At 52.4% G+C, this 230686-nt stretch carries 224 protein-coding genes, 2 tRNA genes and 2 pseudogenes (2 of these 228 cut by a window edge); 133 read left to right on the top strand and 95 right to left on the bottom strand.

The features are described from left to right. Positions 1-377, top strand: the 3' portion of a protein-coding gene (locus V9K95_RS01445; protein ID WP_336440045.1) for an ArsR/SmtB family transcription factor. The gene continues 319 nt to the left of window position 1, outside the view; the window shows 377 of its 696 coding nt (coding positions 320-696); its start codon lies beyond the left edge, outside the window; it ends in the stop codon at positions 375-377. On the opposite strand, the gene V9K95_RS01440 is transcribed toward V9K95_RS01445, so the two are convergent. Continuing rightward, the gene (locus V9K95_RS01440) at positions 374-1087 is read right to left on the bottom strand and encodes an SDR family oxidoreductase (protein ID WP_336440046.1); all 714 of its coding nucleotides are present in this window, start codon (positions 1085-1087) and stop codon (positions 374-376) included. The two genes, V9K95_RS01445 and V9K95_RS01440, sit on opposite strands and share 4 nt — an antisense overlap. Before the next feature lie 187 nt (positions 1088-1274). Between V9K95_RS01440 and V9K95_RS01435 the strand changes: the two genes are divergently transcribed. Continuing rightward, positions 1275-1937 (top strand): OmpA family protein, encoded by a 663-nt coding sequence (locus V9K95_RS01435; protein WP_307285291.1) that lies wholly within the window; start codon positions 1275-1277, stop codon positions 1935-1937. Here V9K95_RS01435 and V9K95_RS01430 read toward each other — a convergent pair. Continuing rightward, positions 1927-2850, bottom strand: coding sequence for a pseudouridine-5'-phosphate glycosidase (locus tag V9K95_RS01430; RefSeq protein WP_336440047.1), 924 nt, complete (start codon positions 2848-2850; stop codon positions 1927-1929). The genes V9K95_RS01435 and V9K95_RS01430 overlap by 11 nt on opposite strands. A gap of 10 nt (positions 2851-2860) precedes the next feature. Next, positions 2861-3811 carry a carbohydrate kinase family protein gene (locus V9K95_RS01425; protein ID WP_336440048.1) on the bottom strand — a complete coding sequence of 317 codons (951 nt, stop codon included), beginning with the start codon at positions 3809-3811 and terminating at the stop codon, positions 2861-2863. A gap of 319 nt (positions 3812-4130) precedes the next feature. Here V9K95_RS01425 and recA point away from each other — a divergent pair, with 319 nt between their 5' ends. The 3 genes from recA to V9K95_RS01410 all read left to right on the top strand — a co-directional run bounded on the left by recA (position 4131) and on the right by V9K95_RS01410 (position 8842). Next, positions 4131-5225, top strand: a complete 1095-nt coding sequence (recA, locus tag V9K95_RS01420; protein ID WP_115052980.1) for a recombinase RecA — start codon at positions 4131-4133, stop codon at positions 5223-5225. Between the two features lie 198 nt (positions 5226-5423). Beyond that, the gene (gene alaS / locus V9K95_RS01415; RefSeq protein ID WP_336440049.1) at positions 5424-8081 is read left to right on the top strand and encodes an alanine--tRNA ligase; all 2658 of its coding nucleotides are present in this window, start codon (positions 5424-5426) and stop codon (positions 8079-8081) included. Positions 8082-8305: 224 nt separating this feature from the next. Continuing rightward, positions 8306-8842: a hypothetical protein gene (locus V9K95_RS01410; protein WP_336440224.1), complete on the top strand. Its 537-nt coding sequence runs from the start codon at positions 8306-8308 to the stop codon at positions 8840-8842. Between the two features lies 1 nt (position 8843). On the opposite strand, the pseudogene V9K95_RS01405 reads toward V9K95_RS01410, so the two are convergent. The 3 genes and pseudogenes from V9K95_RS01405 to V9K95_RS01395 form a co-directional block, all read right to left on the bottom strand. Further along, positions 8844-8972 (bottom strand): annotated as a pseudogene (locus tag V9K95_RS01405) (N-acetyl-gamma-glutamyl-phosphate reductase); the annotation flags it as partial. 85 nt (positions 8973-9057) lie between these two features. Then, positions 9058-10281, bottom strand: a complete 1224-nt coding sequence (locus V9K95_RS01400; protein WP_336440050.1) for an aminotransferase-like domain-containing protein — start codon at positions 10279-10281, stop codon at positions 9058-9060. A gap of 154 nt (positions 10282-10435) precedes the next feature. Continuing rightward, positions 10436-11650: an NADP-dependent isocitrate dehydrogenase gene (locus V9K95_RS01395; protein WP_307285273.1), complete on the bottom strand. Its 1215-nt coding sequence runs from the start codon at positions 11648-11650 to the stop codon at positions 10436-10438. Between V9K95_RS01395 and V9K95_RS01390 the strand changes: the two genes are divergently transcribed. Genes V9K95_RS01390 through murI form a run of 3 tightly spaced genes read left to right on the top strand, consistent with a single transcriptional unit; the run spans position 11649 to position 13597 of the window. Further along, positions 11649-11948, top strand: coding sequence for a hypothetical protein (locus V9K95_RS01390; protein ID WP_307285270.1), 300 nt, complete (start codon positions 11649-11651; stop codon positions 11946-11948). The genes V9K95_RS01395 and V9K95_RS01390 overlap by 2 nt on opposite strands. Continuing rightward, positions 11935-12801 carry a TrmJ/YjtD family RNA methyltransferase gene (locus V9K95_RS01385; RefSeq protein WP_115052986.1) on the top strand — a complete coding sequence of 289 codons (867 nt, stop codon included), beginning with the start codon at positions 11935-11937 and terminating at the stop codon, positions 12799-12801. The genes V9K95_RS01390 and V9K95_RS01385 overlap by 14 nt, the downstream gene beginning before the upstream one ends. Further along, positions 12794-13597, top strand: a complete 804-nt coding sequence (gene murI, locus V9K95_RS01380) for a glutamate racemase (RefSeq protein WP_336440051.1) — start codon at positions 12794-12796, stop codon at positions 13595-13597. Before V9K95_RS01385 ends, murI begins: the two co-directional genes overlap by 8 nt. A gap of 1 nt (position 13598) precedes the next feature. Here the strand turns inward: murI and V9K95_RS01375 are convergent, their stop codons facing one another. After that, entirely contained in the window at positions 13599-14639 is a 1041-nt protein-coding gene (locus V9K95_RS01375; RefSeq protein ID WP_307285261.1) for an LLM class flavin-dependent oxidoreductase, read from the bottom strand. A 227-nt stretch (positions 14640-14866) separates the two neighbouring features. Here V9K95_RS01375 and V9K95_RS01370 point away from each other — a divergent pair, with 227 nt between their 5' ends. Further along, on the top strand, positions 14867-15505 hold the full coding sequence (locus V9K95_RS01370; protein WP_336440052.1) for a LysE family translocator: 639 nt from the start codon (positions 14867-14869) through the stop codon (positions 15503-15505). Positions 15506-15550: 45 nt separating this feature from the next. On the opposite strand, the gene rocD is transcribed toward V9K95_RS01370, so the two are convergent. Together rocD and rocF are read right to left on the bottom strand one after the other, a co-directional pair. Then, a complete protein-coding gene (gene rocD, locus V9K95_RS01365; protein ID WP_307286544.1) occupies positions 15551-16759 on the bottom strand; it encodes an ornithine--oxo-acid transaminase in 1209 nt (402 codons plus the stop codon). 24 nt (positions 16760-16783) lie between these two features. Then, positions 16784-17773, bottom strand: coding sequence for an arginase (gene rocF, locus V9K95_RS01360; RefSeq protein ID WP_307285255.1), 990 nt, complete (start codon positions 17771-17773; stop codon positions 16784-16786). A 133-nt stretch (positions 17774-17906) separates the two neighbouring features. Here rocF and V9K95_RS01355 point away from each other — a divergent pair, with 133 nt between their 5' ends. The 6 genes from V9K95_RS01355 (at position 17907) to V9K95_RS01330 (ending at position 24078) form a co-directional block, all read left to right on the top strand. After that, positions 17907-18329: an Lrp/AsnC family transcriptional regulator gene (locus V9K95_RS01355; protein ID WP_115052990.1), complete on the top strand. Its 423-nt coding sequence runs from the start codon at positions 17907-17909 to the stop codon at positions 18327-18329. Between the two features lie 201 nt (positions 18330-18530). After that, positions 18531-19925: an aminodeoxychorismate synthase component I gene (gene pabB, locus V9K95_RS01350; RefSeq protein ID WP_336440053.1), complete on the top strand. Its 1395-nt coding sequence runs from the start codon at positions 18531-18533 to the stop codon at positions 19923-19925. Further along, entirely contained in the window at positions 19922-20518 is a 597-nt protein-coding gene (locus V9K95_RS01345) for an anthranilate synthase component II (RefSeq protein WP_336440054.1), read from the top strand. The genes pabB and V9K95_RS01345 overlap by 4 nt, the downstream gene beginning before the upstream one ends. Positions 20519-20668: 150 nt before the next feature. Beyond that, positions 20669-22117, top strand: coding sequence for an aldehyde dehydrogenase family protein (locus V9K95_RS01340; protein WP_442958525.1), 1449 nt, complete (start codon positions 20669-20671; stop codon positions 22115-22117). 50 nt (positions 22118-22167) lie between these two features. Next, positions 22168-23580: a magnesium transporter gene (gene mgtE, locus V9K95_RS01335; protein WP_336440056.1), complete on the top strand. Its 1413-nt coding sequence runs from the start codon at positions 22168-22170 to the stop codon at positions 23578-23580. Positions 23581-23691: 111 nt separating this feature from the next. Next, a complete protein-coding gene (locus V9K95_RS01330; RefSeq protein WP_115053294.1) occupies positions 23692-24078 on the top strand; it encodes a MerR family transcriptional regulator in 387 nt (128 codons plus the stop codon). Between the two features lie 4 nt (positions 24079-24082). Here V9K95_RS01330 and V9K95_RS01325 read toward each other — a convergent pair whose 3' ends face one another. After that, a complete protein-coding gene (locus V9K95_RS01325) occupies positions 24083-25048 on the bottom strand; it encodes a heparan-alpha-glucosaminide N-acetyltransferase (RefSeq protein ID WP_336440057.1) in 966 nt (321 codons plus the stop codon). Between the two features lie 196 nt (positions 25049-25244). Between V9K95_RS01325 and V9K95_RS01320 the strand changes: the two genes are divergently transcribed. Then, on the top strand, positions 25245-26444 hold the full coding sequence (locus V9K95_RS01320) for an MFS transporter (RefSeq protein ID WP_336440058.1): 1200 nt from the start codon (positions 25245-25247) through the stop codon (positions 26442-26444). On the opposite strand, the gene V9K95_RS01315 is transcribed toward V9K95_RS01320, so the two are convergent. Next, complete coding sequence (locus V9K95_RS01315) at positions 26439-27152, bottom strand: DUF599 domain-containing protein (protein ID WP_307285235.1); 714 nt, start codon at positions 27150-27152, stop codon at positions 26439-26441. The genes V9K95_RS01320 and V9K95_RS01315 overlap by 6 nt on opposite strands. 241 nt (positions 27153-27393) lie before the next feature. Between V9K95_RS01315 and V9K95_RS01310 the strand changes: the two genes are divergently transcribed. Continuing rightward, complete coding sequence (locus V9K95_RS01310; protein WP_115052996.1) at positions 27394-28794, top strand: L-serine ammonia-lyase; 1401 nt, start codon at positions 27394-27396, stop codon at positions 28792-28794. Positions 28795-28863: 69 nt separating this feature from the next. Then, positions 28864-29301, top strand: a complete 438-nt coding sequence (locus V9K95_RS01305) for a DUF1489 family protein (RefSeq protein ID WP_115052997.1) — start codon at positions 28864-28866, stop codon at positions 29299-29301. A 211-nt stretch (positions 29302-29512) separates the two neighbouring features. On the opposite strand, the gene V9K95_RS01300 is transcribed toward V9K95_RS01305, so the two are convergent. Then, positions 29513-29785: a hypothetical protein gene (locus V9K95_RS01300; RefSeq protein WP_115052998.1), complete on the bottom strand. Its 273-nt coding sequence runs from the start codon at positions 29783-29785 to the stop codon at positions 29513-29515. Between the two features lie 49 nt (positions 29786-29834). Beyond that, a complete protein-coding gene (locus V9K95_RS01295) occupies positions 29835-31169 on the bottom strand; it encodes an SPOR domain-containing protein (protein WP_442958537.1) in 1335 nt (444 codons plus the stop codon). 284 nt (positions 31170-31453) lie between these two features. Between V9K95_RS01295 and V9K95_RS01290 the strand changes: the two genes are divergently transcribed. The 5 genes from V9K95_RS01290 to V9K95_RS01270 all read left to right on the top strand — a co-directional run bounded on the left by V9K95_RS01290 (position 31454) and on the right by V9K95_RS01270 (position 35975). Next, entirely contained in the window at positions 31454-31786 is a 333-nt protein-coding gene (locus V9K95_RS01290) for a phasin family protein (RefSeq protein ID WP_115052999.1), read from the top strand. Positions 31787-32001: 215 nt separating this feature from the next. Continuing rightward, on the top strand, positions 32002-32334 hold the full coding sequence (gene clpS / locus V9K95_RS01285; RefSeq protein ID WP_162802512.1) for an ATP-dependent Clp protease adapter ClpS: 333 nt from the start codon (positions 32002-32004) through the stop codon (positions 32332-32334). 6 nt (positions 32335-32340) lie between these two features. After that, entirely contained in the window at positions 32341-34809 is a 2469-nt protein-coding gene (gene clpA, locus V9K95_RS01280) for an ATP-dependent Clp protease ATP-binding subunit ClpA (protein ID WP_336440060.1), read from the top strand. A gap of 66 nt (positions 34810-34875) precedes the next feature. Further along, a complete protein-coding gene (locus V9K95_RS01275) occupies positions 34876-35634 on the top strand; it encodes an AzlC family ABC transporter permease (RefSeq protein ID WP_115053001.1) in 759 nt (252 codons plus the stop codon). Next, entirely contained in the window at positions 35631-35975 is a 345-nt protein-coding gene (locus tag V9K95_RS01270; protein ID WP_115053002.1) for an AzlD domain-containing protein, read from the top strand. The genes V9K95_RS01275 and V9K95_RS01270 overlap by 4 nt, the downstream gene beginning before the upstream one ends. Here the strand turns inward: V9K95_RS01270 and V9K95_RS01265 are convergent. From V9K95_RS01265 to V9K95_RS01250, 4 genes are all read right to left on the bottom strand, one after another. Beyond that, positions 35970-36401 carry an HIT family protein gene (locus V9K95_RS01265; RefSeq protein WP_115053003.1) on the bottom strand — a complete coding sequence of 144 codons (432 nt, stop codon included), beginning with the start codon at positions 36399-36401 and terminating at the stop codon, positions 35970-35972. The two genes, V9K95_RS01270 and V9K95_RS01265, sit on opposite strands and share 6 nt — an antisense overlap. Before the next feature lie 64 nt (positions 36402-36465). After that, the gene (locus V9K95_RS01260) at positions 36466-37650 is read right to left on the bottom strand and encodes a GNAT family N-acetyltransferase (protein WP_336440061.1); all 1185 of its coding nucleotides are present in this window, start codon (positions 37648-37650) and stop codon (positions 36466-36468) included. A 105-nt stretch (positions 37651-37755) separates the two neighbouring features. Continuing rightward, complete coding sequence (locus tag V9K95_RS01255) at positions 37756-38475, bottom strand: glycerophosphodiester phosphodiesterase (protein ID WP_336440062.1); 720 nt, start codon at positions 38473-38475, stop codon at positions 37756-37758. Positions 38476-38477: 2 nt separating this feature from the next. Beyond that, complete coding sequence (locus V9K95_RS01250; RefSeq protein ID WP_115053006.1) at positions 38478-38942, bottom strand: RidA family protein; 465 nt, start codon at positions 38940-38942, stop codon at positions 38478-38480. Between the two features lie 156 nt (positions 38943-39098). Here V9K95_RS01250 and V9K95_RS01245 point away from each other — a divergent pair, with 156 nt between their 5' ends. The 14 genes and pseudogenes from V9K95_RS01245 (at position 39099) to lpxB (ending at position 53281) form a co-directional block, all read left to right on the top strand. Next, positions 39099-39884 (top strand): cell envelope integrity EipB family protein, encoded by a 786-nt coding sequence (locus V9K95_RS01245; protein WP_307286537.1) that lies wholly within the window; start codon positions 39099-39101, stop codon positions 39882-39884. 177 nt (positions 39885-40061) lie between these two features. After that, positions 40062-40859: a 30S ribosomal protein S2 gene (rpsB, locus tag V9K95_RS01240; RefSeq protein ID WP_115053299.1), complete on the top strand. Its 798-nt coding sequence runs from the start codon at positions 40062-40064 to the stop codon at positions 40857-40859. Positions 40860-41076: 217 nt separating this feature from the next. Further along, complete coding sequence (gene tsf, locus V9K95_RS01235) at positions 41077-42000, top strand: translation elongation factor Ts (protein WP_115053008.1); 924 nt, start codon at positions 41077-41079, stop codon at positions 41998-42000. 99 nt (positions 42001-42099) lie between these two features. Next, positions 42100-42822, top strand: a complete 723-nt coding sequence (pyrH, locus tag V9K95_RS01230) for a UMP kinase (RefSeq protein ID WP_115053009.1) — start codon at positions 42100-42102, stop codon at positions 42820-42822. A gap of 36 nt (positions 42823-42858) precedes the next feature. After that, complete coding sequence (frr, locus tag V9K95_RS01225) at positions 42859-43419, top strand: ribosome recycling factor (RefSeq protein WP_115053010.1); 561 nt, start codon at positions 42859-42861, stop codon at positions 43417-43419. A gap of 32 nt (positions 43420-43451) precedes the next feature. Continuing rightward, positions 43452-44180: pseudogene (locus tag V9K95_RS01220) on the top strand (isoprenyl transferase); the annotation flags it as partial. Next, complete coding sequence (locus V9K95_RS01215; RefSeq protein WP_336440063.1) at positions 44177-45004, top strand: phosphatidate cytidylyltransferase; 828 nt, start codon at positions 44177-44179, stop codon at positions 45002-45004. The pseudogene V9K95_RS01220 and the gene V9K95_RS01215, both read left to right, overlap by 4 nt. Before the next feature lie 55 nt (positions 45005-45059). Further along, positions 45060-46196, top strand: a complete 1137-nt coding sequence (gene rseP / locus V9K95_RS01210; protein WP_336440064.1) for an RIP metalloprotease RseP — start codon at positions 45060-45062, stop codon at positions 46194-46196. Positions 46197-46426: 230 nt separating this feature from the next. Further along, positions 46427-48832 carry an outer membrane protein assembly factor BamA gene (gene bamA / locus V9K95_RS01205; protein ID WP_115053014.1) on the top strand — a complete coding sequence of 802 codons (2406 nt, stop codon included), beginning with the start codon at positions 46427-46429 and terminating at the stop codon, positions 48830-48832. A 54-nt stretch (positions 48833-48886) separates the two neighbouring features. Then, complete coding sequence (lpxD, locus tag V9K95_RS01200) at positions 48887-49942, top strand: UDP-3-O-(3-hydroxymyristoyl)glucosamine N-acyltransferase (RefSeq protein WP_336440065.1); 1056 nt, start codon at positions 48887-48889, stop codon at positions 49940-49942. Further along, entirely contained in the window at positions 49935-50417 is a 483-nt protein-coding gene (gene fabZ / locus V9K95_RS01195) for a 3-hydroxyacyl-ACP dehydratase FabZ (RefSeq protein WP_115053016.1), read from the top strand. The genes lpxD and fabZ overlap by 8 nt, the downstream gene beginning before the upstream one ends. Further along, a complete protein-coding gene (lpxA, locus tag V9K95_RS01190; protein ID WP_336440066.1) occupies positions 50417-51241 on the top strand; it encodes an acyl-ACP--UDP-N-acetylglucosamine O-acyltransferase in 825 nt (274 codons plus the stop codon). The genes fabZ and lpxA overlap by 1 nt, the downstream gene beginning before the upstream one ends. Next, positions 51222-52109, top strand: coding sequence for an LpxI family protein (locus V9K95_RS01185; RefSeq protein ID WP_442958526.1), 888 nt, complete (start codon positions 51222-51224; stop codon positions 52107-52109). The genes lpxA and V9K95_RS01185 overlap by 20 nt, the downstream gene beginning before the upstream one ends. Further along, a complete protein-coding gene (gene lpxB, locus V9K95_RS01180; RefSeq protein ID WP_442958538.1) occupies positions 52106-53281 on the top strand; it encodes a lipid-A-disaccharide synthase in 1176 nt (391 codons plus the stop codon). Before V9K95_RS01185 ends, lpxB begins: the two co-directional genes overlap by 4 nt. A gap of 57 nt (positions 53282-53338) precedes the next feature. Here lpxB and gltA read toward each other — a convergent pair whose 3' ends face one another. Further along, on the bottom strand, positions 53339-54631 hold the full coding sequence (gltA, locus tag V9K95_RS01175; protein ID WP_115053020.1) for a citrate synthase: 1293 nt from the start codon (positions 54629-54631) through the stop codon (positions 53339-53341). Positions 54632-54776: 145 nt separating this feature from the next. Then, on the bottom strand, positions 54777-56204 hold the full coding sequence (gltX, locus tag V9K95_RS01170; RefSeq protein WP_115053021.1) for a glutamate--tRNA ligase: 1428 nt from the start codon (positions 56202-56204) through the stop codon (positions 54777-54779). A 111-nt stretch (positions 56205-56315) separates the two neighbouring features. Between gltX and V9K95_RS01165 the strand changes: the two genes are divergently transcribed. Further along, positions 56316-58757, top strand: coding sequence for a ComEC/Rec2 family competence protein (locus tag V9K95_RS01165; protein ID WP_336440069.1), 2442 nt, complete (start codon positions 56316-56318; stop codon positions 58755-58757). A 107-nt stretch (positions 58758-58864) separates the two neighbouring features. On the opposite strand, the gene lexA is transcribed toward V9K95_RS01165, so the two are convergent. Then, a complete protein-coding gene (lexA, locus tag V9K95_RS01160; RefSeq protein WP_115053023.1) occupies positions 58865-59581 on the bottom strand; it encodes a transcriptional repressor LexA in 717 nt (238 codons plus the stop codon). A 152-nt stretch (positions 59582-59733) separates the two neighbouring features. After that, positions 59734-60756 carry a substrate-binding domain-containing protein gene (locus tag V9K95_RS01155; RefSeq protein WP_336440070.1) on the bottom strand — a complete coding sequence of 341 codons (1023 nt, stop codon included), beginning with the start codon at positions 60754-60756 and terminating at the stop codon, positions 59734-59736. Positions 60757-61040: 284 nt separating this feature from the next. Here V9K95_RS01155 and V9K95_RS01150 point away from each other — a divergent pair, with 284 nt between their 5' ends. The 6 genes from V9K95_RS01150 to V9K95_RS01125 all read left to right on the top strand — a co-directional run bounded on the left by V9K95_RS01150 (position 61041) and on the right by V9K95_RS01125 (position 67190). Next, positions 61041-62303: an ABC transporter substrate-binding protein gene (locus V9K95_RS01150; protein WP_115053025.1), complete on the top strand. Its 1263-nt coding sequence runs from the start codon at positions 61041-61043 to the stop codon at positions 62301-62303. A 112-nt stretch (positions 62304-62415) separates the two neighbouring features. Beyond that, positions 62416-63363: a carbohydrate ABC transporter permease gene (locus V9K95_RS01145; protein ID WP_115053026.1), complete on the top strand. Its 948-nt coding sequence runs from the start codon at positions 62416-62418 to the stop codon at positions 63361-63363. Further along, positions 63363-64190 (top strand): carbohydrate ABC transporter permease, encoded by an 828-nt coding sequence (locus V9K95_RS01140; RefSeq protein WP_307285152.1) that lies wholly within the window; start codon positions 63363-63365, stop codon positions 64188-64190. The genes V9K95_RS01145 and V9K95_RS01140 overlap by 1 nt, the downstream gene beginning before the upstream one ends. Before the next feature lie 27 nt (positions 64191-64217). Continuing rightward, complete coding sequence (locus V9K95_RS01135) at positions 64218-65225, top strand: ABC transporter ATP-binding protein (protein WP_336440071.1); 1008 nt, start codon at positions 64218-64220, stop codon at positions 65223-65225. A 38-nt stretch (positions 65226-65263) separates the two neighbouring features. Beyond that, complete coding sequence (locus tag V9K95_RS01130) at positions 65264-66046, top strand: ThuA domain-containing protein (RefSeq protein ID WP_336440072.1); 783 nt, start codon at positions 65264-65266, stop codon at positions 66044-66046. Between the two features lie 85 nt (positions 66047-66131). Then, positions 66132-67190 (top strand): Gfo/Idh/MocA family protein, encoded by a 1059-nt coding sequence (locus V9K95_RS01125; protein ID WP_336440073.1) that lies wholly within the window; start codon positions 66132-66134, stop codon positions 67188-67190. Here V9K95_RS01125 and V9K95_RS01120 read toward each other — a convergent pair. Genes V9K95_RS01120 through V9K95_RS01100 form a run of 5 tightly spaced genes read right to left on the bottom strand, consistent with a single transcriptional unit; the run spans position 67182 to position 72628 of the window. Then, entirely contained in the window at positions 67182-68390 is a 1209-nt protein-coding gene (locus tag V9K95_RS01120) for a molybdopterin molybdotransferase MoeA (RefSeq protein WP_336440074.1), read from the bottom strand. The genes V9K95_RS01125 and V9K95_RS01120 overlap by 9 nt on opposite strands. Further along, positions 68391-68891, bottom strand: coding sequence for a cyclic pyranopterin monophosphate synthase MoaC (moaC, locus tag V9K95_RS01115; RefSeq protein ID WP_336440075.1), 501 nt, complete (start codon positions 68889-68891; stop codon positions 68391-68393). Next, positions 68888-69703, bottom strand: a complete 816-nt coding sequence (trpC, locus tag V9K95_RS01110) for an indole-3-glycerol phosphate synthase TrpC (protein ID WP_336440076.1) — start codon at positions 69701-69703, stop codon at positions 68888-68890. Before trpC ends, moaC begins: the two co-directional genes overlap by 4 nt. A gap of 2 nt (positions 69704-69705) precedes the next feature. Beyond that, positions 69706-70725, bottom strand: coding sequence for an anthranilate phosphoribosyltransferase (trpD, locus tag V9K95_RS01105; RefSeq protein WP_336440077.1), 1020 nt, complete (start codon positions 70723-70725; stop codon positions 69706-69708). A gap of 13 nt (positions 70726-70738) precedes the next feature. Beyond that, positions 70739-72628 carry a SurA N-terminal domain-containing protein gene (locus tag V9K95_RS01100; protein ID WP_336440078.1) on the bottom strand — a complete coding sequence of 630 codons (1890 nt, stop codon included), beginning with the start codon at positions 72626-72628 and terminating at the stop codon, positions 70739-70741. Positions 72629-72789: 161 nt separating this feature from the next. Between V9K95_RS01100 and tpiA the strand changes: the two genes are divergently transcribed. From tpiA to eno, 8 genes are all read left to right on the top strand, one after another. Beyond that, a complete protein-coding gene (tpiA, locus tag V9K95_RS01095) occupies positions 72790-73554 on the top strand; it encodes a triose-phosphate isomerase (protein ID WP_336440079.1) in 765 nt (254 codons plus the stop codon). 77 nt (positions 73555-73631) lie between these two features. Continuing rightward, positions 73632-74072 (top strand): preprotein translocase subunit SecG, encoded by a 441-nt coding sequence (secG, locus tag V9K95_RS01090; protein WP_115053037.1) that lies wholly within the window; start codon positions 73632-73634, stop codon positions 74070-74072. A 207-nt stretch (positions 74073-74279) separates the two neighbouring features. Beyond that, positions 74280-74927, top strand: coding sequence for a L,D-transpeptidase (locus V9K95_RS01085; RefSeq protein ID WP_115053038.1), 648 nt, complete (start codon positions 74280-74282; stop codon positions 74925-74927). A 146-nt stretch (positions 74928-75073) separates the two neighbouring features. Next, positions 75074-76702: a CTP synthase gene (locus tag V9K95_RS01080; RefSeq protein ID WP_307285123.1), complete on the top strand. Its 1629-nt coding sequence runs from the start codon at positions 75074-75076 to the stop codon at positions 76700-76702. A 53-nt stretch (positions 76703-76755) separates the two neighbouring features. After that, complete coding sequence (locus V9K95_RS01075; RefSeq protein WP_336440080.1) at positions 76756-77652, top strand: VOC family protein; 897 nt, start codon at positions 76756-76758, stop codon at positions 77650-77652. A 1-nt stretch (position 77653) separates the two neighbouring features. After that, positions 77654-78484, top strand: coding sequence for a 3-deoxy-8-phosphooctulonate synthase (gene kdsA / locus V9K95_RS01070; protein ID WP_336440081.1), 831 nt, complete (start codon positions 77654-77656; stop codon positions 78482-78484). Between the two features lie 100 nt (positions 78485-78584). Further along, complete coding sequence (locus V9K95_RS01065; protein ID WP_115053042.1) at positions 78585-78947, top strand: PRC-barrel domain-containing protein; 363 nt, start codon at positions 78585-78587, stop codon at positions 78945-78947. A 146-nt stretch (positions 78948-79093) separates the two neighbouring features. Continuing rightward, positions 79094-80371 carry a phosphopyruvate hydratase gene (gene eno / locus V9K95_RS01060; RefSeq protein WP_115053043.1) on the top strand — a complete coding sequence of 426 codons (1278 nt, stop codon included), beginning with the start codon at positions 79094-79096 and terminating at the stop codon, positions 80369-80371. A 57-nt stretch (positions 80372-80428) separates the two neighbouring features. On the opposite strand, the gene V9K95_RS01055 is transcribed toward eno, so the two are convergent. Then, entirely contained in the window at positions 80429-80773 is a 345-nt protein-coding gene (locus tag V9K95_RS01055) for a hypothetical protein (protein WP_336440082.1), read from the bottom strand. Between the two features lie 153 nt (positions 80774-80926). On the opposite strand from V9K95_RS01055, the gene V9K95_RS01050 reads away from it, so the two are divergent. The 10 genes from V9K95_RS01050 to V9K95_RS01000 all read left to right on the top strand — a co-directional run bounded on the left by V9K95_RS01050 (position 80927) and on the right by V9K95_RS01000 (position 89794). Further along, positions 80927-81259, top strand: a complete 333-nt coding sequence (locus V9K95_RS01050; RefSeq protein ID WP_115053045.1) for an FtsB family cell division protein — start codon at positions 80927-80929, stop codon at positions 81257-81259. A 128-nt stretch (positions 81260-81387) separates the two neighbouring features. Further along, complete coding sequence (pdhA, locus tag V9K95_RS01045; protein WP_115053046.1) at positions 81388-82419, top strand: pyruvate dehydrogenase (acetyl-transferring) E1 component subunit alpha; 1032 nt, start codon at positions 81388-81390, stop codon at positions 82417-82419. A 13-nt stretch (positions 82420-82432) separates the two neighbouring features. Further along, positions 82433-83836, top strand: a complete 1404-nt coding sequence (locus tag V9K95_RS01040; RefSeq protein WP_115053047.1) for a pyruvate dehydrogenase complex E1 component subunit beta — start codon at positions 82433-82435, stop codon at positions 83834-83836. Positions 83837-83851: 15 nt separating this feature from the next. Continuing rightward, a complete protein-coding gene (locus tag V9K95_RS01035) occupies positions 83852-85204 on the top strand; it encodes a pyruvate dehydrogenase complex dihydrolipoamide acetyltransferase (RefSeq protein WP_336440083.1) in 1353 nt (450 codons plus the stop codon). 8 nt (positions 85205-85212) lie between these two features. Further along, entirely contained in the window at positions 85213-85851 is a 639-nt protein-coding gene (locus tag V9K95_RS01030) for an SGNH/GDSL hydrolase family protein (protein WP_336440084.1), read from the top strand. Positions 85852-85869: 18 nt separating this feature from the next. Continuing rightward, positions 85870-87315, top strand: coding sequence for a dihydrolipoyl dehydrogenase (lpdA, locus tag V9K95_RS01025; protein ID WP_115053300.1), 1446 nt, complete (start codon positions 85870-85872; stop codon positions 87313-87315). 306 nt (positions 87316-87621) lie between these two features. Then, positions 87622-87900 carry a GlsB/YeaQ/YmgE family stress response membrane protein gene (locus tag V9K95_RS01015; protein ID WP_336440085.1) on the top strand — a complete coding sequence of 93 codons (279 nt, stop codon included), beginning with the start codon at positions 87622-87624 and terminating at the stop codon, positions 87898-87900. A gap of 9 nt (positions 87901-87909) precedes the next feature. Beyond that, positions 87910-88875, top strand: coding sequence for a lipoyl synthase (gene lipA, locus V9K95_RS01010; protein WP_115053051.1), 966 nt, complete (start codon positions 87910-87912; stop codon positions 88873-88875). A gap of 3 nt (positions 88876-88878) precedes the next feature. Then, positions 88879-89352 carry a type II toxin-antitoxin system RatA family toxin gene (locus tag V9K95_RS01005; protein WP_115053052.1) on the top strand — a complete coding sequence of 158 codons (474 nt, stop codon included), beginning with the start codon at positions 88879-88881 and terminating at the stop codon, positions 89350-89352. Positions 89353-89365: 13 nt separating this feature from the next. After that, on the top strand, positions 89366-89794 hold the full coding sequence (locus tag V9K95_RS01000) for a GNAT family N-acetyltransferase (protein ID WP_115053302.1): 429 nt from the start codon (positions 89366-89368) through the stop codon (positions 89792-89794). Here the strand turns inward: V9K95_RS01000 and V9K95_RS00995 are convergent. Together V9K95_RS00995 and V9K95_RS00990 are read right to left on the bottom strand one after the other, a co-directional pair. Next, entirely contained in the window at positions 89781-90284 is a 504-nt protein-coding gene (locus V9K95_RS00995; RefSeq protein WP_336440086.1) for a CinA family protein, read from the bottom strand. The genes V9K95_RS01000 and V9K95_RS00995 overlap by 14 nt on opposite strands. After that, a complete protein-coding gene (locus V9K95_RS00990) occupies positions 90281-91501 on the bottom strand; it encodes a bifunctional 2-C-methyl-D-erythritol 4-phosphate cytidylyltransferase/2-C-methyl-D-erythritol 2,4-cyclodiphosphate synthase (protein WP_336440087.1) in 1221 nt (406 codons plus the stop codon). The genes V9K95_RS00995 and V9K95_RS00990 overlap by 4 nt, the downstream gene beginning before the upstream one ends. Before the next feature lie 174 nt (positions 91502-91675). Between V9K95_RS00990 and dusB the strand changes: the two genes are divergently transcribed. Genes dusB through ntrC form a run of 3 tightly spaced genes read left to right on the top strand, consistent with a single transcriptional unit; the run spans position 91676 to position 95270 of the window. Next, positions 91676-92668 (top strand): tRNA dihydrouridine synthase DusB, encoded by a 993-nt coding sequence (gene dusB / locus V9K95_RS00985; RefSeq protein WP_336440088.1) that lies wholly within the window; start codon positions 91676-91678, stop codon positions 92666-92668. Further along, positions 92668-93807 (top strand): two-component system sensor histidine kinase NtrB, encoded by a 1140-nt coding sequence (locus tag V9K95_RS00980; protein ID WP_115053055.1) that lies wholly within the window; start codon positions 92668-92670, stop codon positions 93805-93807. Before dusB ends, V9K95_RS00980 begins: the two co-directional genes overlap by 1 nt. A gap of 2 nt (positions 93808-93809) precedes the next feature. Then, entirely contained in the window at positions 93810-95270 is a 1461-nt protein-coding gene (gene ntrC / locus V9K95_RS00975; RefSeq protein WP_115053056.1) for a nitrogen regulation protein NR(I), read from the top strand. A gap of 35 nt (positions 95271-95305) precedes the next feature. On the opposite strand, the gene V9K95_RS00970 is transcribed toward ntrC, so the two are convergent. Together V9K95_RS00970 and V9K95_RS00965 are read right to left on the bottom strand one after the other, a co-directional pair. After that, on the bottom strand, positions 95306-95815 hold the full coding sequence (locus tag V9K95_RS00970; RefSeq protein ID WP_115053057.1) for a DUF1993 domain-containing protein: 510 nt from the start codon (positions 95813-95815) through the stop codon (positions 95306-95308). Between the two features lie 134 nt (positions 95816-95949). Next, a complete protein-coding gene (locus tag V9K95_RS00965; protein WP_336440089.1) occupies positions 95950-96738 on the bottom strand; it encodes a GGDEF domain-containing protein in 789 nt (262 codons plus the stop codon). 214 nt (positions 96739-96952) lie between these two features. Here V9K95_RS00965 and V9K95_RS00960 point away from each other — a divergent pair, with 214 nt between their 5' ends. From V9K95_RS00960 to hflX, 7 genes are all read left to right on the top strand, one after another. Continuing rightward, on the top strand, positions 96953-99232 hold the full coding sequence (locus tag V9K95_RS00960; RefSeq protein ID WP_336440090.1) for a sensor histidine kinase NtrY-like: 2280 nt from the start codon (positions 96953-96955) through the stop codon (positions 99230-99232). Next, on the top strand, positions 99222-100583 hold the full coding sequence (gene ntrX, locus V9K95_RS00955; protein WP_115053060.1) for a nitrogen assimilation response regulator NtrX: 1362 nt from the start codon (positions 99222-99224) through the stop codon (positions 100581-100583). Before V9K95_RS00960 ends, ntrX begins: the two co-directional genes overlap by 11 nt. A 4-nt stretch (positions 100584-100587) precedes the next feature. Then, positions 100588-101964: a Trk system potassium transporter TrkA gene (gene trkA / locus V9K95_RS00950; RefSeq protein ID WP_115053061.1), complete on the top strand. Its 1377-nt coding sequence runs from the start codon at positions 100588-100590 to the stop codon at positions 101962-101964. A 92-nt stretch (positions 101965-102056) separates the two neighbouring features. Next, positions 102057-103157: a lactonase family protein gene (locus tag V9K95_RS00945; RefSeq protein WP_336440091.1), complete on the top strand. Its 1101-nt coding sequence runs from the start codon at positions 102057-102059 to the stop codon at positions 103155-103157. A gap of 11 nt (positions 103158-103168) precedes the next feature. After that, positions 103169-104035, top strand: a complete 867-nt coding sequence (locus tag V9K95_RS00940) for a D-amino-acid transaminase (protein ID WP_336440092.1) — start codon at positions 103169-103171, stop codon at positions 104033-104035. A gap of 121 nt (positions 104036-104156) precedes the next feature. Continuing rightward, positions 104157-104396, top strand: a complete 240-nt coding sequence (gene hfq / locus V9K95_RS00935) for an RNA chaperone Hfq (RefSeq protein WP_008129219.1) — start codon at positions 104157-104159, stop codon at positions 104394-104396. Positions 104397-104402: 6 nt separating this feature from the next. Further along, positions 104403-105815 (top strand): GTPase HflX, encoded by a 1413-nt coding sequence (gene hflX / locus V9K95_RS00930; RefSeq protein ID WP_442958527.1) that lies wholly within the window; start codon positions 104403-104405, stop codon positions 105813-105815. A gap of 1 nt (position 105816) precedes the next feature. Here the strand turns inward: hflX and mazG are convergent, their stop codons facing one another. The 4 genes from mazG to V9K95_RS00910 all read right to left on the bottom strand — a co-directional run bounded on the left by mazG (position 105817) and on the right by V9K95_RS00910 (position 110637). Continuing rightward, positions 105817-106638, bottom strand: a complete 822-nt coding sequence (gene mazG / locus V9K95_RS00925; protein WP_115053065.1) for a nucleoside triphosphate pyrophosphohydrolase — start codon at positions 106636-106638, stop codon at positions 105817-105819. Between the two features lie 77 nt (positions 106639-106715). Further along, positions 106716-108386, bottom strand: a complete 1671-nt coding sequence (locus tag V9K95_RS00920; RefSeq protein WP_115053066.1) for an ABC transporter permease — start codon at positions 108384-108386, stop codon at positions 106716-106718. 48 nt (positions 108387-108434) lie between these two features. Continuing rightward, positions 108435-109457 carry an extracellular solute-binding protein gene (locus V9K95_RS00915; protein WP_336440093.1) on the bottom strand — a complete coding sequence of 341 codons (1023 nt, stop codon included), beginning with the start codon at positions 109455-109457 and terminating at the stop codon, positions 108435-108437. Positions 109458-109578: 121 nt separating this feature from the next. Then, positions 109579-110637 carry an ABC transporter ATP-binding protein gene (locus V9K95_RS00910; RefSeq protein WP_442958528.1) on the bottom strand — a complete coding sequence of 353 codons (1059 nt, stop codon included), beginning with the start codon at positions 110635-110637 and terminating at the stop codon, positions 109579-109581. Positions 110638-110908: 271 nt separating this feature from the next. On the opposite strand from V9K95_RS00910, the gene V9K95_RS00905 reads away from it, so the two are divergent. Continuing rightward, complete coding sequence (locus tag V9K95_RS00905) at positions 110909-111310, top strand: GFA family protein (RefSeq protein ID WP_336440095.1); 402 nt, start codon at positions 110909-110911, stop codon at positions 111308-111310. A gap of 254 nt (positions 111311-111564) precedes the next feature. Here V9K95_RS00905 and V9K95_RS00900 read toward each other — a convergent pair whose 3' ends face one another. The 10 genes from V9K95_RS00900 to V9K95_RS00855 all read right to left on the bottom strand — a co-directional run bounded on the left by V9K95_RS00900 (position 111565) and on the right by V9K95_RS00855 (position 120772). Then, entirely contained in the window at positions 111565-112035 is a 471-nt protein-coding gene (locus V9K95_RS00900; protein WP_115053069.1) for a YbaK/EbsC family protein, read from the bottom strand. Continuing rightward, the gene (locus tag V9K95_RS00895; RefSeq protein WP_115053070.1) at positions 112032-112838 is read right to left on the bottom strand and encodes an MBL fold metallo-hydrolase; all 807 of its coding nucleotides are present in this window, start codon (positions 112836-112838) and stop codon (positions 112032-112034) included. Before V9K95_RS00895 ends, V9K95_RS00900 begins: the two co-directional genes overlap by 4 nt. Continuing rightward, a complete protein-coding gene (locus V9K95_RS00890; RefSeq protein WP_336440096.1) occupies positions 112831-113619 on the bottom strand; it encodes a TatD family hydrolase in 789 nt (262 codons plus the stop codon). The genes V9K95_RS00895 and V9K95_RS00890 overlap by 8 nt, the downstream gene beginning before the upstream one ends. Before the next feature lie 4 nt (positions 113620-113623). Next, positions 113624-115171: a methionine--tRNA ligase gene (metG, locus tag V9K95_RS00885; protein WP_307285031.1), complete on the bottom strand. Its 1548-nt coding sequence runs from the start codon at positions 115169-115171 to the stop codon at positions 113624-113626. Between the two features lie 98 nt (positions 115172-115269). After that, on the bottom strand, positions 115270-116322 hold the full coding sequence (locus tag V9K95_RS00880) for a DNA polymerase III subunit delta' (RefSeq protein WP_336440097.1): 1053 nt from the start codon (positions 116320-116322) through the stop codon (positions 115270-115272). After that, a complete protein-coding gene (tmk, locus tag V9K95_RS00875) occupies positions 116319-116990 on the bottom strand; it encodes a dTMP kinase (RefSeq protein ID WP_336440098.1) in 672 nt (223 codons plus the stop codon). Before tmk ends, V9K95_RS00880 begins: the two co-directional genes overlap by 4 nt. Before the next feature lie 91 nt (positions 116991-117081). Continuing rightward, positions 117082-118290: a D-alanyl-D-alanine carboxypeptidase family protein gene (locus V9K95_RS00870; RefSeq protein ID WP_336440099.1), complete on the bottom strand. Its 1209-nt coding sequence runs from the start codon at positions 118288-118290 to the stop codon at positions 117082-117084. Continuing rightward, positions 118277-119533 (bottom strand): septal ring lytic transglycosylase RlpA family protein, encoded by a 1257-nt coding sequence (locus V9K95_RS00865; protein WP_435530159.1) that lies wholly within the window; start codon positions 119531-119533, stop codon positions 118277-118279. The genes V9K95_RS00870 and V9K95_RS00865 overlap by 14 nt, the downstream gene beginning before the upstream one ends. A gap of 437 nt (positions 119534-119970) precedes the next feature. Then, positions 119971-120525: a cytochrome b/b6 domain-containing protein gene (locus V9K95_RS00860; RefSeq protein WP_307285017.1), complete on the bottom strand. Its 555-nt coding sequence runs from the start codon at positions 120523-120525 to the stop codon at positions 119971-119973. Next, on the bottom strand, positions 120515-120772 hold the full coding sequence (locus V9K95_RS00855; protein ID WP_307285014.1) for a PepSY domain-containing protein: 258 nt from the start codon (positions 120770-120772) through the stop codon (positions 120515-120517). Before V9K95_RS00855 ends, V9K95_RS00860 begins: the two co-directional genes overlap by 11 nt. A 511-nt stretch (positions 120773-121283) precedes the next feature. On the opposite strand from V9K95_RS00855, the gene V9K95_RS00850 reads away from it, so the two are divergent. After that, positions 121284-121373: transfer RNA gene (locus tag V9K95_RS00850), tRNA-Ser, on the top strand. Positions 121374-121464: 91 nt separating this feature from the next. Here the strand turns inward: V9K95_RS00850 and gap are convergent. After that, on the bottom strand, positions 121465-122472 hold the full coding sequence (gene gap, locus V9K95_RS00845) for a type I glyceraldehyde-3-phosphate dehydrogenase (RefSeq protein WP_336440101.1): 1008 nt from the start codon (positions 122470-122472) through the stop codon (positions 121465-121467). 178 nt (positions 122473-122650) lie between these two features. On the opposite strand from gap, the gene V9K95_RS00840 reads away from it, so the two are divergent. Next, a complete protein-coding gene (locus tag V9K95_RS00840; RefSeq protein WP_336440102.1) occupies positions 122651-123307 on the top strand; it encodes a TetR/AcrR family transcriptional regulator in 657 nt (218 codons plus the stop codon). On the opposite strand, the gene V9K95_RS00835 is transcribed toward V9K95_RS00840, so the two are convergent. Together V9K95_RS00835 and V9K95_RS00830 are read right to left on the bottom strand one after the other, a co-directional pair. Then, on the bottom strand, positions 123297-123872 hold the full coding sequence (locus V9K95_RS00835) for a peroxidase-related enzyme (RefSeq protein ID WP_336440103.1): 576 nt from the start codon (positions 123870-123872) through the stop codon (positions 123297-123299). The two genes, V9K95_RS00840 and V9K95_RS00835, sit on opposite strands and share 11 nt — an antisense overlap. After that, positions 123869-124351, bottom strand: a complete 483-nt coding sequence (locus tag V9K95_RS00830) for a CMD domain-containing protein (RefSeq protein WP_336440104.1) — start codon at positions 124349-124351, stop codon at positions 123869-123871. Before V9K95_RS00830 ends, V9K95_RS00835 begins: the two co-directional genes overlap by 4 nt. A 170-nt stretch (positions 124352-124521) precedes the next feature. Here V9K95_RS00830 and V9K95_RS00825 point away from each other — a divergent pair, with 170 nt between their 5' ends. From V9K95_RS00825 to V9K95_RS00800, 6 genes are read left to right on the top strand one after another with little or no spacing between them, the layout of a single operon-like run. Next, a complete protein-coding gene (locus V9K95_RS00825) occupies positions 124522-125511 on the top strand; it encodes a LysR family transcriptional regulator (protein ID WP_336440105.1) in 990 nt (329 codons plus the stop codon). Continuing rightward, positions 125508-126989, top strand: coding sequence for an NAD(P)/FAD-dependent oxidoreductase (locus V9K95_RS00820; protein WP_336440106.1), 1482 nt, complete (start codon positions 125508-125510; stop codon positions 126987-126989). Before V9K95_RS00825 ends, V9K95_RS00820 begins: the two co-directional genes overlap by 4 nt. A gap of 1 nt (position 126990) precedes the next feature. Continuing rightward, positions 126991-127728, top strand: a complete 738-nt coding sequence (locus V9K95_RS00815) for an amino acid ABC transporter ATP-binding protein (protein WP_336440107.1) — start codon at positions 126991-126993, stop codon at positions 127726-127728. A gap of 17 nt (positions 127729-127745) precedes the next feature. After that, on the top strand, positions 127746-128570 hold the full coding sequence (locus V9K95_RS00810; RefSeq protein ID WP_115053084.1) for a transporter substrate-binding domain-containing protein: 825 nt from the start codon (positions 127746-127748) through the stop codon (positions 128568-128570). Positions 128571-128616: 46 nt separating this feature from the next. Next, positions 128617-129324: an amino acid ABC transporter permease gene (locus V9K95_RS00805; protein ID WP_307284984.1), complete on the top strand. Its 708-nt coding sequence runs from the start codon at positions 128617-128619 to the stop codon at positions 129322-129324. Positions 129325-129343: 19 nt separating this feature from the next. Then, positions 129344-130036: an amino acid ABC transporter permease gene (locus V9K95_RS00800; RefSeq protein WP_115053086.1), complete on the top strand. Its 693-nt coding sequence runs from the start codon at positions 129344-129346 to the stop codon at positions 130034-130036. Between the two features lie 10 nt (positions 130037-130046). Here V9K95_RS00800 and V9K95_RS00795 read toward each other — a convergent pair whose 3' ends face one another. Then, positions 130047-130976, bottom strand: coding sequence for a LysR family transcriptional regulator (locus tag V9K95_RS00795; protein ID WP_336440108.1), 930 nt, complete (start codon positions 130974-130976; stop codon positions 130047-130049). Between the two features lie 104 nt (positions 130977-131080). Here V9K95_RS00795 and V9K95_RS00790 point away from each other — a divergent pair, with 104 nt between their 5' ends. The 3 genes from V9K95_RS00790 (at position 131081) to V9K95_RS00780 (ending at position 133539) form a co-directional block, all read left to right on the top strand. Then, entirely contained in the window at positions 131081-131977 is an 897-nt protein-coding gene (locus tag V9K95_RS00790) for an MBL fold metallo-hydrolase (protein ID WP_336440109.1), read from the top strand. 71 nt (positions 131978-132048) lie between these two features. Then, on the top strand, positions 132049-132477 hold the full coding sequence (locus V9K95_RS00785; protein ID WP_336440110.1) for a BA14K family protein: 429 nt from the start codon (positions 132049-132051) through the stop codon (positions 132475-132477). 189 nt (positions 132478-132666) lie between these two features. Further along, positions 132667-133539 (top strand): lipid kinase, encoded by an 873-nt coding sequence (locus tag V9K95_RS00780; RefSeq protein ID WP_336440111.1) that lies wholly within the window; start codon positions 132667-132669, stop codon positions 133537-133539. Positions 133540-133555: 16 nt separating this feature from the next. Here the strand turns inward: V9K95_RS00780 and V9K95_RS00775 are convergent, their stop codons facing one another. Beyond that, positions 133556-133825, bottom strand: coding sequence for a hypothetical protein (locus V9K95_RS00775; RefSeq protein WP_336440112.1), 270 nt, complete (start codon positions 133823-133825; stop codon positions 133556-133558). Positions 133826-134240: 415 nt separating this feature from the next. Between V9K95_RS00775 and V9K95_RS00770 the strand changes: the two genes are divergently transcribed. The 3 genes from V9K95_RS00770 (at position 134241) to V9K95_RS00760 (ending at position 136838) form a co-directional block, all read left to right on the top strand. Then, a complete protein-coding gene (locus V9K95_RS00770) occupies positions 134241-135767 on the top strand; it encodes an ABC-F family ATP-binding cassette domain-containing protein (RefSeq protein WP_336440113.1) in 1527 nt (508 codons plus the stop codon). A 116-nt stretch (positions 135768-135883) separates the two neighbouring features. Then, entirely contained in the window at positions 135884-136591 is a 708-nt protein-coding gene (locus V9K95_RS00765) for a glutathione S-transferase N-terminal domain-containing protein (protein ID WP_115053091.1), read from the top strand. Between the two features lie 121 nt (positions 136592-136712). After that, a complete protein-coding gene (locus V9K95_RS00760) occupies positions 136713-136838 on the top strand; it encodes a hypothetical protein (RefSeq protein ID WP_307284959.1) in 126 nt (41 codons plus the stop codon). A 25-nt stretch (positions 136839-136863) separates the two neighbouring features. Here V9K95_RS00760 and V9K95_RS00755 read toward each other — a convergent pair whose 3' ends face one another. Next, complete coding sequence (locus V9K95_RS00755; protein ID WP_115053092.1) at positions 136864-137187, bottom strand: hypothetical protein; 324 nt, start codon at positions 137185-137187, stop codon at positions 136864-136866. Between the two features lie 245 nt (positions 137188-137432). Here V9K95_RS00755 and V9K95_RS00750 point away from each other — a divergent pair, with 245 nt between their 5' ends. From V9K95_RS00750 to V9K95_RS00740, 3 genes are all read left to right on the top strand, one after another. Continuing rightward, positions 137433-137678: a hypothetical protein gene (locus V9K95_RS00750; RefSeq protein ID WP_115053093.1), complete on the top strand. Its 246-nt coding sequence runs from the start codon at positions 137433-137435 to the stop codon at positions 137676-137678. 204 nt (positions 137679-137882) lie between these two features. After that, a complete protein-coding gene (locus tag V9K95_RS00745; protein WP_336440114.1) occupies positions 137883-138032 on the top strand; it encodes a hypothetical protein in 150 nt (49 codons plus the stop codon). A gap of 209 nt (positions 138033-138241) precedes the next feature. Continuing rightward, a complete protein-coding gene (locus V9K95_RS00740; protein WP_336440115.1) occupies positions 138242-138400 on the top strand; it encodes a hypothetical protein in 159 nt (52 codons plus the stop codon). A gap of 217 nt (positions 138401-138617) precedes the next feature. Here the strand turns inward: V9K95_RS00740 and V9K95_RS00735 are convergent, their stop codons facing one another. Further along, positions 138618-139064: a host attachment family protein gene (locus tag V9K95_RS00735; protein WP_336440116.1), complete on the bottom strand. Its 447-nt coding sequence runs from the start codon at positions 139062-139064 to the stop codon at positions 138618-138620. Positions 139065-139243: 179 nt separating this feature from the next. Between V9K95_RS00735 and V9K95_RS00730 the strand changes: the two genes are divergently transcribed. The 8 genes from V9K95_RS00730 to bfr all read left to right on the top strand — a co-directional run bounded on the left by V9K95_RS00730 (position 139244) and on the right by bfr (position 143206). Further along, entirely contained in the window at positions 139244-139423 is a 180-nt protein-coding gene (locus V9K95_RS00730) for a hypothetical protein (RefSeq protein ID WP_115053095.1), read from the top strand. 92 nt (positions 139424-139515) lie between these two features. After that, a complete protein-coding gene (locus tag V9K95_RS00725) occupies positions 139516-139881 on the top strand; it encodes a putative quinol monooxygenase (protein WP_115053096.1) in 366 nt (121 codons plus the stop codon). A gap of 108 nt (positions 139882-139989) precedes the next feature. After that, positions 139990-140220, top strand: coding sequence for a hypothetical protein (locus V9K95_RS00720; protein WP_115053097.1), 231 nt, complete (start codon positions 139990-139992; stop codon positions 140218-140220). Between the two features lie 175 nt (positions 140221-140395). Further along, a complete protein-coding gene (locus tag V9K95_RS00715) occupies positions 140396-140704 on the top strand; it encodes a hypothetical protein (RefSeq protein ID WP_162802494.1) in 309 nt (102 codons plus the stop codon). A 266-nt stretch (positions 140705-140970) separates the two neighbouring features. Beyond that, positions 140971-141216, top strand: a complete 246-nt coding sequence (locus tag V9K95_RS00710; RefSeq protein WP_115053099.1) for a hypothetical protein — start codon at positions 140971-140973, stop codon at positions 141214-141216. Positions 141217-141359: 143 nt separating this feature from the next. Then, on the top strand, positions 141360-141821 hold the full coding sequence (rirA, locus tag V9K95_RS00705; protein ID WP_115053100.1) for an iron-responsive transcriptional regulator RirA: 462 nt from the start codon (positions 141360-141362) through the stop codon (positions 141819-141821). A gap of 622 nt (positions 141822-142443) precedes the next feature. After that, a complete protein-coding gene (locus V9K95_RS00700; protein ID WP_115053102.1) occupies positions 142444-142755 on the top strand; it encodes a (2Fe-2S)-binding protein in 312 nt (103 codons plus the stop codon). Beyond that, positions 142721-143206: a bacterioferritin gene (bfr, locus tag V9K95_RS00695; protein ID WP_115053103.1), complete on the top strand. Its 486-nt coding sequence runs from the start codon at positions 142721-142723 to the stop codon at positions 143204-143206. Before V9K95_RS00700 ends, bfr begins: the two co-directional genes overlap by 35 nt. A gap of 108 nt (positions 143207-143314) precedes the next feature. Here bfr and V9K95_RS00690 read toward each other — a convergent pair whose 3' ends face one another. The 6 genes from V9K95_RS00690 to pcsA all read right to left on the bottom strand — a co-directional run bounded on the left by V9K95_RS00690 (position 143315) and on the right by pcsA (position 149889). Beyond that, on the bottom strand, positions 143315-144397 hold the full coding sequence (locus tag V9K95_RS00690) for a BMP family ABC transporter substrate-binding protein (protein WP_115053104.1): 1083 nt from the start codon (positions 144395-144397) through the stop codon (positions 143315-143317). An 80-nt stretch (positions 144398-144477) separates the two neighbouring features. After that, entirely contained in the window at positions 144478-145398 is a 921-nt protein-coding gene (locus tag V9K95_RS00685; RefSeq protein WP_336440117.1) for an ABC transporter permease, read from the bottom strand. Between the two features lies 1 nt (position 145399). Then, the gene (locus V9K95_RS00680; protein ID WP_336440118.1) at positions 145400-146491 is read right to left on the bottom strand and encodes an ABC transporter permease; all 1092 of its coding nucleotides are present in this window, start codon (positions 146489-146491) and stop codon (positions 145400-145402) included. Further along, complete coding sequence (locus V9K95_RS00675; protein WP_336440119.1) at positions 146491-148071, bottom strand: ABC transporter ATP-binding protein; 1581 nt, start codon at positions 148069-148071, stop codon at positions 146491-146493. The genes V9K95_RS00680 and V9K95_RS00675 overlap by 1 nt, the downstream gene beginning before the upstream one ends. Before the next feature lie 115 nt (positions 148072-148186). After that, positions 148187-149164: a quinone oxidoreductase family protein gene (locus V9K95_RS00670; RefSeq protein WP_115053108.1), complete on the bottom strand. Its 978-nt coding sequence runs from the start codon at positions 149162-149164 to the stop codon at positions 148187-148189. Then, complete coding sequence (gene pcsA / locus V9K95_RS00665) at positions 149164-149889, bottom strand: phosphatidylcholine synthase (RefSeq protein ID WP_115053109.1); 726 nt, start codon at positions 149887-149889, stop codon at positions 149164-149166. Before pcsA ends, V9K95_RS00670 begins: the two co-directional genes overlap by 1 nt. Positions 149890-150069: 180 nt before the next feature. Here pcsA and V9K95_RS00660 point away from each other — a divergent pair, with 180 nt between their 5' ends. Then, positions 150070-151269: a UbiH/UbiF family hydroxylase gene (locus V9K95_RS00660; RefSeq protein ID WP_336440120.1), complete on the top strand. Its 1200-nt coding sequence runs from the start codon at positions 150070-150072 to the stop codon at positions 151267-151269. On the opposite strand, the gene V9K95_RS00655 is transcribed toward V9K95_RS00660, so the two are convergent. Beyond that, the gene (locus V9K95_RS00655; RefSeq protein WP_115053310.1) at positions 151270-152616 is read right to left on the bottom strand and encodes an Nramp family divalent metal transporter; all 1347 of its coding nucleotides are present in this window, start codon (positions 152614-152616) and stop codon (positions 151270-151272) included. A gap of 87 nt (positions 152617-152703) precedes the next feature. Beyond that, positions 152704-153648 (bottom strand): AEC family transporter, encoded by a 945-nt coding sequence (locus V9K95_RS00650; protein ID WP_336440121.1) that lies wholly within the window; start codon positions 153646-153648, stop codon positions 152704-152706. An 89-nt stretch (positions 153649-153737) separates the two neighbouring features. On the opposite strand from V9K95_RS00650, the gene hspQ reads away from it, so the two are divergent. Next, positions 153738-154070 (top strand): heat shock protein HspQ, encoded by a 333-nt coding sequence (gene hspQ, locus V9K95_RS00645; protein WP_162802495.1) that lies wholly within the window; start codon positions 153738-153740, stop codon positions 154068-154070. A 64-nt stretch (positions 154071-154134) separates the two neighbouring features. Here the strand turns inward: hspQ and V9K95_RS00640 are convergent, their stop codons facing one another. After that, positions 154135-154755, bottom strand: coding sequence for an invasion associated locus B family protein (locus V9K95_RS00640; protein ID WP_115053113.1), 621 nt, complete (start codon positions 154753-154755; stop codon positions 154135-154137). 288 nt (positions 154756-155043) lie between these two features. On the opposite strand from V9K95_RS00640, the gene V9K95_RS00635 reads away from it, so the two are divergent. Next, complete coding sequence (locus V9K95_RS00635; protein WP_442958529.1) at positions 155044-156861, top strand: extracellular solute-binding protein; 1818 nt, start codon at positions 155044-155046, stop codon at positions 156859-156861. Positions 156862-156870: 9 nt separating this feature from the next. Then, the gene (locus tag V9K95_RS00630; RefSeq protein WP_115053115.1) at positions 156871-157536 is read left to right on the top strand and encodes a DsbA family protein; all 666 of its coding nucleotides are present in this window, start codon (positions 156871-156873) and stop codon (positions 157534-157536) included. On the opposite strand, the gene mfd is transcribed toward V9K95_RS00630, so the two are convergent. Both mfd and V9K95_RS00620 read right to left on the bottom strand, forming a co-directional pair. After that, complete coding sequence (gene mfd, locus V9K95_RS00625; protein WP_336440122.1) at positions 157537-161037, bottom strand: transcription-repair coupling factor; 3501 nt, start codon at positions 161035-161037, stop codon at positions 157537-157539. 44 nt (positions 161038-161081) lie between these two features. Beyond that, on the bottom strand, positions 161082-161369 hold the full coding sequence (locus tag V9K95_RS00620; protein ID WP_115053117.1) for an FAD assembly factor SdhE: 288 nt from the start codon (positions 161367-161369) through the stop codon (positions 161082-161084). A 115-nt stretch (positions 161370-161484) separates the two neighbouring features. Between V9K95_RS00620 and recG the strand changes: the two genes are divergently transcribed. Then, on the top strand, positions 161485-163593 hold the full coding sequence (gene recG / locus V9K95_RS00615) for an ATP-dependent DNA helicase RecG (RefSeq protein ID WP_336440123.1): 2109 nt from the start codon (positions 161485-161487) through the stop codon (positions 163591-163593). Here the strand turns inward: recG and glmS are convergent, their stop codons facing one another. The 3 genes from glmS to V9K95_RS00600 all read right to left on the bottom strand — a co-directional run bounded on the left by glmS (position 163594) and on the right by V9K95_RS00600 (position 167707). Then, the gene (glmS, locus tag V9K95_RS00610) at positions 163594-165417 is read right to left on the bottom strand and encodes a glutamine--fructose-6-phosphate transaminase (isomerizing) (RefSeq protein ID WP_336440124.1); all 1824 of its coding nucleotides are present in this window, start codon (positions 165415-165417) and stop codon (positions 163594-163596) included. A 98-nt stretch (positions 165418-165515) separates the two neighbouring features. Beyond that, a complete protein-coding gene (glmU, locus tag V9K95_RS00605) occupies positions 165516-166877 on the bottom strand; it encodes a bifunctional UDP-N-acetylglucosamine diphosphorylase/glucosamine-1-phosphate N-acetyltransferase GlmU (protein WP_336440125.1) in 1362 nt (453 codons plus the stop codon). A gap of 83 nt (positions 166878-166960) precedes the next feature. Further along, positions 166961-167707: a cytochrome c biogenesis CcdA family protein gene (locus V9K95_RS00600; protein WP_336440126.1), complete on the bottom strand. Its 747-nt coding sequence runs from the start codon at positions 167705-167707 to the stop codon at positions 166961-166963. Positions 167708-167953: 246 nt separating this feature from the next. Here V9K95_RS00600 and V9K95_RS00595 point away from each other — a divergent pair. The 3 genes from V9K95_RS00595 (at position 167954) to V9K95_RS00585 (ending at position 169096) form a co-directional block, all read left to right on the top strand. Further along, a tRNA-Lys gene (locus tag V9K95_RS00595) sits at positions 167954-168029 on the top strand. 151 nt (positions 168030-168180) lie between these two features. Then, complete coding sequence (locus V9K95_RS00590; RefSeq protein ID WP_336440127.1) at positions 168181-168396, top strand: hypothetical protein; 216 nt, start codon at positions 168181-168183, stop codon at positions 168394-168396. A 397-nt stretch (positions 168397-168793) separates the two neighbouring features. Further along, the gene (locus tag V9K95_RS00585; protein WP_336440128.1) at positions 168794-169096 is read left to right on the top strand and encodes a hypothetical protein; all 303 of its coding nucleotides are present in this window, start codon (positions 168794-168796) and stop codon (positions 169094-169096) included. 138 nt (positions 169097-169234) lie between these two features. On the opposite strand, the gene mauJ is transcribed toward V9K95_RS00585, so the two are convergent. After that, positions 169235-170503, bottom strand: coding sequence for a methylamine utilization protein MauJ (gene mauJ / locus V9K95_RS00580; protein ID WP_336440129.1), 1269 nt, complete (start codon positions 170501-170503; stop codon positions 169235-169237). Between the two features lie 60 nt (positions 170504-170563). On the opposite strand from mauJ, the gene V9K95_RS00575 reads away from it, so the two are divergent. The 4 genes from V9K95_RS00575 (at position 170564) to V9K95_RS00560 (ending at position 173714) form a co-directional block, all read left to right on the top strand. Next, positions 170564-170953: a hypothetical protein gene (locus V9K95_RS00575; RefSeq protein WP_336440130.1), complete on the top strand. Its 390-nt coding sequence runs from the start codon at positions 170564-170566 to the stop codon at positions 170951-170953. 403 nt (positions 170954-171356) lie between these two features. Continuing rightward, positions 171357-171653: a hypothetical protein gene (locus V9K95_RS00570; RefSeq protein WP_336440131.1), complete on the top strand. Its 297-nt coding sequence runs from the start codon at positions 171357-171359 to the stop codon at positions 171651-171653. Positions 171654-171812: 159 nt separating this feature from the next. Next, positions 171813-172790: a thymidylate synthase gene (locus V9K95_RS00565; protein WP_336440132.1), complete on the top strand. Its 978-nt coding sequence runs from the start codon at positions 171813-171815 to the stop codon at positions 172788-172790. A gap of 6 nt (positions 172791-172796) precedes the next feature. Then, entirely contained in the window at positions 172797-173714 is a 918-nt protein-coding gene (locus V9K95_RS00560; RefSeq protein WP_336440133.1) for an alpha-glutamyl/putrescinyl thymine pyrophosphorylase clade 3 protein, read from the top strand. Here the strand turns inward: V9K95_RS00560 and V9K95_RS00555 are convergent. Next, positions 173711-174805, bottom strand: a complete 1095-nt coding sequence (locus V9K95_RS00555) for an ImmA/IrrE family metallo-endopeptidase (RefSeq protein WP_336440134.1) — start codon at positions 174803-174805, stop codon at positions 173711-173713. The genes V9K95_RS00560 and V9K95_RS00555 overlap by 4 nt on opposite strands. Before the next feature lie 372 nt (positions 174806-175177). Beyond that, positions 175178-175327 (bottom strand): hypothetical protein, encoded by a 150-nt coding sequence (locus tag V9K95_RS00550; RefSeq protein ID WP_336440135.1) that lies wholly within the window; start codon positions 175325-175327, stop codon positions 175178-175180. Between the two features lie 1468 nt (positions 175328-176795). Between V9K95_RS00550 and V9K95_RS00545 the strand changes: the two genes are divergently transcribed. The 3 genes from V9K95_RS00545 (at position 176796) to V9K95_RS00535 (ending at position 179425) form a co-directional block, all read left to right on the top strand. Next, entirely contained in the window at positions 176796-177716 is a 921-nt protein-coding gene (locus V9K95_RS00545; RefSeq protein ID WP_336440136.1) for a hypothetical protein, read from the top strand. A 391-nt stretch (positions 177717-178107) separates the two neighbouring features. After that, on the top strand, positions 178108-179118 hold the full coding sequence (locus tag V9K95_RS00540; protein WP_336440137.1) for a hypothetical protein: 1011 nt from the start codon (positions 178108-178110) through the stop codon (positions 179116-179118). Positions 179119-179149: 31 nt separating this feature from the next. Next, positions 179150-179425: a hypothetical protein gene (locus V9K95_RS00535; protein WP_336440138.1), complete on the top strand. Its 276-nt coding sequence runs from the start codon at positions 179150-179152 to the stop codon at positions 179423-179425. 440 nt (positions 179426-179865) lie between these two features. On the opposite strand, the gene V9K95_RS00530 is transcribed toward V9K95_RS00535, so the two are convergent. From V9K95_RS00530 to V9K95_RS00515, 4 genes are all read right to left on the bottom strand, one after another. Then, entirely contained in the window at positions 179866-180870 is a 1005-nt protein-coding gene (locus V9K95_RS00530; protein ID WP_336440139.1) for a hypothetical protein, read from the bottom strand. 641 nt (positions 180871-181511) lie between these two features. Then, on the bottom strand, positions 181512-182396 hold the full coding sequence (locus V9K95_RS00525; RefSeq protein ID WP_336440140.1) for a DUF4238 domain-containing protein: 885 nt from the start codon (positions 182394-182396) through the stop codon (positions 181512-181514). 40 nt (positions 182397-182436) lie between these two features. Next, a complete protein-coding gene (locus tag V9K95_RS00520; RefSeq protein ID WP_336440141.1) occupies positions 182437-183834 on the bottom strand; it encodes a helicase HerA-like domain-containing protein in 1398 nt (465 codons plus the stop codon). A 17-nt stretch (positions 183835-183851) separates the two neighbouring features. Further along, entirely contained in the window at positions 183852-184145 is a 294-nt protein-coding gene (locus V9K95_RS00515) for a hypothetical protein (protein ID WP_336440142.1), read from the bottom strand. A gap of 87 nt (positions 184146-184232) precedes the next feature. Here V9K95_RS00515 and V9K95_RS00510 point away from each other — a divergent pair, with 87 nt between their 5' ends. After that, positions 184233-184469, top strand: coding sequence for a helix-turn-helix transcriptional regulator (locus V9K95_RS00510; protein WP_336440143.1), 237 nt, complete (start codon positions 184233-184235; stop codon positions 184467-184469). Between the two features lie 420 nt (positions 184470-184889). On the opposite strand, the gene V9K95_RS00505 is transcribed toward V9K95_RS00510, so the two are convergent. The 6 genes from V9K95_RS00505 to V9K95_RS00480 form a co-directional block, all read right to left on the bottom strand. Next, on the bottom strand, positions 184890-185180 hold the full coding sequence (locus V9K95_RS00505) for a DUF6074 family protein (protein ID WP_336440144.1): 291 nt from the start codon (positions 185178-185180) through the stop codon (positions 184890-184892). Next, positions 185180-185809 carry a hypothetical protein gene (locus V9K95_RS00500; protein ID WP_336440145.1) on the bottom strand — a complete coding sequence of 210 codons (630 nt, stop codon included), beginning with the start codon at positions 185807-185809 and terminating at the stop codon, positions 185180-185182. The genes V9K95_RS00505 and V9K95_RS00500 overlap by 1 nt, the downstream gene beginning before the upstream one ends. Before the next feature lie 163 nt (positions 185810-185972). After that, positions 185973-186164 carry a helix-turn-helix transcriptional regulator gene (locus V9K95_RS00495; protein ID WP_336440146.1) on the bottom strand — a complete coding sequence of 64 codons (192 nt, stop codon included), beginning with the start codon at positions 186162-186164 and terminating at the stop codon, positions 185973-185975. Between the two features lie 76 nt (positions 186165-186240). After that, positions 186241-186897, bottom strand: coding sequence for a hypothetical protein (locus V9K95_RS00490; RefSeq protein ID WP_336440147.1), 657 nt, complete (start codon positions 186895-186897; stop codon positions 186241-186243). Next, complete coding sequence (locus V9K95_RS00485) at positions 186894-188117, bottom strand: tyrosine-type recombinase/integrase (protein ID WP_336440148.1); 1224 nt, start codon at positions 188115-188117, stop codon at positions 186894-186896. The genes V9K95_RS00490 and V9K95_RS00485 overlap by 4 nt, the downstream gene beginning before the upstream one ends. 241 nt (positions 188118-188358) lie before the next feature. After that, positions 188359-189129: a class I SAM-dependent methyltransferase gene (locus V9K95_RS00480; protein WP_336440149.1), complete on the bottom strand. Its 771-nt coding sequence runs from the start codon at positions 189127-189129 to the stop codon at positions 188359-188361. Between the two features lie 166 nt (positions 189130-189295). Between V9K95_RS00480 and V9K95_RS00475 the strand changes: the two genes are divergently transcribed. Then, positions 189296-190153, top strand: coding sequence for an alpha/beta fold hydrolase (locus tag V9K95_RS00475; protein WP_336440150.1), 858 nt, complete (start codon positions 189296-189298; stop codon positions 190151-190153). A 14-nt stretch (positions 190154-190167) separates the two neighbouring features. On the opposite strand, the gene V9K95_RS00470 is transcribed toward V9K95_RS00475, so the two are convergent. Next, complete coding sequence (locus tag V9K95_RS00470; RefSeq protein ID WP_336440151.1) at positions 190168-190725, bottom strand: hypothetical protein; 558 nt, start codon at positions 190723-190725, stop codon at positions 190168-190170. A gap of 580 nt (positions 190726-191305) precedes the next feature. Between V9K95_RS00470 and V9K95_RS00465 the strand changes: the two genes are divergently transcribed. Genes V9K95_RS00465 through V9K95_RS00455 form a run of 3 tightly spaced genes read left to right on the top strand, consistent with a single transcriptional unit; the run spans position 191306 to position 196792 of the window. Continuing rightward, entirely contained in the window at positions 191306-192091 is a 786-nt protein-coding gene (locus tag V9K95_RS00465; RefSeq protein ID WP_336440152.1) for an ImuA family protein, read from the top strand. After that, positions 191994-193547: a Y-family DNA polymerase gene (locus V9K95_RS00460; protein ID WP_336440153.1), complete on the top strand. Its 1554-nt coding sequence runs from the start codon at positions 191994-191996 to the stop codon at positions 193545-193547. Before V9K95_RS00465 ends, V9K95_RS00460 begins: the two co-directional genes overlap by 98 nt. Continuing rightward, entirely contained in the window at positions 193544-196792 is a 3249-nt protein-coding gene (locus V9K95_RS00455) for an error-prone DNA polymerase (protein ID WP_336440220.1), read from the top strand. Before V9K95_RS00460 ends, V9K95_RS00455 begins: the two co-directional genes overlap by 4 nt. Here the strand turns inward: V9K95_RS00455 and V9K95_RS00450 are convergent. From V9K95_RS00450 to V9K95_RS00435, 4 genes are all read right to left on the bottom strand, one after another. Further along, positions 196776-197888, bottom strand: coding sequence for an alcohol dehydrogenase family protein (locus V9K95_RS00450; RefSeq protein ID WP_336440154.1), 1113 nt, complete (start codon positions 197886-197888; stop codon positions 196776-196778). The two genes, V9K95_RS00455 and V9K95_RS00450, sit on opposite strands and share 17 nt — an antisense overlap. Before the next feature lie 8 nt (positions 197889-197896). Further along, on the bottom strand, positions 197897-199276 hold the full coding sequence (locus tag V9K95_RS00445) for an aspartate aminotransferase family protein (RefSeq protein WP_336440155.1): 1380 nt from the start codon (positions 199274-199276) through the stop codon (positions 197897-197899). Between the two features lie 22 nt (positions 199277-199298). Continuing rightward, complete coding sequence (locus V9K95_RS00440) at positions 199299-200792, bottom strand: NAD-dependent succinate-semialdehyde dehydrogenase (protein ID WP_336440156.1); 1494 nt, start codon at positions 200790-200792, stop codon at positions 199299-199301. 118 nt (positions 200793-200910) lie between these two features. Then, complete coding sequence (locus V9K95_RS00435; RefSeq protein ID WP_336440157.1) at positions 200911-201408, bottom strand: Lrp/AsnC family transcriptional regulator; 498 nt, start codon at positions 201406-201408, stop codon at positions 200911-200913. 84 nt (positions 201409-201492) lie between these two features. Between V9K95_RS00435 and ehuR the strand changes: the two genes are divergently transcribed. From ehuR to V9K95_RS00380, 11 genes are all read left to right on the top strand, one after another. After that, positions 201493-202878, top strand: coding sequence for a MocR-like ectoine utilization transcription factor EhuR (gene ehuR / locus V9K95_RS00430; RefSeq protein WP_115053130.1), 1386 nt, complete (start codon positions 201493-201495; stop codon positions 202876-202878). A gap of 125 nt (positions 202879-203003) precedes the next feature. Next, positions 203004-203801 (top strand): ectoine/hydroxyectoine ABC transporter ATP-binding protein EhuA, encoded by a 798-nt coding sequence (gene ehuA, locus V9K95_RS00425; protein ID WP_115053131.1) that lies wholly within the window; start codon positions 203004-203006, stop codon positions 203799-203801. Between the two features lie 47 nt (positions 203802-203848). Then, a complete protein-coding gene (gene ehuB, locus V9K95_RS00420) occupies positions 203849-204697 on the top strand; it encodes an ectoine/hydroxyectoine ABC transporter substrate-binding protein EhuB (RefSeq protein ID WP_370878820.1) in 849 nt (282 codons plus the stop codon). A gap of 72 nt (positions 204698-204769) precedes the next feature. Next, positions 204770-205429 carry an ectoine/hydroxyectoine ABC transporter permease subunit EhuC gene (gene ehuC, locus V9K95_RS00415; RefSeq protein ID WP_115053132.1) on the top strand — a complete coding sequence of 220 codons (660 nt, stop codon included), beginning with the start codon at positions 204770-204772 and terminating at the stop codon, positions 205427-205429. A gap of 9 nt (positions 205430-205438) precedes the next feature. Next, positions 205439-206095, top strand: coding sequence for an ectoine/hydroxyectoine ABC transporter permease subunit EhuD (gene ehuD, locus V9K95_RS00410; protein WP_336440158.1), 657 nt, complete (start codon positions 205439-205441; stop codon positions 206093-206095). An 11-nt stretch (positions 206096-206106) separates the two neighbouring features. Then, a complete protein-coding gene (eutA, locus tag V9K95_RS00405; protein ID WP_115053134.1) occupies positions 206107-206886 on the top strand; it encodes an ectoine utilization protein EutA in 780 nt (259 codons plus the stop codon). 2 nt (positions 206887-206888) lie between these two features. Continuing rightward, positions 206889-207893 carry a hydroxyectoine utilization dehydratase EutB gene (gene eutB, locus V9K95_RS00400; protein WP_336440159.1) on the top strand — a complete coding sequence of 335 codons (1005 nt, stop codon included), beginning with the start codon at positions 206889-206891 and terminating at the stop codon, positions 207891-207893. Continuing rightward, a complete protein-coding gene (gene eutC, locus V9K95_RS00395; RefSeq protein ID WP_336440160.1) occupies positions 207881-208873 on the top strand; it encodes an ectoine utilization protein EutC in 993 nt (330 codons plus the stop codon). Before eutB ends, eutC begins: the two co-directional genes overlap by 13 nt. 34 nt (positions 208874-208907) lie before the next feature. After that, on the top strand, positions 208908-210089 hold the full coding sequence (gene doeA, locus V9K95_RS00390) for an ectoine hydrolase DoeA (protein WP_115053314.1): 1182 nt from the start codon (positions 208908-208910) through the stop codon (positions 210087-210089). A 7-nt stretch (positions 210090-210096) separates the two neighbouring features. After that, complete coding sequence (gene doeB, locus V9K95_RS00385) at positions 210097-211101, top strand: N(2)-acetyl-L-2,4-diaminobutanoate deacetylase DoeB (RefSeq protein ID WP_336440161.1); 1005 nt, start codon at positions 210097-210099, stop codon at positions 211099-211101. 146 nt (positions 211102-211247) lie between these two features. Beyond that, positions 211248-211502, top strand: coding sequence for a GlsB/YeaQ/YmgE family stress response membrane protein (locus V9K95_RS00380; RefSeq protein WP_008123031.1), 255 nt, complete (start codon positions 211248-211250; stop codon positions 211500-211502). 55 nt (positions 211503-211557) lie between these two features. On the opposite strand, the gene V9K95_RS00375 is transcribed toward V9K95_RS00380, so the two are convergent. Both V9K95_RS00375 and V9K95_RS00370 read right to left on the bottom strand, forming a co-directional pair. Further along, positions 211558-214644 carry an efflux RND transporter permease subunit gene (locus V9K95_RS00375; protein ID WP_115053138.1) on the bottom strand — a complete coding sequence of 1029 codons (3087 nt, stop codon included), beginning with the start codon at positions 214642-214644 and terminating at the stop codon, positions 211558-211560. After that, the gene (locus V9K95_RS00370) at positions 214641-215858 is read right to left on the bottom strand and encodes an efflux RND transporter periplasmic adaptor subunit (protein WP_336440162.1); all 1218 of its coding nucleotides are present in this window, start codon (positions 215856-215858) and stop codon (positions 214641-214643) included. Before V9K95_RS00370 ends, V9K95_RS00375 begins: the two co-directional genes overlap by 4 nt. Positions 215859-215931: 73 nt before the next feature. Here V9K95_RS00370 and V9K95_RS00365 point away from each other — a divergent pair, with 73 nt between their 5' ends. Next, positions 215932-216570 carry a TetR/AcrR family transcriptional regulator gene (locus V9K95_RS00365; protein ID WP_307284839.1) on the top strand — a complete coding sequence of 213 codons (639 nt, stop codon included), beginning with the start codon at positions 215932-215934 and terminating at the stop codon, positions 216568-216570. Here V9K95_RS00365 and tgt read toward each other — a convergent pair whose 3' ends face one another. From tgt to gyrA, 6 genes are all read right to left on the bottom strand, one after another. After that, positions 216571-217704, bottom strand: coding sequence for a tRNA guanosine(34) transglycosylase Tgt (tgt, locus tag V9K95_RS00360; protein WP_307284836.1), 1134 nt, complete (start codon positions 217702-217704; stop codon positions 216571-216573). It abuts the gene before it with no gap. Next, entirely contained in the window at positions 217701-218780 is a 1080-nt protein-coding gene (queA, locus tag V9K95_RS00355; RefSeq protein WP_336440163.1) for a tRNA preQ1(34) S-adenosylmethionine ribosyltransferase-isomerase QueA, read from the bottom strand. The genes tgt and queA overlap by 4 nt, the downstream gene beginning before the upstream one ends. A gap of 17 nt (positions 218781-218797) precedes the next feature. After that, positions 218798-219307 carry a peptidylprolyl isomerase gene (locus V9K95_RS00350; protein ID WP_115053142.1) on the bottom strand — a complete coding sequence of 170 codons (510 nt, stop codon included), beginning with the start codon at positions 219305-219307 and terminating at the stop codon, positions 218798-218800. A 24-nt stretch (positions 219308-219331) separates the two neighbouring features. After that, on the bottom strand, positions 219332-219910 hold the full coding sequence (locus V9K95_RS00345; RefSeq protein WP_115053143.1) for a peptidylprolyl isomerase: 579 nt from the start codon (positions 219908-219910) through the stop codon (positions 219332-219334). A gap of 13 nt (positions 219911-219923) precedes the next feature. Beyond that, positions 219924-220418, bottom strand: coding sequence for a pantetheine-phosphate adenylyltransferase (coaD, locus tag V9K95_RS00340; RefSeq protein WP_115053144.1), 495 nt, complete (start codon positions 220416-220418; stop codon positions 219924-219926). 340 nt (positions 220419-220758) lie between these two features. After that, positions 220759-223476 carry a DNA gyrase subunit A gene (gene gyrA / locus V9K95_RS00335; RefSeq protein WP_370878866.1) on the bottom strand — a complete coding sequence of 906 codons (2718 nt, stop codon included), beginning with the start codon at positions 223474-223476 and terminating at the stop codon, positions 220759-220761. A 339-nt stretch (positions 223477-223815) separates the two neighbouring features. Here gyrA and V9K95_RS00330 point away from each other — a divergent pair, with 339 nt between their 5' ends. After that, positions 223816-224445, top strand: coding sequence for a MarC family protein (locus V9K95_RS00330; RefSeq protein WP_115053147.1), 630 nt, complete (start codon positions 223816-223818; stop codon positions 224443-224445). 21 nt (positions 224446-224466) lie between these two features. Here the strand turns inward: V9K95_RS00330 and V9K95_RS00325 are convergent, their stop codons facing one another. Together V9K95_RS00325 and V9K95_RS00320 are read right to left on the bottom strand one after the other, a co-directional pair. Continuing rightward, complete coding sequence (locus V9K95_RS00325; protein WP_336440164.1) at positions 224467-225762, bottom strand: NAD(P)/FAD-dependent oxidoreductase; 1296 nt, start codon at positions 225760-225762, stop codon at positions 224467-224469. Positions 225763-225872: 110 nt separating this feature from the next. Then, a complete protein-coding gene (locus V9K95_RS00320) occupies positions 225873-226490 on the bottom strand; it encodes an NAD(P)H-dependent oxidoreductase (protein ID WP_336440165.1) in 618 nt (205 codons plus the stop codon). 80 nt (positions 226491-226570) lie between these two features. Between V9K95_RS00320 and V9K95_RS00315 the strand changes: the two genes are divergently transcribed. Beyond that, complete coding sequence (locus tag V9K95_RS00315; protein ID WP_336440166.1) at positions 226571-227191, top strand: TetR/AcrR family transcriptional regulator; 621 nt, start codon at positions 226571-226573, stop codon at positions 227189-227191. A gap of 104 nt (positions 227192-227295) precedes the next feature. On the opposite strand, the gene V9K95_RS00310 is transcribed toward V9K95_RS00315, so the two are convergent. After that, entirely contained in the window at positions 227296-227817 is a 522-nt protein-coding gene (locus V9K95_RS00310) for a single-stranded DNA-binding protein (RefSeq protein ID WP_115053151.1), read from the bottom strand. 426 nt (positions 227818-228243) lie between these two features. On the opposite strand from V9K95_RS00310, the gene uvrA reads away from it, so the two are divergent. Further along, positions 228244-230686 carry the 5' portion of an excinuclease ABC subunit UvrA gene (uvrA, locus tag V9K95_RS00305; protein ID WP_115053152.1) on the top strand. 479 nt of this gene lie beyond the right edge of the window, so only the first 2443 of its 2922 coding nucleotides appear in the window; its start codon is at positions 228244-228246; the stop codon falls past the right edge of the window.

Below are 230686 nucleotides of genomic sequence, written 5' to 3'. Positions count from 1 at the left end.
CATTGCGGGCAGGGCGCACATGCTACGACCACCTGGCGGGACATCTTGGCGTGTCCATTGCAGATACGTTGATCGATGCCGGTCATATTGATCTTGGAATCGATGCAGGCGAGGTGACATTGAGCGGAATCAAGCTGTTTGAAAGCGCGGGAATAAATGTTGAAACGATTACGGCAAAGAGCAGCCGTATTCTTTGCCGGCCATGCCTGGATTGGAGCGAGCGCAGGCCCCATCTCGCAGGCGCTATTGGTGCCGCTTTATGCAGCCACTGTTTCGATCAAGGTTGGATCAGGCGCATAGAAGGCACGCGTGCTGTCTCGATAACCCCCAATGGGCAGCGACAGCTACGCGCGACCTTTGGCGTTAACCTCGCCTAGACATGCCTTGTGATACCGCCATCGACGCGAATGTTTTGGCCGGTGATATAACCTGCATCGTCTGAAAGCAGGAAAGCTGCGGTTTTTGCGATTTCATTCATTGTGCCGACCCGTTTCATCGGCACATTGTCTCCGGTGCCTGGCTTGTGATCCAAACTATCGATAAAACCGGGTAAAAGCGCATTCATACGGATGTTATTTGCGCCATAACGATCAGCATAAAGCTTGGTATATGCGCCGACAGCAGCCCGATACGCGCAGGACACAGGGAATACCAAGCTTGGCTCAAATGCTGCAAAGGTGGTAATATTCACCCAGGCACCTTTGCCTTGCTTGAGCATATAAGGCGTTACAAGCCGCGCCATGCGAACAACGCTCAGAACCATCAGATCATTGCCAGCAACCCACTTTTCATCGGTTATGTCGATCAAATCGCCCTTCGGCGGATGGCCGGTGTGGTTGACGACCGCATCCACACGTCCATAGGCCTCGACGGTTTTATTCACGAGTTGCTCCAGATCGCTGACCTCGCCAGCCGAACCCTTGATACCGATGCCCCCAAGCTCGGCAGCCAGTTCAACAGCGCTGCCCGATGGAGACATCAAGCCAAGCCTGTAACCGCGATCGTGCAATTCCCGAGCTGTGGCGGCGCCCATGCCGCGCCCTCCGCCAGTTATGATTGCGACGGGAGCTTGTGTTTTATCGGTCATCGTATCTGCCTTGATTTATTGAACTGGCAGAGCATGTTCGATCAACGCCATTGAAGCAAATGAATTTCAGGCCATACTTCGCTCAAATATATTGAACGATTGACAGGACAGGCCAAGGGAATTCGTTGGCGTTTTTTCGCCTAAATCAATTGTATATTCGCTGCCATATTCAACGGGGACTGATTCCATGATTAAGAAATTTGCCATCGCCTGTCTTGCGGCGACGTTTCTGGCAGGCTGTACAACGACTGACCCCTATACGGGCGAGCAGAAAATGTCGAACACCGCGGGCGGTGCTTTGATTGGTACGGCGGCTGGTGCTCTTGCCGGTCTGGCAGTTGGTGGCAGTGGACGGGCGCAGCGCAATGCCGTGCTGATCGGTGCTGGTCTTGGTGCTCTCGGTGGAGGTGCTATCGGCAATTACATGGATCGACAGGAATCGGAGTTGCGCGCGCAGCTGCAAGGTACCGGCGTATCCGTTACCCGGAATGGCGATCGCATCATTCTCAATATGCCGTCCGCCATCACCTTCAATATTGATCGCGACCAGGTAAAACCCGAGTTTTTCTCAACATTGGCGTCGGTTGCCGTTGTCTTGCGCAAGTTTGACCGGACCATTGTCGATGTTGCGGGTCACACGGACTCAACCGGCAGTATGGAACACAATCAGTTGCTCTCGGAGCGCCGCGCGCTTTCTGTTGCCAATTATCTGACGCAGCAGGGCATCGACAATCGCCGCTTCGACGTTCGTGGCTATGGCCCGACAGAGCCGGTCGCCAGCAATGCCAGCGAGTCCGGCCGCGCGCAAAACCGCCGCGTCGAGATTCAGATTTCGCCGCTTACCGAGTAGAGAGCGCCACCGCGATTTTTGCGGCGAGGCGAGCATTATTCTCTACAAGCGCGATGTTTGCCACAAGGCTCTCACCCTTGGTTATCGTCAGTATTTCCGACAACAGGAATGGCGTTACGGCTTTACCGGTAATGCCATTTCTTGTTGCGCGGGAAAGTGCTTCGCTTATGTAGCCGGCCATGATTTCTGCAGGAATTTCGCTTGCCTGCGGAATGGGATTGGCAATCAACATGCCGCCGACAACGCCAATGGCTTCACGTGCTTTTTGAAAATCAGCAATGTTTTCGGCCGCATCAAGGCGCAGAGGCGCTTTGAGCGGGGATTGCCGCGACCAGAATGCCGGCATTGTATCTGAACCATAGACGATTACCGGCACGCCTTTTGTTTCAAGCACTTCGAGCGTTTTCTCAATATCCAGAATTGCCTTCGCGCCTGCCGACACGACGATAACGGGCGTGCGGCCAAGCTCTTCCAGATCCGCAGATATGTCAAAGCTGGTTTCTGCACCCTTGTGGACACCCCCGATACCTCCGGTGGCAAAAACCTTGATACCAGCAAGATGAGCGGCGAGCATTGTAGCTGCAACGGTTGTTCCCCCGGTGCGGCCTTCGGACAGCGCAAATGCCAAATCGGCTCGGGAGAGTTTCATCGCTCCCTTCACTTGCGCAAGTGCTTCGCGCTCTTCAATGGAAAGACCAATTTTCAATCTCCCATCGACGATAGCGATTGTAGCGGGAACAGCACCTTCCTGCGTGATGATGGCCTCCACATCGGCTGCCATGCGGCTATTGTCTGGATAGGGCATACCATGCGTAATTATTGTGCTTTCAAGGGCAACTACAGGCTTTCCTGCCGCGAGAGCGTTTTCCACATCACTGGAGATGTCCGTGTATTGGTTCAGGTTCATTGTCATTATCGCTTCCTTATGCGAGCGGATTTGCGGCGGGGATGCACGCAAGCGCTTGGTCGAATTCGTGTTGTGAAAATTTGGGGCTGGCTGAGTGGACCTGTAGCGTCAGCAAGGATGCGGCCATTCCTTCGCGGCACGCCTGCTCAAATGGCTCGCCGCGCATGAGTGCAGCAATGGTGCCTCCTGCTACTGCATCACCGGCGCCCGTTACATCTGCAATACCGGGAACCTCCGGCGGCTGGATCGTAAAGACGTCATCGCTGTTAAAGGCGAGCGCGGCGTTACCTCCATTGGTTATAATTGCGCTACGAAGCCCCTGATCGCGTAAAGCGGCATGAATTTGAGTAAGTGAGGCATCTTGCTCCAGGTCCGAAAGAGCCAAAGCCTCGCGCCGGTTCATGAAAAGGCAAGCAAGTTCGGGAAAGACAGGGCGCAAGCGGAGAGACTTTGCAGGGGAAATCGCCAAGGCGAAGATTGGCAGACTGCCGGCCAGCTCGGCAAGGCGCTTTAACCCTTCCGGCGGCAGGTTGGCATCACAGAATATCGCATTGGCGGATGAGATGGCATCACGCACCTTGCGACGGCGCAATTGCTTTGGCAGCGCAAGTTCGTAAAGCGCCATATCGGCGATGGCAGCAACCACGTCGCCGTTTTCATCGAGGATAGCCGTATAGCTTGGCGTGGGCCGATCCATAAACACGACAGAACTGTCCTTTATGCCTGCCAATTCCATTGCCAATGCCACCGCATCCCCGGCAGGATCCGCACCCCGCACCGAAAGAATATCAGCTGAAATGCCGCGCTGCACCGCTAGCCTGAGGGCGTTGAAAACACCGCCGCCGGCTTCTTCGCGCATAATTCCGGGATTGGAGGCTCCAGGAACAAAAGGTACTGTGCTTTGGCCCCGCCGGTCGAGATGAGCACCGCCGACAGCAAAGAGCAGCGGTTTAATATATGTGGCCATGGTTGAAAACTTGCCTGGATAAAACTGAAGGTTGCGACGTTGATCGCGTTCCTCTTTCTCTAGACCGCGGAATCGCCCGACGCAACAATGAGAGCGATTCGACCACATCGAGCGATCTTAACCCCGGTGCTTGGTAAAACAGGTCAAAACAAAATGTGGACGGCGGTGGCAGTCATGACAAGAACATTATGGGAACAAAATTGATTTCTATATTAATTTCAGCTACATAGCGCTATTGCAAAATAAGAACAAAGCAGATACAAATAAGTTCACAAACAGGAACATCCGGACTTCATGCATATCACAGGGGTAGTGTAACATGGCTCAGAATTCTTTGCGGTTGGTTGAGGGTAATTCGGTGGATAAAACTAAAGCGCTTGATGCGGCATTGTCGCAGATTGAAAGATCCTTTGGTAAGGGGTCGATTATGCGGCTGGGGCGCAACGAGCAGGTCGTTGAGATTGAAACTGTGCCTACCGGTTCATTGTCGCTCGACATTGCGCTCGGTGTTGGCGGTCTTCCCAAGGGACGTATCGTAGAAATTTATGGACCGGAAAGTTCTGGTAAGACGACGCTCGCACTGCATACAATTGCAGAAGCGCAGAAGAAGGGCGGGATTTGCGCCTTTGTCGATGCGGAACACGCGCTTGATCCGGTCTATGCACGCAAGCTCGGCGTTGATCTGGAGAATTTGCTGATCTCCCAGCCCGATACGGGGGAGCAGGCGCTTGAAATCACCGATACGCTGGTTCGTTCTGGCGCAATCGATGTTTTGGTTATCGACTCTGTTGCTGCACTGACACCACGTGCCGAAATTGAAGGCGAAATGGGCGATAGCCTGCCAGGCTTGCAGGCTCGGTTGATGAGTCAGGCACTGCGCAAGCTGACAGCTTCGATTTCACGTTCCAACTGCATGGTCATTTTCATCAACCAGATCCGCATGAAGATCGGCGTGATGTTTGGCTCGCCCGAAACAACGACTGGCGGCAATGCGCTTAAATTCTACGCTTCGGTTCGCCTTGATATTCGGCGCATCGGTTCGCTAAAAGAGCGTGATGAAGTCGTGGGCAATCAGACTCGTGTAAAAGTGGTCAAGAACAAGCTTGCTCCGCCCTTCAAGCAGGTTGAATTCGATATCATGTATGGTGAAGGTGTTTCGAAGACGGGTGAACTTGTTGATCTTGGTGTCAAGGCTGGACTGGTCGAAAAGTCTGGATCCTGGTTCTCCTATAATTCGCAGCGCCTCGGTCAGGGCCGAGACAATGCCAAATTGTTCTTGAAGGAAAATCCCGATCTGGCCAATGAGATCGAACTTGCAATCCGCCAGAATGCGGGATTGATCTCCGAGCAGATGCTCGACAAGGGTCCGAATGATATTGAGGATGATGACAATTTGGATGCTGCTGAAGGCTAAGCCGATAAACAGCGTTATTTGATAGTTGCAAAAACCCGCACACCTTCACGGTTGCGGGTTTTTTGTAATCCATTGCCGCGGGAAGAGGGATTTTCTGGACAGCGGCAGAACGCATCGCTACAAGCGTTTCGTTCTATCCCTTCATTTTGGGGAAGTAGTGAATCCGCATTGGATATACAGGATCAGAGGCTGAGAATTATGAGTGGCGTCAACGAGATACGGTCGACATTTCTGAACTATTTTAAGAAGAACGGCCATGAGATTGTCGCGTCGAGCCCGCTTGTGCCTCGCAATGATCCGACGCTGATGTTTACCAATGCCGGAATGGTCCAGTTCAAGAATGTTTTCACAGGTGTTGAGCAGCGCCCCTATAACCGCGCGACGACTTCGCAAAAATGCGTGCGAGCAGGCGGCAAGCATAATGATCTTGACAATGTCGGCTATACTGCCCGTCATCATACCTTCTTCGAAATGCTGGGCAATTTTTCCTTTGGCGATTACTTCAAGGAAGAAGCGATTTCTCTCGCCTGGAATTTGATCACCAAGGAGTTTGGCCTGGACAAGGACAAATTGCTTGTGACCGTCTATCATACGGACGACGCTGCTGCGGAATACTGGAAAAAAATCGCAGGCCTTTCGGATGACCGGATCATTCGCATTGCAACCAGTGATAATTTCTGGGCCATGGGCGATACCGGACCTTGTGGGCCTTGCTCTGAAATATTCTACGATCATGGCGAGGATATTTGGGGCGGTCCTCCCGGTAGCGCAAATGAGGACGGAGATCGCTTTATCGAGATCTGGAATCTGGTCTTCATGCAGTTCGAACAATTGACCAAGGAAGAGCGGATAGAGCTGCCACGTCCCTCTATTGATACCGGAATGGGGCTTGAACGCCTTGCTGCCGTGCTTCAGAACGAGCATGACAATTATGATATTGATCTGTTTCGTGCGCTGATCCGGGCATCGGAAGATGCAACCGGCGTGAAAGCCGAAGGTAAGTTTCGCGCCAGTCATCGTGTGATCGCTGATCATCTGCGCTCGGCAAGCTTCCTTATTGCCGATGGCGTGCTGCCATCCAACGAAGGCCGTGGCTATGTGCTTCGCCGCATAATGCGTCGCGCCATGCGCCATGCGCAATTGCTCGGCGCCCGCGATCCGCTGATGTGGCGTTTGCTTCCGGCTTTGGTGCGCGAAATGGGGCAGGCCTATCCGGAGCTTGTTCGTGCAGAGTCGTTGATTTCGGAAACGCTCAAATTAGAGGAAACACGCTTCCGCAAGACATTGGAGCGTGGTCTTGGACTTTTGGGCGATGCAACGGAATCTTTGGGTGAGGGCGACAGCCTGGATGGCGAAACCGCATTCAAGCTATATGACACTTTTGGCTTTCCGCTTGATTTGACGCAGGATGCTTTGCGTCAGCGCGGCATCAATGTCGATACCGATGGGTTCTCCGCTGCCATGGAGCGGCAGAAGGCTGAAGCGCGCGCGCATTGGTCAGGTTCCGGTGACGCTGCTACCGAAACTGTGTGGTTCTCGGTTCGAGACAAGGTGGGCTCGACGGAATTTCTCGGCTATGAGACGGAGAAAGCCGAAGGCGTTGTCACCGCATTGGTTCAAAACGGCAAAACGGTCGACAGTGCCGGCGAAGGGCAATCCGTATCTGTTGTGGTCAATCAAACACCATTTTATGGCGAGTCCGGCGGTCAGCAGGGCGATACGGGCGTAATTACCGGTGAAGGCTTCAGCATCGCCATCAGCGATACGCAGAAGAAAAATGATGGCGTGTTCGTTCATATTGGCACAGTCACCAAGGGCACAGTAAAAGTGGATGCGGCGGTTGAGCTTGTCGTGGATAGCGCTCGTCGCAGCCGCATTCGCTCCAACCACTCGGCAACGCATTTGTTGCATGAGGCTTTGCGCGAAACATTAGGAACCCATGTGGCGCAGAAGGGATCACTTGTTGCGCCTGATCGCCTGCGTTTCGACTTCTCACATCCCAAGCCGATTTCCGACAAGGAACTTGCGGCGATTGAAGATCTTGCCAATGAAATTGTTTTGCAGAACGCGCCCGTTTCAACGCGGCTGATGGCGGTTGATGATGCAATTGCCGAAGGCGCAATGGCATTGTTCGGAGAAAAATACGGAGACGAGGTGCGTGTCGTTTCGATGGGCACTGCGCTTCACGGAGAAAAGGCCGGAAAAAGTTATTCCACAGAGCTTTGCGGCGGCACGCATGTGCGCGCAACGGGCGATATTGGTCTTATTCGCGTTGTTTCTGAAAGCGCGGTGGCAGCTGGTGTTCGTCGCATGGAAGCGTTGACGGGCGAAGCTGCCCGCCGTTATCTCGAAGAGCAGGATGACCGGGTAAAGGCAATTGCGGGCGCACTCAAATCATCGCCCGCAGACGCATTGTCTCGTGTAACGGCACTCATCGACGAACGGCGCAAGCTTGAACGCGAACTTACCGAAGCGCGCAAACAGCTCGCTTTGGGAGGCGCAGCATCTGCCGGTGCCAAGTCTGAAACCATCAATGGCGTGGGTTTCCTTGGTAAAGTGGTTTCCGGTGTCAATCCACGCGACCTCAAGCCATTGGCAGATGATGCCAAGAAAACAGTTGGCTCTGGCATTGTCGCTTTTGTTGGCGTCTCGGACGATGGAAAGGCAAGCGCTGTGGTTGGCGTTACCGACGATCTGCTCGGGAAGTACAGCGCTGTCGAACTCGTCCGCATTGCATCTGCGGCGCTGGGCGGTGCTGGCGGGGGCGGTCGCCCGGACATGGCGCAGGCCGGCGGTCCCGATGGGGCAAAGGCGGAAGAGGCAGTCTCTGCGGTTCGTCAAGCTTTGCTGACTTAATTTTCGTACTCCTACCCGAGCGTAAGTCGGGTAGGAGTACACTTTTTAATTGTTATTGGGCATATATTGGTCATTAGACTTATTGTTTATTGCGTGTTTTGAGTTTTTATTTAAACTCTGTAAGTGCATTGAAATACTTTATATTTCTTATTGATCTTATTGAATTGTATATTTTACAGTCACACGCAAAATTTGTATTTTCTTTTAAATATTTAGGGAATTCCGTGAAGAGAATACTTGGTTTATTGTTTATTTCGATTTCTCTGAGTTCTTGTTTAACTCCACCAAGTGTTGTGAACGATGTTCATATGAACGACAAGACGGCATATGGTTCGATTGCCACGGCTTACTATGCAGTATTCTCTTTCTTGCAAGTTCAACCATTCTATTCGACGACGGCCGGTTACGGCTTCAAAACTGTCTATGCGGCTTTTGACAGGGTTAATTTCGAGGAAGCCTGGAGTTTTGGAAAACGGCTTGAATTCACCAAAGGCACTTTCGAGAGGCAGCCATGTTTTCAGGCGCCGTGCATGGTCTTTTCGAATGGCATTGTGATCTTGACCGAAGCAGAGTTCCTGGAGGCGTCGTCCAATGGGTTTGCCTTTGAGCTCGTTGGCAAGTCGGGTAAGGTGGTTGGCAAGGTGAACCCACAGGCCTTTCGCGATGCTCTGAAACTCAAGAGTAAACTCGGTCCACCTGCCGCGCCATCTGTAAGCTCTTCAGCAGAACAGGTTGTGGCCGGGCAGGAGGGCGATCAATAGCATTACCATTAAGATCGCTCGTATAGACCTGCATTTGCACAATCATACCTTGGACAAGGTCAACGCTGGCGCTGAAAATCGGTTTGCGGTCAAGGCGACCATGCATCTGCAATTCGGGAACACGTTTGTGCACTGATTTGTGAATCATCTTTGAACCAATGCCGCCGGGAACTGTTTATGTCCGGCAACATTGTGTGAGCTAATTAAAATGGCGCTTAACAAACAGCCAATTGGTTTTTGATAAGCGTTCCCAAGCGGGCCATACCCGTATCAATGGCTTCGGCATTTGGCAGGGAGTAGTTCAGTCTGATTGTGTTCTTGCCGCTGCCATCGGCAAAGAATGCGGATCCGGGCACGAAAGCCACCTGGATTTCTTTTATCGATTTTGCCAGCAGATCCGCACCGTCCATATGTTCGGGTAGCGTCATCCACACAAACATTCCGCCTTCCGGTTTTGTCCAGGTAACACCCTCTGGCATGTAATTTTGTAAGGCTTGCAACATGTGATCGCGGCGCAGCCTGTAGCTATCGCAGGCCTTGCTGACCTGTTGGTCGAAATGCCGCTCAGCCACATGGTGAATAACCATCTGGTTGATTGTTGGGCTGTGCAAATCGGCAGCCTGTTTTATCAGGACCAGCTTGGAGATGATGGGCTTTGCCGCACAAACCCAGCCCACTCGAAGGCCGGGCGTCAGGGTTTTTGAAAAACTGCCGGAGTAAATAACCCGCGTCTTGTCAATGTTTCCCTCGCGCTCAATATCGAGAGCAAGCATGGAAGGGGCGTTCTCGCCGTTGAACCGCAGTGACCGGTAAGCGGCATCTTCTATGAGGGGAATATCGAGCTCATGGGCAAGCTCGATCAGCTTGGCACGCTCGCTGCGTCCAATAGTTTCGCCAGTCGGATTGGAAAAATCAGCGGTAAGATAGGCGAGTTTTACCTGCCCGCCGGCTTTCTCTGCGCTCTGCATATAAGCTGCAGGGGTCGTATTGCCGCCTTCCGGTGTCAGACGATCATAACGTGGCTCGTAGGCATTGAATGCCTGAAGCGCTCCGAGATAGGTGGGCCAGGTGGTAAGTATCGTATCGCCTGGCGAAATAAACAGCTTACCCAGATAGTCGAGCGCCTGCTGAGAACCCGTGGTAATGATGATATTGTCTATCGTACATTCAACACCGAGCGATGCCATATGGCCAGCGAGCCACTCACGCAGTGGCTTATAACCCTCGCTGACCGAATATTGCAGTGCTGCGCCAGCATTTTCACTCAGGATCGCGTTGTAAGCTTCCTGAATCGCATCTTTCGGAAACAGCGCCGGATCAGGTATGCCGCCGGCAAAAGAGATAATGCCGGGCTGATCCAGGAGCTTGAGCAGTTCGCGAACTTCGGAAGCACGCATATTATCGATGCGCGTTGAATATCGGTCGTTGCGATTGCTCATTTCTTCCTCCGCAATTTTGCAGGCACTCGACTGCAAAACAGATAATATGTCAACAATGCTGTCGTATATTTATTGCTTTGGAGCAAAAAAGACCGCATTTATTAAAAAAGCCCCGTCACAGTGTGAACGGGGCTTTTGAATTCAAGTGGTTTTATCAGGCAGCCATAGCTTTTGTAAGATTTTCGCTGATCTTGTCGAGGAAGCCTGTTGTTGAGAGCCAAGGCTGATCAGGGCCGATCAAAAGCGCCAGATCCTTGGTCATGAAGCCCGATTCAACGGTGTCGACACAGACTTTTTCAAGCGTGCTTGCGAAGCGATCCAGTTCGGCATTGCCATCAAGCTTGGCACGATGTGCCAGACCGCGGGTCCATGCAAAAATCGACGCGATGGAGTTTGTCGATGTTTCCTGTCCCTTCTGGTGCTGGCGATAGTGACGGGTAACCGTGCCATGAGCAGCTTCTGCTTCCACTGTCTGGCCATCTGGGGTCATCAGAACGGAAGTCATCAGACCAAGCGAGCCAAAGCCTTGCGCAACGATGTCAGACTGAACGTCGCCATCATAGTTCTTGCAAGCCCATACGTAGCCGCCAGACCATTTCAGTGCCGAAGCAACCATGTCATCGATCAGGCGATGCTCATAGCCGATCTTCTTTTCTGCAAACTTTTCCTTGAACTCCGTATCGAAGACTTCCTGGAAAATGTCCTTGAAGCGGCCGTCATAGGCTTTGAGAATTGTATTCTTGGTCGACAGATAGCAAGGAACGCCGCGATTATATGCGTAGTTCAATGATGCACGCGCAAAATCGCGAATTGAGTCGTCAAGATTGTACATGGCCATGGCTACACCAGCGCTTGGTGCGTCATAGACATCGTGCTCAATGGTCTGGCCATCTTCGCCGACGAACTTGATCGACAACTTGCCCTTGCCGGGGAACTTGAAATCTGTCGCGCGGTACTGATCACCAAAGGCATGACGGCCAACGATGATTGGCTGTGTCCAGCCTGGAACCAGACGGGGAACGTTTTTGGCGATGATAGGCTCGCGGAAAATAACGCCGCCAAGAATATTGCGGATGGTGCCGTTAGGCGACTTCCACATCTTCTTCAGGCCAAATTCTTCAACGCGCTGTTCGTCAGGCGTAATGGTGGCGCACTTTACGCCCACACCATATTGCTTGATAGCGTTTGCAGCGTCGATCGTTACCTGATCATCCGTTGCATCGCGGTGTTCCATGCCCAGATCATAATATTTCAAATCAATATCGAGGTAAGGATGAATCAGCTTTTCCTTGATATATTGCCAGATGATGCGAGTCATCTCATCGCCGTCGAGCTCGACAACCGGATTTGCAACCTTGATCTTTGCCATGAATATTGGGCCTCTTTTTTGCCGGGTTTGGGATGCCGGCTTTGGTTTGATTGAGGGTTCGCGCCCCTATAGCATTGGAAAACAGTTACGCAAAGACGCTCGCACATGGTTTCGCGCAAACAGTTGGATTGCATCACAACGCCATGCTTGTTTTTTGATGCCCAAAGGTCGCCGCAACGCTTTTAATGGCGCAAAATCCTTCTCCAGCAGTCAAAATAAGATTTTTGGGGTTTTGTGTAAAAAAAACGCGAGCTATTACGGCGCAATCAAAGCAAGGATTGAAAATGGCCGGAACTGACAGACAGCGCACCCTTATTGCGGAAGGCCCGGCAATTATTCTGGTAGAGCCGCAATTGCCGGAAAATATCGGCATGGTGGCGCGTGCAATGGCAAATTTTGGACTGGCCGAGTTGAGATTGGTCAAGCCGCGCGAAACCTTCCCAAATGAGAAGGCGCGTTCGGCTGCCAGTCGTGCCGATCATATTATCGATAATGCAAAGGTTTTTGATGATCTGGCTTCGGCGATCAAGGATTTGCATTTTGTCTACGCGACCACGGCTCGCGAACGTGACGCTTTCAAGCAGGTGCGTGGTCCTGTTGAAGCTGGACAGATATTGCGGCAACGTTTCAACAATAAAGAAAAAACCGGAATTCTGTTTGGTCGCGAACGTTTCGGCCTCAACAATGACGAAATCAGCCTCGCTGATGAACTTGTGACCTTTCCCGTCAATCCGGCTTTTTCTTCGTTGAATATCGCGCAGGCAGTGCTCCTCATGTCTTACGAGTGGATGAAATCAGGACTTGCAAAGGAAACCGATACGGCCTTTCGCGGCCCGGAACTTGAGCCTGCTCCGAAAGAGCAATTGCAAGGATTTTTCAACCATCTTGAAGATGCGCTTCAAGCTCGCGGTTACTTCCGTCCCATGGCGCGTAAGGAGATTATGGTCAATAATCTGCGCGGAGTACTGACGCGAGCTGGTTTTTCCGAGTCAGAATTAAGACTGCTACGCGGCGTTGTTGTTTCGCTGGATTACTTCAGTCCAAAGACCCCGCGCGGTTCCGGCGCGCCCGAGGGGCGCAAGCGCGAAAAGTCCATGCCGCCAGAAAATGACATGCAAACTTTGGACAGGGATTCATCAAGCGATGAATAATACGGCCAGCGACAGACCAATTATTGCTTTTGACAGCGGTATTGGAGGTCTTACAGTCCTGCGCGAGGCGAGGGTGCTCATTCCAGATCGCCGCTTTGTCTATATCGCCGATGATGCCGGTTTTCCTTATGGCGATTGGGAAGAAGAGGCTTTGAAGCAGCGTATCATCGGCCTTTTCGATGGTTTCATTAAAACTTATGATCCTGAAATAGTGATCATTCCTTGCAATACGGCATCGACACTCGTGCTGGATGATTTGCGTAAAGCATTTCCAGCAGTGCCGTTTGTGGGCACAGTTCCCGCGATCAAACCAGCAGCCGAAAGAACGTCTTCAGGTCTGATCAGCGTTCTGGCAACGCCGGGCACTGTGAAACGCGCCTATACGCGTGATCTCATCCAGTCTTTTGCCACAAAATGCCACGTGAGGCTTGTCGGCAGTCAAACACTCGCTCGAATGGCTGAAATGCACATGCGTGGCGATAAGCTGGATGATGCGGCACTGCTGGACGAAATTATGCCGTGCTTCTACGAGAAGGACGGCAAGCGTACGGATATCGTGGTGCTGGCCTGCACCCACTATCCGCTACTGGTTAATGTATTTCGCCGCCTTGCTCCCTGGCCCGTGGATTGGCTTGATCCAGCTGAAGCCATAGCAAGGCGGGCATTATCCTTGCTCAAGCCCAATGTCGACGGTGTGGAGCCGGAACATGGTGGCGATATCGCCGTGTTCACCTCAGGCTTGCCGGATTTTCCAACGCGGCGTCTGTTGCAGGGTTTTGGACTAAATCCGGTCTAGCTCAGCCAAGCTGACCAAGCTCTTTGCGGATGACCGGCGCTACCTTCGTACCGTAAAGCTCAATCGCTTTGAGCGTGTTCTTATGCGGCAAGCTGCCAAGATCAATCTGCAACATGAAGCGATCATGTTTGAAGTAAGTATATTGCAGCATGATCTTGTCGATGATCTCTTGCGGAGAACCAACCAAGAGAGCGCCCCGAGGCGTGCGTCCAGCTTCATATTGCGCACGATTGCTCGGCGGCCAGCCACGTTCGCGGCCGATTTTATTCATGACAACTTCGTAAGATGGCCAGTATCCATCAGCGGCTTCTTGCGACGTATCAGCCACATAGCCATGCGAGTTGATACTAACCTTGAGCGTCTCCGGGGAATGTCCAGCTTTGCTTCCCGATTCACGATAGAGTTCAACCAAAGGCGCGAAGCGATGCGGCTCGCCGCCGATGATCGCAACGGCAAGCGGCAGTCCCAGCGTGCCGGCTCTGACAACCGATTCCGGCGTTCCACCGACAGCAATCCATACGGGCAAGGGATTTTGCACCGGGCGGGGATATACAGCGATGTTATCCAATGGTGCCCGCAATTTGCCGTGCCATGTCACACGCGTGCTTTCGCGTAGCTTCAGCAATAGATCGAGTTTTTCTGTGAAAAGCTCATCATAATCGCGAAGATCATATCCGAATAAAGGGAAAGACTCGATGAAAGAGCCGCGTCCGGCCATGATCTCAGCGCGGCCAGACGAAATCAGATCAAGTGTGGCATATTCCTGGAACACCCGTACCGGGTCTTCTGAACTCAGAACGGTAACGGCGCTGGTAAGGCGAATATTCTTGGTGCGGGCAGCGCCAGCGGCGAGCGCTACTGCAGGTGTAGAGATTACAAAGTCAGGGCGGTGATGCTCTCCAATACCAAATACATCCAGCCCAACCTGATCCGCCAGTTCCATCTCTTCAATGAGATTCTGCATCCTTTGATGAGCATCAATCGCAACACCGGTTGTTGGGTCCGGGCTCATACCCGCAAATGTATAAATGCCAAGTTCCATGATTGTGCTCTTCGTTTTCAAACTAGACCGTAGGTAAGCTTGTCGACTGGTATTGTGAAGAACGCACATTTCAGTGTCCGAGGCACCAAAAAGTGACCGTTCAATTTGCAGGCGAAACGTGATTTGCGTGGAATGCCCGGCTGAACATGCCACCGTGACAAGATTCGCAGTGACTAATTCATGTTCATTTGTCAGATATATGCAAAAGCAAAAGGATGGTGACGCATATGAGCTGGTCAGTAATATTTGCCTTCGTGATCACTGCCACGCTTTTGGTCACGTCACCCGGACCCAACGGCATGTTGATTGCCAAGACGGTTCCGACCTCTGGCCGCGCAGCCGGATTTGCCAATATTGCGGGATTCTTTACCGCATTTTACATACATGGCGCTTTGTCAATTCTGGGTATTTCCATCATTGTCATGAAATCCGCAACGGCATTTATGATCGTCAAATATATTGGCGTGGCTTATTTGTGCTGGATCGGAATTAAGGCGCTGATGGCTGCCTTCAAGGGTGTTGAAACTGCACCCAAGATCGCCCCCGCAAAGCGTCAGCGTACTCTTTTGAAGGCGTTCTTCGAGGGGTTGCTGACGAATGGCTTGAATCCCAAAGTATCAATGTTTTATCTTGCGATTTTCCCGCAATTCATTCCTTTGAATGCTCATCCCGTAGCATCAGCTTTTCTGCTCGTTTTCCTGCATTCCATGATCAATATTGTCTGGTTCGGCTCGATTGTGTTTCTTTTTTCAAAGCTGACGGCCTTCACACGGCAAGGAAAATTCCAGCGCTGGCTCAAGGGGGTGACAGGCGTTGTTTTCATCGGGTTTGGGCTGAAACTGGCTACTTACCGGCCAGCTATCTAAAACTGCTCCGCACAACTCAGAGTACAGAGCAGTTTTGGTTTTGTGTTAGTTGAGCCTTGTCAGTACTTCATCGAATTGTTCGAGCGCCCAATCCACCTGATCGCGCTTGATAACTAAAGGCGGGGCAATGCGGATTGTGTCGCCATGGGTATCCTTGGCAAGAATGCCACGCTCTTTCAGCTCATAGCAGAAGCGGTTTGCGCCACCGGCTTCAGGATGCAATTCGACGGCCAGCATCAACCCACGGCCACGGACTTCCCGCACGATGTTGCTACGAATGCCCTTTAGCTGTTCAAGGAAGTACTGACCTTCGACCCGGGAATTCTCGATCATGCCTTCTTCTGTAAGGACGCGGAGCGCTGCTCTGGCAATTGCGCAGGCAAGCGGGTTTCCGCCAAACGTGCTGCCATGCTGACCAGGCTTTAGGACGCCAAGCACGTCGGTATTGGAAAGAACGGCAGAAACCGGATAAAAACCGCCGGAAAGCGCTTTTCCTATTAACGTTACGTCGGCTTCGATGCCTTCATGTTCTTCAGCAAGTAGCGCGCCTGTCCGGCCAAGCCCTGTCTGGATTTCATCAAGAATAAGCGTCACATTATTGCTGGTGCAAAGCTCGCGCACTTTAGTGAAATAGCCTTGGGGTGGAATGATAACGCCAGCTTCGCCCTGAATGGGTTCAACAAGGAAGGCAACCGTATTAGGGGTCAAGGCGGCGCTGAACGCATCGATGTCGCCAAAGGGAACCACCTTGAAGCCGGGAGCAAATGGTCCGAAGTTTTCTCGCGCTGAAGGATCGGTGCTGAAGCCAACAATTCCCATGGTCCGGCCATGAAAGTTATCGGAACAGACGATGATTTCCGCACTGTTTTCCGGAACGCCTTTTACTTCATAACCCCATTTGCGAACGGCCTTGATCGCAGTTTCGACAGCTTCCGCGCCACTGTTCATGGGTAGAATTTTATGGGAGCCGGTCAGTGCTGCCAGTTCTTCATAAAACAAGGCAAGCTGATCATTGCGAAAGGCGCGGGAGGTCAGCGTCAACTTGCTGGCCTGCTCAGTCATGGCCTTTAGAATTTTGGGATGGCAATGCCCCTGATTGACCGCTGAATAGGCAGACAGGCAATCTAGATAGCGATTGCCTTCAATATCCCACACATGGACACCTTCACCGCGCTCCAGCACCACGTCGAGGGGTTTGTAGTTATGTGCCCCAAGACGGGATTCGGTAGAAATGAGATCGGCGGCTGTGTGCAGCAAAATATCCTCCTATTGCCATATTCAAGCGTTGATAGCGGTTGTGCCCTGATCAACGCGATTTGGTTTTCCGAAAACTGAGCGGCCAAAAAGGCTGGCCACGAGATCGACGAGCAACAAAGCGCTCTTGCCTCGCTCGTCCAGAAAAGGGTTCAGCTCGACAACATCGAGCGAGCAGACGACCCCTGAATCATGCAGCATTTCCATGACGAGATGTGCTTCACGATAGGTCGCGCCGCCGGGCACTGTGGTGCCAACACCGGGTGCAATGGACGGGTCAATAAAATCGACGTCAAAGCTGACATGAAGAACGCCATTTGCCTTTTGCACGCGTTCGAGAATTCGGCGCAGGAGCGGTGCAACGCCGAACTCATCGATCTGGCGCATATCAACGACATCAATACCCCGTTCCCGCAGAAGCACGCGCTCGGTGCTGTCAATTGAGCGGATGCCGAAAAGGTGGAGGTTTTCCGGTTTGACGAAACCATGCGGTTCATCGCCGAAAACTCCTTCGAGGCCGGGTTCCCGGCACAAAAGAGCCAAAGGCATGCCATGCATGTTGCCGGATGGCGAAGTGGCAGGCGTATTGAAATCAGAATGCGCATCAAGCCAAAGCACGAAGAGTTCACGATTCTGCTCTTCACAATAGCGCGCAATGCCGCCGACCGATCCGATGGAAAGACTATGATCGCCACCAAGAATAATCGGAAAAGAGCCTGATTTCATTGCGTTATAGGTTTCGATCGCCAGCATGCGCGACCATGCGGCGATTTCTTCAATATGATGGGCAAGACCGTTAACCGGCGGGACATTGGGCAATATTTCAGGAAGGTGCAGGTCGCCGCGATCTTCCGCAGCATGGCCGAGTTCTTCAAGTGTACGCACAAGCCCTGCCGTGCGCAAAGCGGCCGGTCCCATCAATGCGCCAAGCCGACCTGCGCCCTCTTCAATAGGGGCGCCGATAATGGTCAGGTTTTGCTTTTGAGTATCATCAAAATTGCCGTGCATATTCATGAATCGTCGCCATTTCGCAGATTGTCGTTTCCTGATGTTCGCATTTTTTAATGGTGACAAAAAGCCAGCATCTTGATAGAAATGCGCAACATAATGAGCAGTTTGCTTAATAATATTGATCGGTTTGATAGGTATGGATGACATTGATCGTCGGCTTTTGTCATTGATGAGAGATGATTGCCGCCTGCCGGTTTCATCGATGGCTACAATCCTGGGCATATCGCGCGCCACCGTGCGCACTCGTATCGACAAAATGACCAATGATGGCACTATTCAGGGCTTCACAATCACCTTGAAAGCTGGCGCTGGTGTCTATGGAGTACGGGCCATCGCCATGATCGAAGTTGCCGGGCAGGGTGGCGAGAAGGTTATTCGCCGCCTTCAGGGTTTCCCGGAAATCCGGGCCATGCATACCACCAATGGGCGCTGGGATATTGTTGCTGAGATTGAGGTCGAGACCCTTGAGGCTTTTGACAAAACGTTGCGTGATATTCGCCACATTGACGGAATCACCTCAACAGAGACAAGTATCCTTTTGTCTACGCGTAAAAGCTAAGCGATTATAATGTTTGCACCAGCATTATGCGTGGTTCGACGGGGCTCACCATGAGGAAGGTGAGTTGATTTTAAGACAGTTTCTATGAGCTGTTTTATAAAGCAGCCAAACCACTTTTCTCATGGTGAGCCCCGTCGAACCACGCATAATGTTACTGTAAAAATATCTAATGTCCGGTGCTGATACTCTCGGGAGAGCCATTTGCATATTCGTGAAATTCCATGGCTGGAGCCTGTCGATGCTGCCGAAAGTTTGCGGGCGCTCGGAGGATTGAGCTTTCTCGACAGTGCGATGCGTCACGAATCCCTCGGACGGTACTCCTACGTGGCCGCTGATCCGTTCGGTCAGCTGATCGCCGATCAGGGCAGTGTAAGATGGAATAATGAGCTGGTGAGTATGCCCGCACGGGACGCTATTTCACATTATCTCGAATTATACCGCACGGTAGAACAAGCCGGATTGCCGCCATTCCAGGGAGGCGCGATAGGCTATTTCTCTTATGAATTCGGGCGCTTGCTTGAGCGATTGCCAAAGCCAGAAGTGCCAGAACAAGGGACAATGCCGGATGCCATATGGAATTTTTATGATGTCGTTCTGGCCTTCGATCACACAGAACAAAAAGTTTGGCTGATTTCAACCGGGTTTCCGGAACTGGAAAAAAGTGCTCGTGCAGAGCGCGCTGCGGAGAGGGCAGGACTGTTTTTAGACCAACTCACCAGATTGGAAAGCGGCGTTGCGGAACGAAAGCCAGCCATCCCCCGTACAGAGTGGAACTCCAATTTTGACCGTGAAAGCTATATGCAGGCGGTGAGCCGAGTCGTGGAATATATTCTCGATGGAGATATTTTTCAGGCGAACATTGCCCAGTGTTTCAGCGCAAACCTTCCCGAAAATTATGCGCCCTGGCAGTTCTACAAGCAATTGCGCCAGAAAAATGCTGCAACTTTCGCTGCTTTTCTCGATCATGGTGACATCATTATTGCGTCAAGTTCACCGGAGCGGTTTCTCGCTGTCACTGGAAGCCACGTCGAGACACGGCCGATCAAAGGCACAATGCCGCGATCTTCCGATCCTGTGAAGGATAAGCAACTTGCCGACATGCTTCTTGGATCTGAAAAGGATCGCGCTGAGAATCTGATGATTGTCGATCTGATGCGCAATGATCTGTCGCGCGTTTGTCGTCCACACTCGGTTCTGACGCCAGTGCTTTGCGGTCTGGAAACCTATGCCAGCGTTCATCATCTGGTTTCGGTGGTGACTGGCGAGTTGGCCAAAAACACATCATTGATGGATCTGATCGCTGCATCATTCCCCGGAGGATCAATAACCGGCGCTCCAAAGTTGCGGGCAATGGAGATCATTACCGAGATCGAGCGGCAGGCGCGGGGCATTTATTGCGGTTCGATAGGCTATATGGGTTTCAATGGTAATTGCGACAGCAATATCGGGATCCGAACCGTGTTGTTTCAGGGCGGCAAGGCTATTTTTCAAGCTGGCGGCGGGATAACAGCGCTGTCGGATCCGGCAGCCGAGTATCAGGAAACCCTTGATAAAGCCGCTCGCATCTTCAGCGTTTTTGAAGAGGATGCGCCGTGATCCTGATCATCGATAATTACGATTCTTTTGTTTTTACCGTTTCACGCTATTTCGCAGAGCTTGGCGCGATCCCGAAAGTGGTTCGAAACGACGCCATATCAGCTGAAGCAGTAAAGCACCTCGCTCCAGAGGCCATTATCCTTTCACCGGGACCATGCGGACCGCGCCAAGCCGGGCAGTCGCTGGCAATTATCGAACAGCTGAGCGGGGAAATTCCTATACTCGGCATATGTCTCGGCCATCAATGTATCGGAGAAGTGTTTGGCGGCAGCGTTGTGCGGGCGCGCGAACCAATGCATGGTCGCTCGTCGGCAATCCAGCATGACGGCACGGGTGTTTTCAAGGGCCTGCCGAGCCCCCTTAAAGCGGGACGCTATCATTCATTGATCGTGGAGTACGAACCGCAAGCGGGTCCATTATTGATTAATGCGCGTTCCAGCTCGGGTGAAATCATGGGGCTGACCCATGCAAGCCACCCAACCCATGGCGTTCAGTTCCATCCGGAATCCGTATTGACCGAGTATGGTCATGCCATGCTCGGGAATTTTTTGCGGCTTGCACGGCAGTTCAATCGCGAACAAATAAAGGTGTAAATTAGCGCGCGCCGCAATTTTCGCCTCTTTGTTCGATATTCCTGTTGGACGTTTCGCCTATCCTCGCTACACACACAATATGACGTCCGCCGATCGTGGGCGGTCTTGTTACAATCGCCTTTTATAAAGCAAATGAGCAGGAGACAGATCATGCTGCGCAAGACCGATTTCTATATTGATGGAAAATGGATAGCTCCAATTGTCGCCAAAGAGCTTGAAGTGATCAACCCGGCTGACGAGCAAGCATTTGCCACGATCTCTCTTGGTTCTGCCGCTGATGTGGACAAAGCAGTTATCGCTGCCCGCAATGCCTTCACCACGTGGAGTGTCAGCACCCGCGAGGATCGCCTCGCTTGGCTGGAACGCCTGATCGCCGTTTACGAATCGCGCCTCTCCGATATGGCCAGGGCAATATCGTCTGAGATGGGTGCGCCCATGACCATGGCGCTCGAAGAACAGGCGGCTTCAGGAATGGGGCACCTCAAGGCCTTTCAGCGCGCGCTGAAGAATTTCGAATTCGAACGCCCGCTTGATGCACACAACAAGAATGTACGTATCGCCTATGAGGCAATTGGCGTTTGCGGCCTCATTACACCTTGGAACTGGCCGATGAATCAGGTGGTGCTGAAAGTCGTTCCTGCGATTGCTGCGGGCTGCACAGTCATTCTGAAGCCATCTGAAGTTGCACCAATGTCCTCCATGCTCTTTGCGGAAATTATTGACGCTTCTGACTTGCCCGCAGGTGTTTTCAACCTCGTCAATGGCGATGGGCCGACTGTGGGCGAAGCTATGTCACGCCATCCGGGCATTGATATGATGTCCTTTACCGGTTCTACGCGCGCTGGCATTGCTGTCACCAAAGCTGCTGCCGATACGGTCAAGCGGGTTTCGCTGGAACTTGGTGGTAAATCACCAAACATTGTTTTCGCTGACACGGATGTTGAAGCAGCGGTAAAGCGCGGCGTTGCCCATGTGTTCAATAATACCGGACAGTCCTGCAACGCGCCGACACGCATGCTCGTCGAACGTTCTGTCTATGACAAGGCAACAGAAGTTGCCGCACAAACGGCCAAAGCGACCAAGGTTGGCGATCCTTCCCAGGAAGGTGACCATATGGGCCCCTTGGTTTCCGAACTTCAGTTCAACAAGGTGCAGGGTCTGATAGAACAGGGCATCAAGGAAGGCGCGCGGCTCATTGCCGGCGGAACCGGACGTCCCGAGGGTTTCAATCGTGGCTACTATGTCCGCCCGACCGTTTTTGCTGACGTGAACAACGGCATGACCATTGCTCGCGAAGAAATATTCGGTCCGGTTCTGACGATGATTCCCTTTGATACAGAAGAGGAGGCTGTCGAAATCGCCAATGACACGCCCTATGGCCTTGCCGCCTATGTTCAGTCCGGTAATGTTGAGCGCATCAAACGCGTATCGAAGCAGCTTCGTGCAGGCATGGTGCGTATCAATGGCGCGAGCCATGCGGCAGATGCACCTTTCGGTGGCTATAAGCAGTCAGGTATCGGCCGCGAAGGCGGTCATTGGGGCCTTGAAGACTTCCTAGAAGTGAAGGCCATAAGCGGTTGGGAAGACAGCACCGCTTGAGCCTGTATTGCCTGAACGACGATTGATGCCAGCAGACGGGTGCGGACAGAATGGATGAAACAGAACGCCTGAGCAATGCCGCGCCTGACGTTGAGGACGTGGACATCTATGGCGAAGATGGCGCTGTGCGCTCGTCTTATCTCGCTCGCGTCGGCGCGGCTATTGCCGATCGCGATGTGCTGTTTCTGCGTTCGCATGTTGGCAAGCTGCATCAATCCGAGTTGGGTCATGTTCTTGAAGCCTTGCAGTCAGAACAGCGGCGCGCATTGGTTGAATTGCTTGGCGATGAGTTCGACTTTGCATCGCTCACCGAGGTAGATGAGGCTGTCCGCCTCGAAATCGTCGATGCAATGCCAAACAGGCAGATTGCCGAAGCCGTTCAGGACCTCGATTCCGATGATGCCGTCTACATTCTTGAAGATCTCGATCAGGAAGACCGCGACGAGATTCTGGCGCAATTGCCATTTACCGAGCGGGTGCGCCTCCGGCGTTCACTGGGTTATCCGGAAGAGACGGCTGGCCGCCGCATGCAGACCGAGTTTGTGGCTGTGCCGCCGTTCTGGACGGTGGGGCAGACCATCGACTATATGCGCGAGAATGATGATCTGCCGGAATCCTTTTCGCAGATATTTGTCATTGATCCGATGTTTCGGCTGCTGGGCGCCATTGATCTTGATCGCATCTTGCGCACGCGCCGCGATACGAAGATCGAAGATATCATGCACGAAACACGGCATGCGATCCCGGCAACGATGGACCAGGAAGAAGCTGCGCAAATTTTCGAGCAATATGATCTGCTATCTGCCGCTGTTGTCGACGAAAATGAGCGTCTGGTCGGTGTTCTGACAATTGAAAACATCGTTGACGTTATTCAAGAAGAGGCCGAGGAAGATATTATGCGCCTCGGCGGCGTCGGCGACGAAGAGCTTTCCGACTCGATCCTTTCCACCTCGCGCTCGCGTACGCCGTGGCTTGTGGTCAATCTGTTCACGGCATTTCTATCGGCATCTGTCATTGGGCTTTTCGACGGCACGATCCAGCAGATGGTCGCGCTCGCCGTGCTCATGCCGATTGTTGCCTCCATGGGCGGCAATGCAGGCACGCAGACGATGACTGTTACAGTGCGCGCGCTGGCGACACGTGACATGGATATCTATAATGCTGGCCGTATCATAAGACGTGAAGCATCCGTGGGACTGATCAACGGCGTCATCTTTGCAATACTGATAGGTCTGGTCGCGGCTTTCTGGTTCAGCAGCGTCAATCTTGGCGGCATCATCGCTTGCGCGATGATAATCAACATGCTGGCGGCCGCGCTTGGCGGAATCCTCATTCCGCTGCTCCTCCACCGATTCGGCGCAGATCCGGCGATTGCCTCAGCGGTATTCGTGACAACAATCACCGATGTGGTTGGCTTTTCGTCATTTCTCGGCCTTGCAACATGGTGGTTTGGCTTCAAATAAAAGTTGTTATGCACCAAAGTTTTCAACCGAGTACAATCGTTCAATTGACTTTTACGTAAATTCGTGACCACTACATTCAATCGGTTAAAGAGAGAATGATCTGTGTCTGCTATCCGCGAATATTATTCAATTACAGAATTGACACGGGAGTTCGGTGTTTCGACCCGGACATTGCGCTTTTATGAAGATGAAGGCCTGATCCACCCTGTGCGTCGCGGGCGCACACGCTTATTCCGTCCCTCTGATCGGCATCTGCTAAAGCAAATTCTTCGTGGCAAGCGCCTGGGTTTCTCGATCTCCGAGATTCAGGAAATCATCCAGATGTACAAGGCGCCCCCCGGTGAGCTTGGACAGATTCATCTTATGATGAAGCGCGTGGAAGAAAAACGCAGTGAGCTGCGCCAGAAGCGCCGGGATATCGAAGAAACCTTGGCAGAACTAGATCAGGTGGAAGAGGGCTGCATTGAGCGGCTCGCTGAGCTGGGCGTTAATACCTGAAGTCTCACTGACCGGTTTCGTTAAGACAAATCTGCTGGATTTCCTGCATTTGCGGATCGGTTTGCGGATTTCGCTTTCCCGATAGTGCGTCAGCGAATATTCCGTCTGCCTGAAATCTACCCACGACACATCCGCAGAAATTTTCGCAAAGGGCCTTGTCATAGGTCACTTCGCAGCTTTGCACACATTCACCCGCATAGCGGCTGGCAGGCAGGGATGGGGGGAAAATCTGCGAAATAACGTAGACAGAACCGATAAGCACAGGTTGATGAATCAGATAGAAGGCAAGGCTATGGCGACCGATAAAGCGCAGCCCTTTGTCCAGCCAAGCCGGTTTGATATTGCCCGCAAACAAGGTCAGCAAATTGAGATGCTGGAATGTTTTGGCGAGGGCCATCCCCACCAATACCGCTCCGAACCAGGGAAATATCGGTACAAAATCATTGGAGCGGATCGTAATTTCGGAAAGACCCAGCGGCCATAGCCACGGGGCATCAAAGGCCGATGATGCCAGAAAATGGGACGCGGCAACAACTCCAGCAGCGGCGAAAGCGATGATAAATGCTGGCAAGCGCAAGAAAAGCAGGCCAAGAAGGCTCGCAGCCGCAATTTGATGGAGTATACCAAAGAATACAAAGCTGTCCGGGGTGAATTGATAGGTGGCAATTGTAATTGCCAGCGCTGCGGCAACAATTTGCGCTAGTCGGATGCCGAAGGGTAGCCAGCGAATGCCGCGACTATGAGCCAGAACGAGACTGAAGCCGACAAGCACCAGAAATGTCGATGCAATACAGCGGGCATAGAGCTTCCACATACCATGTCCGGTTGTGCCGGGCTCCAAATAGCCGAAGAACTCAAAATCCCAACCGGTATGATATGTCGCCATTGCAATAAGAGCGATGCCGCGCAACACATCGAGTTTGCCAAGGCGTGCTTTTACCGGAGGATTTGAGACAGCGTTTTGGCTCATTTTATGGAATCTCGTAGCTAAAGTTTGCCGCAAGCTATTGGAGCTGGCGCTTAAAATCCATGACGTTTCAGCAATCCCATCACGGATTGTGAAAAATCCATCGAAAGTTGCATGTTATGTCGCCTAATTGACTGCTATCGATGGATTCTCGTTCGATGCTTCCTGCAGCGTTCGAATCAAGCTTCAAAGTCCCATCGTGATAAATCAAGTTCGTCATCCCATCTGGATCAACACGGCCAAGCGTCCAACAGCGCGGGTATTTGCCATCCTTTTCGGCATCGAATCGATGGCCCGTGCGATCATTACTAGTGTGGTGCCGATCCAGACCTATGATCTTTTGCAAAGCGAACGCAGCGTCAGCATTCTTTATACCTGTATGTCTTTGCTCGGGCTTATTTCAACCTTATCGATCCCGCTGCTGATCGTGCGCATTCCACGGCGATGGGTGTACACAGCTGGTTCAGTTTCTCTGATGCTGGGATGCATCGCATTTGCGCTTGATACAATATCAGGACAGGCAATTGGACTGTTCCTTCGAACCTTCGGGGCAGGAACGCTTTCGATAACGCTCAGCCTTTACATTATGGACCATATCAAGAAAGGCGAACTTGTCCGGGCCGAGTCCGTACGTATGGCAACGGCGACGCTCGCGTGGACGGCCGGGCCTTTTTTGGGTGTTTTTCTTTACACCCGCATCGGGATGATCGCTCCATTTTTGTTATCGATCGGGTTTTCCATTCTTTTGCTGACGCTGTTCTGGTATTTCCGGCTTAGCGATAACCCGGCCTTGCAAAAGGGGCCCAGCCGTCCGGCAAACCCCATTGCAAATGTGCGCCGGTTTGTCGTTCAGCCGAGGTTGCGACTGGCTTGGCTCATTGCCTTTTCCCGCTCTTGTTATTGGAGCACTTTCTTCGTCTACGGCCCGATCCTCATGGTAGCGACGGGGCAGGGATCACTCGCCGGCGGGCTGCTCGTATCTTTAGGCAATCTGTTTCTTCTTGGTTCCATTCTGTGGGGCAAAATCGGAATGGCGCAGGGTTTAACGCGAACAATATCCGGCATATTCATCCTATTGGCTATTGCCCTGATCGGTGCGGGAATTGCTGGCGAAAGTTTTCCGATGATTGCAGCACTCATGCTGCTTTCCGGTTCATTTTTCTGTGTCGCGCTCGATACATTGGCATCCACGACATTCATTCGGGCTGTACACCCGCATGAGCGAGCCCAAATGACCGCTGTATATCGGACTTATCTCGATTTTTCCGAAATACTGCCCGCCTTCTTTTACTCGATCATCCTGACATTCTTCAGCTTCGGCTCGATCTTTATCGCATTGGCAGCGTTGATGCTGTTCACAGCCATATTCGTCTGGCGATATCTGCCACGCCGTTTATAGGCCAGTCTGGGCATTGCGGATGAGAACGTCGCGCGCTTTTGAGAAGAACTGCCGGCGTAAAAGCACGAAGGCAACCAGTGTTGTCGTGACCATGAACAGCGCCGGGTGAAGAAACCAGCCTAAATATCCTATCGAGAAGAATATGCCGCGAAGGCCGCTGTTAAAATGCTGCCCGGCCTGAATGTTTATCCCGGCGGCGCGATTGATTCCGGCAACCACCTGCGGATCATCGGGACCTCTATCGCGGGCCATAGGCACACTGCCGATCAATATGGAGCAATAATTAAACAGCCGGTACGACCAGGCAAATTTAAAGAACGCATAGGCGAACAGGATGAGCAGACCAAGTATCTTTGTCTCAAACAGCTGTTGCGTTGTTTCGCTGATGAATGGCAGTTCGTGAAACAGGGTCAGAACGCGACCCGAAGAGTTGAGAAGGCCGAAACAACCGCCGATTGCCAGGATCGAAGTTGAGGCAAAGAATCCTGTGCCTTGCTGCAACCCGATCATGATGCTGGTATCGATCATGCGCAGCTCGCGCGTGGCCATTGTCGTCATCCACTGGCTTCGTGCGTGATTCATCTCGGATGTCAGGGATTTTCTGCCACCAAAGCCATTGGCCGTGGTGTGCGAATAAAGCGCCCAGACGGCGAAAAAATACACTAGCGCCACAACATCGAGCCAATAGGACATATTCGGATTCGTCATTGTTCCATCACCCTTGGGGTCGGACCCCAGGATGTGCAGGCTCCGAGAATGGGGTACTATTCAACCTTTATTCGGGCAGTTCTGTTTCGTGTCAATAATTGCTGACACAAATAGCTATTGGACTTTCGTCTCACACACCCTATGTCGTATAAATGCAAGGCTAGGTCGGTGGCTGGCTGCGCCTTTCCTCGCCGACCAGCCATTATCGAATATTCCGGATTCCACCTTTTGAGGTTGCTTGATGTTCCTGTCGGTTTTCGATCTGTACAAAATCGGCATTGGTCCTTCGAGTTCCCACACGATGGGACCGATGACTGCCGGTGGACAATTTCTTGATGAATTGAAGAATGGCCAGTGGCCGCGCCCTACGAGTGTGAAAGTCCACAGGCTGCGTGTGCATCTGCATGGATCCTTGGCCTTTACTGGTATCGGGCATGCTACGGACCGGGCGGTGATTCTGGGTTTATGCGGGCTTTTGCCGGCAACTGTTGATCCAAACGAGATGGATGCCCTGCTTGAGAAAGTTAAGCAGACAAAGACGCTCGCACCAGAAGGTCATCCCGTCTATCGCTTTGATCCGGCTATGGATCTCATCATGGATCGTCGCACCGCGCTTCCCGGCCATGCCAATGGCATGGCTTTCGAGGCTTATGATGTTGATGACAGATTGTTGCTCCGCCGGATTTTCTACTCAATCGGCGGCGGTTTCGTTGTAACCGAAGAAGAATTGGAATCAGCGAAGACACGCACGGCGCCCAAAGCAGATCATTCGGTGCCGTTTCCTTTTAAAAATGCCGCGCAGATGATGAGCATGGCAAAGGAAAGCGGCCTTTCCATCGCTGAAATGAAGCGGCGCAACGAAGAAATGTTCATGAGTCGCGCTGATTTGGATGCTGGTCTTGATCGCATCTGGTCAGCCATGCGCTCATGTATTGATCGCGGCTTGGAGCAGGAAGGCATTATGCCAGGTGGTCTTAAGGTCAAGCGCCGTGCCCGTTATCTGCATGATCGGCTTCAGGAAGAGTGGCGGCAAAATCGCATCAATCCCCTGCTGGCCAATGATTGGCTGTCAGTTTATGCGATGGCTGTGAATGAGGAGAATGCTGCCGGTGGCCGTGTTGTAACTGCCCCGACAAATGGCGCCGCTGGCGTTGTTCCGGCAGTTCTGCGCTATTATCTGCATTTCCACGAGGACGCGGATCAGGATGGCATTCGGGATTTTTTGCTGACATCGGCAGCCATTGGAGGGATCGTCAAAACCAATGCCTCCATTTCGGGCGCTGAGGTCGGTTGTCAGGGTGAGGTCGGCTCTGCATCAGCTATGGCCGCTGCCGGTTTGGCGGCTGTCCTTGGCGGAACGCCGGAGCAGATTGAAAATGCTGCCGAAATTGCCCTTGAGCATCATCTTGGCATGACTTGCGATCCTGTCGCTGGCCTTGTGCAGGTGCCCTGTATCGAGCGCAATGCGCTTGGCGCGGTGAAGGCGGTTACGGCGGCTTCATTGGCGGTTAAAGGCGACGGAACCCATTTTGTCCCGCTGGATGCCTGTATCGAAACCATGCGCCAGACAGGTATGGACATGAATGAGCGGTACAAGGAAACCAGCTTGGGTGGTCTGGCTGTCAATGTGGTGGAATGCTGATTCATTGCCGCTGTGGACGAAACGTTGCTTAAGGTTGACCGAACAACCCGGAAGCGTAAAAGCTAGCCTATGGCTCTTAACCTCGTAAAACTCTGTGTCGGCTGTACGGCAATCGAAGATCTGGCCGCCTGGATTGATTTCCGTCTGGATGAACGCCGCCGCGCGGGTCTGCCTGCGGAACAGTTTCATACAACGCGCATGGTGCCAAAGCGTGCTGAAGAGCTTCTGGATGGCGGATCGCTCTATTGGGTCATCAAGGGCAATATTCAGTGCCGCCAGCGCCTGACCGATCTGCGAACATTTACGGATGATGAAGGAATTTCGCGCTGCAATCTCGTATTGGAGCCGCGCATTATCGTAACCGAATGGCAGCCGAGGCGGGCATTTCAGGGGTGGCGCTATCTTACGAGCGAAGACGCACCGTTGGATGAGGGGCAGGGCAAATCCGGCCGTGCCAAACTGCCACCGGAGCTGCGGAATGAGCTGGCCTCGCTCGGGTTACTTTAGTCGTTTAGCTTGGTGCATTAATTCAGCGCGTGGTTCGACAAGCTCACCATGAGGATGGTTGGAGATTGTAAGAGTCAAGCTTTGAAACGCTTGCGATTATCATGCCGCCCACTATTTCACCTTTGGTGAGATCCCTGAGCTTTTCGAAGGGCGAACACGTACAACGCCGTTGTCACCAGACATAAACACAGCGCATTGGCCGTGTGCTTGTTCAGTAAAGGCGGAGGCGAACTGCGGTTACTCCATTACGACTTTCCGAACGCAGGTGCAGACGAACCGGTGGCAAAGCCGCGCGGCGGGTCCGTGCTGCCTGACACAACAACACATTGACGAGATCCATGGTTTTGAAGGCGTTAGTACCGCCCCGGCGCAGATCGGCAAGACGCAATGCTGCCTGCTGCAATGCTCCAATACCGCTCAGCCGTGGCTTGGCAGACTTGGGGGCAAAACCAAAGGAACTATCTTGTTCTATGATACTCGACATGACCTAAACCCTTAACGCTAAACAATCGGGGCCTTCTTCATCAATCGCCTTACGATTGTGGTGCAATCGCAAAGCAGTTGAAACTTTGACGCTTCAGAGCGGCGCAAGCGCTGTTGGCAGCCTTGGCGGAGGAGATGCCAGCAAAGCGCGCGCGGTGATAGGTAATGGAACCCTTCTGGAATTTTTCCGTATAGGGCGAAAGGCTTGCAACAGGGGCGCCAACCTGTGAGACGGCCTTGGACAGCAGAGCCTTTGCTTCTTGAGGGCTGCCTGTGGAGCCAATCTGCACCATCCAGCCGCCGGGAGATGCCGAAGCAGTCGTTACAGGGTCAACCTCAGACTGATCGCCTTCGCCGACTTCCTCTTTAGGTGTTGGGGCTGGTATGCGCAAAATCTGTGTTGCCGGTGAGGCGGCTGGGGCAGGTGCCGCATAGGCGGTTACAACTTCTTCAGCCTCTACTGGAGCAGCGGCGACTTCGCGCTGGACCGGGACAGGAACATTATTGTTTTCAGGCAATTCGAGAGCAGCAACGCTGATTTGACTGTTTTTGCGCGATGCGAGCAGATTTCCACCATCGCGGCGCGATGCAGAAGGGAGATATTGCGCAATCAACTTGGCCATTTGAGCGTCACGTGAGCCCCCGCTTGATCCGCCCATTACGACGGCGACGAGCTTTTTGCCGCCTGTATTGACCGACGAAACAAGGTTGAAGCCGGACATGCGGGTGTAGCCGGTCTTGATTCCATCAACGCCTTCGACTTTACCGAGAAGCCTGTTGTGACCAACGATGCGGCGGCCACGATAGCTGAAGCTGCGGGTTGAGAAATAGCTGTAATATTGTGGGAAATGCTCGCGGAGCGCGATGCCGAGGACCGCCAGATCACGTGCTGTCGAATATTGCTGACCATCAGGCAAGCCGCTCGCATTGCGGAATTGAGTATTGCGCATGCCAAGCTGGCGTGCCTTGTTGGTCATCATCACTGCGAAACGCTGCTCTGAGCCGCCAAGATGTTCACCTATGGCAGTTGCAGCATCGTTGGCGGATTTGGTGATCAGAGAAAGAATTGCAGCTTCGGCGCTGATTGTCTGGCCGGGTTTGAAACCGATCTTTGTGGGCGGCTGGGAGGCAGCATAAGCCGACACAGCGATTGGCGTCGATTTTGAAACCTTGCCTGCCGCCATCGCTTCAAAGAGCATATAGAGGGTCATCATCTTGGTCAGTGAAGCGGGATAACGCTTTGCATCTGCATTGGATGAGTAGAGTGTCTTGCCCGTATTGGCATCCACGACGATCGAGGCAGCCTTGCTTTGAGCTTCGGCCTGTGTGGCGATGCCCAAACTCAACCCGGATATGATTGCCACTGCGAGCAGGGCATAAGCCATTTTTGTAATTAGTTTTGAAGTCTGGCGGGCCGGGTAAAGCACAATCAACACCTGCTCGGTATATGCGTCGAAATTTACTGATGATCAAAGGCATCAGAACGGATGTGTAGACTTTAGCCGTATCAGCGTTACCAAACCCTTTATGGTAACCGGAAGGTTCACGGTTTTCCGTCGATTTTGATTAATTTTTAAGGTTAAAATCGCAGCTACCTTGAATTTGACTTTTTGTGCAGCGCACACTAACTCCACGCCAATAACAAAAGTTCATTTGAAAGGTCTGAATTATGGTCACCTCACTCAGCGCGCTGAACGAGAAAAGCAGAGAATTTCTGGGCAATAGTATGGCCAGCGTTTCTGCAATGAACGAAGGCTTGCAGACGATTGTAGGCGAAGCTACCGATTATTCGACAAAATCGCTCCAGGATGGCTCAGCATTGGTTCAAAAGCTCGCATCCACTCGGTCCGTCGAGCAGGCATTCCATGCTCACAGCATTTTCACCAAAAATGCTTACGAAGCATTCGTGGCGCAAGCTGCCAAATTTAGTGAGCTTTACGCGGATATCGCGAAAGAAGCGTTCAAGCCTTATGAAGCAGTGCTGGTAAAAGTGCGGAGCTGACACGCTCTCACAAGGTTGATTTTGAGCCTGCTTGCCCTGCAAGCGGGCTTTTTTTATCCTTGAAGCAGCAAATCGCCTTTGCCAAGTGTAACTTGATATTGCAAGCTTCAGGATAGGGCTTAAAATTAGCTCATCGCGACCTACATAGAATGTACAGAGCGACACATGGCGATCAGAATGCAGGCAGCAACAACATGAATACGTTTTCACCCAAAATGCAGGATGAGGACCAAGGCAATGGCAACGGTCCCGGTCGGGGCACGGCTGTTATTACCCGTACAAAACCAAAGCTGAAAAAGCCGAGTCTCTACCGTGTGTTGATTCTTAATGACGATTACACTCCCATGGAATTCGTCATTCATGTTCTGGAACGTTTTTTCCAGAAGAACAAAGAAGATGCCACCAGAATCATGCTTCATGTGCATAATCATGGAGTCGGTGAATGCGGTGTCTTTACCTATGAGGTCGCGGAGTCCAAGATGACCCAAGTCATGGACTATGCGCGGCAAAACCAACATCCGCTGCAATGCGTGATGGAGAAAAAGTGAGGTTTCATGCCATCTTTCTCACCTAGTCTTGAGCGGGCCCTGCATCAGGCGCTGACCATCGCCAATGAGCATCATCACGAATATGCCACGCTGGAGCATCTGCTTCTTGCCCTGATCGATGATCAGGACGCAAGCAGTGTCATGCGCGCGTGCAATGTCGATCTGGTGCAACTTACCCGTACGGTGAACGATTATGTTGATCATGAGCTCGATAATCTTGTTACGGGCTATGATGAAGATTCAAAACCGACTGCCGCTTTTCAGCGCGTAATCCAGCGTGCTGTTATCCATGTGCAATCTTCCAACCGCGAGGAAGTGACCGGCGCAAACGTGCTTGTCGCGATTTTTGCCGAACGTGAAAGTCATGCGGCCTTCTTCCTGCAGGAACAGCAGATGACTCGCTATGATGCGGTCAACTACATTTCCCACGGGATTTCCAAGCGTCCAGGCATGTCGGAGCCGCGCACACCGCTCGGCACTGAAAGCAATAATGAAGAATCACATGCTTCGGAGTCCGATGAAACGACGAAGAAAAAGCAGGATGCCCTGACGGCTTATTGCATCAATCTGAATGACCGCGCCAAGATTGGCAAGATTGATCCATTGATCGGCCGTGATCAGGAGATCAACAGGACCATCCAGATTCTTTGCCGCCGTTCGAAAAACAATCCGCTTTATGTCGGTGATCCCGGCGTCGGCAAGACGGCAATAGCCGAAGGTCTGGCAAAGCGTATTGTGGAAAAGAAGGTTCCAAGTGTACTTCAGGATGCAACAGTGTTCTCCCTGGATATGGGTACATTGCTGGCCGGAACGCGCTACCGTGGCGATTTCGAAGAGCGTTTGAAGCAGGTCATCAAGGAACTCGAAGAGTTTCCGGGTGCAATCCTGTTCATCGACGAAATTCACACCATCATTGGTGCCGGTGCTACATCTGGAGGCGCTATGGATGCGTCGAACCTGTTGAAGCCGGCTTTGTCATCAGGGGCGATTCGTTGCATTGGTTCAACGACTTACAAGGAGTTCCGCCAGTTCTTTGAGAAGGACAGGGCGCTTGTACGCCGTTTCCAGAAGATCGATGTGAACGAGCCTTCAATTCCTGATGCAATTGAGATCATGAAGGGCTTACGGCCATATTTTGAAGACTTCCACAAGGTCAAATACACTGTGGAGGCGATCAAATCGGCTGTAGAACTTTCAGCACGCTATATCAATGATCGCAAATTGCCGGACAAGGCAATCGACGTGATCGATGAGACTGGTGCAAGCCAGATGCTGCTGCCGGAGGCCAAGCGCAAGAAATCGATTGGCGTCAAGGAAATCGAGGCAACGATTGCAACGATGGCCAGGATTCCTCCGAAGACTGTCTCGAAAGATGACGAAGCAGTCCTTTCGAATCTTGAGGCGGAATTGAAGCGGGTTGTCTATGGTCAGGATCTGGCCATTGAGGCGCTGTCTTCATCAATCAAGCTGGCCCGTGCAGGTTTGCGCGAACCGGAAAAGCCGATCGGCTCTTATCTGTTCTCCGGTCCTACCGGCGTCGGCAAGACCGAGGTTGCCAAGCAATTGGCTGCATCACTTGGCGTGGAACTCCTGCGTTTCGATATGTCGGAATATATGGAGCGCCATACGGTGTCGCGTCTGCTCGGCGCACCTCCCGGCTATGTCGGGTTTGACCAGGGGGGCCTTTTGACCGATGGCGTCGATCAGCATCCGCATTGCGTGCTGCTGCTGGATGAAATCGAGAAGGCGCATCCGGATCTGTTCAATATCCTCTTGCAGGTCATGGATCACGGCAAGCTGACAGATCATAATGGCAAGCAGATCGATTTCCGCAATGTCATTTTGATCATGACGACGAATGCCGGCGCTTCGGATGCGGCAAAGGCGGCTATAGGTTTTGGCTCTTCACGGCGTGAAGGCGATGATCTGGAAGCCATCAACCGCCTGTTCACGCCAGAATTCCGCAACCGTCTCGATGCGATCGTGCCATTTGGTCCTCTACCTGTTCCGGTCATTCATCAGGTGGTGCAGAAGTTTGTTATCCAGCTTGAGGCACAGCTTGCCGATCGCGGCGTAACATTCGATCTGCAACAGGAAGCAATCGCCTGGTTGGCCGACAAAGGTTATGATGATCGCATGGGCGCGCGTCCGCTGGGTCGCGTTATCCAGGAGTACATCAAGAAGCCATTGGCTGATGAAGTGCTGTTCGGAAAACTCAAGAAGGGCGGCACCGTCAAGGTTTCCGTTGCCGAGAAGCCGGATGGTTCACGCGGTCTGGTACTCGACTACATAGCCGACGAGGTTGTGGTAAAGCCGAAGAAGGAAATGCCGGTAGAGAAAAAGCCGCTGGCACGTAAGAAGCCAGCGCCTAAAAAACCGGTGCTCGAGAAAGCTTCGGCAGATGCGGTCAGCGGGGAACGCTCCACCCCTGTGACCCCCAAGGCATCAGTGCCAAAGGTTCCGCGCAAGAAATAACAGAAAGGCCACCTTCGGGTGGCCTTTTTCTTGCCCCCTATGAAAGTTGCGTTTAACGCTTGAAGCATGTCTGATTCCGATCTTGCCCCCGAAGACACACAGATGACCGAGCGGACACCATTTCAGTGGTTTCTGGCAGGTGCTTCGTTGATCGCAAGTATCCCGGCACTTATCCTCATGACCGCTCATGTTGGCTTCGCCGGCTTTGCCAGTGAAAATGGCGTCTCGATGCTGCAAGCGACCTTCATGGTAGCTTCAATCTGGGCGCTTCCGGCTAATATCGTGCTGATAGGTGCCATTTCGGGTGGCTATTCCATTGTCGCAACAGCCATTGCAGTAGGGCTTTCATCCATCAGGCTAATGCCAATGGTTGCGGCGTTCATCCCTGAGGTGCGCGGCCCAAAAACCAGGAAAAGAGCGCTTCTGCCCATTGCGCATTTCATTGCGATTACTGCGTGGGTGGTGGGCATGGAAAAGCTCAAGCATGTGCCGCGCGACATGCGCCTGATATTTTTCGCAGGTCTGGGCATTACTCTAACCACTGTGAACACATTGGTCGTGGCGATGGTGTATTGGCTTTCGGCCAGTTTTCCGCCACTTGTCTTTGCTGCGTTGTTTTTTTTGACGCCGATGTACTTCCTGGCTTCCCTTTGGGGATCGGCGCATGATCGTTCTGTGCATGTTGCCATGGTTTCGGGGCTGTTGCTGTTCCCGCTGATCCATACCATCGTCCCGGCTTATGATCTGCTGTTAACGGGCTTTGCCGGTGGTTTGGTGACAATGGCATATGTGCGATTTGCAGCTATGCGGAGCAGGTCGTCATGACTTGGCAAAGCTATTCCGATTGGTGGTGGCCTTACGTTTTCATTCTGCTGGCAGGAGCATTTCCCACCTATATCTGGCGCTTCATCGGCGTATTTATTGGTGGGCGCGTTAGCGAAGATTCAGAAGCACTGACGGTTGTGCGCGCTGTTGCAACATCGCTTGTGGCAGGCGTTATCGCCCAATTGATACTTTATCCAAGCGGCGCTTTAGCAGAGTCGTCCGTCTATTTGAGAGTAGGCGCCGCCTTGGCAGGATTTCTCGCCTATCTCTACCTGGGCCGACGGGTCATTATTGGCGTTGTCGTCGGGGAAGCTATTTTGATTGCCGGCTTGCTTTTATAGCTCTGCCAAAGCCGCCCTGATCTTTTCCGCGTTGGCCGCCAGCACGGCGTTGTCTTCCATCGTGCCGCTGTGTGGTTTCAGCGCAATTCCTTCAAAGCGCGGAATGACGTGAAAATGCAGATGGAAAACCGTTTGTCCCGCAGCAGATTCGTTGAACTGTGCAATGCCGACCCCATCGGCATTGAAAGCCTTCACCACGGCTTGCGCAATTTTCTGCGTTGTAGCGATGGCGGCGGAAAGCGCCTCTGTATCGGCGTCGAGCAGGTTGCGGCTTGGAGATTTGGTTAATACGAGGCAATGACCCTTTCCCTGCGGCATTACATCCATCAACGCATAGGTTCTGTCATCTTCGTATATCTTATGAGACGGAATCTCTCCGCGGAGGATTCGCGCGAATATGTTGGTGCTTTCATATTGCTGGTTCATTCTGTGCGTGTCCTTACAAAATCATGGCTGATGTTTTTGATCATGCCCGTTTTGCGGGTCAAGCTCATTGTTCGGATTTTTTGAATGGCGCATGTTCATTGAGCGCATCGCTCATCAAAGCAACATCAGCGCGTTCATGCCTGAGGAAATCATTGACTGCGCGCCGCAACCCCTCATGGGCAATGTAGTGCACTGAATTTGTAATGACGGGCAGATAGCCACGTGCCAACTTGTGTTCGCCTTGCGCACCCGCTTCGACGACACGCAATTTGCGCTCAATAGCGAAATCAATGGCTTGATGATAGCAAACCTCGAAATGCAGGAATCGGTGGTCTTCGATACAGCCCCAGTTCCGGCCATATAATCTGTCTGAGCCGATGAAATTGATGGCTCCCGCGATATAGCGACCTTCACGGCGAGCCATGACAAGCATGATATCGTCGGGCATGCGCTCACCAATCAGTTGGTAGAACTTGCGGTTCAGATAGGGGCGACCCCATTTGCGGCTGCCAGTATCCATATAGAACGTATAAAAATCGTCCCAAACCTCTTGAGTGAGTTGGGTGCCGGTCAGTCGCTCAATGGTGATACCATTCGCCACGGCTTCGCGGCGTTCTTTCTTCAAAGCCTTGCGCTTGCGGGATGCAAGCGTATCAAGGAATTCGTCATAATTGGCATAATCATCATTGATGAAATGGAATTGCTGGTCGACGCGATGCAGGAACCCGGCTTCAGTGAAAGACACAAGATCGGTCTCATTCACGAAGGTTGAATGTGCGGACGAAACGTTCAGCTGCGTGGCGAGTTGCTGCAACCCATTAGCCAGCGCGGCGCGGACTGCATCGCCATCCCAACCATAATTGACCAGCAGACGTGGGCCGGTGGCTGGTGTAAACGGTATGCTTGCCTGCAATTTCGGGTAATAGCGCCCGCCCGCCCGTTCAAATGCATCAGCCCAACCATGGTCGAATACATATTCCCCTTGGCTATGGCTTTTTAAGTAGCAAGGAACGGCGCCGACGAGCACGCCGCATTCATCTTCAAGGCGCAAGAACTGCGGTAGCCAGCCTGCCTTGGTGGCAACGCAGCCGGAATCTTCCAGCGACGACAAAAAGGCATGCGAAATGAATGGATTGTAACCCGGTCGATCACGGGAGGTGTCAGTCAGCCGCGACCACTCGGCTGGCGTGAATGCGCCAATGCCTTCGCAGGCACGCAAGGTGAAATTGCCGTGTTCAAGATTTTGCATCAGCAAATTGGGCTTTCCATAAGCGAAGACGAACCGGAAGCAACGATTCCGGTTCAATCAATAAGCTAGGTGATTGATTTGCCGATACAAGAGGCAAAGCCAGCCTTATGGCAAGCGAGGATCAAAGCCTTCAAATGTGATCTGGTCTACAAGAGTATCGCTTTTCACCTTGTCTGCCGCGCTACGCACAGTCCAGGAGATCACAGGCAGGTCAAGGTGCGAGTTTACAAACTCCAGAAAGCGATTTTCCAGATGGTGGACATTATAGGAAATGAAGTCGATTTCGTAGGCCAGCATTGAGAAATGCGCTTCCATATCCTCATCGCGCAGGCCCTCGGCTGTCAGCCCGGCTGGAATGCCCGGTGCGTCCTTGCCGAAAAGGCGAATGAGATGGTGATCGAACGACATGATCGCGGCTTGACCTTGATAAGCCGCCAAATCACTTGCGACGGCCTTGACCAGACCGTCGTCGCGTCCGGCAATGCCCTTCAGTTCGATGATAATCGGTACGCGACCATCAATCAGCTTCAGGGCTTCGGTAAGGGTAGGGATATGGTCCTTGGTTCCGCCGACGCGGATTTTGCAGGCCTGTTGCGCAGTCAGTTCATCAATATTGCCCTTTTGGCCCGTGACGCGGTCCAAGGTGCCATCGTGAAAAACAACCGCTTTGCCATCGGCGGATAGATGAACGTCGCATTCTATGGCGAAGCCCGCGCTTGCTGCGGCGTCAAAAGCAGACAGCGTGTTTTCCCAGCGCTTATTGTTCAAATCATGCAAGCCACGATGGGCTATTGGAGTTTTCTTCAACCAGTCAATTGAGGGCATAATCAGCGAACCTCAATGATAGCTTCGATTTCGACAGGAGCATTAAGGGGCAGTGCCGCTGTGCCAACTGCAGAGCGTGCATGGCGTCCAATATCGCCCAATGCCGCGACAAGAAGATCAGAAGCGCCATTGGCAACAAGGTGCTGTTCGGTAAAACCTGGCGTTGAGGCGACAAAAACAGTGATCTTTATGACGCGAACAATCTTTTCAAGATCGCCAAGTGCAGCTTTTGCCTGAGCCAGAATATTGACGGCGCACGCCTGAGCACAGGCTTGACCCTGTGCCACATCCAGATCCGCACCGAGCAATCCCGTATGAACGAGCTTGCCGCCGACCAAAGGCAACTGGCCCGATGTGAGCAAAAGATTTCCTGTTTGCGAATAGGGCACATAATTTGCTGCCGGCGCTGCGGCGACGGGGAGGCTGATGCCGAGCTCGGCAAGGCGGGATTCGACAGGATTGCTCATGGTTTATTGTCCTTGTGTTTCGGAATCGCAATTGATTGTGATGGAAGTTGCGATTTTTGCCTCGCTTCCGCCAAGAGTTTTTTTAATATGCACGTTCAAATAGTGGAGAATCTTTTGATGCGCGTATTTTCAATCCTTGGTTACAGTCTCGGCGTCATGGCTTTGAGTGGTTCTACCATGACATTTGCTGCCGGAACTGCAACGCTTGTTCCTCATCGCGCTATTTATGACCTGAAACTGGACAATGCACAGGATTCTAGCGGCATTACCGGATTGACGGGGCGTATGGTCTACGAGTTCAATGGGTCGGATTGCGAAGGCTACACGACGAACTTCCGCTTTGTGACGCGCGTCGATATGGAAGAGCAGCCGCAAAGGGTGACAGATCAGCAAACGACGACGTTCGAAACCGCAAATGGTGAGAAATTTCGCTTCGTCAACAAAACATTTGTCGATCAAAGCCTGACCAAGGAAGTTCGCGGCGATGCATCGCTGTTGAAAGACAAGACGGAAATTTCACTGACAAAGCCGATTGCTTCGAAAGAAGATCTTGATCTTTCCCAATTTCCCACACGTCACATGCAGCAATTGATTGAGAAAGCGCTTGCTGGCGAGGTTTTCTATCAAACCAAGCTTTTCGATGGCTCGGAAGATGCCAACAAGATCATGGCGACGACTGTCGTTATCGGTAAATCAGCAGTTACCGAGCCTGATGACGAGATCAAGCACATGGGCCCATTGGCGAAAGATGCGACCTGGCCTGTATCAATCGCTTACTTCGACGAAAAGGAAAAGGCAGAAGGACTGCCAAGCTACCGCATCAATTTCAAGATGTATCGCAACGGTGTAACCCGCGACCTGAAAATGGATTATGGTGATTTTTCCATGACCGGCAAGCTGGTCAATCTCGAGCTGTTTGATACGCCGAAATGCAAGAAGTAGACCAAGGCTGAGGTCTTTTGTGCCGGACGCCCTTGCGTTTGCCGCAAATATCCATTAACAGCCGCTTCATTCCACACACGGGATTTGGGTTGATATCGGGAGAAATCCGATATGGCCTCCGGTGGCGGGTTTCCCGCCTCTTCCCGTGGAGGTTCAACCGGAAAAGGAAAACACAAGATGGCATTGCCTGATTTCAGCATGCGTCAGCTCTTGGAAGCTGGCGTTCACTTCGGACACCAGACACATCGCTGGAACCCGAAAATGGCACCATATATTTATGGTTCCCGTAACAATATCCACATTCTTGACCTTGCCCAGACCTATCCGCTGCTGAATACAGCGCTGAAGAAGGTTTCGGACACCGTTGCCCGTGGCGGCCGCGTTCTGTTCGTCGGCACCAAGCGTCAGGCTTCGGACATCATTGCCGATGCCGCAACACGGTCTGCCCAGTATTATGTCAACGCGCGCTGGCTCGGCGGCATGATGACCAACTGGAAGACCATTTCGAATTCCATCCAGCGTCTGCGCAAGCTTGACGAACTTCTTTCCGGCGAAGCACAGGGCTTCACCAAGAAGGAGCGTCTGAACCTTGACCGTGAACGCGAGAAGCTCAACCGCGCTCTTGGCGGTATCAAGAACATGGGTTCGGTTCCGGATCTTATTTTCATCATTGATACCAACAAGGAAGCGATTGCAATTCAGGAAGCCAAGCGTCTTGGTATTCCAGTTGTTGCAGTGATCGATTCCAACTGCGATCCGGACCAGATCGATTTCCCGATCCCCGGCAATGATGATGCTTCCCGCGCTATTTCGCTTTATTGCGATCTGATTGCCAAGGCAGCTCTCGATGGCATTCTGCGTCAGCAGGGCTCGCTCGGCATCGATGTTGGCGCACAGGAAGAAGCTCCTGTTGAACCAGCACTCGAAGCAGCGGCTGAAGAAACACCTGCACAGGAAGGTGAAGCCTCCGCTTGAGGCTTCATACACCCGTCTTATCGGGTGTTTAAAAACGATTCGACTGGCGCATGATGCGCCGCATAGTTGGCATGCTGGTTCACCAGTATGCCTTCGTTTTTAAAGTGGTTTTGGTTTCGGTAGATTCTGAAGACACTTTATCTATTTGTTTTCACGCAGTTTCAAACGGAAGGCCGTATCGGTTTTCGTGAGATTGCTTTGAGAAGAGGCGATTAGAATGAGCATTACCGCAGCACAAGTAAAAGAACTCCGCGAAATCAGCGGCGCTGGCATGATGGATTGCAAGACAGCCCTGACAGAAACCAATGGTGATATGGAAGCCGCTGTCGACTGGCTGCGTGCGAAGGGTATTTCCAAGGCCGACAAGAAGGCTGGCCGTACCGCTGCCGAAGGTCTGGTTGGCGTGGCAACAAACGGCACCAAGTCGGTTGTTGTAGAAGTGAATTCTGAAACAGACTTCGTTGCCCGCAACGATGCGTTTCAGGATATCGTTCGCAATGTTGCCAGTGTTGCACTGACAACAGACGGTTCGACTGCTGCTGTTTCGGCTGCAACCTATCCTTCAACCGGCAAGTCGATTGTAGACACAATCAAGGACGCTGTCGGCACAATCGGCGAAAACCTTTCATTCCGCCGCTCCACCGCTTTGAGCGTCAGTGAAGGCGTCGTTGCAACATACATTCATAACGCCGTTTCCGACGGCCTCGGCAAGCTCGGCGTTCTTGTTGCTATCGAGACAGCAGGCAATGCAGATGCTGCAAACGCATTTGGCCGCCAGGTTGCGATGCATGTTGCTGCTACTAACCCGCTTGCTTTGACCGCCGCTGAGGTTGATCCGGCAGCAGTTGAACGCGAAAAGGCAGTATTTACCGAGTCTGCTCGTCAGTCCGGCAAGCCAGACAACATCATCGAGAAGATGGTTGAAGGCCGCCTTCGTAAGTTCTACGAAGAAGTCGTACTTCTTTCGCAGGCATTCGTGATCAACCCTGACCTGACTGTCGAAGCTGCATTGAAGGATGCGGAAAAGGCAATCGGCGCGCCAGCAAAGATCACGGCATTTGCACGCTTTGCTCTTGGTGAGGGCATTGAAAAGGAAGAAACAGACTTCGCAGCAGAAGTTGCAGCGGCTGTTAAGAAGTAATATTCAATAGTTGAAATGAAAGGGCATCGCGTGACAACGCGATGCCCTTCGTGTATCCGGAATTCACATTCAATTAGACAAGACCCTGAGGGAGACTCCATGGCTGGTACGGCTGTTTACAAACGCGTTCTGCTGAAAGCCTCCGGTGAAGCTCTGATGGGCGACCAGGGGTTTGGTATTGACGTTGCGGTTGCTGACCGCATTGCCAGCGACATTGCCGAGGCGCGGGCGCTTGGCGTCGAGGTTGGCGTCGTTATCGGCGGCGGGAATATTTTTCGCGGTGTGGCAGTGGCATCCAAAGGCGGCGACCGCGTAACCGGCGACCATATGGGGATGCTTGCAACAGTGATCAATTCGCTGGCGCTGCGCACGTCCCTTGTTAAGCTCGGCATTGATACCGTTGTCCTATCTGCTGTTGCCATGCCGGAGTTCTGCGAGACTTTTTCACAGCGTCTGGCGACTGCCTATATGGATATGGGCAAGGTGGTGATATTCGCCGGTGGCACCGGCAATCCATTCTTCACAACAGATTCCGCCGCTGCGCTTCGCGCTGCTGAAATCAGCGCCGATGCCTTGTTCAAGGGAACGCAGGTCGATGGAATTTATTCGGCCGATCCCAAAAAAGACCCGAATGCTGTGCGATTTGATCGATTGACTCACAAGGATGTCCTGGATCGCGGCCTTGCAGTCATGGACACAACAGCGGTCGCTCTTGCACGCGAGAACAACATTCCAATTATCGTCTATTCAATCCACGAAAAAGGTGGTTTTGCAGAAGTGTTGCAGGGTAAAGGACGCGCAACAGTAGTATCCGATAGCTAACCAGCCTTGCCGCCCAAGAATATAGGAGCATTGAGTATGAGTGATGCACTCGATTTGAACGATCTGAAGCGCCGTATGGATGGTGCCGTGCAAGCGTTGAAACATGATTTGGGCGGACTTCGCACGGGACGTGCTTCTGCCAGCCTGCTCGAACCGATTACTGTTGAGGCTTATGGCTCGCAAATGCCCCTCAATCAGGTTGCCAATATTACTGTGCCAGAATCGCGCATGTTGTCCGTATCCGTTTGGGACAAGTCGATGGTTGGCAAAGTAGAGCGCGCGATCCGCGAATCCGGGCTTGGCCTCAATCCGATTACTGACGGAAACAATTTACGCATTCCTTTGCCTGAGTTGAACGAGCAGCGCCGCAAGGAACTCGTCAAGATTGCTCACCAATATGTCGAGCAGGCAAAAGTGGCAGCACGCCATGTTCGCCGCGATGGAATGGACGAGCTGAAGAAACTCGAAAAAGACGGCGACATCAGTCAGGACGATAACCGTATCTTGTCTGAAAAAGTTCAAAAGCTGACAGATGACACCATCGCTGAGATGGATAAGGTTGTGGCTGTTAAAGAAGCGGAAATTATGCAGGTTTAGAACTATAGCCCGGTTCTAATACTCATAGGAGGTCTACACCCATGTCCAACCCGCGCCACATTGCCATCATCATGGATGGAAATGGCCGTTGGGCGAAGGCGAGAGGCCTTCCGCGCGCTGCAGGACATAAGGCCGGGGTGGAAACGCTGCGCGAGACAATCCGGGCCGCCGGGAAGATGGGTATTCCTTTCCTCACGCTTTTTGCTTTCTCCTCTGAAAACTGGTCGAGACCACGATCGGAAGTTTCCGATCTCATGGGCCTGTTAAAACTATTCATTCGCCGCGATCTGGCGGATTTGCACAGGGAAAATGTTCGCGTTCGAATTATCGGAGAACGCGACGGACTGGCAAAAGACATTTTGGGGCTTTTAAACGAAGCCGAAACATTGACGGAAAAGAACCAGGGCCTGACCTTGGTAATTGCCTTTAACTATGGCTCGCGCAACGAAATTACCCGCGCGGTCAAGAAGCTGGTCGATGACGTTTCAGCCGGCATTATCGCAAGTACAGCAATCACGATGGAGGCGATATCGGCCCGTCTCGATACGGCTGAAATGCCAGATCCGGATCTGATTATCCGGACGAGCGGCGAGATGCGGCTCTCCAATTTCCTGCTCTGGCAGGCAGCTTACTCGGAGTTCATGTTCCTGCCATGCTACTGGCCGGATTTTCGTCCTACGCATTTGTCAGAAGCGATTGAAGTGTTTCAATCGCGTGAACGCCGTTTTGGCGGGGTTACGGCACAGGAAATCGCTCTGTGAAACTTTCCGGCAATGGGCTTTCCAATCTGCAAAAGCGCATCCTTAGTGCGATAGTTCTGGTAGTCGTTGCAATCATTCTTACTTGGGCGGGCGGCTTCGGTTTTGGTCTGCTTGCCAGCGCAATAGCGCTTGGCGTGATGTTTGAGTGGCAGTTAATGTCAAAAGGGCGGATGAGCGGCCTGACCGGCGGATTATCCTGGGTGGTTCTGATCGCCACATTGCTGGCTCTGTTATTCACTCAGCATGTGTTGTCAATGTTTCTCATTCTATTCGTTGGTGCGGCAGTTGTAGCCATGCTGGGCGGGCGCCAATCCGGCTATTGGCCCGCGGCAGGTCTGGTCTATGCAGGATTTCCCGCCATTTCCCTGACATTGTTGCGCGGCGATACTGGTGATGGTTTTGCAGCGATTCTGTTTTTGTTTGCCGTGGTGTGGGCAACGGATATTTTTGCCTACTTCAATGGAAAAGCACTTGGCGGGCCCAAGCTCGCTCCGCGTTTTTCACCCAACAAGACATGGTCGGGAGCGATCGGCGGGACAGCGGCGGGCGTTGCCGCCGGTGTGGCATGCGCCTCGTTCATCACTCCCGGTGGCGGGATGTCTCTGCCCTTCATCGCATTGTTGATCTCGATTATCGCCCAGTTGGGTGATCTTGGTGAATCCTGGATGAAGCGAAAGTTTGGAGCCAAGGACTCAGGTACGTTGATTCCCGGTCACGGTGGCGTGATGGACCGTGTGGATGGGCTTGTAGCTGCCGCTGCATTACTATACGTCATCGGTGCAATTCTGGTAACGCCAGAAACCCCATACGACATACTTTTCTAGACGGCTGAGCTTTCGAAGCCTTTTGGCTTATTCTGTTGCGGGCCCGGAGGATAATTTGACAGATCTGTTGCACACCATATTTGGTACTCAAAGCGTGCTCGTTGGAACAATCGTACCGTTTCTTATCGTTTTAATGGTTGTTGTCTTCGTTCATGAGATGGGACACTATCTGGTGGGCCGGTGGTGCGGTATCGGCGTAAAAGCTTTCTCGATCGGTTTTGGGCCTGAGTTGATAGGCTTTAATGATTCCAGAGGGACGCGCTGGAAGCTTTCGGCTATTCCGCTCGGCGGGTATGTAAAATTTGCCGGTGACGAAGACGTAACCAGTTCTACCGCAGCCGATGTATCGACCATGACGGATGCTGAGCGTGCTGTGGCCTTTCACACTCAACCGGTATGGAAACGTGCCGCAACGGTATTTGCAGGCCCGGCGTTCAATATTTTGCTCACGGTCGCGATTTTCTCGGTGTTTTTTGCGCTCTATGGGAGGATGATTTCCGATCCTATGGTCGCCGAAGTGCGTCCTGGTGGCCCGGCAGCCATTGCCGGTTTCCAGCCGGGAGATCGCTTCGTCAGCGTTGATGGCGAGAAGATCGTGACTTTTGCGGATGTGCAGCGCCATGTCTCGGCAAGGGGCGGGGATGCACTTGATTTTGTGGTCGAACGTGCAGGTAAAGAAGTACATCTGACTGCGACGCCTGAGCTTTCCGAGCAGGAAGACGCGTTGGGCAACAAGGTAAAGGTTGCAGTAATCGGCGTTGTTACCAATTTGCAGGCGGGGAATATTCGTCGCATCGAGTATGGCCCAATCGAATCGGTTGGTCAGGCCGTGCGCGAAAGTGGCTTTATCATTGCCCGCACAGGACAATTCTTCAGCCGTTTTTTCGCAGGTCGCGAAGATAAATGCCAGTTGGGTGGTCCGGTCAAGATTGCGACAATGGCGGGGCAGGCGGCCAGTCAGGGCATTGATTGGCTGATTCAGCTTACTGCCATGCTTTCCATTGGTATCGGGCTGCTTAATCTCTTCCCATTGCCTCCGCTTGATGGAGGGCATCTGGTTTTTTATGCTGCCGAGGCAGTTATAGGCAGGCCCGTAAAACCGGCTGTACAGGAGTTGTTTTTCCGTACAGGGTTCTTCCTTGTGCTCGGATTTATGGGATTCGTCATCTTCAATGATCTGTTCGCTTGCTGATGCGAAAATTAAACATTAGTGAAAATTTGAGGCGTGTTATGGCAAAACGACATGATCTGTTTACTATACGTGCTGAATGGCGTGGCATGGATGCCACTGTTATGTGGGAAGTAAACAGTTTTTAACCGTAAGCCTTGCGTGTATATAAAAACCGGCTATGACGGTGTACGAGTAATGCTTAGTCCGGGATCTCGCCCGGGTATAACGAGAAACGAAGGTTCATAAGGCCTATGGCGGCAAGTTCAAAATTTGTAGGTGCGGCGTCAGCGCTCGCCATTTCAGCGGCACTCGTCAGTTCGGGTGCGATCGTAACAACGGTCGCAGGCGTTGCTACAGCTCAGGCAGCTACTGTCAGCCGTATCGAGGTGCGGGGCAATACACGTGTTGATGCGCAGACTGTGCGCGACAATATCGGTATCACGCCTGGCAAGCCATTCTCCAATGGAGATATCGATGCTGCCACCAAGCGTCTTTTCGCTACTGGCCTGTTCAGCGATGTGCGCATCAGCCAGTCGGGCGGTGCTCTTGTTGTTACCGTCAATGAAAATCAGGTTGTGAACCAGGTTATTTTCCAGGGCAACAAGAAGATCAAAGACCCAGCGCTGCAAAACGCTGTTCAGTTGAAGCCTCGTGCCGCTTTCGATCAGGCAACGCTTGATGCAGATACAGAAGCAGTCCGCGCAGCCTATCGCAATGTTGGCCGCAGCGATGCAACTGTAAATTCGCGTTTGATGGATCTGGGCGAAGGCCGCGTTAATGTTGTCTTCGAAATTAATGAAGGCGACCGTACAAAGATTGCCAAGATCAACTTCGTCGGTAACCAGGCATTCGGCAATCGCCGTCTAAGCGACGTGATTTCGACAAAGAAATCCAACCCATTGTCATGGTTGACCCGTAACGACGTTTACAGCGAAGATCGTCTGCGTGCAGATGAGGAAGCGCTGCGCCGTTTCTATTATAACCGCGGCTATGCTGATTTCCGCGTTGTTTCCTCAACTGCCGATCTCGATCCGGCAACCAATGATTATACAATCAATATCACCGTCGAAGAGGGTGAGAAGTATACGTTTGGCGGCGTGCAGATCGAAAGCTCTGTCGAGGGCGTTGATACTGCGCAATTGAATGGCCTGGTAAAGTCTCGCGAAGGCGACACCTACAGCGCCAAGGATGTTGAAGATTCAATCATTAAGGTTTCCGAAAAGGTTGCCGGTCAAGGTTATGCTTTTGCGAAAGTAGAGCCACGCGGTGATCGTAATTTCGAAAATCACACGATTTCCGTTACTTATGCGATCGATCAGGGCCCTCGCGCCTATGTTGAGCGTATTGAAATCCGCGGCAACGAAAAGACCCGCGATTTCGTTATTCGCCGTGAATTCGATGTGAGCGAAGGCGATGCATTCAATCAGGTTCTCATTCAGCGCGCAAAGCGTCGTCTTGAGCGCCTTGAGTTCTTCCAGACCGTCAATATTTCGACTGCGCCTGGTTCGCAGCCGGATCAGGTAATTCTGGTCGTTGACGTTATTGAGAAGCCGACAGGTGAATTCTCCATCGGTGGTGGTTACACGACCGGCGGTGAAAGCCCAGGGCCTACAGTGGAAGGTTCCATCACGGAGCGTAACTTCCTTGGTCGCGGTCAGTATATTCGTCTTGGCGCCGGTGGCGGTCTCGACAATAATAGAACCTATTCGTTCTCGTTCACAGAGCCCTATTTCTTGGGACAACGCGTTTCTGCCGGCTTTGATATCTTCAAGCGTCAGTCAGGCGTCAAGGACAAGTACGACACAGATTTGACCGGCGGTACAATCCGCTTTGGTCTGCCGATCACGGAAGAGCTGACTGCAGGCGTTGCTTATAATCTTACTCGAGAAGAGTATGAGATTGACGGCGATGCCATGTATGATGATGACGGTAACCCGGATACGCCAAAGGTTTATGACCCATCCGAGATATCCAAGGCATTTGCTGATGCTGCAGAGAAAAGCCCTTGGATCAAGTCATCGGTCAGCTGGTCGCTTACCTACAATACAATTGATGACGTGAAGAACCCGCGCGATGGTATCTATGCGAAGTTCAATCAGGAATATGCCGGTATCGGCGGTGATGCCAACTTCCTGAAGACAACGGTTAAAGCCAGCTATTACAAGACATTGCTTGATGAGTTGGATGTTGTCGGCTTGGTTGGTGTAGGTGCAGGCCACATTGAAGGCTTCGGCGGCGATGATCTGCGCGTGTTCGATACGTTCAAGAACACGCAAGACATGATCCGCGGCTTTAAATATGCCGGTATCGGTCCTCGTGACGCCAATACAGACGACAAGAAGGGTAGCTTCCTTGGTGGTAATACCTACCTGAATGCAAGCGTTGAAACCCAGTTCCCGATACCTGTTATTCCAGAAAGTCTTGGTATTCGTGGTGCATTCTTCGCCGATGCTGCGACCCTGTTCGGTAGTGATTTGAAGGGTAGCGACGGTATCGACGTTGAAGGCGAAAAGATGGAATGGCGTGCATCTGTCGGCGCCAGCATCATGTGGGCATCACCATTCGGTCCGTTGCGCTTCGATTATGCCGTGCCGGTCAAGAAAGTTGATGGCGATCAGGTGCAGAATTTCAACTTCGGCATGTCGAGCAAGTTCTGATAGATTGCTGACCTCCCGGGGGGAGCAAGTTTCCCCGGGGGAGAAAGTTAGTCGATGGCCGATCCGATCTTTTATGAGCCACTGTCAAACGTAACCATTGGTCAGATCGCCGATCTGACCAATGGCGTTCTTGTGGACAGTTCTCTGGCCAACCGGCCAATTTCCCGTTTAGCCTCGCTAAATGATGCCGGTCCTGATGCACTCGTTTTCGTTGAAAGCAGAAAAAGTGCATTGGATTTGAGCGGTCTGAATGCCGCTTGTGTGCTCTGCACCGAAGAAGTCAGACCCAGCATACCAAAAAATGTCGCGATCATTGTCACGCGCCACCCACAGCAGGCATTTGCCGCTATCGGACGTGCGCTTTATCCGAATGCTGTCAATGCGCATTTGTGGAGCGGGCAAACCGGCATTTCATCGCATGCTATTGTTCATGAAACTGCTGAAATTGAAGACGGCGTAACAATTGAACCGGGTGCAATTATCGGCAGTCATGTATCCATTGGCTCCGGCACTGTGATTGGCGCCAATGTGGTCATTGGTAATGGCTGCAAGATTGGACGCGATTGCTATGTTGCCCCAGGTAGTTCCGTTCAATATGCATTTCTCGGCAATCGGGTGCTGCTGCATCCAGGCGTGCGCATCGGACAGGATGGATTCGGCTATGTGCCGGGCAAAGCCGGTCTTGATAAAATGCCCCAACTTGGCCGCGTGATCATTCAGGACAATGTGGAAATTGGCGCAAATACGACCGTAGATCGGGGTGCTTTGGCTGATACTGTCATTGGCGAAGGCACGAAAATCGATAATTTGGTGCAGATTGCCCACAATGTGCAGATCGGCCGCCATTGCGTTATCGCGGCGCAGTGCGGTATTTCCGGCAGCGTCATTCTCGGCGATATGACGCGGCTTGGCGGCAGTGTCGGAATTAAAGATCACGTCACGATTGGGGCGAGTGTTGAGATTGCCGCGGCAAGCGGCGTTATGAATGATATTCCGGACGGTGAGAGATGGGCTGGAGCGCCTGCCCAACCGTTCAAGCAGTGGTTCCGTGAGATTGCCAGCGTTCGCGCCATGACCCGGACCAAGAAGGAGAGCAGTTCAGATGACTGATGCCATAAAAACAGAGAGCCTTGGCGTTGCGGATATCCAGAAACTTCTGGCCAATTTGCCACATCGCTATCCGTTCCTGTTGATCGACCGGATCGTTGATATTGACGCAGACAGATCAGCGACTGGGATCAAGAATGTCAGCATCAACGAGCCGCATTTTGCCGGACATTTTCCGGAACTGCCCATTATGCCCGGTGTGCTGATCATCGAAGCTATGGCCCAGACTGCGGGTGCTATTGTGTTGTTCAACAATGGTAGCGGCAAGCCTGGTCAGGTTTTCTTCATGACCATCGATAATGCCAAGTTCAGAAAGCCGGTTGTACCGGGTGACCAATTGAAATTGCGCGTCACAAAGCTCAAGCAACGCGGCAATATCCATAAATACGCCTGCGTTGCCGAGGTGGACGGATTCAAGGTCGCCGAGGCCGAAGTTGCGGCCATGGTTAGCTTCCCTGTTGAAGAGACCGGGGTTTAATGTCGAGCATTCATCCCACCTCCATCATTGAGCAGGGCGCGGAAATCGGCGAAGGGGTAACCATCGGCCCGTTTTGCCATATTGGTTCCCAAGCCGTTATTGGCGACAATGTTAGTCTTCTCAGCCATATCGTCATTATGGGGCCAACCACGCTCGGAGATGGCTCTAAAGTCTATCCCAATGCGGTGCTTGGCGGCGAGCCCCAGAATACCAAACACAAGGGTGGGCATACCACCCTTGTTATCGGCAAGAACTGCGTTATTCGCGAAGGCGTCACTATGCATCGCGGGACTGATGGGAGCCGCGGCATCACGACAGTCGGCGACAATTGCATGTTTCTGGCTTATTCCCATGTCGCGCATGACTGCATCATCGGCGATAATGTTACGTTTTCAAACAATGTCATGATCGGCGGTCACGTCACTATTGGAAACAATGTGATTATTGGCGGCGGTGCGGGTATTCATCAGTTTGTACGTGTGGGCCATCACGCCTTTATTGGCGGCCTCGCGGCGTTGGCCAGCGATCTCGTGCCTTATGGCATGGCTATCGGTAATCATGCTTATCTTGGTGGTCTTAACATTATCGGAATGAAGCGCTCGGGCATGGCGCGGCCCGAAATCCATAATTTGCGCCATGCCGTGCGCATGTTATTCGATCGGTCGAAATCGATCAAAAATCGTGCCGATGATGTTCGCATCGCATTTCCGGAATCGCCTGCCGTGGCTGATCTCATCGATTTCATCAGCACCGACACAAAGCGCGCCTTCTGTACACCGCCGCTCGATTCTGCAATCGAGATCAGTGACAGTGACGTCAGCTAGAGCGAAGAAATCTCCAGCGCCGATTATTGGCCGCACTGCCATCGTAGCGGGTAATGGCTCTCTGCCGGTCGCAGTTGCAGCCAGTTTGCGAAAGCAAGGCGCGAACCCTTTGATTGTAACAATCAAAGGGGAGGCTGATCCTGAACTTTATGCCGGCGAGCATGCCGAGATATCCATTGTGGAACTTGGCGGGTTGATGAGAATCTTGAAAGCGGAGAACATCACAAATGTTGTTCTTGCTGGTGGTATTCGGCACCGGCCGGAGTTCAGTGCCGCACTTAAGCCCGGAAACGGTAATCTTGTGGCGCTCTATCGGTTTATGCGCGCTTTCAGGCTTGGAGATGATGGGTTGCTCCGGGCTGTCATCTCGACAATTGAATCCTATGGTTTTCGCGTGCTGGGAGCGCACGAAGTCGTGCCTGATATTCTCGCGCCGGCGCCGGGATGCATCACACGTAAGAAACCTACTCAGGAAGGACATGAGAACATCGAAGCCGCGCGTAAAGCAGCGATATTGATTGGTTCTCTGGATATTGGTCAGGCGGCTATTGCCGTAGGCCGGCGCGTCGTGGCGCTGGAGGGCGTCGAAGGGACGGATGCGATGCTGCAGCGTGTGGCCGACCTGCGTGAGGCAAAGCGGATAAACCGCAAAGGTGGTGTCTTGGTCAAATGTGCCAAGCCGCAACAGGAGGTTAGGGCGGATCTCCCTGCTATTGGTGTGAGCACTGTTGAAAACGCGGTGAAGGCCGGTCTCAGCGGAATTGCGGTGGAAGCTGGCCGCACCCTTATACTTTCCTACGAAGATACCCTTGCCGCTGCCAATGCGGCCGGCCTGTTTATCCAGACTTTTGAGCAGGAGAAAAGCTGATGACAGCTCGAAAAACACTGCGTCTGGCTATCATAACCGGTGAGGAGTCCGGTGATCAGTTGGGAGCCGATCTGGTCAGGGCGCTGCGCAAAAATTATGATGGAGAGATTACGCTGACCGGCGTTGGTGGCGACCATCTTTCTGAGCTTGGGCTTGATAGCCTGTTTGACCAGCACGAGATAGCGCTTGTCGGGCTTAGTGCGATCATACGCAAATTGCCTCAGTTGGTTCGCCGGATATCTCAACTTGCTGCCTCAATTGTCGCTGCAAAGCCGGATTGTCTTATCATTATCGACAGTCCCGATTTCACGCACCGCGTGGCACGCAAGGTGAGGGCCGCTGATCCATCCATCCCCATCGTTAATTACATCAGCCCATCCGTATGGGCTTGGCGTCCTGAGCGTGCGAAGGCAATGCGCTCGTACATAGATCACGTTCTGGTTATTTTGCCTTTTGAAGTACAGGCATTAAAGGATCTGGAAGGCCCCCCATCCACCTATGTCGGGCATAGGCTGGTTTCCTATGCGCCGCTGCTGGAAGCAGCCGAAAAAAACCGGGCACGAGATGCGGGACTTGGCGATCGAGATATCAAGAATCTCCTGATTCTGCCGGGTTCGCGAAGGTCAGAAATCGCCAGTCTGATTGATGTATTCGGTGAAACGGCAGGATTGCTGGTGAGCCGGGGCAATCGCATAAATGTCACTATACCGACATTGCCCCGGGTTGAGGCAATGGTTCGTGAATTAACGGCAAACTGGACGGTCCGCCCGAATATTGTTGTTGGTGAAGCCGAGCGGTTGCGCGCTTTTTCCCAAGCAGATGCAGCGCTTGCCGCGTCGGGCACGGTATCGCTTGAATTGGCGTTGGCTCGCATACCAACCGTACTTTCCTATAAGGCGGATTGGCTAGCGCGCACTTTTCTTGCGCCACGTATCAAAATATGGAGCGCCGCGCTTCCCAATATCATAGCCGATGAACCTGCTGTGCCTGAATATTTCAATATATTCGTGCGCGCAGGATCACTTGCCCGCCAAGTTGAGCAATTGCTGATGCCAGGTCTGCGGCGTGACGCTCAGCTTGAGAGTTTCGACAAGATCAGCCGATTGATGCAAACGGATCGGCCTGCCGGCGAAATTGCCGCTGAAAAAGTTCTTGAGCTTGCAAAGCGATAATTGTCGCTCATAACTCAAGAAAAAGGCGCCATCTGGCGCCTTTTTCTTTGTCTTCATTTATTTGCGATTTTCAACGCTCACATAATCACGCTGCGTTGCGCCAGTATAAAGCTGGCGCGGACGGCCAATCTTCTGAAGTGGATCTTCGATCATCTCTTTCCACTGGGCAATCCAGCCAACAGTACGTGCAACAGCAAACAGCACTGTGAACATGGTGGTGGGGAAGCCGAGCGCCTTCAATGTGATCCCGGAATAGAAATCGACGTTTGGATAGAGCTTCTTTTCGATGAAATATTCATCAGTTAGCGCAATCCGCTCAAGCTCCATTGCAACGTCGAGCAAAGGATCATCCTTGATGCCCAGTTCTGCCAGAACCTCACGGGTGGTCTGCTGCATGATCTTGGCACGCGGGTCATAGTTCTTATAGACGCGATGGCCAAAGCCCATCAGGCGGAACGGGTCGTTCTTATCCTTGGCGCGGGCAATATATTCAGGAATACGATCAACAGTGCCAATTTCACCAAGCATGGTCAGCGCAGCCTCGTTGGCTCCGCCATGGGCTGGACCCCAAAGGCAGGCGATGCCCGCTGCGATACAAGCAAACGGATTTGCGCCAGACGAGCCTGCAAGGCGGACTGTAGATGTCGAGGCATTCTGCTCGTGGTCAGCATGCAAAATGAAGATGCGATCCATTGCACGGGCAAGCACGGGATTTGGAACGTAATCTTCGCAAGGCACTGCAAAACACATGTGCAGGAAGTTGGTTGCGAAATCGAGATTGTTCTTCGGGTAAACGAAGGGCTGACCGATATGATATTTATAGGCCATGGCGGCCAGCGTCGGAATTTTTGCAATCATGCGGATCGATGCGACCATGCGCTGATGCGGATCGGAAATATCTGTTGAGTCGTGGTAGAAAGCCGATAGGGCGCCTACGCAGCCGACCATGACTGCCATTGGATGCGCATCGCGGCGGAAGCCGCTGAAAAAGCGCGACATTTGCTCGTGCACCATCGTGTGGCGCGTTACGCGAAAATCAAAATCAGCCTTCTGGCTCTTTGTCGGCAGTTCGCCGTAAAGCAGCAAATAGCAAGCTTCCAGAAAATCGCCATGTTCGGCGAGTTGTTCAATTGGATAGCCGCGATGAAGCAGTACACCCTCGTCGCCATCAATATAGGTAATTTGCGACTCGCAAGACGCTGTCGAGGTGAAGCCCGGATCATACGTGAATGCGCCAGTGTTCTTGTATAGAGTCCCAATGTCTACGACATCCGGTCCGATGGTCCCCTTTTTTATGGGTAAAGCGAATGCGTGACCATTGAGATCGATGTTTACGCTGTTCTCAGACATTGCCGTTCCTTTCTTGCTTTGACTTGCGCTGAACCAGCGCAAAAGCACCTTCCTCAAATGAGGTTATTTCCGTGATTTTTGCAGGCAGTGCACCGTACCCGAAAGGCATAATGTTGCAATGCAAAATTCGATGAAAAGCGCCTCACTATTGCGCTTTTAACTGATCCTCTATCCGACCGAGTGATTCATCCCGGCCCAGCACAGCCAATACGTCAAAAACTCCCGGAGACGTTGCCTTTCCCGTCAGTGCGGCACGTAGTGGCTGAGCGATCTTTCCGAGTTTCAGGCCGGTTTTTTCAGCATGAACACGAACAGCCGCATCAAGAGCTTCGGCGTTCCAATCACTAACTGCAGCCAAATCGGGCAATACGCCTCGAAGGACGGTCAAACCTTCCTCATTGAGCAGGGTGGAGGCTTTTTCGTCAAGCGGGAGCGGTCGTTCAGCAAACAGATATTTGGCACTGTCGGCAAGTTCCACAAGTGTCTTGGCGCGCTCTTTCAAGCCGGGCATGGCGGCGAGAAGCTGTGCCCTGGTTGTATCATTCAAGCGGGAAATTATGTCAGCCCCACCTTCGATCTCCGGCAAAACGTCGATCATGGCCTTTACCAGATCGGCATCGCTGGAAATTCGCATATAGTGACCGTTAATCGCCTCGAGTTTCTGAAAATCAAAGCGTGATGCGCCGCGATTAATGTCGGATATTTCGAACCATTCGATCATTTGCGCATCGGACATGATCTCGTCATCGCCGTGGCTCCAGCCTAACCGTACGAGATAGTTCCGCAGAGCTGCTGGCAAATATCCCATGGCACGATAGGCTTCAACGCCGAGCGCACCGTGGCGCTTGGAGAGTTTTGCACCGTCTGCGCCATGGATGAGCGGGATATGGCCCATGACAGGCACGGCCCAGTCCATTGCGTTATAAATAACAGTTTGCCGTGCCGCATTGGTCAAATGATCATCGCCACGGATAATGTGCGTGACGCCCATATCGTGATCGTCGACGACGACCGCATGCATATAGGTCGGGTTGCCATCCGAGCGAAGGATAATGAAATCATCAAGGTCTTTATTGGGAAAGCGCACATCGCCTTGCACCTGATCGCGCACCAAGGTTTCACCCTCTTGGGGTGCTTTGATACGAATGACAGGCTTCACGCCAGCAGGGGCTTCCTTCGGATCGCGGTCGCGCCAACGGCCATCATAGCGGGGCGGGCGGCCTTCGGCACGGGCCTTTTCACGCATTTCCTCCAGTTCGGCCTGTGATGCATAGCAATAATAGGCTTTGCCTTTGGTAACCAGTTCTTCAGCTACGTCGCGATGGCGCGGAGCACGATCAAATTGGGAGACAACCTCGCCATCCCAATCAAGACCAAGCCATTTCAATCCATCAAGTATGGCGGTTACAGCTGCTTCGGACGAACGCTCGCGATCGGTATCCTCAATGCGCAATAACATTTTCCCGCCAGTATGCTTGGCATAAAGCCAGTTAAACAGGGCTGTACGGGCGCCGCCAATGTGCAGAAAGCCGGTGGGCGAGGGAGCGAAACGGGTAACGACAGAAGATGACATAGGGTCTCCAGGGCAGTTCGGGCTATTAGTCGAACGTCCAATCGAATTGATTTGGCGTTGATGTACCATAGCGGTGCTGTCGTGCAAGGGCATTGGCAGAAATGGGGATCAATGGCCGAACCGTCAACCGACGAGAAAACGAGCGAAAGGCTTTTCTGGTTTCAATCGGAAAGTCTTGGACAGCCGCTTGTCAAAACGTCTGGCACCGGAACGATCGATCATTATGGCGTTGGCTCGAATGACCGCGTCGCCGTATTCAAACGGTCAGTCGAAGGTAAGCTGCAAGCCATTGCCCATGGAATTCCGGCGGCAATCAACGACGAGATTGCGCGAGGCGCGAAATTCTTGTTTTTGCCGGTGTTCGCTGGAACTGGAGCTATCCTTTATTTCGGCGCAAGCGGAGAGCCAAGACTAAGTCCGATGATCCTGGGAATCACGCTGCTTGTCGTATTTTATCTGCTGGCACACAACAGACCTTCGATAAGGATGGTCTGTCTCGGCTTCATGGCAATCACGGCGGGCATGGTTTGCGCAAAGCTGGAAACCAACAGAGCAGCGACGCCTATGCTTGGGTCTGAAGTGACGACCCGGGTGACGGGGCGTATTTCAGCATTGGCAAAGGATGCAAACGGAGGATGGCGGGTGATCCTTGACGTCATAGGCACCGAACGTCCTTCATTGCGTTATGGACCGGAGCGTATTGCGGTTTCTGCACGTCATTTGCCGCGAGATTTGAGCATTGGCGATGGACTCAAAGCACTGGTCCATCTGCGTCCGCAATCGGGCCCGGTTCGGCCAGCCAATTATGATTTTGCCTTTAACAATTATTATCGCGGCATTGGAGCCAACGGCTTTTTGCTGGGCCTGCCTCAAAAAGCCGATGTCGCGCCAAAGGCCGGAATAGCAGCAGCGGCATTCCTGACAATTAGCAATATTCGCCAGCAACTCACCCATCGCATATTGAAAAGCATTAAAGGGGAGCCGGGCGATATTGCGACATCGCTGGTGACAGGGCAGCGCGACGGCATAAGCGAGGAGACCAACAATGCCATGCGCCGCAGCGGCTTGTCACATATTTTGTCCATATCCGGCTTCCATATGGCATTGGTGGCTGCAATCAGCATAGGTTCGCTGCGCGCTGTATTCGCATTCTTTCCAAGTGCATCGGCCCGCTATCCCGTCAAGAAACTCGCGGCTGTCATCGCCCTGTTTGGCTCGGCATTCTATCTTCTGCTTTCAGGCGCCGACGTTGCCGCACAACGCAGCTTTGTGATGCTGGCAGTCATGTTGCTTGCAATGACCGTTGATCGCGCGGCGATATCGATGCGTAATCTCGCAATTGCCGCCTCAATTACAATTGCGGTTTCACCACATGAAATTCTCGGACCAAGTTTCCAGATGTCCTATTCAGCAACTGCTGCCCTTATAGCTTTCTATGGCTGGTGGTCACGCTACCATTTGAGACGAGGCCTACGGAAACAGACAAGTGCCAAGGCCGGCATATGGCTGTTTCCATCAAAAGCAACGGCCTATATTGGCGGCATTGCCATGACCTCGCTGGTTGCTGGCGGAGCCAGCTCGATCTTTGCTGCCTATCATTTCAATAATACCGCTCCTTTTGGCCTTGTCGGAAATGCCTTGGCGCTACCAATTGTCTCAATTCTCGTGATGCCCTTCGCAGTGCTTGGCCTGCTCGCCATGCCTTTTGACCTCGATTGGCTTCCGTTTAAAATCATGGGATGGGGCATCGAGATTGTTATCGCCATAGCAAAAGCCGTGGCGTCGCATTCACCAAGTGGAAATCTTGGGCTGATGTCCGAAACTTCGCTTATTCTTATGGCGATAGGGCTTTTGCTTCTTCTATTTCTTTCAACGTGGTTGCGCCTGCTTGCCTTGCCATTGGTAGCATTGGCAATTGGTTTGACGGGACGGGCATCCTATCCTGCGATTATGGTCTCAGAAGACGGAAAACTGGTCGCGTTAAGAACGGACGACGACCATCTGGCGATCAATAAACAAGCAGGCAGCGCCTTCAGCCTCGATAATTGGCAGTTGGGGTATAGGGCCGGGCAGATTATTAAGCCGGCAATGAAAGGCGATGTTGCAAGCGGCGTTCAGTTCGAATGTAACAATAAGCTTTGCACTGCCCGGGAGCCGGGAGGATTAATCGTTGCCTATACCGATGATGCAACAAGAACAGCAGATGCATGCCTAGAAGGGGATATCATCATTTTGGCTTTTGCCGCGAGGGCTGCAAATTGTCCAAATGCTGGAAAATTGTTGCTTTCATCGCAAATGCTGGCGCTCAAAGGCGCTGCGGAGATCAGGTTTGATGCTCCACAATCTGACTCTGTCGAAGCCGATTCCACACCAGTTGGCACCGATTTGGCAAAACAAGAGCTTTCTCAACGCCTGAATTCGGTTGATATAAAATATGCGATTGGCACGCCCAACCGCCCTTGGAATAATTACCGCATCTATTCCCGCGCCGCGCGCAATCTTGAAGAGCGGCAACTATCCAAGAAACCACCGGATACAGGCAAGAAAATGTAGTTCGGCGTTTATGGTAGTCCTAAACATTTTTCGCTAGCTGCCATTCTGTGGCTGTTCGAATGGAGCCTACGAACAAAAGCACACCGTCCAGCGAAGCGTAAACGCCATCAATATCTGCGTATCAGACCGACCAGCTTGCCCTGTACCTGAACGCGGTCCGGTCCAAAGATGCGGGTTTCATAGGCGGGGTTTGCTGCTTCGAGAGCAATGGATGCACCTTTTCGGCGAAAACGCTTCAACGTTGCTTCTTCATCATCCACGAGTGCCACAACGATTTCACCGGGGCTCGCGGTATCTCCGCGCTTGATAACAACAGTGTCGCCGTCAAAAATACCCGCTTCGATCATGGAGTCACCTTTGACCTCAAGCGCATAATGCTCACCGCTGCCGATCATATCGGGCGGGAGATTGAGCATGTGAGTCTGGTTTTGAATTGCAGCGATCGGCACACCGGCAGCGATACGTCCCATAACAGGAATGCTGATCATGTTGGCAGCAACAATATCGGCAGTGCTTGCTTGCGGGCGAGGCGGCGCAACATTTCGTCCCAAACTGCCTTCAATAACGCTCGGAGAAAATTTGCGTTGCGCGTTCAGACCCGGCGCAATCGAGTCGGGCAGGCGAAGCACTTCCAGCGCCCGTGCCCTATTTGCTAGCCGACGAATAAATCCTCGCTCCTCCAGTGCGGTAATCAGGCGATGAATGCCGGATTTGGATGCGAGATCAAGTGCGTCCTTCATTTCATCAAAAGAAGGGGGAATGCCCGTTTCCTTCAACCGTTCATGTATGAAGAGCAGAAGTTCATGTTGTTTGCGCGTCAGCATAGGGGCGATCCTTAAGTGTGGAATCGGAAAAACAAAACCAGAACAAACACTATATGTTCCAGTTGTGTTCCACAAGGATTAATATCTGGTATAAACCAGCCCTATATGCCCAATTACTCTGAAAATCAGATGGAATGACGCAAAATATGGGCCTATCCGCCTATCGGAGGACCGCTCGACTGGCGTACTGTGAGTTCCACGGGCCATAATTCATGAATATTGTCCACGGGTTCGCCATCAAGGACGCGCACGAGCATTTCAGCGATTCTCGTGGCGGCGGAGCGCATTGATGATCGTGTGGTGGTCATGGATGGAACCATGTTGCTGGCATTGAGATATGGAAAGACATCGTCATGGGTGATGAGCGATACTTGTTTGCCCAACTGATAACCCTTGTTGCGAACTGCACGTGACACGCCCAAAGCGGTCATCATTGATCCTGCAATGATTGCTGTCGGTTGCGGAGTGCATGAAAGCAGCCGTTGCGTTTCACGAAAGCCGATTTCATCAGAGAAGTAGTCGTGTACGATGAAGCGCGGGTCGATTTCGACGCCGCGTTCGCTTAGCGCTTGGCGATATCCGAGCTCGCGATGCTCAGAGAACGTAAACCCTCTTAACCCGTCAATCATGGCTATATGCCGATGTCCAAGGTCGAGGAGGTGGCTTGCGGCCTGATAGAATGCGCCCTGATTGTCGATATCCAGCCAGGCATGGGGCCTGTCTATGTTCGTACGGCCATGCAGAACAAAAGGAAAGTTTGCATCGATCAGCATGGATACGCGCTCATCGACCAAAACAGGCCCGGAGACGATGATCGCATCAACCCGTTTGCTCGAAATCAGGCGCTTATAAACCGAAATCTCGTCATTATCGACAATGGGACTGAGCAGAAAATCAATCTCGTCCCGGGAAAGGCGCTCCGCCAAACCGGCAAGAAATTCCGCGGTATGAGGCCCAAATCGCTGGCTGGAATCTGCGGGGATAACCAGACCGATAGCACCGACACGGCCCATGGCAAGCCGCCGGGCATTTGCATTCGCACTATAGCCAAATTTCAATGCCGCTTTATTGACGCGCTCGCGCGTAGCCTCATTCACTTCCGGATAACCGTTCAGCGCGCGGCTAACGGTCGTCTGGGAGAGGTTGAGCTTTTCAGCGAGTTCTTTCAGCTTCATGCCGGACGGTCCAAAACTGTATTCCTATCTGCGTCGTTAGATGTCTTTGCCTTCGTAATATAATCATACTTCAAAGCGCTTTAAATGATCTGCACAATTTTATTTGCCTGATTAATGGCGTTCATAAACTATTTATTGACATTCGTTTTGCGTTTTGACACCTTTTATCCAAAGCGCTTTGGATAGGTTAATTTCACTATCTGATGTGCTTGAGGAGGATCGTCAATTGGGGATTGAGTGCCGTCCGGCATGGGTTGATCCATCAAATATTTCTGGGAGGATTTATGAAAAAGAGTTCAGTTTTGGCGGGCATCCTGCTTACAGCGCTGTTGTCTTCAGGTGCCTATGCAGCCAATCTTTCTATTGTTTACAGCTCGACCGGCAATGAAAATGCCGAATTGCGCAAGCAGCTTGACCGCTTTGAAAAAGAAACAGGCAACAAGGTTTCCATTGTGGCGATGCCATCAAGCAGTTCTGACAATTTCGGTCAGTATCGCCTTTGGCTTGCAGCCGGAAACTCGGATATCGATGTCTATAAGACCGATGTGGTTTGGGCGCCTCAGCTATCAGAGCAATTTCTCGATCTGACCGAAGCGGCAAAAGGCGTGGTCGACCAGCATTTCCCGTCGATCATTGAAAGCCAGACAGTGGACGGCAAATTGGTTGCCCTGCCATTATACACAGATGCGCCAGCACTTTATTATCGCAAGGATCTGCTCGAAAAGTACAAGAAGCCGGTTCCCAAGACATGGGATGAGATGGCTGCGACCGCCAAGGAAGTGCAGGATGGCGAGCGCCAAGCCGGAAACAAGGGAATGTTCGGATTTGTGTTTCAGGGAAATGCCTATGAGGGTTTAACCTGTAATGCATTGGAATGGATAAAATCATCCGGCGGCGGCCAGATTGTTGAGGCTGACGGTACGATCTCGGTCAATAATCCGGAGGCGGTTGCTGCGATTGATCGTGCCAAAGGCTGGATAGACACCATATCGCCAAAGGGTGCGCTGGCCTATAAGGAAGAAGAGTCCCGCGGGGTCTGGCAGACAGGCAATTCCGTCTTCATGAGGAATTGGCCTTACGCTTATTCATTGAGCCAAGGCGCTGACAGCGCCGTCAAAGGTAAGTTCGATGTTGCGCCGCTGCCCGTGGGAAAAGAGGGCGAGAAATCTGCCGCAACGCTGGGCGGTTGGAATGTGGCTGTTTCAAAATATTCCAAATCACCGGATGAGGCCATAAAGCTTGCTTTGTTCCTGGCAGATGAAAAGCAGCAAAAGGAAATGGCAATCAATATTTCTCATTTGCCGACCATCAAATCGCTCTACGATGACAAGGATATCGCTGCGGCGCAGCCTTTGATCCCATTGTGGAAGCCGGTTTTTGAAACGGCTGTTCCACGACCGTCTGCTCCGACAAAGGTCAAGTATAACGAAGTCTCCTCAATGTTCTGGAGTGCTGTTCACGACACATTGTCCGGAAATGGCACGGCCGCTGAAAACATTGAAGTACTTGAAGCCAAGATCGCCGAGCTTCAGGGAGGTAGCTGGTAGTTTTCTGCCAGCATAAGGGCACGGTGCGAGCGGTTGGAAGCCTCCTGACAATCCGCTCGCACCGACTGCCTGAGTTCACATCCCGATGTTTTTCCTGGGCAGGAATTCAAACATGACCTCAACAGCATTGCGATCAGATCTGTTACGCCAGCGATCCCGCTCGGCTCAGCTTTTCCTCATACCGATGATCATTGCTTTGGCAATCGTGGCTGGCTGGCCATTGATCCGAACCATCTATTTTTCCTTCACCGATGCTTCGCTCACAAATATGGGGGAAGCTAAATGGGTGGGATTCAAGAACTATCTTTCATGGGTCCAGCTGAAAAGTGGGCGCACGCTTTATTCCGGCCTGCTCGTCGATCCAGCATGGTGGAATGCAGTCTGGAACACAGTACGCTTTGCTGTCATTTCGGTGGCGCTTGAAGCCTTTTTCGGAATGATTATCGCCCTCGTGCTGAACGCCGAATTCAAGGGCAGGGGCATTGTCCGCGCAGCAATTCTTATCCCTTGGGCGATACCGACTATCGTCTCTGCCCGCATGTGGGGCTGGATGCTGAACGATCAGTTCGGCATTCTCAATGACCTTTTCATGCGCCTTGGCTTTATCGACAATCCAATTGCATGGACCGCAAGTTCCGATACGGCAATGATCGCCGTGTTGATCGTGGATGTATGGAAGACCACACCTTTTATGGCGCTTCTGATCCTTGCAGGTCTGCAAATGGTTCCGAACGATGTTTACGAGGCTGCAAAGATTGACGGCGTCCATCCTGTAAAGCAGTTCTTCCGTATAACGCTTCCTCTCGTCAAACCGGCGCTGATGGTCGCAATCATCTTCCGGCTGCTTGATGCCATGCGTATTTTTGACCTGATTTATGTCCTGACGCCAAACAGTGCTCAGACGAAAACCATGTCGGTGCTGGCCCGCGAAAATCTCATTGAATTCGACAAGTTTGCCTATGGCTCGGCGCAATCGACGCTGCTTTTCGTCGTTATTGCTCTCATGACCATTGTCGCAATCTGGGTCGGCCGAGTTCGGCTGGATGGAGGAGATCGCTGATGCCCGTAGCTATCAAGAATACAGCATTTTATGCGCTTGTGGTGCTCATTGTCCTGTTTGCGGTGTTCCCATTTTACTACGCGATCATCACGAGCTTCAAAACGGGCAGTGCGCTTTTCACGATTGAATATTGGCCGACGTCATTTTCCCTGGCCAATTATGTCAGTGTTATCGAAGCGGGCAGCTTTCCCCGCAATCTTCTGAATTCGCTTATTGTCTCCGGCCTCGTTGTAGCCTTGTCGCTGCTTATGGCGGTTACGGCAGCCTTCGCTCTGGCGCGTGTGCGGTTTCGCGGCCGCTCACTCCTCTTGCTGACAATTCTTTCGGTTTCCATGTTTCCGCAGATTGCAGTGCTGGCGGGGCTGTTCGAGGTTATCCGTTTCCTCGGGCTTTATAATACATTGTGGGGCCTGATCTTCTCGTACACGATCTTCACATTGCCTTTTACCGTGTGGGTGCTCACTACATTCATGCGCGATCTGCCAATTGAAATCGAGGAGGCGGCTATTGTTGATGGTGCCACGCCTTGGGTGATCATCACCAAAGTATTCCTGCCGCTCATGTGGCCAGCGCTGGTAACAACAGGCCTTCTGGCATTCATCGCTGCATGGAATGAGTTTCTGTTTGCCTTGACGTTTACATCGTCCACGGAAACGCGAACGGTTCCCGTCATCATTGCACTTCTATCCGGCGCCAGCGCTCACGAGGTACCGTGGGGTCTGATCATGGCTGCGTCCGTCATCGTGACGGTACCGCTGGTGGTTCTAGTGCTTATTTTCCAACGCAAGATCATTTCCGGTCTCACCGCCGGCGGCGTCAAAGGCTAGAGCCTTGCGCTCAGGGGAGTTTCAAAAATGACAGTTATTCGTTTGAACAATGTACGCAAATCCTTCGGTACCTTTGATGTGATCAAGGGCGTGGATCTCGAAATCAATCCTTGCGAGTTCATGGTTTTCGTGGGGCCGTCCGGCTGCGGAAAATCGACGCTCCTTCGCTTGATCGCAGGGCTTGAAGACATCACCTCCGGCACGCTGGCTTTCGACGAGAAGGTTGTAAACAGCCTCACTCCATCGCAGCGCGGCATCGCCATGGTGTTCCAATCCTATGCGCTTTATCCGCATATGACTGTTTACGACAACATGGCTTTCGGGCTGAAGCTGGCAAAGGGTGGCGCGGACGAAATCAAGCGCCGGGTGAACGAGGCGGCGGAAATGCTGCAAATCACCGATTACCTCGACAGATTGCCCAAACAACTCTCAGGAGGGCAAAGGCAGCGCGTCGCCATTGGCCGGGCGATCGTGCGAGATCCGAAAGTATTTCTCTTCGATGAGCCGCTTTCGAACCTCGATGCCGCATTGCGGGTGCAAACGCGTCTTGAAATCGCCAAGCTCCACGCGAAAATGCATGAGACGACGATGATCTACGTCACGCATGATCAGGTGGAAGCCATGACGTTGGCTGATCGCATCTGTGTATTGCGTGATGGCAATGTGGAGCAGGTCGGTACGCCGATGGAGCTATATGAGAAACCGCAATCGACTTTCGTTGCTGGATTTATAGGATCTCCAAAGATGAACTTCCTGACGGAAAAATTCGCCGATGCCTATAAGGCACACACGCTTGGGATACGTCCGGAGCATCTTGAAGTTCGGGAAAAGGCTGGCACTTGGGCTGGAAAGCTCATCCATTCTGAAAATCTCGGTTCTGAAAGTTATCTTTATATCGATATCGGCGCAAAGGAACCGCTTGTCGTTCGTCAGGACGGGAAGCCAAGCCGGCAGCCGGGGGATCTTCTCCATGTTTCGCCCATCAACGACAATGTTCACCGCTTCGACCAATCGGGCTACCCGGCCCGGGCATGAAGCAAAAGCAGCACACAGCATAAAGTAAGGAAATCATCATGCCGATTCGTACGCTCGTCTGGGGTGAAAACGTTCACGAGCATATCAACAAGACCGTTGCCGACATATATCCGGAAGGTATGCACAATCAGATAGCCAAATTGATTGGCAAGGATGCCAATATCAGTGTGAAGACCACGACGTTGCAGGAACCCGAACATGGCTTGACCGACAAGGCACTTGAAGAGACGGACGTTCTGGTCTGGTGGGGCCATCGCGCTCACGGCGATGTTGCCGATGAAATCGTCGAGCGTGTTGCAAAGCGTGTTTGGGAGGGAATGGGCCTTATTGTTCTTCACTCCGGGCACTTTTCCAAGATTTTCAAGCGTCTGATGGGATCACCTTGCGCCCTGAACTGGCGTGAGGCAGGGGAACGCGAGCGTCTTTGGGTGGTCAATCCAGGACATCCGATTGCCAAGGGGTTGCCAGCCTATTTCGAGCTCGAGAATGAGGAAATGTATGGCGAACCGTTTTCAGTTCCAGAACCTCTGGAAACAGTTTTCGTGTCATGGTTTCAGGGTGGCGAAGTTTTCCGCTCGGGACTGACCTATCGCAAGGGCGCGGGTAACGTTTTCTACTTCCGTCCTGGTCATGAAACCTATCCTACCTATCATGATGAGACAGTGGGCCTGGTCTTAAGAAATGCCGTCAATTGGGCATATAATTCCAATCGGTTCCCGCACATTACGGATGCTCCGAATGTGCCTGTAGAGAAGGCTCTGGAGCCTATCAAGGCTCGGGGTGGAAGTTTGCACGAGGCTGGCGAAGAAGGCTTCCGCTAGACCTCCAAGTACGATTAGAGATGATGAATATCGATCGCGGCGCTTGCACTCGGGGAGTGCAGCGCGCGTTTAAAGGACCGCAAGCATGCGTTTATTGATCCTAGGAACCGGCAGCATGGCCAATGCCCATGCAAAGAATTTCTCTGAAATTGAGGGGGTGACACTTGCGGGTGCTGTCGACGTGAACATCAATAGTGTCGAAGCGTTCCGCGAAAAATACAATATTGAGCGGGCCTTCACATCGCTCGATGACGCGCTTGCATGGGGTGATTTTGATTCGGTTGCCAATATCACGCCCGACAACATTCACTATGCAACCACTATGCAATGCCTAAGGGCTGGCAAGCATGTTTTCTGTGAAAAGCCTCTGGCCGTGAACCATCAGGACGCGATGGAGATGGCTCAGACGGCGGAAGCGGCACATCTGGTCGGTATGGTCAACTTGACCTATCGCAATGTCGCGCAGTTGCAGGCTGCTCGTAAACTCGTGACCAGCGGTCAGATCGGGCAGGTCAAGCATGTCGAAGCTTCATATCTGCAAAGCTGGCTTGTTGCGAAAATGTGGGGCGAATGGCGCACTGAAAGTCGTTGGCTTTGGCGGCTGTCGAAAAAGCACGGCTCAAATGGAACTCTGGGTGATGTTGGTGTCCATATTCTGGACTTTGTGGTTTATGCCACTGACACAGAAATTGACGAAATATTTTGCCGGTTGAAAGCCTTCGACAAGGCTGACGGCAACAGGATCGGCGAATATGATCTTGATGCGAATGACAGCTTTACCATGACAGTCAGCTTCACAAACGGAGCGCTGGGCGTTGTGCATTCAAGCCGTTGGGCAACGGGCCATGTCAATGAATTGAGGCTGCGGGTCTATGGCGACAAGGGATCGCTGGAAATCCAGCATCGGCATGATGGCTCAAAATTGATGGTTTGCCTTGGCGACGATGTCGAAGCTGCAACGTGGAAAGAACTTGATGTCGAGCCGGTCTCAACAAATTATCAGCGTTTCGTTGAAGCGGTTGGACAAGGCAGAACATTAGAGCCGTCATTCCGCCACGCCGCAAAATTGCAAAAAGCAATAGACCTTGCCACGATCACGGAGATGGATCGCAAGGAACACCAGCTGGAAACAAATTCAGCGTAGCAACATCACCTTGCACATGGTTCCGGCCCTGAGGGCGGGGGCATGTGGTTCGCGGATGATAAGGCATTCGGCATCGCTCAAAAACTTCAGCATTGACGAATCCTGCAAGGGAAAAGGCGTGGCTGTGAGCGTGCCGTCGGCATTTCGTGCAAGCGTGGCGCGCACATAGTCCTGACGTTGATCATTCGTGTCCATGTCACGACCCAAAACTGCTGCACGCAGGTTAGAGTGGTACTCCAGCCCAAGCATCGCGCGGATCAGCGGTACCAGGAAGATGTGGCCGCATATCAAGCTGGAAACCGGATTGCCCGGCAGGCCCAGAATATTCATGTCGTTCAATCGCCCGAACATAAGCGGCTTGCCGGGACGCAAAGCAATCTTCCAGAAATCGAGTTTCATGCCCTTGGCAGCCAAAGCAGGCTGGACCAGATCATGATCACCAACGGATGCGCCGCCGAGCGTTACCAGAATATCCGCTTGAGCTGCCACAGCGCGGTCTACAGCCTCGCTCAAAGCTTCCAATCGGTCTTCTGCTATGCCAAGATCAATAGGCAAACCACCTGCCTGGCGTATGATTTCGGCCAGACCAAAAGTGTTTGAGGCAATGATCTGGTCGGGCCGGAAGACTTCGCCGGGATTCACCAATTCATCGCCGGTTGCAAGAATTGCAACTTTTGGTTGCCGATATACCCGCACTGCGGGATAATTTGCTGCGGCGGCCAGTGCAAGGGCCGAAGGATCGAGCGTCCGGCCATTTTTCAACAGCAGATCACCCTCCTGAAAATCCAGTCCCGCCTTGCGAATATTTTTGCCGAGGGTAATCGTCTCTTTGATTTCGACTTGGGAGCCGTGGGCAATGGTATTTTCCTGAATTACCACGCTATCAGCACCAGCAGGAACGGGCGCGCCGGTGAAAATTCGAACAGCCTCTCCAACGCCCAACGAACCTTGAAAGGCATGACCCGCTGCAGATTGGCCAATCAGTTTCAAGTTGACGGGGACGTTTGCGATATCGGCAGCGCGAACAGCATAGCCATCCATCGCCGATGCGGCGAAGGGCGGTTGTTGCCGTTTTGCATAAAGGTCTTCAGCCAGAACACGCGCCCCGGCTTCGCTTAGCGGAACTGTTTCCGCATCTGTTCTGACAGCGGCACCGACGATGCGCGACAGGGCTTCATCAACGGGGAGGAGTCCAGCCATTTAACGCTCGCTGGCAGTAATATTGGCAGACCAATCGCCAGATTTTCCGCCGGTTTTCTGCAAGAGCCGAATGTTTTGAATATTCATGCCCTTGTCCACGGCCTTTGCCATGTCATAAATCGTCAGACAGGCCACGGAAACAGCGGTCAGAGCCTCCATCTCAACACCCGTCTTGCCCGTCAATTTAACGGTCGCAGTGATGTGCAGACCGGGCAATGTCTCATCGGCTTCAATATCGATCGATATTTTGCTCAACAGCAGTGGATGGCATAGCGGGATGAGTTCGTGCGTCTTCTTGGCGGCCATGATGCCAGCGATGCGTGCGGTGCCGATAACATCGCCTTTGGCGGCATTACCGGTCTGGATAAGCTTCAGCGTCTCTGGGAGCATGGAAACAAACCCCTCAGCTGTTGCCAGACGCACGGTTTCAGTCTTGTCGCCAACATCCACCATATTGGCTGCGCCTGTCGCATCGAGATGGGACAGTTTGGAGGGCGTCATGCGGCATCCGTTTGCGATGTATTGCCGAATAGAAGTGATTTGGTTGCAGCTGTTACGTCGACTTGACGCATCAGGCTTTCGCCAACGAGGAATGAGCCGATATTGGATTGTGCCAACCGCCGACAATCGTCATGAGTGAACACGCCACTTTCGCTGACAAGGAATTTAGAGTCCGGCACCATGGCAGCCAGTCTTTCTGATACAGCCAGATCAACTTCAAAGGTGCGCAGATTGCGATTATTGATACCCAGAAGCGGCGAGGATAGTTTCAGCGCGCGCTCCATCTCTGCTTCGTCATGAACCTCGACAAGTACGTCCATACCGAGCGAGAACGCAGTTTCTTCAAGCGCAATCGCCAGATCGTCAGTCACGCTGGCCATAATGATCAAAATGCAATCTGCACCCCAGCTCCGCGCTTCATAGACCTGGTAGGTATCGAAGAGAAAATCTTTACGCAGGGCAGGGAGCTTCACCGCAGCACGTGCTGTCTTCAAGAATTCCGGCGCACCTTGAAATGATGGGCCATCGGTCAAAACCGAAAGACATGCTGCACCGCCGAGTTCATAGGCTTTTGCCAAAGCAGGCGGATCAAAGTCTGCCCGGATCAATCCCTTGGATGGGCTAGCCTTTTTAATTTCGGCAATCAGGGCAAATTCGCCCTTGGCGCGTTTCGACTTCAGAGCATCGAGAAAGCCACGGCAGCTATCTTGATCGGCGATATAGGCTTTGAGATCTTCCAGCGACGCGGTGGCCTTCGCCGCAGCAATTTCGTCGCGCTTATAGGCCTCAATCTTGCGAAGAATATCTACCATGGTCAGGCTACCCTGCTGTTTGACACTTGCACGAGGTTCTTTAGCACATTTCGCGCCGCGCCGCTGTCAATGGAATGAGCGGCCATCTCAATACCAGCCTTCAGATCGTTTACAGCTCCGGCTATTACAAGTCCTGCACCGGCGTTGAACAGTGTGATATCGCGATAGGCGCCATGTGCCCCATCCAGCACCGAAAGCAAGGAAACAGCATTCTCATCGGCTGTTCCGCCTTTCAGGTCCTGAGGGTCGACTCGCCTTAAACCAAACGTTTCCGGTTCAATTTCGAAGGTACGGATTGTACCGTTTTCGAGAGCGGCAACCTTGGTCACCCCTGCGGTGGTGATTTCATCCAGACCGTCGCCATGCACCACCCAAACCGACTGGGAGCCGAGATTTTTTAGCACATGCGCAATTGGCTCGACCCATTCGGGTGCGTAGACGCCAACCAACTGACGTTTTACGCCTGCCGGATTTGTCAAAGGTCCCAAAAGGTTGAAAATAGTACGTGTTCCAAGCTCAACACGCGCAGGGCCAACATGCTTCATCGCCGGATGATGCATGGGCGCAAACATGAAGCCAATCCCCGCCTGCTCAATGCAGGTTGCTATGAGTTCTGGACCAATTTCGATGTTGATACCAAGCGCCGCTAGAGTATCGGCGGCCCCTGATCGGGATGATAACGCCCGGTTGCCATGTTTTGCGACCGGCACCCCGGCTCCTGCAGCGACGAAGGCAGCACATGTCGAAACGTTGTAGGACCCTGACTGATCACCGCCGGTGCCAACAATATCAATCGCGTCGACGGAAGTGTTAACCTTGAGCATCTTCGAGCGCATGGCAGCAACGGCGCCTGTGATCTCATCAATGTTTTCACCGCGAACACGCAAAGCCATCAGCAGCGCGCCAATCTGGGCCGGGGTAGCCTGTCCCGACATCATGATGTCGAAAGCTTCAACCGCCTCGTCCTGGGAAAGTGCGTTGCCGGAAGCGGCAATACCAATGAAACGCTTTAGCTCAGCCATTATTCACACATTCTTACCGGGCGAGCGCCTGATCGATGACTGTCTTGTTGACTGTCACCGGATAGACGGTCTGCAATTGCGCTATCAACTGGTCGAGGAGATCATCTGCAAGACGCGAACCAAATGCATCTTTCTCCGCGGCTGTAAGAGATTCAGGACCGACATTGGCGGGTTCGATTGCCTCGGTAACCTTAAAGATCAACTTCGATCCATCGCTTGCCGATTCACTCATTCCAACCAAGCCCTGAGGTCCATCGAAAACAGAATCTACGCCACCTTGACCGAGGTCAGCATCCTTGCTTTCGCGCGTAATCCCACGCTTGGTTTCCTTGGTGAATTTGAACTCAGTGGCAATGTCGTCGAGTGACGTTCCATCCGCAACGCGCTTGCGAACTTCCTCAGCTTTCGCATTCAGCTGTTTTTCGAGTTCGGCTGTCTTCCAATGCTCGATGACCTTGGCTTTAACTTCGTCCAATGGCCGTTCACGGGCTGGCGTTACGCTGTCGACATCGTACCAGAGATAGGCATTCGTGCCGAGGCTGAACGGCTCATTGTCAAAACCGACATCAGCCTGGAAAATTGCGGCCATCTGGTTTTCATCAAACAGCAAGTTTGGAACGTCTTTTTCGTCGGGCGAGCGACCATTCTGGTCCACCGCATCGATCGTTACCACCTTCAGGTTTTGAGTTGCGGCAGCTTCCGCCATGGTCTGGCCATCAGCGCGCGCATTTTCATAGGCGTCATGGACATCCGCTACGGCATTTGTCGCCTGTGCAAGGGCAATATTCTCACGAATTTCTTTTTCAACTTCAGGAAGCTGCTTGACTACTTCAGGTGTGACCGCAGTGACGCGAACAATCACAGGACCAAACGTTCCCTTCAATACGTCGCTTACGCCATTGACTTGAAGCGCGGAGATTGGCTCGGCGATGGATTGGTCGGGCAGGGCACTCTTCGGGAATGTGCCAAGATGCACATCATTCATGCTCTTGCCTTCGGCCTTGACCAAATCCTCGAAGCTCATGCCTGTTTTAAGCTTTTCCAATCCAGCTTTCGCAGCAGCTTCGTCGGCAAATGACAGCTGTTCGATAGTGCGCGTTTCCGGTGTGGAGTAGCGGGCAATGTTCTTTTCGTACTCTGCCTTGATCTCTTCAGGCGTTACCGTTGCCGGGTTTGCAATATCCGAGGCCTCAAGTTTGACGTAGCTGACCTTGCGGTATTGCGGCGCGCCATAGACTTCTTTGTTGGCTTCGAAATATGTCTTCAGGTCCGCATCACTTGGGTCGGCAACGCTTGAGACGAAGTTTTTCGGCATAGCTACATATTCAATGGTGCGCGATTCGCCTTTGTAAATAGCGATGGCTTTAACCAGCGTTTCTGGAGCCTTGATCCCGTCTGCGACAGCCTCGACGATCTGTTGGCGGCGTGCAACCTGGGCGCTATTGTCTAGATAGTTTTGCGGCGTCATGCCAGCATTGCGCAGAACGGCGTCAAACTGTGCGCTGCTAAACTGTCCGTTTGCGCCCCGAAATGCGGGATCTTCGGCTGCAAGCTGGGCCAGACGGTCTTTTGACAGACCCAAAGACATCTTGCGGGCCTGCTCATCAAGCAAGGCGCCGGCAACAAGCCGCCCCTGGACCTGATTGCTAATGCCGATGGCATCAGCCTGTTCGCGTGTCAGCCGTTGACCAAAGCGTTGCGACAATGACGCAAGCTCGCGGTCATAAGCCAAGCGGTAATCGAGAGGCGATACTTCGGAATCTCCCGCCTTGATGGCAGCATTGCCGTTAATGGCGCCAAGCAGGGTGCTCGACGCGCCCCAGCCTATAAAGCTGAGTCCGAGAAGAGCGAGAAGCAACTTGGCTACCCAGGTCTGGGCAACATTGCGGAGGGAGTCGAGCATATTAAAGTCACCGTATTAAACGAAACGCAGTTGAATCCTAGCGGGAATAGCGTGATGCAAAGCTTGTGTCGATTGCTTTATCAAGTGAATTTGCTAGTCAGGCAATCAAAGACTTCAGAAAATCGCCCAAACCATGACTTTCGTGACTTAAGGAAGAGAAGATGACCCCCAATATTCGCCCTCTCGTCGCCGGCAACTGGAAAATGAATGGCATGGGAGATCAGCTTGATGAACTTCGCGTGATCATTAATCGTCCCAACTCGGCAATCGGCGAAAAAATAGATGCTCTCATTTGCGTGCCTGCAACGCTTGTCTGGCGAGCTGCGCAATCCGTAGAGGGTGAGAAGTTGAGCATTGGTGGTCAGGACTGCCACGCAAAGCAGTCTGGCGCTCATACAGGTGATATAGCTGCCAGCATGCTGAAAGACGCGGGAGCATCGCACGTCATCGTCGGTCACTCGGAGCGCCGCACCGACCATGGCGAGACCGATGCCATCGTCAATGCCAAGGCGCGCGCTGGCTGGGAAGCTGGTCTTACTGCCATTATCTGCATCGGAGAAACCGAGTTGCAGCGCAAAGCAGGTTCGACGCTGGAAATCATCGCGACGCAACTTGCTGGGTCAGTTCCCGATAATGCCACCGCCGGAAATACGATTGTCGCCTACGAGCCCGTCTGGGCAATCGGAACCGGACTGACACCGACTGCCGAAGACGTGCGTGAAGTCCATGCATCTATTCGGGTGGCATTAAGCGATCGCTTTGGTGATGAGGGCAAGTTAATGCGCATCCTCTATGGCGGGTCGGTAAAACCATCCAATGCTGTTGAACTTCTTGGTATAGAGAATGTCGATGGCGCACTTGTGGGCGGTGCGAGCTTGAAAGCGCCGGACTTTCTCGCCATCTGTGAAGCATATCATTCGCTCTAAGCGTAAAACCGGGCTTGGTTTATCGACCGATACGGTGTAAAGAGCCGCGTCCGACACTTGAGAAGCAGAAAATACCCATGCAAACCGTCCTTATTGTGATTCATCTTCTGATAGTACTTGCCCTCGTTGGGGTTGTGCTCGTGCAGCGTTCCGAAGGCGGTGGTCTGGGTATTGGCGGCGGGTCCGGTTTGATGACGGCACGGGGTGCTGCAAACGTGCTGACCCGTGCAACAGCCATCCTGGCAACAGGGTTCTTTATCACTTCCTTGGCGCTCGGCATTCTTTCGCGCTATAGCGAAACGCCCACTGACATTCTCAATCGTATTCCGACGACGACAGGCAGTCAGCCTGCCGGTCAGCAGCCTCCTTCAAGCGGCGGTGTTCTTAATCAGTTGGGCGGCGCATCGTCGACCGCCCCGGCAACGCCAGCGGCACCAGCCCCCGAATCGACCGCGCCTGCGCCTACAGCACCGGTTACTCCAGCGCAGCCTGCAAATCCTGTTCCGAACTCGCAGTAAAACGCATACGGTTATATAGTTACGCGGAACCACAACAATGTGTTGCGGTTCCGCAACTTCTTTGATGCATCCATCATTCGTCAGGAATGATCACAGCGATTTGCATTGAGAAGGGCCCTGTCTTCAGTTATCGCAATATCAAGTTGGCCTAGGGGGCCCGGCAAGCGTCGCTTGGGACGCTTTGCAATCCATTCGGGAATACACATCATGTTGTCACGTCGCTCATTGCTTATTGGAATGTCGGTACTGGCCTTGGCCGGCCCTGCATCTGCCGAGCCGATCCTCAAGAAACTTACAAAGCCTTTCACTGGCGAACGCGATGCAGCAAAGCCGGTAGAAGTGGCGGAGGTGCGCACGCCGGCCCGCCCGAAGAAAACAAAATATGGCATTGATCCAAAATACATGCCGCAGGAAGTTGAATTCTCCGGATACAAGCCGGGCACGATCGTGATCGATCCGCAAGCGAGATTTCTCTATCTGGTCCAAAGCGCCTATTCTGCCCGCCGTTATGGTATTGCCGTTGGCAAGGAAGGGCTCGAGTTCAAGGGTACGGCTGTTGTCCAGACAAAGCGCGAATGGCCTCGTTGGATTCCAACCAAGGAAATGATCAAGCGCGAGCCAGCTCATTATGCCAAGTATGAGAACGGCATGGATGGCGGTCCTGGTAATCCTTTGGGCGCCCGTGCAATCTATCTGTCACAGGGAAATCGTGACACCTATGTGCGTATCCACGGCACCGTGCAGCCTTGGACTATTGGTAGCTCAGCTTCCAATGGCTGCTTCCGCATGGTCAATGATCACGTTATCGATCTCTATGATCGCGTGAAAATCGGCACGGAAGTTGTTGTTCTATAACAACTAATACCGGATTTAATTGAACGGCCAGACTTTGCGTCTGGCCGTTTTGTTTGAAATGAAGAAAAGATTTGTGCGGGAAAACGGCGCTTCAGCCGAATTTTTTTGTGGCCAAATCACTTGCAAAGGACTAACGAGATAAGCCCATGGCCCGATATGTTTTCATCACTGGTGGCGTGGTTTCTTCCCTCGGAAAAGGCATCGCTGCAGCCGCTTTGGCGGCACTCCTCCAAGCTCGTGGATACCGTGTACGGATTCGCAAGCTTGATCCTTATCTCAACGTCGACCCCGGAACGATGTCGCCCTATCAACATGGCGAAGTGTTTGTAACCGACGATGGCGCCGAAACTGACCTTGATCTTGGTCATTATGAGCGTTTCACGGGGCGTCCTGCCAATAAGCAGGACAACATCACGACAGGGCGGATTTATCGCAACATTATCGAAAAGGAACGCCGGGGCGATTATCTCGGTGCGACGGTTCAGGTAATTCCGCACGTCACTGATGAGATCAAGAACTTCATTGTCGAAGGCAATGAGGATTATGATTTCGTTCTTTGTGAAATCGGCGGTACGGTCGGTGACATTGAAGCAATGCCTTTCCTTGAGGCGATCCGCCAACTTGGCAATGATTTGCCGCGCGGCAGCGCTGTTTATATCCACCTGACCCTCATGCCCTACATACCGGCTGCGGGTGAACTCAAGACCAAGCCAACCCAGCATTCGGTAAAAGAGCTGCGTTCCATTGGTATTGCTCCCGATATTCTTCTCATTCGCGCTGATCGCGAGATTCCGGAATCCGAGCGCCGCAAGCTATCGCTGTTCTGCAACGTTCGGGCTTCTGCCGTTATTCAGGCGCTTGATGTGGATACAATTTATGATGTGCCTATGGCCTATCATAAAGAAGGTCTGGATTCAGAAGTCTTGGCCGCATTTGGGATCGATCCGGCACCGAAGCCTCGCATGGAGCGTTGGGACGAAGTCAGCCAGCGCATCCACAATCCGGAAGGCGAGGTTACGATTGCCATTGTTGGTAAATATACCGGCCTGAAAGATGCGTATAAATCGCTGATTGAAGCGCTCCATCATGGCGGCATGGCCAATAAGGTAAAGGTCAATCTGGACTGGATCGAATCCGAAATATTCGAACAGGAAGATCCTGCGCCTTACCTGCAAAAGGTTCACGGTATTCTCGTGCCTGGCGGGTTTGGCGAGCGCGGTTCGGAAGGCAAGATACTTGCCGCCAAGTTCGCCCGCGAAAAAAAGGTTCCGTATTTCGGTATTTGTTTTGGCATGCAGATGGCTGTGATCGAAGCCGCTCGTTCCTTGGCTGGCGTCGAAAAGGCATCTTCTACCGAGTTTGGCCCAGCGAGCGAGCCCGTTGTTGGCCTGATGACCGAGTGGCTTAAAGGCAATATGCTTGAAAAGCGCGCGCAGACCGGGGATTTGGGCGGAACGATGCGTCTTGGCGCCTATGATGCGTTGCTCAAGTCGGGCACACGGATTGCTGATATTTACGGTTCTACCGACATTTCCGAACGGCACAGACATCGGTATGAAGTGAATATCGAATATAAGGACCGTCTTGAAGAATGTGGTTTGGTATTCTCGGGCATGTCGCCGGATGGCGTTCTGCCTGAAACGGTGGAATATCCTGACCATCCCTGGTTCATCGGTGTACAGTATCATCCGGAATTGAAGTCGCGTCCGTTTGAGCCACATCCATTGTTTGCATCGTTCATCAATGCGGCGATGGCGCAAAGCAGGCTCGTTTGATCGGCAAGGGTGTGACTTGAATTGCAGTCAGCATTGAGGCACACCCTTTCATCATGAGCAATTTGTCACCCCGCACGCCCCGTCCTGTCGACCATCTGGTTTTGCCCACGGCAGATCTGGAAATCGCACGCGTGCGATTGGAACAACTTGGGTTCACGGTCGCGCCTGTAGGGGTACATCCGTTCGGAACCGAAAATGTTTGCGTATTCTTCGGCGATAATAGTTTCCTTGAGTTTTTGGCCATAGGTCAGCGCGAGACATGCGAGGCTGAGGCGATTAAAGGCAATGTGTTTGTCGCGCGGGATCAGGCCTATCGGTTCCGTAACGGGCAGGAAGGTTTTTCTGCACTCGTCATGGGCAGCGAGAACGCAAAAGCCGACCATCAATCTTTCGCAGAGGCAGGGATTTCTGCCGGCAATATTCTGGATTTTTCCCGGCCGTTCATTTTGCCGGATGGCAAAGAGGACCGAGCGGGATTTCGCTTGGCTTTTGCCGCGGACCTGCGCGCACCCGATATATTCTTCTTCACTTGCGAGCGCATAAACACCCCAAAGGTAGATCGGAGCGCGTTGCAATTACATGCAAATGGTGCTGCCGTTTTGCGGGAAGTGGTTCTTTCTGAGGTCAATCCCACGGATTTCCAGTATCCTTTGCAGGAAGTGATCAATCAGCGCGACGTCAACGCGCATTCATTCGGCATGGATATGGCTGCGGCCAATGCAAATATTACCGTGCTTACGCCATCCGGATTGAAGGCATTCACCGGCATAGAATCATCAACAATGGAGCGCGGTCTGCGCCTGCAAGCTTTCGTGCTTGGTGTTCGTGATCTGGCGGCAGTTGAATCTTTACTCATCAGCAACAATATTCCAATCGAAAAGCGTGGCTCCCGCCTGATCGTGCACAAGGCACCAGGGCAGGGCGCTGCCATCGCATTTGAGGCCCTCTAATATGTCCCAGAATTCCATCGTTTCCGCTGGCAATGTCGCATTTTCCAATAGCGGCAGACTTTCGCTCATTGCGGGCCCTTGCCAGATGGAAAGCCGCCAGCACGCTTTCGACATGGCAGGCGCATTGAAAGAAATGACCGAAAAGCTTGGCATTGGCCTCGTCTATAAATCCAGCTTTGACAAGGCGAATCGCACGTCGCTCTCCGGCAAGCGCGGCTTTGGCCTTGAAAATTCCTTGCCGGTATTTGCTGATATTAAAAAGGAGCTTGGTCTTCCAACGCTCACCGATGTTCACACGGAAGAGCAATGCGCAATTCTCGGCGAGGTTGTCGATGTTTTGCAGATTCCAGCCTTTCTTTGCCGCCAAACCGATCTTCTGATTGCTGCCGCCCAGACAGGTAAAATCGTGAATATCAAAAAGGGTCAATTTCTTGCGCCTTGGGATATGAAGAATGTCGTGGCCAAAGTGACAGAAAGCGGCAACCCAAATGTGATGGTGACCGAGCGCGGAGCTTCCTTCGGTTACAACACGTTGGTGTCCGACATGCGATCCCTGCCAATTATGGCAAGCTTTGGCGCGCCGGTTATTTTTGATGCGACTCACTCCGTGCAGCAGCCGGGTGGCCAGGGTGGTTCGACTGGCGGTCAGCGCGAATTCGTTGAAACTCTATCGCGCGCGGCAGTGGCCGTTGGTGTGGCGGGTGTCTTTATCGAGACGCATCAGGATCCCGATAACGCCCCGTCAGATGGTCCCAATATGGTGCCGCTGGATCAGATGCCTCGTTTGCTTGAAAAACTGCTGGAATTCGACCGCATAGCAAAAGCTGTTTGACCACGCGCGACATTGTTCCGCAATTAAAGTTGGAGTTTTTTGCAACCATGGGCCAATTCACTCATTAACCCTTCATGCAAAAGCAAGAAGGAGAAGCAAAATGCCAACCAGTTCAGGTCATACAACAGCTATCCGCGCTTCACGTGTTATTGGCACCAATGTCTATAACACTGCCGGCGAAAAGATGGGCGAAATTGAGGATGTCATGCTTGATAAGACATCCGATAAGATAATGTTTGCAGTTGTCGGCTTCGGAGGTTTCTTGGGCATTGGTGAAAAGTACCACGCCATACCTTGGTCACTGCTCGACTATGACAAAAACAATGGCGGTTACACAGTTGGGTTCACCCGCCAGCAGCTGGAACAGGCTCCTGTGAACACAATCGCCGAGCTTACGGAAAATGATGGCCGCAAGGTAAGGGATATGTCGTTCTCTTATTATAAGGTCGATAAGGCGGCTTAACGTCGCTGATCTTCAAAAGAGGCCGCTTTCGAGCGGCCTTTTTTCCGTTTTAATGCACAAATCGACTTGTCAGGGTTTTCCTTGTCATCTTCATTCGCTATTCAGGGGCCAGCTTATGCTGTCCCACGTTTTCAAAAGGAACTCCCATGACTGCGATTGTCGATATTATTGGCCGTGAAATTCTGGATAGTCGCGGTAACCCGACTGTGGAAGTCGATGTCATCCTCGAAGATGGTTCCATGGGCCGCGCTGCTGTACCTTCGGGCGCATCGACTGGCGCACATGAAGCTGTTGAGTTGCGCGACGGCGGAACCCGTTATCTCGGCAAGGGCGTTCAAAAAGCTGTTGACGCAGTGAATGGCGAACTGTTTGACGCGATTGGCGGTCTAGAAGCAGAAAACCAGATCCATATCGATCAGACCATGATTGAACTTGATGGCACGCCGAACAAGAGCCGTCTTGGTGCCAATGCCATTCTCGGCGTTTCGCTCGCTGTTGCCAAGGCCGCCGCTGAGGCATCGGGCCTGCCGCTTTATCGCTACCTCGGCGGTCCAAACGCTCATGTCCTGCCAGTGCCCATGATGAACATCATCAATGGCGGCGCCCATGCCGACAACCCAATCGACTTTCAGGAATTTATGATCCTGCCAGTCGGCGCGTCATCTTTGGCAGAAGCCGTGCGTTATGGTTCGGAAGTGTTTCACACGCTGAAGAAGCGCCTCAAGGATGCGGGCCATAGCACAAATGTCGGCGATGAAGGCGGCTTTGCTCCAGATTTGAAGTCTGCTGAAGAAGCGCTCGATTTCATCATGGAGTCGATTGAAAAAGCTGGATTCAAGCCAGGTGAAGAAATCGCGATCGGTCTTGATTGTGCCGCCACTGAGTTCTTCAAAGGCGGAAATTACGTATACGAAGGCGACAACCAGAGCCGTAACCCGAAGGCGCAAGCTGAATATCTCGCTCAGCTCGTTGGCAATTATCCCATCATAACGGTCGAAGACGGCATGTCGGAAGATGATTGGGAAGGCTGGAAGCACCTCACTGATCTTGTTGGAAAGAAATGCCAGCTCGTCGGCGACGATCTTTTCGTGACCAACTCGGCCCGTCTTCGTGATGGCATCAAGATGGGTGTTGCCAACTCGATCCTCGTCAAGGTCAACCAGATTGGCACATTGTCTGAAACTTTTGACGCTGTGGAAACGGCCCATCGCGCTGGCTATACATCTGTGATGTCGCATCGTTCTGGCGAAACCGAAGATTCAACCATTGCGGATCTTGCAGTTGCTACCAATTGCGGACAGATCAAGACCGGATCGCTGTCACGTTCCGACCGGATCGCGAAGTACAACCAGTTGATCCGTATTGAAGAAGAGCTTGGTCCGCAGGCCAGCTATGCGGGCCGCGGCATTTTCCGCTTCATCTAATATTTGAACCTATCGAATTTAAATGGCGGGCTCAGGTCCGCCATTTTTTTGGGCGGATTAGAGCCCGCTGCCGCATGTTTCCTGATACGCATCAGTTTGAAGCTCATGAATGCTCAAGGCGATCTGAATGCCAAGCGCACCGCAAATAATCAGGCTGGGTGCGGCTATCAGGATTCTCAATGCTGGCGACTTCGGAAATCCGGATATCGCGAAAATGCCAATACCCAGTACATAGACAACAAGAGCCGGCAGCGCGAAAACGAGAACCCCAAATGGCCCGTCACAATCCACACCGGATTGCCCCATCGCCGTGTACTCATTTGGTGTTGTTATTAGTGCTATTATGGCGAGTGGAACTGCCAGTACCGGCAAAGCAATTGCGCTGATGTTTCGAATGCTCATACCGGCGCCATTAGATGTTTGTCAAAAGATGCCCGGACTTCGTAACATGGTTTTGAGGTGGCTGGTAATCGCCTGTTAAGCAAAACACTGTTTTATGAGTGTGTGACAAATCAGGCCATCGTGACCTGATTCCGTAGCGATCCGGATAAGACAATGTGGACAAAACAGAGACGTAAAACCAGGCGGGGGCGCTTAATTGTTCCGCTGCTCGCCACCCTGTTTTTCGCCTATTTCGGCTTCCATGCCTATCACGGCGAATATGGTCTTTATTCCACCATTAAACTGCAGGAGCGAACCCAGCTGCTTCAGGCTCAGCTTGCTGCTGTCGTCGAGAATCGCAAGGAGCTTGAACGACAGGTTAAACTTATGCATGATGGGACAATTGAGAAGGATATGCTGGACGAGCAAGCTCGCAAAGCACTGAACGTTTCCCGTCCGGATGAGGTCACGATAATGCGTGGTTCCGGAGATTTGGCTATTAACTGATATCCGGTTAATAGCTATTTTGTTGTGTATTTTGAACGTCTTATTTGCATAGCACTTATTCGATTCTGCGTATTGTAAGTTCTGTCTCTGCTGCTATTCTCTTGCGACCAAGTCACAGGGAGTGAGATATGGCCACGAGGGCGAAAAAAAGCCCTGCGCGTTCCGCGCAGACTTCTGCTGCTAAAGCACCAAAACCAATCGAATTCACCAAAGAGCAAGAGCTGGAAGCCTACCGGCAGATGTTGTTGATCCGCCGCTTCGAAGAGAAGGCTGGTCAACTCTATGGCATGGGCTTTATCGGCGGCTTCTGTCACCTTTATATCGGACAGGAAGCGGTCGTCACAGGCATGCAAATGTCGCTCAAGGAAGGTGACCAGAACATCACCGGCTATCGTGACCATGGTCACATGCTCGCCTGCGGCATGAGTCCGCGGGGAGTGATGGCTGAATTGACCGGACGACGAGGAGGCCTTTCGAAGGGCAAGGGCGGCTCGATGCATATGTTCTCCAAGGAGAAGCATTTCTACGGCGGTCACGGTATCGTTGGTGCACAGGTTTCGCTCGGTACAGGTCTGGCATTCGCCAATCGCTACCGCGACAATGGCAATGTCTCGCTTGCCTATTTCGGCGACGGCGCCGCCAATCAGGGCCAGGTTTATGAAAGCTTCAACATGGCATCGCTATGGAAGCTTCCTGTCGTCTACATCATTGAAAACAATCGCTATGCGATGGGCACCTCGGTTTCTCGTGCATCTGCCGAAACTGACTTCTCCAAGCGTGGTCTCTCGTTCAATATTCCCGGTATTCAGGTTGATGGTATGGATGTTCGTGCCGTTAACGCTGCGGGCGAGGAAGCAACAGCCTGGGCCCGTTCCGGCAAAGGCCCGATGATCCTTGAGATGCAGACATACCGGTATCGTGGTCACTCCATGTCGGATCCGGCCAAATACCGTTCGAAGGACGAAGTGCAGAAGATGCGCTCCGATCATGACCCAATTGAGCAGGTGAAGAACCGGTTGATCGAAAAAGGATGGTCCACAGAGGACGATCTGAAGAAGATCGATAAGGACGTTCGCGATATCGTTGCAGATGCAGCTGATTTTGCGCAGTCCGATCCGGAGCCGGATGCATCCGAGCTCTACACCGACATTTTGCTCTAAGGGAGGCGCGATCATGCCTGTAGATATTTTGATGCCAGCACTCTCGCCAACTATGGAAGAGGGCAAGCTGTCCAAATGGCTGAAGAAAGAAGGCGATAAGGTCACGTCCGGTGACATTCTCGCCGAAATCGAAACCGACAAGGCGACGATGGAGGTCGAAGCCGTTGACGAAGGTACAATCGGCAAGATTCTTGTCGCCGAAGGTACTGACGGTGTAAAGGTGAACACCGTGATCGCCGTGCTGCTTGGTGATGGCGAAAGCGCTGATGATGCCGCAGCGCCCAAGGCAGATGCTTCCGCCAAGGCAGAAGCTGCGCCAGCACAGGCTGAGCCGGAAGCTCCCAAGCAAGAGACTGCTCCTGAAAAGACCAGCGTTCCTGCTGCGCCGAAAACTGAAGTTGCCGCTGATCCCGATATTCCGGCAGGCACCGAAATGGTTTCGACGACCGTTCGTGAAGCTTTGCGCGATGCGATGGCTGAAGAAATGCGCCGCGACGACTCGGTGTTTGTCATGGGCGAGGAAGTCGCTGAATATCAGGGTGCCTATAAGATCACTCAAGGCCTGCTTGATGAATTTGGTCCGCGCCGCGTTGTCGATACGCCAATCACGGAGCATGGCTTTGCCGGTGTTGGCGTTGGCGCTGCGATGACCGGCCTTCGTCCAATCGTTGAATTCATGACATTCAACTTTGCCATGCAGGCAATCGACCAGATACTCAACTCTGCTGCCAAGACGCTCTATATGTCTGGCGGTCAGATGGGTGCGCCGATGGTTTTCCGTGGCCCAAGCGGTGCAGCCTCACGCGTGGCGGCCCAGCATTCGCAATGTTACGCTGCATGGTATAGTCACATTCCCGGTCTGAAGGTCGTTATGCCTTATTCGGCTGCCGATGCAAAAGGCCTGCTCAAGGCTGCAATCCGCGATCCTAATCCGGTGATCTTCCTTGAGAACGAAATCCTTTATGGTCATTCATTTGATGTGCCGAAGCTTGATGATTTCGTCCTGCCAATCGGCAAGGCCCGTATCCACAAGAAGGGCAAGGATGTTACACTTGTCTCATTCGGCATCGGCATGAACTATACGGTGAAGGCTGAAGTCGAGCTTGCCAAGATGGGTATTGATGCGGAAATCATTGATCTGCGTACAATCCGGCCAATGGATATTCCAACAGTGGTTGAATCTGTGAAGAAGACAGGTCGCCTTGTAACCATTGAGGAGGGCTACCCGCAGTCTTCAGTTGGTACGGAAATTGCCACCCGCGTCATGCAGCAGGCCTTTGATTATCTAGATGCTCCAATCCTGACGATTGCGGGCAAGGATGTTCCAATGCCTTATGCTGCCAATCTGGAAAAGCTGGCGCTGCCAAACATTCAGGAAATTATCGACGCCGTCAAAGCTGTGACCTACACAGCATAAGGGGAGGAAACCGATATGCCGATCAATATCACCATGCCGGCGCTTTCTCCTACGATGGAAGAGGGCAACCTTGCCAAATGGCTCGTCAAAGAAGGCGATAAGGTTGGTCCCGGCGATGTTATTGCCGAGATCGAAACCGATAAGGCAACAATGGAAGTTGAAGCCGTTGACGAAGGTACCGTTGCCAAAATCGTCGTTCCGGCAGGCACTGAAGGCGTCAAGGTCAATGCCTTGATTGCTATTCTTGCGGCTGATGGCGAGGATGTTGGCGCTGCTGCCCAAGGCGGTGGCGATGCTGCTCCTGCCAAAGCAGAAGCAAAAGAAGAGAAGAAGGCTGAGCCAGCCGCAGAGGCGCCAAAGGCTGAACCGGCCAAGGCAGAAGCGCCAAAGCAGGAAGCACCTGCTGTTGATGCCAAGGCGGGCGATCGTCCATTTTCATCGCCGCTTGCGCGCCGCATAGCCAAGGATGCAGGGATTGATCTTGTCGCGGTTACGGGCACTGGACCGCATGGCCGCGTTATAAAGAAAGACGTTGAAGCCGCTATTGCCGGAGGCGGTGCCAAGTCGGCTGCGCCTGCCGCTGCAGCGCCAGCTACTGCTGCATCCGCGCCCAAGCCGATGTCTGATGACGCTGTGCTTAAGCTGTTTGCCGAAGGCTCTTACGAGCTTGTACCGCATGACGGCATGCGTAAAACAATCGCCAAGCGTCTTCTCGAGGCAAAATCGACGGTTCCTCACTTCTACCTAACTGTCGATTGCGAGTTGGATGCCCTTCTGGCCCTACGCCAGCAGATCAATCTTGCTGCACCAATGCGCAAAACCGACAAGGGCGATGTTCCGGTCTACAAGCTCTCGGTCAATGATTTCATCATCAAGGCGATGGCTTTGGCCTTGCGCGATGTACCGGAAGCCAATGTTTCCTGGACTGAAAGCAATATGGTCAAGCACAAGCATTCCGATGTGGGTGTGGCTGTCTCCATCCCCGGTGGATTGATCACACCAATCATCCGCAAGGCAGAAGAGAAAACCCTGTCGGCAATTTCCAACGAAATGAAAGACTTGGCCAAGCGCGCGCGTGATCGCAAGCTAAAGCCCGAGGAATATCAGGGCGGCACGACAGCAGTCTCCAACCTCGGCATGTTCGGCGTGAAGGATTTTGCGGCGATCATCAACCCTCCACATGCGACCATCCTTGCCATTGGGGCAGGCGAAGAACGTGCTGTGGTGAAAAAAGGCGAGATCAAGGTTGCTACGGTAATGTCCGTTACGCTTTCAACCGATCATCGTGCGGTTGACGGGGCCCTTGGGGCAGAACTCGCTCAGGCTTTCAAGCGGCACATTGAAAACCCGATGGGCATGCTGGTCTGAGAAAAGATATGAAAACAGTCCTCTGCTATGGCGACTCACTGACCTGGGGATATATCCCAGGAGGATCGGGTCGCCATGCACTGGCTGATCGTTGGCCAAATGCGCTTCAGGCAGAGCTTGGAGCGGGCGTCAATGTCGTCGCGGACGGTTTGAACGGTCGCACGACTGCCTATGATGATCATCTGTCAGGATTTCAAAGGAATGGTGCCAAGACACTGACCACCGTTCTTGGCACCCATTTCCCTCTCGATCTGATCATTATCATGCTTGGCACAAATGATATGAAAGCATTTATCTGCGGCAATGCGCAGGGTGCAAAACGAGGCATGCAGCGGCTGATTGAGATCGTCCGCACAGCGCCATACCAGTTCAATGCCCAGCCACCGCAGATACTTGTCATGTCGCCGCCCGCATTGGGCGAAACGGAAGGGCCGGAATTCCGGCTGACCTTCGAGCAGGGCATTGAGCAGTCGCGCTTGCTTGCTGCGTTTTATCGTGATGCCGCAGATATTGCCGGTTGCGCTTTCTTTGATGCCGGATCCGTTGTGAAAACATCACCGCTTGATGGCGTACATCTTGATGCAGAAAATACCCGGGCAATCGGCAAGGCCGTTGCACCCATCGTTCGAGACATACTCGATCTTTAATTCAGGAGGATAATGGTCTTGGCCAATAATTACGACGTGATCATCATTGGTTCTGGCCCTGGCGGCTATGTGACCGCAATTCGTTCCGCGCAGCTTGGCCTTAAGACCGCTATTGTCGAGCGGGAGCATCTGGGCGGCATATGTCTCAACTGGGGCTGCATACCGACCAAAGCATTGCTGCGTTCAGCGGAGATTTTCCATTACGGCCAGCACGCCAAGGACTACGGTCTTACTATTGAAGGCAAGATTTCCGCCGATATCAAGGCTGTTGTGCAGCGTTCGCGCGGCGTCTCTGCCCGCCTGAATGCCGGCATCGGCTTCCTGATGAAGAAGAACAAGGTCGATGTGATCTGGGGCGAAGCAAAGCTTTCAAAGCCTGGTGAGATCGTCGTCACAAAGACTTCAAAGAAGCCCATGGAGCCCCAAAATCCGGTTCCGAAGAACGCGCAGGGCGAGGGCACTTATACTGCCAAGCATATTATTCTCGCCACCGGCGCGCGCCCTCGTGCGCTGCCAGGTATCGAACCGGATGGCAAGTTGATCTGGACATATTTCGAAGCCATGATCCCGCCGGAAATGCCTAAGTCCCTTGTAGTCATGGGCTCGGGTGCGATTGGTATCGAATTCGCATCATTCTATCGCACCATGGGTGCGGAAGTCACAGTCGTCGAGCTTCTGCCAAATGTCATGCCTGTGGAAGACGCGGAAATATCCGCCATTGCCCGCAAGCAATTCGAAAAGCAGGGTATGAAGATCATCACGGAGGCCAAGGTAACCAAGGTTGAGAAAGCGGCAAATTCCATCACAGCCCATGTCGAAACCAAGGATGGCAAGGTTGAGAAAATTACTGCCGACCGTTTGATTTCAGCTGTGGGCGTTCAAGGCAATATCGAAAATCTTGGGCTAGAAGCGCTCGGCGTGAAGACAGATCGCGGCTGTGTGGTCATTGATGGTTATGGCAGGACCAATGTTCCGGGCATTTATGCCATTGGGGATGTGGCTGGCCCCCCCATGCTGGCGCACAAGGCCGAGCATGAGGGCGTTATCTGCGTTGAGAAGATAGCAAATGTCCCCGGGGTGCATCCAATGGAAAAAGACAAGATTCCTGGCTGCACTTATTGCCACCCGCAGGTCGCGTCTGTCGGTCTGACCGAAGCCAAGGCTAAGGAAGGCGGCCGTGAAATCCGCGTGGGCCGGTTCCAGTTTGCTGCAAATGGCAAGGCTATTGCTCTTGGTGAGGATCAGGGTTTGGTAAAGACCATCTTTGATAAGAAGACCGGCCAGCTGATCGGCGCTCATATGGTTGGTGCAGAGGTGACTGAACTGATACAGGGCTTTGTCGTTGCCATGAATCTGGAGACGACGGAAGAAGAACTCATGCATACGGTATTCCCGCATCCAACCTTGTCGGAAATGATGAAGGAAAGTGTGCTGGATGCTTATGGGCGCGTGCTTAACGCCTGATAGTTGAGGCGACAGGAAAGGAACCGAAGCTGGTAGTCATCAAAGACAGCAGGCCGTGGATCAGCTTTTCATGGTTGATCCTAAAATGGTCGACCCTGATCGGCATCGTGCTGGGGTTTGTGCCTGCTGCCTTGAGTCTGGTTTCAGGCAACACCATATCAGTCAACGGTTTGGCAATTACTGGCTGGACCGGAGTTTGGATGGTAACTTTTGCCTTTGGCTTGGGCGGGTTTCTTTTCGGTGCTATATGGGCCTTGGTATTTCGCGCCATTGCCATGGCGTCTGGACGCTAAAAAGGGAACGAAGATGGATCAGCCAGTCGGAATAATGGGTATGCCCGAAGTCGGTTTCTTCGGCATGCTGCTTATCGGCTTCCTTGCTGGCTATGTTGCCGAGAAGGCGATGAGCCGGAATCATGGGCTTTTCACCAATATTTTGGTTGGCATCGCCGGTTCCTTTGTTGGCGGGACGCTGGCAGGTCTGGTGAATTTCAATTTCTATGGATTCTTTGGAAATCTGATCGTTGCGACAGTTGGCGCAATTCTCATCCTGTGGGTCTTTGGTAAAGCCAAAGCCGCAAATTAGGATATTCTAATGGTAACGGTACTCGACACCATCGATCAAAAAAGGCGCTTGCGCCATCCGGAAAAAGCTAACCGTCCGGACACGGAGCTTCTCAAGAAGCCTGATTGGATACGTGTAAAAGCGCCCGTATCGAAGGGATACTCCGAAACCCGCGATATTGTGCGTTCCCATAACCTTGTCACGGTTTGTGAAGAGGCCGGCTGTCCGAATATCGGTGAATGCTGGGATAAGAAGCACGCGACCTTCATGATCATGGGCGAGATCTGCACGCGTGCCTGTGCATTCTGTAATGTCGCAACTGGCCTGCCGAAGGCGCTGGACCCTGAAGAGCCGGAGAATGTTGGCAAAGCAGTCCTGAAAATGGGTCTGCAACACGTCGTGATTACATCTGTTGATCGTGATGATCTGGCCGATGGCGGGGCGCAGCATTTTGCCGATGTCATCCTGGCCATTCGCCGCATTTCTCCCGGCACGACCATTGAAATTCTGACCCCCGACTTCCTGCGCAAGCCCGGCGCACTGGAAATCGTTGTTGCTGCCCGTCCAGACGTCTTCAACCATAATCTTGAAACTGTGCCTTCGAATTATCTGAAGGTTCGTCCGGGTGCGCGATATTTCCATTCCATAAGGTTGTTGCAGCGCGTCAAGGAAATCGATCCCACCATCTTCACTAAATCCGGCATCATGGTTGGGTTGGGCGAAGAGCGGAACGAAGTTTTGCAACTTATGGATGATCTTCGCTCTGCGGATGTGGATTTCATGACGATTGGCCAATATCTCCAACCAACGCGCAAACATCACGCTGTGCTCAACTATGTCACGCCTGACGAGTTCAAGTCTTACGCCACTATCGCCAAGACCAAGGGCTTTCTTGTTGTTGCCTCGAGCCCGCTCACACGTTCCTCGCACCATGCGGGCGAAGATTTTGCCAGATTGAAAGCTGCGCGCGAGGCGCTGCACGCAAGCCGCGCCTGACAAATGCCGAAGTTTGACACGACTCGACCTGTCGCCCACCGCGCAGAGCAGATGTTCGACCTTGTTGCCGATGTGGAAAGCTACCCGCAGTTTTTGCCGATGTGCGAGAGCTTGAAAGTACGCTCGCGCAAGGAACGGGACGGCAAGGTGCTGCTGATTGCGGATATGACAGTCGGCTACAAGCTTATCCGTGAAACCTTCACCAGTCAGGTTTTGCTGAAGCGCGAAGAAAACATCATCGAAACCAAATATATTGATGGTCCATTCCGCTATCTCGATAATCGCTGGCAGTTCGTTCCGGATGCAAATCCTGAGCGATCGACAGTGAAATTCTATATCGATTATGAGTTCAAAAGCCGTACGCTCGGATTTCTGATGGGCTCGATGTTCGATATTGCGTTCCGGAAGTTTACCGAGGCGTTTGAAAAGCGTGCGGATGCCATTTACGGTGTCGACGGCAAATCGCCAATTGCTTGAGAAGAGTTTGCCCGTGCAGGACGAAAACACCGAATATCAGCTTTGTGTCGAAACGCCATCCGTGGATGACTATCTTCGTCTTCGAATAATCTCGGGGTTAAGTCCGAAGGGCAGGGAAGCTGCCGAAATCGGACTACCGAACACCATTCACGCCGCGATCATTCGATATCAAGGCCAAGCAGTTGGAATGGGCCGGATTGTCGGCGACAAAGGCTGTTTCTATCAGGTCGTTGATATTGCAGTCGATCCGGAGCACCAGGGCAAGGGGCTAGGCAAGATCATCGTGGAAAATCTGGTGGACTATGTGCAAAACAATGCACCGGATGGTGCCTATTGCAGTTTGATTGCCGATGGTCCCGCTAAATATCTCTACGAAAAATTTGGTTTCGAGCCGGTCACTCCCAAATCGATTGGTATGGCGCTGAGGGTCAAGCGGACTTAGTTTCAAGTGCCGAAAGTGCCATATCTAGCGCAGTATTGACCGCGGCCATGCGAATTGAGGCCCGTCCCTTATCTTCAAACAGGTGGTGTGCGGCAACGGGCTCCTGACCCTTCAGTGCCAGTCCAAACCACACAAGTCCGACCGGCTTTTCCTTCGACCCGCCGCCGGGTCCCGCAATGCCGGTGACAGAAAGCGCAATTGCTGCGCGGGAGTGGGCAAGCGCACCCGTGGCCATTGCCAACGCCACTTCCTTTGAGACAGCGCCGTATTTCTCGATCATTTCCATAGGAACGCCCAGCATGTCATGTTTGGCTTCGTTAGAGTAGGTAACGAAGCCTCTGTCGACAACATCGGAAGAGCCGCCAATATCTGTCAGCGAAGCGGCGATCAGACCGCCAGTGCAGGATTCGGCGGTAACCAGCAGGATACCCCCACGCCGGCACGCTTCAAGCAATGCTATTGCCTTGGTTTCTGCAATAAGTGTGCTCATTCAGGTAGTCCGCCAGGATATATGACCGAGGCAGTTGCTATTGCGGCTATCCCTTCCTCGCGTCCGATAAAACCGAGTTTTTCATTTGTCGTCGCTTTTATAGAGATACGATCCGGCGTAATGCCCAGCATTTTTGCCAAAGCTGCGGTCATAGCTTCGCGGTGGGGCCCAACCTTGGGTGCCTCGCAGATTAAGGTAATATCCGCATTGGCGATCCTTCCGCCAGCCTCTTTCACAATCTTCACTGCATGTTCAACGAAGATGTGGGAAGCGGCACCCTTCCACTGGGGATCAGAGGGCGGGAAGTGCGTCCCGATATCTCCGGCGCCGCGCGTCGCCAGCAGGGCATCAGTTAGGGCATGCAGGGCGACATCAGCATCTGAATGCCCCGAAAGCTTCCTATCGTGCGGGATGAACACGCCAGCCAACCAGACACCATCGCCCGGTTCGAATGCATGAACGTCATATCCATTGCCGGTGCGGACGTCCGGGAAGGAGAATTGCTTTTGCGACAGACGATCATCGGCCATTTCAATATCCTTTGCCCAAGTGAGCTTTGTATTATCAGCGGACCCTTCGACTATGCGCACGGGCAGACTGTGCCATTCGGCGATGGCGGAATCATCTGTAAAGTCAGAGCGTCCGGCGGCATAAGCTGCATTATGGGCATCAAGAATGGGCTGGTAGGGGAAAGCTTGAGGGGTTTGCGCTGCATATAGGCCTGCACGAGGAACCGTTGCACTCACCATTGCATCGGGGCCGGCAGCCTTCAATGTATCGGACACCGCCAGTACCGGCAGGACACCGATATGAGGAGTAAGATTAAAGATAACGCGCTCGAGCAAATCTGCAGCTATGAAAGGCCGCACGCCATCGTGAATGAGTACGTGATCGATTCCCGCATTGTCCAAAGCCAATAAGCCCAGGCGGGTTGATTCCTGCCGCGTTGGTCCGCCGGTAACAGCCTTCACTTTATCGGCCACATCGCCCAGCGCCTGGGCAAATAATGCGCCATCCTCTTTGTGAATGACCACGACAATTTGATCGATCATGGGACAGCCAAGAAAAGCTCGAACCGTATGCATCAGCACGGCTTCGCCGCCGATCCTGCGATATTGCTTGGGACCTTCGACGCTTTGGCCAGCGCGTTCGCCGCGTCCCGCTGCCACGATGACAGCAGCTACCCGCAGTTTATTGTCGTCAGTCTTGGCAGGCACAATTCTCTCCGATCAATCAATCTGCGTTACCCTTTGCCAAACCGAAAGGCTAGAGGCCTTAGTTATTAAAGGTCGAAAACTGATCAGAGAAAGGCGTAGATTGCCTTGCGAAGCAGCATGATCCTGTCTAAAGGTTAGGCTATTATAAAATTGCATACGAAACAGGCAGACGTTGTGACCGATTTAAAGCAACCATTGACCGTAGGCGGCGTCAAATTGCGCAATCGCGTATTTCTGGCGCCGATGTCCGGCGTATCGGATTTGCCGTTCCGCCAGCTTGCGTGGCAGGCTGGCGCGGGAATGGTCGTGTCCGAAATGGTCGCGAGTGCGGAGCTTTGCACGCGGGAGCGTGGAAATCTGCTGCGGCTGAAGGGCGATGGATTAGGCACCCATGTCGTGCAGATTGCTGGTCGTGAAACCAGATGGATGTCGGAGGCCGCTCGTATTGCCGAGGGTGAAGGCGCCCATATCGTGGACATCAATATGGGTTGTCCTGCAAAAAAAGTAACCGGAGGCCTGTCCGGATCTGCGCTTATGCGTGACCTTGATCACGCTTTGACGCTGATTGAGGCAACCATCAATGCCGTCAAAGTGCCCGTAATGTTGAAAATGCGTCTTGGCTGGGACGATAATAGCATCAATGCGCCGGAACTTGCATCCAGAGCGGAGCAGGCGGGTGTACAGATGATAACGGTGCATGGGCGCACACGCTGCCAGTTTTATGAAGGCAAGGCGGATTGGCGGGCGATTCATGCGGTGCGTGATGTTATCTCCATACCGCTTGTTGCCAATGGTGACGTTCTGACCCGTGATGATGCTATTGCGATCCTGAGAGATTCTGGAGCCGACGCTGTCATGGTGGGGCGGGGATCATATGGGCAACCGTGGTTGCCGGGCTGGATTGCTGGCGATAGCTGCACGACGGGCCCCGAGACGGTGGCTGACTATGCGATTGCCCATTACGAAGCAATGCTGGCGCATTATGGATCAACGACAGGTATCCGCCATGCGCGCAAACATCTTGGCTGGTATCTCGATTTGCACGGGGTTGATATCGGCCCTGCCACGCGCGGTTCCATCATGACGGAAACCAATCCACTCCTTGTGGCAAAACGTTTGCACGATGCTTTGAGCCGCCCGCAGACAGATTTGAAGAAAGTGGCTTGATGACGGTACCTGAAAATACGCTTGCAAGCATGGTTCTCAATTCACTGCGCCATCCCGTGATAATGCTGGATGAAGCGGGTTATATCTCCTACGCCAATGCGGATGCGGAAGCTTTTTTTCGTTCAAGCGCCACAATCTTGAGCCGCAATACACTTGATATGCTGCTGCCCTTTGGCAGCCCTCTATTGGCTCTTGTTAAACAGGTGCGCGAGAGCCCATCGCCGGTAAATGAATATCGCGTGGATGTCTCATCACCGCGCCTTGGCCAAGACCGGATCGTCGATCTTTACGTGACGCCGGTGAGCGAGTCTCCGGGGTCCATCGTTATCCTGTTCAAGGAACGTTCCATGGCGGAAAAGCTTGACCGCCAGATGACGCATAGGGGCGCTGCGCGTTCGGTTACGGGCCTTGCCTCGATGCTCGCACATGAGATCAAGAATCCTCTTTCAGGCATACGCGGTGCAGCCCAGCTGCTGGAAACCGGTCTTAATGACGATGACAGAGCTTTGACGCGGCTGATAACCGACGAAACTGATCGTATCGTATCGCTTGTAGATCGCATGGAAGTGTTTTCGGATGAGCGACCGATTGAACGGGAAGCAGTCAATATCCACGTGGTTCTGGATCACGTCAAAGCTATCGCCAGAAACGGTTTCGCCAGCCACATAAAGTTTCATGAGGATTATGATCCCTCGCTGCCCTATGTTTTCGCCAATCGCGATCAACTTGTGCAGATATTTCTCAATCTCGTAAAAAATGCAGCCGAATCCATAGGCGCAAACGAGCCCGGTGAAATCACACTCTCCACGGCATTTCGCCCCGGAATCAGGCTGTCGGTACCGGGGATGCGCAACCGCGTTTCGCTCCCGCTTGAATTTTGCGTTTCCGACACCGGCGCTGGCGTTTCACCCGATATCATGCCGCATTTGTTTGATCCGTTTGTCACGACAAAACCCAACGGTTCTGGCCTTGGGCTTGCACTTGTAGCGAAGATCGTTGGTGACCATGGCGGTGTCATTGAATGCGATTCATTTCCCCGCAAGACAACATTCCGGATTTTGATGCCTGCTTGGCAAAACGGTCCGCTTGACGATGACCACGCAGATGACAATCCATACCCCACTAAGACAGGATTCTGATAATGAGTTTGGGTAGCATTCTCGTAGCCGATGACGATGCGGCAATCAGAACGGTTCTCAATCAGGCGCTTTCGCGTGCCGGTTATGATGTTCGCATAACGTCGAATGCCGCAACGTTGTGGCGCTGGATCTCGGCAGGTGACGGCGATCTCGTGATTACCGATGTGATCATGCCGGACGAAAATGCCTTTGATCTTTTGCCGCGTATAAAGAAATCCCGTCCGGATCTGCCGGTTATCGTTATGAGCGCGCAAAACACGTTCATGACAGCTATTCGCGCCTCGGAAGCTGGTGCTTATGAGTATTTGCCAAAACCGTTTGATCTGACCGAATTTGTCAGCATTGTTGGCCGGGCTTTGGCTGAGCCGAAAAAGAAGCTCGACAAACGACCTGTAGATGAGCAACCCGATACAATGCCGCTGGTGGGTCGTTCTCCCGCCATGCAGGACATTTACCGCGTGCTTGCCCGTATGATGCAGACTGACTTGACGGTCATGATTTCCGGTGAATCCGGTACGGGCAAGGAATTGGTGGCTCGTGCGTTGCATGAATATGGTCGGCGACGCAAAGGGCCATTCGTTGCAATTAATATGGCGGCAATTCCTCGTGATCTGATTGAATCAGAATTGTTCGGGCATGAACGCGGAGCCTTTACCGGAGCGCAGAACCGCTCAAGCGGGCGTTTCGAACAAGCCGATGGCGGAACACTTTTTCTCGACGAGATTGGCGATATGCCAATGGAGGCCCAGACGCGCCTGCTACGTGTCCTGCAGCAGGGCGAGTACATGACCGTTGGTGGACGAACACCGATCAAGACGGATGTCCGTATAGTTGCGGCGAGCAATAAGGACCTTCGCACCCTCATCAATCAGGGGTTGTTTCGCGAAGATTTGTACTACCGCCTTAACGTGGTGCCGCTGCGTTTGCCCCCGCTGCGTGAACGCGGGGAGGACATTCCTGATCTGGTCCGGCATTTCTTCAAAATGGCGGTCAAGGATGGTCTTCCGGAAAAACGCATTACCGGCGCCGGTTTGGATCTTATGCGCCGCTATCCCTGGGCGGGAAATGTGCGTGAACTCGAAAACCTCGTTCGGCGCTTGGCAGCGCTCTATCCGCAAGAAGAAATCAATGCGGATGTCATTGAAGTTGAACTGAAGGCGGATTTGCGCCCCGCAGAGCCATCATCGAATGGCTTGGCGAATGAAGACATTACCATTGCTCAAGCAGTGGAATTGAATATGCAGCGGTACTTTCTGTCCTACGGAGACGACCTGCCGCCAGCGGGACTTTACCAGCGCGTACTGGAAGAGGTTGAGTACCCGCTTATCTTGTCGTGTCTGACTGCCACTCACGGCAATCAGATCAAGGCCGCCGAGCTTTTGGGGTTGAATCGCAATACGTTGCGCAAAAAAATTCGCGAATTGGGTGTCAATATCTACAAGAACAATAAAAGCGACCGCTAAGGGCGGCCGCGTAAACGGCCACCCGAATATTTCTCTCAGGCAATCGGTCCGAGATAGTCGAGCTTGCCTACTGAAACGCCATTATGGCGCAGGATGTTCTGCGCGGTTGTGACGTGAAAATAGAAGTTGGGCAAAACGAACTTGGTGATGTAATCATCGCCGCTTAGCGTTGTCTTCAATTTGCCGAAGCTCAGCGTGACTTCTTTTGAAGAAGCGTCACGAAACGCGCTTTCATCCACGCTTTTCAGAAAATCCACTGTTTTTGCAACGCGCTCCTGCAACTCTGCAAACGTCTTCTCTTCGTCGGGCATTTTAGGTGGTTCGATAGAGGTAAGGCGGCCAATAACACCTTTTGAGGTATCGCTTACCCGCTGTACCTGACCGGAAAATGGCAGCATGTCCGGTGCAAGCCGCGCATTGATAAGTACGTCTGGGCTTATTTTCTTCTCAGTCGAAAACGCTTCTGCCTTATCAATCAGCGATGAAACAATGGAAAGCCCGCGTAACAGAGCGGGTATTGAAATAGCGTAGGTTGAATTGGACATGGGTGTCTTTCCTGGAAGGTCGTTGCAACTGCATGGATGCCAACTTCACGCGCAGCTGGCTGAGTGGCAGATACGCCTCAGCTTTGTTTTTTCAAGGCCAGCGCCAAAGATTGCCGCCATTCAGACGTATCTGTCTACACTGTTTGGCGCTTTGGCTGATATATTTCTATGTATTCGCTGTTTGCGTGAACGATCCGGTTTCGCCCTTGATTTTTGGCGGCGTAGAGGCACTTGTCAGCTGCCACAAGCGCTTCTTCCAAAGGCTGGCCCGGCTCGTGAATAGCAATACCGACACTCACGGTGACGTTCAGTTCAGAAATGCGCAAGTAAGTGGGGATTTCCCGCATACCCATAAGAATTTTGTGTGACAGCCAATCAGCTTTGCCAATGTCGGCATTGGTGAGAAAAAGAGCAAATTCTTCGCCGCCAAACCTTGCGGCAAAATCCCATTCGCCAATAACGGAGCGCAGCAAGATGCCGATTTCCTGTAAAACGCTGTCGCCGACTGCATGTCCATAACGATCATTGATTGATTTGAAATGGTCGGCATCAATGTAGAGGATTGCGCCTGCACTTTTCGCTGGGTTGCACAACGTAATTTGCCTTTGCGCTTGGAGATAAAATTCATTCCTGTTTGACAGTCCCGTCAAATCATCTCTGCGCGAGGCAAGATCAAGCAGCGATGCGGTCTGTTTCAGGCGATAGTTCAAGCCAACCAGAAATGAACCGAGTGGAGCACTAACAATTATGACGATGGCCGTTGTCACGATCAGAACATTGTTAATTTGGCCCAGATCAACCAAGGCAAAGAACGCCACAGCCAGGACATTTGCCGCGATAGTTGCCATTAAGACCATTATGACGACCTGTCGATAAGGCGACATATTGCCAAATTTGGTCATCCAGAAGTCGTAGGTCGTCATTGCACCCACCGCGAAGTTGATACACTTAATTACAACCGTGATTTGTGAAGAAGCTATGCGTAAAACGCCGTAAATTTTAATAGTTGGCTGAATTGTTGATGTTTCATGTCGACTATTGCAAATGGTTGTGCATTTCACACAACCCAAACGATAAAGCGTTGCATTTCCGCCACAATGTGTTGCATGAGTGCCACTTGGTTGGGGTCACATAGCAATGCTCTTGTCAAACTCGGTCAACACATTGAACGGTTCTGTATCCGGCGCTAGGGGCGGCGTTACGCAGAGGTTCTTTTCACGTCTGGGTATTGTAACAGTAATACTGGCGATGCTGACCACAGGCGTAACATTCCTTATTCTGACCGGGGTTACACCGATCCATCCGGATAGTGATGTAACTTTGCTGCTGACCAGCATCAATGCGGTTTTAATCGTCGCGCTCATTTTGTTGATTGGCCGCGAAATTTACCGTGTTGTCCAGGCGAGGCATCGGGGAAAGGCGGCATCTCGTCTTCACGTGCGTCTCGTTGTGCTTTTTTCGCTCGTGGCTGCCGTGCCGGCAATGATCGTGGCAATTGTCGCCTCCATCACCCTGGATATGGGGCTTGATCGGTGGTTCGAAATGCGAACCTCGACGATTGTAAAATCGTCGATCAGCCTGGCGGAAGCCTATATTCAGGAAAGCGCACGGAATCTGCAGTCCACGAGCCTCGAAATGGTCGATGACCTGGACACGCAACGCACATTGTTTGATCTGGACCGCAGCGGTTTCGTCCGGCTAATGACACAGCAGGCACTCGGGCGGAACATGATTGCGGCGTCGATAATCCGTACTGACGGAAGCACGGTGGTGCGCGCTGATATTCAAACGGCAACACCGATACCGACAGTTGCAAAGTCAGTTCTTGAAACTGCCTCTGACGGAAAACCTGTGCTTATTCCGCCAGATCAGACCAATCTGTTGAGTGCCGTCATCAAACTGCGTGAGATCCCGGGCGTATTTCTCTATGCGATACGGCCGGTCGATCCGGATATTCTCAATACCAGTCGGGCGATGGAGAAAAAGACCGCTGACGCTGCAATCGCCGCCGACGGCAATGGCATCACAACACAGATTCTCTTTGCGATGCTGTACTTCGGATTGACGCTTACTCTGCTTCTCTCTGCAATTTGGACCGGCATTGCGGTAGCGGATCGTCTCGTTCGCCCAATACGCTTGCTCATCGGTGCAGCCGATAATGTTGCGACTGGCAATCTGAATGTTTCTGTTCCTGTTCACCGCTCTGACGGTGATGTCGGGTCATTGTCCCAGACGTTCAATACAATGGTCCGTCAATTGGGCAGCCAGCGCAAAGACCTTGTTTCGGCGAAAGATCAGATCGACGAGCGGCGCCGCTTTTCAGAGGCTGTGCTGTCAGGCGTTACCGCAGGTGTCATCAGCGTCAATGCTGATGGCGCGATCGGCATTTTAAATCGCTCTGCTGAAACCATGCTGGCACTCGATCCGATTGCCTCGCGTGGTAAAAACCTGTCCGCTCTTGTTCCGGAAATCGGTCTGGTATTTGAAGTGGCGCATGCCACCGGACGATCCGTCTATCGTGAACAGGTAACCATGTCGCGTCGTGGCAGCGCCCGGACATTTAACGTTCAGATTACCGTGGAAGATGCTGAATCCATAGAACACTCATATGTTGTGACCGTTGATGACATAACGGATCTGGTTGAAGCGCAACGCTCATCTGCCTGGGCCGATGTGGCGCGGCGCATTGCGCATGAAATCAAGAATCCGCTTACGCCCATTCAGCTATCGGCAGAACGCTTGCGCCGCCGTTTTGGCAAGGTGATCACTGAAGACCGGGAAGTTTTCGACCAATGCACCGAAACCATTATCCGGCAGGTCGGCGATATTGGTCGCATGGTTGACGAGTTTTCGTCGTTTGCGCGCATGCCCAAGCCGGAGATTAAGGCGATGGACTTGCGTGAAGCGCTTCGTGAAGCTTCGTTCCTCGTGGAAGTAAGCCGCAGCGATATCCGTTTTGAACGAGATTTCGGTACCGTGCCGTTAATTGGTCAGTTTGACACCCGTCTTTTGGGGCAAGCCTTTGGCAATGTTATCAAGAACGCCGCTGAAGCGGTGGAGGCGGTTGTCAAGGAAGGGCATGTTGACGGCCATATCCTCATCAGATCACGCGCGCAGGAGGGTTCGATCGTTGTTGAAGTTCTCGACAGCGGCAAAGGATTGCCGCGCGAGCATCGTCAACGTCTGCTCGAACCCTATATGACGACACGCGAAAAAGGGACTGGCCTTGGCCTTGCTATCGTCAAGAAGATCGTTGAGGACCACGCCGGACACATAGAACTACACGATGCGCCGGACGATTTTTACGGGGGGCGAGGCGCAATGATCCGCATGATTTTTCCAATGAACCAATCTGCTTCCGCAGATTCAGAAAATCCCGATAAAACGGCAAAACAGGTGAATTCAAATGGCATCTGACATTCTTGTAGTCGACGACGAAGTCGATATCCGCGAGCTTGTTGCAGGCATACTGAGCGACGAAGGTTATGATACGCGCGTGGCATCGGACGCCGACAGCGCTCTGGCTGCCATAGATGAACGAATTCCGCGTCTCATATTCCTTGATATCTGGATGCAGGGTAGCCGTCTTGACGGTCTGGCCCTGCTTGATGAGATCAAGCTGCGTCATCCGGAAATTCCCGTTGTCATGATTTCGGGTCACGGAAACATCGAAACAGCTGTCTCGGCAATCCGCCGGGGTGCCTATGATTTCATTGAAAAACCATTCAAGGCTGACAGGCTTATCCTGATTGCCGAGCGCGCGCTTGAAACCTCCAAGCTTCGCCGCGAAGTCTCCGACCTGCGCAAGCGTTCGTCGGAGAGCTTCGAGCTTTTAGGCTCTTCGCTATCGATGAATCATTTGCGGCAAACAATTGAGCGCGTGGCGCCAACCAACAGCCGAATCATGATTACCGGTCCATCAGGCGCGGGTAAGGAACTGACGGCCAGAGCAATTCACGCCTTGTCCAGCCGGTCGAAGGGTCCATTCGTCAATCTCAATGCTGCGACCATCACGCCTGAACGTATGGAGGTTGAACTTTTCGGTACGGAATCCGATGGCGGAGAACGCAAGGTTGGCGCGTTGGAGGAGGCACATGGTGGCATTCTTTATCTCAATGAGATCGCTGATATGCCGCGTGAAACGCAAAACAAGATTCTGCGCGTTCTCGTCGATCAGCAATTTGAGCGTGTGGGCGGTACCAAGCGGATCAAGGTTGATGTGCGGATCATCTCGTCGACGGCGCAAAATCTTGAGGCGATGATCGCAGAGGGCCGTTTCCGCGAGGATCTGTTTCACCGGCTTGCAGTTGTTCCGGTTATTGTTCCGCCGCTTGCGGACCGCCGCGATGATATTCCCGCTCTGGTAGACTTTTTCATGGCACAGATCGCTGATCAGGCTGGTATCAAGCCACGCAAGATCGGCCCCGATGCGATGGCGGTTTTGCAATCGCATTCCTGGCCGGGCAATATTCGGCAGTTGCGCAACAATGTTGAGCGATTGATCATCCTTGCTCGCGGCGATGATCCTGACGCTGTTATCACCGCAGATCTGCTTCCAGCGGAAATTGGCGATACTTTGCCCAAGGCCCCTACAGAGTCTGACCAGCATATTATGGCTTTGCCGCTGCGTGAGGCGCGTGAGCGTTTTGAGAAGGAATATCTGATCGCGCAAATCAACCGATTTGGCGGAAACATCTCGCGTACGGCGGAATTCGTTGGTATGGAACGTTCGGCACTGCACCGGAAGTTGAAGTCCCTCGGGGTATAGCAAAATGCGAGTAATTATCTGCGGGGCGGGCCAGGTAGGTTATGGCATAGCTGAACGGCTTGCCGCCGAAGATAATGATATTTCCGTCATCGATACGTCTGCGGAACTCATTGAGGTTATTCGCGATACGCTGGACGTACGCGGCTTCGTTGGACATGGCGCTCATCCGGATGTTTTGGCGGCGGCAGGCGCTGATCAGGCAGATATGATTATTGCCGCGACGCTTTATGACGAAGTAAATATAGTTGCGTGTGAGGTCGCGCACGCGTTGTTCAATGTGCCTACCAAGATTGCGCGTATCCGCGCGCAGGCCTATCTTCAATCGCACTATCAGGATCTATTCTCACGCGATCACATGCCCATCGACGTGATCATTTCGCCGGAATTGGAAGTGGGCGAGATGGTGTTGCGGCGCATCGCGCTTCCCGGTGTTAGCGATGTCGTTCGGTTTGCCGATGAGAATGTAGCGGTATTGGCCATCGAATGCCTTGAGGACTGCCCGGTCATCAACACGCCCTTGTTTCAGCTTACCGATCTTTTCCCCGATCTGGTTGCGACAGTCATGGCAATTGTGCGTAACGACAAGCTGTTCATACCTCACTCGACAGACCAGATGTTTAGCGGCGATATCGCTTATGTCGCTTCCATTAAATCGCAGATCCATCGAACATTAGCTTTATTTGGCCATGAAGAACCTGAGGCGACCCGCATTGTCATTGCTGGCGGCGGCAATATCGGCCTTCATGTTGCGCAGACTATCGAAGCGAAGCAGCCAAAGACCAAGGTCAAGCTGATAGAGCCAAATCTCAAACGCGCCAACACGATCGCGGACGAGCTTCGCCGGTCCCTGGTTCTGCACGGCAGTGCGCTGGATCAGAAACTTCTCTACGAAGCCGAGATACAGGATGCCGACCTGATGGTCAGCCTGACGAATGACGATCAGGTCAACATGCTTGCAGGTGTCATGGCAAAGCGTATGGGCTGCAAGTCCAATCTCGTGCTGATCAACAATCCTGACTATCTCGACCTCAGCAAGTCACTTGGCATAGACGCGCATATCAGCCCGCGCAGTGTCACGATTTCCCGCGTGTTGCAGCATGTCCGTCGAGGCCGAATTCGCGCTGTTCATAGCGTGCAGAAAGGGCAGGCGGAAATCATTGAAGCGGAAGCGTTGGAAACCTCGCCGATGGTTGGTGCGCCTTTGCGCGAGCTTGATTTGCCGGCTGGCTTGCGGATAGGCGCAATCTATCGCAATGGTGAAGTTATCAAGCCCGATGGTAACGTTCGCATAAAACCAAAAGACAGAGTGGTGCTTTTTGCCACGGCGGAGACAGTCAAGCAGGTTGAGCAGATGTTCCGGGTCAGTCTCGAGTTCTTCTAGCGTAGTTGAGCTGAATAAAAACAAAGAGTTGCATTGTAGACCTGCATTCAAGAAATCCTCCATCTCACAGCTTCCAATCCATGAGTATGACAATGCCCAAAACATTTGCTTTCGTCGGAAACCTGAATCGCAATGCTTTGCCCGGTCAGGGCAAGGGCATCAGTGTGTATCAGTTCGATACCGAAACCGGCGATCTCGCGCTTGCGAGTGAGTATCTGGCAATCGATAATCCTGGTTATCTGGCAATAGATGAGCAGCGCAAGCGTCTCTATGCAGCAGTTGAAATTCCCGAGTGGAATGAAAATCTCGTAGCCGCGTTCGACGTTGATCCGGAAAACGGAGCGCTGTCCTACATCAACATGCAGTCCACACTCGGGAATACCACGTGCCATCTGGGCTTTGATCAGACGGGTGAGAAGATTTTCGCATCCAATTACACCGTGGCCCCGTTGGGAGAGCGTCCGGGCAATGCAATTGTTGCCTTCTCCATTCGCAATGATGGCGCTATTGACCCTGCCTTTGCAGCCGCTTGCCATGAAGGTCCAAATGCCATTCTGCCGACCAAGAAAAGACAGCATGGTCATTGTGCGGTGGCCAGTCCGGATAATAGGACATTATTTGTCTGTGATCTTGGGCTGGATCAGATTCTTGCTTATGAAATGCCCAAGCACGGCGAAAAGCTGAAACTCGCCGCGACGCCTTTTACCCAGTTTCCGGAAGGTGCCGGGCCGCGCCATTTGACATTTCATCCCAATGGCAAAACAGCCTACGTTATCAATGAATTAAACTGCACTGTTTCTGTTTTGGATTATGACGCTGAAAAAGCCAGCCTGACAATATTGCAGACTTTGCCAACAATTCCTGACGATTTCACCGAAACCAATACATGCGCGGAGATTGCTGTCAGTGCCGATGGTCGTTTCCTTTACGGATCAAACCGTGGCCACCACAGCATTGTGACTTATTCAATCGAGGATTCCGGAAAGATTTCACTGATCGGATGGACGCCATCGCAAGGTATTGGCCCGCGCAATTTCATTATCGATCCTTCCGGAAAATTCATGCTGGTGTCGAACCAGAAGGGCGGCGGTATTGCAGTGTTCAGACGCGATATCGAGACGGGAGCGTTGGAAGACACAGGCAAGCGTGTTGATTTGCCGACACCCATGCGTATCGTCTTCGGCACGTTTTAAGGAGCCTCAGAATGTCCCGAATTGCCTATGTAAACGGACAATATGTGCAGCATTCAGATGCCGGGGTGCATATTGAGGATCGCGGCTACCAATTCGCTGATGGCGTCTACGAGGTATGCGAGATTGCCCGCGATAACATTATGGATATGACGCGGCACCTAGACCGGCTTGGTCGTTCATTGTCAGAACTGAAGATCGCCTGGCCGATGGAGCGCAAGGCATTGCAGCTCATCATCAGGGAAGTGGTGCGACGGAACAAGGTTCACAATGGTCTTGTCTATTTGCAGGTGACACGCGGCGTTGCCCGCCGCGACCATGTGTTCCCGTCGGCTGATACGCCGCCCTCGCTCGTCATTACTGCCAAGCGCACCAGCCCGGCCGCATCCGCAGCACGTGCTGCAAAGGGCATCAAGGTAATCACAGTTCCTGAAAACAGATGGGAGCGGGTGGATATCAAATCGGTGGGACTGCTGGCAAACGTGCTTGCCCGCCAGCAAGCCAAAGAGCAGGGGGCTCAGGAAGCCTGGTTTGTGGATCCGGATGGGACCGTTAAGGAAGGCGCTGCCACCAATGCGTGGATTGTCACAAAGGACGGCGTTCTTGTTACGCGGTCAGCGGAAACCGGTATTTTGCGCGGCATTACCCGAACGACAATCTTTGATGTGGCTAAAAAGCTTGGTTTGAAAATTGAAGAACGGGGATTTTCAGTAGACGAAGCAAAAAATGCAAAAGAGGCTTTCATCAGCGCCGCAACCACTGTAATTATGCCCGTTGTTGACATCGATGGCGTTGTGGTCGCAAACGGGCACCCCGGTACTATAACACTTTCGTTACGCGAAGCGTTTTTTGAGATTGCGGAAAAAACGCCATCCTGTTAACCCGTGAGTGAGGGGACTTTACAAACGCTGTTTTCCACCTCCTGTTGGAGCAGGGTTACCTGTTTCCACTGCAGAATTTTGCACGAGACACATTTGCTGATCGCATAAAAGGATAAAAACAATGGCTGAACGATCGCAGAATCTTCAAGACCTTTTTCTGAACTCCGTCAGAAAACAGAAGATTTCTCTGACAATCTTCCTGATAAATGGTGTAAAACTGACCGGTATTGTTACTTCGTTTGACAATTTCTGCGTGCTTTTGCGCCGTGACGGCCATTCGCAGCTTGTTTACAAGCATGCCATTTCGACCATCATGCCAAGTCAGCCTGTGCAGATGTTCGAAGTTGAAGAAAGTGACTAACCGCATTTGACCAAAGAAAATACGCGTAACGCAGACAAAAAGGGCGGAATTGCCGAGGATGGCGATACCGCCCGCGAAGCTACTCGCGCGCTCGTCATAGTTCCAGTGCTGCCGCATCGCTTTGCAGATGGTGGCAAGCAGGAAGATCACAAAACACCTGCCTACTACCGCGAATTTCAACGCAGCGATGAAGCACGCCTGGAAGAGGCCAAAGGTCTCGCTCGCGCCATTGATCTGGATATTGTCCATTCCGACATCGTACAGGTCTCTGCGCCCCGACCAGCAACGCTGCTCGGTTCAGGCAAAGTCGACATGATCGCTGAGATCATTGAAGAAACGCATGCCGAACTGGTGATTGTCGATCACGCACTGACACCCGTACAGCAGCGCAATCTTGAAAAAGCGTGGAATGCCAAGGTTCTTGATAGAACTGGACTTATTCTGGAGATTTTCGGTCGTCGTGCCCAAACAAAAGAAGGCACGTTGCAGGTCGAACTGGCGCATCTGACCTACCAGAAGGGCCGGTTGGTTCGAAGCTGGACTCACCTTGAGCGGCAAAGGGGCGGCGGCGGATTTCTGGGCGGTCCGGGTGAAACGCAGATCGAGTCTGACAGACGCGCACTGCAGGAAAAAATTCTGCGTATCAAGCGCGAGCTGGAAACAGTTGTCCGCACACGCGCCTTGCACCGGAGCAAGCGCCGCAAGGTTCCGCATCCCATCGTTGCGCTCGTAGGCTATACCAATGCCGGCAAATCCACGCTTTTCAATCGCATGACCGGCGCCGGAGTGGTCGCGGAAGACATGCTCTTCGCAACGCTTGATCCAACCTTGCGGCGAATCCGCCTGGAACATGGCGAAATGGTTATCCTGTCGGACACTGTGGGCTTTATTTCAAACCTGCCGACGCATCTTGTTGCGGCATTCCGGGCGACACTTGAAGAAGTTGTCGAGGCGGATCTGATCTTGCACATACGCGATATTTCCGATCCGGATACCGCTGCGCAGGCCGAAGATGTCCATGCCATCATGGCCGATCTTGGTATTGAGCGAGGCGATACAAAGCGCATTATCGAGGTCTGGAACAAGATTGACCTACTGGATGAGCCGGGCAGGGAATCTGCGCAAAGGCTTAGTGCCGCTGCCACAGGCAACGAACACCCAATTCCTGTTTCGGCGATCACGGGAGAGGGCGTAGACACCCTTCTGGCTGAAATTGAAAACCGCATCGCCGGAAAGCTTGCTCATGTGAAGCTTACATTAAAGCCAGAGCAAATGGGCCTCATTGATTGGATTTACCAGCACTCCAGCAATCTGAAGCGCAAAGATGAGGATGATGGCTCAGTTGTACTGACCATGGATATGACGGTGGCTTCAAATGCCGTTTTACAAGAGAAACTGCTGACCAAAAACAAAGCCTAATTCACTTCTTGGTCTTTGCTTCGCTCCAGAGTGCCTCCATTTCGTCCAGTGTAGCATCTTCAAGGGATTGTTGGCGTTCTGTCAGCTTGCGCTCAATATAATGAAAGCGTGTGCGGAATTTCTCGTTGGTTCCGCGCAATGCGCTTTCCGGTTCCAGTTTCAAATGTCGGCCAAGATTGACCATGGCGAACAGCAAGTCGCCATATTCCTCTTCGGTCTTTTGCTGGTCGCCAATGCTTATTTCATGTCTCAACTCGGCGATTTCTTCTTCAATCTTGTCAAGAATGGGAAGGGCTTCCGACCAGTCGAAGCCCACTTTGGCGGCTTTTTGCTGTAATTTCAGGGCCCGCATCAGCGATGGAAAGCCCTGAGGAATATCGTCAAGAAATCCACTCGGCTCGGCAGTTTCAAGCTGCAATGCCGCCCGTCGCTCGCGCCGTTCTGCCTTCTCTTCAGCCTTGATCTTGTCCCACATGCCCTTGGCCATGCCTGCGCCACGGGCATTTTCGTCGCCAAAAACATGCGGATGGCGCCGTATCATCTTGTGCGTGATGGCTTGCACCACATCGCCAAAATCAAAAGCCTTCATTTCCTCCGCCATTCGAGCGTGAAATACGACCTGAAGCAACAGGTCGCCCAGCTCCTCGCGCAAATCATCAATGTCATTGCGTTCGATGGCATCAATGACTTCAAACGCTTCTTCAAGCGTATACGGGGCGATTGACTTGAAATCCTGCTCGATATCCCATGGACAGCCGGTAACAGGCGTGCGCAAAGCGGCCATGATGTCGAGGAGACGTGTAATTTCGCGCGATGGTTTCATTGCACGACCATAAGCGAGGTCACTCCTTACAGCCATCTCACATGCAAAGGCTGGGTCAATTGTCCACAACAAGCGGATCAGGCTCTACGCCCGATTTTCGACAATAGAATGACTGGCAATATGCCTATGACAACAATAGCAAGCGCCGCGATGGATGCTTCTTCATAAGTGCCACGTGCAGCTTCACCGTAAAGGTGCGTTGCAAAGGTTTCAAAGTTAAGCGGTCGTAGCAGCAATGTGGCTGGTAGTTCTTTTACGCAATCCACAAAAACGAGAAGGGCGGCCGCAGTCAACGCCGCTTTTGACAAAGGTAAATGGACATGCCGGAACGTACCGCTGGCACTTTGACCGAGCGTGCGCGAAGCGTGGTCGAATGAAAGCGGTATCCGCGTCAGCCCGGCGTCCATGCCGCCCGCCGATATGGCGAGGAAACGGGTAGCGTAGGCATATATCAGCGCTGCACCTGATCCCATAAAAAGCAGACCGGTCGAAACGCCGAACCAGGCTATGGCATTTCTGTTTATGAACTGGTCCAGCCCCGCCAGCAGAATAAGGACACCAATGGCAATAACAGTGCCGGGTGCGGCATAACCGATAGTCGCCAGCCTGAAAAACCAGGCGGAAGCTGGTCCTGGCCGCAGACGGGCAACATAGGCAAGCAAGACGCCAAGCCCCACGGTGACTATTGTCGCTGTAAAAGCAAAAACGACAGTGTTGGCCGCCTCAATAAGAAATCGGGGCGAAAGCCCGGCAAATTGGAAACGGCGCCAAGCTTCGGTTGCAAGATATATGGCCGGGAAAACAAATCCTATGAGAACTGGAATGGACCCGATGCAGAAAAATATCAGCCCTTGCCGCGAGGTTACTTTTAGCGGCTCGGAAATGCGGCTTCTCTGCGCGCTGATGGAGTAGCGTTGTTCGCGTCTTGCCCAACGCTCCATTGCCACCAGTGCAACGACGATGAAAAGCAGCGAAAGCGCGATCTGCGAAGCGCCCGGCAAATCGGCGCGCGTTATCCATGTTGTATAGATCGAGACCGTAAGCGTGCGGATGCCCAGGAATTCAGAGGCACCGATATCATTTAACGCTTCCATGAGTGCCAGACTGACACCAACTGCTATGGCGGGACGGGCGAGGGGCAGGGCCACCCGCCAAAATATGTGACGTCGCGAAACACCAAGCGTACGGGCGGCCTCGATCAAACTGGACGACTGCATCAGGAAAAGTGCCCGTGTTGGAATATATACGTAAGGGTACAGGACGAAACCAAGCAGGATGATGCAGCCCGTCATGTTGCGTATATCCGGAAGGCGGAACTCACGCGGGCTGGAATAGCCGAAGAGCCAGCGTATCGCACCTTGCACAACGCCTATCGGGTGAAGAATATCCAGATAGGCGTAGGCGATAATATATGTTGGTACTGCCAGAGGCAGGATGAGCGCCCATTCGAGGATGCGCCTGCCCGGAAAATCATAGGCAGTGACAAGCCAGGCGGCTCCTGTGCCCAAGATTGCGACGAGCAATCCCACGCCGCAAAGCAAAATAAGCGTATCGGCGAGTGCTGTGGGTAGGGTGGTCACAAGCAGATGAGACCATAATCCGGCTGAGCCTTGAATAGCCTGTAGCGCCAGTGCAAAAACAGGCAGGAGAACCAGAACAGCTATAATTGCTGCCGAGACGATCCATCCCGATCCGCTACGGCTGTGCCGCCGGTTTGTTGTTAACGGGGTGGTCAAACGCGCATCCATTCAAGGTAAGGACGAGCGCCCGTGAAGCCGGGCGCTCGTCCTTTTTGATTAGTTGTCGAAACCGACTTTGTCTACGAGTTCGCTTGCTTCTTTGCGATGGCTAACAACTTCGGTCAACGGGGTTGAGTCGATCTTGAGCTCGCCAAAAGAGGCAATGATCGGATCTGCTTTGGCACCGGCCTTTACAGGATATTCGAAATTGGCTTCGGCATAGATTTTCTGTGCTTCATCAGAAACCAGATATTCGAGCAGCTTGACAGCCTCGGCCTTGTTTGGAGCATGTTTTGCAACTGCTGCGCCGCTAATATTGACCTGCGTTCCTCCATTTTTGAAGGTTGGAAGTACGACCTTGATTGCTTCGCCCCATTTGACCTGGTCTTCGCCGCCCTTTCCAGAGCGCATCAAACCAACATAGTAAGAGTTTGCAATTGCGATATCGCAGATCCCGCCAAGAATGTCCTTGGCGCCGTCGCGATCACCGCCGCCAGCTTTGCGGGCGAGGTTGCCTTTTACGGCTGCAAGCCACTTTTCGGTCTCGACTGCATCATAATGGGCCAGATAGCTGGCAAAAAGCGCTGTGTTGTAAGGATGCTGGCCGGAACGAATGCAAATCTTGCCCTTCCATTTCGGGTCTGCAAGGTCTTCATAATTGAAGCTGGCTAGATCGAGGTCCTTGGCCGCATAAAGAACCCGGGCACGCATGGACAGGGCAAACCAGTTACCCTTTGGATCGCGCAAAGTTTCCGGAATGGATTCTGTCAAAACTGCGGATTCGACCGGCTGTGTGACACCTTTATCAACCAGATCGACGAGGTTGCCTGCGTCAACTGCCATCAAAATGTCTGCAGGAGAGCTTTCGCCTTCGCTGGCAACGCGTTCAGCAAGTCCGTCTTTCATAAATACGGTATTGACCGTGATTCCTGTCGAAGCCTTGAACGAGTCCAGCAAGGGTTGAATCAGGCCTGGTTCCCGGGTGGTATAAATATTGAGTTCGGCAGCGGATGCTGCGCCCGCACCAATGGCAAGAACGCCGGCCAGTACAATTGATTTTGCCGTATTGGATGGATGCATTGTAACCCCCTTGGAAAATGAAAAAACACAGTCATGGCAAAACCATACTTGATTGATCTTATCAAGTTTTTAGGATGTAGCTGGTTCCATATCACGAAATGTTGATTGGGTTTGTCTTTGGCTAGAGGGCTGGGAAAACCAACAAACCTTCTGCTTTTACCGTAAGGCCTATATGGTCTGCCGTGCCGGGAAGCCGGTCGAATGTCTTCACATGCAATGGCTCAGTCAGCCCTTTAACATTGACCATGATCTGTTCGGTATCGCCCAGGAATATCCGTTTGGCTATTTTCCCTCTCAGTTGGCTCTGGTCAGTGCTGACCGAAATTGCCTGAGGGCGCAAATAGGCGGTGACTGCTGTCCCGTCATTTACCGGGGCTGTACAAGCATAGGTGCCTATCGCTGTTTCAATATGCCCGTTGCGATAGATGCCCGGGACCTTGTTAAAATCTCCAAAGAAGTCTGCTGCATAGGGTGAATTTGGCGCGTCGTGCAGTTCATACCCTGTCCCTGATTGAACGATACGTCCTTGCCGCATAAGGATAATGCGATCTCCGGTTGAGAGCGCCTCTTCGGGATCATGCGTTACCATGATGACCGTTGTGCCCAACTCCCGCAGCAACCCGAATGTATCGTTTCGAACTTTCTGCCGTAATCCCGAATCCAGACTGGAGAATGGCTCGTCCATGAGCAGGATATCAGGGCTGGGGGCGAGCGCGCGCGCCAATGCTACGCGTTGCTGTTCGCCGCCGGAAAGCATGTGCGGGTAGCGCGTGATAAGCGATGCGATTCCTACATGCTCGATGACTTCTTGGGCGCGCTTAAGCGCTTGCTGCTTGGGCAAAGCCTTCAAACCAAACAAAATATTCTGTTCGGCCGTCAAATGCGGGAAGAGGGCGTAATCCTGAAATACAAACCCGATCTTGCGCATTTCAGGCTCAACGAAACGCTGCGGCCCGGCGATTTCCTCACCCTGCATTAACAGGACGCCACTGTCGGGGCTGTCGACGCCTGCAATAATTCTTAGAAGCGAGGACTTGCCGCAACCAGAATGACCTGCAAGGCAGATGATTTCACTCGCCTGGATCGACAGCGATATGTCTTTAAGCGCATCAACTGCCCCAAAGCGTCTGCTGACCGTGTCTAGCTGAAGAATCGCCGCTTGGTGCTCAGGTTTTTGCATGTTCATTTCGTTTGTCTCGGTCTGCTGCCATTGCATGTTGCCTTGATCCGTTAAATTGCGATGAAATGCAAATGATGTGCGGCTTTTCAAGGTAGGGCGCGGACAGGTTTTAGATGCGGCGGTTGACAATTCCGTGAAGCTATACAATCGTTGATACTGCGCATCCCGGTCCTACGGGCCGATAAATCATGCTGTCCGCCTGTGACAGCGATCAAACTGCGCCTCACCAAAATCCCAAAATTTCATTACCGAAAAGACGGAGGGTTTTCCCATGACCGAAGCTCAATGCGTATGCGGTGGACTTAGACTGACAATGCGAAAGCCAACAAAGTTGGTTGCCGTGTGTCATTGTTTCGCTTGCCAGAGGCGAACAGGCACATCATTCAGCGTCAATGCGTTCTATGCGGCTGATAGTGTCGAGATTTCGGGAGCTGCAACGGAGTACAGCCGTGTTGCCGAAAGCGGGCGCAAGGTTCGCATGTATTTTTGCCCGAGCTGTGGTTCAACGGTCTATTGGAAACCCGATGCGGATCCGACAATTGTTGGTGTAGCAGTGGGTACTTTGGCTGACCCAAATTTCCCGGCGCCGACGATGTCAGTTTTCGAGCAATCAAAACACCATTGGGTGAGTTTTGCCGAAGGAACCGACTGTTTCCAGGCAAGTCCGGTGTAGGATTGCAATTGGCACGTCGACGCCAAAAACAACCGGGCGACCGTGCGGCGTTCGTCCACACTCAACTGTACAAGAGCGAGATTGCTCATCTGCAATTTCCTGGATGTCGTATGGTCCGGGGAGTGTGACATTTCAACTTTACTGAGCGCCTACACTTAAATCGCATAAGATAGATTATGGAACTAATGGGATGACTAAAACCCAGCTATGACGCGGTTTTGCTTGATCAAAAACCTTGATTAATGCATCGAGATCTAAATTGTAATGTCAGCAATATGCGCTTTGGCGGCTGTTGCCAGCCTGTGTGGTTCACATGGAAAAACGAAGTTCGTTCCACCTGCTGCTGCCCATACAATATCAAACTGCATCAGGCTTTCATCTGCATATGTCTGGATTTCGATCAGATGGCCCAATGGCGATACTCCGCCGATAGCAAAGCCCGTTTCTTTGCGCACATATTTCGGGTCGGCCCGATGCAATGGCTCGCCTGTCAGTTTGGCGGCCTTGTCGAGGTCAAGCTTGCGCGGCCCGGATACAAGGAAGAGATAAAGACTATTGCTGTCTGCACCCTGAAAAACCAAGGATTTGACGATTTGCGCTACCGTAACGCCGCATTGTACTGCCGCATCTTCAGCCGTATGCGTTGAATCAGCCATTTGGCGAATTTCGATGTCGAGACCGGCGGCTACGGCGGCCTGCCGGACACGTTCAACGCTCTTGCTCACAATTCGACCTCAAAAGACAGCCCGTCATAGGCCGGTTCGACATTATCTGGAGTTTCGCGAAGCACAGTTCCATAATCCAGGGGTATATGCATATGTGTAAGATATGCTCGACGAGGTTTCAACTTATCAATCCAATCCATTGATTCTTCGAGTGAAAAATGGCTTGGATGTGGACGATACTGCAAAGCGTCGATGATCAAAGTATCAAGGTTGAAAAGCTGAGCTGCAGTTGTGTCGGGAAACGCATTCACATCGGAACAATAAGCAACATCGGCGATCCTGAAAGCCAGGGAAAGAATGTCGCCATGTATCTGAGGCAAAGGTAAAAACCTGATTGGTCCGCCCGGCCCGTCAATTTCGAAGGCTTCGTGATGGATAATCTCATGCGGTCGCAAGATCGGCGGATAGCTTGAGCCTTCCGGTGTTTTGAAACAGTAAGAAAATCCCTCCATCAAGCGTCTTTGCGTCGCTGCGTCGGCATAGATATTCACAAGATCGCGTCTGTCGATGACAAAGGTGCGCAAGTCATCGAGCCCATGAATATGGTCGGCATGGGCGTGAGTATAGACAACGGCGTCCAGCTTGCCGTGACCAAAATCGATCATCTGCGAGCGGAAATCCGGCCCCGTATCAACAATGACTGTTGTGGTGCCATGATCGCCAATACGCTCGACAAGCATCGATGCGCGCCGGCGTTTGTTTTTTGGCTCGTTCGGATCGCAATTGCCCCAGTCACCATTAAGCCGCGGCACGCCGGGCGACGAACCGCATCCAAGGATAGTGAAGCGCAAGCGATCAGGCATGAGCTGGCCTTGGCATCCTTGTAAACAGGCGGAACACATTGTCAGACGTTATATTGGCGATTTCAGCCTCGCTTACGCCAATCGTTTCGGCCAGAACAGCAGCCGTATGGCGAACGAAGCTCGGCTCGTTGCGTTTTCCGCGATGCGGCATGGGTGCAAGATATGGAGCATCGGTTTCGACCAAAAGCCGGTCGCGCGGAACATTTCGTGCAATCTCCCGAATTTCGGGCGAGTTTTTGAAAGTCAGAATACCGGAAAATGAGATATAGCCACCAAGCTCTACACCCACTTGTGCAAGTTCGGCACCGGACGAAAAGCAATGTAGAATGAAAGGGAAGGCGCCCTTCCCTGTTTCTTCACGCAAGATTGAGATCATGTCTTCGTCGGCGCTGCGCGCGTGAATGACCAATGGCAGCTGCGTTATTCTGGATGCCGCGATATGTGTGCGGAGACCCTGATCCTGCGCTGCGGGCGGCGCATAATCATAGTGATAATCAAGTCCTGCCTCGCCAATGGCCACGACCTTTGGATGTTTTGACAACTCGACAAGCTCGTCAACCGTCACATCCAGCTCTTCGTGGGCATTATTGGGATGCGTGCCAACGGAGGCGTAAACGCTCTCATAGGCCTCCGCGATCGCAATGATGCTATCGAAACGGCGAACACGCGTGCAAATCGTTACAAGGCGCTTGATGTCATTATCAAGCGCCCGCTGAACGATGGCATCGCGTTCCTCGGCGAAATCTGCAAAATCCAGATGGCAGTGACTATCAACAAGCATCAGTCTATTCCGCTTTGTCTGCTTCGACGTAGCGAGGGAAAATAGGCTGCGGTGCAGGCAAATCGCCACCCGGAACAAGTTGGCTTTCCACGAGGTCAGTAAAGTTGCGCTCGTGGGCCGGTACCGCCAGAATATCGAGCAATTTCTCAGCCGAACCCGGAATGAATGGCTGGCAAAGAATACCGACACGCCGGATCACTTCTGCTGTCACATAAAGAACAGTTTCCATGCGGGCTGGATCGGTTTTCTTCAGCGCCCAAGGCTCCTGCCCTGCAAAATAGCGGTTTGCTTCGGCCACGACGCCAAAGATTGCCGCCAAGGCCTGATGCAGTGCCTGAACGCCAACAGCTTTGCGTGCCGTATCCAATGCCGCGATTGCCTGATCGAGAATTGCCTTGTCGGCTTCAGTCAATTCGCCAGGTTTTGGCACTTTGGCCTCGCAATTCTTGGCGATCATCGACAGCGAACGCTGCGCCAGATTGCCAAGATCATTGGCAAGATCGGCATTTGTACGATTGACGATCGCTTCATGGCTGTAATTGCCATCCTGACCGAACGGTATTTCCCTCAGCAGGAAATAACGCAACTGATCAAGCCCGTAATGTTCCACGAGCGCAGTTGGATCAATCACGTTGCCAACCGATTTCGACATTTTCTCGCCGCGGTTAAAGACAAACCCATGCCCGAAAACCCGCTTAGGCAATTCGATCCCGGCAGACCAGAGAAATGCTGGCCAGTAAACCGAGTGAAAGCGGATAATGTCCTTGCCGATAATATGCACATCAGCGGGCCAATAATGCCAAAGATCTGCATTTTCGTCCGGGTAACCTGTTGCCGTGATGTAATTGGTCAGGGCATCCACCCATACATACATCACATGCTTTTCGTCGCCGGGAACAGGGACGCCCCAATCAAACGTGGTTCGTGAAATTGAAAGGTCTTTCAGTCCGGATTTGACAAAGGACACAACTTCATTACGTCGCTCGTCGGGTCCGATAAAGCTTGGATTCTCGCTGTATAGTGCAAGCAGGCGGTCCTGATAGGCTGACAGACGGAAGAAATAACTCTCCTCTTCAAGCCATTCCACAGGCGTGCCCTGCGGGCCGTAGCGCACATTGTCCGCACGCAGCTCCGTCTCTTCTTCCTGATAATAGGCTTCGTCGCGCACGGAGTACCAGCCGGCATAACCGCCCTTATAAATGTCGCCCGCATCGGCCATTTTCTGCCAGATCGCTTGCGAAGATTTATAGTGGCGCTCTTCCGTCGTGCGAATGTAGTCATCAAACGAAGCATTCAAAAGATGCCCCATGTCACGGAAAAGTTTAGCATTTCTATCAGCGAGTTCACGCGGACTGATGCCTTCTTTGCGCGCCGTCTGCAGCATCTTGATGCCGTGCTCGTCCGTTCCACTCAGGAACATGACATCCTTGCCGTCATGGCGGTTGAAGCGTGCAATAGCGTCGGTAGCAATCACCTCATAGGCGTGACCGATATGCGGGCTTCCGTTTGGATAAGCGATGGCAGTCGTGATGTAGAATTTTTCGCGGCTCATGGGTACCTGACTCTGTCTCTTCTTTCCGCATCTTGGGAAAAGTTGACATAACGCAAGTCAGACGTGATTGCCATAGTGGGCGGGTTCGCTGTGCGGCTCTAATTGAATGCCCGCTGGCTACGCTCAAGAAAAATCAAAACGGTTTGTTTGCGATCAAGATTGAAGGCCGCAGCATCCCTCGCCTCATTCTGCATTTCCTGCCATAGCAATGACCAGCGATTGGCTTCGTTGGCACTGTTCTGCTCGGCGGCAAGTCGTGCCTTTACGGCGATCCGCGCCAGCAAATCATCGAGGAACAAGTCGTATTGAATCTCCGCGTCACGGCCCGAGAGGGCTGTTGCCAAAGCGTGAGCCTTCGGCACGTCAAACACGCGTTTTGCCAGTATGCTGTCCACCGCCGCCGAGATTTCGAGACCGCCAAAGGCGAGCAATAGCGCGGCCTTGCGCACGCTGCCATCCGCATGAGCCATCAATTGATCTGCATCGGGCAGTGTTTGGGTGTCGAGGTTAATCGCCTGTAATGCCGCTGATAGATCCTCGTTCGCCAGTGGTTCGAAACGAATCGATTGGCAGCGCGAACGAATTGTCGGCAATAGCCGCCCTGAAGAATGCGATATCAAAATGAAAAGTGTTCGCTTGGGTGGTTCTTCAAGAGTTTTTAGTAAGGCATTGGCAGCATTACGATTCATGTCATCAGCTGGATCCACGATTACAATACGCCACGCGCCATCATGCGATGTCCGGTTTAGAAAATGTCCTACGCGCCGAATTTCTTCAACCGGTATTCCGGTCTTGAATTTTCCGCCTTTTGCATCAAATGGCCGGCTTATATGCAAAATGGAAAGATGCGTTCCGGTCGCAATTTGCCTGTAGGGTGCGGTTGCGAAATCAGGTGTTGCAAGCGTCAATGGTGCGGTTTCAGGCTGGGGATATTTCAGCATATGTCCAGCGAGATGAAATGCCAGCGTCGCCTTGCCAACACCTGGAGGACCTTCAAGAAGCAAGGCGTGGTGCATTTGGCCGGACTGATAGGCTTGAGCCAAAAAGGCTCGTATCCCCACATGACCAAACAGTGCTGGATTTGCTGAAGGCGATGGAACGCCATCAACAGCGTCATGTGTGGCTGGTACGTCCAGAACTGGCTCGCTCACTTCGCCGCCTCAACTGTTTGAGTGTCTTTGTGCTTGTTTGCAGCCCTCACCTGATCAACATAAGCGATGATCTCGGCCGATATTATATCGATAGGCCGATCCGCAGCGATAACTTTGCAGCGCTTCGGCTCTGCATTGGCGATAGCAAGATATGCCTCGCGCCGTTTTATATGCAATTCAACGGTCTCTTTTTCAAAGCGGTCCGCAATGTCAGCGCCGCGCCGCTTATTGGCCCGTTGAAGGCCAAGTTCCGCAGGTAGGTCGAGAATGATCGTCAGGTCCGGAATCAGGCCGTTAATGGCTGTCCGTTCTATGGCACGCATAAGCTGAGGGTCCAGATTTCCCGTAACGCCCTGATAGACGCGGCTTGAATCAATATAACGATCGCATAGCACCGTACGCCCAGCCTGCAATGCCGGACGTATAACCTGCTCCACGTGGTCATTTCTCGCAGCGGCAAACAAAATTGCTTCCATTGCGGGCCCCAGTGATTCTGCCGCACCGCTCAGAATAACGTGGCGGGCAGCTTCAGCTCCTGGCGTCCCGCCGGGCTCGCGCGTTACTAGCACGTCTTCGCCGTCAGAACGCAAATACTCGCTCAACCGGGCAATCTGGGTGGATTTGCCAGCGCCCTCGCCGCCTTCAAATGTAATGAACAATCCCTGCACGCCTCGATCTCTTCGTTACTGGCATGAACCACGTACTGCAAACATGCAATATGGCATGTCTACTGATATTGGGAGGCAATTGCCAAGAAGTTTAAAAGTTCAATCGACGCATCCAGCCCGTGGTCAGCTCGAATACCGCATTCAGCGAGCGTTCCGTGAGATCGCCGCTTTCTACGGCTTCCGCTGTATAGACCGGCGTTTCCTGCACGAGCGCATCGCCAATCCAGATACGTAATGTGCCAACTTTTTGATCCGCTTCGAGCGGTGCCACCAATGGCCCATTATAGACCACATGTGCCTTGAGGCGGTCGCGGTTAGCCACGGGAACAAGTATGCTCACTTTCTCATGCGCTTTTAGTGGAACGCCGGACTTTACGCCGCCAAATACGCTGGCCTCGCCAACAGATTCGTTGGGTGCGAAAATGTCGACTTCTTCAAAGGCCTGATAAGCCCATTCAAAGATGCGCTTGGCTTCCTCGGCACGTTCTTTGTCTGTCGCAAGGCCGCTCAATGCAACGATGTAACGCCGGCCGCCCCGCTCTGCTGCACCGACAATGCCATAACCGGATTGCTCGGTGTAGCCGGTACCCATGCCGTCTGCGCCAATATCAAGCCGCAACAGCGGATTGCGGTTGCGCTGAAAAATGTTGTTCCAGGTAAAATTGTCCTGCGCATAGGTTTTGTAATATTCGGGGTATTCCTTTTTTATGTGTCGCGCCAACTTCACAAGATCGGTTAGCGATACCCGCTGCTTTGGGTCCGGCAGCCCGGTGGAATTGACGAATGTCGAAGCGGTAAGCCCTATTTCCTTGGCGCGCGCGTTCATTAATTCGGCAAATTTCGCCTCTGAGCCCGCAATTCCTTCCGCGAGAATGATGCAGCCATCATTAGCCGACTGCACGATGACGCCTTGTACCAGATCGCCGACCGCGAGCTGGGATTTAAGTTTGGCGAACATGGTCGAGCCACCGGATGGCGCGCCGCCCGTGCGCCAGGCATTCTCGCTGACAGTATATTGCGTCGTCTGTGAAATCCTGCCCGCCTTCAACTCATGAAACACCACTTCCATCGTCATGAGCTTTGCCAGAGCCGCCGGCTCGATCAGCGTGTCGGGCGATTTGGCGAATAATATTGTTCCGGTCTGGTCTTCGACCATAAGAGCCTGCTTGGCTTTGGTGTCAAACAGCGCTTCCTCGGCATTGGCAACCAAGGGCGTGAGCAAAATACCAATACTCAAAGCACAGGTATGAATATGCTTTGTCAGATAAGAGAATGTCCTGCCGGGCTTAGCTTCTGTCATCGCGAACAACAAATGCGTCTGTTGCGCCAGCCTTCCAGGCTGCCTGTAACAATGCATCAGTCTGTTTTGCGGTGTCAGCCTTCGCGGCGAGCGCGATACGGCTACCTGCCGGGCTGGCGACTTCGGAAAGTTTTATTTTGCCAAGTGGCGCAAGTGTGTTCATCAAGCGCGTGGCTTCTTCCTTGTCGGCAAAAAGGCCAATATCAACATACTCGCCCTGGAATGCGCTTTGCGAGGCGCTCATTGATTTCCAAGCGCTTGTTACAGCTTCCGGCGTCAACAGCATTTCCGTCGCTGCGGCAGGCGCATGCGCCATTTCTATACGCTCGCTGGCATAGGAATTAACGAAGGGTGAGGATGTAGGCTTCTGGGCCTTATATGAGCCTACGAGTACCGCAGGTTTATCGGCAATAAATGGCCCGATCAGAGGCAGAACCGGATCAATATCCGTGTTGAACGACAGGCCCGTGTCATCGACCAGACTTGGCTGGGATTGCGGCATCGCCAATTGGTTGGCCTGCTCCCCTAAAGAAACTGGCTGTGTGCCAAGGCTCGCGACCTGAATACCGGCTGGTTCAGGACGCACCATACCGGGAACGGGCGTCTGCTTTCTCGCTGTTGGCGTGGTGCCATTCATTGCGATCATGACGCCAGATGCCGGTTGCCCCCAAGGATCGGATGCACCTGGTCCGCGATAGGATGCCATGAGAAAACGATCATCATCGCCCTCAAGCGGTGCGCGGCCAACATATTCAACTTTTACATCTGCAGTGCCTGTATGCTGATAGTCCAGCATAGTGGCAGCACGCTGCGACAGATCGATTACCCGGTCGCTATGATAGGGTCCGCGATCATTGACGCGCACAATAACTGACGCGCCATTTCCAAGATTGGTGACGCGTGCATAGCTTGGCAGCGGCATAGTTGGGTGCGCTGCGGAAAGTTGTGCCGTGTCATAGACTTCGCCATTGGCGGTCAAGCGCCCGTGAAATGCCGAACCATACCATGAGGCCCTGCCCTTGCGCACATAGCCCGGCTCTTCCTTGGGATAATACCACTTGCCTGCAACCTGATATGGACGTCCGACCTGATTGCGGCCACCGCCGCGTGTGATCTTTCCGCCGGTCCAAACGCGCGGGCTTGCCTTCACACCATATTTGGATTCAGCAAAATATTCCTTGCCGTGGGACTTCTTGGTGATCTTGGCCTTTGGCGAAGCGCAGGCTGTCATGAGAACACCCATGGCCACGACGCCCGCAATGCGGCTGAACTCGAAAACTCGGAAGGTTTTGGCTTTTGGCAATGCAAACCACCGGCCTGCACGGCCGTCCCCACAATTTTACATCAAGGCATAAATACCAGATTGAAACATCTGCGCAAAGCCGAGACACATAACCGGATTTGTACGACGTCCATCAATGTCATCCAGAGGTTGATACGTTGTTAACAAATGCTTTGCGGGATTGATAATATTACGCATGTTTATGGATGGATTTGCAAGCGTAAGTCAGGTGATCTTGAGCACGCGCCCCGACGTCTAGGAGATGGCCTCCAGACTGCCATCTCCATAAACAATTGTTAATGTTGTTTCCCAACTGAAAATGACGTCTGGTCGCATTCTCCCAATGACGACAACCCTTTTCCAAGTGTTGCAGTATATTTCTGAGGGATTCGGGTGCCCTATGTCAGTCTCTTCCGCCCCGTAATCATCGCTGCGACGAGATTTTCCTTGTGACGAACACTGGCGAGAAGGACGCCGGCCAAATGAAGCGCCACAAGAAAAATGACACCGTTGGCAAGAAACTGGTGCACATCTTCAAGTAACTCTTCGCCAAAGAAACGATCTGTTGTTAACAGCCAGCCGGTCAGCCCTGTCATGCTTATGGTGAGCAATAGCGCCAGGATCATTGCGCCACCGGCAGGATTATGCCCGATATGACGCTCTTCTTTTCCCCGCCAGATTTGCTTGAGATACCCAACTGTCTCGGCAGGTCCTTTCACAAAGTTTGTAAATTTGACAAAGCCACCATCCAAAAAACCGGCAAAAATACGGATGGTAACGATGGTAACGGCGCCATAGCCCAGATATTCATGAACCCAGCGGATATTCTCGGACATTATCCAGGCGCCCAATACACAGGATGCGAGTGTCCAGTGCATGGCCCGGATATATCCGGGCCATGTCTTGATGGATTGTCGCTCTTGCGACGCTATTTCTGATAGCTCACTTGTCATCGCCCATGGCCTTGAAGCTTACTGGATCAAAGAACCTTTCCAGTTTCTCACCACTCGCTTTGGTCGCATAGGCTTCATAGCAACCATTCTCTGTCTTGATCTTTTTGACTTTCCATCCCTCACCCTCAAGCTGTTTCTGCAGCGCCTCTTTTGGCTGCCACTTCTCTTTAGGGGTATCGCATTTTGGGGCAGCCATTGCGGTGCTGGCAACGAGAGAAAGTGTCAAAGCGGCAAAAATGGATTTCATGGTCTTGTCCTTCTTCAGGTTGTGACGTGACCTGTCTGAAGGCAATTGCTGACATGACACTGAATGGCGAGCGCTGGTCCCTTCATAATTGAACGTGCTGATTTTCGCCGATTTTTTTGGAATCAGAAAATTCGTCAATAGTGAATTAATTATTGGAACCAATCGTGCGGAGATGGATTTTACTAATATCAGGACGGCATCGAACATGTTTCGGAAAGCATCCTGATAGAGGCTCAGTATCGTCCATGAATAAAATCATGCGGCAATCTGGGCCTCACTTTTGAGTGGTTTCAGTCCCACCTTGAGAGCCTGACATTGTTTCCCATTTGGGGCTCGTCTGGCCTTTATTCACATCTAATATCGCCAATGCAAATAGTCGTTGTAGAACAGGTTGACGCGGCAATCCGAAAGGCTATAAAGGCCCCCGAACAACATTCGGCAGAAAAGCAATCGCAATTGCTTTATCTCCGAAATGATCCTGAACCAGGTCATCAAGTGTTTTCAACAGGTTGGAGGGGTGGCCGAGCGGTTTAAGGCACCGGTCTTGAAAACCGGCGTAGGTGAGAGCCTACCGTGGGTTCGAATCCCACCCCCTCCGCCATTTTATTGCAGTAAATGATAAAAAGGCAGGTTAGCGGACAAAGGCAGAGTTTACTTTCGTTCGGCTTTTTCTAATCGTTCCAATCCGGCTGCTACCTCGCGCGCGAAACATGCGCTGCCAAGTCGAGGCAACGGCAGGCATATCCCCATTCATTGTCATACCAGGCAACGACCTTGGTCAGTCCGCTTTCAATCTGCATGCCGGCGAGCGCGTCGATGATTGAAGAATGCGGATTACCGCGCATATCGGTAGAGACGACAGGCTCATCGCAATAAGCGAGAAGGCCATGCATCGCGCTTGCCGTCTGCTCGCGGAGCATCGCGCAAATGTCCTTATAAGACACGCTTTCCCTAAGCCGGCATGTAAGATCAATCATCGAGACGTCCGACACCGGCACGCGCACCGCCATGCCGTTGATCCTTCCATTCAGCTCGGGGATAACTTTGCCCACCATGCGCGCCGCACCGGTGGTCGCCGGGATGATGTTTTCAAGGATGCCACGCCCGAAACGCCAATCCTTGCGCGCCACGCCATCGACCGTGTTCTGGCTCGACGTTGTCGCGTGAACCGTAAGCATCAGCGCTTCCTCAAGGCCGAAAGCGTCATTCAGTGCTTTGGCGAGCGGCGCTACACAATTCGTCGTGCATGACGCATTCGAAACAACGTTTTCACCGGCGTAGTTGACCGCATTGACACCCATCACAAAGACAGGTGTGTCGTCCTCTGGCGGTGCGGAGAGCAATACTTTACCTGCACCGGAAGCAAGGTGTCCTTCCACGGCCTTTTTTGTCAGGAACAGACCGGTGGACTCAATGACGAGATCGACGCCGACGTCGCCCCAATGGATCGCGCCCGGTTCCCGTTCGCCGAAAGCCCTGACCTTGCTACCATTGATATCGAGGGCGTTATCCGCAGCGGCTAGACTGGCCCCGAAGCCGCCATGCACGCTGTCATATTTGAGGAGATAAGCCAGATGATCGATTGGCAGCAGATCGTTGATTGCCACGACCTCGACGTCGTCGCGCGCCATGGCAGCCCTTAGAACTGTCCGGCCAATACGTCCGAACCCGTTAATGCCGATGCGGATTTTATCAGTCATGGATTGTCCTTTTCCGGGGCGGTTCGCCGCTTGCGTATGCGGCCTGAGCGCTGCAGGGCGAAATGCAAGCGCCTATTCGCTCGACTTCTTCCAGAGGGATGTTTTTTCTGAGTCACCTATTTTATACTAGTTCGCATAAAAATATGGCGCAACGAATTTATTGCGATACGGTACAAAAATGAATGAGAAATCCGCCCGCGGGCGTCCACGCAAATACGACACCAGGGCAGCGCTCGACGCTGCGCTCCTGGAATTTAGGCGCCATGGCTACACCGCCACGTCGCTGGATCATCTGTCGGAGGCCACGAAAATGGCGCGGCCGAGCCTTTATGCCGCCTTCGGTCACAAGCGCAGCATCTATCTGCGGGCAGTCGGACAGTATGTTGAGGACAAAGCCGTAGACTGGAACCGTGCCCTCTTCGACGAACCTTCGTTTGCAAAAGCGCTCGAAGCCTATTTCCTTATACTTGTTGCTATCTATTCGGAAGGTGATGATCGCCCGCTCGGTTGCCCCATGCTCAGCGTCATAGCCGGCGAAGCTACGGCCGATCCTGTGATGAGCGCGGAACTGTCTGCCGCTCTCGAACGCACCGACGCGCGGTTTCGCAATCGTATCGCGGTGGCACGCGACGACGTCCAGTTACCGCCTGAAACCGATGTAGATACCCTCGCCGACCTGCTCGCCGCCTTGCAGCACAGTCTTGCATTGCGCGCCCGTGCCGGGACAGAACAGCCGGAACTTGAGCGCATCGCACGCAACAGTGTTGCGCTGATCCTCAGGTCCGCAGGCGCTATCCCGGTATCAGACTACGCTACAGTCGCCCCTAATCCTTGATCGGTTCGCCGAGGGTGTGCATCAGGCGGTTGGCCCAGCCGAAGATTGCGGATGAGAGAACGAGGTCAAGAACTTCGAGTTCGTTGAGGCCGACATCCGCCAGAGCCCGCACATCGGCCGCTGTTGCCTCGGGCGGTGTCGGCGATAAATGTGCTGAAAAATCAAAAATGGCTTGTAGATGCTCGTCAATCGTTGCGTTCAGCCCATCAGCGAAGATCGCGTCAATTACGTCGCTGCGTTTCGTCTGGGCGGTGAACCGCGAAGCGTGGACGGCGGCACAGTAGACGCAGCGGTTAACGATGGATGCCGCAACTGCGCCCAGCTCGCGCTCGCTTGATGCCAAGCCGTCTTTTCCATACATGATCAGGTTGAACAGCGGCGAGCGAACAGCAAGTGTCTCAGGATCGTGCGCCAGGGTAAGCACATAGGGCGAAATGCCCTTGTTCGACGGCGTTGTCTGCATCGCCGCATGCTGCTCTTCTGTCGCGGTCGCGAAATCCACCGGGACAACATAGGGCTGCCAGCGCGGAACCGTTGTAGTAAAAGTATGGACAACCTCGCTCATCGCATTTCTCCCATCAGTTTCAAGCCTGCAAGAACACGCACCTGATAATTGACAAAGGCCGCAAGCTCCGCGAGCCGAACGATATCGGCGTCGGTGACGCCGACCTGACGCAAAGCCTCGATATGAGCCTGCGTCGCATCTCGTGGCGCGACTGTCAGCCGGTCGGCGTGGCGGACAATCTCCGCGACACGTGGTTCGGTAACGGTGGCTTCGGGATCAGCAAGCGGGGCTGTGGCCGGTTCGTCAGCGCGCGCAACCAGGATGTCATAATGGTCTGCGAGCGCGGCGTTGCGGTTCTGCCGCGCCATTCGAGCGGCAAGTGCTGCCCTTAATCCAAGCGAAAGACCACCTGGATCACGCGGTAGGACAACGGCGTCGTGCGCTGCTTCACTGAGGCGGAATATTTCCGCGCGTTTCTCCATAGCGTCCGCCAGGGCGGTGCCCGGCCTGACGGAGGCAAGGGTTTCGATGAGTGTCAAAACTAGCTCCTCATAATGATAGCTGGTGTGCCATGTAATTAGGCACGACCTGTTATCATGTCAATTTATCATGATGCATCGCTAATGATGCGGAATAATAATCCAATTTCGTGACTAAATTGAGCATCATTATACTGTACGTGCATTGAGATGGGTGCTTAATATAAAATATGCATTCTAGATTATTTGACATTCGGCAACTTGAAGCATTCGCAGCAGTCATGTCCGCTGGTAGCGTGACCGGGGCAGCGAGGCTCCTTGGCCGCTCGCAACCTGCCGTCAGCAGATTGATTCAAGATCTAGAAGCCGATCTAGGCTACGCACTGCTCCATCGCAGTGGACCGCGCATCACGCCGACGTCGCGAGGCTTGCAGTTTCATGCGGAAGTCGAACGCCACCTTGCCAGCCTGACGCATATCCGCGAGCGGGCAAACGCTATTGGTCTTGATGAGCCAATCTCGCTAACCATCGCCGCCACGCCCTCGCTTGCGGCTGGCGTTCTTCCGCGGGCACTTGCGGCTGTCTCGCCGGATCTCATTCCTCGCCATCTCCATATCCAGGCATTGGCTGCCGAAAATGTCGTGCAGGCCGTTCTCGCCCGCTCGGCGGACTTCGGCATTGCCAGTCTCCCTTTGGAACATCCGGGCCTGGATGTGCACTGGATTGCCGATGCGCCATGCGTCGTCGCTCTTGCCGTAGACGATCCTCTCGCAGGAAATGACGTGGTGCGTCTCGCCGATCTTGCCGAGCGCCGTATCATCACTTTGGCCAATCCGTTCCGATTGCGCCATCGCATTGACGAAGCTTTGGCGCGGGCGGGCGTCGCGCCGCAGCGGATTATCGACGTTAATTCCTCCATGACGGCACTCACGATGGTCCGCGTCGGACTTGGGGTGGCGCTCGTTGAACCAGCGACCGTTGTTGGCGTGCCGCTGGAGGGGATCGTGATGCGAACGCTCGACCAAACTATCCCCTTTCTGTTCGGCACGATCTCGCCTGCCGCACATCCGCTGAGCCCGACCGTCGCCGCCGTGATTGACGCCGCCCGTGCCGTCGCACTGGCCATGCCTGGCTGTCGCCTGCGCGAGTTGGGTGGCGACGGGGCGTTGGCCGAAGCCATCTATGGAAATAGCATAGTGCCGGAAGGAACGCTGTCATGAGCGAGCCTTCCATTTTGCCAACCGGCCTCGATGCATTGGAGGCACGCCTGCGGCAGGATCTTGCCTGGCTGGAGCTGCCTGCCAAGTCCTGGGTTCCCCCGCGCATGGCAAATGGCAAAGCAGTTGTCGATGTCGTCATCATCGGCGGCGGCATGGCTGGCCTTGTCGCCTCCGGTATGCTCAAACGGCTCGGCGTTGCCAACCACATCGTTCTCGACAAGGCCCCTGCTGGGCAAGAGGGGCCGTGGATCACGTTTGCGCGCATGCGCACCTTGCGCTCACCCAAGCAATTGACCGGACCCGCCATGGGGCTGCCTGCCCTTACTTTCCGGGCATATTATGAGGCCCGCTATGGTATTGAGGCCTGGGCTGCTCTCGACCGGGCGCCGCGCGAAATCTGGATGGACTATCTGATCTGGTACCGCCGGGTGCTTGAACTGCCGGTCCGCAACAATATCTCGGTGGATGCAATTCTTCCGCGCGACGACGGCATGCTCGATCTGATTTCCCAGCAAGACGGCCGCACCGAAACGATAATCGCCCGCCATGTGGTACTCGCGACAGGTCGAGATGGTCTGGGCGGTCCATATGTGCCCCCTATCGCCGACGGCATTGAACGGAAATTCTGGGCTCATACCGCCGATGAGATTGATTTCGCGGCGCTGAAAAACAAGCGTGTCGGGGTTATAGGCGCTGGCGCATCGGCGATGGACAATGCTGCGACAGCGCTTGAAGCTGGGGCGGGACGCCTGGACATGTTTGTGCGCCGCAAGGAACTGCCACGGATCAACAAGTTCACCGGCATTGGCAGCCAAGGGGTTGTGCACGGATTTGTGGGCCTTCCGGATGAGTGGAAGTGGCGATTCCTGGACTATACGATGGGTCAGCAGACGCCGCCGCCCCGCCCGAGTGTTCTGCGGGTCAGCGCGTTCGCGCAAGCTCATCTTCACCTGGGAAGCCCCATCACCTCGTTGGAGCACCACGGAGACCATATCGTGGTGGTGACTCCGAAAGGGCGTTATCCCCTCGACTTCCTGATTTTCGGGACCGGCTTCAGGATCGACGTGATCAATCGGTCGGAACTTGCTGCGGTCGCACCGTCTATCCGCTTGTGGCGCGACAGGTTCCCCGTCCCGGCAGATATGCAAAACAACGAGCTGCAAGCGTCGCCCGATCTTGGAGAAGCATTCGAATTCCTCGAAAAAGAACCCGGTGCATGCCCGGCCCTGTCAAAGATTCACTGCTTTAATTTCCCGGCGACCCTGAGCCACGGCAAGCTCACGGGCGACATTCCCGCAGTCAGCGAGGGCGCCGATCGTCTCGCGCGCGGCATCGTAAAAGCGCTCTTCGTCGAAGATCGCGAGCGTCACTTCGCTGATCTTCAGGCGTTCGACACACCCGAACTAAATGGAGACGAGTGGGTCGACAGCGAAACCCCGACGAATTGTGCAACACCTTCCGAAAGGACATTGATCTGAAATGCTTGAGCTCAAGAACCTAAAGCTGTCCTACGGAAAGACGCAGGTCCTCAATGGCGTTGATCTCGTTGTCAATCGCGGGGACGTGGTTTCGATCATCGGCCCCAGCGGCACCGGCAAGACCACGCTCCTGAAGTGCATCAATTATCTGGCAAAGCCGGCATCCGGCATAATCGCCTTCGATCAAATCCGCATGGACTATGAAAAACCGGATAAAAACGCGATCCAGGCGATCCGGCTTCGCACGGCCATGGTTTTTCAGCAGTTCAATGTCTTCAAGAACATGACGGTCATCCAGAATGTGATGGACCCGCTCATAGTTGTACAGCGAAAGTCAAAAGACGAAGCTCATGCCATTGCGCTGCAAGAGCTTGACCGTGTGGGCCTGTCCGACAAGATCGACAGCTATCCATCCCAGCTTTCAGGCGGGCAACTTCAGCGTACCGGCATTGCGCGCGCGCTCGCCGTCAAGCCGGATGTCATGCTGTTCGATGAGCCAACGTCGTCACTCGATCCTGAGCTTGTCGGCGAAGTTCTCAAGGTTATTCGTGACGTCACATCGTCTGGAATCACCTCGCTCCTTGTTACCCATGAAATGCAGTTCGCCAAGAATGTCTCGAACCGCATCGTGTTTATGGATCGCGGCGTCGTCGCATCTCAAGGTAGTCCGTCCGAAATTTTTGACGCGCCGTCAAATCCGCGTCTTACGCAATTTCTCAACTCTGAACACGCCTTTTAAAGAAAGGATACCCCGATATGTCTTCATTCCAATCAATCTCGCGTAGAGCCTTTGGCCTTGCCGTAGCTGGCGTCGCAATTGCCGTCGTTACCACTGGCGCAGCTCTTGCCCAGGATGTTCGTACGATAAAGATCGCCACCGCAGCGGAATCCAAGCCGCTGTCCTGGGGTGCAATCGGTGTCGAGCCGCAGGGTTACGAACCTGATGTGCTCAAGGCGATCAATGCCAAGCTGCCTCAATACAAGTTCGTCATGGAAGGCGCTGCAGACATTGCGCAAGAGACCGGCCTTGTCACCGGCAAATATGATATCGCGACCGGCGGCTACTACCGGGCGCCCGCTCGCGAAAAGCAGTTCCTCATCCCTGAAAGCCCAATCGGCGCAAGCCTGATTAAGATCTACAGCCGTAAGGACAGCGGCATCAACGAGATGAAAGATCTGGTCGGCAAGAAGATCGTGCCCGTCACGGCTGGCGGCGGCATCTACAAGTTTGCCACGGCGTGGCAGGAAAAGAACCCCGACACCAAGATCGAGATCACTGCATCCAGTGCCGGCATCCCTTATCCTGACCGTCTGAAAGAAGTCGAGAACGGCAAGTATGATGCGCTCGTCCTGCCTTCCAATCTCGGTGAGCAGACTGTGATCGACCAGCAGAAGCTCAACATCAAGGCGAGCGAACCAGTTGCGATCAACAGCACCTTTATCCTGATCCATCGCTCCGAAGAAAATCAGGCTCTCTCCGATGGCATCGACAAGGCTTTGAAGGAGCTCAAGGCGGACGGCACACTCGCCAAGCTGTCGCAGAAATGGTTCGGCGAAGACATCACCACCTACATGAAATAACGCCGCGCCTGACGGTCAAAGCCCAAACTGAAAGAAGGAGTGCAAGGTGGATCTTTCGATAATGGTTCCCGAGTTGTTGAAGGCATTGCCGCTGACGCTCGCGATAACATTCACGGCCATGATCGTCGGCTTCTGCCTGGCGTTGATCGCAACGACGTTCCGGGTGCGCAGGATACCAGTGATCAGCCAACTGGCTGACCTTTACGTGTCCTATGCCCGGAGCGTCCCTGTGGTGCTCCAGTTGTTCGTAGCGTTTTACGGGCTTCCTCTTGTGGTAGCCTTATTCGAGGTTGAGGATTTCGTGTCACCGAACGTCGCTGCGATTGTCGGTCTCAGCCTCTATCATGGCGGTTATCTGTCGGAGGTCCTGCGTCCAGCCTACCTCGCCATTGACCGGGGCCAGCATGATGCAGCCGACAGTCTCGGCTACACATTTCTAAAGAAGCTTTTGCGCGTCGTCGGCCCGCAGGCTATCCATATCGCCCTGCCCGGCTACGGCAATGCCATCATCTATCTCATCCATAACGTGGCACTGGTCATGTATATCGGCGCGGCTGATGTGATGGCGACGGCGCATCTTGTTATGGAGCGGGATTACAACCAGTACCAGTTCGAAACCTACCTCGTGCTGGCGGTAATTTATTCGCTTTTATGCCTGGTGGCATGGCTGATCGTACGCTTTTTTGAAGCGCGAAACGCAAAGTTTACCTCCAACACCACGCCGGCCGCAGCCACACTGATGCCAAGCGTCTGATTGAAGAGAAGTTCATCACATGTTCGCTTCCGAAGTCCTCCTCCCCGATCTGTACGACATTCTCGGCGCTGTTCCCGTTACACTCGGCATGGCGCTGATCATCTTTGTTTGCTCAACGATTATCGGCAGTTTGTTCGCGATGATCGAATACCGACGGATTCCCGTACTGCGTGAAATTGTGGTCGCCTATAAGGTCGCCTTCAAGGGTGTCCCAATGGTTATCGTGATCTTCCTCGCCTATTACGGGCTCCCGCCAGCCACGCGTTTCCTCGCTTCCCTTGTTGGGTTAGATTACAATGGCCATGCAACTCCAAACTGGGTGACGCTCATTGTCGCCTTGACCGCTTGTGTTGCAGCATTTCAGGCTGAGGTCGTGAAGGGTGCGCTGAATTCTTTTGACACTGGCCAAGCTGATGCGGCCTATTCGTTGGGCTACAAGAAGAGCCAGGTGTTTCGGCGTGTCATGCTTCCGCAAGTGATTGTTGCGGCCATCCCGGACCTTGCCAATTCAATCATGGTGATCATGAAGGCGCTATCCCTGGGGTTTGCAATCGAGGTTGTCGATATTTTTGCCCAATCACAATTGAGCGCTGCGCTGAATTTCTATTATCTGGAAGCGTTTCTCATCGCCGTCGTAGTTTACATGGTCATTGCCTATATCGTCACATATGCAGCAGACCGAATGGAACGTGCCCTTAGGGTTTGGGCGTAGCGACCAAAGATTACAAGGTGGAGGGTGTTACGCTTTCGCGCATGCGCTGACGCTCTGCGACCACCAGCATGTCCAGAAATGCCTTGACCTTGGCGGGGCGAAACCGGGCGGCAGGAAATACGGCATGAATACCTCCTTGCGGCAATGACCATTCCGGGAAAAGTCGTACGAGTTTTCCAGCTTGCATATCGGCCTTGGCCAAGTAGTCGGGAAAAACCGAAACTCCAATTCCTGCCAGCGTGCAGGCATAGGCTGACGGTGTCTTGTCCGCCATCATGATGGGACGAATTTCAACGGTCAAAGCTTCCGTTTGTCCGCGTGAAAACGTCCAGCGAAAAGGGTTCTTCAAAGCCCCATTGGCGATCCATGGTAGGTTGCACGCCTCTGCTGGGGTTAAGTCAGCTGGAATGCGAGCGGCAACAGATGGTGTTGCGGCAAGTATCTGTTCAAACGTGCCGATCCGACGTGCCTGATGACTGGTATCGGTTAGCCATCCGACTCGAATCGATAAGTCGATTTGGTCAGCGATCAGGTCGCTCACGCTGTCGTCGAAGATCACGTCGACCCGCATCTGCGGATATGCCTGCATATACGATGCAATCGTGGGTGCTACGACAGCAGTGCCATAGTCGAGCGGGGCCGTTAACGTCAGCGTTCCTGAAGGCTCCGTGCTGCGAAGCGACAATTCCCCGTAGGCGGCTTCCGCCTCTCTTAAGATGAGTATGCAACGCTTATAGAACAGATTGCCCTCTTCGGTTGCATGTAGACGGCGTGTCGTACGCAAAAGCAGCGTTACGCCCAGTTCCTCCTCAAGGCGCGCGATTTGATGACTGACGACCGCCTTGGCGACGCCGAGACGATCAGCAGCCACTGTGAATGAGCCCGCTTCGATAACCGAGGTAAAGAAGATGAGCCGGTTCAGATTGAGAAGATCACGCATGTTTGTCTCATTAAATCGTACAGTCTGTATGATTGATTGATATTTATTACCGCATCAAGGCGTGAAATAAAGCAGAAAGAGAAATCAGCCTCGGGAAACATCTCATGATCACGCGCCGCGAAACCTTTAAGCTCGCCGCTATTGCCGGCTTGGCGACAGTCCTGCCCCTCGCCTCCGCTCGCTCTAGCAGCAGTGCCCTTGCATGGACGTTTTTCCAGGCAAACGAAGCTGGATTCCGCCGCACGCCGGTGCTTTTGACCGGTGAGAAAGACGCAATTCTGATCGATGGTGGTTTCACTCTTTCCGACGGTAAAGCCGTCGCGGCCGCCATCAAGGCGACTGGCAAGAACCTGACTACGATCTATGTGAGCTGCAACGACCCGGATTATTATTTCAGCCTACGCCCGGTTGTTGAAGCCTTTCCCAAGGCGGCGGTCATTGCCAAGCCGGTCACTGTCGCGGCGATCAAAGCCAATGTTGAGGCCAAGCTGGGTGTTTGGGGACCGCAATTAAAGGAAAACGGTCCGCAGACACTCGCAGACGTCGTGATTCCGGAAGCATCGAGCGCTGCCTCGCTTGACCTTGAGGGAAATACGATCGAGATCGTTGAAATCCCGGACATGCACGACCGTCGCTATCTGTACGTTCCCGCACTCGAAGCGGTGTTCGGCGGCGTGCTGGTTGATTCCGGGAATCATGTCTGGATCGCAGATACAGCCACCATTGAACTGCGCGCGGCATGGGTCAAGGCGCTCGACGGAATCATCGCGCGCGCACCGAAAATCGTCGTTCCTGGACATCAGGTCGAAGGGGCCCCGCAAGGCATTGATGCCGTCATGTTTACGCGTGATTATCTTATTGCTTTTGACAAAGAAATGGCTCGCACGAAAAACAGCGCGGAACTGATCGCAGCCATGACCAAGCTTTACCCGAACCTCGCCGATGTCTCTTCGCTCGAACTCGGCGCGAAGGTGGCAAAGGGCGAGATGAAGTGGGGCTGAACCTCTATTATATTCATCCAATATTCATCTGAAAAAGCTCATTCTGGACGCCTCATTCAGGAGGAATAAGCATGAGGAAAATAGTATCTGGAATTTTCGCAGGCGCTTTAAGCTTAGCAATGGGAGTCACGTCCATCATTCCGGCATCGGCGGCTCCATTTGTCCCTGCCCCGCTCGAAATCAAATCGAGTGTCGAGCAGGTTCAATACCGGCATGACAGGCGCTGGCGTGGCCATCATTGGCGGGGCCATCGCGGCTATCGCCACTCCCGTCCAGGCTATCGCCGCCACAATGATGGCTGGTGGTATCCATTGGCTGCTTTTGGCGCGGGTGCGATCATTGGAGGTGCAATCGCCAATCAGCCTCGCCGGGTTGCCCCGGCCCGCGGCAGCGCCCATGTGCAGTGGTGCTATAACAAATATCGTTCGTACCGTTCATCGGACAATAGCTATCAGCCCTATGGCGGCCCGCGCGCCCAGTGTTATTCACCCTATAATTGATAGCGATGCGTGAGAGGCGGCTTTTCGAAGCCGCCTTTTCCTTTGTTGTCCTCTCGCAAATACCTCCCCGACGAGACCATTTGTTGAATATAGCCCCTGCCCGCCACATATGCGGATGACTGCCGGAAAATGACCAGAATCATATTGGCAGTGTGATTGATGAATTTAATCCCCAATCTGGAGACCGGTTTGACAGCGAAAAGAGCTTTGGTTCTGGTGAACCCCTATGCACGCCGTGGCAAGGCCGGCATTGTTCAAGTCCGGCAACTGCTGGATCAGGCTGACATTGATGTCATCGAAGATACGCCCAGCCGCGGCCAACCCCTTTCTGATCTTATTCACAAACATGCAGGAAACATTGATCTGGTGATTGTCGGAGGCGGTGATGGGTCGCTGAACGACTGCGCCAAGGCTTTGCTCGATACCGGTCTTCCGCTGGGTGTCCTACCGCTCGGTACCGCCAATGACTTTGCCCGTACAATTGGCATTCCTCTGGATATTCCCGCTGCCATCAACAGCATCGTCGAGGGCAAAACGACACTGGTCGATCTCGGCGACGCCAATGGATTTCCGTTTTTCAACGTTGCCAGCATTGGTTTCAGTGCAGATCTGGCTATGTCACTGACAGAAAAAGCCAAGAAATATTGGGGCAAGCTTGGTTATGGTCTGGTTGCAGCGCGGCTTCTTGCGGACTCCCGCCTTTTTACCGCAACTCTCGAACATGATGGGATAAGCGAAGAGCTGCGCACCTTACAGATCGCGGTAGGCAATGGCAGGCATTATGGCGGCGGCATGACTGTTCATGAGGATGCGACGGCGACCGATGGCCTGCTCGATTTTTACAGTCTTGAGGTTGATCACTGGTGGCGTTTGCTCACTCTGCTGCCAAGTCTGCGGAAAGGCACCCATGGTCAGTGGGATGATGTGCGGGCCTTTTCCACCAAGGATCTGACGATTCGCACACGCAAACCACGTCGCGTTAATCTCGACGGTGAGTTGAAAACAGAAACGCCGGTTCGCTTTACCATCCGTGAAAAGGCAATCGCCGTTTTTGTGCCCTGAGCCGGCCACACGCCAGTTAAGGCAGAACCAGCACTACCGGCAAATGGCCGGATGCGTGCAGCGCTTGCAGCAATAGTGCGAATGGTAGGGCTGCGAAACAGTGAAGCGAGTCGAGAAGACCGGTGGCTGCGGCTTCAGTTGAATAGCTGGGCAGTCTTCCGGGGTGCCAGTGGCGCAATCCGGGAATGAATCGCCGGACGTGCCGCCTGTAATATTCATATTCGGTACCGTGCAAGTTAGCCAGAAAACGCTCTTCTCTGGCGATCTTCGATGAAAAGATCATCATTGCCGTGATGCCCGCAGCAATGCCATGACATATTTCCCCCGACCACTATGAACTACACAGTCAGATAGAGCTGTCAGATTGCGCTTGCATTACGCTGAAGCAATTGCGCCTATCAAAAAGCAATGTTATCCATGCGTCGAACATTGAGTATTTTACCAAGAAAGGAGGGCTGCACATGAACGGACCATTCCACCAGCATCGTCGGCGCGGCCCTGTCTACGCCCTGCAATCGCGTTTGCAGGGCTGACCGGAAATCTATTTCAACTTCATATCCTGGTCTGCCCTTCGTTGAGAGCAGCGCCCAACCTGAAATTCAGGCGCGCTGCCAATCGATAATCACCGAGTAATCGCGGGAATATCCCGCATGGATTCGCATCAGAGATGCAGTATCTGCTCGGCAGACCAGAGAATGAACATGACTTTGATCAACGTCAGAAACCTCGGCATCACCCTTGGTGCGCCACTTTTCTCCAAACTTAATCTTTCCATCGCAAATGGCGACCGCCTGGGTATTGTCGCGGCTAACGGGCGGGGTAAATCCACCCTTTTACGCTGTCTTAACGGCGATCTCGAACCAACGACCGGCGATATCACCCGCACACGAGGTCTGCGGGTTGGGCATGTCGAGCAGGTCGTTCCGCACAAACTCATGGGCGTGGCTTTTTATGAGGCGGTGCGCCTTGCCCTGCCCGCTGACCAGATCGACAGTGAGAGTTGGCGAGTTGATATTGTACTGGACTCGCTCGATGTGCCCGAAGAGCTTCGCCAGCGTGCGCTATCGAAACTCAGCGGAGGCTGGCAAAGGCTGGCCATGCTTGCCCGCATTTGGGTGACAGAACCGGATGTTCTGTTGCTGGATGAGCCGACAAATCATCTTGATCTCTCCAAGATCAACCAGCTGGAGCGTTGGATCAATGATCTGCCGCGCGATGTGCCGCTTGTCATCTGCAGTCATGACCGCGCATTTCTCGATGCGACGACAAACCGGACGCTGTTTCTTCGACCTGAGAACTCGCAGATATTCTCGCTGCCTTATAGCCCTGCCCGCCAGGCTTTGGACGAGATTGATGCATCGGAAGCGCGCCGTTTCCAGCGCGATATGAAGGTCGCGCAGCAACTGCGCCACCAGGCTGCAAAACTCAACAACATCGCCATCAATTCGGGTAGCGATCTGTTGACAGTCAAGACCAAGCAACTCAAGCAAAGGGCGGAGCGGCTGGAGGATGCCGCCCGACCGGCGCATCAGGAGCGCTCTTCCGGGGCAATCAAGCTTGCCAATAGCGGCACTCACGCAAAGGTTCTGGTAACGCTGGATGAGGCAGCCGTGTCAACGCCCGACGGTATGCTTCTGTTCAACTCGGGAAAACGCTGGATATGTCAGGGTGACCGTATCGTCCTTCTGGGCTTGAACGGCGCGGGAAAGTCACGCCTTGTCGATATGATCCGCAAGTCTATCATTGATCCGGCAACATCTCAGGTTGGGGTAAAGGCAACGCCTTCTCTGGTTCTTGGCTATGGCGATCAAGCATTGTCAGACCTCTCTGACAGCTCAACGCCGTTCAATACGATCAGCCGCCGGTTTGATATTGGCGATCAGCGGGTTCGCACACTTCTTGCAGGTGCTGGCTTGGGAATCGATATCCAAAACAAGCCAAACAGCATTCTCTCGGGCGGACAAAAAGCCCGGCTTGGAATGCTGGTTCTGCGCCTGTCAAACCCCAACTTCTATCTTTTGGATGAGCCGACAAATCATCTGGATATTGACGGTCAGGAAGCATTGGAAAACGAATTGATGGCGCATGAGGCAAGCTGCCTGGTTGTTTCGCATGATCGCAGTTTCGTTCGGGCAATAGGCAATCGCTTCTGGCTTATCGAGAAGCGTCGCCTGATTGAGGTTGAAAGCCCGGAAGAATTTTTCGCGTCCTTTGCCAAGACCGCCTGATGACGCAAAAATGTTCCGGCGAAGCCCCCATTTCGCCGGAACATTTTAGTGGATGATTGTGGTAGCTTTTCCACGAGTCGCACACACCAGAACAGGTCTTTTCAAGGGAATATCAAATGACTGATTTATCGTCCTTCCCCATTACTAAAAAGTGGCCGGCACAACATCCTGATCGCTTGCAGCTTTATTCCTTTGCCACGCCCAATGGTGTGAAGGTTTCCATAGCCTTGGAAGAACTTGGCCTGGCCTATGAAGCCCACACGGTCAATATCGGTGCCAATGAGACATGGACGCCGGAGTTCCTGTCGCTAAACCCAAATGGCAAGATTCCGGCGATTATTGATCCGAACGGGCCTGGCGGCGAGCCACTAGCCTTGTTTGAATCAGGCGCGATCCTGCTTTACCTTGCCGAGAAGACTGGCAAATTGCTTCCCGCTGATCCTGCCAAGCGCTATGAAACCATCCAATGGGTATTCTTCCAGATGGCAGCCATCGGGCCAATGTTCGGGCAGGTCGGTTTTTTCTACAAGTTTGCCGGTCGTGAGTATGAAGACAAGCGGCCGCTTGAGCGCTACCGCGCTGAATCGCAACGTCTGCTTGGGGTACTTGAAACGCGCCTCGAAGGGCGTGAATGGATTATGGGCGAAGAATACACAATCGCAGATATTTCGATGCTTGGTTGGGTGCGAAACCTTATCGGCTTTTATGGAGCTCGCGAAATCGTGCAGTTCGACGCGCTCAAGAATGTTCCAGCTTGGCTGGAGCGTGGCCTGGCTCGCCCCGCTGTGCAACGTGGTTTGGATATCCCCAAACGTCCAGCATGAAGCTCAAAATCAGGCAGTGTTGAAACTGTTTGCATTGAGAAGCGTTATCCTACACCATAAATAATCTGAGGCCGGGGTCGTTATAATCCCGGTCCCGGCCCATCCCGAAAGGATTGGATATTTGGTAGTAGATGATTTTGATGAAGACGATGAAGATGCATGGGCTGTTCATAATTCCCAGGGTTGGTATCTTGCGATCTTCGGTATCGGTGTCGCCTTCGCAGCTTTGGTCGTCTATATTTGCTGAATTGCCGGTCGCAATTCAGCCCGTACTAATCCAGTGCTGCACGCGCATTTTCTAAAGCGCGCATTGCCGCAAACAGCACTTCCCTGTCGCGCTGATGAGCCTCAAATAACTCGACAAAGGCGGGGTTGCTGATTTCATGCGGCCGTGGTGCAGATTTTGCGCGCAAAAGGCTTTGATCGGCCGCAATTTTAGCAATGGAAACCTGATGTTTGGCCGCGTCGATGCGGGAAAGCGCCTGACGCATTTTGGTATTGATGGTCGTGCGTATTGCCTGCCCTGACAGCACAGATGCCAGAAGCTTTTCGCCGGCCACCGCCGGATTTTCATTTGGAACGACTCGTTCGTTCATCTTGGTTACGCTTTCTGTCCACAATTCAATTTTCCCTAATTATAGGCATTGTTCATGACAGCAGAACGATGGGCCGGTTAAATTCCATGACAAATGGGGTAGGCAATTCCTGTTTTTGTGCAAATTGTGGAATTCAGTTGCAGTTGCTGGACGAAGCCGGGCAAGAGCGCAAACTGATTTGACTGTGTAGACTTATTCAGTTGTAATCGCCGCCGATTGATACGCATGGACTGCAGGAGTGAAATATGGACCGCTATGAAACTTTCGCAACGTGGATATTTATTGTCTTCGGGGCGCTCATCATTGCTGGCCTGATGGCTTTCGCCATTTCCACCGGCGACAAGCCGGCATTTATCTTCGCGCTTGCTGCAGCCTGCAGTGCCTTTTTCCTCGGTTTCGCAGTTATTTTCGACCGGCCGCGGCTTTACGGGCTGATCTTGTTTGTTTCATTTGTAATGATTGCCGGTTCAGTGACCAATATTGTCACTTGAGACGCCAGGGCGGTGGGGCGGACAGCAGATCGCCCGAATCCTTCTGCTAACCGCCCTCAAACTGCAATTCTCCAGTGAATTTTTTCGCTGTTTGGTCGTTTAGTGAAAAATTTGTTCGATAATACAGGGTGCAGGGCAATCTCTATCGTTTCAATCGTGTATCAACTGTTGCATATTGCCTCCAGCTCAATGTGAGATCTCGGCATGGCACTGATTGATGTTACCTCCTGCGAAACGTCACCTTTGAAAAGGCAGCAACTTATTCGCACGGATCGTCTCGGCGTTATTCTCATTTTCGCCGGTGCTCTGGTGTTCCATCTGGCGATACTCTTCAATCTTTTGCCATCGGTGTAAATTAACCAAATATTTTTTACCAAGGCCGGAACCAATTTTCGGCACATGCATTCTGCATGTACTGGTTCCCCCAAACCAGTTTTGGCTAGACCCCACAAGCCAATAGCCCAATCCTCATGCCCCTGAGGGTTGGGCATTTCTTTTTGGGCTGGAGCGCTCTGGCAGGCGCGGTTTTAACGGACCAATTTACAGGACCTTGGAGGAGAAAGATGTCGCTCGAAAATGCCAGACAGGCAATTGAAGCTGCAATTCATAGTGGAGACTTCAAAAGTATGGGCGTGGCAGTATTTAAGGCCATCAATGCTTTGGAAGAAAGAATTAAAGTGTTAGAAGAAGAAAATGAACGGCTAAAGGCGCAATTGAAATAATACGTGCTCAAGCTGATTGTTGAATCTACTGACGATTGTGCTAGACTATAGTTAAGTTGAGTGTAGCGGTGTCTTGAGCCTGAGCCGCACTGAAACGATGCGCGATATATTTATCCAGAGTCCAGTTTGTTAGAGCCGAATCAAGCCTCAACTTGCAAAACCCTTGACCGATTGGCCAGGGGTTTTGTTTGACTGCTTTATATTTGCGATGAGTTCATTATGCCGCGAGAATTGACTGAATATCGTTGATCGAATGGTTGGTCAGCGTTTTTGGAATTTCGCTTACGATTTTGTCTGAAACTTCCTTATGAAATTCCTGACGCATCTGGCCGAGCACGACGGGCGGTGCGATAATTATAAGCCGCTCGAAGTCTCCTTTGTGAGCGAAACCGTAAAGTTCGTCGGCGACTTCTTTTGCAAACCGTTTTTTTGAAATTGCATGCCAGTCTGTCTCTTCAGTGGCGCTCCTATGTGCGCTTGGTCCATCGGAAAAGCGGCCCGGTTTATCTGTCCCCTGCTCGCGCGTTGCCGGATTAGACTGGTTCATTTCATGGATTGTGTGTAATTCGACATTGTTTACCTCGCGCTCGTTGCGGAGAAATAAAGCCTTCTCACCGTCTGCCACTATAACCCACGTGTGACGGTTCAGCATGACGTCCACCATTTTACGCTCCACCTTTCCTGTTTCGGTCTTGGATAAATTTCATTAGGAGTTTCCTTCCATGTGAGGTTGGCTGTGGGCGCCGCTTTGAAATAAGCGGATAAAAACTAACGTCTCGAATCTTGAGATGTTCCAGATTTTTTAGACAGATTGATTGCGCCGAGAGCGTAGTGGAGGACCGAATGAAAATGGTTTTACGCGTTGTTGCAGCCTTGCTGATCATCGCTGGTTGCATATGGACGTTGCAAGGACTGAGTCTGATTGGCGGCAGCTTCATGGTCGGGCAGACGCGTTGGTTGGTCATTGGCCTATGCACGATGATCATGGGTGCGCTTTTGTTGATTTTCCTCCGCCGACAATAAGCCCTTGTCTGGATTTAAGCCACCTCACCTGTTAGAAAACAAAGAGTTAGAACCGCGACTCTGTTGCGGCTAAAAATTCCGGGGAGAGAAAAATGACGGCATGGACCATTATCGTTGAGTTTGAAACGAACGAGGGCAAGGAAGAGGAGTTCCTGACGCGCATTCGCGAACATGCCAGAAAGACGCTTGAAGAAGAGCCCGGTTGTCTGCGTTTTGAGGTTATCAAGCCGGTCCAACGTGACGGAACGCCCATACCCAACAAGGTAATGGTCAATGAGCTTTATGCAAATGAAGCGGCTGTGACCGCCCACGAATCCAATCCTCGGATGCCAAAGGTGCGCGAGGCGAACAAGCCTTTGTTGAAGTCGAGCAGGCTTATTTATGCGCAAGCTGTCGATGGAAAAGTCGCAGCCGAAGGTTTGCGGCCGCAAGAACTCAATGCCAGCAATGATGATTGATTTCGATCATCTGCAACGAAAGTATCATGGTGCAAGTTGCACGTTATGTGTCATGCTTATTTCAAGCCTTGTCATGTTTGCGGGCGGCCATATTGAGAGTCTGGGACGATGAAAATACTTGCCACGGTTGTTATCTTGCCTTGTGTATTGGCGCTGACGGGATGCGGAGCAATGCGTTGGGCCGATAAGAACCCGCCAAGAACTTCGAACTGCGCAGGCTGGAACAAGATAAGAATTAAAGCTGAAACAGCGGTTTATCTGGCGAAGAATGATTTTTCTGCGGGTATCGACATCGATTCACACAATTTGAATGGTCAGAATAATGGCTGCTGGAAATAGCTCTCCAGCTTTGTGCGGAACCAAACATATCCTTCGACGTTTTCCAAACGATAGAACAGCGGAGCGAAATGCCGAATTTCGGTTTTCGACTAATTTGCTGTTTGAATAAATGAACGATCACCATTTGCCGCAGAAAGGCATTCGGCGATCGGGAAATCACAAAGGAATGTTTGGAATGGCAACGAATACATCGAAAGTTCGCGACGCAATTGAAGATGATCTGGAAACGCAGATCGCCTCCTTGCGCAAAGAGCTTTCCACAATCAGCAAATCTTTGTCTGACCAGGGATATGATCTATATGATCAAGCCAGTTCTACATATGATAGTGTGAAGCAAGGTGGGCGCAAGGCAGTGCGGTTTGTTGGTGATGAAGCGCAATATGTGGCGGAAAAAGCCAAGGAAAACCCTTTGACAGCTGTTGCTATTGTGTCCGTCGTGGCCGCAGTCGGGCTGCTGATTGGCCTTAGCGCATATCGCCGCTAAAGCAAATTCCGGGAACGCGAAGCTGGTTTTTTTTCGCCCGCATCGTGAGTAACAACATTGGTTTATACGTTACGAGGCCGGGGCTCTGCCCGGCCTTTTTTATGTTGATACTGAACCTGCCACTATTTTACCGGCTTGCATCGCCAATATTGCTTTCGCAAGGCTGAACAGTTTATGTATTGCGAAATTCATCGGCTTCGTACCGAGGTTGTGTTTGGAAGGCTATGTTTTCAAAATAGCCAGTTCGAGAGTGAGTTATATCCGCGATGGACAAGTTCGAGAATTATGCACTGGCTCTGATGGTCGTGTTCGGTGCACTGATCATTGGCGGCCTTATGGCTGTTCACATAGCCATGATGCATAAGGCTGGCTTTATTCTGGCTCTGAGTGCTGCCGTAGTCGTGTGGGCCGCCGGGTTCGCCGTGCTTTTTGACAAGCCGCGGCTCTACGGTCTTTCGCTCCTCGTTGCAATTGGTCTGATCGCTGGTTCTATAGCAGTACTCGTTGTCTGACGTATTCAACATCATAATCGTGCAATGGCGATAATATGAATATTGTCGTCATATTTTTTTATTTACTTTATTGAGAATAGTTCTAAAGTAGAATGCGTAGAGAGTGAACGTACCTGAAACTTCAGGTTGAGAAAGACATTCCCATGCGACTGACACGTCAAACAAATTATGCCATCCGTATTCTCATGTATTGCGCTGCCAATGATGGCAAGCTTAGCCGTATTGGCGAGATTGCGCAGGCCTATACAGTCTCGGAGCTTTTTCTTTTCAAGATCCTCCAGCCGCTCGTAGAAAATGGTTTCATTGAAACAGTGCGCGGCCGCAATGGCGGCGTGAAGCTTGGCAAGCCTGCGACCGACATTACGCTGTTTGATGTTGTTCGCGTGACTGAAGAGAATTTTGCAATGGCCGAATGCTTTGAAGCTGATGGCGCCGATTGCCCGTTGATCGATAGCTGCGGTTTGAACTCGGCGCTGCGCAAGGCGCTCAACGCGTTCTTCGAAGTGCTGGCCCAATACTCAATCGACGACATCGTGGACAAGCGTGATGTTCGCGCTTTGCTCGGAATAGATGCGCTTGCGCCGCGCCTAGCCACCGCGAGTTGAGTTGGCATTAGCCGGGCGCCCTGCCCGGCATTTTGAAAATAGCGGCGCCATTTTTGTGGCGACTCGCCAGATGCTTCCAGCGATTCGGGGAAGATCGAAGTGTTTTTGCTCAAAAATTGATTGTTTTTGCTGAAGAATTTCCATCAGAAGTGGTAAAAAGATTGTGCCGGGTTGCATGCTTCGGCATTCGCAGCTGGAAATGACGCCAATTTTCACCGGTTGAGACGTTATGACACACGCCATCTCGTGTTAAATTTTACAACCTTTTACAGCCCATTTTGGTCAAATATGATTGAAATGGTTATGTTATTTTCCTAGTTTAGAACTATTCTAAGTTATTGAAATCATGGCGCAATCTGGCCTCCCCGTTTGACACATTGCCCAAAAATCCGTTTTATAGAGCCAGCGTTGCACAAACGCACAACCTTTAATGTTTGGGCCTTGAACCCTTGCGATTGGAGGAACCATTGTCTGGTTCGGAAGTATTACCCGCTTGCGGGAACGTCTTTACAGGTACAAAAAACTGGCTTGAGATCAATTCTCGGCTTATTTTTCGTATTGTAGAGAAAAGATTCAGCATTTCCAATAGTTTGTCTACTTTGCAAAACGGCATTGAACCACGATGCTAGTTTGCCATTGCAATATCATTACCCAGAAAGAGATCGAGAATACTATCATTGAGTTTCTCGATGCTGATCCTTGGCAGCTTCTTGTCCCTGCAAAAATTTACCATGCCCTGAAGAAGCGCGGTCGCTGCTGCGGTTGCTTCCCAAACGTCGTTGAAACCATCATAAAGGTGACGGAAGATTATCACCTCCGCCATGGTCCGAACGACTCCAATGCTGTGTCGTTCATAGACCGTGTGCGGTCATTACGGCACGAATACGGGAGTTCACGACATGAAGGGCGATCCAAGGGTCATCGAGCGGCTTAACGAGGCACTTTTCCTCGAACTGGGAGCCGTCAATCAGTATTGGTTGCATTACCGTCTGCTCGACGACTGGGGCTTCAAAAAGCTGGCCAAGAAAGAACGCGCTGAATCCATTGAAGAGATGCAGCATGCGGATCGTATTATCGAACGCATTATTTTTCTTGAAGGCCACCCAAACCTGCAATCCATTGGCGCATTGCGTATCGGCCAGAACATCAAAGAAGTTCTGGAGGCGGATCTACAAGGCGAGATGGATGCTGTGGCATCCTACAAGAAGTCCCGTGAGATTTGCTCTGAATTGGGCGACTACGTCAGCAAAGAACTCTTTGACGAACTTCTTAAAGACGAGGAAGGTCATGTCGACTTCCTGGAGACCCAGCTTGATTTGCTGAACTCGATTGGTATCGAGCGCTATGGCATGCTCAATGCCGCTTCGGCTGACGAAGCCGGCTGATATCGTTTTTACGAGTTCCGGGAAAAATGCCTAAGGGCTTTTCACCCGGAGTTGTAAAAACAAAAAAAGGGCGCCAAAAGCGCCCTTTTTATTATGGTTGGTTCAAGCTCAATTGGGCAGCTTGTCGTCCACGCCTGCGACGTAGAAATTCATGCTCAAAATGGTCTTGTCGTCGGCGGTCTCACCGGCCTTCAGCCATTCGGAACCATCCTGCTTTTTCAGCGGGCCGGTAAACGGCTTCAGTTCGCCGGAAGTGATCTTCGCCTGTGTTTCTTCGGCGAGCTTCTTCACATCCTCTGGCATATTTGTGTAGGGCGCCATGACGACCAGCCCTTCCTTCATGCCTTCGAAAACATTGTGCGACTTCCAACTGCCGTCGATAACAGCCTTGGCACGTTCAATATAGTATGGGCCCCAATTATCGACGATTGATGTCAATTGAGTTTCAGGACCGAATTTGATCATATCGGAGGCCTGACCGAAGGCTTTGATTTTGCGCTCAGATGCCACCTGCATTGGTGCTGTCGAATCCGTGTGCTGGGTGATGATATCAACGCCCTGATCGACGAGCGCCTTAGCTGCGTCGGCTTCCTTACCAGGATCAAACCAGGAGTTCGCCCAGATTACTTTGACCTTGAAATCTGGATTGACCGACTGCGCGCCAAGCATGAATGCGTTAATGCCCTGCACGACTTCCGGGATCGGGAATGAGCCAATATAACCGGCAATGCCTGCCTTCGACATTTTCGCAGCTATGACGCCCTGTACGTAGCGGCCTTCGTAAAAACGCGAATTATAGACCGAAACATTTTCAGCAGTTTTATATCCCGTAGCATGTTCAAACTTCACGTCCGGGAACTTCTGCGCGACTTTGATAGTCGGATCCATATAACCGAAAGATGTTGTGAAAATCAGCTTGTTACCAGCACGGGCAAGGCGTTCAATTGAACGCTCTGCATCTGCGCCCTCTGGAACGCTTTCAAGAAATGTCGTCTCAACCTGATCGCCGAGCGCCTTCTCCATCTCTTTGCGGCCTTGATCGTGCTGGTATGTCCAGCCAAAATCACCGGGCGGTCCGATATAGATAAAGCCAACCTTCAGCTTTTCCGCTGCGAAGGCAGCGCCTGTCACAGCAAAGCTGGTAACCCCAAGGGTCGCAGCTATTGTCAGCCCCATAATCAGTTTTTTCATTAAAGTTCACCTCTCTGTTAAAGCAATGCGTTGTTTTGGTCCTGTTCCCGCGCGAGGGATGTGAATGTTAATTCACTCCACTAGCGATCAGGTACAAAAGCTTTGCCAAGCGATGTTGGCGTATTCATCAGCGTCAGACGCTTGTTTCGAGAAATCAAGACAAGAACGATGATCGTTGCAAGATAGGGCAATGCTGACATGAGCTGCGACGGAACACCGATACCTAGAGCCTGAGCATGCAACTGCCCAATGGTAACTGCTCCAAACAGATAAGCACCTGCCATGATGCGCCAGGGCCGCCATGAAGCAAAAACCACCAGCGCCAATGCAATCCAACCGCGCCCGGAACTCATATTTTCAACCCATTGCGGCACGTAAACCAGCGATAGCTGTGCACCGGCAAGACCGGCGCAGGCGCCCCCAAACAGCACGGCGAGGTAGCGAATCCGGATTACCGGAACCCCCAAGGCATGGGCTGAAGTGTGGTTGTCGCCGACAGAGCGAAGCGTCAATCCGGCGCGAGTTTTGAACAGGAACCACGCGACGCCGATGGTCAGAAGAATGGAAATGTAGAAGATAGGGTCCTGTCCAAAGAAGAACTTTCCGATATAGGGTAAGTCTGTAAGCCCTTGAATATAAAGAGACTGCATGCGTATTCCGGGCAATCCCACAAAGCTTTCACCGATCATTGCGGAAGCTCCGAGGCCAAGCAAGGTGAGTGCCAGACCGGTAGCAACTTGATTGGTCGCAAGGCTCAATGTCAGAAAACCGAAAAGCAGTGAAAAGGCAGCGCCGGCAAGCACGGCAGCCAGAAGGCCAAGCCAAGCAGAGCCGGTCATTTGCGCGGCAGCAAAGCCAGAAACCGCCCCCATGATCATCATGCCCTCAACGCCGAGATTGAGAACGCCCGAACGTTCAACGACGAGCTCGCCCAAGGCAGCGATCAGCAGCGGTGTGGCAGCCGTTGCAATCGTCAGAAGAATGGCCTCGAACATCGTCATTTCACGCGCCTTTCGCCGCTGCATCGCCCAAACGGGACACAATCCGGATGCGATAATAAATCAAGGTGTCACTGGCGAGGATAAAAAACAGCATTATCCCTTGGAAGATTCGGGCTGATTTTTCTGAAATACCCAATGAAATTTGGGCTGCTTCGCCACCAAGATAAGTTAGGGCGAGCACTAAACCTGCAGCAACTATCCCCAGCGGGTTGAGCCGGCCGAGAAATGCCACGATGATCGCCGTAAAGCCGTAGCCCGGCGAAATACTGGTGCGAAGTTGCCCGACGGCGCCGGACACTTCAGCTATTCCTGCAAGTCCCGCCAGGGCACCTGAGATCAGGAATGCAAAAAAGGTCAGTCGCCCTGCGCTGAATCCAGCAAAACGCCCTGCCCGAGCGCTACGGCCGAATACCTTTATTTCAAAGCCGCTTAGCGTGCGCGAGAGCGTGAACCACACGGCAAGGGCAGCAATCAACGCCAGTATAAACCCCCAATGGGCCCTGCCCGATTCTGTCCAGATTTCCGGAAGAACGGCACTTGCGTTGAACTGTATTGTTTCGGGAAAATTATATCCTTGCGGATTGCGCCATGGACCGCGCACCAGCCAATCCAAAAACAGCTGCGCTACATAAACCAGCATCAGACTTGTCAGGATTTCGTTGGTGTTGAACCGCACTTTCAGGAAAGCCGGAATTGTTGCATAGGCCGCGCCACCGGCCATGCCCAGCAGAAGCATCAGTGGCAAGACGTACCAGCCTTGAAAGTCAGGAAAAACAATTGGAAGAAACGAACCAGCAATGCCACCGGCGATAAACTGCCCTTCCGCACCAATGTTCCAATTATTCGAAAGAAAACAAACCGATAGGCCAACCGCAATGAGGATCAGCGGCGCTGCTTTTATCAGTAGCTCGTGAATGGACCAGACTTCGGTCAATGGCTCAATGAAATAGGAATAAAGAGCAGCAAACGGGTTTTTGCCAAGAATGGAAAACAGGATCGCGCCTGCTATCAGAGTCAGGAATAGCGCGATGAAAGGAGATAATGCGCTGAACAAAGCCGAATGCTGCGGGCGCCTGACAAGTTCTATCCGCATCAAGCCGCTCCTGCATGTGAAGTAGCCGATATATCCGCGCCGCCCATCATCAGCCCTGCGCGCTCCATTGTCATGGCTTCGATTGGTATGGGCTGGGACAATCTTCCATGGACCATGGCTGCCATCATGTCGGAAATTTCAAACAATTCATCAAGATCCTGGCTTATGACCACGACAGCGGCGCCGTTACGGGCAAGATTGACCAAAGCTTGCCGAATGAGCGCAGCAGCACCCGCATCGACACCCCATGTTGGCTGATTGACGACCAGCACTGACGGATTGCGGTCAAGCTCCCTACCGATGAGGAATTTCTGCAAATTTCCGCCTGAAAGTGCCGAAGCATCGGGATTATCGGCGCTTTTGCGTACATCCATGCGAGACACTATACGTTTGGCTGCCATTGCAAGGCTTGATTGGGCAATAAGTTTGAACAAACCGCCGGAAACGAATACTTTCTTATCGGTAGAATGGCGCGACAACAGCAAATTTTGCGTCAATGCCATGTCCGGCACGGCTCCATGCCCGAGGCGCTCTTCCGGTACGAATGCTGCGCCAAGTTTGCGACGCGCGGAAATACCGATCTGACTGGCATCAATCCCGCGAATTGTCACTTTGCCAGATTGTTCCTGTCGTATCTCGCCGGAAATTGCGTCGAATAATTCACCCTGCCCATTGCCGGCAACGCCAGCAATACCAAGAACTTCGCCCGCATTCACTACAAGGTTGATGTCGTGCAACGCGATGGAAAAAGGTCCGCGTGGTCTTTGTGAGAGGCCGCTTATCTGCAATAGCGGCAGCGGCTTGTTATCCGATTTTTCTACTGCCGGTCGTTCAATGATATGAATGTCGCTTCCAACCATCATTCGTGCCAATGAAGAGGCTGTTTCGCCACGCGGGTCGCAATGACCGACTACTTTACCGTGCCGCAATACCGTTGCCCGGTCGCAGAGCCGCCGCACCTCTTCGAGCCTGTGGCTGATGTAAAGGATCGACTTTCCTTCAGAACGCAGCCGCTCCAGCGTGAGGAATAGCAGATCAGCCTCCTGTGGCGTGAGCACTGAAGTAGGCTCATCAAGAATGATCAGGTCAGGGTTTTGCAGGAGGCAGCGAATAATCTCGATCCGTTGACGCTCCCCAACGGAAAGATCACCCACCAGCGCTTCCGGATCAACCGGCAATCCATAGGTTTGACCAATCTGTCTGGCGCGCTCGGCAATGCTATCGAGCGGCGCTTTCTCGTCGAGCGACAGGGCAATATTTTCCGCTGTAGTCAGCGCGTCGAAAAGCGAAAAATGCTGGAAAACCATGCCGATACCGAACGATCTTCCCACAGCAGGGCTTGCGACCGTGACCGACTGCCCCTTCCAGAAGATTTCGCCGGATGTTGGCTGCAATGCACCGAACAGCATTTTAACGAGCGTGGATTTGCCCGCACCATTTTCCCCAAGCAACGCATGAATCTCACCGGCGCCGATTGATAAATCGATCCCGTCACACGCTTTCAACGTTCCAAAAATTTTGGTGAGCTTGTTTGCTTCCAGTAGCGGATTTTTAGAGCCGTCTTTTGTTGTTGTTGTCATCGTTCCCCGCGGCCAAGACCGGGATTGATCCTACGTCAGGCATATTCCGCTTGGGAAGTGCAAACTGTAAGTTGCGGCTATTTGCGCACATTATTCGTGCATCAACAAAAAAGGATTAAGGAATAAGCACCGTCGTGCCTGTTGTTTTGCGCGATTCGAGTTGCTGATGTGCTTCAGCAGCGTCTTTTAACGGAAAGCTCTGCCCCACTTCTATGCGAATAATGCCTTTCGCAACAAGGTCAAACAGTTCGCTTGATGCTTTCACGAGCGCTTCGCGCGCAGCTACATAAGTTACCAGTGTTGGGCGAGACAGGAAGAGAGAACCTTTCCGTGCCAGCACGCCAAGGTCGAATGGCGGAACCGGTCCTGAAGATTGCCCAAAACAAACCAGCATGCCCAGGGGCCTCAGGCAATCCAGCGAGCCTTCAAATGTATCCTTGCCGACAGAATCATAAACGACATCGACACCCTTGCCGCCGGTTAATTCTCGAACCCGCTCAACAAAGTTTTCGGTTCGGTAATTGATGACATGGTCGTAACCATGTTCCAGCGCCAGCTTGACCTTTTCATCAGAGCCAGCAGTCCCGATCACTGTCGCTCCGAGGTGTTTTGCCCACTGCCCTGCGATTAATCCCACGCCTCCCGCGGCAGCGTGAAACAGAATAGTGTGGCCTTGTTTTACCGGAAAAGTCTGCCGCAAAAGATATTGCGCGGTCATTCCCTTAAGCATCATGGAAGCGGCCTGCTCAAACGCTATAGCGTCGGGCAGTTTGACGAGCCGTACCGCCGGGATCAGCCGTTCTTCGGCATAGGAGCCCATTGGATCGGCATAGGCCACGCGGTCACCAGGTTTAAAATCTTGCACGTCAGCTGCAACAGACAAAACGACACCGGCACCCTCATTGCCCGGGACAAAGGGCAAGCCCTTAGGCGCGGGGTAGAGTCCAGTGCGAAAATAAACATCGAGGAAATTCAAGCCTATCGCTTCATTGCGGATATGAACTTCGCCGGGCCCGGGAGCGGCAATCGATATATCTTCATAGGTCAGAACCTCAGGACCGCCTGTGTGATGAACTCGAATAGCTTTAACCATTATGCCTTCTCCGTCCGTCCCAGATTGGGAAATAGCTGCATCACCGCGCCGATGCAGAAGAGATAAATACCGGTCGCCGAAATGCCGACGCGCACCCATAGTGGCGAATCCAGCTGCTGATACAGGGATAGAGCACCAAGTGCGCACCAGATGAAAAATATCGCCAGATTAAGCGGGCGTAGCCGCTGAACGCGCACTGGATGAAGAAAATAAATCGGCAGGAAGGAAACGATTGCGGCAGCCAGTACGATGGCGAATGCGACCCATTCGCCGGGCCGAACGATGAACAAGGTGAAAACCACCATATTCCAAACAACAGGAAACCCCTTGAAGAAGTTCTCTTTGGTTTTCATGCCCGTATCGGCATAGTAAATTGCACTTGAAACGACGATAATCGCAGCGGCAAGAAATGACAGCCCCTCGCCCATGAAACCACGCTGATAGAGCGCGAAGGCGGGTATGAGCACATAGGTCATATAATCGATAATATTGTCCAGCAATTCGCCAGACCAGTTGGGAAGGACATATTTCACGTCCAGCTTACGGGCAATCGGCCCATCAATCCCGTCGACAAAAAGGGCCAGCCCCAGCCACCAGAACATTGCAGTCCAGCTTTCTTCGCTGGCGGCGACTACGGATAAAAAAGCCAGGAAAGAGCCGGAAGCTGTAAGAAGATGGACAGAAAATGCCTTTGCCTGCGGTGCGGTGACCTTCTTTGGCTTCATGCCTTTGGGTAAAGTCGGTTTTTTCACAGTCCGCGCCAATCTGCTGCATGATAATTTTCTGCTCACCATCATATCTTATGAGGAGATGAGCAATTTGTGAGAAGCTTTTCTTGAAAACGGCCCAAAGTGCAAGCAAAGAAGCTTATATAAGCTGTTGAAAGCTATGAAATGGAGAAAACCATGACCGATATCAGAACCGATCCGATTATTGTCGCCGGCGCAGGTCATGTTGGATTGATTGCTGCGCTTTCCTTGGCGCGCTCTGGCCATAACGTTGTCAATCTTGGCGAAATACCCGGTCAAAGCGATAAGCGGACCACCGCTTTGATGATGCCGGCCATCCGTTTTCTTCAAAGCGTTGATCTTTGGCAGGATATTGAGCCGCATGCTGCGCCCATGACGACCATGCGAATCCTCGACGGTACGAGGCGGCTTGTCAGAAGCCCTTCGGTCACGTTTGAGGCCAGCGAAATAGGTGAGACTGCTTTCGGCTACAACGTACCGAACAGCACACTTACCGCAGTGCTTAGTGATGCGTTGAAGAGATCGACGGTAGACCATAAGCCAGTGTCGGTCGTGAAATATAGCCATGTTGGCGATACAATTCGCGTGGAAACCCGCGATGGTTCAACATTAACGGCGAATATTGTCATTGCTGCTGATGGGCGCTCTTCGCTGGCCCGGGATGCCGCCGGGATCGATGCGCGTACATGGAGCTACAATCAGACCGCTGTCGTGCTGAGTTTCGCCCATACCCGCGATCACCATGATATTTCAACCGAATTTCATACCGAATATGGCCCCTTTACCATTGTTCCGTTGCAAGGGCAGCGCTCCAGCCTTGTCTGGGTTACAACGCCGGAAATGGCAGCGGAACTGCTTGCCATCAGCCATGACGAGCTTGCAAGACGCGTAGAGGATCGGATGCAATCCATGCTCGGGGCCGTGACCATTGAAGTTGCGCCGCAGAGTTGGCCGCTATCGGGTCTCGTACCAACTTCGTTTGCGCGTAACCGGATATTTCTGGCTGGAGAAGCAGCCCATGTATTTCCGCCCATCGGCGCACAAGGTCTCAATCTCGGCATTCGTGATGTCGAAGCGCTGACCGAAATATTGCCGGAAGACGGTAGCGACCTCGGCAGTGTAAACGTTATTTCGGCCTATAACCGCAAGCGTAGTCCGGACATTCTTGCGCGAACAGGGGCAGTCGATGCCTTGAACCGTTCCCTGCTCTCAGATTTTTTACCCGTTCAGATGGTTCGCAGCGGAGGCTTGGAACTCTTGCGGGCTTTTTCGCCATTGCGCAGCTTTGTCATGCGCGAGGGTTTGCGGCCCGGAAGTGGCTTTCGCCTTTCCGGCCGCGGCGCGGACCAGCAGTGATCAGCCGATAACAAAATCGCTTAGCAGCTTCACATTCAGCAAAGCGATAACGATCGCGATAAACATGGCAAAGGTCGAAAGCCAGCGCGGCGAAACCAATTCGCCCATCTTTGACTTGCTTGCCGTGAATATCACCAATGGAAACACGGCAAATGATAGCTGAAGACTAAGCACCACCTGCGTCAGGATCAATAGTCTGGCCGTCCCCTCATCGCCAAACCAAATGGTAACGATAGCTGCGGGAACGATGGCAATGCCACGGGTGATCAATCGGCGTAGCCAGGGTGATAATTTGATGTGAAGAAAGCCTTCCATCACAATCTGGCCAGCCAATGTCGCTGTCACGGTCGAATTGATACCGCAGCAGAGCAATGCAATGCCAAACAGCGTTGGCGCGAGCGACCAACCCAGCAAGGGCGCAAGTAGCGAATGAGCATCGCCAAGTTCGGCAACCTCGGTTTGACCGGTTTTATGAAAGGTAGCTGCCGCGAGAATAAGGATCGATGCGTTGATCAGCAGAGCAAACATCAGGGCGACGGTCGAATCTATCGTGGCATATTTCAATGCCTGCCGCTTTTCAGGAATCGAGTGCCCATAGTCGCGTGTTTGTACGATACCTGAATGCAGATAGAGATTATGCGGCATGACGGTCGCGCCGAGAATGCCTAAGGCCAGATAGAGCATTTCCGGGTTGCGGACAATTTCAGTTGTCGGCGCGAAGCCTTTGATAACTTCGCCCCATACGGGATCGGCAAGGAAAATCTGTATACCGAAGCAGACGGCGATGACGCCGAGTAAAGTGATAACCAGCGCTTCAACCCAACGAAATCCGAGTTTTTGCAGATAAAGAATGAGAAAAACATCAAGCGCAGTGATCAGAACGCCAATTTCCAGCGGTATTCCGAATATCAGATTGAGGCCAATTGCTGTCCCGATTACTTCAGCAATATCCGTCGCGATAATGGCTATTTCCGCCAGAAACCAAAGGATATAGGCGACCGGCCGGGGAAACGCATCACGGCAAGCCTGGGCGAGATCCCTTCCAGAGCCTATAGCCAGTCGGGCGCATAGCGCTTGCAGAACAATAGCCATGATATTCGAAACAAGCGCGACGACCAGCAGCGTGTAGCCGAATTTTGAACCGCCAGCGAGCGAAGTCGCCCAATTACCGGGGTCCATATATCCAACCGCGACGAGATATCCCGGCCCTACAAAGGCAGCCACCCTACGCCAACCGGGGCCGCGGGTCTGGACAGCGATGGAGCGGTGGACATCCGACAACGAGGCCTCACCTCTCTTGCGCAGCCAACCTTCCGGCTGGACGTCCAACTCTTTCTGCTGATCCATGATATTTATCCGCAACTGCAAATCATTTGCAATTATAAGCATTCCAAACTGCCGACTGCAAGTTATCGCCGGAAGAATCTGAATATTTTATGGGATAAGTCCGTTCGTCATGGCATAGAGCCAAAGCGTCAAAGTCAGGATCGAAAAAAGCGTGGTGGCAAGAATGCTGCTTGATGCGCGCTCGACCCAAACTCCATATTGTTGCGCTATGACAAATACATTCGTGGCTGTAGGTAGTGCAGCCATGAGCATTGCCGTATGAATCCAGACTGGTGGAAAATCTCCGGTCAGATTCAGCATGGCGTAAATCATGAGCGGTTGGACCAGGAGCTTTAGCGGTACAATAAGATATAGCTCCTTTGGTACTCTTTTGAGCGGCCGCAATGCGAGAGTGGCACCCATTGCAAATAAGGCGCATGGCGCGGCGGCTGCTGCCAGCAAGTCGATCATTCTGGTCATTGCCAATGGAGGCGTTAGCCCGGCAACGGCAGCTCCAATGCCCAAAATTGTAGCAATAATAAAGGGATGGAAGAAAATCTTCTTCAAGACACCGACCATCAACTCAGATTTTGAACGCTTGTCATTTCCGGAGATAGCCATCATCAGAGGTGACATGACAAAGTGAAATATATTGTCGAAGCAAAAGATTAGCGCTACCGGCACAGCGGCGGGAGCGCCAAACGCCAATATCGCCAGTGGCGGCCCCATATATCCGATATTGCCATATGCGGCGGCCAGCCCCTGAATTGTGCTTTCATCAATCCTGCGGGTTCGTACCATTCCGATTATGAACATGATCGAGAAAATGCAGAAAGTGGATGCAGTGCAACCAATAATGAAACCCCATTGCGTCAATTCAGATACTGGCGTGCGCGACAATATCTGGAAAAACATGGCAGGAAGCGCCACATATACGATGAAGGTGTTCATCCATCCCAGCGCTTCAAGCGGCTGGCGATTGATTCGCGCCACGAAAAAGCCGAGAAAAATCAGTCCAAAGAACGGCAGTACAAGATTGAAGACGCTGAGCATGATGGGCTTTTATCGTTGTGGCGGGCAAGAACCCATGATTTATGCTCGCGTGTTTTAACAGAAACCGATAGTTATAACGAATGAACACAATGACACAGATACGACATGCAAAATTTCAGATCGGCCAGGTGGTCAGCCATCGAATCTTTGCGTTTCGCGGCCTGATTTTCGATGTTGATCCGGAATTCAACAATACGGAAGAGTGGTATCGCTCAATTCCTGAGGATATCCGTCCTCGGCGCGATCAGCCCTTCTATCATCTTTTTGCTGAAAATGCAGAGAGCGAATACGTGGCGTATGTTTCAGAACAAAATCTGGTGGCTGATACGACAGGAATACCGCTCAGGCATGCCCAAATAGCGGCAATGTTCGATAAATCCGAAGACGGCTCCTACCGCGTAAAGAGGCCGCATATCAACTGAAAACCCTTTTAGGCCAATAAAAAAGGGGATGCAGATGCATCCCCTTTTTTATTGCAAGACTAAATTATTGCGGTGCTTTTGCTTTTTCCTGCTCCGCCTTCATTTTTTCTTCAAACTCTTTTTGACGCTTCTGCACTTCATCCTGAAGTGTCTTTTGGCGTTGTTCGAGTTCATTTTGCTGAAGGCCGGGGCCATCATAAGCCTGTGTGAACCCCGTCAGCGCAACATTGATCGGATTTGGCTTGTTCTGGAAATTGACCGAAGTCAGCGTAAGCTGGCTGCCCTTCTTGAAGGAAGCAAGCAATTCGTCGGACAGGGCAACTTCGGAAATGCAGCGATCCGGGAAGCAGATGGCGTAATCAACCTTGACCGCCTTGGCACCATTAACCTGAAGTCCGACGCCAGGACCGATCAAGCGCCCGGTTGGAACTGAGATCTGGAAGATTTTGCGGTTAACTTTGCCCTTGATCTCAATGAGATTGACGGCTGTCAAAAGCTGGCCGCTGTCGGCAGTTACGATATTCTGCGTATTGCAGATGTCATTGTCTTCCTGCTTGGAGCAAACCTTGAACCAGCCCTGCGGCGCTCTCTGCTGCTGGGCTGATGCTGGTACTGCAGCTGCGGCGAGCAATGCAATAGCACCCGCGATAGATGTGGTTGCAGCGAAAATCTTAGGGCTGGACATGGTCAACTGGTTCCTTTCAGCGCACTTATCCGAAGTGTGACTTGGTCACGTAAAGTTGCTCGTCTGGCTTTTGGGTGCCAAATAAGGCAACAGAGTGACCCCTTGTTATCGAACGCCGTGTTACACTGCAAGACAACGCAAATCCAGCCACCTTTTGCTGTACTTATCGATTCAATCCCGGGTTAAGCGGCGTGACGCCCTATAATTGTCGTCAAATGATAGTCTTTGACACGAATCATAATAAACCGATCGAAAGAGCGCAGACTGAACGGGCACAGGGTCCAAAGAATGATCAGGCAGAGTTTCAAGGTTTTGGCGTTGGCTTTCGCCTTTTTGGCGACAATAGCCACAGCAATGGCCGAGCCGAGTTATGGCCTTGCAATGCGGGGCGAACCCGCCCTGCCCGCTGACTATACGCATTTTCCTTACGCCAATCCTGACGCTCCCAAGGGAGGATCTATAACCTATGGCGTGGTTGGTACATTCGACAGCCTGAATTCCTTTCTGGTCAAAAGCTTGCGAACGACGGCACGCGGTGTCTTCAACGATCCGCAGTTTGGAAACCTGGTTTACGAAACGCTGATGCAGCGGAGTGCCGATGAGCCTTTTACGCTTTACGGTTTGCTGGCGGAAAAAGTTGAAACCAATGACGAGCGGACATGGGTTGAGTTTACGCTCAATCCAAAAGCCAGATGGTCCGATGAACAACCTGTCACCACAGATGACGTGATTTTCACGTTCGAGCTTCTCGCCGCAAAAGGCCTGCCGCAATATAAACAGCGCATGGATCGCATCGACAAGATCGAGAAGATCGGGGAGCGTGGCATCAGGTTCACGTTCAACGATCAGGCTGACCGGGAATTTCCGCTGGTGCTTGGTTTAATGCCGGTTTTACCGAAACACGCCATAGATCCAGAGAAATTCGACCAGTCTCCTTTGCGTATTCCGGTAGGCAGTGGCCCCTATATCATTTCCAAGGTTCAGCCAGGCCAGCGAATTATTTACAAGCGCAATACCGACTATTGGGCCGCCGATATACCCAGCAGACGTGGATTTAATAATTTCGATACAATTACTGTTGAGTATTTTCGAAACGAGCAATCGCAATTCGAAGCCTTCAAGAAAGGTGTCTTCGACATTTTCATGGAGGGTGATCCCAATAAATGGGCCTCTTCGTATAATTTCCCTGCGTTTAAAGAAGGCCGTGTCGTCCAGGAGACGTTCGAAACTAAAGCACCGTCCAATATGTTCGGTTTTGTTTTCAATACGAGACGGGCCAAATTTGCTGATCGTGATGTGCGCGCTGCCTTGGGATTGATGTTTGATTTTGAATGGACCAACCGAAATCTCTATGCGGATCGTTACAAGCGTCTTGCCAGCTTCTGGCAAGGATCGGATTTGTCGGCGTTGGGTGTCCCCGCCAATGAAGCAGAGCGGCAACTGCTAGCGCCTTATCCTGATGCCGTGGCACCTGACGTAATGGACGGCACCTATGTGCCCGCCAAGACAGATGGATCCGGACGCGACCGCAAGGAGATGAAGCGTGCTTTTGATATCCTGACGGATAAAGGCTTTTCCATCAAAGATGAGAAGATGCAGGATGCCAAAGGTAACGTTCTTAGCTTCGAGATATTAACCAGGTCCGTGGCGGAAGAGCGTCTTGGACTTGCCTATAAGCGCACGCTCGAACGGCTGGGCATTGGAGTCACCATTCGCACTGTTGACGATGCGCAATACCAAAAGCGGCTCGAAACATTCGATTATGACATGATATTGGGCGCTTATTCCGGTTCATTATCGCCTGGCTTTGAGCAATTCCGACGTTGGAGCAGCCAGTTCCGCGATATTAATGGCAGTTTCAATTATGCTGGCGTAGCCGATGCTGCAGTTGATGCTTTGATCGGCAAAATGCTTTCGGCGCGTAAGCAGAATGAGTTTGTCGATACAGTACGCGCGCTGGATCGAGTGCTCATGTCCGGAAATTATTTTGTACCGATCTATTTTCAGCCATCACAGTGGGTGGCAAGATGGACTCATATCAAACATCCAGACAAGACATCGCTTAATGGCTACCAATTCACCACCTGGTGGTCAGACAAAAAATAGGCCCCTATAATGACCGAAAAGAAATTCATAATAGATGTTGTGTCCGACGTTGTTTGCCCATGGTGCTTTCTAGGTAGAAAGCGTCTGGAAAACGCCTTAGCAATGAACCCTGATATCGAGGCCACCGTGAATTGGCGGCCGTTTCAGCTTGATCCGACCATTCCGCGCCAAGGTAAGGATCGCAATCGATATATGCAGGAGAAATTCGGCAGCTCCGACAAGATATTCGAAATCCATCAGCAACTGATTGAGCTTGGCAAGGAAGAAGGCATTGAGTTTGATTTTGAAGCGATCAAAATCAGCCCGAATACACTTGATGCGCATCGGCTGATCCGATGGGCATCGCAAGCCAAGCCCAATGTTCAGGATGCAGTGGTTGGAATTCTCTTTTCGTATTATTTCGAACAGGGAAAGGACATTGGTGATCGTCAGGTTCTGCTTGAAGCTGCTGAAGAAGCAGGCATGGATGTCGCCATTGTCGATAGCCTGCTTGCTACGGATGCTGACACTGTCGGTGTCCAACAGGAAATTGATACCGCCAATCAGGTGGGCGTGCGCGGCGTTCCCTGTTTTATTCTCGATCAGAAATATGCGGTTATGGGCGCGCAGTCAGCAGATGCGCTTGCCGATGCCATTCGCCAGACTGCCGATGGTTATGAGCCGCGTCCTGTTTGATCAGGACGCCTCGGCCAATTTGGCAAGCTGGGTCATTACGACTGCCGCTCCGTTAAGCCGCTTCTCCGCCGTCGGCCAATCGCGAACAAAAACAACGCTCTGGTCGGGGCGAATCTTCGCCATAGACCCCTGTTCGCCAATCATCTTCACCAAGGCAGCAGGGTTGTTGAACGTCTTGTTGCGGAACTGAATGACGACGCCCTTTGGTCCAGCATCGACCTTTTCCACATTCGCCCGGCGGCAAAGTGCTTTGATGTAGACGATTTTAAGCAGATGCTGGACCTCTTCCGGCAAGGGACCAAATCTGTCGATCATCTCCGCACCGAAGCCGTCAATGTCCTGAAGTTCTTCGAGGTCTGCCAAACGGCGATAAAGACCGAGGCGCAATTGCAGATCAGGAACATAGGTTTCCGGTATCATCACAGCAGTGCCTACAGCAATTTGCGGTGACCAATGTCCGTCTTCAACCTCACCTGTTCCCTTGATTTCGGCGACTGCCTCCTCAAGCATCTGCTGGTAAAGTTCGAAACCGACCTCACGAATATGGCCCGATTGTTCTTCGCCGAGCAGATTACCGGCTCCGCGGATGTCCATATCGTGGCTCGCAAGTTGAAAACCTGCGCCAAGCGTATCAAGAGATTGCAGAACTTTCAGTCTGCGATCCGCCATCTGGGTGAGAACCTTGTTTGCAGGTAGTGTGAACAAAGCATAGGCGCGCTGTTTCGATCGCCCCACACGCCCACGCAATTGGTAAAGCTGAGATAGGCCGAACATGTCGGCGCGATGAATAATCAACGTGTTGGCAGTGGGAATATCAAGCCCTGACTCAACGATCGTGGTCGATAGAAGCACATCATATTGGCCATCGTAGAATGCATTCATAATGTCATCGAGCTCGCCCGGTGCCATTTGCCCATGAGCCACAGCCACTTTGAGCTCCGGCACCTGTGCATCAAGGAACTCCTTGATTTCATTGAGATCCGAAATGCGCGGGCAGACGTAGAAGCTTTGCCCGCCACGATAGCGTTCGCGCAACAATGTCTCGCGAATAACGAGCGGATCGAAAGGCGAAACAAAGGTACGTACAGCCATGCGATCCACTGGAGGTGTCGTGATAAGCGAAAGCTCGCGAACGCCGGTCAAAGCCAACTGTAAAGTCCGCGGAATTGGTGTCGCAGACAAAGTGAGCACATGAACATCCGATTTCAGTTCTTTAAGCCGTTCCTTGTGTTTGACGCCGAAATGCTGCTCTTCATCGATAATCAGAAGGCCCAGATTCTTGAACTTGATGCCTTGTCCGAGCAGCGCATGCGTACCAACCGCTATGTCGACCTGACCTTCGGCGATGCCTTTTTTGTTCTCGGCAAGCTCTTTCGAACCGACCAGTCGTGAGGCTTGCACAACATTGACTGGCAATCCCTGAAACCGGGACGTAAATGTCTTGAAATGCTGCCGGGACAGCAAGGTGGTAGGCACGACCACCGCGACCTGAACGCCGTTCAGCGCTGCTACAAAAGCTGCGCGCAGCGCCACTTCTGTTTTGCCGAATCCCACATCGCCGCAAATCAGGCGGTCCATCGGTTTTCCAAGCGATAGATCATCAATCACCGCATCGATCGCGCGGTCCTGGTCTTCGGTTTCGTCATAGGGAAAGCGAGCCGCGAACTCACCATAAAGACCCTCAGGTGGCAGTAATACCGGTGCGCCGCGCATTTGCCGTTCGGCAGCAATGCGTATCAGATGCCCCGCAATATCGAGGAGACGCTTCTTGAGCTTGGCTTTACGGGCTTGCCATGCGCCGCCGCCGAGCTTGTCCAGAATGGCAGTCGATGTCTCCGAGCCGAACCGCGATAGAAGCTCGATGTTTTCGACAGGGAGAAAAAGTCGGTCGTCACCAGCATAATGCAGTTCCAGACAGTCATGTGGCGCGCCCGCGGCCGTAATCGTACGCAAGCCGATGAAGCGGCCGATACCGTGGTCAACGTGAACGACAATGTCTCCGGCATTCAGTGCGGCAACCTCACTGATAAAGTCCCGGTCCCGCTTACGCCGCTTGGAATGGCGAATGAGACGATCACCAAGAATATCCTGTTCGGCGACGACAACGAGCTCGCCTGCATTGAATCCAGTCTCAAGCGACAAGACGCCTGCTGTAACTTTGTCGCGAGCAAGCGCTTTAACGGTGCGTAAATCTTCGACCAACTCGATCTTCTCAAGACCATGCTCGCTCAGAACTTGAACGAGCCTGTCCCGCGTTCCCTCGCTCCATGCAGCAACAAGAACTTTCTTACCGGCAGCACGTTCATCGGAAATGTGCTTGACCACACTGTCAAAGACGTTGGTATCCTTGGCGGTTCGTTCTTCGACAAAAGTACGTCCGCGATGCACACCCGCGTGAATCGTTGAGCGCCCCGTTACAAATGGCGCATCGAATGGAGTGAAGTCTATCTTTAGTCCTGAACTAAGTGCTGCTGCTTCAACCTGGTCCGGCGTTAGATAGAGCGTTTCCGGTTCAACGGGTTTGTATGGAATTGTATCGCCCGGTTCCTTGCCATCGGACTGCCGCTTGCGGGCTTCATAGTGATCGACCACCGTTTTGTGACGCTCAGCCATGGATTCGTGGGCAAGATGATCGAACACAACGGGCATATCGCCTGCATGGTCGAAAACGGTTTCGAGGTTGTCGTAAAATAACGGCAACCAATGCTCCATGCCCGCGAAACGGCGGCCCTCCGAAATCGACTGATAGAGCGCGTCATCACGTGACGGTGCGCCGAATTTTAGAACATACTGAGTGCGAAAGTGGCTGATGATCTCAGGCGACAGCGTAATTTCGCTCATCGGCTGCATCGAAAATTCAGTTTTCTGGCTGGATGTACGTTGCGACGCGGGATCGAATGTGCGGATCGTTTCGAGCATATCGCCGAAAAAATCCAGACGAAGCGGCTCTTCGGCGCCCGGTGCGAAGAGGTCCAATATGCCGCCGCGTACCGCATATTCACCAACATCACGAACTGTCGGAACACGCTCAAAACCATTGCTTTCAAGGCGTTGCACGAAAGAGTTCATATCGATTCTATTGCCTGGCTTTGCCAGAAATAGCTGTTTGCTGAGTATTTCTCGTGGCGGAAGTTTTTGCAGGACCGAATTGGCAGTCGCCAGAATTACGCCCGGATGCTTGCCCTGCCGCATGGCAGCAAGGCCAGCAAGTGCGCTCAGACGGCGAGCAGAGGTATCCGCCCCGGGGGAAACGCGATCATAGGGAAGGCAATCCCACGCAGGAAGTTGCAACACTGGCAATTCCGGCGAGACAAATCCCAATACCTGCTCAATATCCGCAATACGTTGTCCATCACGCGCGATGAAAAGCACGGGTCCACCGGCCCCCGCTTCCGCAACGACCTTTGCCAGAGCAAATGCCTCATAACCATCGACAACGCCGTCAACAACAATGTGTCCACGTGCATCCGGTTTCAGTCCGAGTTTGGTAAAAGCAGTCATTTCGATTTCAGGATTTCATTTCAGAGTCAGGCCTTGGCACGACCTCAATATTTCAGATTATGGCGAGAGGCGACAACCTTGTGAAAAATCGGCGTGTCGAATTCGGCGGGTACTTCTGCTTCGCCTGTCACCCATTTTAGCAGGTCACGGTCCAGCGCTTCCATGAGAGACTCATATTGGTCAAGTTCTTCTTCAGACAAGCTGTCAATGTTGGCGTCGGCAAATTGACCTAGAATCAGATCCATTTCACGCATACCGCGATGCCAGCAGCGAAAAAGTATCCGTCTTTGCCTTGGTGGCAAGTCAGCGGTTGTGCGACTGCTTCCAGTCATGAGCAAGCTCCGTTTGTAATATTCAAGGCACCGATCAACTGATGCGGCTGGGTATAGCCTGCCTTGTGGCATCTGTCAGCCTTGCAACGCAAATCGAACGCGTTAAACGTTACATATGCGTCCTTCCCTGCTTGATCCTTTATTCGCCTCTGTTCGTTCGCTTTCGGGTATTGGCCCGAAAGTATCCGTCCTTTTGGGGACATTGCTCGGAACACAGCCGCCGGGAGCCGAGCCGCGTGTCGGCAATCTTGTGTACTTGCCGCCCCATAGCGTCATAGATCGTCGTAATCGTCCCGGCATCGCCTATGCGCCCGAAGGTGCGATTGTGACCCTTGAAGTCCGCATCGACCGCCACCAGCCAGCGCCAGGCGGTCGCAGCAACGTCCCCCATCGCGTTTACGCCCATGATGATACAGGTGAAATCAGCCTGACATTTTTTCATGCAAAGCAAGCCTGGCTGGAAAAAGTCATGCCTGTTGGTGAAACAATTATCGTTTCCGGCACCATGGAATGGTTCAACGGACGACCGACGATGGTCCATCCGGATCATATTGCAAGTTTGGAGGATGCGGCTTCACTTCCATTGGTTGAGCCGATCTACCCACTGACAGCCGGATTGTCACCCAAAGTCCTGGCAAGAAGCGTTCAGGAGGCACTCGGCAAAACGCCAGACATGCCCGAATGGATTGATCCACCCATCATTGAAAAATACAATTTGCCCTCCCACCGCCAGGCTTTGCAAACGCTGCATAATCCGCAAGACCCAAGTGATATCGCGCTTGATCACCCCGCAAGGCAGCGGCTAGCCTATGATGAGTTTCTGGCCGGGCAATTGGCGCTTGCTCTGGTTCGTATGAAAACGCGCCGGCTTTCCGGTCGCAAGCTTGAGGGAGACGGTCATCTCAAGGCGAAGATCATCGCTGCACTTCCCTATAAGCTGACCAATAGTCAACAACAGGCAATCGAGGAAATCATAACCGATCTGCGTGCGCCGGACCGCATGCTGCGGCTGTTGCAAGGCGATGTTGGTTCCGGCAAAACTATTGTTGGTCTGCTGGCCATGGCTCATGCAGCAGAGGCTGGCGGCCAGTCAGCGCTCATGGTGCCAACGGAGGTTCTTGCCCGGCAGCACTTTGCAACAATTTCTCCCTTCGCGCAAAAGGCCGGGCTGCGGGTTGCATTGTTGACGGGGCGCGAAAAGGGCCGCGAACGGGAGGAGATTCTTGAGGGACTAAGAACCGGCGCGATCCATATTATCGTTGGAACGCACGCGCTCTTCCAGGAAAAGGTCAATTATCACGATCTGGTATTGGTGATTGTCGATGAACAGCATCGTTTTGGAGTGCACCAGCGCCTGCTTTTGACATCCAAAGGCACTGCCCCTGACATGTTGGTTATGACAGCAACTCCAATTCCACGTACCTTGGTACTCACCGCATTTGGCGATATGGATGTGTCAAAACTGACGGAAAAGCCTGCTGGACGCCGCCCGATTACCACAGCAATCCTGCCGATGGAGCGGTTGAGCGAACTTGTCGAACGCATGCGTACAGCCATCAACGAGGGGCAGAAGATTTATTGGATCTGTCCTTTGGTGGAAGAATCCGAATTGGTCGATCTTGTTTCTGCCGAGGAACGCTTTCAATCTTTGCAGCCACTGTTGGGCAGTCGCATCGGGCTGGTTCACGGCCGAATGAGCGGTGCCGAAAAAGATGCGGCAATGGCTGCTTTCAAGAGTGGTGAAACGCGGTTGCTTGTTGCCACTACCGTCATTGAAGTCGGGGTTGATGTTCCCGATGCAACCATTATCGTTATCGAGCATGCAGAACGCTTTGGCCTCGCGCAATTACATCAGCTACGGGGGCGTGTTGGTCGTGGAGACAAGCCTTCCACCTGTCTTTTGATCTACAAAGGCCCGCTTGGCGAGGTCGCGCAAGCACGCTTGAAGATCATGCGCGAGACTGAAGATGGCTTCCGTATTGCGGAAGAAGACCTGAAATTACGCGGTGAAGGTGAACTTCTAGGTACACGTCAATCCGGCGTACCCGGCTTCCGGCTTGCAAATATCGAAGTGCATGCGGAGTTTCTTGAAGTCGCCCGCAAGGATGCGCGCTATATTCTGACGCGAGACCCGGAACTGCAGAGCGCGCGCGGCGAGGCCCTACGCGTTCTGCTATATCTTTTTGAGCGAGACGAAGCAGTCAGGCTGCTTCGCGCTGGCTAATCATTCCACTGTGACCGATTTGGCTAGGTTGCGTGGCTGATCAACATCCGTTCCCATGAAAACGGCTGTGTAATAGGCCAGCATCTGGATCGGCAGCGTATAAATGATCGGCATGATAATCTCCGGCATGTCCGGCAGGACAATCGTATGCCAGGTTTTCAAACTATTGGCCGCAGCGCCTTTTTCGTCGGTAATGAGGATGATCTTGCCGCCACGCGCCGCTGCTTCCTGCATGTTGGATATGGTTTTTTCAAACCAGCGATCATGTGGAGCAATGACAATGACCGGCATCGATTCATCAATCAGCGCGATTGGTCCATGCTTTAATTCACCTGCGGCATAGCCTTCTGCGTGAATATAGGAAATTTCCTTGAGCTTCAGCGCTCCTTCAAGAGCCAATGGATAATTCGTGCCACGGCCTAGATAAAGCGCGTGCTTGACCTGGCTGAGTTCACGGCTGATCCCCTCGATCTGGCTCTCAAGTTTCAATGCCTGGGTGGCATAACGTGGGATCTCGGATAGCTCACGCACAAGCTGGCGTTCTTCCTGATCGGTGATGGTCCCACGCATTTTTCCGGCAGCTATCGCCAGGGAAGCCAAGACAGAAAGCTGGCATGTAAACGCCTTGGTGGATGCGACACCCACCTCTGGTCCGGCAAGAGTCGGGAAAATTGTGTTTGACTCACGCGCCATCGTCGATTCTTTGACATTGACGATGGTGCCGACTGTGAGGCCCTGCTCCTTGCAATAACGCAACGAGGCCAGCGTATCGGCTGTTTCTCCCGACTGCGAAACAAACAAAGCAAGACTGTCTTTCGACAGCGGCATTTCGCGGTAGCGGAATTCAGAGGCAACGTCGATATCTACTGGTAACCTTGCAATGCGTTCAAACCAGTATTTACCAACGAGACCGGCATAAAAAGCAGTGCCGCAAGCCGAAGCTGCAATCCGGTCAACTTTTGCAAAATCAATCGGCGCGGCATCGGCCCGAATGGTTCCGTTGGCAAAATCCAGATAGTTGGCAAGCGTGTGAGAAATAACTTCCGGCTGCTCATGGATTTCCTTTTCCATGAAATGTCTGTGATTGCCCTTGCTGACCAAAAATGCCGAGCCGGCGGATTTTTGCATGGCTCTATGCACTGTTGCGCCGGACTCATCGTAGATCGTCACGCCGTTACGGGTCAAAACTGCCCAATCACCATCTTCAAGATAGGATAGATTATCCGTGAAGGGCGCAAGCGCTATAGCATCGGAACCCAAGTACATTTCGCCTTGCCCGTACCCTACGGCAAGCGGCGGCCCGTTGCGGGCTGCAATCAGCAAATCTTCCTGTCCCTTGAACATGATGGCGATTGCAAAAGCGCCCCGCAACAAGGGCAGTGACTCACGAACAGCTTCGATCGGGGCAAGGCCACGATCTAAAGCACGCGTCACCAGATGGGCGACAGTTTCTGTGTCTGTTTCCGTTTCGAAAACATAGCCGTCAGCTTCCAGCATAGAGCGAAGCTCAGCAAAGTTTTCGATAATCCCATTGTGAATGACAGCAAGGCGCGGCGTTGTATGTGGATGAGCATTGCGGACGATCGGCGCGCCGTGCGTGGCCCAACGCGTATGGCCAATACCAATTGTTCCGCCAAGCGGGTTTTCTTTGAGCAGGTTGTCGAGGTTTATAAGCTTGCCTTCGGCCCGGCGACGGTCAAGCAGGCCATTTTCCAACGTTGCCACACCAGCAGAATCGTAACCACGATATTCGAGCCGCTTGAGCGCATCGACCAGAAGGGGGGCAACCTGTTCCCGTCCGATTATTCCTACAATTCCGCACATATAAAACTCCGATGCCTCAATTTACCATTTCTGCCTATGACGCGTCGCCATGGCAGAAAGCCTATTACCTAACCCTTGCATGATTTAAAGGGACTGCCCTACTCTGCCTTTTTCGACAGCTTCAAGGCAGCATATCGCGCCCGCAATTGGACGGCACGTCCTTCCTTAATTTCTTGACGCGCTCTACCAAAGGCCAGCGCATCTGCCGGCACGTTTTCTGTAATCACACTCCCGGAAGCAACATATGCATTATCACCTATCGATACCGGCGCAACGAGAGACGAGTTGGACCCTACAAATGTGTTGGTTCCAATTTCAGTATGGTATTTGTTGTAACCATCATAATTACACGTAATCGTGCCTGCGCCAATATTTGCGTCCGCACCAACGGTAGCATCTCCGATGTAGCTCAAATGATTTAGTTTGGCGCCCTGCCCAATCTTGGCGTTCTTCACTTCAACGAAATTGCCCACTTTTGCTTTTGCCGCGAGATTTGCACCCGGACGAAGACGGGCAAACGGGCCAATACTTGCGTTTGCTCCAATGCTTGCACCTTCAATATGCGAAAATGCGTGGATTACAGTACCGGACGCAATCGAAACACCCGGGCCAAAAACAATATTGGGCTCCAGCGTAACATCTGCCTCAATCACTGTATCATGAGAGAAAAATACTGTTTCCGGCGCTTGCATGGATACGCCTGCCAGCATCATTTCGCGGCGTTTGCGGTTCTGCCAAATCGCTTCCGCTTCCGCCAGTTCCAGGCGCGTATTAATGCCGATCACATTGTCCGGAGAAATCTCGATGGCAACAACAGACTTCCCTTGCGAATTGGCGATCTCCACCACATCGGTCAGATAATACTCACCTTTTGCATTCTCATTCTTAATCATGTGAAGCAATGCCAAGGCACTATTACCGCGCAGAGCCATTAGTCCGCCATTGCAAAACCCAATTTTCTTCTCGGCTTCGCTTGCGTCCTTTTCTTCACGAATCGCAATTAAGCGGCCATCCTGTTCAATAAGGCGGCCATATCCGTGCGGGTTATCAGGCCTGAATCCCATGACCACAATATCGGAGCCACCGGCCAGTTTCTCACGAGCCATTTCCAGCGCAGATGTTTCGATGAGCGGGGTATCACCAAAAACCACGATGATGTCGTCGTAACCTGCCTCTATGGCAGATTGTGCGGCAAGAACGGCATGTCCCGTGCCAAGGCGCTCCACCTGCTCGTGAACGGTGATATTGCTGACGAGCGCGCGCACGGAGGTTTCAACCTTGTCGGCGCCACGGCCCACCACCAAGGCTATATCGCTGCCTCCAGCACCTTGCACTGCCTTGGCGACGTGTCCCACAATTGGTAATCCGGCTATTTCATGCAGCACTTTCGGCAATGAGGACTTCATCCGCGTGCCCTCTCCGGCAGCGAGAATAACCGTAAGACAAGTGCGTGATGTCATGGTTCAGACTTTCAGTTTGGCCAAAGCGTTATCAGGCTGCAACATGGCACAATGCTGGTTGCAATTTGGTAACTTGCGCTTCTTTAGCCAAGTTGGCCGAGGATGGGAAATGTTTCAAGCAGCCAGAATGAAAATGTCTGCAGCCCTCCGGTCAGGAAAAGCACTCCTGTAACCACCAGCAGTCCTCCCATGATTTTTTCGACCTTTCCAAGATGCATGCGAAACCGGGAAAGGAATCGCATGAACACACCGGAAAATAGCGCGGCAATAATGAAGGGAATGCCGAGCCCAAGAGAATAGATCGCAAGCAGTAGCGCCCCGTCAGCGACAGTATCGCGTGCGCCAGCCAGAGCCAAAATTGGACCAAGCACCGGTCCTATGCATGGGGTCCAGCCAAATGCGAATGCCAATCCCATAATATAGGCTGCAAAGGGATTGGCCGGTGCTCCTTTGCTTTGAAAGCGTGCCTCGCGGGATAGAAAAGCTAATTTGAACACACCGAGGAAGTTCAATCCCATAATGATGATGATGATTCCGGCCAGGATGGCTATTTCCTGCTGCCACATGCGCAGGAATGCCCCAATTGTCGATGCGCCTGCACCCAGTAGAACAAAAACTGTGGTGAATCCCAAGACGAAGCAAAAGGAGGATAAAAGGAGCGCGCGCCTGACCGGTGAAATTTTGGCGGTGGAAGCATCAGCTCGGAAGTCTTCTACAGTCACCCCTGCCATGTAGCACAGGTACGGCGGCACGAGAGGCAGCACACAAGGTGAAAGAAATGAGAGCGCCCCGGCCCCGGCGGCAGTCAGATAGGAAACATCCAGCGCCATATGCGCTCCTTCATGGTCATTCAGGTTGCGCCGGATTAAGCCGAATCTGTTCGGATTTCCAATCACCTTTTCGCCATTCCTCTGATCAAATACCGCATTACGGGGTAGCTCTGCCGGGGAAATTTGAAGAAAGCTGTAAAAACAACGCTTTTTATCACAGAAACTATGCACAATAGCTGTTGACCGATTGCCATCTCGCACCTATGTTCCGCCGCACTTCCCGAGGCCAGTTTATGGCTTTCAAGGGAGCGCGTAGCTCAGCCGGTAGAGCAACTGACTTTTAATCAGTAGGTCCGGGGTTCGAACCCCCGCGCGCTCACCAAAATCCTCTCTAAAATCAATAGATTAGGACCCCTCCTACTTACTATTATGAGAAAGTAGAATTTGGGTTCTGTATGGGTTCCAATTGCGCAACGCGGTAGGGCTCGATCTTGTTCTATGCAATGGGGTTTTGTTGGGAGCTACGAATCAACATGGATTATTCCTCACTCTCAGATGATCAGATTATCCAGAAGCTCGAGTGGTGTCTCGATCGCCTGGCGTTTGAGATTGAGCGCTCCGGCAAAGATGGCGAGATCTACTTCCCGCTATGGGAGAGGTTGGAACACGAAATCGAATTAGTCCGCGCCAAGCAGGATAAGTTCTCCGCCATTCGCGATCGCATACAGCGATGGAAAGTTCAGTCTTAAGGCGCCACCCAACTTCCGCAACCCGACACGAACTGAGTGGCGGGCCGACGGCTAGCTTTATTCATCCGTGAAAAATATTGACTCAGACTACCGATGAGAACATTAATAGAACATCGGCGGTAGCGGCGACCGTTCTAATGACATTTTACGACTATCAAACCTGCCTGTGTGGGGTGGGCAAGCTTGTCTCAAAGGAAGAGAGCCATGAATGAACCGGAACAAGATTACGAGAGAGAAGCGGACTAGCTGATCGCCGAACATGGCGGCGATGCGTTCGCCGCCATTGCCAGGCTGGTCGAAGAACGCGCCTATCTTACCAAAGAGCTCGAATATGCGTCGCTCGCCATGGGCTTCGGCTATTCCCGTGGCTGGAAGCCAAAGCTTTCGAGGCACTGATATGTACAGAAGCAGAGGCGAACCGCCAGCGACATTGATCGACCAAGAGTACCCGTTTCACGTCGCGCTGCATTGTGACGATGTGAAGCTGCTGACATGGAAGAGAACTGTCATTGGCGGCGAGACAGCGCTGGGAGATTTTGTTGCTTTGGTCGAAGGTCAAATAGTAGAAAGGATTTCCCGCACATTTCAGGCCATCGCGCTGGCGATTTTGAATGGTATTTCCAGCTTGGTCACGGCGACTTTCGGAAGGCCTACCTATTCGGCATCGTTCCTACAAAACAACAGGCTGCCGACAAGGTGAAAGCCGAGTTTTAGCGTTGGCCAGAATACCCCGAAGAAAAAGAGGGTGGAAAAGATCTGCCAGTGGAATATTGGCATCCGCGCGAGAACAGAAAAGCATGGCGCAACAAACGCGGAATGTGATGAGGGTGGGCGTGTCTCAGTGTTCGTTTCCAGTAAGATCAGTTGGTTTAAAAATGTCGCGGAAAACGTCCTGCCAAGCTCCTTCTTCCTTTCGTTCTAAAGCTTGCTGGACGAGTGTCATATCCGTTGCCAAGACTAGCACGTCAATGAAACCATTTTGCTCTTGAATTCTTCTCTGCACAATGCGCTGTAGCATGGCTTGATGATCGCTCTTTGAATAGCCCAGTTTCAGAAGTTGGTCATAGTGCTCAAGCGTCATTCTTACACCAAATGGCAAAGCACTTTGCGGTGGTCCGAAAGGCTTCTGTGCTGCTTGGAAACCAGCGAATTCGAGAACAAAATTTCCTTCTTGATCAACGGGTACGATTGTCTGCAGATGGACAATAGCGTCAAGCTTGTAGTTCACGAATCTTTCAGGCCGACATAGTTCCGGAGCCGCCGCAATATTTTCGTCTGGGAACTGCTTGACAAGGGCGTTCCAGAGAATCCGACCCAAAATGTCAACTACACTTTCATGAGGGGCCGGTAATGATGCATCTATCTCCCTTAGCGTTGATCCATGCATGAGGCTATTCCGAGTCTGATCGAGTAAATCCACCGTTAGATCATCGCACTCTGAATCTGCCGCCTTCATCAACGCGCGGATTGCCTGTTTTGGGTACGGTTTATGTTCCGGGTGCTTTCCACATTGTTCGCAGTAAAGAGCCGACCGACAGTGGGGGCAGGCATCTGGCACTTTGGCGTTGGTTTTTTGAAATTCAGCGACTATTTCAAGAGCAAACCAAAAGTAGGTAAATTGATCGTCCGGCGAAGATGCATCGATACCGAGCCTATACCAACGCAGTGCGCGCTGGATGGCGGGTGGAATATTGAATTCAAGCAATCTCTCAATCGATGTTGCGATTTCGGTCCTTAGATAAGGTTCTGGATCTTCGTATTTGATCGTGTCGCTCCACATGAGCACATATCTCATCGCGAGCGGGACAGGATCACTAACGTCCACGATTTGCCGAATTCTGTGTTTTCGATAACGAGCCCCAGTGGTGAAAGCCAGCATATTTAGGCAGCTGACCAGTAAGTCATCAGCAACATCTTTTGCAGTGGCCAAGTCATCGACATCAAAGTAAATGTGAATGGAAATCAAGAAGGGAGTCGTAAACTCTGAGCGCGGAATATTTTTGATCCGGGCTTTAAAACGTCCGTGGGGGTCGTTGATATTCAATACGTGATTATCGGCCTCGACCGACATGTCAGAAGCTACTTCAAAATTAGCTACGCAACGCATGTGCTATCCCCCAGCATATTTCGTTCATTTCATATCACTGCGTTGCGACGGTGGCTAACGTTGAAGCAAGCAAGAGGGGAACTGAATCATGTGCCGCCCGTTCACCGACTCGTGGAAGATTTACCGTTCAGAGAAGTAACCGTAATGACCTGCCAAGTTGGCAAGATGAGGATAAATACCTCCATCATGCAGGCCGCAGAATTCATTGTGAACGAATGGCCGGGCACGGATACCGAAAGGCTTGATACCGCTAAGCATGCGCTGCTTGAATGCTATGATGGCAAGCTGTTCCCGGCGTTGCGCGCATGGCTTTCATTGAAGCTGCGAAGGAAGCTGACATATACGTCGAGGCGGTTGGCCGCCCTCCACCAACTGGCAAACTGGAAAAGTGGCGGAAGGGAAAAATGCGGCGCAGGGCTTAGCAGGGCAAGTCTTCCCCTGACTACTTGATCACATTGCGGTGTTGTCAACCGGGAACTGGAGCTGATCGAGCTCGCCCGGGAAAATCCAAAGAAGTAATCAACGCTGTTCGTCTTCCGCCTCGTCAAGCCTTCACAACAATTCTGCAAATCGCCCGTTTATCTCAATGGGCGGATTGCTTCCGTCTGCGGCTTTCCGCAAAGCAGGTGATTGCGAATCTCTGCTGAGATTTTCGAAGAGGCGGTGGTTCTTGGGTTTTTTATCATCCATTGCCAAGCTCATGTGTTTGGCAACGAACCAATGCAACGACGTATGGTTCCGAAAAATATTCACGTTGGTTGGCACTGTAGGATTACACAGTAGAAAATATCCCTGCCCTAATGGTTTGTCTTTCAGACGGCGCTAAACGCCGAAACCACGAAGGAAGTACCCAATGGCTGACAAACGGAAGAGACTCATGCTTGAATGCGAAATACCCGCCTTTGTTGATGATGTCATCAAAACCGGTTGCGATATCTGCGCAATTGGACACGAATTTTATACTATCGGTGACGCTGATTTGCCGAAAGAGAAAATCGATAACGTGACCGTTGAGCTTGTCCGCGTTATGGGAAAGTATGGCGACCGAGACCATCTCATACTTGAATTCGTTGTATATCTGCGGTCGCTAGGGCGGTACATTGACGACGCAGCGGTCGACCACTGGTCGAAGAACGGGCAGCCGAATTAATCCGGAATTAAACACACCAGCAAACAAAAAAGAGCGGTCCCGACTCCATAAAACAGGGCAGTTAGACTTCAAATTACTATCTAATCGGACTCGAGTTGACAGTTTCCATGGATTCACACCATGTAACGTTAACGCCCGGTAGAGGTGTTTGGGGGATTTATGGAGATAGTTGCGGACGGAATTGATGACATCCTTATCAAGCTCTACCCATGCCTGTTGAATTCTGGAATACGTAACAAAGGGAAGCGCGGTGATACCTTAGAAATTTTAGGCGTTTTGATTCGAATTGAAAATCCGATGGCAAGGATCAGTCGATCGGAGGACCGCGGTAAGCCTTTTAGCGCACTGGGGGAACTTCTCTGGTATTTGAGCGGGTCCGATCGGTTGACTTTTATTGAACGGTACATCGACCGATACAAGACCGATGCTGAGGATGATGGACGGCTACATGGAGCATACGGCCCCAGGCTTTTCAATATGCGTGGAAAAATCGACCAATTGGGCAATGTTATTCAATTGTTGAGGCAACGCCCATCGTCCAAACAAGCCGTTATCCAACTGTTTGACGCTGAGGACTTGACGGGCGACTTTCGGGAAATTCCGTGTACCACCACCATGCAATTCTTTGTGCGAGATGGCAGATTACACTTGTCGGTCACTATGCGATCTAATGACGGGTATTTTGGCCTGCCACACGATGTATTCTGCTTCACAATGTTGCAAGAGATCGTGGCGCGAAGTCTCGAGTGCGAGCTAGGCGTTTATTACCATTATGTTGGAAGCATGCACGTTTACACCGATTACATCAATAATATGCAGTCATATATTGATGAAGGGTGGCAACGACCCGAAATAATGCCGAGCATGCCAAAAGGTGATCCTTTTGTTGAGGTATCAAAGCTGCTTAAGGCTGAATCCCTAATTAGCAACAACGTGCAACTGAATGCTGATGAAGAAATGAAGTCGCCGTATTGGGCTGATATTCTGCGGCTCGTTCAGGTCTTCTGGGCTTCGGGAAACCAGACTCGCCTCGATGAACTAAAAAAAGAGTTTCACAACGAAATTTATCGTTCACATCTGGAAACCCGACGAAACAAAAAGCAGCGATTTACTTCGAACACTCCAGGGAAAGAATAACAAAACATGTGGCCAGCGCGACAGACTGAAAAAAATCGGCTCAAAGCTGCCATGCTGCACCATGCTGCGACTGTGAGGCAACTTCCAGGCATTTCCAATCCTCTTGCACTTGAGGCCCTTGGAATGCAGTTCATAGCGAGTATTCGGAGAGAAGATTACTATCGCCGGGTTCAAGAAAAACCGATATCAGCGCAACGGGCGAATCCCAATAGTGCTGTATTTGATGCGGAAAGAGCAGTTGCTTATCATATGCAAAATGGCAACTTTGAAGAGGCTGCTTGGCTAGTATTCCTGATGACACATTTTGCACGGCCCGCAGACACAGGCTGGTTAAGACTACAAGACGTTTACGGTATGCTAGGGCAAGGAACGTGGTCGTGGCAAACCGTGCAGAGCAACCCACCTGCTTTTACTCAATGGTTATCAGCTAACTGGACAAATATTAGAGGAAAGTTTGGTAACCACCGTAAGTACGAAAGTCTTCGTCCAACGTCAAACCGCAACATGGCGCGCGTACTCGCCAGCTACACACAATTGATCGGTAACAGTCATGTGAATTTCTTTGCACGTGCGGTGCAAAGTGCTGGTAACAATCCCGAGACTATTTTCGATCATTTGTATAGACAGCTGGGTGCTGTTGTAACTTTTGGAAGACTTGCAAAATTCGATTATTTGGCGCTTATCGGCCGCTATGGGATAGCTCCCATCTCGCCCGGATCAGCATATCTTTCGGGGGCGACGGGGCCGGCTAGTGGCGTACGTCTCCTATTTCTTGGAACGCCAAACGGTCGTGCCACCACAAAATCCATGCAAAGGTGGCTGGACGACCTTGACCGAGATCTGGTTGTCGGAATGCAAGTGATGGAAGATGCCCTTTGCAACTGGCAAAAAAGCCCAACTAGTTTTACCCACTTTAAGGGCTAGATTGTTACGGCTCCTATTTGCTCCCACGTCCATCGGCGCTTCAGGAAATTGAGTTGCTCAGGTCCAATTCTGCCGCGTTTTTGCAACTGACCCACAGTCAAGCCTGGTGCCATCCTCAATGAAGCACTAAAACGAAGTACAGCAGTCTTCTCGGCAGGCAATTCTTCAAACTCGGCTGTTCTTTCTTCAGGTATGATACACTTTTTCGCGAAGCCGTTTGCCTCATCTTCCCATATATCTACAGAGTCTAAATCGCTGTCGACAAACGTGTGGGCTTTATGCAGCAATAGATGACCAATCTCGTGGAACAAAGTGAACCAAAACTGATCGTCTGCGCGATGCCGAAAACTCATAAGCAACATGGCTTTGTCAGGCGCTACAAGCTGCGTAGCGCCGCTAGCCCTGCATCCTGATGGCGCTTTCACAACGGTAAGGGCAACACCGGCCTCGGCCAAAAGCTTCCGCAACTTTGGCAAAAAGAGTTCTGGTAGTTTTTGAAGTGAAAGCTTTTTTATGGCATGCAGACGATCCTGCAGGTTGCCCGGTTGCCATGGTTTTGTGTCGATTAAATCTGCTTCAAGTTCTCCACGACGTAGCCAAAGAAGAACAGCGTCTTGGTTCGTGACATATGCATCGCTACTGCGAAAGGAGGTATTTTCAATTAGCCGGCCGTATCTCTTCCGCCACATGTCCAAATTACAAACGCTAAAATACACCAATCGTTTACGAATCTCCGCGGCACGTCGAGCCTCCGACATCCTCGCAGGAGTTTTGCCTTGGGGTGACGGGATGGTCGCAATAAAGTCGCTCACTTCATTCTCTGAGACGCTGTTGACCACCCGACCAACCGCAGCCTCGAAATTGCGTTGTCTCGATATCCAAAATGTCGCGGTGGCACCAACCACAGACGATAAATTGTGAGCAACGGACTCGTCGATTTCACGTGAACCATCAAGAAGAGAACGAAGAAGAGAAATCCCTCCATCAAGTTCGCTCCCGACCTGCTCGACGCTTAGTTTTTTACGATTCATGATTGCACGGATCGAGTCTCCTGGCTTTGAAAACCAGTTTGTTAAATTTTGCTCATCCATCATAGTCGCCTTGTAATGCTGGTAAGTTTTAAACGTTGAACACTTGACCAGTTGATGCGTCCTTGCGTGTTTCGGAGGTATGCATTTCCCACAGGAACAAAGCCTGCCATGTATTCTGTTCCGATATGCACTGCAAAGGAGTCGCCGTTTAATTCCATGTGATCAACAAGAATTTCATGCCATTGTTCAGCGCATTCGAACGCTTCAGCGTCCGCGATTAGTGTGATTAGTTGGTGCGCTAAATGGGAACCATACCTATCTTCTGCGACTTCAAAAAGGCAGCAACAGTCCCGAAGATCATTGTCTGCAAAAGACACCTTCAACTAATCGAATCTCCGAAACAAGATGGCCGGGCCATGAGGCACCTAAAAGTCATTGAGGCAGTGCCGATCCATTGGGTTTTGAAGCTTGCTTGGCGCGTATAGTCTCAATTCGTTTCCAGTTCTGGTCAAGTTCCTGCTCGGCAGCATCATTCATATCGATACCAGTGGCATTACATAACGCTGCCAATGTAACCAGCACGCCGCCTGTCTCCTGCTTTGGATCCCCAATCGGTCTTGAGAACACGTAGTCGACGAGTAAATGTGCGTCCTCTCGTGATCCTCCGATCGATTGACAGAGTTCCAGGGCTTCCTCAAGAAACCTATGCGATCGTTCGGCACAATCAGTTGTTGCTCGAACTGGAAAGCATGAAACAACCCATTCATGCACTCTTTTCTGATATGATCGCAGCCCCATTTCATCTCCATTTCATTGCAGACGATTTCGACTCAGGTCAGCCTGCATGATTTTGTTTCTATAATTGAAATGCAACGGGGTAACGCGAGATTTCTGATGTCTATACAAAGATTCCGACATGAGCTGCATCGCTTGCTATCAGCATGCACAAACCTAGCTGTAGCATCGGACACTCCGACCCCATTCTCCAGCCATCGGCCAAAATGGCGCAGTGGAAGCGATTCTTGACCTGCGAAAGGTATTGCTAATCTGGGCCGACTGCTTCCAGAGGGACCTAAACAAGGCACTTTATGCAGCCGGCATAACGAAAGCCTGATACACCAAATCTAGGGTCTTGCGATACTCAGCGTGGATGATGCGAGGATTCAATAGCCTTTTCGGCGGATACGTTAACGATTTCAGAGCGGGAACATTACCGGGACAAATGCGGGACAAGAGACGCAGAATTGAAATCCGCTTTCTCTACTCTGTACTATTAATAGTCTCGAGTGCAGTTCACCGGGGTCGGATCGGCTTGTCGCCGACCGCCCTGCAACCTTCAGAGTATATTTAATAGAGGGAACACGCGAATAAGAATCGATGTTCTCGTGGTTCGTCAATCCCCTCTTTCTCGAACCCGCTCAAATCGGGTTGCCGTTAACCATTTAACGGCCTGCAAAACCATGCCTTTCAGCCCTCAAAATTATCTTCGTTAAGCACCCGAAATCTGGTCGATTTCCTTTGACAGGAATTGCCCGATTTCCGGTTTTTGACATCCTCGGGGAGGAAGCCCCTTAGAAGAGATAACTTCGGCGAGTAACCGGGGTGCTGCGCCCCGCTCCCTCACGTGCCTTTATACGGTCCCTAAAGCTTTCAAATCGCCCGCGCGCGGCATCATCATGCAAGCGCTCGCTCTGATGGGGTGCAGTTGCCCTGATCTGCTGCAAGGTGTGTTGGATGAGACCACCGTGTAAGGGCATGGCCATCATGCCCCACGAGTGGCTAGTGGTTATAGTCTGACGCTTGGTACCGGGTCGCGAGCCCACTCAGGGTGGTGAGCGGAACTCCATACGAACGCGCCGATCAGCGCTTATGGACGAACCTGCTATTTGCTAAAAGGTCTCTATAGACGTCAGGTTCCAGAGAGCTTTAGTTACCGCAGCGACATTCTGGACGTGATCGCGCCGATTGCGCCGGAACAGGCGAAGCGGAGATTGGCGGCGTGCTTCGGCGTCAGGCTCGACAAGATCAACATTACCGAGGAAGTCTGCCAATGATCTTTGACATTAAGAAGGCTCTCAGCCTGCCCGACATCCGCAACTCTGTCGCTAAGCGTGACGGCGTTCTAGAACGTTTCGGACCGCTTTTCCGCGACCCGGCGCGCCTGACCGAGCAGGATTATCTCGATTTCTTGAGCATCAAACACAATTACCACTGGTCGGGGCTGGAACGCCTCGGCCGCCGCGCCGCAGCCGACATGAACAACCTGCAGGCCGCCTTGACCACTCTGGTTGACGAGACCCTACCCTTGTCCGAGCGGTTCGATTCCGCCTCGTCGCAGCTCGACGGGGTCGGTAGCGCAACCCTGACACCCATCCTGCTCCTGGCCTACGAGGACCGCTATGGGGTTTGGAACGGCACCAGCGAGCCGGAGATGCGCGACCGTGGCCTGTGGCCCACCTTTCCTCGCGGTGCTACAGACGGCGAGAAATACGAATTGATCAATGCCGTGTTGCTCAATCTCGTCCGTGATCTGGGCGTTGACCTGTGGACGCTGGACGCGCTCTGGTGGGTTGGTAAGCTCGAACGCCAGAATAGCGGCCACTACAAAGACGCATGGTTCAAGGCAGTCTGGGAGATGGCGGATCGGGCGGAACAGACCGCAAAGCACGCCAACGGTCAGACAGTCGCCCGTACGGTAAAGAATAAAGACCTTAGGCTGTTGAAAGAGGCGCTTATTGCGCATCTGAATGAACTGCTCAACGAAACGGGTCACCGTTGCGCCATCACGGGGCTCGCGTTGCAGGCTGACGGCCCAGACGACCAGCTGCGGCCCTCTCTGGACCGCATTGACAGTAACGGCCACTACGAGGCGGGAAACTTGCAAGTGGTGGCTCGGTTCATCAACTTCTGGAAACAGGCCATCCCAGACGCCGAGTTCCGCCGTCAGTTGGCCATGGTGCGGGGCGAATAGCTGCGTGCGCGCCCACCGCACCGATAGACATGTCCCGGCGCGACAACTGAGGGACAAACCTGGGACACTTTGTGCGTGACATATTTGAGCGGTGAAGCACGCAGCAACAGAGCCACTTGGATTTCTCCTCGGGCTTTGCTTGCTGGATTCGCGGTCAAGTAATCCTCATACTGCACCGGACAACCGAAGTATTGGAAATAAACTCCGATTATCTTCGCTATAGTGGAGACAGGAGCAAGACCGAAAGCGTAGCAACGTCCCTGATGACCCGGACCGCTAACGTTCCGACCGGCCTGTCAATTCCGACGGGATAACATATTACGGTCATTGCAAGATTATCTGCATTTAGAGATGTTACCCGCCCGTTATTCCGCTTGGTTAGGATCACCCGATGACGAAGAGAAAAGCGCGTCCACTGACTGAGCAAGAGGCGATGGTTGCGCAGTTCGCAAATTTTTCGGTCAGCGCGTCGGCAACGTTCCACCCCAAATTATGGAGAAATGGACGAGAGCCCGCGGATATGATTGTTGTCATCGGTCGAGCAATGCTTTTCGTGAACATGACGGCTGGGCGCTCTTACTTTGACGATCTGGCGAAACACAATATTGAACAAGCCGAAGGGCGAATCCGCGATTGGCAAGGCGGATTATCCATCAAAGGGAAGAACGCATTTCGCGATTTTTCGATTGATTACAATGACATTGATGCCATAGCTGTTGTGAGCGTCGTATCCGGGCCGTATGCTGCTTGTTGTGATCACCCATTGCCAGGATTGTCGTTACCGCCAAAAGCACGTCTGTGCACTTCACTTACTACAGACGTCGTGGAAGAAATCGCAAAGCGAGGCGGCGGAGCCAGAGATATTATTGATCTTTGTAAGACTCTGGTTGGTCAGGGACAAGTATCGCAGGACGCAATGCTTGACAGAGTGCGTTCGCGCCACGCCCAATTGGTCAATACCGCAAAAGCTCAGATTATTCTCGAACCGCAATCTATGGGGCAAGCTATGATAGCCAAGCGCCCGGTGACATGGTTTGAAGAGTTCGTCCACAAACTGATACTACCACGTGGTCTGGACAATGTTGGACTTAGTTTTATTGCCGACCTTGATTGGAGCGAGGTGTACAATACGGCTGCTTTTATCACGCGAACCGCCGCCAGTATGGAGTATGTGGTGATCAGTGAGCCTATTCGTTGGAGTGAATTCGGGCGTACCCGAAAGTTTGGAGTTATCGTGTCTTGCGATAGCAAGCGCCTAGCTAGCCAGATGAATGAATATATTTCGCTCGCTGAGAAAAGAGAATGGCGATTTACCTACGTTGTGTCTTTATCTGACATTGGACCAATGGAGCTTTTTTCCTTCAAGGAAGGCTCAAAACTAATGATCGAAACAGAGCTATAAATTCCTGACCTGCGACCTCGTACGGGCCCGCATGGCGGGTTTGCATGTCGGCCTTACGCAGCCCGGGGTATGCCTGGTTGCCTTGTTTGCTGGCGAGCAGGCCCGCGCCATTACAGCGCGTGGTCCGAACAACGCCTGCCTATCAGCACCGACTATCAGCGTGCGCGTAGCTGCCCGCAAGAGGGTAACCCAACGCGCCAAAAAACTTAAAATTGCGCCGGAGGAGTATCTTCGCCGTATAGCAGTCTGCTCAATCACCGATGATCTCTACGCGGCGGTGACAGACGGGTGTTTCGAGATTGAATGACAGACGGAGTGGATCTAGGCGAAGGCGAAAGGCCTTCTCCTTCGAAATCCTATTTTACAAGTGGGTGTGTTTGGCAAGAGCGGCCAAATAACCAACTCCCCGAACGTGTTGCCGATAACCCTGATTGGCCCGCGGCGGCGTGGCCCGCAAATGAGCGCATCTGCAGCCGGTAGCCTCGACATTCCCGCTTGTTGGCTCGTCCGATTTTACCCGCGCAATCTGCGACCACGAAAACGGCAATTGGTCGGTCGTCACCACGAGGCGCGACGGTACAGAGGCCAAAGTCGAGCAAACCTTCACATTCGACGAGATCCGCATCTGGGCCAAGATGATCCTCGAAGGAAATCCAGACGCATTAAAACACCCCGGGCTCGGCCGCATGTTCGCGGCCGGTGGATTGGCACCAACATTCTGAGGACAGTAGAATGAACGTGTAATTGTTAGCCATGGCGATGGAAATCATCGATTTCGAAATCCTTCAGGCCAGTAAGCTCAGAGCCCCACTCTCTCATAACCAGCGGGCCAGGCGGATTCTCAACATCGTAGTAACATCCGTGCAGGTGAATTTCGCAAGAAGACGGGAGATACATGCATCCGGAAAAATCGCACGACGAAAATTCCAGCACACTGTTCATCACAGTGTTTAAGCGGACAATCCTACAATTCACGAAATTGGACGTGTCGAGAATTCTCGCAGCATGATTAATTGTACAGTTGGAGAATTCACAATTGTGAAAATAGTTCAAACCAGCAGTGAAAATTCTATTATTTATTGTGCAGTTTATATAGGTGACGCCGCTCAAGTACTCAAAGAATTCCGTAAACATATTCTCTTCTATGCGGATGGAAACACGAATCCGCTTTTTTTTGGTGTGGCCTATTTCATTCATATATTGAGTTGCACTGCGAATTACTGGCTCGTTATAGTCGCGGTTGGCGATAAGCTGAGACAAGAGTTCCAGCGCCTCAAAGTGGAAGGTTTGCGTTTTCGATTGAGCCACGTAATGCAAAAACGCTACACCAGACATCTTCTGGGCGTCAGATTGAGTATCGGAAATCAGGCTGCTTGCCCTCTCAAGTATTGTCGCCAAACTGTTCTCCTCAGAGGCTGCGACTTGGCGCTCGGTGAGCTTCAGTTGGTTCGTGGTAATCTCCATTTGCTGTTGTGCCCGGATACCTTGCTGCAAAGCAAGTTCAGTCTGCTGATAATCGAGATAACCCTTCCAAAGGGCGAGGGGAAGACCGACTACCCCAACCATAAACAAGCCCAGTTTCGATATAGTATCAGCTGCGTTTCCAATCGCACCGAGTTCCTTGGTCATTATTATTTGGTAAATTGCCCAACAACCGAAGGCGGTTACCACGGCGGCAAAGACTATAATCGCAATTTCTGTGTGGTTAACGTTCCGATAGCTGCGGTGCTCATGCCCGTTGTCCATAGTCATCCCCAGTGATCTCCATTCTGCCAAGAAGCTATCAAATTGGATCGATTTTGAAAGGTGCACTGGCATGGACGACTTCGATGCACGCGGAGTGCTTGTTTACGGCCGCTTCCAAGGCGAGTTCCGCAAGGTTACCGTTCGAGATGGGAGAAGGTGTCCAGGGTGGTGTGGCCCAGATTTTCGACACCGAGCACGGGGCCGAAGTTGCTGCGCGGCGCACGCTGCGTGCCCACCTATGCGGATCATCCGTCGAGTCGGCGTATTAGTACCATCAGCCTGAAAACCGAACGAGAAAGTCTTCAGCCGTGCCATACACAAGCGCGGCCGCAAGATCACGGTGGTGCGGAAATGAGCGATGCAGAAACATTCGCGAAATTGACAGGGCCCGTATCCAGCGTACGGCGCGCGACATTTCAGTATGGAAAAGGTCTTGTTGGGACATCGGGGTAAGGACGGCAAAGTACATCCAGCATGGGTTGTCGGATATTTGAACGGCAGTGATGGCATGCGCCGGTGCCTGGTCGCCTCTTGCATTTGGAAATCGCGCGGGCTGTTGGCGAAAAAAGAGTGCAAGAAGCGCGGCTGGGCCTACACGACCTTCCGGAGAAGCCGTGATCGCGCGGCGGAAATAATAGCCTTCAGGCTCAGCCAGGACGGGATTGCTGTGTGGTGACGCCCACGGCAACATATTTCGAAAGCGATTCAACCAATTCACGGGACCTACCAGCAATGTGGCGGCTCTGCCGAGCCAACATAGTGTTCACATGCCGAACTTGATCGCCATTGATTTCAGCGAGAAGCTCTCCAGATGGATGTGGGGACGGGGAAACTGCCACATCCGGGGCTATCGGCAACCAAGCTTCTGAAAGATAACTGTCCAGTCTGTATCCGTCATTTCCGTTCATGAAAACTGCTATTGGAATACTGCCTATAATGAAGCTCTTGTTCGCAGCAGTGGGACTCGCAAAGATCAAGCCGCGACGCTGCAAGGCATCGCTGACCCGAGGTGATACATTCCGAAGGACGTTTACCTGGGTGTTTTGGCGTGCCACCTTTGCCCATTCTATCGATTCAAGGCGTTGACGTTCTGCTGCGTCTATTTTCTTGCCGCTTGCAATGTACTGCTCGATTATCTTTTTCACGTCAGTTTGAATTCGTTCGGCAGGCAACAGATGCCTCCTAAGCTCCGGAACTCTACGCCACTGATTTTGGAAAAAGTCATCCCACAATAACCTTTCAGAAGATGTGAGGTTCGGCGCCTTTCCGTTACGCACCGCATTGACAATCTTTTCTATTAAAGGAGCCCAATCACTTTCTTTTTTAGAGTATTCGATTTCGAGTTTGGGATCGCGTGTTCCATCGTCCTCGTACTTAGAGTACTCGTACTTTGAGTAGAACAGATTATCCGGGCGATCCTCATATACGCCAAGTTCAGGCGCGTGACTGTTGTACGCCCACAGCCGTCCGTCTAGCGCAAAGTGTTTTTGCACTAGCATTGGAATATAATGGTGCTTTTTTGGATTAGGCATCTTTTGAAGTTTCGATTCTTGGCTATAAAAGTAACCTACATCACGTAAGACCGGCCATTTTCAATCCCAAAAAGGTAATTGATCCCCAGAACGCTATTCGAAGCAAAAATCTGATGATGCTGGGCCGATCGGCGGCCTCTTCCACATTCAGATTAGGGATGTGCTTCAAATATATGCTTTCTTCGGGAGCCTGCGCGCCGGCAGCAGCGTCAAATTCAATTCCTCGCTGCGCCTTCATTCTATTGCCAAACGCATGGCTCGCCTCGTGAGGGAGCATTCCTGCCTTGTACTTTTCGAACATTCTGGATCCCGCAATTGTTGTTTCGCGCTCGAGATCCGAAACAGGACCGATCTGGGCCGAAGGTTTGGTAATTCGAACCTTTTCTACAGGCTGGGGCACACCATTGTCCTGAAGCATCGATACGAGCGCTTCACCGACACCCATCGCCGTAATTTCTGCTTTCACATCCACGCCGGGATTAGGGCGGAATGCATTGGCCGATGCCTTCACATTGCGCTGATCGCTGGGAGTATAGGCGCGAAGAGCATGCTGAATACGGTTGCCAAGCTGCGCCAGCACTGTGTCAGGCACGTCGGCGGGCGATTGGGTCACAAAGTACACGCCAACGCCTTTGGAGCGCACCAGACGCACCAGACGCTCGATGCTTTGCACGAGAGGGCGAGGAGCATCACGGAATAGCAAATGCGCCTCGTCGAAGAAGAATACCAGCTTGGGCTTGTCCAGATCGCCAGCTTCAGGGAGACGGCGGAATAGTTCTGTCAGCAACCAGAGCAGGAACGTAGCGTACAGCTTGGGCGCTTCCATCAATTGGTCTGCATGAAGCAAATTGATGATTCCTCGACCATTATCGTCGGTTCGGATGAAATCGGGGATATCAAAGGGAGGCTCGCCGAACAGATTGGCGCCACCTTGCGCCTCGAGCGCCAGCAAGTTGCGCTGGATTGCCGATATGGATGCGGCTGTGATGTTACCGTGCTCTTTGCAAACGTCTTCGCGATTGTCGAGCATGTCGGACAGTGCCCAACGCAAATCGTCAAGCGTGAGCAACAAGCATTGTTCTTTGTCAGCAATACGGAATGCGATCTCGACTGCGCCCTGCTGTGTCTCATTCAATCCGAGCATCCGCGATATGAGCTGCGCGCCCATTTCCTGCACGCTTGTCCTGATCTGGAGTCCCTTGCGACCGTAGATGTCCCAAAATTCTGCAGGAAATGAGGTGGCAATTCCTGATAGATCGCTCTTCACATCGGCGGCGAAAACAGGGACGCCATTGCGGGAAAACTCCTCGGCCAATCGCTGGAGAGTGACTGTCTTGCCGGTGCCAGTTGCGCCGGTAACGAGACCATGGCGATTTGCAAATCGGAGAGGCAAGTTGACGCCTATGCCAGTTGCAGTGGTGCCAAAATACAGTTCCATGATTTTCCCACTTCAAATTACATCATCGCACGAAGGAACATCACCATGCGAGGATCCTCGCATCCGAGAAAGTGCAAATGCTCAAGGAAATAAGCAGTCTTGGTCCGAACTTCGGCTAGGTCGCGAGTTGGATACTGCAGTAGTGCATCAAGCGCCGCTTGTTCGTTCTCGAAAGCTGCCTGCACAGCGGCTTCTCCGTCACTTGCAGTGTCCACTCTGGCGACCGCATCAATATGGCATTGGATCAATGAAGCGAGCTCCACCGCATTGGTGAAAAGAGAGGCACTGGTGGTTTTGGAAACGTTTTGCATGCGGTTGCTCCTCCAGTGATAACGATGTAACATAATACAAATTGCATGATGCTAACCAAAAGTCAATACAAATTGTATGAGGTTTCGATGGTTATGAATGTGGCGCAAATACGAGCGGCCCGTGGCCTACTTGGTTGGTCCCAACAAGAATTAGCTGATGCTGCTGGCGTTGGCCGTGCCACAATTGCAGATTTCGAGACGGGCAAGCGGACGCCCTATGCCCGCACGATCGAGGAAATGCAGCGAGCTCTTGAATCCGCGGGAGTGGTCTTCTTGGAAAGCGATCAAGCGATGGGTGAAGGCGTACGGTTTTCAGGCGTCTAGCTATGTTCTGTGCTGAACGGGGCGCCGGAGCGCCCCTACCCCATTTACTGATCAGTTCTCGTCTGAAGAAAACTCCGGAACCCGGCGTTCGGGTTTGATAACCGTCTGCTCAGGCGTCCGGCCTCCCCTCGGAGAAGCAGACGACAGTTCCCAACCTGCAGGTTCATCTGGAAGCTTGAAGCCGAAGACATTCCCAAGAGGTTCACAATCCTCGCGGGTGAGGCTGCTGTTGTGCGGGCGGTATATCCTGTTTGTCACTCAGCACCGGATATTCCTTGACCGCTCCCAAACCACCGGATTGGGGGCGGTTTGCGTTTGTGGGGTCCGGCCCTGTTGGCCGGCCCAACGTCAGCGATTTTCTGACTATCACTGCTCCGACCTTGGGGTGGCCTTCAGGGCCATCCCCCTGACAAGCGTAGGTCATGCCGCACCGTCCGGCTGTGCCCGCAAGACTCGTTGAAGATTTAGTTCGTGGCTTACGGCGCGTGTATAGGCTTCGATTTCGTGTTGAACCTGCTCGGGCCTAACACGCTTCGAGGCGAGCTCTTTTCTGATTTCTGCAACGTGACGCTGCCAAAATCTTTTGGCTTGGTGAAATTCCTTGGAGCGTAGATCGAAAGCAGTTTTCCGGACCAACGCATTGCGTCGATCAAGTGGGAAGACGAATAGCTCCCCGGTTTTTGTTTTGGGATTAAAGAGATCAAGCTGCATCACAACCTCCCACGTGCGAGGCGGCTGTTGGTATCTTCAATGGTAATGGGACCACGGGTGTCCATACGAATCGGACCACAGGTGTCCATATGATTAATCGAGAGGTCGGGACCACGGGTGTCCATATGAATCTCGAACTGAAAATCACAATCCGGCAGATGTATTTGGCTTGGAAGGGGCTGGGGTAGAGCGAGTTTCATGACACGCGACCGAACGAGTTTCCCGTTGGCATTCTTTCGCCACCCAAACTCCAACGTGATGATTCCTAACGCCTCAGCCGTAGCCACGTCGCGTGAGATCGTCTTTTGACTGCAAAAGCCTGATCTTTGTGCGAGATAGTGATTGCTTTCTTTTATCGTTCCCGTCTGCCAGTTCACGACTTTTTTTGTGACAGCGAGAAAACGGAAGCTGACTGCATGCCGATCTGCAATTTGCATTGCAACATCGTGCCAACCATCGAAAAGATCGTAACGAGCCTTATTTTCCGTCGGCCACTGCAAAGGGAAAGAGCGGCAAGGTGCGAGCCTTTTGCGGAGCCCGGATCTTGGCCGTTCATTGTCGCCGTCGTCATCCACCAATGGGTCGAACGGCTTGATACCACTGGTGAGCTTTCCGATGGGCGCAGCCATCACATGACCCTCGCATGGATCAGCTTGGCTTCCTCTGCCTGTTCTGTCGTCAAGCGGAAGTGGATTCTCAGCTGTAGTATGGTTCGCTCTGGCGGCCTCCTCTGAGAGGCCAGCCAGCGGGCCGCTGCTTGCGCAGCACGGTCCGACGTAGGGGCCGACATGCTCATGCGATCACTCTGTCGCGTTGAGCCACGCGGGAAGCGATCCATTGATCTATTTCATTGGCAACAAATGCTTTACGTCCGACAGTAACCTGTACTGGTTTGGGGAAATCTGATTCTTTGGTGAGTAGCCAAAGAGCTGTCCGACCAATACTGAGGCGCTTGGCGACATCTTTAATTGAAAGCAGTTCCATGTCCGATCCTCTTTGTTTGAGTTCGGATATGTAAGTTCACTACTTTTGAAGCCGTCACAACATGGAGAAAGCGACGCTACTTTTCGGCGGCACTTTCCCCATGCGGCCCATCGGCTATCAAACTTCGAACAAATTCTGAAAAATTTGCATCTTCCCTGGTCCGCCGCCGAGGATAAAATGTCCTGATTGCGTGTTCAGCCGCCCCCAGCGGCACTTTCGTCCGAAGTACAGGTTCAGTTGCTGCTAGAAGGAAGAGTACGAGGGGTCCACTAGGATTCTGGATATCTGGGGCATCTTTTTTTGCAGTAGAGCTGCGAGCAATCCGTCTACCACTGTTCTCCCAAAATTCTAGCAGTCGAATGGCAAGCAGTCGTGGAATTGCCGGGGTCCGTCCCTTCGGGAGAAGATGCTCGTTTTCGACCATCACAGAGTCCAGAAACTCAATAGCAACTAGTAAATGGCCTCTTAAGGAAATTGGATGGCCATTCTCCTCGAAATCATTCCTAAAATCTTTTTCGCCTCCATCCCCTTCGATTTCCCTCAGTAAATTTTCCGCTGCTACGGCAATTCGGGTATTCTTACCGAGGTCGACGGCAACGTGTTCTTCATTGTGCTTAAGCCACTCGCCAACGATTCGCTCCACGTTCGATACAGTGCTGTGATCCTCAGAACATCCCAAGATCTTTGCCAATCGGTTTTTTTCCTGCGCCGAATATCCAAAGCCTTCAGTCATCGCTGTGCCTTCGCGAGGCTGAAAATCTTGGAAGGCTCGTCCTTTGCAAGCGCGACAACGTGTTCGGCCCACACATCCAAGGCACGGCGCTTCTCGCGCTCATATTGATTGCGGTTGTATACACCAGCAACGCCCGCGCGGAATCCACTTATGTGATTTAAAACAGCTTCCACGATATGCGGTGCAACTCCTAAACCAGCCATTCCTGTTGCCACTGTGCGGCGGATATCATGGGGCGTCCAAGGTCTGTCAACTATCTGCATCTTGAGGCGTGCTGCCTTGGCGATAGCATTGCTTTCAATTGGGTCGCCTATGCGAGTGAACAGCGGCCGGTTATCTTCCTCATCGTCATTTGCAAGGTCAAGCGCCTGCTCGACGATGGCCAAGGCTGCTGGCGACAGCGGCACAATATGGGCAAGGCCGTTTTTTGTTCGCTCCTTGGGGATGGACCACAGCGCCCTATCTGTATCGATTTCGTTGCGGGTAATTCCACAGACTTCACCTGATCGTTGTCCAGTCAGAAACAGCAGTCGAAAGATGTCCGCGGTTTGAGAACTCAATGACGCGTCAGGAAGCGCTTTCCAGATTGCCCGCACTTCGCCGTCCGATAATACACGGTCGCGCTTGACGGCCTTCCCCCGCGGTTTCACGCCTATTGCGGGTGATGTTGATATATAGTCGCCATCGACCGCCCAATTAAACATCTTGCGGACAACGGCAAGGATCTGTGTGGATTGCGCCAAATGTCCGGCCTCGGCCTTTGCCTCGATGATGTTGAGAATATCGCGCCGTTTAACGGCTAGTGCCTTCATTTGCCCGATCTCGGGATAAACTTCGACCTTTAACAGCCGTTCATCTTCAGCCCAGGTCTTTTTGTTCCGTTTGGCGTATTTGTCGATGTACAGCCCACCGAGTTCCTTAACCGTCATAGCATCGCGTCGAGCGCGTTTCTCTTCCGATGGGTCATGGCCCTCTGAAACGGCCGTAACCATCTTGAGGGCGCCTGTACGTGCCTTCTCCAACGTCATGGTTGGAAACCGCCCTAGCTTCACCCGCTGCTTGCTACTGTCACTCTCGCGTGTATAGACGACATTCCAGGTCTTGGTTCCATTCGGCGATACCCGCAAGGATAGGCCGCGGACCATATCGTCCTGAAAGTCAGTTCGCTCTTCGACCTTTACGGTTTCACAAAAACGAGCAGTTAAATTCTTACGAGGCATCGAGCTCCACCTACTTACGTTCGACCTACTTATCTTGTTTTGGGTTCTGTATGGGTTCCAGAAATGCAAAACTCGTTGAAACAACTGTGAACAAGGTAGAACACATAACGCTTTGAAATGCCAGTGTTTACTGTGTATTTATGTTTATGGCTGTTCGTGGGTGTTTGGTCAGACGCCACTTTTAATCAGTAGGTCCGGGGTTCGAACCCCCGCGCGCTCACCATCATTCCCGCAAAATATCCTATTCTCTTCGAGCGGTAATTATCCAGGCGCGGGAGTCAAAGAGCACCCCGTCAGTGGTCATATGAGCCTCAAGCAGGTTGCGCAGCCGTTGCAAGGCAGGTTCGGGTGCTTCATTCGTTTGAGCAAGCATATCCTTTATAGAGAAGATTTCCATGAGAGCGTCAAACGCGCTGTCGACAGATGCTCCGTAGAATACCGGTTCCCGCACGTCGATAAAATCGACGGATACAAATCCTGCGGTATTGAGAAGCTTTTTGGCGGTACCAGGTTCACCAAGGGAAAACGCCTTCCGGGTTTCCGGTGAGGCCATCGTGGTCGGAGCTACGGTTCGCCGAATGGCGCCAGACCATTCATTTTTATCCTGGTTCTGCCATACCATCCATGCCAGTCGCGCATCGGGACGCATGGCGCTGGCAATATTTGCAAACGCGGCAGCCGGATCAGAGAAGAACATAGCGCCAAACCGGCTGATGCAAAGATCGAATCTGGCTTGGGGAAATACGTGGCTTTGGGCGTCGCCCTGCTCAAATGAAACATTTTTGAGTCCAGAATCATTTGCCCGTTGCCTGGCAACTTCCAGCATATCGCTTGACGTATCCACACCAATCGCCTTGCCATTGACAGCAAGGCTGGCGGCATCGCGCGTGGTTTGTCCTGCCCCGCAACCCACATCAAGCACATGGTCACTCACTCCAACGCTGGCAGCGGCAATCAAGTGTTTGGTGTGACGTTTTAATTCTGCGTCATAGAAATCTGCACGATCCAACATTTGAACCTCTTCTGGTTTCTGCTGTCATTGCCGGCGGTTGCTTCTTTGGCAAGACTGGTTGCATTATAGGATCAGTTATGTAAGTTCACAACCAATGTAGTTGCTGTTCGTTTGAGACGAGGCTCGAGGCATTGACACCTCAGATGCTGTGCAGGGGGATGACGAAATGAATGAACGGATCATCATTGCTGACAATGTTGAGATCGCCACGCAGGCTTTTGGAGATCCAACCCATGAGCCTGTTCTGCTTATCATGGGCGCCATGGCTTCCATGTTGTGGTGGCCGGAGGGGTTTTGCAAGCAACTCGCCGCCCAAAAACGCTACGTCATTCGTTATGATAATCGGGATACCGGCCTTTCGACCGCTTATGAGCCGGGAAACCCTGATTATACAATGGACGACATGGCTCAGGATGCATTTCGCGTGCTCGACGCCTACAATATCAAAACCGCACATCTGGTCGGTATGTCGCTGGGTGGTATGATCGCGCAAATGGCCACTTTCGCCCATCCTGAACGCGTAAAAACGCTGACCTTGATCTCAACCACGCCCATCGGCGTTGATACCTCCAACCTTCCGCAGACGAGTAGTGCCTATATGGAGCACGCAGCGACAGGCGAGAGTGTTGATTGGACCGATAGCGCTCAGGTCATAGATTTTATTGTTAAAGATACGCAGATGATTGCAGGTACACGGCATCCCTATAATGAGATGCAGGCCCGTAAACTCGTAGAGCATGATGTGAAGCGTGCTAAAAACTTCGCCAGCGCTACCAATCATTTCATGTTGAAAGGTGGTGACAGCTGGGACAACAAGCGCGACGAATTAGCTAAACCTCTTCTCGTTGTCCACGGCACAGCGGACCCGATTTTTCCGATCGAGCATGGCGAATTGCTGGCACAAAGCGTTCCAGGTGCAGAACTTCTCCGTGTTCCAGGTGGCGGCCATGAAATTCACCTTGAGGATTGGGATGACATTATTCGCGCTATCGGCGCTCACACAGGGCTTAACTGCCGCGCCTAACTTTTCTGGCGGACTTAGTTTTCTTGTTCCGTTGGGCCAAGAAGCCTGTCTCTTTCGCTTATAAAAGTATCAAGCGCCTGATGACCCTTGACTGTCCAGAAAGCGGCTTCCGGCTCGTAATCATATCCCATGAGTTTGGGGGGAATATCCACAGTGGAAAAATTCTGAATCGTTTTGCTTGCAAAGTCGCAGACGTAAAACGGTAGAATCTGGTCGATATGATATTTGGGTTTCTTCCCCAAGCTAACTGCTATCGAAACGGCAATTGCATTTGCCAATCGCATTGAACCTGGCGAATTATTTAAAAGAACGGCAGATGCAAGAATTTTGCGCCACGGATGTTTTTCATTCCTTCTAAATATGAATGCTCCGCTTTGATGGTCGAAATCAGATGGAATTATTGGCCAGGGAGACCGATTCATCACGGCGTCGACATCAATCATAAGAAGGCGTTCGACACCAGCTTCCAGAATTAAAGGCGCTAGCAGGAAGCGTGCGGCGGTATAATAGATTTCACGGCGTGGCAGCCCCTCTGCCAGTGCGCATGGATCAATAGAATAGGTCAGCCTCACGTGCTTGAGAGTCTTGGAAAGGGTAGCCGCTTCCTCGATGACCTTGCCGGAAGGTTGAAGAAGCAGAAGATGGAATGCCTCAGGCTGACCTAGACGTTCGATGGATTTGATCAGCCCCAGAGCGAAATTGTAGAAATAGCGATCATCGCATGCTGCCAGGAGAACATTACCTGAATTTGGCAAATTTCCCTTTATACTTTCACGAAACAGCTCTGTTTCTCGGGCTCTGACCTGTGGCAGCTTTAACGCCTGCCGAGCATTCCGCTTCAACATCCAGCGAAATAATAGTGAATGTCTCTTTTCCGATTTAGGTATGGGAGCGGTGGATTTGGCAGACATGCGATCATTTCTATAACTTTGAGCGTAGTTTCACCTCAATCTATAACACAACCATTATCGCGAAGAAGGGCTTCAGAGCCAGATCAGAAATCCTTCCCATGAGTCTCAACAGCGAAAGGCTGGATGACTCTGAAATCTGCAATTGATGATCTGATTCTAACCATTCGCATCGGGAAGCGCTTGACACTGGATACCTTAAATTTGATAATGGAACATATCATGAACAAACGGGGGTTCTATAGTGGCGATCGTCGATCTAACGGCGTTAAGACGCGATATTGCGTCTTTAAATGAGCAAGGCACGCAAGGTGTGTCTGGCTCTGCCTTTGATCTTGGCTGCCGGGCTGTAGACGGCGTATTTCGGGGTGGCCTTCAGCGAGGCGCTCTGCATGAGGTTTTTGCGAAGGAAAGTGGGGACGCAGGAGCCGCAACAGGTTTTGTTATTGCCCTCGCCTTGCGCGCATCAGCCAACCTAAGCCCCATTCTTTGGATTGAAGAAGATTTTACAGGCAATGAACATGGCTTTCCCTATGCTCCTGGCCTGCATTATTTGGGTCTCGACCCGGAGCGGGTGATTTTCGTTCGGTGCTCCTCGCCTCATAATGTTTTAAAGGCTGCAGCAGACAGCCTTGGCATTCGCGGTATGGGAGCAGTTATTATTGCGCCGTGGGGCCATCCCAAATGTCTGGATTTGACTGCCTCGCGAAAATTACTGCTTAGCGCACAACAGGCAGAAGTGCCCGCCTTTCTCCTGAGGCTGGGAGCTGTTCCGGGTGAAAATGCTGCCGTCACACGGTGGTTAATTCGTGCTGCAACCTCACAATCCCCTGGTGCAAACGCGCCGGGCAACCCTGTTTTTCAAGTCCAACTCATTCGCAACAGGCAGGGCAACACAGGCCAATGGCTATTACAATGGGAGAGTGAAAATCATGTTTTCCAACGGATCGAGCCGGTTTTTGGCTCTGTGGTTTCCACATCTTCCTACGGATCGTCTCAAACGCGAAAATTCGCAGCGCGACCGTTCTGATCAGTATCTCATTGTTGTTGACAAGATTGCCAATACTTTACGGCTGGTAGCGGTTGATCAGAGAGCTGCAAAAGCAGGTCTATACAAAAGCATGACTTTGGCTGATGCACGTGCGCAGTTTGAAAAGCTGGATATCGCATTTGCCTCACCTCGTCAGGATTCCGCATTTTTGGAGCGTCTGGCAGATTGGTGTGATCGATACACGCCTCTGGTCGCTTTTGACGATCCGGATGGTCTTATCCTCGATATTACAGGCTGTGTTCATCTTTTTGGGGATGAGCACACTATGCTCAAGGATATTCACAATCGTCTCAATCAACAGGGCGTGGCGGTAAAATCAGCCATCGCAAGCAATGCAGCCTCTGCCCGTGCCTTTGCACGCTATTCATCCGGCGGTGTCATCGGCGATGATGAAGAAAAGAGACTATATAAACTGCACCTTGCCTGTCTTGAGGTAGAAGCAGCACATCTTGCTGGTCTGAAGCGCGCAGGTCTGCTGCATGTTGGCGAAGTCGAGGTTCTGCCCCGTGCTGCCCTTGCTGCCCGTTTCGGAAAAGAGCTGATCAATCGCCTGGACAGTATTTTTGGCAGGCAAGACCAGCCAATTTCTCCGCGCCGTATTGTGCCTGTCTGTATGGTTGAGCGACGCATGGCCGAACCTTTGGTTGTTATGGATTCCGTCGAGCTTTTACTTCAATCCCTTGGCGATGAACTTTTCAGGCAATTGCAAACCCGTGTTCAAGGTGCGCGTGAAATCGAAGCGAGCTTTTTTCGTGTTGATGGAAATGTGCGACGGATTCGTATTGAATCCGGAAGGCCGCTTGTAGAGACAAAAACATTACTGCGATTGCTTAAAGAGAGGCTATCAAGCTTGGCAGAACCTCTGGATGCAGGCTATGGCTTTGATATTGTTCGGCTCTCTGCTATTCGAACAGAACAAACACATGCGCTGCAGAAAAGTCTCGACAATACGCGGCAAGAGACAGAAGCATTTGATGCGCTCATCGATAGACTTTCTATAAGATTGGGCAGTTCGCGTGTGTTGCGACCTGTTGCTATTGATACGCACATTCCTGAACGTGCTGTCATGCTTGAAGCTGCAGCCGGGAATAGATCGGATCAATCAGTTCAGTGGTCACCAGAACATTACCCTGGAAATCCTCCCGAAAGACCAATCAGACTGTTTAATCCACCCGAACGCATTGAAACGACATCGGGAATTCCTGACGGTGCACCGGCGCGCTTTACGTGGCGCCGCGTACAGCACACGATTGTTTTAGCTGAAGGACCCGAGCGTATTGCACCAGAATGGTGGCGCGAGCATGCGGGTGCTCTCACACGCGACTATTACCGGGTTGAAGACAATCAGGGAAAGCGTTTTTGGGTATTCCGCGAAGGTCTGTATGAGCGAGGCGATCCCACCCCCCGATGGTATTTGCATGGGATTTTTGCCTGATGGATTATACTGAGCTTGCCGTCACCAGCAATTTTTCCTTCCTCAAGGGGGCGTCGCAACCCCAGGAACTGGTTCTGGCTGCAACTCTTCTGGGGCTTAAAGGCATTGGTATTGCCGATTGCAATACACTTGCTGGCGTGGTGCGAGCCCATAGCGCCAGAAAAGAAATCAAAAAAGAACAAGGTCTTTCAATAGACCTCTATATTGGTTGTCGGCTAAGTTTCACTGACGGCACGCCTGACCTTGTTGTTTATCCGCGAGATCGCCCTGCTTACGGTCATCTCTGCCAGATTTTGAGTGTGGGAAAGCACCGTGCCAAGACCAAAGGGGAATGCCATCTGCTTTTCGAAGACTTTCTGTTCAAGGCAGATAATTTTCAGATAGCTGTAATGCCTCCCGAAAATCCCGATGAAAGCTTCACGGACTTCCTAAAAAAACTGGCTTTTGCGGCGGCGGATTGCGTTTGGCTTGGTCTGGTAATGCCGCGCAAAGGAGCCGACAGGCGTCACGGTGAAAAACTGGTTCGAATTGCAGCCGATGCAAACATTCCATTTTTGGCAGTTAATGATGTGCTTTATCACACTCCTGCCCGGCGGCCACTTCAGGATGTGCTGACCTGTATCCGTGAGCATGTTACGATAGAGACAGCTGGCCGCAAACTGGAAAAGAATGCAGAGCGGCATCTGAAATCGCCAACCGATATGCTGTATCTCTTTCGGTTTTTTCCGGAAGCACTTGAAGAGACGCAGCGCTTTGTGAAGCCGATCAGTTTTTCTCTTGATGATTTACGCTATCAATATCCTGATGAACCTGTTCCACCCGGCAAAACACCCCAGCAACATCTGATCGATGAAACATGGATCGGCGCCAATAAACGCTATCCGGATGGCATTCCCAAAAATGTGTCTACGATCCTGGAAAAAGAACTGACCCTGATCGGGGAGTTGGAATATGCGCCCTACTTCCTGACTGTTTATGACATTGTTACCTATGCCCGCTCACAAAATATCCTTTGTCAGGGGCGCGGTTCCTCGGCCAATTCTGCTGTCTGTTATTGTCTGGGCATTACGGCCGTTGATCCCGCCACAAGCAACCTGCTTTTTGACCGGTTTCTTTCGAAAGAACGTAAAGAACCGCCCGATATTGATGTGGATTTCGAGCATGAGCGCCGCGAAGAAGTCATGCAATGGATTTTCGAGCGATATGGGCGCGACCATGCTGCTATCATTGCAACCGTCATCAGTTATCGGCCGCGCAGTGCAATCCGTGATGTTGGGAAAGCACTGGGCCTGACAGAAGATGTCACTGCCGCTTTGGCCAATATGGTTTGGGGTAGTTGGGGATCGGTCGTTGAAAAGCAGGAAATAAAGCAGGCTGGACTTGATCCTGATAATGTCATGATCCGCCGCACCATAAGGCTTGCCAAGGAACTGCTTGGTTTCCCACGTCATCTTTCCCAACATGTTGGTGGTTTCGTCCTCACGCAGGAACGTCTTGATTTGACCGTTCCGATAGGGCCCGCCGCCATGAAAGACCGTACTTTCATCGAATGGAACAAGGATGATATTGACGAACTCAATATCATGAAAGTCGATGTTCTTTCGCTTGGCATGCTCACTTGTATCCGCAAGGCCTTTGATCTCATTCATCTACACGGTGGTAAACGCTATGGACTTGCGGACATCCCATTGGATGATGACGACGTCTACAACATGCTCTGCAAGGCAGATTCCCTTGGGGTCTTCCAAGTGGAAAGCCGTGCACAGATGAATATGCTGCCGCGCCTTCGTCCGAGGAAATTTTACGATCTGGTTATTGAAGTCGCCATAGTAAGACCGGGACCCATTCAGGGTGACATGGTTCATCCCTATTTGAAGCGGCGCAACAATCCTGATTCTGTTGTTTATCCTTCACCCTCGCCTGATCACGGACATAAAGACGAATTGAAAGAGGTTCTTGTCCGGACGCTTGGAGTTCCTCTCTTTCAGGAGCAGGCGATGAGTATTGCCATCGTCGCAGCAGGTTTTACCGGCGATGAAGCCAATCAATTGCGCCGCGCCATGGCAACTTTCCGGCATGTGGGAACTATTCACAAACTGGAAAACAAGATGGTGGAAGGCATGGTTCGCCGAGGCTATGAAAGGGATTTCGCTCAAAACTGCTTCAACCAGATCAAAGGATTTGGTGAGTATGGTTTTCCTGAAAGCCATGCTGCGAGTTTTGCCATCCTGGTCTATATTTCATCTTGGATTAAGTATCATTATCCCGCTGCTTTCGCTGCGGCATTGTTGAACTCACAGCCTATGGGTTTTTATCCGCCAGACCAGATTATTCGCGATGCGCGCAAGCATGATGTCGAAGTACGTCCTGTAGATATTAATTTCAGTCATTGGGACAACACATTGGAATCAAAGGAAAATGGTGTTTTATGCACAAGACTCGGTTTTCGTCAGGTCGACGGTTTTTCAAAGCCTTGGGCCGACTTGATCTGTGAGAGAAGAAAGCAAGCCTATACCGATATTGAACAGGTAAGGCGTCTGACGAAACTTGAAAGACGGGCTTTTGTCTTGCTTGCTGATGGAGATGCATTTCGTTCGCTAGGTATCGACCGGCGAGAGGCACTTTGGGCCGTGCGCCGCTTCCCTGACAACACGACGTTGCCCCTATTTCATGCGGCTGAAACAAATGAGTTGGCTACGGAAGCCAAAACGGTTCTTCCTCAAATGAAACTCTCTGAGCACGTCATTGCCGATTACGAATCGACAAGGCTTTCGCTCAAAGGGCATCCGATGCAGTTTTTGCGAGAAATGTTTGCGTCAGAAGGCGTTTCCACATGCCAATTTGCAAATAGTCTGGCGAATAATAAGCGCGTCAAACTGGCTGGAGTGGTGACTGTTCGGCAAAGGCCTGGAACTGCAAAAGGCGTAGTCTTTATGACTATTGAAGATGAAACAGGCATCTCCAACATTGTCATCTGGCAAAAGCTCCTCAACATTTATCGTAAGGAAGTGATGGGATCTCGGCTGATCCAGATCGAAGGAATAGTTCAAAGCGCCGATAATGTCGTGCACATCGTTGCCAGAAAGCTTATCGATCGGACTGGCGACCTTTATCGTCTCTCTGAGCAGCGGGCCATTTTGCCCGTATCACGCAGTGACGAAGTCAACCATTCTGTCCAGGGAGACGCGCGGGCGCGTCATCCCAGAAATGTTCGCATAATGCCGAAATCTAGGGATTTCCATTAATTCGGATATTGTCGAATTTGGCATCCGGCACGACAATCAGTTTCCCGACAAAGGATTTGGCCATGAAATCCGTTTGTGCGCGGTGAAACTCAGAAAGCGGATAGACGCCGCCAACAAGCGGCCGGATCTTGCCTTCTTCGATATAGCGCACGATCCGGCGGAAATCTCCCCGCGTGCCCTGCGATGAGCCATGCAAAGCCAGTTGTTTAAGATACATGGTGCGAAGATCGAGCTGCACAACAGGTCCAGCAATTGCTCCGGCTGTGGTGTAACGACCCTCAGCTCTGAGAATGCGCAGCAAATCGTTGAATATTGAACCGCCAACAAGATCGGCTACGACGTCAATTGGCTCTCCGCCGGTCGCATCATTCACCGCTGCCACAAGGTCATTGGTGCCCCGTGTGATCACTGCTTCAGCGCCAATGTCGAGCAATGCCTGTTCTTTGCCCGCTCCCACAAGCGCATAGGGAATTGCACCCCGTGCCCTTGCAAGTTGAACAATACCGGAGCCCACGCCACCTGATGCGCCAGTAACAAGCACTCGCTCTCCTGCCCGCAATCCGGCACGTTCCAGCATCTGTTCGCCGGTTAAATATGCACAGCAGAAGGTGGCAAGTTCGATATCACTCAAATCCGTGTTGACGTAATGGGCATTTTCAACCGGCACGGTTACATATTCGGCATAACCGCCATCGCGTCCATGACCAATATAATCGATATCGGCAAGACTATCATCATCGCGATTATAGATGGAAAAATCGACCATTACGCGTTGCCCGATACGCGCCTTGTCGACGCCCTCGCCAACAGCAACAATCGTCCCGACTATGTCAGTCCCCTGAACGCGCGGAAATCTTAATGTCGGCTCTTGTCGGCGCCAGGTTGAAACGGCGCCAGCATCTTCCTCGGTGCCGTAGGCGCCTTCCCGCACCCAGACATCCGTATTGTTCATACCGCAGGCGGTTATTTCGATAAGAACCTCGCCCGGCGCAGGTGTAGGAACCGGCGTGTTCTCATTGTAAATCAGCTTGTCGAGCCCGCCATGGCCAATGAGTTGTATAGCGGCCATGGTCTGCGGAATGTTTTGCTCTTTCATGGTGAACCTCAGAGCGTTTTTGCAATCGACTCGACCGCTTTGGCCGCGGCATTGACAACCGTATCAGCCTCGTCCCGGGTCAAACATAATGGTGGTGCAAAGCCCAGAATATCGCCTTGTGGCATGGCCCGCCCAAGCACGCCAAGTTCAGCCAGAGCTGCCGCAATGCGTGGTCCGACTTTCAATGCAGGGTCAAAGAAACTCCTATCGTCTTTGTCAGCAACAAATTCTACGGCGGCGAGCATCCCGTCACCGCGCACTTCACCGACGATGGCATTCTCTGCCAAGGCTTCAGTCAACTGCTTGCGGAAATAAGCACCGGTTTCACCGGCATTTGCCACAAGATCGAGCTTGTCGATAAGTTCGAGATTGGCGATACCAGCCGCGGTGCAGATCGGATGTGCTGAATAGGTCCAACCATGCCCGATTGCACCAAGCATATCGGATCCCTTGACCAGTACCTGCCAAACCTTGTCTGAAACGATGACGCCCGAGAGCGGTGCATATGCTGAGGTGAGCCCCTTCGCGATGGTGATCAGATCGGGCTTAATGCCATAATGATCCGATCCGAACATTGTACCCAAACGGCCAAATCCGGTAACCACTTCATCAGCTACGAGTAAAATGTCGTATTTGTTGAGTACAGCCTGAATTTTTTCCCAGTAACCTGCTGGCGGCGGGACAATGCCGCCTGTACCAAGAATTGGCTCACCGATGAAGGCTGCGACTGTTTCCGGTCCTTCTGCAAGGATCATCTCTTCCAGCTTGTCGGCACAATGTTGCGAAAATTGCTCTTCGCTCATCGAACGATCTTCGCGGCGGAAGTAATAGGGTGCTTCCGTGTGGAGAATTGGCGCACGCGGCAGATCAAAGGCATTATGGAACAGCTCAAGCCCTGTCATGCTGCCGGTCATGATTCCCGAGCCATGATAGCCACGCCAACGGGAAATGATTTTCTTCTTTTCAGGACGACCCAGAACATTGTTGTAGTACCAGATCAATTTGATGTTGGTTTCATTGGCGTCAGAGCCGGAAAGCCCGAAATAGACCCGGCTCATTCCTTCCGGCGCGCGATCAATGATCATCTTGGAAAGTGTTATTGATGCATCCGTGCCATGCCCGACATAGGCATGGTAATAAGCAAGCTCGTGAGCCTGTTTTGCAATGGCGTCGGCGATTTCGGTTCGGCCATAGCCAACATTGACGCAGTAAAGCCCCGCGAATGCATCAATACTGGTGCGACCGGTACTATCCGTAATATGAACGCCCTCACCGCTTTTGATAATACGCGTTGGTGTTTCACCGCGCGCATGAGCGCCCATATGAGTTGACGGGTGAAAGAAGTGGTCCCGATCCCAGGCGTTCAATTCGTTCGAGCGTTCAAGCATGGTACTATCCTGTTCTTCTAAGTCAGTGAGTGTCGATGCAGAGATATTTTAGTTCTGTGAAAGCCTCGATTCCGTGCCGCGATCCTTCGCGCCCCAGCCCGGACTGTTTAATGCCCCCGAAGGGAATTGGCGCGCCGGTGATTTTCACCCGGTTTATCGCGACCATTCCATATTCGAGGCTACGGCCAAGACGCAGCATTCGCGCCCCATCCTTGGTCACGGCATAAGCAACCAAGCCATATTCTGTATCGTTGGCGCGCTGAACGACCTCTTCTTCCGTATCAAATACGGCAAGAGCCGCCACAGGGCCGAATGTCTCTTCGCGCATGATCAGTGCATCTTCTGGTACATTCAAAAGAAGCGTGGGCTCATAAAATAATGCACCGGCGTGATGGCGCTTGCCGCCGACAGCGCATTTCGCGCCTCGTGCCACGGCATCCTCAACCTGCTCTTCAACCTTTTGAACAGCGCGTTCATGCATCAGAGGACCGATATCAACGCCCTCAGTCAGTCCCGGAGCGACCTCCAGCTTAGAAATCCGCCTGGCAAATGCTGCGGCAAAAGCCGCATGTATTGGGCGCTCAACATAAATCCGGTTTGCAGCGAGACAATCCTGTCCCGAAGTGGCGAACTTTGCATCAATGGCGATGTCTACGGCGCGATCAATATCCGCATCGGCAAACACGATAAGCGGTGCATGACCGCCCAATTCCATCACGAGAGTTTTCATGGTTGGCGCACATTGCGCCGCGATAAGCCGGCCAATTTCTGTTGAACCGGTGAAGCTTAACGCCCGGACGCGCGGGTCTTCGCACATGCGTCCAACCACTGTTGCAGCGTCGCCTGTCACAATATTGAAAACGCCAGCAGGAATACCTGCACGATCAGCAAGCTCTGCCAGAGCAAGCGCCGAAAGCGGCGTTTCCGATGATGGATGCGCAACGACAGTACAACCAGCGGCCAAGGCGGCGGCTGCCTTTCGCGTCAGCATGGCTGATGGGAAGTTCCAGGGCGTAACAATCCCGACAACGCCAATTGCCTCGCGGCGAACAATCATCTCAGCGCCGGAAAGATGACTTGTTACATTCTCGGCGTTTAAGCGCTTGGCCTCTTCCGCATACCACTCGATAAAGGAGGCGGCATACTCGATTTCGCCACGCGATTCACTGAGCGGCTTGCCCTGCTCAAGGGTCATGATCAAAGCCAGATCATCCTTCGCAGCCAATATGAGTTCGTACCACTTCCGCAATCTTGCCGTTCGCTCTTGAGGGAGAAGCGCCCGCCAAGCCGGCCAAGCTCTCACGGCAGCATCAACGGCAGTCGAAGTTTGATCCGCATTGAGCTTGGATACCCAGGCTATAGCAGCACCGGTTGCAGGGTCAGAAACTTCAAACGTCTGTCCTGCATCACCTGCGGTCCAATGGCCGTCGACATAGGCCAGTTCGCGCAGCATGCGCCGGTCGGTCAGGCGATCAAGGGCGGCATGGCGATCTGGTCGTGCAAAGTGAGCGGACATTCAACTCTCCCGGAATTGTTCGGTGCAAGGGTCGCACAAATCGGAAGAGAGACAGCCTGTATGAGACGCCGGGATAAGAGAGATTGTCTTTATTTCGTAACACTGAAAGAGAGATTGACTAGCTATTATCCGCGTCGGTCAACAACTCTGCCACAGGCAATACCGCGTCATCTTTGACGGTCTTGGTCACGATATAGGTAAAATACCGGTCTATGCCGATTTCGCGTTGCAAAAGGTCATCCACCAGTCGCTGATATGCATCGATATCGCGAGTCATGACTTTGAGAACGTAATCGACGCCTCCTCCGACCGACCAACAGGCAACCACTTCTGGCAGCGTTTTGATTGCGCGTTCAAACCGTTCGAAATCCGCTTGTTTGTGCGCACCCAGAGTAACTTCCATGAGCACGGTCGTAATGGGCGCGATAAGCCGCAACGCGATACGGGCATGATACCCTGTAATGACACCTGCCTTTTCCAGGCGGCGCAGGCGTGTCCAGCAGGGTGTCGGAGATATTCCCACCCGTTCGGCCAGTGCAAGCTTGGTGATCCGGCCTTCCTGCTGGATTTCATCAAGGATGCGTATATCGATTGGATCTAGCTTGATTGAGGTCATGATACGCCCGTTGGATTCATGTTATAATCATGACGTTGTGATTTTTTGATTGTCAATTGCACTGACTTCGATCACTTATAAATCATGACATTGTGGCAACCAGATCCGACAAGCCTTCGCCGTCCAGCCTATCTATCGCTGGCAGAACAGATTGCACGTGCTATCGCTGATGGCAAACTGGAAGGTGGCGCCCGTCTGCCAACGCATCGACGAATGGCCGATGATTTGCGACTTTCGGTACAGACTGTCAGTCGCGCCTATGAAGAATTGATTCGCCGCAATTTGATTTCGGGCGAAACCGGGCGTGGTACATTCGTCTGTCAAAACAGCCGTGAGCCGGATCCTCCCTATCTGCCGGAACGACTTGGCGAGGTTATCGATCTGTCCATCTTGAAGCCCATATGCGAGCCAATGCATTTGGAGCGCATGAAAAAAGCCCTGGCGTGGCTGTCGGAAACCCTGCCTCCAAGTTCGGCTTTGTCATTCCGGCCAAATGTTGTTTTCCCACGCCACCGTACCATCGCAGTGGAATGGCTGCGCGCGTGCGGACTGGAGGTGGCGCCTGGGAATATCAGTGTAACAAACGGTGCGACTGCTGCCATGACGGTCGCCTTGATGAGCGCAGCGCCACCCGGTTCGAAGGTCGCGACGGAAGGGATAGGGCATCACACATTGACGCCGCTAGCCTCCTATCTTGGCCTTACGCTTGAAGGCCTTGCCATCGATGATCAGGGCATTATTCCGGAATCGCTCGACGAATGCTGCAGGGTCACCGGTATCCAAGCAGTTTTCGTTCAGCCCTCGGTTATCAATCCGACCGGGACACTGATGGGCCTGGAGCGGCGAAATGCTCTGGTGGCTATTGCCCGCAAGCATGACATCGCGATCATCGAGAGTGATGTGCTGGGCCCGCTTGTCGAGCATCGTCCGCCTCCCATCGCATCAATTGCGCCAGAGCGAACGCTCTATTTCACCAGTTTCACCAAGATCGTCATACCCGGCCTGCGGATCGGCTATTTGGTGGCACCTGATCGCTATGTCGCTGCTGTTGCCAACAGGCATCTTGTTTCAAACTGGATGGCGACACCGATCGTTGCAGAAATTGCGAGCCGATGGGTATCGGACGGCACGGCCATGGAATTGGTCAACTGGCAGCGTGAGGCGCTGCGGGCCAGACATTCCGTTGCTGCCGAAGTCTTGAGCGGCATTCCCTTCTTGTCACATCCGCAAAGCCTGCACATCTGGTTACCTCTGACTGGCGAGCGGACTGAAGAAGCTTTTGTGGCGCATGCAAGGCTGCAAGGAGTTGCCATCGCACCCGGCGCGTCCTTCCGCATCTCAAATTATCCGTGGCATCCGGCGGTACGGATCTCGCTCGGCTCAACAACTGAGCAGGAGCTGCGGTCCGGACTTGGTGTTGTTGCCAATCTTCTTCGTGGCGACCTTGAACATCTGCTCCTTGCTATTTGACCAAACTGCCTGATTTTTCATCACGATCAGTTAAATTGTCATGATTTAATTTTAACAATTGACATGATTTCATAAGTCTCCCATCGTTAGCGCATGAGGTTGTCTCAACCAGAAGGGAGACACGCATGCCACCATCCGCAGCCGCACCAATCATCGAGATTGACGGTATCAGTAAAAGTTTTGGTGCGTTCAAAGTTTTGAACGACCTGTCATTCAGTGTAGCACCGGGCGAAAAGCTCGCTCTCATTGGACCATCGGGCTCGGGAAAGACTACGATCCTGCGCATCCTCATGACGCTTGAGGGAATAGATTCCGGAACGATCCGCGTTGCCGGCGACAATCTTTATCAGATGGAGCGTAACGGAAAGCTGCAACCAGCGGATGACGCGCATCTTCACAAAATGCGCGAAAAGATTGGCATGGTCTTTCAGTTGTTCAATCTGTTTCCGCACAAATGCGTGCTCGATAATGTGACGTTAGCGCCCATGCTGACAAAGGGCGTCGCGAAAAAAGATGCCGAGCAGCACGCAATGGAATTGCTGGACATGGTTGGGCTTGCGGATAAGGCGAAATCCATGCCGTCGCAGCTCTCCGGTGGCCAAAAACAGCGCGTCGCAATTGCCCGTGCTTTGGCCCTCCAACCGAAGATCATGTTGTTTGACGAAGTTACATCTGCCCTCGATCCAGAACTCGTGGAGGAAGTGCTGAACGTGCTTTGGCGTCTGTGCCGCGAAACAGACATGACAATGCTTCTCGTTACCCACGAGATGGGTTTTGCCCATGATTTTGCTGATCGCGTTCTGTTCTTTGATCGCGGTCGAATTGTCGAGGATGGCAAGCCCGACGAAATTTTCAGACATCCGAAGCAGGAAAGAACACAGGCCTTCCTGAAAAAGATCATCGCCGCAGGTCACCGCATCTAACAGGCCCTCGGCGATCCTACAAAAAAGAAAACCAAGGAGTTGGGAACATGATGAAACTACAAACGATCAGTGCATTGTTGGGAGCCGCAGCATTGTCTGCTCTGGTTTCTTCAATGCCGGCAAAGGCTGACGAAGCGCTCGACAAGTTGAAAGCGCAAGGCTTTGCCCGCATTGCAATTGCAAATGAACCGCCATTCACGGCCGTTAAGGCCGATGGCAGCGTATCGGGTGCCGGTCCGGATGTTGCTCGTGCGGTGTTCAAAAAGCTCGGCGTCAACGATGTCGTTGCTTCAATTTCCGAGTATGGCGCCATGATCCCCGGTCTTCAGGCTGGCCGTCATGATGTTGTTACTGCTGGTCTTTTCATGAAGCCAGAACGCTGCAATGCAGTGTCCTATTCGGAACCGATCCTTTGTGACGCCGAGGCATTCCTCGTTAAAAAAGGCAATCCAAAAGGCTTCAAGAGCTATGCGGATATTGCTAAGGATGAGAAAGCTACAATCGGCGCGCCGGGCGGCGGTACGGAAGAGCGCCTGGCTCTTGAAGCAGGCGTACCACGTGAGCGCGTTATTGTTGTGCCGGACGGCCAGAGCGGTTTGAAAATGCTGCAGGACGGTCGCATCGATACATATTCCCTGCCCGTTCTTTCAATCAATGATCTGGTCAAAAAGGCAAATGATCCGAACATCGAGGTCATTGCGCCGGTACAGGGTGCCCCTGTTTATTGCGATGGCGCGGCTTTCCGCAAGGGCGACACTGCTCTGCGTGATGAGTTTGACAAGGTTCTTGCCGAGATGAAGACATCTGGCGAATTTGCCAAAATCATAGAGCCATATGGTTTCTCGGCAGCGGCAGCCATCTCGACCAATCGCGAAAAGCTTTGCGCCGCCAAATAAGGCCGCAAGCAATGCCGCTTCGCTTAAAGGTGAAGCGGCTCTTTCCTTTACTCTTACAAAGGTGGCGAAGCGATGGGCCAATGGGCCGGCTATCTGCAACTTATCCTCGACGGCGCAATCGTCACCATCCAGCTGACGCTGATGGGCTCAGTGCTGGCATTGGTAATGGCATTTCTCGCCGGGCTTGGGAGATTATCTCGCATCGCTCCCGTTCGCTGGCTTGCGACGGCCTATATTGAATTTTTTCGTGGCACGTCGATTTTCGTACAATTATTCTGGGCCTATTTTGTGCTGCCGCTCTTTGGCTTTTCGCTCACGCCGTTGCAGGCGGGCGTGCTTGCGCTGGGCCTGAATGTAGGCGCTTACGGCGCAGAAGTAGTTCGCGGAGCAGTCAAGTCCATTGGTAAAGAGCAATACGAGGCTTGTATCGCGCTCAATCTGACACGCTGGCAGGGCCTGCGCAAAATTATCCTGCCGCAGGCATTCGTCCTGATGCTTCCGACATTTGGTAATAATGCCATTGAGCTTTTAAAAGCTTCAGCTGTCGTATCGCTCATATCGCTTTCGGATATGACATTTCAGGCCCAAGTCGTACGTGCGCAAACCGGCAATACACTCGTCCCGTTTCTGACGATCCTTGTGCTATACTTTCTTATCGCCAGCATCATCTCCCTCGCAATCCGTGGTCTCGAGCGTTACCTGACGCGCGGCCTAGACGGCATCAGGTCATAGGAGGCGAAAATGGAATGGGATTGGGCTTTCGTCGTTCAAATTCTTCCAACGCTGATCGAAGGCGTGAAAATTACCATTATTGCCACCCTGCTCGGGTCGGTCCTGGCCGCGATTGTTGGGCTTGTTATTGCCATTATACGCCGTTCCAGCAACCGGCTGATATCAATGCCAATGGGTTTTATTGCCGAGTTCATTCGCGGCACGCCATTGCTGGTGCAGCTCTACTTCATTTTCTACGTGTTGCCGGACCTCGGGGTTACGCTTTCGCCGCTCGTCGCAGGTGTCATCGGGCTCGGGCTGCATTACGGTACATACACGGCTGAAGTGTACCGCGCTGGCATTGATAATGTGGCGCGCGGCCAATGGGAGGCGGCAAAGGCATGCAATCTTAGCCCTTTCCAGACATGGACCCGGATTATCATGCCGCAGGCATTGCCGCCGATGATCCCGGCTTTGGCTAACTATTTCATCGCCATGTTCAAGGAAACCCCGCTGCTTTCAGCGATCACGGTACTTGAGTTGATGAACCAGGCTCGCAGCATCGCCAACTACAATTACAGATATATTGAACCGATCACGATGGTTGGTGCGTTCTTCCTCGTCATTAGTGTCGTTTCTGTAATCGGGCTGCGTTGGCTGGAACGCCGATATGGCAAGATCGATTGAGGAGTACAAAGATGGACTCGTTCCCGACTATTCGCCAGACGGACTTGCATCTTGATTTTGATGATCGGCCTTTATCAAAGCGCGTCGGCCTCCTCATTCTTGCCACCGATCACACGACCGAGCCGGACTTTCAGCGTATGGTGGCCAGCAGCAATATTGGCCTTTACACGTCACGCATTCCCTATGCCAATCCAACCACACCTGGAAATCTGCGGCGTATGCTTCGTCCGATGAGCGAAGGCGCATGGATGATCCTGCCCGACGAAGAGCTTGATGCAATCTGTTATTCCTGCACATCAGCCTCTGTGGTCATTGGCGATGATGAAATTGAACATGCCATTCGGCAGGCCAAACCGAACGTGCCTGTGGTTACGCCCACATTGGCCGCCGTTAAGGCATTGGAGGCGTTCGATGCGAAAAGGATCAGCATTCTTACGCCTTACACGCTTGAGACCAGCACTCCAATGGCGAGCTATTTCAGCGACAAGGGCTTTGAGATTGCGAATTTCAGCTGCTTTGGACTGGATGATGACCGGGAGATGGCAAGGATCAGCACAAAGTCATTGATCTTGGCTGCACGCGAAACAATCGCCAGCGATGCGGATGCCCTGTTCATATCTTGCACTGCCGTTCGCGCAGCGGTTGTGGCGGCAGAAATCGAGCAGGCGATTGGCAAGCCAGTTGTGACCAGTAATCTTGCAACCGCATGGGCAACTCTGCGCATATGCGGTGACCACTCGTTTAAGCCTGAACGCGGCAGCCTGATGGCTCAGCCCATGGCAAGCTGGTGAAAATGGCTTCAAACCTCGTCAGCATAAACGATATTGAACGGGCGCATGATACCATTGCGGCTAAAGTCGTGCGAACACCTACAGTTCAATCCGCATATCTTACTCGACAGCTGGGCGTCCCCGTCTGGCTGAAACTTGAACATCGGCAAACAACCGGTAGCTTCAAATTACGCGGCGCGACCAATGCATTGAGCCAGCTTTCCGAAGCTGAAAAGCGGCGCGGCGTTGTTGCTGCTTCAACAGGAAATCATGGCCGTGCACTTGCCTATGCTGCAAGGCTGGAAGGCATGCGAGCTGTTATTTGCATGTCCCGTCTCGTTCCCCAGAACAAGGTTGATGAAATTCGCCGCCTTGGTGCCGAGATACATATTGTCGGAAAATCGCAGGATGACGCTCAAGAGGAAGTCGAGCGCCTGGTTCTTCAAGACGGTTTGGCGATGGTGCCGCCTTTCGACAATGCACATGTCATTGCAGGACAAGGCACGCTCGGACTGGAGATGGCCGAAGACGTTTCAAATATTCACACGGTCTTTGTTCCTCTGTCAGGTGGCGGGCTGGCCTCCGGCGTTGCCTGTGCGATCAAGTCGAAGCAGCCGAATGCAAAAGTCATTGGTGTTTCCATGCAGAATGGCGCCGCTATGCACGCAAGTTTGAAAGCAGGCAGACCCGTGCTTGTTGAGGAAAGCGCTAGTCTGGCGGATTCGCTCGGTGGTGGTATCGGCCTCGATAATCGTTTCACCTTCGCAATGGCTCGTGACCTTCTTGACGATGTAATTTTACTGACCGAGCCGGAAATCGCAGCGGGCATGCGTCATGCCTATCAACATGAGCGCGAAGTGATAGAGGGTGCCGCTGCTGTCGGTATTGGCGCGTTGCTTTCAGGCAAAGTGCGCGCGGACGGGCCAATCATTGTCATTTTATCCGGACGCAACGTCGATATGAATCAGCACAAGAGTGTCATCTGCGCTGATCAGTCCAGTGGAAGAGCAGAACAATGCCCCGCATGATCATTCTGACAGAAGCAGAACTACGCAAAATCATCTGGTTGAATCTTGACGCTGTCGCCTGCGTTGAAAATGCTTTTGAGGCACTCGCAACCAAAGCAGTGGCCATGCCGCCTATTTTGCGCCTCGATATTCCCGAACATCGGGGCGAAGTTGATGTCAAAACCGCCTATGTGCCGGGCATTGATAGTTTTGCAATAAAGATCAGCCCCGGTTTCTTTGACAATCCAAAACTTGGTTTGCCGAGCGTCAATGGAATGATGGTTTTGCTGAGCAGTAAAACCGGGCTCGTAGAAGCATTGCTTCTCGATAATGGCTATTTGACCGATATTCGTACCGCCGCTGCTGGTGCAGTGGCAGCCAAGCATTTGTCGCGCCTCGATTCTACCGTCGCGACGATTTTCGGTGCGGGTGTGCAGGCACTGTTACAGTTAAAGGCGCTCACTCTCGTTCGGCCTATCGAGAAGGCATGTTTCTGGGCAAGAGATTACGCCAAGGCCGAACAGATTGCCGATAGCGCAAGCAAAGAATTTGGTTTTCCGGTTAAAGCGATTGCCGATCCGGAACATGCGGCGGCTCTTGCGGACATTATTGTCACGACTACCCCCTCCTCCGAGCCCCTTCTGCAAGCTGCTTGGCTACGTGCCGGGCAACACGTCACCGCCATGGGGTCAGACGCCGAACATAAGAACGAGCTGGCTCCCGACATCATAACTAAGGCTGATCTCTACATTGCTGACAGTCTCAAGCAGACCCGCATTTTGGGCGAACTGCATCACGCAATCAAAGCCGGCTTAGTAGGTCCAGACGCTGCATATGGTGAGCTCGGGGCAGTCATTGCCGGTTCCGCAAAAGGCCGCGCCTCATCGTCCCAAATCACATTGGCTGACCTGACGGGCACGGGCGTGCAGGACACAGCCATCGCCACGCTGGCACGGGAACGCGCAGCCCACGCAAATGCTGGAACCAGTTTCGAAAGTTGATAAGGGGCTTTTGCCCAAGCATGAGGAAATAGAAATGACCGGACCTAACCTGAAGTTTACGAGGCAGGAGTTTGCCGATCGATTGAAGAAGACACGCGCTGCAATGCAGGCACGCGGAATCGATCTTTTGATCTGCAGCGATCCATCCAATATGGCGTGGCTTACCGGATATGATGGCTGGTCGTTTTACGTTCATCAGGCTGTCCTTGTGCCGCCAGAAGGAGAGCCTGTCTGGTATGGTCGCGGGCAGGATGCGAATGGCGCCAAACGCACAGCCTATCTGAACAATGACAACATCATTGGTTATGCGGACCACTACGTTCAGTCAACAGAACGCCATCCCATGGACTTCCTGTCGCAAATTATTGAGGAGCGCGGTTGGGACAAGCTCACTATCGGCGTCGAGATGGACAATTACTGGTTTTCCGCCGCGGCCTATGGCTCGTTGCAAAAACATCTGCCCAAAGCCCGCTTTGTTGATGGGACGGCTTTGGTGAACTGGCAGCGCGCAGTCAAAAGTCCCACCGAAATTGATTATATGCGCAAGGCTGGGCGTATTGTAGAACTGATGCATCAACGTATCGTCGATAAGATCGAGCCCGGAATGCGTAAATGCGATCTGGTGGCAGAGATTTACGATGCTGGAATTCGCGGAACGCCAGAGTTTGGCGGCGACTATCCCGCCATCGTGCCTTTGCTTCCTTCCGGTGCGGATGCTTCCGCACCCCACCTCACCTGGGATGACAAGCCAATGAAGCTTGGCGAAGGGACATTCTTTGAGATTGCAGGTTGCTACAACCGTTATCACGTACCGCTTTCCCGCACAGTCTTTCTCGGCAAGCCGACACAGGAGTTTCTGGATGCGGAAAAAGCCACGCTTGAAGGTATGGAGGCAGGTCTTGCTGCAGCGAAACCCGGTAATACATGCGAAGACATTGCCAACGGATTCTTTGGTGTCTTGAAGAAATACGGCATCGTGAAAGACAATCGTACCGGCTATCCAATCGGGATTTCCTATCCACCGGATTGGGGCGAACGCACCATGAGCCTGCGTCCCGGCGATAAGACGGTGCTTGAACCGGGTATGACATTTCACTTCATGACCGGACTTTGGCTGGAGACGATGGGGCTTGAGATCACCGAGAGCATTTTGATCACCGATACCGGCGTTGAATGTCTCGCCAACTTCCCGCGCAAGCTTATCGTCAAAAACTGAGGCTACGATGCAGTTACAGACACTTCGGCCCTCACCTGTCACGCCCACCATTGATCTCGACAAGCAGGGTGTACAGCATGGTTTCTTGAGATTGCCTTATAGCCGCGACGACTCTGCGTGGGGATCGGTAATGATCCCTATAGCGGTTCTGCGTAATGGAGATGGACCGACGGCACTTCTAACGGGCGGCAATCACGGCGACGAGTATGAAGGTCCGATAGCCCTGTTCGATCTTGCCCGGACACTCGATATCAACACCATCAATGGCACCGTCATCATTGTGCCCGCGATGAACTATCCGGCATTTCAGGCTGGCACGCGGACATCGCCCATCGATAAAGGCAATATGAACCGAAGCTATCCCGGGAAGCCGGATGGCACGGTAACGCAGAAGATCGCCGACTACTTCACTCGGGAATTGCTCCCGCGTGCGGATGTGGTCCTGGATTTCCATTCAGGCGGCAAGACGCTTGATTTCGTGCCTTTCGCTGCGGCTCATATTCTGCCTGACAAGGTTCAAGAGGCCAAAGGCTTTGATGCGGTCAAGGCATTCTCCGCCCCATGGTCCATGCGGATGTTGGAGATCGATGCCGTCGGAATGTATGACACGACCGTTGAAGAAATGGGCAAGGTGTTTGTCACCACTGAACTTGGTGGTGGCGGTACGGCTCGCGCCGAAACGGTGGCGATAGCAAAGCGCGGCGCAGCAAATGTTCTACGGTATGCGGGCATTTTGCACGGCGCAATTGAACATCGTGAGACCCGTTGGCTCGACATGCCATCTGGAAACTGCTTCTCATTTGCCGAGGATGCAGGCCTCATTGAAACCATGGTCGATCTTGGCGAAGCAGTTCAGGAAGGGCAATTGATTGCTCAAATCTATCCGATTGGCCGCACTGGTGCTGCTCCTGCGGAAATAAGAGCTGGAATAACCGGCGTTCTTGCGGCTCGACACTTCCCAGGCTTGGTCAAACCGGGTGATTGTGTAGCTGTCGTTGGAACTGTTGACTAAGCAGCGGTTTTGGCTGGATCAAGTTTCGTTATCCAAAAGCACGGGCTCAGCGTAAACTTCGTCTTGATGATTCTCTTGCCGATTATGGATTGAGGAATCCAGGCCTGCGAACCATCGTGGTGAAACCGGTTATTGGAGAACTTGATATGGGCGGAGAAGGTCTTCTCGTATTTCTACTGGTTGGACTGATTGCTGGCTGGCTGGCCAGCATGCTGGTTCGCGGCGGTGGCTTTGGCCTCGTCGGCGACCTTGTCGTCGGCGTGATCGGCGCTTTTATTGCAGGGTTCTTGTTTCCAAGGCTCGGCATCTCGTTGGGTGCGGGCATAATCGGACAGATTATCGCTGCAGCAATTGGCGCGATTATCCTGCTTGTAATCATCCGCGCCGTTAAACGCGCCTGATTACTGTACCGTAAAAAAAGGCCTCCGGATCGATCTGGTCCGGAGGCCTTTTTGTTTATTGGTTTACTCTGCCGTAGTGGCCCGCCGCAGTGGGCTCAGGGTCGGCGGCCTCTGACTTCAAATCCTTTCTGGAAATGAAGGTGTAGAACATCGGCACCACAAACAGTGTGAAGATCGTTCCGACCAAAATACCGGAGAAGATTACCAGACCGATGGAGTAACGAGCGGCTGCACCTGCGCCTGTTGCCGTGATCAATGGGATAACGCCCAAGGCCATAGCTGCAGTTGTCATCAGGATCGGGCGAAGACGTGTCTTTGCCGCCAGAATAATCGCGTCATGTCGCGAAATTCCATGAAGCTCACGTTGCTGATTGGCAAACTCCACCATCAAAATACCATGCTTGGTAATCAGCCCGACGAGCGTGATCAGTCCAACCTGCGTATAGATGTTCAGCGTGCCCAGCCCGAGATTCAGCGGTACGATAGCACCAAAGATCGACAGGGGAACCGACATCATGATGATGAACGGATCACGGAAGCTTTCGAACTGCGCCGCAAGCACGAGATAGATAACCACCACAGCCAAAGCAAATGCGATCAGGATTGTGCTTCCCTGTTCGATTTCAAGACGAGACTGGCCTGAATAATCCATGAAGAACCCATCCGGCATCAATGGACGTGCAGTGTCGATAACCGTTTGCAGGCCCTGACCGGTCGTCACGCCAGGCAGTGGCAATGCCGAGATGGTCGCAGAATTGAGCTGGTTGAACTGCTCGATAGCCGCTGGCGATGCATTCTCGCTGATTTTCACAACCGCAGACAGAGGAACCATTGTTCCCGATGCACTCCTGACGAAGTACTGTCCCAGTTTATCCGGATTGGACCGGAAATCCTGCGGGACCTGCGGATAGATATCATAGCTGTTGGAGTCGCGATCAAACTTCGACACTTTCGGCTCACCAACCAGCAAACCGAGCGTCTGACCTATCTCGCTGACGGGAACGCCCAAGGCCGAAGCCCTGTCACGGTCGATCGTGATCGTGACTTGAGGTGCGTTGAATGACAGCGAGTTCTGGACGATAATGAACTGACCAGACGCCTGCGCCTTGTTCTTGATCTCTTCGGCAACTTCAAAGACCTTGTCAGCCGGTCCCGTTGACTGAATGACCACCGAGATAGGCAAGCCACCGCCTGTACCCGGAAGCGTTGGTGGTGAGAAGATGAATGCCTCCGCGCCGGCTATAGGCGAAATACGGCCTTGCAACTCTTCCTGCAATTGCTTCTGCGACTTGTCACGATCAGACCAGTCCTTGAACACCCAGATCGCAAATGCCGAATTTGTCGTTCCCAATCCAAGAATATTGAAGCGGGCTTTTAGCTCCGGCAAATCTTTGGTCAGATTGTCGATCTGATCGGCATAAAGCTTCGTATAAGCAGAGGTAGCATATTGCGGAGCGTTGACGATTGAGAACAGAGCGCCGGAATCTTCTTCCGGAGCCAGTTCAGAAGATGTCTTGGTGAAGAGGAAGCCGGTCAAAGCAACAAGTGCGATAACAATGAACAATGTTACCGGGCGGAAGCCCAGCGACCCGGCAACGCGCCGTTCATATGCACCTTCAAGCCAGCCAAAAGCACCATCGACGATCCGCTGGAACCGGCTATGGTTGCCGCCGCGAAGCAGGAGAGCGCACATCATTGGAGATACGGTCAGAGCGGCCACACCGGAGATGATAACCGAGCCTGCGAGCGTAAACGCGAATTCGCGGAACAATGAACCCGTAAGACCACCCGTAAAGCCCAGCGGTGCGAACACAGCAGCAAGCGTTACAGTCATAGCGATGATAGGGCCGGTAATTTCCTTCATACCGCGCAATGCGGCATCGACTGGTTTCAGCCCCTCTTCGATATGGCGATGAATATTCTCCAAAACGACAATCGCGTCATCCACCACCAGCCCGATCGCAAGAACCATCGCCAGAAGCGATAGAAGATTGATCGAATAGCCAAGCAGGAAAAGGAAAAAGCACACACCGACAAGCGAGATCGGGATAGTTACGACCGGAATAATAACCGACCGGAACGAGCCGAGGAACAGCAAGATAACCGCGACAACGATCAGCACCGCTTCAACAACAGTCTTCAACACTTCTTCGATGGACGAGCTGATTTGCTCAGTAGCATCATAAAGCATGGTGATTGTCATGCCTTCTGGAAGCGACTGTTGAATCGACGGAAGTTCTTCTCGAACAGCGGCGGTCATATCAATCGGATTGGCCGCCGGTGTCGGGAAAATGCCTAGGAATGTACCGCTGGAACCATTGAAGGTCACAACTGTGTCTTTGCTTACCGCACCCAATTCCACGCGCGCAACGTCACGCAGACGCACGATATTGTCGCCTTCGGATTTGATCGGCATCGCGCCGAATGCTTCAGGCGTCTGCAATGTTGTCTTCAGGGTAATTGGTGAAGCGACATAAAGGTTCTTCACCTTGCCCGGAGCTGACAGGAAGTTTGACTGATTGATCGCAGTCAGAACTTCCGTTGCGGTTGTCCCGCGTGCCGCAAGCTTGATCGGATCGATCCAGACGCGCATCGAGAATACCTGACCACCAAGAATCTGGGCGTCAGCAACACCTTGAATCGTCGACATGCGCGGTTGAATAACGCGTTCGAGATATTCAGTGATCTGCTCACTGGTCATATTGGGGTTCTGCACGGCGAGATACATCGTCGCGAAGTCCTGACCTGTTCCCTTTGTGATGATCGGATCATCGGATTCCGTTGGCAGATCGCCGCGAACCTGATTGACCTTGGAGATAACTTCGGTCAACGCAGCATCGGGGTCAGCGCCAAGCTTCATCTGTACAGTAACTTTACTGGACGATGGCGACGAGGACGAGGTCACATAGTCGATGTTTTCAGTCGTCGTTACCGCTTTTGCGATAGGCGACGAAATAAAGCCCTGCATCAGATCCGCGCTCGCGCCCGGATAGGCTGTTGAAATGGTGATAACCGTTTCCTCGACCTTCGGATATTCGCGAACGGACAAGTTCACGAGACCCTGGGCGCCAAGCAGAATGATCATCAATGCTACAACCGTCGAGAGGACTGGACGGCGAATGAATATCTCGGAAAAATTCATTTCTTTGGCAGTCCTGCGTCGGTTGTATTGGCTGGGTTAACGGAGTTGTCGATCTTCACCGCAGCGCCGGGGCTCAAGCGGTTTTGACCTGCGGTTACAACTATATCGCCCTTTTTCAGGCCCTTGGTGACTTCAACCACCAATCCAGAGCGACGGCCGGGCGTAACGAAGACCTGAGCTACGACGAGCTTTTCTTCTTTCTTCTCGCCCTCAGCCGGCTTTGCTGCGTCTGCAGGTTTTGCTTCGTCAGACTTTGCGGCGTCTGCAGGAGCCGTGCCTTCAGCTGGCTTTTCTGGAGCAGGACGAACAACAAACACATAGTCGCCATACAAGCTGGAAACGAGCGCTGTCTGAGGCAAGGTCACAACGTTCTCTTCCTTGGGAAGCGTTACGCGAACCTGAGCAAACTGGCCGGGACGAAGCTTGCCGGACGAGTTTTCAACCTTGGCACGTACAGATACAAGCCGGGTCGATGGGTCGATACGTGGTTCAATAGCGGTAATTACGCCATCGAAGCTTTCGTCATTGTCTGTCAGATTGAGCTTGATCGGTTGATCAATGTTGATCGAGGCAAGCGACTGTTCGGGCACGGTAAAATCAACACGCATTGTATTAAGATCCTGCAACGAAACAACGACCGTGCCTGGCGACAAATACTGACCAAGTTCGATACGAGGGATACCAACCGTACCCTTGAATGGAGCTTTGATGAGCTTTTGATCAAGTACGGCCTGCAACTTGGCGATTTCTGCCTTCTTGGCCAAGGAGGCCGACTGGGCTTCATCTACGCTCGAAACCGCACCGACGCCGCGTGTATTCAGCGTACGTGCGCGCTCCAGCGTCTGGTCAGCCAGAACATCCTGTGCCTTCGCAGCAACGATATCCGCCTTTTCGATGGCATCATCGAGTTGCAACAGAGCTTCACCCTTCTCAATCATCTGGTTGGCTTTGAAAGGAATATCCTTGACGATACCAGCCACCTCTACGGCCAACTCGACGCCCTGAATGGCGCTAACTGTACCAATTGCTTCGATATTGGGCGTCCACACGCCAGGCTCAACCGTATAAGTTGATACGGGAGCGGCTGGCTGCTGCATGGTTGCGAAGAAATCTTTGATAGCCTTGTCCCGGAACAGATTGAATCCAACCAATCCAACACCGAGCAATACGACCAGGATCAGAACGATCACGGGGACTATGTAGCGCTTAATCATGGGGGAAACCGCTCCGAAACAAAACAATGGCCAGCAAAATTTCTGCCAGCCTGTCATATGACATTAACGTGGTGTGGACTTGATTGCCACATGTAATGTACTGTACCGTCTGGACGGTATTGTCAATATCAGTTGGCAGGTTGACTACAACGAAAGTTTTAGAATGAAGGCGGACACGCTCTCCACGAAAGATAAAATTCTCCAGGCAGCAGCCGAAATAACTATGGAGATCGGGCCGGTTAATCTTTCGCTTGATGCGGTTGCACGCAGAGCGGGACTTTCAAAAGGAGGGCTTCTTTACACTTTCCCGACCAAGGCAAAACTGCTGGAAGCCCTTGTTGAACAACATATGGCTGAGTTTGACGAATCATTAAAGAAAGAAGAGGCAGCCAGAAATCACGGCAGGAATAGCGTCATTCTCGCTTGTATTGCGGTTTTCAGGGCGCAATTTATCTGCAATGAAAAAGAGCCATCGGGCATTCTGGCGGCGATTGCCAATGACCCGACATTCCTTGATCCGATTCGTCGTTATAATAAGCAGCTATTTCAACGTATTCGTGAAAATTCAGACGATCCGACGCTTGCACTGATGGCATTTCTGACCATTGAAGGCATGCGCAGCCTCAAACTCTTTGAGATGGAGGGTTTAAGCCATGATGAGCAGATCGCAACAATCGATCGTTTAAAACTGCTCTTTCAATCAGCAGATTAATCAAACAACAGGAATGTCGCCAGTCGCCCAAGCAGCCTGTGTTTCACCGACAAAATCATCAAATCGTGTTGCTTCAATTGCACTACGTACGCCCTGCATGAGTTGCTGGTAATAGGCAAGATTATTCCATGTCAGCAACATTCCACCGAGCGCTTCACCTGATTTGACGAGATGGTGAAGGTAGGCGCGGCTATAATCCCGTGCTGCCGGGCACGTCGACTCTTCGTCAAGCGGACGGGGGTCATCCGCGTGGCGCGCATTGCGCAGATTGACTTTACCTCGCCGGGTAAAGGCCAGCCCGTGCCGCCCTGCCCTGGTGGGCATTACGCAATCGAACATATCAATACCGCGCGCGACCGACTTCAAAATGTCATCAGGCGTACCAACACCCATCAGGTAGCGGGGCTTTTCTGATGGCAGCTCGGGGCAAGTCACGTCCAGCATATCGAGCATGACTTCCTGCGGTTCGCCAACCGCCAATCCGCCAACTGCATAGCCCTTCAAGTCCATAGATTTGAGAGCTTGCGCCGAGCGAATACGCAGATCCGGTACGTCACCACCTTGCACAATGCCAAACATTGCCTTGCCCGGCTGAGTACCAAACGCAATTTTGCATCGTTCTGCCCAACGCAACGAAAGCTCCATGGCGCGTTGAATATCTTTTGGCGTGGAAGGCAGCGCAACGCACTCATCCAATTGCATCTGAATATCCGAATCCAAGAGGCCCTGAATTTCAATCGAGCGCTCAGGTGTCATTTCATAGGCGCGGCCATCTATATGTGACCGGAAGGTAACGCCCTTCTCGTCAAGCTTGCGCAGTTGCGCCAGCGACATAACCTGAAAACCGCCGGAATCAGTGAGAATGGGGCCGGGCCAACGAGCGAAATCATGAAGCCCGCCGAGTTTGGCGACACGTTCCGCGCCCGGACGCAGCATTAAATGATAGGTATTGCCCAGAATAATATCGGCGCCGAGATCCCGCACCTGATCCATATACATGGCTTTGACAGTCCCGGCCGTACCAACAGGCATGAAGGCAGGTGTACGAACGGTACCGCGCGGCATGGTGATTTCACCACGCCGGGCTTTGCCGTCAGTTGCTATCAATTTGAATTCAAAGTTTTCGCTTGTCATGATGCCGATCGCCATAACAGGCTTGCGTCACCATAGGAATAGAAGCGATAGCGGTTTTTGATCGCATAGTCATAAGCGGCATGCATGCGTTCAAACCCGCTGAATGCCGAAACAAGCATGAACAGGGTCGAGCGCGGCAGGTGAAAATTGGTCATCAGCATGTCCACTGCACGAAACTGATAGCCGGGGGTAATGAATATGTCGGTCGGCCCGGACCAAGCCTTTATGGTTCCGTCAACATCCGTCGCACTTTCAAGCAAGCGTAATGATGTCGTGCCAACAGCAACAATACGCCCGCCCCGCGCTCTTATGGCATTTAACGCCTCTGCGGTTGCCGCATCGACCGTGCCAATCTCTTCATGCATCTTATGATCGGCCGTGTCATCGGCTTTAACCGGCAGAAAAGTCCCCGCGCCAACATGCAAAGTGACAAAATGTTCTTCAATCCCGCGCGTTTTCAGTTCCGCCAGCAACTCCGGGGTAAAATGCAGTCCGGCAGTCGGGGCAGCAACAGCGCCTTCTTCACGGGCATAAACAGTCTGGTAGTCTGCCTGGTCCCGCTCATCTTCCGCGCGTTTGGAGGCAATATAAGGCGGCAAGGGAATGTGCCCCACCGCGGCAATGGCTTGATCAAGATCGGGGCCACTGAAATCAAACACGAGCAATGCTTCGCCAGAATCACCTTTTTCGGCGACAGTCGCTTGTAACGAACCGAGCAGGCAGGCATTATTGCCATGTCCGAAATCGATACGCTCGCCTTGCTTGATGCGTTTTGCCGGGCGCAAAAAGGCCTTCCAGCGATCAGGCCCGACCCGCATATGCAGCGTCGCGCTTATTTGTGCTTTCACGCCGTCGCGTTCACGAAACCCTTCAAGTTGAGCGGGTATCACTTTGGTATCATTGAATACCAGAGCATCGCCTTCCCGAAGAAAATCCCCAAGGTTGCGCACGCTGCTGTCCTGAAATTCGGAACCATCATTCTTCACAAGCAAAAGCCGCGCTGAATCGCGCGGCTCTGCTGGTCTCAATGCAATGTTGTCTTCCGGCAGGTCGAAATCGAAAAGATCAACACGCATGATAGATAAACAATGCCTTATTCAGCGTCGGCTGCGACGCGCATGGAAACGATTGAGTCAGGATCCTGCACTGGCTCGCCGCGCTTGATCTTGTCTACATTGTCCATGCCTTCAATGACCTGACCCCAAACCGTATACTGACGATTGAGGAAAGCAGCATCATCAAAGCAGATGAAGAATTGCGAATTGGCTGAATTCGGGTTCTGGGAACGAGCCATCGAGCAAGCGCCACGACCATGATTGGCGTTGGAGAATTCGGCCTTCAAGTCTGGCTTATCCGAACCGCCCATACCGGCACGCGATGGATTGAACGAGCTGCCGCCCTGCTTGCCGAACTTGACATCGCCGGTTTGCGCCATGAAACCGTCGATCACGCGGTGGAATACAACGCCATCATAAGCGCCTTCGCGTGCCAATTCCTTGATGCGCTCGACATGTCCAGGAGCAAGATCTGGATACAGTTCGATAACAACATTACCCTTTGTTGTTTCCAGCAGGATGGTATTTTCTGGGTCTTTATAAGCCATTTCAGGCAATCTCCTTGTTAGTAATTATTGGCCAACTGTGACCTTGAGCATCTTGTCGGGGTTATCGACAGAACCATTATCCGCCTCAGAACCCTTCTTGATTTTGTCCACGGCTTCCATGCCGCTCGTCACCTTGCCGACGACCGTGTACTGGCCATTGAGCGATGGATATTCGGTGAACATGATGAAAAACTGCGAGTTTGCGGAGTTTGGATTTTGCGAGCGGGCCATACCCACCACGCCCCGAACAAACGGCTCCTTGGAGAATTCCGCTGGAATATCCGGGCGGGTTGAACCGCCAGTACCGGCAGCTGCCTGGTTGTATCCCTTTTCGGTATTGCCATACTGAACATCACCGGTCTGGGCCATGAAACCTGGAATCACACGGTGGAACACGACATTATTATAAGCACCTTCTTTGGCGAGCGCCTTGATCTGCTCAACATGTTTTGGCGCAAGATTGGGAAGAAGCTCCACTTTGACGTCACCATCCTTGAGTTTGATCGTCATTGTGTTGGCATCGTCAGCCCAACTCGAGTTTGCAGTAGCAAAAGATAGAGACGTAACGGCAGCAACAAGCAATGCTGTGCGGAATACGGACATGAAAGACTCCAGATCAGGATTTGAATTTAGTCTTGAGCGCATCAGCGACAAGCGCGGGAACAAAGTGCCGGACGTCGCCGCCCATGGACGCAATCTGGCGGACCAATGTGGCAGTAATTGTGCGGACCGATGGATCAGCGGGTAGAAACACAGTTTGCAGTTCCGGTGCCATCTTGCCATTCATGCCAGCCATCTGCATTTCGTAGTCGAGATCAGTGCCGTCACGCAGGCCCCGCACCATCAGCGAAGCCTTGTGTTTGCGGGCAGCATCAATAAGCAGCCCATCGAATGCTACGACCTTGATCCTGGCACCATCCTTGCCCAGTACATCGAGAGCAACCTGTTTAATCAAGTCCATTCGCTCTTCAAACGAAAATAATGGTGCCTTACCCGGATGAATACCTATGGCAACGAACACTTCGTCGGCAAGTCTCAGCGATCCTTGCAAGACATCCATATGGCCATTGGTGATGGGATCGAATGATCCGGCATAGATTGCTATCGTCATGAGCGCTTACTAGCGGTTTTGCCAAGGGGTTTCAATGGCCCGAACCAATTGCCCTGAACAGGGAATGAACAAGCAGATCAGTAAGCATTCATCCCCTTTCAACTATGCGTGAACCCAAATGGTGAAACCATTTCATAGTTACTGCGTTGTTAACCATGAAATGAACTGTAATGATCCCGAAGGGAAGACCAATGTTTATTCTTCTGAGTATTGCCATGATGATTGCAATGGTAGTGTCCGCTATCATTATGATTGTTGAAGAAAACAAAAAGCGGGAAGCTCCGTTAAGAACCTCCCGCTTTGGTGTTTATCACGTACGCGATAACTAGGTTGTCGCCTATTATTCTTCGTTGGCACCCTGATCTGACGTTGGTGTAACCACTTCTTCTCCGACCGTCCCCTCGTCCTCAATGTCTTCGGACTCGGTTTCAGAGATACGCTCCACTGAAACGACCTTTTCACCATCGGCAGTATTGAAAATGGTGACGCCCTTTGTGGACCGTCCGGCAATTCGAATGCCGTTTACGGGGACCCGAATGAGCTGACCGCGATCGGAAACCAGCAAGATTTGATCCGCTGCTGCGATCGGGAACAAAGCTACCAGCTTACCAATTTCATCCGTCTTTGACGTATCGGTGGCGCGAATCCCCTTGCCTCCGCGGCCCGAAACGCGGAACTCATAAGATGATGAGCGCTTGCCATATCCAAACTCACTGACCGTCAACACTGTCTGTTCACGATCGCGAAGTTCTGCATAGCGTTCAGCCGAAAGGCTAGTCAGTTCAGTTGCCTCTTCGCCAACCAGTGCGATTTCCTCAACATCATCAGCACCTTGCGCCCGGCGCTCCGCTGCCGCCTGCTTCAGGTAAGTCGAACGCTCTGCCGGACTTGCATCCACATGGCCAAGAATTGCCATGGAAATGATCTTGTCTCCCGGTGCGAGGGTAATACCGCGCACACCAATGGAGTTGCGACCGACAAACACACGAACATCGGTTACCGGGAAGCGTATGCACTGTCCGCCAGCGGCTGTCAGCAGCACGTCATCAAACTCGTTGCATGTATCGACGCTGAGAATTTCATCGCCTTCTTCTTCCAACTTCATCGCAATTTTACCGTTGCGATTGACCTGAACAAAGTCTGACAACTTGTTGCGACGAACCGTGCCGCGTGTCGTCGCGAACATGACATCGAGATTTGCCCAGCTGGCTTCATCCTCGGGCAGTGGCATGATCGTCGTAATGCGCTCGCCCTGTTCGAGCGGCAGCATATTGATCAGGGCCTTGCCGCGCGATTGCGGCGTGCCAATTGGCAAGCGCCAGACCTTTTCCTTATAGACAATGCCGCGTGACGAGAAGAACAGCATAGGCGTGTGCGTATTGGCGACGAAAAGCCGTGTTACAAAATCTTCGTCCTTCATCGAAACACCGGAGCGGCCTTTGCCACCACGACGCTGGGCGCGATAGGTGGCGAGTGGCACGCGCTTGATATATCCGGCGTGACTTACCGTAACCACCATATCTTCGCGGGCGATAAGGTCTTCATCATCCATATCTGCGCCGCCCTCCGTCAGCACAGAGCGACGGGGCGTTCCAAACTCATCACGAATGGCGATAAGTTCGTCCTTGACGATGCCCATGATGCGGGTACGTGAGGCGAGAATTTCAAGATAATCGGCGATTTCAACACCGATCTTATTCAATTCATCAGCGATTTCATCGCGTCCGAGAGCTGTCAGCCTCTGCAAGCGCAGATCAAGAATGGCTCGGGCCTGCTCTTCTGACAGATTATATGTGCTGTCATCATTCAACTTGTGACGAGGATCGGCGATCAATGTGATCAAAGGCGCAACATCATTGGCTGGCCAACGACGCTCCATCAACTGATCGCGTGCAGTCGCTGGATCTGGAGCTTTCCGGATGAGCGCGATGATTTCGTCAATATTCGCCACAGCAATGGCAAGACCAACCAATACGTGTGCACGGTCGCGAGCCTTGCGCAGCAGGAATTTAGTACGGCGGCTGACCACTTCCTCGCGGAAGCTGACAAAAGCGCGCAATATATCGAGCAGGTTCAAAAGCCCGGGCTTGCCGCCATTCAATGCCACCATATTGGCACCAAACGAGGATTGCAGTGGGGTAAAGCGGTAAAGCTGGTTCACGATGACATCGGCAACCGCGTCACGCTTCAACTCAACCACAACGCGATAGCCGTCACGATCCGACTCATCCCGGATGTCCGAGATGCCTTCAATCCGCTTTTCACGGACAAGATCGGCCATCTTCTCGATCATCGTCGCCTTGTTCACCTGAAAAGGCACTTCGGTAATGATGATCGCTTCGCGATCGCCGCGCATGCTCTCGATGGCAACCTTGCCGCGCATCAAGATAGAACCACGCCCGGTGCTATAGGCCGATATGATACCGGAGCGGCCGAGGATCAAACCGCCAGTCGGGAAATCTGGACCGGGGATATATTCCATCATTTCCGGCAGGTCGATTGCCGGATTGTCGATCAAGGCAACGCAACCATTGATGACTTCAGTCAGATTGTGCGGGGGTATGTTTGTCGCCATGCCAACGGCAATACCGCCGGAGCCATTGACGAGCAGATTGGGGAAGCGCGCCGGCAGAACCGTTGGCTCTTGCTCGCGGCCATCATAATTGTCCTGGAAGTCGACAGTTTCTTTGTCGATATCGGAGAGCAAAGACTCCGTAACTTTTTCAAGACGGCATTCGGTATATCGCATCGCAGCCGGGCTATCACCATCGATGGAACCGAAGTTTCCTTGCCCATCCACGAGCGGGTCGCGCAGCGACCAATCCTGCGCCATGCGCACAAGCGCATCATAAATCGAAGCATCGCCATGAGGATGGTATTTACCCATCACTTCACCGACAACACCGGCGGACTTACGATAAGACCTGTTCCAGGAGAGGCCCATTTCATTCATCGCATGAAGAATACGGCGATGAACAGGCTTCAAGCCGTCGCGCACATCAGGTAGCGCACGGCTGACGATCACGCTCATTGCATAATCGAGATAGGAACGCTGCATCTCCTCGATGATGGAAATGGCTTCAATACCGGAGCCAGGTCCGGTCTTGTCGTCTTCTGGGCCAGGAGGTGGAGTTAAATCAGACACGAGGCACTCATCTTTCGAATAGAATCAATCTTTGATCTTATAGCGGCTTTCCAAACCAAATGCCAATTAACACGTCGGTAATGCACAGATGAAAACCCTTTAAAATCAAGAACATAAAATGGAGTTTCTCATGCAGTGAAAAAGTTGCATAAGGATTTTCATCTTTATCGACGCTGAACAGCAAATCCGGTAAGTTAAGGCGGGGACAGCCATGGGCTTGCATGGCATTAATCAGAAAAGAAAAGCAAAATCGTGGCATTATATGACACAATTCTAAATGCGCTCGTTACCCTCATGGTAACGATTGATCCGCCGGGGCTTGCTCCGCTTTTCCTCGCCCTTACTCAGGGCATGAACAGGAAGGAACGCGGCCAGGTTGCGTTGCGCGCCAGCCTTACAGCGTTCATTGTACTCACGGTTTTTGCAATTGCAGGCGCGCAAATATTGGCGCTTTTCGGCATAACGCTCGGAGCTTTCCGCATTGCCGGTGGCCTGCTCTTGTTCTGGATTGCCTTTGAAATGATTTTCGAAAAACGTCAGGATCGCAAGGAAAAGAGCGCCGCCGTCGCAATCACCAAGGATCACATTCGAAATATTGCAGCCTTTCCTTTGGCAATACCACTTATTGCAGGCCCCGGAGCCATATCGGCAACGATCCTGTTGGCCGGAACGATGGCCACTCCAGCTTCGCGTATCGCCCTTATTGGCGTTATTCTCGTATGTATTGCCTCGGCTTATCTCGTCTTTTTCGTTGCGGAACGTGTTGATCGTTTTTTGGGAGAAACGGGACGTTCGATCCTGACACGCTTGCTGGGCGTGATCCTTGCCGCGCTGGCAGTGCAGTTCGTTGCAGATGGCATCAAGACGTTCATTACGACCTGATCAAATAGCCCGAGCCAACCACTATAGCGGCTTGTCTTCTTCCGCAGCTTCCCGCTGAGTGATCAGGCGGGCACTGCGTGCGCCGGTGAACGATATCCATAGCCAGCTTAATGCAACGGCGAGCCGGTTGCGCACACCTATCAAGAAATAGATGTGCGCCAGTCCCCACAACCACCATGCGGGGTAGCCCTTCAACTTTATGAATCCGAAATCTGTCACCGCAGCCCGCTTGCCTATCGTTGCCAGGTCGCCTGAATGTCGATACCGGAAAGGCTTCGTCGCAGTATCGCCAGCAAGGCGCGCCTTGATGATTTTCGCAACATGCGCACCTTGTTGCTTGGCCGCAGGTGCTATTCCCGGAACAGTGCCCTTATCGCCATTTGCCACCGTTGCGGTGTCGCCAATGACAAAAATTTCGGGGTGACCTGGTGCGGTCAGGTCAGGATTAACGACAAGGCGCCCTGCCCGGTCCGCCTGCGCATTCAACCATTTGGCGGCTGGCGACGCCTGAACGCCTGCTGCCCAGATGATTGTTTTTGCGCGCAGGGAATGCCCTGCAAATTCGACGCCGTCTGCATGACATTCGGTTACCGGATTGCCGACATGCACGATAACGCCGAGCTTCTCGAGCGCCCGTTGCGCATAGGCAGAAAGATCCTCGTTAAATGCGCCGAGAACACGCGGACCGCCTTCGATAAGCACCACGCGGGCTGTGGCTGGATCAATTACGCGAAAATCACCCTTCAATGTATCACGTGACAAGTCAGCCAAAGTTCCGGCAATTTCCACGCCGGTTGGTCCGCCGCCTATGATTACGAATGTGAGAAGTTCCTGGCGCTTTGCCGGGTCAGGTTCGCGTTCAGCTTTTTCAAATGCCGTGAGAATACGCCGGCGGATCATCGTGGCATCTTCGAGCGTCTTCAATCCGGGAGCATAGGGTTCCCAGTCATCGTGACCAAAATATGCATGCCGTACACCAGTAGCCAAGACGAGCGTGTCATAGGCAATCACCTCGCCGTCGAGCGTCGAAACAGTTTTTGAGGCGGTATCAACCCCATCGACTGTTCCCAGCAGTGTCTTCACATTCTTGAATTTGCGCAAAAGATGCCGGATCGGCCAGGCAATTTCGGAGGTCGCCAGCGTTGAGGTTGCGACTTGATAAAGCAGCGGCTGAAACAGGTGGTGATTTCGCTGATCAATCAGTGTCACATCGATATCGACATTGCGAAGGTTTTGAACTGTGACCAGACCACCAAAACCTGCGCCGACGATCACGAGGCGATGACGAGATGCAACTGGTGTTTCGACTTGTGTCATAACCGGGCTCCGATGCACTATCGCGACTGGTCTAACAGACCAGCCTTTCCACGACAATTGCGTCAAACGCCGGACAGCAATGCGTTATGTATTGGTCCCAGTGAGCCGCTTCAGGCTGCCACTGTTGGCTTGACCTGCATGTGCTTATCGAAAAGGGACGCACCAATATTGCGAGCAGTATTGAAATGTTGAAGCGGGTCTCGCGAATCTGCCTCCAGCAGCCGTGTTGATGATATGACACGAGCCCCGCAATAATCGAAAATCCCGTGATCGATCTGTCTTTCCATAGCGATATCATAGCCATGCTTCTCATAAGTCCTCGCATCTGCACCACCAATGCCGACGAGATGGATTTGAAGATGGCCAAGCTTTTTCAATAACTTCCCTTCGAAATTGTCGTCATATGCCCAACCATTCGAGAAAACACGATCGATCCAGCCCTTGAGCAAGCCCGGCATTGACCACCAATAGACCGGAAATACGAGTACCAAACTGTCTGCCCGGTCTATCCGCGCTTGCTCGGCCACTACATCCGGCGGCGTCTCGGCGCGTCGTTTGTGGGAAGCAATATCTGCCTGGCTAAATCGCGGATCAAAACCCTCTGCAGCAAGGTCTGCGATCTCAAATGTATGGGAGCCGCTCTGCGACAGGCCTTCGCCAATCTTTAACGCGATGCTGTTGGTCAGTGATTTGGATTCTGGATGCGATGTAACAATAAGCGCATGCATGTCGATTACTCCATGATTAGAGGTTGTGGAACCGGCCGAAACCTTATATACTTTTAGTAAGTTACTTTTGGTATATAATGATGTCAAGCTCAGTTTCAAAAAACTCCTCATCTCAAACATCTCCCCGCCAGCGTCTTTCCCGCGAGGCGCGCCAGCGGCAATTACTGGATGTTTCATGGAAATTAATTCGTGACGAAGGTACGGAAGCTTTGACGCTTGGTCGCCTGGCTGAGTTGTCAGGTGTTACAAAGCCCGTTGTCTATGACCATTTCGGCACAAGGCCAGGACTTCTCGCAGCACTTTTCAAAGAGTTCGATGCACGTCAGACCGTTATAATGGATGCGGCGCTTGAGCGTGCCGCACCCAATCTCACCGACGTCGCCAAAGTGATCGCCTCGTCTTATGTTGATTGCGTTCTTACACAGGGACGCGAAATTCCCGGCATCACTGCCGCATTAAAAGGCTCGCCGGAACTTGATAAGATAAAGCACGACTTCGAGGCCGTGTTCATAGAAAAGTGCAGGCATCTGTTAAATGCGTTTACCGGCGCAGAAGGTGTTTCATCGGCTGGACTATGGGGAATGCTCGGAGCTGCAGAAGGCTTGTCAAATGCTGCAGTAAACGAGGATATCGCTCCTACTCAGGCAAAAGATGAGCTCTATGAAATCATTATTTCAATGGTGAAGCGCTCCGGGAACTAGGAGCAGTTGTTTTCTCATCTAAAAACAAACATCGGGCAGTCTTGGACTACCCGATGCCTGCATAATAATGAGAATACGATCAAGTCCGGTCTTTTGAACTCAACTCAGAACGGGATCTCATCATCGAGATCGCGTGAGAAATTACCGCCGCTCGAGCTCGAGGACCCGCCTGCATTGGACCGGCCAAAGTCGGAACCGCCACGATCGTCGCTCATCTGTCCGCGCCCGGAATTGCTCTCGAAGGACCGACCGCCGCCGGCTCCCGCACCTTCTCCGCGTGAATCCAGCATCTGTAGTTCACCACGGAATTTTTGCAGTACGACTTCGGTGGAATAACGATCATTGCCCGTCTGGTCCTGCCATTTACGGGTCTGAAGCGCGCCTTCCAGATAAACCTTCATACCCTTCTTAAGGTACTGCTCGGCAACTTTTGCGAGATTGTCATTAAAAATGACGACGCTGTGCCACTCGGTCTTTTCCTTGCGTTCGCCGCTATTCTTGTCGCGCCAGCTTTCCGAGGTCGCAATACGTAGATTCACGACGGGATCGCCTGAACCGAGCCGCCGGACTTCTGGATCAGCGCCAAGATTTCCTACCAAAATGACCTTGTTGACACTGCCTGCCATGTTCAAAACTCCACAAATTCCAATTTTAAATTTTGCCTATCATACAGAAGCCATGGACGTGGCGGGCAATTGATTGCCACTATCCACAATATACACCTCATATCGGCATCGTCTGCTGCGATCACTCTCCTGCCAGATTTGTCAGGAGACATTTTTCGATCATGCAGCCGACTATCTCAGCTCAAAGCGTCCTTTTACAATCAATTCGCAGCCGTATACATCCGGATATGGCGAAGGCCGCTGTCAATATTATTTGTTCTTTCTTTGTTCTAACACTTGCTCTAATAATGTCAACATGGCTATGGTGATTCAGGATGGTTGATAAAGTCCGGCCTCGTAAATTATCCATGAAGCACTAGATAAAGGAAACTGTTCTCTTAAAGAACAATTCCCCATAACAGCATGCCCTCTTAAAGGCGAACCGACATGAGCGATCAGAAGTACATTTCCATTCGCGGCGCGCGCGAACATAATTTGAAGAATATCGATCTTGATCTGCCGCGCGACAAGCTGATTGTCATGACCGGCCTTTCGGGTTCGGGCAAGTCTTCGCTCGCCTTCGATACGATCTATGCAGAAGGCCAAAGACGCTATGTCGAAAGCCTGTCGGCCTATGCCCGGCAGTTTCTGGAGATGATGCAGAAACCAGACGTGGATCAAATTGACGGTCTTTCTCCGGCAATTTCGATTGAGCAAAAGACAACCAGCCGCAACCCCCGCTCAACTGTGGGTACAGTCACCGAGATTTACGACTATTTGCGCCTGCTTTATGCGCGTGTCGGTGTCCCTTATTCACCGGCAACAGGCTTGCCTATCGAAAGCCAGACCGTCAGCCAAATGGTGGATCGTGTCATGGCGCTCGAGGAAGGCGCCCGTCTATTCATCCTTGCGCCCATAGTACGCGGGCGTAAGGGGGAGTATCGCAAGGAGCTTGCGGATCTGCAGAAACGCGGTTTTCAGCGCGTGAAGGTCGATGGTATTTTTTATGAAATTGCCGATGTTCCGGCACTCGATAAGAAGTACAAGCATGATATCGACGTTGTGGTTGACCGCATCGTCGTCCGACCTGATATTTCCGCACGTCTTGCCGATAGCCTCGAGACCTGCCTGAAGCTTGCAGATGGTATCGCTGTCGCAGAATTTGCGGATAAGCCGCTGCCTGCTGATGAAACCTCAAGTGAATCAGCCAATAAATCCAAGAACGAAACACATGAACGCATCATGTTTTCGGAAAAATTCGCCTGTCCTGTTTCGGGCTTCACCATTTCGGAGATTGAACCGCGCCTTTTCTCGTTCAATAATCCCTTCGGTGCCTGCCCGACCTGCGATGGCCTGGGTACTCAAAAGGCGATTGATCCGACGATGATCATTCCTGACGAGGCCCTGACGCTTAAGAATGGTGCAATTGCGCCTTGGGCAAAATCGAGTTCTCCTTATTACAGCCAAACATTGCAGGCGCTGGGCGAAGCCTACGGTTTCAAGCTCGCAGATCGCTGGCGTGATTTGAATGAAGAGGCGCGCGAAGCCATACTTTACGGCACTGGCAGCCGTGAAATTGCATTCTCCTATGATGATGGTTTGCGATCATATCGCACAACAAAATCTTTCGAGGGTGTCATTCCCAATTTGGAACGCCGCTGGAAAGAGACGGATTCAGCATGGTCGCGCGAAGAGATCGAACGTTTCATGTCTGGCACGCCCTGCCCCGCTTGCAAGGGTTACCGCCTGAAACCCGAGGCTCTCGCGGTAAAAATTGGCGGTCTGCATATCGGCCAGATTACTGAAAAATCCATTCGTCATGCGGATGCCTGGTTCAGCGATATTGATAAAAGCTTCAATGAGAAACAGACAGAAATCGCTGCGCGCATTCTTAAGGAAATTCGCGAGCGTCTGCGCTTCCTGAATGATGTCGGCCTGGACTACCTGGCGCTTTCACGCAATTCGGGCACTCTTTCCGGTGGTGAAAGCCAGCGTATCCGCCTTGCATCGCAGATCGGTTCCGGTCTGACTGGTGTTCTCTATGTTCTGGACGAGCCATCCATTGGCCTGCATCAACGCGACAATGAGCAGTTGCTGAAGACTTTGCGTCATCTGCGGGATCTCGGAAATACGGTTATCGTTGTGGAGCACGACGAGGATGCGATTTTGACCGCAGATTATGTCGTCGATATCGGTCCGGCCGCCGGTATTCACGGTGGTCAGATAATCGCCGAAGGCAGTCCAGCGGACATTATGGCCAGCCCGAAATCCTTGACGGGCAAATATTTGTCAGGCGAAATCGAGGTGGCCGTGCCGGCAGAACGCCGCAAGGTCAATAAGAAACGGATTAAAGTTGTCGGCGCGCGTGGCAATAATCTGAAAAATGTCTCGGCAGAAATTCCGCTTGGCACTTTCACCGCTGTAACCGGCGTGTCGGGTGGCGGAAAATCCACCTTCCTTATCGAGACATTATTCAAGGCCGCCTCACGCCGGATCATGGGCTCCCGCGAGCATCCTGCAGAGCACGACCATATTGATGGTCTGGAATTCCTCGATAAAGTCATCGATATCGATCAATCGCCAATCGGACGTACACCCCGGTCCAATCCGGCAACTTATACGGGTGCGTTTACTCCAATCCGTGACTGGTTTGCGGGTTTGCCTGAAGCCAAGGCGCGTGGCTATCAGCCGGGTCGTTTTTCGTTCAACGTCAAAGGCGGGCGCTGTGAAGCCTGTCAGGGCGATGGCGTCATCAAGATTGAGATGCACTTCCTGCCGGATGTCTATGTCACGTGCGACGTATGCCATGGCAAGCGCTATAATCGCGAAACGCTGGAAGTTCTGTTCAAGGGCAAATCAATCGCTGATGTGCTCGATATGACTGTTGAAG

It is taken from the genome of Phyllobacterium sp. CCNWLW183 (genome assembly GCF_037203775.1).
Taxonomy (GTDB): Bacteria; Pseudomonadota; Alphaproteobacteria; order Rhizobiales; family Rhizobiaceae; genus Phyllobacterium; species Phyllobacterium ifriqiyense.
The sequence above is the reverse complement of the archived record's forward strand: the minus strand, read 5'-3'. Positions and strand labels throughout refer to the sequence as shown.

Bases quoted from the DNA above. Each gene is read 5' to 3' on its own strand.
- V9K95_RS00635 (WP_442958529.1), top strand. From the start codon at position 155,044: ATGATCAGGCAGAGTTTCAAGGTTTTGGCGTTGGCTTTCGCCTTTTTG.
- V9K95_RS00680 (WP_336440118.1), bottom strand. From the start codon at position 146,491: ATGCGGATAGAACTTGTCAGGCGCCCGCAGCATTCGGCTTTGTTCAGC.
- V9K95_RS00370 (WP_336440162.1), bottom strand. From the start codon at position 215,858: ATGATTAAGCGCTACATAGTCCCCGTGATCGTTCTGATCCTGGTCGTA.
- V9K95_RS01145 (WP_115053026.1), top strand. From the start codon at position 62,416: ATGACCTCAACAGCATTGCGATCAGATCTGTTACGCCAGCGATCCCGC.
- V9K95_RS00700 (WP_115053102.1), top strand. From the start codon at position 142,444: ATGCTAGTTTGCCATTGCAATATCATTACCCAGAAAGAGATCGAGAAT.
- V9K95_RS00590 (WP_336440127.1), top strand. From the start codon at position 168,181: ATGGATTATTCCTCACTCTCAGATGATCAGATTATCCAGAAGCTCGAG.
- pdhA (WP_115053046.1), top strand. From the start codon at position 81,388: ATGGCCACGAGGGCGAAAAAAAGCCCTGCGCGTTCCGCGCAGACTTCT.
- V9K95_RS00890 (WP_336440096.1), bottom strand. From the start codon at position 113,619: ATGCTTGTTGATAGTCACTGCCATCTGGATTTTGCAGATTTCGCCGAG.
- V9K95_RS00810 (WP_115053084.1), top strand. From the start codon at position 127,746: ATGTCTTCATTCCAATCAATCTCGCGTAGAGCCTTTGGCCTTGCCGTA.
- V9K95_RS00690 (WP_115053104.1), bottom strand. From the start codon at position 144,397: ATGAAAAAACTGATTATGGGGCTGACAATAGCTGCGACCCTTGGGGTT.
- V9K95_RS01155 (WP_336440070.1), bottom strand. From the start codon at position 60,756: ATGAAGCTGAAAGAACTCGCTGAAAAGCTCAACCTCTCCCAGACGACC.
- V9K95_RS00460 (WP_336440153.1), top strand. From the start codon at position 191,994: ATGTTTTCCAACGGATCGAGCCGGTTTTTGGCTCTGTGGTTTCCACAT.
- V9K95_RS00535 (WP_336440138.1), top strand. From the start codon at position 179,150: ATGGCGGGTTTGCATGTCGGCCTTACGCAGCCCGGGGTATGCCTGGTT.
- V9K95_RS01265 (WP_115053003.1), bottom strand. From the start codon at position 36,401: ATGAACCAGCAATATGAAAGCACCAACATATTCGCGCGAATCCTCCGC.
- gltX (WP_115053021.1), bottom strand. From the start codon at position 56,204: ATGTCATCTTCTGTCGTTACCCGTTTCGCTCCCTCGCCCACCGGCTTT.
- V9K95_RS00730 (WP_115053095.1), top strand. From the start codon at position 139,244: ATGAAAATGGTTTTACGCGTTGTTGCAGCCTTGCTGATCATCGCTGGT.
- V9K95_RS00855 (WP_307285014.1), bottom strand. From the start codon at position 120,772: ATGAAATCCATTTTTGCCGCTTTGACACTTTCTCTCGTTGCCAGCACC.
- V9K95_RS00860 (WP_307285017.1), bottom strand. From the start codon at position 120,525: ATGACAAGTGAGCTATCAGAAATAGCGTCGCAAGAGCGACAATCCATC.
- V9K95_RS00525 (WP_336440140.1), bottom strand. From the start codon at position 182,396: ATGCCTAATCCAAAAAAGCACCATTATATTCCAATGCTAGTGCAAAAA.
- V9K95_RS01085 (WP_115053038.1), top strand. From the start codon at position 74,280: ATGTTGTCACGTCGCTCATTGCTTATTGGAATGTCGGTACTGGCCTTG.
- V9K95_RS00970 (WP_115053057.1), bottom strand. From the start codon at position 95,815: ATGTCCAATTCAACCTACGCTATTTCAATACCCGCTCTGTTACGCGGG.
- V9K95_RS00795 (WP_336440108.1), bottom strand. From the start codon at position 130,976: ATGCGTGATCTTCTCAATCTGAACCGGCTCATCTTCTTTACCTCGGTT.
- V9K95_RS00325 (WP_336440164.1), bottom strand. From the start codon at position 225,762: ATGACACAAGTCGAAACACCAGTTGCATCTCGTCATCGCCTCGTGATC.
- V9K95_RS00800 (WP_115053086.1), top strand. From the start codon at position 129,344: ATGTTCGCTTCCGAAGTCCTCCTCCCCGATCTGTACGACATTCTCGGC.
- rocF (WP_307285255.1), bottom strand. From the start codon at position 17,773: ATGAATATGCACGGCAATTTTGATGATACTCAAAAGCAAAACCTGACC.
- eno (WP_115053043.1), top strand. From the start codon at position 79,094: ATGACTGCGATTGTCGATATTATTGGCCGTGAAATTCTGGATAGTCGC.
- V9K95_RS00375 (WP_115053138.1), bottom strand. From the start codon at position 214,644: ATGAATTTTTCCGAGATATTCATTCGCCGTCCAGTCCTCTCGACGGTT.
- V9K95_RS00475 (WP_336440150.1), top strand. From the start codon at position 189,296: ATGAATGAACGGATCATCATTGCTGACAATGTTGAGATCGCCACGCAG.
- gltA (WP_115053020.1), bottom strand. From the start codon at position 54,631: ATGTCTGAGAACAGCGTAAACATCGATCTCAATGGTCACGCATTCGCT.
- recA (WP_115052980.1), top strand. From the start codon at position 4,131: ATGGCTCAGAATTCTTTGCGGTTGGTTGAGGGTAATTCGGTGGATAAA.
- V9K95_RS00660 (WP_336440120.1), top strand. From the start codon at position 150,070: ATGACCGATATCAGAACCGATCCGATTATTGTCGCCGGCGCAGGTCAT.
- V9K95_RS00980 (WP_115053055.1), top strand. From the start codon at position 92,668: ATGACGGTACCTGAAAATACGCTTGCAAGCATGGTTCTCAATTCACTG.
- eutA (WP_115053134.1), top strand. From the start codon at position 206,107: ATGGACTCGTTCCCGACTATTCGCCAGACGGACTTGCATCTTGATTTT.
- trpD (WP_336440077.1), bottom strand. From the start codon at position 70,725: ATGGCTGAGCTAAAGCGTTTCATTGGTATTGCCGCTTCCGGCAACGCA.
- secG (WP_115053037.1), top strand. From the start codon at position 73,632: ATGCAAACCGTCCTTATTGTGATTCATCTTCTGATAGTACTTGCCCTC.
- V9K95_RS01260 (WP_336440061.1), bottom strand. From the start codon at position 37,650: ATGCAAAATCTTGAACACGGCAATTTCACCTTGCGTGCCTGCGAAGGC.
- V9K95_RS01270 (WP_115053002.1), top strand. From the start codon at position 35,631: ATGACTTGGCAAAGCTATTCCGATTGGTGGTGGCCTTACGTTTTCATT.
- tsf (WP_115053008.1), top strand. From the start codon at position 41,077: ATGAGCATTACCGCAGCACAAGTAAAAGAACTCCGCGAAATCAGCGGC.
- V9K95_RS01005 (WP_115053052.1), top strand. From the start codon at position 88,879: ATGCCGAAGTTTGACACGACTCGACCTGTCGCCCACCGCGCAGAGCAG.
- ehuB (WP_370878820.1), top strand. From the start codon at position 203,849: ATGATGAAACTACAAACGATCAGTGCATTGTTGGGAGCCGCAGCATTG.
- V9K95_RS01390 (WP_307285270.1), top strand. From the start codon at position 11,649: ATGAATATTGGGCCTCTTTTTTGCCGGGTTTGGGATGCCGGCTTTGGT.
- eutC (WP_336440160.1), top strand. From the start codon at position 207,881: ATGCCCCGCATGATCATTCTGACAGAAGCAGAACTACGCAAAATCATC.
- V9K95_RS00315 (WP_336440166.1), top strand. From the start codon at position 226,571: ATGTCAAGCTCAGTTTCAAAAAACTCCTCATCTCAAACATCTCCCCGC.
- fabZ (WP_115053016.1), top strand. From the start codon at position 49,935: ATGACTGATGCCATAAAAACAGAGAGCCTTGGCGTTGCGGATATCCAG.
- V9K95_RS00675 (WP_336440119.1), bottom strand. From the start codon at position 148,071: ATGACAACAACAACAAAAGACGGCTCTAAAAATCCGCTACTGGAAGCA.
- V9K95_RS01290 (WP_115052999.1), top strand. From the start codon at position 31,454: ATGGTCACCTCACTCAGCGCGCTGAACGAGAAAAGCAGAGAATTTCTG.
- V9K95_RS00345 (WP_115053143.1), bottom strand. From the start codon at position 219,910: ATGTCCGTATTCCGCACAGCATTGCTTGTTGCTGCCGTTACGTCTCTA.
- rpsB (WP_115053299.1), top strand. From the start codon at position 40,062: ATGGCATTGCCTGATTTCAGCATGCGTCAGCTCTTGGAAGCTGGCGTT.
- V9K95_RS00870 (WP_336440099.1), bottom strand. From the start codon at position 118,290: ATGACAGAAGCTAAGCCCGGCAGGACATTCTCTTATCTGACAAAGCAT.
- V9K95_RS01165 (WP_336440069.1), top strand. From the start codon at position 56,316: ATGGCCGAACCGTCAACCGACGAGAAAACGAGCGAAAGGCTTTTCTGG.
- V9K95_RS00765 (WP_115053091.1), top strand. From the start codon at position 135,884: ATGACTGATTTATCGTCCTTCCCCATTACTAAAAAGTGGCCGGCACAA.
- gyrA (WP_370878866.1), bottom strand. From the start codon at position 223,476: ATGCAGCGTTCCTATCTCGATTATGCAATGAGCGTGATCGTCAGCCGT.
- mauJ (WP_336440129.1), bottom strand. From the start codon at position 170,503: ATGCGTTGCGTAGCTAATTTTGAAGTAGCTTCTGACATGTCGGTCGAG.
- V9K95_RS01030 (WP_336440084.1), top strand. From the start codon at position 85,213: ATGAAAACAGTCCTCTGCTATGGCGACTCACTGACCTGGGGATATATC.
- V9K95_RS00715 (WP_162802494.1), top strand. From the start codon at position 140,396: ATGGCAACGAATACATCGAAAGTTCGCGACGCAATTGAAGATGATCTG.
- V9K95_RS00450 (WP_336440154.1), bottom strand. From the start codon at position 197,888: ATGAAAGAGCAAAACATTCCGCAGACCATGGCCGCTATACAACTCATT.
- V9K95_RS00520 (WP_336440141.1), bottom strand. From the start codon at position 183,834: ATGGAACTGTATTTTGGCACCACTGCAACTGGCATAGGCGTCAACTTG.
- V9K95_RS00755 (WP_115053092.1), bottom strand. From the start codon at position 137,187: ATGAACGAACGAGTCGTTCCAAATGAAAATCCGGCGGTGGCCGGCGAA.
- V9K95_RS01250 (WP_115053006.1), bottom strand. From the start codon at position 38,942: ATGAGCAATCCTGTCGAATCCCGCCTTGCCGAGCTCGGCATCAGCCTC.
- tgt (WP_307284836.1), bottom strand. From the start codon at position 217,704: ATGACAAGCGAAAACTTTGAATTCAAATTGATAGCAACTGACGGCAAA.
- V9K95_RS00310 (WP_115053151.1), bottom strand. From the start codon at position 227,817: ATGGCAGGCAGTGTCAACAAGGTCATTTTGGTAGGAAATCTTGGCGCT.
- V9K95_RS00565 (WP_336440132.1), top strand. From the start codon at position 171,813: ATGGAGATAGTTGCGGACGGAATTGATGACATCCTTATCAAGCTCTAC.
- V9K95_RS00485 (WP_336440148.1), bottom strand. From the start codon at position 188,117: ATGCCTCGTAAGAATTTAACTGCTCGTTTTTGTGAAACCGTAAAGGTC.
- V9K95_RS01120 (WP_336440074.1), bottom strand. From the start codon at position 68,390: ATGGCTGGACTCCTCCCCGTTGATGAAGCCCTGTCGCGCATCGTCGGT.
- V9K95_RS00725 (WP_115053096.1), top strand. From the start codon at position 139,516: ATGACGGCATGGACCATTATCGTTGAGTTTGAAACGAACGAGGGCAAG.
- V9K95_RS00585 (WP_336440128.1), top strand. From the start codon at position 168,794: ATGTACAGAAGCAGAGGCGAACCGCCAGCGACATTGATCGACCAAGAG.
- V9K95_RS00650 (WP_336440121.1), bottom strand. From the start codon at position 153,648: ATGCTCAGCGTCTTCAATCTTGTACTGCCGTTCTTTGGACTGATTTTT.
- ntrC (WP_115053056.1), top strand. From the start codon at position 93,810: ATGAGTTTGGGTAGCATTCTCGTAGCCGATGACGATGCGGCAATCAGA.
- V9K95_RS00560 (WP_336440133.1), top strand. From the start codon at position 172,797: ATGTGGCCAGCGCGACAGACTGAAAAAAATCGGCTCAAAGCTGCCATG.
- hspQ (WP_162802495.1), top strand. From the start codon at position 153,738: ATGACACAGATACGACATGCAAAATTTCAGATCGGCCAGGTGGTCAGC.
- clpS (WP_162802512.1), top strand. From the start codon at position 32,002: ATGCAGGATGAGGACCAAGGCAATGGCAACGGTCCCGGTCGGGGCACG.
- V9K95_RS00920 (WP_115053066.1), bottom strand. From the start codon at position 108,386: ATGGATGCGCGTTTGACCACCCCGTTAACAACAAACCGGCGGCACAGC.
- V9K95_RS00825 (WP_336440105.1), top strand. From the start codon at position 124,522: ATGCATTCTAGATTATTTGACATTCGGCAACTTGAAGCATTCGCAGCA.
- V9K95_RS01130 (WP_336440072.1), top strand. From the start codon at position 65,264: ATGCCGATTCGTACGCTCGTCTGGGGTGAAAACGTTCACGAGCATATC.
- V9K95_RS00320 (WP_336440165.1), bottom strand. From the start codon at position 226,490: ATGCATGCGCTTATTGTTACATCGCATCCAGAATCCAAATCACTGACC.
- metG (WP_307285031.1), bottom strand. From the start codon at position 115,171: ATGAGCCGCGAAAAATTCTACATCACGACTGCCATCGCTTATCCAAAC.
- V9K95_RS00510 (WP_336440143.1), top strand. From the start codon at position 184,233: ATGGTTATGAATGTGGCGCAAATACGAGCGGCCCGTGGCCTACTTGGT.
- alaS (WP_336440049.1), top strand. From the start codon at position 5,424: ATGAGTGGCGTCAACGAGATACGGTCGACATTTCTGAACTATTTTAAG.
- rirA (WP_115053100.1), top strand. From the start codon at position 141,360: ATGCGACTGACACGTCAAACAAATTATGCCATCCGTATTCTCATGTAT.
- ehuD (WP_336440158.1), top strand. From the start codon at position 205,439: ATGGAATGGGATTGGGCTTTCGTCGTTCAAATTCTTCCAACGCTGATC.
- V9K95_RS01275 (WP_115053001.1), top strand. From the start codon at position 34,876: ATGTCTGATTCCGATCTTGCCCCCGAAGACACACAGATGACCGAGCGG.
- V9K95_RS00530 (WP_336440139.1), bottom strand. From the start codon at position 180,870: ATGACTATGGACAACGGGCATGAGCACCGCAGCTATCGGAACGTTAAC.
- V9K95_RS01075 (WP_336440080.1), top strand. From the start codon at position 76,756: ATGAGCAATTTGTCACCCCGCACGCCCCGTCCTGTCGACCATCTGGTT.
- V9K95_RS00670 (WP_115053108.1), bottom strand. From the start codon at position 149,164: ATGGTTAAAGCTATTCGAGTTCATCACACAGGCGGTCCTGAGGTTCTG.
- V9K95_RS00735 (WP_336440116.1), bottom strand. From the start codon at position 139,064: ATGGTGGACGTCATGCTGAACCGTCACACGTGGGTTATAGTGGCAGAC.
- V9K95_RS01305 (WP_115052997.1), top strand. From the start codon at position 28,864: ATGGCTCTTAACCTCGTAAAACTCTGTGTCGGCTGTACGGCAATCGAA.
- V9K95_RS00785 (WP_336440110.1), top strand. From the start codon at position 132,049: ATGAGGAAAATAGTATCTGGAATTTTCGCAGGCGCTTTAAGCTTAGCA.
- V9K95_RS00500 (WP_336440145.1), bottom strand. From the start codon at position 185,809: ATGGCTGCGCCCATCGGAAAGCTCACCAGTGGTATCAAGCCGTTCGAC.
- lpxD (WP_336440065.1), top strand. From the start codon at position 48,887: ATGGCCGATCCGATCTTTTATGAGCCACTGTCAAACGTAACCATTGGT.
- recG (WP_336440123.1), top strand. From the start codon at position 161,485: ATGCGTCCTTCCCTGCTTGATCCTTTATTCGCCTCTGTTCGTTCGCTT.
- V9K95_RS01015 (WP_336440085.1), top strand. From the start codon at position 87,622: ATGGATCAGCCAGTCGGAATAATGGGTATGCCCGAAGTCGGTTTCTTC.
- V9K95_RS00640 (WP_115053113.1), bottom strand. From the start codon at position 154,755: ATGTCCAGCCCTAAGATTTTCGCTGCAACCACATCTATCGCGGGTGCT.
- V9K95_RS00545 (WP_336440136.1), top strand. From the start codon at position 176,796: ATGATCTTTGACATTAAGAAGGCTCTCAGCCTGCCCGACATCCGCAAC.
- V9K95_RS00745 (WP_336440114.1), top strand. From the start codon at position 137,883: ATGGCACTGATTGATGTTACCTCCTGCGAAACGTCACCTTTGAAAAGG.
- V9K95_RS00480 (WP_336440149.1), bottom strand. From the start codon at position 189,129: ATGTTGGATCGTGCAGATTTCTATGACGCAGAATTAAAACGTCACACC.
- V9K95_RS00555 (WP_336440134.1), bottom strand. From the start codon at position 174,805: ATGGATGAGCAAAATTTAACAAACTGGTTTTCAAAGCCAGGAGACTCG.
- trkA (WP_115053061.1), top strand. From the start codon at position 100,588: ATGCGAGTAATTATCTGCGGGGCGGGCCAGGTAGGTTATGGCATAGCT.
- V9K95_RS00790 (WP_336440109.1), top strand. From the start codon at position 131,081: ATGATCACGCGCCGCGAAACCTTTAAGCTCGCCGCTATTGCCGGCTTG.
- V9K95_RS01100 (WP_336440078.1), bottom strand. From the start codon at position 72,628: ATGCTCGACTCCCTCCGCAATGTTGCCCAGACCTGGGTAGCCAAGTTG.
- V9K95_RS01375 (WP_307285261.1), bottom strand. From the start codon at position 14,639: ATGGAACTTGGCATTTATACATTTGCGGGTATGAGCCCGGACCCAACA.
- hfq (WP_008129219.1), top strand. From the start codon at position 104,157: ATGGCTGAACGATCGCAGAATCTTCAAGACCTTTTTCTGAACTCCGTC.
- V9K95_RS00840 (WP_336440102.1), top strand. From the start codon at position 122,651: ATGAATGAGAAATCCGCCCGCGGGCGTCCACGCAAATACGACACCAGG.
- V9K95_RS00685 (WP_336440117.1), bottom strand. From the start codon at position 145,398: ATGACGATGTTCGAGGCCATTCTTCTGACGATTGCAACGGCTGCCACA.
- V9K95_RS00815 (WP_336440107.1), top strand. From the start codon at position 126,991: ATGCTTGAGCTCAAGAACCTAAAGCTGTCCTACGGAAAGACGCAGGTC.
- V9K95_RS01310 (WP_115052996.1), top strand. From the start codon at position 27,394: ATGTTCCTGTCGGTTTTCGATCTGTACAAAATCGGCATTGGTCCTTCG.
- mfd (WP_336440122.1), bottom strand. From the start codon at position 161,037: ATGACTGCTTTTACCAAACTCGGACTGAAACCGGATGCACGTGGACAC.
- V9K95_RS00915 (WP_336440093.1), bottom strand. From the start codon at position 109,457: ATGCATCCATCCAATACGGCAAAATCAATTGTACTGGCCGGCGTTCTT.
- V9K95_RS01080 (WP_307285123.1), top strand. From the start codon at position 75,074: ATGGCCCGATATGTTTTCATCACTGGTGGCGTGGTTTCTTCCCTCGGA.
- ehuA (WP_115053131.1), top strand. From the start codon at position 203,004: ATGCCACCATCCGCAGCCGCACCAATCATCGAGATTGACGGTATCAGT.
- V9K95_RS00435 (WP_336440157.1), bottom strand. From the start codon at position 201,408: ATGACCTCAATCAAGCTAGATCCAATCGATATACGCATCCTTGATGAA.
- gap (WP_336440101.1), bottom strand. From the start codon at position 122,472: ATGACTGATAAAATCCGCATCGGCATTAACGGGTTCGGACGTATTGGC.
- V9K95_RS01055 (WP_336440082.1), bottom strand. From the start codon at position 80,773: ATGAGCATTCGAAACATCAGCGCAATTGCTTTGCCGGTACTGGCAGTT.
- bamA (WP_115053014.1), top strand. From the start codon at position 46,427: ATGGCGGCAAGTTCAAAATTTGTAGGTGCGGCGTCAGCGCTCGCCATT.
- V9K95_RS01370 (WP_336440052.1), top strand. From the start codon at position 14,867: ATGAGCTGGTCAGTAATATTTGCCTTCGTGATCACTGCCACGCTTTTG.
- V9K95_RS00495 (WP_336440146.1), bottom strand. From the start codon at position 186,164: ATGGAACTGCTTTCAATTAAAGATGTCGCCAAGCGCCTCAGTATTGGT.
- V9K95_RS01385 (WP_115052986.1), top strand. From the start codon at position 11,935: ATGGCCGGAACTGACAGACAGCGCACCCTTATTGCGGAAGGCCCGGCA.
- clpA (WP_336440060.1), top strand. From the start codon at position 32,341: ATGCCATCTTTCTCACCTAGTCTTGAGCGGGCCCTGCATCAGGCGCTG.
- V9K95_RS00965 (WP_336440089.1), bottom strand. From the start codon at position 96,738: ATGACGACCTACGACTTCTGGATGACCAAATTTGGCAATATGTCGCCT.
- V9K95_RS00440 (WP_336440156.1), bottom strand. From the start codon at position 200,792: ATGTCCGCTCACTTTGCACGACCAGATCGCCATGCCGCCCTTGATCGC.
- V9K95_RS00490 (WP_336440147.1), bottom strand. From the start codon at position 186,897: ATGACTGAAGGCTTTGGATATTCGGCGCAGGAAAAAAACCGATTGGCA.
- lipA (WP_115053051.1), top strand. From the start codon at position 87,910: ATGGTAACGGTACTCGACACCATCGATCAAAAAAGGCGCTTGCGCCAT.
- V9K95_RS00940 (WP_336440092.1), top strand. From the start codon at position 103,169: ATGTCCCGAATTGCCTATGTAAACGGACAATATGTGCAGCATTCAGAT.
- V9K95_RS00995 (WP_336440086.1), bottom strand. From the start codon at position 90,284: ATGAGCACACTTATTGCAGAAACCAAGGCAATAGCATTGCTTGAAGCG.
- V9K95_RS01125 (WP_336440073.1), top strand. From the start codon at position 66,132: ATGCGTTTATTGATCCTAGGAACCGGCAGCATGGCCAATGCCCATGCA.
- V9K95_RS01150 (WP_115053025.1), top strand. From the start codon at position 61,041: ATGAAAAAGAGTTCAGTTTTGGCGGGCATCCTGCTTACAGCGCTGTTG.
- V9K95_RS00655 (WP_115053310.1), bottom strand. From the start codon at position 152,616: ATGGATCAGCAGAAAGAGTTGGACGTCCAGCCGGAAGGTTGGCTGCGC.
- ehuR (WP_115053130.1), top strand. From the start codon at position 201,493: ATGACATTGTGGCAACCAGATCCGACAAGCCTTCGCCGTCCAGCCTAT.
- V9K95_RS00895 (WP_115053070.1), bottom strand. From the start codon at position 112,838: ATGCCTGATCGCTTGCGCTTCACTATCCTTGGATGCGGTTCGTCGCCC.
- V9K95_RS01395 (WP_307285273.1), bottom strand. From the start codon at position 11,650: ATGGCAAAGATCAAGGTTGCAAATCCGGTTGTCGAGCTCGACGGCGAT.
- V9K95_RS00865 (WP_435530159.1), bottom strand. From the start codon at position 119,533: ATGGGTGTTCTCATGACAGCCTGCGCTTCGCCAAAGGCCAAGATCACC.
- glmU (WP_336440125.1), bottom strand. From the start codon at position 166,877: ATGACATCACGCACTTGTCTTACGGTTATTCTCGCTGCCGGAGAGGGC.
- V9K95_RS00445 (WP_336440155.1), bottom strand. From the start codon at position 199,276: ATGCTTGAACGCTCGAACGAATTGAACGCCTGGGATCGGGACCACTTC.
- murI (WP_336440051.1), top strand. From the start codon at position 12,794: ATGAATAATACGGCCAGCGACAGACCAATTATTGCTTTTGACAGCGGT.
- kdsA (WP_336440081.1), top strand. From the start codon at position 77,654: ATGTCCCAGAATTCCATCGTTTCCGCTGGCAATGTCGCATTTTCCAAT.
- V9K95_RS01050 (WP_115053045.1), top strand. From the start codon at position 80,927: ATGTGGACAAAACAGAGACGTAAAACCAGGCGGGGGCGCTTAATTGTT.
- V9K95_RS00710 (WP_115053099.1), top strand. From the start codon at position 140,971: ATGGACAAGTTCGAGAATTATGCACTGGCTCTGATGGTCGTGTTCGGT.
- doeB (WP_336440161.1), top strand. From the start codon at position 210,097: ATGCAGTTACAGACACTTCGGCCCTCACCTGTCACGCCCACCATTGAT.
- pcsA (WP_115053109.1), bottom strand. From the start codon at position 149,889: ATGAAGCCAAAGAAGGTCACCGCACCGCAGGCAAAGGCATTTTCTGTC.
- V9K95_RS00740 (WP_336440115.1), top strand. From the start codon at position 138,242: ATGTCGCTCGAAAATGCCAGACAGGCAATTGAAGCTGCAATTCATAGT.
- trpC (WP_336440076.1), bottom strand. From the start codon at position 69,703: ATGGTAGATATTCTTCGCAAGATTGAGGCCTATAAGCGCGACGAAATT.
- V9K95_RS00570 (WP_336440131.1), top strand. From the start codon at position 171,357: ATGGCTGACAAACGGAAGAGACTCATGCTTGAATGCGAAATACCCGCC.
- V9K95_RS01035 (WP_336440083.1), top strand. From the start codon at position 83,852: ATGCCGATCAATATCACCATGCCGGCGCTTTCTCCTACGATGGAAGAG.
- V9K95_RS01255 (WP_336440062.1), bottom strand. From the start codon at position 38,475: ATGCCCTCAATTGACTGGTTGAAGAAAACTCCAATAGCCCATCGTGGC.
- V9K95_RS00505 (WP_336440144.1), bottom strand. From the start codon at position 185,180: ATGCAGCTTGATCTCTTTAATCCCAAAACAAAAACCGGGGAGCTATTC.
- eutB (WP_336440159.1), top strand. From the start codon at position 206,889: ATGGCTTCAAACCTCGTCAGCATAAACGATATTGAACGGGCGCATGAT.
- queA (WP_336440163.1), bottom strand. From the start codon at position 218,780: ATGCGTGTTGATCTTTTCGATTTCGACCTGCCGGAAGACAACATTGCA.
- frr (WP_115053010.1), top strand. From the start codon at position 42,859: ATGAGTGATGCACTCGATTTGAACGATCTGAAGCGCCGTATGGATGGT.
- V9K95_RS01245 (WP_307286537.1), top strand. From the start codon at position 39,099: ATGGCTTTGAGTGGTTCTACCATGACATTTGCTGCCGGAACTGCAACG.
- V9K95_RS00630 (WP_115053115.1), top strand. From the start codon at position 156,871: ATGACCGAAAAGAAATTCATAATAGATGTTGTGTCCGACGTTGTTTGC.
- V9K95_RS00515 (WP_336440142.1), bottom strand. From the start codon at position 184,145: ATGCAAAACGTTTCCAAAACCACCAGTGCCTCTCTTTTCACCAATGCG.
- V9K95_RS01135 (WP_336440071.1), top strand. From the start codon at position 64,218: ATGACAGTTATTCGTTTGAACAATGTACGCAAATCCTTCGGTACCTTT.
- pyrH (WP_115053009.1), top strand. From the start codon at position 42,100: ATGGCTGGTACGGCTGTTTACAAACGCGTTCTGCTGAAAGCCTCCGGT.
- V9K95_RS01355 (WP_115052990.1), top strand. From the start codon at position 17,907: ATGGATGACATTGATCGTCGGCTTTTGTCATTGATGAGAGATGATTGC.
- lexA (WP_115053023.1), bottom strand. From the start codon at position 59,581: ATGCTGACGCGCAAACAACATGAACTTCTGCTCTTCATACATGAACGG.
- V9K95_RS00905 (WP_336440095.1), top strand. From the start codon at position 110,909: ATGACCGAAGCTCAATGCGTATGCGGTGGACTTAGACTGACAATGCGA.
- V9K95_RS00770 (WP_336440113.1), top strand. From the start codon at position 134,241: ATGACTTTGATCAACGTCAGAAACCTCGGCATCACCCTTGGTGCGCCA.
- mazG (WP_115053065.1), bottom strand. From the start codon at position 106,638: ATGAAACCATCGCGCGAAATTACACGTCTCCTCGACATCATGGCCGCT.
- moaC (WP_336440075.1), bottom strand. From the start codon at position 68,891: ATGACGCCCTCCAAACTGTCCCATCTCGATGCGACAGGCGCAGCCAAT.
- V9K95_RS01140 (WP_307285152.1), top strand. From the start codon at position 63,363: ATGCCCGTAGCTATCAAGAATACAGCATTTTATGCGCTTGTGGTGCTC.
- V9K95_RS01040 (WP_115053047.1), top strand. From the start codon at position 82,433: ATGCCTGTAGATATTTTGATGCCAGCACTCTCGCCAACTATGGAAGAG.
- V9K95_RS00350 (WP_115053142.1), bottom strand. From the start codon at position 219,307: ATGGCTTATAAAGACCCAGAAAATACCATCCTGCTGGAAACAACAAAG.
- V9K95_RS00835 (WP_336440103.1), bottom strand. From the start codon at position 123,872: ATGAGCGAGGTTGTCCATACTTTTACTACAACGGTTCCGCGCTGGCAG.
- V9K95_RS01400 (WP_336440050.1), bottom strand. From the start codon at position 10,281: ATGAGCAATCGCAACGACCGATATTCAACGCGCATCGATAATATGCGT.
- tpiA (WP_336440079.1), top strand. From the start codon at position 72,790: ATGACCCCCAATATTCGCCCTCTCGTCGCCGGCAACTGGAAAATGAAT.
- V9K95_RS00820 (WP_336440106.1), top strand. From the start codon at position 125,508: ATGAGCGAGCCTTCCATTTTGCCAACCGGCCTCGATGCATTGGAGGCA.
- V9K95_RS00540 (WP_336440137.1), top strand. From the start codon at position 178,108: ATGACGAAGAGAAAAGCGCGTCCACTGACTGAGCAAGAGGCGATGGTT.
- glmS (WP_336440124.1), bottom strand. From the start codon at position 165,417: ATGTGCGGAATTGTAGGAATAATCGGACGGGAACAGGTTGCCCCCCTT.
- V9K95_RS00380 (WP_008123031.1), top strand. From the start codon at position 211,248: ATGGGCGGAGAAGGTCTTCTCGTATTTCTACTGGTTGGACTGATTGCT.
- V9K95_RS01315 (WP_307285235.1), bottom strand. From the start codon at position 27,152: ATGACGAATCCGAATATGTCCTATTGGCTCGATGTTGTGGCGCTAGTG.
- V9K95_RS01295 (WP_442958537.1), bottom strand. From the start codon at position 31,169: ATGGCTTATGCCCTGCTCGCAGTGGCAATCATATCCGGGTTGAGTTTG.
- V9K95_RS01435 (WP_307285291.1), top strand. From the start codon at position 1,275: ATGATTAAGAAATTTGCCATCGCCTGTCTTGCGGCGACGTTTCTGGCA.
- V9K95_RS01300 (WP_115052998.1), bottom strand. From the start codon at position 29,785: ATGTCGAGTATCATAGAACAAGATAGTTCCTTTGGTTTTGCCCCCAAG.
- ntrX (WP_115053060.1), top strand. From the start codon at position 99,222: ATGGCATCTGACATTCTTGTAGTCGACGACGAAGTCGATATCCGCGAG.
- V9K95_RS00910 (WP_442958528.1), bottom strand. From the start codon at position 110,637: ATGCAAAAACCTGAGCACCAAGCGGCGATTCTTCAGCTAGACACGGTC.
- V9K95_RS00750 (WP_115053093.1), top strand. From the start codon at position 137,433: ATGGACCGCTATGAAACTTTCGCAACGTGGATATTTATTGTCTTCGGG.
- V9K95_RS01440 (WP_336440046.1), bottom strand. From the start codon at position 1,087: ATGACCGATAAAACACAAGCTCCCGTCGCAATCATAACTGGCGGAGGG.
- V9K95_RS00600 (WP_336440126.1), bottom strand. From the start codon at position 167,707: ATGGCGCTGGATGTTTCCTATCTGACTGCCGCCGGGGCCGGGGCGCTC.
- V9K95_RS01340 (WP_442958525.1), top strand. From the start codon at position 20,669: ATGCTGCGCAAGACCGATTTCTATATTGATGGAAAATGGATAGCTCCA.
- V9K95_RS00620 (WP_115053117.1), bottom strand. From the start codon at position 161,369: ATGACTGGAAGCAGTCGCACAACCGCTGACTTGCCACCAAGGCAAAGA.
- V9K95_RS01065 (WP_115053042.1), top strand. From the start codon at position 78,585: ATGCCAACCAGTTCAGGTCATACAACAGCTATCCGCGCTTCACGTGTT.
- V9K95_RS00960 (WP_336440090.1), top strand. From the start codon at position 96,953: ATGCTCTTGTCAAACTCGGTCAACACATTGAACGGTTCTGTATCCGGC.
- V9K95_RS01425 (WP_336440048.1), bottom strand. From the start codon at position 3,811: ATGGCCACATATATTAAACCGCTGCTCTTTGCTGTCGGCGGTGCTCAT.
- V9K95_RS01430 (WP_336440047.1), bottom strand. From the start codon at position 2,850: ATGACAATGAACCTGAACCAATACACGGACATCTCCAGTGATGTGGAA.
- ehuC (WP_115053132.1), top strand. From the start codon at position 204,770: ATGGGCCAATGGGCCGGCTATCTGCAACTTATCCTCGACGGCGCAATC.
- V9K95_RS00945 (WP_336440091.1), top strand. From the start codon at position 102,057: ATGCCCAAAACATTTGCTTTCGTCGGAAACCTGAATCGCAATGCTTTG.
- coaD (WP_115053144.1), bottom strand. From the start codon at position 220,418: ATGACGATAGCAATCTATGCCGGATCATTCGATCCCATCACCAATGGC.
- bfr (WP_115053103.1), top strand. From the start codon at position 142,721: ATGAAGGGCGATCCAAGGGTCATCGAGCGGCTTAACGAGGCACTTTTC.
- V9K95_RS01325 (WP_336440057.1), bottom strand. From the start codon at position 25,048: ATGAGCCAAAACGCTGTCTCAAATCCTCCGGTAAAAGCACGCCTTGGC.
- V9K95_RS00720 (WP_115053097.1), top strand. From the start codon at position 139,990: ATGAAAATACTTGCCACGGTTGTTATCTTGCCTTGTGTATTGGCGCTG.
- doeA (WP_115053314.1), top strand. From the start codon at position 208,908: ATGACCGGACCTAACCTGAAGTTTACGAGGCAGGAGTTTGCCGATCGA.
- V9K95_RS00775 (WP_336440112.1), bottom strand. From the start codon at position 133,825: ATGATGATCTTTTCATCGAAGATCGCCAGAGAAGAGCGTTTTCTGGCT.
- lpxA (WP_336440066.1), top strand. From the start codon at position 50,417: ATGTCGAGCATTCATCCCACCTCCATCATTGAGCAGGGCGCGGAAATC.
- mgtE (WP_336440056.1), top strand. From the start codon at position 22,168: ATGGATGAAACAGAACGCCTGAGCAATGCCGCGCCTGACGTTGAGGAC.